Below are 230686 nucleotides of genomic sequence, written 5' to 3'. Positions count from 1 at the left end.
GCTCGGCCATCCAGACGTCGTCGGACGGGTCGAGGACCGGGATGAGGATCGGCTCGCCGTCGAGGAAGAGCCGGGCGTCGTGCGACGGGGGAAGGAAGTCCACCCTCTCCCCGACCCGCGCCACGGCCTCGGGACAGCCCTCTCGCACCGAGCTCAGTCCGGCGCGTCGCATCCTCGGCGTGGCGGGTGCCGGTCCCGCGTCGGTCAGCCAGGCCCCGTGCCCCTCGGTGCTGAGGACGGGCTCCAGAAGGTCTACGACGACGAAGTCCGCGAAGCGGGGAACGGCGAAGTCGGCCAGTTCCTGTGCCGTCCGCAGCACGTCGAGCGTGGTGCCGATGCGCGTTCCGGCCTCGTTGACCATCGACAGGAGCTGGCGGGCGTTCCATCGCTCGGTGACGTCGAGGACCATGTAGCAGACTCCGGTGACGGAGTCCTCGGCGTCCACCAGGGGGAAGAACGACGTGGAGTAGGCGTGCCGGCGGTGGGGATCGGCCCAGCTCCATCCCACGTACTCGTAGTCGGTCACCGGGACGCCGGTCGTCAGCACCTTGCGCATCAGCCCCTCGATGGTCTCCGCCTGCAGACCGGGCAACAGCTCGCTCAGCCGGCGGCCCAGCCGCTGCTCCCGGGGCACGCCGCCGAAGCGTTCCAGCGTGTCGTTGAGCCAGACGTAGCGCAGCTCGGTGTCCATGACCGCCATGCCGACCGGCGAGCGCGTCAGGAATCCGTCGAGGACGGACTGGCCGACCGTCCATTGCGGCCGCCGCTCCCGCGCCGAGAGCAGGAAGCACTCGTCCTCGCCGATACGGAAACACGCGGAGACGCGCAGGTCGACGTCGAGGGACCGGCCGTCACGGTGCCGTACGGGGATGAGGCCGCTCCACCCCATTCCGGCGCGGCAGCGGTCCGCGACACCGGCGACACGTGCCGGATCCCCTGGCATCGCCAGCAGCCGCGCGGCGGAGCCGCCGACCACCTCTTGTGCCGGGTGGCCGAGGAGTTCTTCGGCGCCCCGGGTCCAGCCGATCACAATGCCGTCGGCCGCTACGACCGCCGCCGCGTCGGTGGACGCGTCGAGCAGGTCGCGCGGCCCCGCCGGTGTCGGCTGCTCATCGGAACCATTTCGCGCAGAATCCATGGGCTCACCCTCTACACGACTATGTTCCTGCTCGCCCGCCCGATGCGCACGGCCCCGGCCGGGGGCAGCATGGAAGTGCCGGTCGCTGGTACCCGGTACGGCCGGCACAGGTCGGTACGTCCTGCCGGCCGCTGGAGGAGGGCCGATGACAGCCGAACCCTTCCCGTCCGACGGTGACGAATACCGCCCCGAGCCGCCCCGGCCGACCGGTCTGCTGGATGTCCTGAGCGTGGCGGCGGTGGTCGTCGACGCCGACGGGCGCATCGTGTTCTGGACCCCGCAGGCGGAGGAGCTCTTCGGCTACACGGCCGAGGAGGCCCTCGGCACGTACGCGGCGCGACTGTTCATCCACCCCGAACACCTCGAGGTCGTGGCGAAGCTGTTCTCGGACGTGCTCGAGACCGGCCGGAGCTGGGCGGGCGCCTTCCCCGTCCGGCTCAAGGACGGCAGCACGCGCCTGACGGAGTTCCGCAACATGCGGCTGCTGGACGATCTCGGAGACGTCTACGCGCTGGGCATCGCGGCCGACCACAGCTTGCTCCAGCGCGTCGAGACCGATCTGGCCCTGTGCGAGCGGCTGATCAACCAGTCCCCCATCGGGCTGGCTCTGATGGACCCGGACCTGCGGTATCTCCTGGTCAACCCGGCCCTGGAGCGCATCGACGGCATTCCCGCCGAGGACCACCTCGGCCGGACGCTGCGGGAGACCCTGCCCCTGCCCGACATCGACACCATCGAGTCCGCGCTGCGTCAGGTGCTCACCACGGGCACTCCGCTGCTCGACCACTACCACGTGGGCCGTCCACCGGCCGATCCGGAACACGAGCACGCCTGGTCCCTCTCGTTCTACCGGCTGGAGGACCCCGGCGGCCGGGTCCTGGGGGCGGCCACCTCGGTCGTCGACGTCACCGAACGGCACCGCGTGGCCGCGGAAGCCGACCGGGCCCGGCGGCGCCTGGCCCTCATCGCCGACGCCTCGACGCGCGTCGGCACGAGCCTTGAAGTGGAGCAGACCGCCCAGGAACTGGCGGAGGTCGCCACCGGAGCGCTCGCGGACGTGGTCGCCGTGGACGTCCTCGACTCGGCGCTGGCCTGCCGGCGTATCCGCAGAACCGACAACAGCCCGGAGTACTTCCGCGCCCTCGCCCTCAAAGCGGCCCACCCCACGGTGGCCCTGCGCGCCGCCGACCCTCCCGGCGACCTGACCGCCTACGACGGTGACCGGCTGGTCACGCTGTGCGTCCACACCGGGCGGCCGATCCTCGTCGCCCATGTCGGCGACCACGATCTGCCGCGCATCGCCCGCGACGCCGAAGCGGCCACGCTCCTGGCGCAGGCCGGCGTCCACTCCTATCTCGCGGTGCCGTTGATCGCTCACGGCGAGGTGCTCGGCGCGCTCGACCTCAAGCGCACCGGCAATCCGCTGCCCTTCGACGCGGACGACGTCGTCCTCGCCTGTGAGCTGGCCGGCCGTGCCGCCGTGGCCATCGACAACGCCCGCTGGTTCCAGAGCGTGCGCAACACCGCCCTCACCCTCCAGCGCAGCCTGCTGCCCGACCATCCCCCGCACCACACCGGTCTGGAACTCGCCTCCCGCTACCAGCCCGCCCAGGCCACCAGCGAGGTCGGCGGGGACTGGTACGACGTCATCCCCCTCAGTGACGACAAGACCGCCCTGGTCGTGGGCGACGTCATGGGCAACGGCATCGACGCCGCCGCCACCATGGGCCGGCTGCGCACCGCCACCTGCGCCTACGCGGACCTCGATCTCGCTCCCGGCGCCGTCCTCCAGCACCTGGACAAGATCACCTGCGATCTGGAGCACTACATCGTCACCTGCCTCTACGCCGTGTACGACCCGCGGACCAGGCAGTGCATCATCGCCAACGCGGGCCACATGCCACCGGCGCTGGCCGGCCCCGGACACGCCCCCGCACTCCTCGATCTGCCCTCGGGAGCCCCGCTCGGGGTCGGCGGCATCCCCTTCGAGACCACCACGGTCGAGCTGAGCCCCGGCGATCTGCTGGTCCTCTACACCGACGGCCTCGTCGAGACCCGCCACCACCCGATCGACGAGCGCCTGAACGTCCTCCTCAGCTTCCTCGACGAATCACACCGCCCGCTCGAGGAGACGTGCGACCTCCTGCTGTACGGCCTGCGCACCTCCGACGACCACGACGACGTCGCCCTTCTGGTGGCCCGGGCCGTGTGATCGGGCCCCCTTGGGGTACTGATCCGTTCGGTCACTACGATTGAGAGCCTCAGACAACCATTCGACCGGCTCGGTCGGTGCGGGCCGGTCGAGGTCGCCGATGCCAGGGTCCGCTCCCCGGGCTGCGGTGATCTTCCTTTCCAGGAGGACCCTCCCGCATGTTCCGACGTATTGGCAGCGCTGTCGTCCGACATCCCGTCTGGACGATCGCGGCATGGCTGATCGCGGCGGTGGCCATCGTGGCCACCGCCCCGAGCCTGCCGTCCACCAGCGACGAGAGCAGTTTCCTGCCCAAGAGTTACGAGTCCATCAAAGCCGCAGACCTCCAGGAGGAGGCGTTCCCCAGCGCCTTCACCCCCTCCGCGATCGCGCTCTACCAGCGCACCGACGGCGGCAAGATGACCGCCGCCGACCAGCAGGACGTCGCCCGGATCACCACCGAGCTGGGCAAGAAGAACATCGACCAGGTGCAGAAGGTCGTCCCCGGCCAGCCGTCCGAGGACGGCAGGTACGCCCTGACGCTGGTTCAGATGGACAGCAAGAACGCCGGTACGCCCAAACAGGCCGACGCGGCAAAGGTGTTACGCGAGGACGTCAAGGAACTCGCCCAGGGTACCGATCTTGACGTCAAGCTCGGCGGCTCCGCAGCACAGGCCCTGGACCAGCAGGACTCGTCCAAACGCGGCGAGGCGCTGATCGGCATCGGCACCTTCGTCATCATCCTGGTGACCCTGCTGATCATCTTCCGGGCGCCGATCCTGGCCGTGCTTCCCCTGATCCTGATCGGCGTGGTGTCCGCGATCGCCAACGGGCTGATCGCGTACGCCACCAAGCTGTTCGACCTCCAGGCCAACAGTTCGATCTCGTCGATCCTGATCGTCGTGCTCTTCGGCGTGGGCACGGACTACTTCCTCTTCCTGATCTTCCGGTACCGCGAACGCCTGCGCACCGGTGACGAACCCAAGCAGGCCATGGTCAACGCGGTGGCCCGGGTCGGCGAGGCCATCGCCTCGGCCGCCGGGGCGGTCATCATCGCCTTCCTCGCACTCGTGCTGTCCACGCTGGGCTTCCTCAAGCAGATGGGGCCGGCGCTGGCCATCGCGGTGGCCGCCACCCTGGTCGCGGGCCTGACCCTGATCCCGGCCGTGGTCTCGCTCATCGGGCCGAAGGTCTTCTGGCCCTCCAAGTCCTGGCAACGGGAGCCGGAGAACGCCCGTTTCGCCGCCCTCGGCCGGGGTGTGCAGCGCCGCCCCGCGCTGACCGCCGTGGTGTCCGGTCTCGTCCTGCTCGTACTGTCGCTGGGCACGTTCGGCTACAAGGCGACGTTCGACCTGGCCTCGGGCTCCATGCCCGAGACCAAGGAGTCCATGGTCGTCCAGGACGAGATGCAGAAGGCGTACTCGGCCGGTGCCGCCGCGCCGACCGACGTCTACCTGTCCAGCACCGACGGTGAGCCGCTCGACAAGGCCGCGTTCGACGCGTACACGAAGAAGCTCGGTGCCGTGGACGGCGTCGCGAGTGCCCGTATGACGCAGGTGAACAAGGAAGGCACCACCGCGGACTTCACCGTCACGCTCCAGTACGAGGCGTCGACGGACAAGGCGATCGACGCGGTGGACCGCGTACGGGATGTCGCGCACTCCGACGCGCCCGAGGGCACCGAGGCCCTGGTCGGCGGCATGTCCTCGATCTACAAGGACATCGACACCGCGGTCAACCACGACTACCGGACGGTCTTCCCCGTCGCCGCGTTGCTGATCATGGTCATCCTGGGGCTGCTGCTGCGCAGCGTGGTCGCCCCCTGGTATCTGATCGCGTCGGTGGGGCTCGGATTCGGCGCCACCCTGGGCGCGACGGTGTGGATCTTCCAGGACGGGGCCGGGCATTCGGGCCTGATGTTCATGCTTCCGGTGATCATGTATCTCTTCGTGGTCGCCATCGGCACCGACTACAACATCCTCATGATCGCCCGGCTCCGTGAGGAGGCACGTGAGGGCCGCGAACCGCGCGAGGCAGCCAACATGGCGATCAAACACGCCGGTCCGACCGTGGCCGCCGCGGGTGTCATCCTCGCGGCGACCTTCGCCACGATGATGCTGGCGGGCAACTCCCTGCTCACGGAGATGGGGTTCGCCGTCTCCTTCGGCATCACGATCGCCGCGTTCGTCATGGCGATGTTCTTCACCCCGAGCCTCACCGCGCTGATCGGCCACGCGGCGTGGTGGCCGGGGCACGGGGACCGGGCGGAACCGGCGGCCGACGCGGGTAGCGGCACCGCACCCGTCACCTCCGGTGCGGAACGGGAGGCGGCGGCTGAGGATCCGGCGGGGCGCCTGCGCTAGGCGCTCCGCGCGGGGTCCTGCCGCGATGGGCCGTCGCTCGTGTGCGGGTCCGTCGTGGCTGGTCGCGCAGTTCCCCGCGCCCCTTCGGGGCCCGGGCAGGCGTACGGTCGTCAGCCGAGCGCCACCGTGCGTCTGTCCCGGCGGGAGGCAGCCAGTTCCAGGAGGTCAAGCCAGTTGTTCCGCAAGCCTGCTCTCACACCCGCACCGACGCCGCCACCGGCAGGTGGTCGCTGCCGGTGGCCGGGAGGGTCCAGGCGGATCGCGGCTCCACACCGCGTACGAGGATGTGGTCGATCCGGGCCACCGGGAACGAGGCCGGCCAGCTGGCACCGAACCCAGCGCCCGACTCGGCCTGCGCGGACCGCAGTTGGGAGGTGAGCTCGGACAACGCCCGGTCGTCGGTCGTGCCGTTCAGGTCGCCGACGAGGATCGTGCGGGCGAGCGGCTCGGCGCGCACGGCGGCGGCGAGTCGCCGTGCGGCCGCGTCACGTGCGTCGGAGGTGAACCCCGAGCCGGCGGTGAAGCGGACGGACATCAGATGGGCGACGAAGACCGCGACCGGCCCCTCGGGCGTGCGGACGGTGGCGCGCAGCGCACGTGGCCAGGGCGCGATGTCGACCGCACGGGCGTCGGCGACCGGATACCTGCTCCACAGACCGACCGTGCCCTGCACGGAGTGGTACGGGTAGGTGCCGGCCAGCGTTCTCTCGTACGCCGCTGTCGACGGGCCGCCCAGCTCTTCGAGAGCCACCACGTCCGCGCCGGAGGCGGCCAGGGCACGGGCGGTGCGCACCGGCCGCGGATTGTGTTCGTTGACGTTGTGCGTCACGACGGTCAGGTTGCCACCGTCCTCCCGCTTGTCGACGAGTGTCCCGCAGAAGAGCGAGCACCAGACGACGGCCGGCAGCAGCACGGACACGGCGGCGGCCCTGGACCGGCGGGCCAGGGCGCACAGGAGCAGCAGCGGCACGGCCAGACCCGTCCAGGGCAGGAAGGTCTCGACGAGGCTGCCGAGACGGCCGACCCGGTTGGGGACGAGGGCGTGGCCCAGCATCACCAGCGTGGCCAGGCCCGCGAGCGAGCCGAGGACCAGCGGCGGCCGCCGGACGCCGGTGTCCTCGTTCCGCGGGCGGGTGGAATCGGGTGCCGGCCGGGCGGGCGCGGTGTCGAGGGAGTTTGTCACGGCCGTCTCACCGTGTTCCGGGCGAGGTCATCGACAGCCATCGCCGTACGCTCTCGATCAGCGCGTGGCTCGTGGCGAGAGCGGCCCGCAGCCCCTGCCGGGGGTCGGTGCCGGCGCGCTGGTGCAGCACCACTCCGAGGATCAGCCGGTCCCGGCCGTCCTTGTCGGACGCGGTGGCCGCCCACATCAGGGCGCCGCCGGCGGGAGTGCTGGAGCCGGTCTTGAGGCCGATCACGTTCGCCGTGCCGAGCAGGGTGTTGGTGTTGCGGATCGTCCCGGGGACACCGGGCACGGTGGTGCTGGGCATGGCGACGATGGTCCGGAACACCTCGTCGCGCATGACCCGGCGGGCCAGCCTCAGCTGGTCGGCCGAAGTGCTGGTGGTCGTGGGTTCGATGCCGCTGGCGCCGGTGTACGTGGTGTGGCGCATGCCCAGGTCACGGGCGGCCCGGTTCATTTTCGTGACGAAGGCCTCCTGCGAGCCCGCGTTCCAACGGGCCAGCAGCCGGGCGATGTTGTTGCCGGAGGGGATCAACAGCAGTTCCAGCAGCTGTCGTTCACTCAGCCGCATACCCTCCCGGACCGGCACGTTCGACTCCACGCCCGAGACGGACTCGTTCGCGGCGGACCGGTCGACGGTGACGAGGGGGCCGTCCTCGCCCGCGCGCAGCGGACGGTCGCGGAGGATCACGTAGGCGGTCATCACCTTGGTGACGCTGGCGATCGGCACCGGTGTCCGCTCGCCCCGCGTACCGAGGTCACCATGGGCGCCGAGGCCCTCGACCACCACGCTCGTCTGCCCCTCCGTCGGCCACGGCAGCGAACCCGCTCCGGTTCCCGGGCTGTTGCCGGAAGTGGGCACGGCGATGGCGAGGACCGCCAGGGTGAGCAGTGCGGTGGCGCCCGCGGCGAGGCCGGCCGTGAAGCGCCGCCCGGACCGGTCGTGCCGGCGGGGCGGGAGCCATGAGTCGGTGGACCACAAGGGCTGGGCCCGGCCTGCGCCGGGCTCTCCGGAAAAGGGAACCGGTGACATGGGAGGGACACCTCCAAGGGGGCGGGTGCGCGGCGTTCACGCACGTCGACCACCTTCCGCGGGGCGGATCTCCGCTCGGCTCCGGCCACGGATCGGGCACCGCTCGGCCGGGCATCCGTTCGGTATCGGCCGTTCGGCGTCAGCCCGCGGGCGGCAGCCGGAGGGTGGCGAGCGCCCCGCCGTCGGGAGCGTTCGCGAACTCCAGCGACGCCCCGATGACTTGGGCCTGCCCCAGCGCGATGGTCAGCCCGAGGCCGTGACCGTGGCCGCGCTCCGAGGCACCCGTGCGGAATCGCTGCGGGCCGTCCGCGAGCAGCTCCGCCGGGTAGCCCGGGCCGTGGTCCCGTACGGTCACGGTCGTCCCGGCCACCTCGACCTCGACGGGCGTGCGGCCGTGCCGGTGGGCGTTGACGACGAGGTTGGCGACGATCCGGTCGAGCCGGCGCGGATCGGTCTCCGCCGACCGGGCATCGGCGGCGGTGAACCGCGTGTCCAGCCCGGTGCGGGCCACGGACTCTCCGACCATCTCGGCGAGCGGTACGGGCCTGAGTTCGGCCCGCTCGGCGCCCGCGTCGAGCCGGGAGATCTCCAGCAGGTCCTCCACCAGTGTCCGCAGATGACTGAATGTGCCACGCGGAGATCAGCGGCGACAGGTTCAATGGTCTGCGGAATGGCCGATTTGGCTAACCGGCGATCGTCGGCTATGTTGCCCCGCCTCCGCGCCTCTGGCATCCAACTGCACACAGGAACAGCAGGCCACAACCGCACTTCTCCCGACCGCTCTAGTGTCCTGAGTCGTTAGTTCGTTGGCAGTTGCGGGGAGGAGATGCCGGGTCCGAAGCCGTTGTTGTTGGAGTAGTCCGATCGCGAACGCAGGGTGCTGCGGAGCTGAGTGCGTTGGCGGACGGCGGTTCCTCCCTTGGCGTCATCGGGTCGACACACGACGGATCTTGACCCTCCGATGAAACCCAGAGCCGAGCCGTCAGCGGCGACGGAACCAGCGGCGGCGCTTGGGTTGTGGCTTGGGTTGTGCCGCGCGGAATTCCTCGAGACGGGTCACGTCTGCCGGGGTGGCCACCGTGTCGAAGGCCGCTTTGGCTTCATCCGCGGTTTCGTCGGTAAGGATTAGGCGGAACAGTGCCGTGCCCGAGAGAAGAGCGGCGCCGGCCCGGCTGTCGCCGTCGGCGGCGAGGCTATAGAGGGCTCGGACGACCGGCATTGGGTCCCTGAGGTCGGCTAGCCGGGCCCGTACCCGGCCGTCGACGCGCTCGTCCTGGAGAAGGAATGCCTCTCGAACTAGGTCCTCGGTGAGTGGGAAGTTGTGGTAACCCCCGACGGACGTACCGCTGCCGCGTGTCTGTCGAAGTGCCGAGATCGCCCGCCATCGCACGGATTCCTCCTGGTCAAGAGTCATCACGAGTAAGGTCGCCTCGATCTCGGGGGACGCGGCGACGTGGGTGAGGCCGCGGATAGCAGCCCAGCGGACCTTTTCGTTGTCGTCGTCGACTGCGGCGAGGAAGGCCGTCGCGGGCACCTCTCGTTCGGCGGCGAGATCAGCAAGCAATTCCAGGAGGTTGACCCGTCCTTGCTCGGTCTCCTCGGTGTCGAACCTAGCGATCACCTGCCCCGGTGTGACGCCGTATTCGATGGCGACCGCCGCGATCTCGTTGGTCATCCTGCCGTTGCGGACCGTGATGACCAGCCCGTCCATGAGCGCGTCAACCGGATCGGCCGCGTGGATGTCCCGCAGTGCCCTCGCCGCGTACCAGACACACGCTTGGTCGCGAAGCGCCGCGACAAGAACGGGTGCAGCGCGCTGGTCACCGAGCGCACGTAGGGCCTCCACCAAACCCTGCCGCAGCTCGTACGGGTCCCTGTACCCGCGCAGCTCGAGCAACCCGGTCGGCTGGTCTCCGACGTAATCGGCACGCCACGCGTCGAACTCGGCCTTGGCCGCGGCGAACCTGACGAGGTAGTCGGCGCGGTCGTCGAGCAGCTGCTGCAGCCGTGCCACGAGCACGGGCACGGCGTCCGGTCCGATCTCCGTCAGCCGTGTGATAGCGCTGTCCCGCAGGCTCGAACCGCCACCCCAATCATCACCAGTGTGCGTGTTGGCGAGGTTCTCAATTAACTCGTTCAGCTCGGACACGGGCACCACCGTAACGACAGGTACGCGGGACCGGTCCCGGCGTGGCTTCAAGCTGCCGTGCGCTTTGCCCCCGGCTCCACACCGTCGTCGACCTGCAGTCAGTGCCACGCGTGGGACACACCGGTCGCCAGCCGACCCTCGTGTCCTGAGCCGGTAATTCGTGTGCAGTATGAGGCGAGGGTCTCGAGGATCTCGTCGGCGGTCTTGGTCCACACGAAGGGTTTGGGGTTGTTGTTCCACTCGTTGATCCAGCCGCGGATGTCACGTTCGAGATCGAGGACGCTGTGGTGGGCCGAGCGGCGGAGCTTGCGGCAGGTCAGCTCTGCGAACCAGCGCTCGACGAGGTTGAGCCAGGACGCGGAGGTGGGGGTGAAGTGCAGGTGGAAGCGGGGATGGCGCAACAGCCACTTCTTGACCACTTCGGTCTTGTGGGTGGCGTAGTTGTCCAGGACCAGATGCAGGTCCAGATCCTTCGGTACAGCGGCGTCGATGGTCTTCAGGAAGCGCAGGAACTCCTGGTGGCGGTGGCGCCGGTAGTGCTGAGCGATGACCGAGCCGGAGACGATGTCCAGGGCGGCGAACAGACTGGTCGTGCCGTGACGTACGTAGTCGTGCGTCATCCGCGCTGGCGCCGTCGGCACCAGCGGCAGCACCGGCTGGGTGCGGTCCAGGGCCTGGATCTGCGACTTCTCGTCCACCGCCAGAACCAGGGCATTCTCCGGCGGGGAGAGGTAGATGCCGACCACGTCACGGACCTTGGTCACGAACTGTGGATCGGTAGAGAGCTTCCAGGTCTGCACGATGTGCGGCTTGAGCCCGAACGCCCGCCAGATCCTCGAGACCGCCGACTGAGACATGCCCGTCGCCTCGGCCATCGACCGCGTCGATGGCCGAGGCGAGTCACCCCTCGGCGGAGCCTGATCGAGTGTCCTCGCGACCAGACCCTCGACCTGCTCGTCGGTGACCTTCCGCGGCGCCCCCGATCGCGGCTTGTCGACCAGACCCTCCAGCCGGTCGGCAGCGAACCGCGAGCGCCACTTGCGCACCGTCTCCCGTGAGACCCCGAGCTCCTGCGCGACCTGCGCGTTCGGCTGACCTTCGGCGCACGCCAGTACGATCCTCGACCGCAACACCAGGGCTTGCCCCGCCGTCCGCTTACGCACCCAGCCCCGCAACACTCTGCGTTCGCGATCGGACAACTCCAACAGCAACGGCTTCGGACCCGGCATCCCCCAACCCCGCAACTGCCAACGAACTAACGACTCAGGATACTAGGTTTACTTCCTTCGCCGTGTTGTTCCAGTCCTTGCGGGACTTAATATGTCTGCCGTCGGCGAATCGACATGCCCCCGAGGGCTGGGCCTCGGAAGCCAGACAACACGAGAACAGGGCAGGCGCCTTCTAAGCGCTTGGCCGCAGGTTCGAGTCCTGCCGGCGGTCACGAACTGCACCTGGTGCACGCGGTCAGCGAAGAGTCGTCCTCGCATCCCGCGCCCCGGGAAAGCAGATCACCGCCCCTTCTGCGTCTCACCGTGAGCGTGGAGCGAGACGCTGCCCCGTTGCCACAGGGCCCAGGAAGCAGGCCCTCATCCCATCCACGTGTAACGCAGCACAGAACAGGAGGAGCAGATGCCCAGAACCTTAGCCGCCGTTCTAGAGGCACCAGGTGCCGCTTTCGCTCTCCAGGAGATCCAACTCGACGAACCGCACCCGAACGAGGTGCTGGTTCGCATGGTCGCAGCCGGGCTGTGCCACACCGACCTCACTGTTCAAGCCGGCCACCTCCCGTTCGCCCTTCCCGGTGTGCTCGGTCACGAGGGTGCCGGAGTGGTCGAACGCGTCGGCAGCGATGTGACCCGAGTCAGGCCGGGCGATCATGTCGTCCTGTCCTTCACCTCCTGCGGGCGGTGCTCCCACTGCCGCGCCGGCCACCCCGCCTACTGCGCGACCTGGATCCCTGCCAACATCTTCAACGACGGAGTCCGCACAGACGGAACCCATCCGCTGAGTCGCGCCGGGCAGCCGATCGGCGGGCGATTCTTCGGCCAGTCCTCCTTCTCCGCCCATGCCCTGGCCGACGAACGCAGTGTCGTGCGTGTTGACGACGACATGCCGTTGGAGCTCCTCGCCCCCTTGGGCTGCGGTATCCAGACGGGTGCCGGGACCGTACTGAACGTCCTCAAGCCGTCTCCCGGCAGCTCGCTGGCCATCCTTGGAGTGGGCGCGGTGGGCCTCGCGGCACTGATGGCGGCAGCCCTCAGTCCCCTGGGTACCGTCATCGCCGTGGACAGGGTCGCATCCCGCCTGGCCCTGGCCAAGGAACTCGGGGCGACGCACACGGTGAACGCGGCCACCGACGACGTGTCCGCGGTGGTTCGGGAATTCACCGGCGGAGCGGGCCTGGACTACGCGATCGACACCACGGCGAACATGACCGTCCTGCGCTCCGCGATCGACTCCCTCGGAACGCTCGGTACCTGTGCGGTAGTCGGCGCGGCTCCCATGGGGACCGAGCTGCCCGTGGATGTGACCGACATCCTCGCCGGCAAGAAAATCGTCGGAGTGACGGAGGGCGACGCCGATCCGGAGGCTCTCATCCCGCTGCTCACCGGCCTGCACCGGCAGGGCCGCCTGCCCCTGGACAAGCTGGTACGCCAGTACTCCATCGCCGACATCAACACGGCGGCGGCCGACGTGCACCGCGGCGAGACCATCAAGCCGGTTCTGGTCTTCGACCACGCGTGATCGGCCGGGGCATGCCCCTGCGGCCTGGGTTCCAGGAGTCGTTGCAACACCCCAGTTCAGAGGATGCGATGGGCTTCGAGATCCGTAAGGACCGGACGAAGCCTCTGGGCAGGGAGAAGCTCACCCGGGAGCGGGAGGCGTACTCCCGGCTCATGCAGCAGAGTGTGAGCAGCCGGCAAGCGTGCCGAATCGTCGGGATCGACAAGCGGACCGGCCAGAAGTGGCGCAACGGGCGTCACGCATACGGAAACCGGAAGGCGCTGCCACCGATCAACGCGGTGGCAGCGCCTTCCGGCCGTCCCGGTAGTTACGCGAGGAAGACCTGACCTTCCCCAGGACTTCGCCGAGCGGCGCGAGGACAACTACCGCGAGCTGCGCAAGCCGCTGCATGCGGCCGAGTTCGTCGACGAGCTGCGCGAGCAGGTGGCCACCGCGCTGACACTGCTGAACGGCCGGCTGCCCAAGCTAAGCTGGCTGGACATCGCCGAGCGGAACTCCGGGGCGATCCGGCTGACTCCGACCGCGGCCCAGCCCGAGCCGCGCAACCTGCGCCGGATCAAGGACGAGGTACGGCGCCGGTGGGGCGTCGTGCAGCTCATCGACATGCTCAAGAAAGCGGTGCTGCGCACCGGGTGTGCCGCCGGCACGAACACCGGGATCAAGTCAGTCGCCTCCGGCGGCCACGGCCATACCGAGGACGAACTGCGCTACGTCCGCTACCTCTCGGTGGAGTCCGCCCGCGCCATCGCCGTGAACATACGAACGCCACCTTCGCCGCCCGCAGCACCGAGTTGTGGGGCCAGGGCTCACCGAGTGGCTCTCGCGCCACGGCGGCCGCGGGGGTGCTGATCTACTGGCACGTGGAGAAGAAGTCCCTGGCCATCCACTACCAGCTGATCAACTGCGCCGCTTCCGAGGTGGCCGCGATGGTCGAGGGCGCGATGCAGCACGGCACCAGCATGGTGGTCGAGGCCAACTACACCGACAGCCATGGCCAGTCGGATGTCGGGTTCGGCATCACCCGGATGCTGAACTTCGACCTGCTGCCCAAGATCAAGCGGATCAACATGCCCGTGGCCGGGCCTCGCCGTCATCTCGCCTGGCGCGATACTGGAACGTGGCTGCCCCGGGCCCGCGCCTGGGCAACGGTCCTGGTCTCGCCCGCCTGGTGGCGGCTTTCCGGCGCCGGCCATGTCACTCTGCGATCCCGAACGCGCCATGCGCTGCGTTCTCGAGGAGGCCACCGTCTCGGCCTGACCGCCCGATTCGAACCCTTCGCCGCGGATTGAGCCGGGAGCCTCACGTCATTCTTGTGTCCGACCCACCCCAAACCGAGCGGTCGCAGTTGGCGAGGAGGGCTGCGAGTTCTTGTGCGGCGAGCAGGGTCGGATAGCGGTCCTTGATCCAGTGAGGGCGGATCCGGACGCGGGCGACTTCGGCGAGGATGTCGAGCCCGGTCTCCTCCCTCCTGCCGTTCGGAGTCGGGGGCGACATGCCCTCGAAGCTGTGGGCCCAGACGACGCAGGCGTGTGCCAGGGCGGTGCGGCGGGGCCCGGGAGCCGCGCCGAACAGATCGTGCAGCAGGGCGAAGGCGGTACCGTCAGCGGGGGTGTCGTGGAGCATCGCGGCAATTTCCTGCTCGGCACCCTGGGCGTGCTGTCTGATGCGCTCGGTCAGCTGGTCGAGCGCACGGTCGAGGAGTGTCCGGTCCGGGACTGGGCTTGTGAGGAGTGCGGGATCGAACAGGATGTGCGCGGTCGCTTGGTCGGCGATGTTGAGTTCGACCGCTGCCTCCTCGATCGTGCGGCCGGTGGCTGCCGCGAGGTGGGCGACTCGGGCGCCGGCTTCGTGGCCGTAGAAGGCGGCGACGATTGCGGACAGGCCCAGGGAGCGTTCTGGTTCCATGGGGTGGTCAGGGCGCATGCCGTGCACGCAGCGGTCGGTGAGCAGGCGGGCGGCCGCGGTGAGCAGGCCGCAGGAGTCCAGCAGGTTGGCAGCGATGACGGTCTCCCAGACGTTGAGGTCCGGATCAGCGGCGGCCATGGCGGCCGTGACCGCTTGGTCGTTGCCGCGGACCTGGAAGCCGATCTGGATCACGGTCTCCGGGACGACAGGGTTGACCTTGCCGGGCATGATCGAGGAGCCGGCTTGGAGTGCGGGTAGGACCAACTCGCCGAAGCCGCCGCGCGGGCCCGAGGCCAGCAGCCGGAAGTCCTGGGCGATCTTCGCGAGCTGGACGGCGGCGTTCCTGATCGTCGCGGCCACGCTCAGGTGGTCACCGTGCTGCAACTGGGCCAAGGGGGCGGAGGGGGCGCGTACCGGTAGCCCGGTCACCTCCCCGAGGTGTCGGTGTACGGCTTCGTTGAATCCGGGTGCGGCGCCGACGCCGGTGCCTACGGCCGTGGCACCGAGGGGTATCGAGAGGCATTCGGCGGCGCTGGCGTGCAGGTCGCTGCCGAAGCGGGTGACGGTATGCGCGTATCCGCGGAAGGTCTGACCGAACGTCACGGGCAGCGCGTCGCGCAGGCACGTGCGGGCCATTCGTACCATTCCCCCGTGGGCGGCGGCCCAGGAGTGGAGGCTCTCGGCGAGAGTGTCCACGGCTTGCGCGGCGGCGGTCAGCTCGGTGTGCAGGGCCAGATTGAGTGCGGTCGGCAGGGTGTCGTTCGTCGACTGGCAGGCGTTCACGTCGTCGAGTGGATGGACAGGCCTGCCGAGCAGTTCGGCCGCCCGCCTGGCCAGCAGCTCGTTCAGTTCCATGTTGAGGCCGATGCCGCCCCCGCCGGTGAGGAGGTCGGCGGTCAGCAGCGATGTGTGACGCCCGGCGATTACCTCGTCGGCAGCTGTCGTGATCGCGGCAGCGAGCTCTGCTGAAAGCACACAGGTGTCGGCGTTGGCGAGTGCGGCCGCCTTCTTGACCTGTGCGTAGGCGACGGTCAACGCGGGCTCGCTGCCCCAGGGGCGTCCCCGCTGGGGCAGCAGCCGGTGCGCTGCCGCGTTGTGTGTTCCGGTCACCGGGCGAAGGTCGCGACCGCGATCAACTCGGGGCCGGTGAGATCGGACGGGTGCGATGTGACGTTGTCGTAGACGCCAGTGACGGTGAAGCCTGCGTCGGTGAGCAGGGCCCTCAGCTCTGCGGGGAAGAACTGCCGCAGTCGCACGTAGTCGTCCTCCTCGGAACCGTCGGCGAACGTCCAGTGTCGGCGGCGGGTGAGGAGCTGGGAGCTGCGGTCGAGGTCGTAGTCGGCGTGGCCGGTCGCCTGCACGCCCGCGGTGTCGATCGTGAAGTGGCGGCGCAGGGTGTCCCAGGCGTAGCCATTCACGGTCTCCAGCAGGAGGCGAGCGCCTGGGGCGCAGTGCGCCGCCAGACGCTTCAGTGCTCCGACTATGTCACTGTGGGAGTGCAGGTTCGACAGGGGAAAGCCGAAGCTGATGATCAGGTCGAAGGTGGTGCCGAGGTCGAAGGTGCGCATGTCGGCCGTCACGAATGTGGGTCCGGGGTACGTTGCCGACGCGTAATCGATCATCGTGGGCTGGAGGTCGATGCCGGTGCACTGGTGCCCGTCGGCAGCGAGCATCGCGAGGTCCCGACCAGTGCCGCAGCCGATGTCGAGGATCCGGGCCGGAGCGCGTCCGAGGCCCAGCATCTGGCGGCAGCAGTCGAGATAGGAGCGGTCGGGGCCGTGGAAGACCTCTTCGTAGAGCTGCGGTTCGCGGTACAGGTAGTTCCAGATGGTGGCGCCCGGACGTGCGGCAGCCTTCGTGGCCAGCCGCGGCTGCCGGTCGGTTCCGATCATTGTGTTGTTCTCCACGATGTCCCTCTGATCCTTCCCTATGGCGGTATGCCCTTGTATGTCTGTTGGCTGGGGGTTGTTGAGTGGGGTGGATGGTGGTCGTTGAGCGAGACGGCGACCGCTCGAAAGCCGTGGGCGAGGCCCTGGACGTCGTCTCCGCGCCGCTTGGCGAGCACGTTCGGTTGCGGCGTGGTTTCCGTCGGCGCTGCCGCACGTCAGGGTGCCGGTGGGCGCGTGTACGGCTCGTTGGCATCACCGCTTCCTCCGCCTGCGCCCAGTGGCGCCATCTGCTCGGGGGACGGCAGGAGGGCGACCGGCTCACGGAGGGTGATCCGGGCCCCGTCCTGAACGATGCGGCGGTAGGCGAACAGCAGCACAGATCCAAGTAGGACGCCGACACCGATGATCAGGTCCGTCCAGGTGCCGTACCCGGTCAGCGACGGGTACGCGACGCCGAAGCCGACCAGTACCGCGTTGAAAACCATGAGCACGGCGGCGATCACGACCCATGGCGTGCCGACCTTGATAGGTCGCGGCCAGCAAGGCCGGTCCCGGCGCAGCAGCAAGAACCCGCTGAGTGCGAAGACGTGAGACAACACATAGCCGATGTTGCTCAAGTAGAGGATGGCCAGGTTGCTGGAGACGAACAGCACCAGGAGCACGTTGACCACCATGTCCACCGTCATGGCGCGTGACGGGACGTGGTGTTTGTTCAGATGGAACAGCTGCCTGATGGTCATGTCGTCGCGGGCGATCCCGTACAGCGCGCGGGAGGCGTCCGCGGTGGAGGAGATCATCGACAGCAACAGGCTGCCGATCAGCAGGACGAGCATCATGTCGGCCATGCCGCTGCCGGCGATCTTGGTGAGCGCGGGGATGTAGAACTGCCCCTCGGCACTGCCGGCATCAGGCACGCCGGTCGCTCCGCCCAGTCCCAGCGGGAAGAGCAGGAAAACTCCCAGTGTGAAGGCTGCCGAGCTGCGCATCGCTTTGGAGGTGTCCCGTCGGGTGTCGAGGTATTCGGGGGCGAAGGTCGCGCACACCTCCGAGGTGTAAGCCGACCAGGCGCACAGAAACAGGTAGACCATCGCCAGCTTGATCCCGGCGAAGCCGTGCAGACCCCACGCCATGTTCGAAAGGTGCCAGTCCCCGGTGAAGTAGGGGGCGATCATGATCGCGGCAAGTGGAACCATCAGGCCCGTGCCGGTGACGTAGGAGATCCAGACCGCGGGGCGGATACCGAAGACGTTCACTAGCCACACCAGCACGATGCAGCCGATCGCGATGATGTGGGACAGGCCCACGTGGACCACCCCGTCGAACACCGTCCAGGTGGTGTGAGGGAACCACCGGGCCTGAACCAGGTTGCCGATGACCTTGCCGAAGACCGACAGCACCACCGACCAGCCGATCCAGTAGCCGAACGCGGCCAGTGGGCCGATCAGTGAGAACCTGGCGCGCCAGCCTTCGTGCGCGTACAGCGATATGCCCCCGGGCTTGTCCGGGAACATGCACGCCATCTCGGCGTAGATCCAGCTCTGCAACAGCCCGATGCCCGCCGACGCTGCCCACAGCGCCACCGCGCTCCACGTCCCCAGTGCGCCTATCGAGAAGCCCAGCGCCGCGACAAGGAAGCCCGGATTGCACAGGGCGATGGCGAAGCCGTCCCACCAACGCAGGACCTTCAGCAACTGCCGCTTTTCCACGGCCCTTTCAGTCATCTGCGCACCTTTCCGGGCATGGCGAAGCCTCACGGCAACGCGTCATGGTTGTGTGGCACATCCAGTTGCGGACGACGGGTGTGCCTGTGCTACCCAGGACGGCTCTCCCGCAGGAACTCGGCTACTAGAAATCCGAGTTCAACCGACTGGGCCGCGTTCAGGCGCGGATCGCAAGCCGTCTCGTACCGAGTGCCCAGGTGATCATCGAGAATTTCCTCCAGATCGCCGCCCAGGCATTCCGTGACATCGTCCCCGGTGAGTTCAAGGTGGATCCCGCCCGGGTGTGTTCCTTCTTCCTTGTGCACAGAGAAGAATTCTGCAATCTCGGTGACAATATCTGCCAGGTGGCGCGTCTTGTGCCCGCTTTTGGATATGAATGTGTTGCCGTGCATCGGGTCGCACGCCCACACCGGGGTGTGACCGGCGTTCCGTACGGCACGCATCAGCGGTGCCAGTACCTTGTCCGCTCGGCCGGCCCCGAGGCGGCTGATCAGCGCCAGTCGCCCAGCCGTACGCTCAGGGTCCAAGCGTTCGCACAGGGCACGCAGTTGATCAGGGGTGGTGGACGGGCCCACTTTGACACCGATTGGGTTGTCGATGCCGGACAACAACTCGACATGCGCACCGTCGAGCTGGCGCGTTCGTTCACCGACCCACAGCATGTGCGCGCTGGTGTCAAACCAGGCCTCCCGGCTCTCGTCATACCTGATCAGCGCTTGTTCGTAAGGAAGCAGCAGGGCCTCGTGCGAGGTGTAGAGCTGGATCCGGTGCAGCTCCGCATGCAAGCGGGTGTCCACCCCGCATGCGGACATGAAGCGCAGTGCCCAAGTGATGTCGTCGGCCGCGTTCTCATAGCGCTGACCAGCCGGGCTGCGCCGAACGAACTCCTGGTTCCAGGCGTGAGCTTGCCCGAGGTCAGCGTAGCCACTGCGGGTGAGAGCACGCAGGACGTTCAACGCCGCCAAGGAGTGGTAGTAGGCGCGCAGTAGGCGGTCCGCGTCGGGGCGGCGGGCCTCTGCGGTGAACTCCGGGCCATTGACGATGTCGCCGCGGAAGGCGGGCAGTTCCACTCCGCCCACCACCTCTGTGGGTCGGCTGCGTGGCTTGCCGAACTGGCCCGCGATCCGGCCGACCTTCACCACCGGCAGTCCGGAACCGTAGGTGAGGAGGAGAGCAACCTGCAGGATCATGCCCAGCTTGCTGCGTACGCCCCCCTCCGTACACGAGCTGAAGCGCTCCGCGCAGTCGCCGGCTTGGAGCAAAAAGCCCTCCCCAGCAGCGACCTGGGCGAGCGCCTGCCGCAGGTCGGCGATCTCGTCCGGTAGGACGAGCGGAGGCTGCATCGACAGCGTGTCCGACACCCGCCGCAGGTGCTGTGCGTCGGGCCACTCCGGCTGCTGCTTCGCGGGACAGGAGCGCCAGGAGGACGGGCTCCAACTGGCTGGACGTGGCTGACTCGCCGTGTCCGCCGCAGCCGAGAGGGGAGCCGTGAGCGACGGGTGCATACCGCTGACTGTCATGGGGCCAGTTCCTTAATCACCGTTGCGGGGTCTTTGGCCCGCATGAGCAGTTCCCCGGCGAGGACGGCATCCACGCCGGGCTCCGCCAGGCGCCGGGCGTCCTCGGCATGGCGGATGCCGCTCTCGCCGACGTTCACCTGCCGACTGCCGATGCGGTCCCGCAGGCGGCCGGACGAAGCCCGGTCGATCGTGAAGTCGCGCAGGGCGCGGTGGTTGACGCCGATGATCTGAACGCCGACCGAAAGCGCGGTGTCCACCTCGTCGGCGTCGTGCACCTCGACCAGTGCCTCCATGCCCAGCTCACGAGTCTGGGTGAGGAGTTCTGCGAGGCGGTCGGTGGGCAGGGCCGCGACGATCAGCAGCAGGGCGTCGGCGCCGAAAGCACGTGCTTCCATGACCTGATACTCGTCGACGATGACATCCTCGCGGAGGATGGGAATGTCGACCGTTTCCCGGGTGGCGAGTAAGTGTTCGGGGCTGCCGCCGAAGCCAACCTCATGGGTGGGGATGGAGGAGGCGCCGCCGATCTCGTAGGCCCGGGCAAGTTCGGTGGGCCGGCAGTCATGGGTAAGCGAGACGAAATCAAAGGGCTCCGGCGCCGCACTGGCCAGCACCGACAACTCGGCGTCGCTGCGCAGCTTTCGACGGCGCGCAGTTTGTTCCACGGCCTGGGCCACAAGCTCTGCCAGCACGTCACTCACAGTGCCGCTTCCGCCTTGCCGAGCCGTACGGTCACCCTGCACATCCGCTTCACCGTGGCCATCGCTCGATTTGCGTGTCACACCGCCTCCCGGTAGTTCCAGAGTTGCCAAGATCGCGGCCCGGACGCAGTCCGTGATCAGTGGGGGCGAAGCGATACGCCATGCGGCTGCCGTCGCGCAGCTCCATGCCCCGGGCCGGGAGGGCGCGCGCGATACCCGGTCGGTCGAGGGCCTCCGCCATCGGTTCGACAAGGTGCGGGCTCGGTACGCCGAGGTGCGTAACGGGGCACCAAGATCAATACGAACGCCGAGTTCCTCCAGCACGTCCGCCCTGCCACATGCCGAGGACGCACTGCGATTGCCTCGGTCGGCGACGCGTACCCCGCAAGCAGCCGCCACCAGCGCCGAGGCGGTGGAAATGTTGAAGGTGCCCGGGGCGTCTCCACCGGTACCGCAGGTATCGGGTACGTCGCCCTCTGATTTCACCGGAGTTGCGAACTCGCGAGCTGCATGGGCCATTCCAGTCGGCTCGTCGGCGGACTCACCATGGACCGCAATGGACAGCGCGAATCCGGTGATCTGAGCTGTAGCTGTTGTGGCCTCTCCGCGCATGATTGCGCGCAATGCCTCGGCAGACTCCAGCTTCGTCAGTCTGCGCCGGGCGAGTATTCGCAGCAGGCCAATCATCGCCGAACTCCAAGAAGTTTGCGATCAACTGTTTACCGTGGGGGGTGAGTATCGACTCGGGGTGGAACTGAACTCCGCACGTCGGGTGGTCGCGGTGACGTAGGCCCATGACGATGCCTTCGTGACGCACCAACGCTGTCTTGCCATGCACCGGCTCACCGCGCACCACGGATCCGCCGAAAGCGTCGGCGATACACTGGTGACCGAGACAGACACCAAGGATCGGGAGGCGCCCACTGAGGGCACGGACCGCCTCGACGGAGATGCCCGCCTCGGCCGGGGTGCACGGGCCAGGGGATATCACCACCATCCTGTACGAGGCGAGTTCGGCAATGGTGGTGGCGTCGTTGCGGAACACCGAGGGAGCAGCGCCCAGCTCGGCGAGGTAGTGCACGAGGTTGTAAGTGAACGAGTCGTAGTTGTCGATCACCGCGACGCGCGGGCGGACTACGAACTTCGGACCTGCGTCGGTCACCATCACGCCTCTGCCTCCGCACGCACGACAGCCGTGATCATCGCGCGGGACTTGTGCAGGGTCTCGCGATACTCGGAGGCGGGGTCGGAGTCAGCAACGATACCCGCGCCAGCCTGGACATATACATGATCGTCAGCGACGACCATGGTGCGCAGGGCGATAGCGAAGTCGAGGTGGCCGTTGAAGCCGGCGAAGCCCAGGGCCCCGCCGTAGACACCGCGCTGCTGGGGCTCCAGTTCAGAGATGATCTCCATGGCCCTGATCTTGGGAGCACCGGAGAGCGTGCCGGCCGGAAAGGCGGCGCGCAGTGCGTCCAGTGCCGTGCAGCCATAAGCCAGTTGGCCGGAGACTGTAGATGACAGGTGCATCACGTGCGAAAAGCGCTCCACCTCCATCAGTCGCTCCACCTGAACCGTGCCGGGCTCAGTGACCCGCCCCAGATCGTTACGACCAAGGTCGACGAGCATGAGGTGCTCGGCTCGTTCCTTGTCGTCGGCGAGTAGTTCGCCCTCCAGCTCGCGGTCCGTCTGCGGGTCGGGATGGCGGGGCCGGGTACCAGCCAAAGGGCGCGTCACCACCCGGCCGCCCTCTGTCTTGACGAGCACTTCGGGCGAGGCGCCGATGATGTGCCGCCCCTCTCCGAGGCTTAGGTGGTACATGTACGGCGACGGGTTGGTTGCCCGCAGGTGCCGGTACAGGTCCAAGGGTCGGGTGCGCAGAGGGCGGCTCATTCGCCGGGAAAGCACGATCTGGTAGGCATCGCCAGCAGCGATGTAGTCCCGGGCACGGGAAACCCGGTCAGTGAACTCTTCTTCGGTGAGATTGAATGACCACCCGATCAGAGGATCACGGTCGTCAACACCGGTGCGGTACATCGGGCGGCCGGCAAACCCGCCGGCTGGGCCGGCACTGCGCAGCCGGTCACCGAGCCGCACGATGCGGGCCACCGCAGTGTCATAGTCCTCCGCTGCGGGGCGATACAGAGTGATGAGCAGGACACGTCGGGTGGCGTGGTCGAAGACGACCAATTCGTCAACGGCCAGAAAGCCCGATTCCGGCAGACCCGTCGGCATGCCCTCTGCGACAGGGAGTTGCTCAAAGTACCGTGCGGCCTCAAAGCCCAGGTACCCGACGACGCCGCCATGAAACGGCGGCAGTCCCGGCACAAACGCCGCTGAGCGGGCAAGCCACGGTTCGACTGCGGCCAGCGGATCGCCTGGGGCCAGCGAGAACGGTACGGGACGGTGGCCGACGTATGAGTAGCGGGCAACCCCCCCAGAGACAGGCACGCTCTCCAACAGGAAGCCCGGCTCGTCGGAGTCGCACAGCACCGAGAAGGCGGTTATGGGGCTCATCTCGTCACTCAGGAACTCCTGGTAAAGAGGCACCACTTCGTGGTCCAAGCCCAGGGCGGTGGCAGTAGCACGATCCGGCACAGTGGCGCTTTCCAGCGCCACATTCCGATTGACGTCTTCGTCGAGATGGGTGGTCATATCGCTTTCCTGAGTAGAGGCGATCCAACGGATCGACACGCCGAGAGGGGAAAAGAGATCTTCGTCATGGTGGTGGCGTCCCCCCTTCATGGGCCGAGTGTCCCGGGTTGTGACGATGAATGATCCCGGCAACGCCACGCATCACGCGCTCCCCTCTCTGATGCCGACTCACGGAAGGACATCGAGGTACTCCTTGACGTCCCATTCGGTCACCGCGGCACAGAACCGCTCCCACTCGTCGTTCTTGTAGTGGTGGAACACGCGGTACATGTCGCCGGGCAAGGCCTCTCGGACGACTGTGTCGGTCTCCAGAGCGCGAAGCGCGTCGCCCAGGTTCAGGGGGATCTTCTTGACCTTCTTGCCGCTGGCTATCGCGTCATAGATGTTGCGCTCTTCGGGCGGCCCCGGGTCGAGATTGCGCTGGATCCCGTCCTGCATTGCTTTCAGCAGCGCCGCGAAGGACAGGTAGGGGTTGACCGCCGAGTCGACGGAGCGGTACTCGAACCTTCCGGGGGCGCTGATCCGCAGCGCGGTGGTCCGGTTCTGGAACCCCCAGTCGGCGAACAGCGGGGCCCAGAACCCCGCATCCCAGAACCTGCGGTAGGAGTTGACCGTCGGAGCGGTGATACACGTCAGGGCTTCCAGGTGCTCCAGAACTCCGCCGATGGCATACAACCCGGTCTTGCTCGGCAGCCGGGGGTCGTCCCCTTCGGGGAGGAAGACGTTCTCGTCTCCTTGCCACAGGGAAATGTTGTGGTGGCACCCATTCGCGGACGAACCCATGAACGGCTTCGGCATGAAGCACGGATACAGGTTCATCTCCCGGCCTACCTGGCGGCATATCTGCCGGTAGACGGTGAGATTGTCCGCGGTCACACCGGCGTCGTCGAATGCGAAGTTCAGCTCCAACTGGCCCGGGGCGTCCTCATGATCACCCTGGATCATCGTCAGCCCCATCGCCTCGCCGTACTCGATGACTCGATGAATCACAGGCTGCAGCTCGGCGAACTGATCGATGTGATAGCAGTAGGGCTGCGTCTTGCCTTCGACGGACGGGGTACCGTCCGGATTGAGTTTCAGCCACATCATCTCGGGCTCGGTGCCCATACGCAGCCGCAGGCCAGTCTCACGTCGGAAGTCTTCGTGGATCCGCCTCAGATTGCCGCGGCAGTCGGAGGTCAGGAAGGCACCCGGCTCGTCTTCTTCCTCGCGGCCTCGGAACAACGTGCAGAACACGCGCGCGGTGCTCGGATCCCAGGGGAGGATCCGGAACGTCTCGGGTTCGGGAATGCCCACCAGCTCCCGGGCCTCGGCGCCGTACCCGATGTACTCCCCGGAACGGTCGGTGAACAAGTTGGCGGTCGCGCCATAGACGAGTTGGAAGCCCGTGTCGGCGAACTTCCCCCAGCAGTGCGCGGGAGCTCCTTTGCCCAGCACACGTCCTGTGACCGAGACGAACTGGAAGTATATGTACTTGACGTTGTGCTCGTCGATCAGCCTTCGGACCCGTTCGACCTCCTCGCTCCGCCCCTGCCGGTCGACGAATTCTTCGAGATCCGTACTCACGTTGACTCCTAGATGATCGATTCCGTGCAGCGGGTGTCCATGACAGCGGGCGAACCGAGGGCGATGAGTGAGCGTTCTTTGGTCACGCCGGGTTGTGCAGCGCGTGTCACAGGCTCGCGCCCTGTGCGGCCGACTGGGCCTCCGGGACTTTTGGTGTGTGCGGCCGGGTGGGCCGGCGGGCGAGGCGGTGTCCGGGGTGGTCGTCGCGGAGCCGGACGACACCGGGCCCGTACAGCTTCTCGCGCAGCGCGGACCCTTCGTACTCGCTCCACATCACGCCGCGGTGCTGGAGTTCGGGGACGACGAGCTCGATGAAGTCGGCGATGTCCTGGTACTTCACCGCGTGACCGACGTTGAACCCGTCGACGCCGGTCACCTCCATCCAGCGGATGAGTTCGTCGGCGGCCGTGCCGGGCGAGCCGACGATGGTGGGGCCGGAGCCGACGATGCCGATGAACTCGGCAATGTCGCGGGGCGTCCATTCCTTGTCGGGATCCAGCTGGGACAGGTCCAGCCCGCTCCAGCCGCTGTAGCGGGCCATCGCACCGGTGTCGCTGACCAGTTCGGCGATGGGACGCGTACTTGGCCCGGCCATGGACATGGTGTTGACGAAGACCACCTCGGCGTGCTCAGCGGCCGGTCGCTGTCCCCTGGGCGAGCCGTCGGCCTGGAAGATGGCCGGGGTGCGCGGGGGGACATCTGCCGGTCGACGCCCAAGTTGCGGGCCGCGCTGTCGGAGTAGGAGGTCGACGCAGTCACGCCGAAGCCCGGGTTGTCGGTGACGCCGGCCATCGCCGAGATCAGGAGCAGCGGGTCGTTGGCCGGAAGCTGCGCCGCGTCCGCGAGCGCTTCGGCGACACTGCTCTGATACACGTCGTGGTAGCCGGCGTTGCCGGCGAAAAGGACGCCGTCGAACCGGGCTTCTTCCAGCAGCTTGGCGTAGTCGTGCCAGTACCACAGGTCCGTGTAGCGGTAGCCCCCGGTCGCTCTCATGGCGCCACAGTCCTGCGGACACGTGAGCCGGGCCCTGGAAATCGAAGGCGAACAGGAGTATCCGCCGAGAGGTCATTGCCCTTCTCCGTTCGAGGGTGGTGTACGTGAGTTGTGGTCGGGCGATCCGCGGATCAGGGACGCCGCGTCCCTCGGCGGCGGTCGTCTCGGTCGCGCGACGGCTTCATGCGAGGAGTGGGCGCAGCACGGTGTGTGCCCAGGCGCCGAGCCCGGTGGGAGTCGTCGTCAGGAGGGAGCGCTCGTCCTCGGGGGTGAAGTCCTCCCTCAGACCGGCGGGCATACCCACGAACCCCTCGACCTGCTTGGCGCCGAGTCCTCCCTCCAGGAGCGTCTTGCGAAGGTCGTCATCGCTGATCTCCACGGCCTTGACCGACCTGCCGGTGGACTGCGAGACGATCTCCGCCACCTGCGCGAACGTGAGGTCGCACGGCCCGTGGACAGCCTGTACCTGCCGGCCTGACCACCCCTCATGGAGCAACCTGGCGGCGGCGACGTCTCCGATATCGCGCGGGTCGACCCAGGGCATCGAGTAGTCGAGCGGGAACGTCGTGGCCAGGACGCCCTGTTTGAGCTGGTCCAGGCTCAGCAGGAGATTCGAGAAGAAGTACCCGCAACGCAAATGAGTGACTGCGACGTCCAGCCTGTCGAGCTGCTCCTCGGTCCGGGCGAGTCCGTCGATCTCGCCGACGCCGTGGCGCTTCTCGGCGCCCACACTGCTCAAGAAGACCGTCCGGCCGATGCCGTTGTGCTGGATGGCGCGCACGGCGTTGCCCCCCATCGAGGCATACGCGGCGACCGGGTCCGGGCCGGGGGTGGGAGGGGCGACCCAGAACAGCGCGTCGACGCCCTTGGTGGCCTCGACGACCGCGTCGGTGTCGCGCTGATCGCATCGCACGGCGTGGACCTTCCCGGAGACTTCGGGGCTCAGCTTCGAGGGGTCCCGGAGCAACAGCGTGGGCCGGACTCCTGCCTGGATCAGCAGCTCGGTGACGCGTGATCCCACCTTGCCGGTCGGCGTCGTGACGCCAATCTGCATGACAGTTCTCCCCTTCATCCACAGATAGAACGGTCTTGTCGCCGTTCGGCCGCAACGGCAGCGTCACGCGCTCCACAACAGTCGGCCGCCCTGAATCGCGGCTCCGGAACGGATTCCTCGCTCGCCGACGCGGTCGGATCCCGCGCCGAGTTCAGCTCACGACAGGTCCGCTGGGCGGCGTCGTACGGCATGCCAGTGAACGCCGCCCGCCGGCAGAGGGGCTTGTACAGCTCCGGGTACGGCTCGTGCAGCCGCCTCTCCGGCGCGCGGCGTTCGAGGAACGACGAGTCGGCCACATGCGCAGAGAGCTCCTCCAGATTGCGCAAGGACAGTTCCGCCGGCACGTGACCCGCCGGGACCCGCGATCCGCTGTGCTCCTCGACGACGCCCTCCACCACGGCGGCGCTCTCGTCGCGGGCCGCGACTGCTGCTCGCTCGTCCCACGCCTCCTCGCGCTCGAAGACATCCACTTCCACGCCCTGCTTCCGCAGCGGCATGGCCAGTGTGCGACCGACCGGGCCCGAGCCGGCAATCGCCACCGCGCGCCCGTCCCACTCAGGCATCCTGCTCCTCCAACGGTGCCCGGCTCGCCGACGGAACCACGCCGGCCACACGGAAGTACTCGAACATGTGCTGAACCCATTTCGTATCCGCCGGTGGGAGGGGGCATCCGACGTCAGCGAGAGCGCGACGGGACTTCTGGTTGTCGAACGAGATGTCGCCGAGGCGCATCGCTCCCTCCCGCATGAGGGGCACCAACGGCCCGAGCCCTCGTTCCTGGCCGTCGGCCTCGACCCGCCGCTCCAGTGCGGCCATCCACTCGGCGTGCGGGACCGGGCGCACCACGTACCCCTCCGCGCGGATAACCCGAAGGATCTCCGCCCAGGCGAGCCCGTGCGGGTGGAACAGATGCCAGTTCTCGTTGTCCGCCTTGTCCTCGGACAACCGGACGACCGCCCTCGCCACGTGGTCCACGGGGAGCAGGTCGACGGCCGGCATCCCGGCAATGTCCTCCGGGTAGCAGCCGAGGACCGCGAATCCCCGCATCTGGAGCCAGAAGAAGTCGTCGTGCCGGCAGGCTCCGGTACGGCTGTGCCCGCCGACGCGACCGACGCGGTGCACCGTGACCGGCAGGCCGAACTCCCGTGCCCGCAGCGCCAGATGCTCGGCGACCCATTTGCTCTGCGAGTATCCGATCCCCAGCGATGCGGGATCGCCCGGCACCGCATGCTCCTCGACCAGGCCCGCCGTGGAGTCCGGCGGGAAGACACCGAGCGTCGAGACCACTCGCAGGGGCGTGCGGTTGACCCCGCAGAATTCGAGCAGCCGCCGCATGCCGTCGACGTTCGTGTGTTTCACGGTCCGGTACGGGACGACGAAGTTGATGTGGGCGGCCGCGTGATAGACCTCGCTCACCCTGCGCGCCCATGCCTCGTACTCCTCCCCGAGGCCGAACCGAGGCCGGGACAGATCGCCGGGACAGATGTCCACCTCGTCGATCCTGGAGGTGTCGAGCGCAAACTTCCGGAACGTTGCACGGAGACGCTCGCGCCCCTCCTCCTCGCTGGGAGCGCGGATCAGACAGGCAACGCGGTGGCCAGTGCGCTGCAGCTCATCGAGGAGATGGCTGCCGAGGAACCCGGTCGCCCCGGTGAGCAGCACCGTCCCGTCCACCGGCCGGTGCCGCTCCCCCACGACGAGGTCCCGCAGGCGGGCCTCGTCGCGCAGGTCCGGAAGGTCATTGGACCGGCCGTCGCCGAGGCTCCGCACCATGCCGCGCACCGTCGGCGTACTCAAGAGCACCGAGAGCGCGACGTCGGTGCCGAAACGCTCCTTGGTCAGCCGGTGCAGCCGAGCGGCGAGCAAGGAGTGCCCGCCCTGCTCGAAGAAGTCGAGGTCCGGTGCGGCGGGCCGGTGCCCGAGCACCTGGGCCCACAGCTCGGTCATCGCTTCCTCGGCATCGCTGAGGACCGCACCCGGCCCCACCGCACCCTCGTCGCGGGAATCCGGCGGAGCGTCGGCCTTCAGCAACGCCTCCAGCGCCCGACGGTCGGTCTTCCCGTTCGACGTCAGCGGGAAGGCTTCGATGCATGTGACCGTCCGGGGGATCATGTAGCCGGGCAGGACGGCACCGAGGCGCTCCCGCCAGTCCGGCGGGAGCGGCGCGTCGCTCTGCGCGAACGCGTGCAGGACACGGTCACCACCCGCGGGAACGACGATCACCGCCGCCGCGTTCACGTCCAGCTCCCGCTCCAGCGCGGCCTCGACCTCACCCGGCTCGACGCGGTACCCGCGGATCTTGACCTGATCGTCCGCCCGCCCATGGAAATGCAGACGCCCGTCCGCCGCAAGCACGACAACGTCCCCGGTGCGGTACATCCTCTGCCCCGGGACGAACGGATCGGGGCCCATGGCCCGGCTCGTCTTCTCCGGCAGGCCGATGTACCCGGGCGAGACGACCGGTCCCGCCACGCACAGTTCCCCCTCGACTCCGAAAGGGGCACGCTGGGCCGCGTCGGCGTCGCTGAGCACGTACGCGTCGACACCCGCGACCACCCGGCCGATCGACGGGAGGGTGGGCCACGTGCCGGGGTCCGCCGGGAGGCGTTCCTCGCTGCACAGGTGCGCCTCGGACGGGCCGTACGCGTTGATCAACCGGGCCTGCGGGTTCCGCCGGAACATCTCGCGCAGGTCGTCGGTGACCACCAGCCGCTCGCCAGTGACGTACACCTCGCGCAGGTCCGGCAGGCGCCTCGCGGACGACCTCAAGACGGCGGCGAGCTCGCGGAGAGCGACGTAAGGGAAATACGCCCGCTCGACGCGCTGCCCGGCCATGAACGCGGCCAGTTGCTCGAAGTCGGTGCGGGCACCGGCCGGTGGGATGATGAGTGTGCCTCCGGTGCACAGGGCCCCGAAGACCTCCAGAGTGAACACGTCGAACGCCGGCGGCATGTACTGCAGGGTCCTCATCCGGCGGCCCGAGGAGAGGATCTCCTGGTTGCGGACCAGATTGGCCAGCGTGATCTCCGGCAGCGTGACTCCCTTGGGGCGTCCCGTCGACCCGGAGGTGTAGACGATGTACGCCGCGTCCTCCGGCGTCTTGCGTCGGCCACCGGGAACCGTTTTGTCCCGTCCAGCCCCGAACATCTCGACGACCTCAAGGCCCTCACGCAGCTCCACACCCGCCATGTCGGTCCCGGCCGCGCGCACCAGGATCTTCGCGCCGCAGTCGTGCAGGGCGAACCTCAGCCGCTCCGGCGGATGGTCGGCGTCGAGCACGACGTAGCTGCCGCCGGCACGGAGGATGCCGAGGATCGACACCACGAGGTCGGCACCTGGACGCATCAGCACCGCGACGGGGGCACCGTCGCGCACTCCCCGGTCCGCGAGTCCCGCCGCCACCGCCTCGGCCCGCCGTGCCAGCTCGGCGTAGTCCGTCTCCACGCCGTCCGTCACGACCGCCGGATCATCCGGTGTCGCCTCGGCGCTCGCGGTGAACAGCTCCGCCGTCAGCTCGGTGCCCAGCTCCGGCGCGTCGGCCCGACGGGCGCAGAACCGGGCGATCGCCCGTTCCTCCTCCTCACCGGTCCAGCGCAGGTCGTGGACCCGCGTATCCGCGTCGTTCAGCACGCTCGCGACCAGCGTCCCCAGACGCTGGGCCAGATACTCGGTGAAGCGCTCGCCGTCGTCCGCGGCCGTCGTGTGCTCGACGTTCAGCGTGTAGTGGTCCGGCGTCTCGTCCACCCAGATCGCCAGATCGTATTTCGCTCCTCCTGGCACGTGCTCCCAGGTATCCGCGCCCCACTCGCGCAGGTCCAGCCTGCGGGACCCGGACGGCATCACGGTGATCATGGCGCTGAAGGGGTCGCCGGTACCGCCCAAATCGGCGCCGGACGCACGCAGGCCGCCCACCACCGCCTCCAGTGGGGTGTGCCGGTGGCGGAGGGCGTAGAGGATCTCCTTGTTCACGTCGCAGAGCACCTCGCGCGCGGTCATGCCGGCACTCAGCCGGTGCCGGAGCACCAAGGTGTTGGTGATGTGCCCGAGGACCTCGGCTTCTTCGCTGTCCCGCAAGGTGAACGGGACACCGAGGAGGACGTCGTCCTGGCGAGTCTGCCGGTGCAGCAGCATGAAGACGAGGGCGACGAAGAACATGGTGGTGGTGAGGGACTCGGCGCGGCAAAATTCGCCCACCCGCGCCGACAGCTCTTCATCGAGGACGAACTGCCGGGTCACGTGGCGCGGAGGGCCCTCACCCGGCAGGCCGATCGGCGGCGGGGCCGGCGCGTTCGCCAACTTGTTCCGCCAGTAGTCCATCCCCTCGTTCGTCAACCGCTCGGACCAGCGTGCGTAGGACTCGACGGCCTGGCGCCGCGCCGGCACGACCGGCTCGTGCCCCCCTGCCAGCGCGGTGTAGGCGGCTTCGAGCTGGCGGAGGTAGGGCTTGAAGGACATACCGTCGAAAACAGTGTGGTGGATGTTGAACACCAGCACACTGCGGCCCTGGGCGACGAGGCGGAGGTGCCGCACCCGGGCGAGAGGGCCGGCGGACAGGTCGAAGGTGGTCCCGGCGACCTCCGCCACCTGCTCGGCCACCCAGTCGTCGGGGGCGGGACCGGCGTGGTCGCGCACGTCGACGAGCGGTTCGAGCGCCTCGTGCACGATCTGGCTCAGATCACCGTCGGCGTTCATCTCGAATGTGGTGCGCAGCGCGGAGTGGGCCCGGTGCACGGCTCGTAGCGCCTCGATAAGCAGGGCATGGTCCAGCGACGTCTGCAGGCGCAGCAGCAGGGGCTGGTTGTACGCCGTGGGATCCGCGCCGTGGACGCTCGCGAACCACATGCCGGGCTGGGCGGGCGAGGCGGGGAAGCGCCCTGCCCCGGTCGCCGGCTGCTTGGTCGGAGCGGTCATGTCAGTCCCGGCCTCGCTTGGTGCGGATCAGGTCGGCGACCCCGCGCACGGTGCCGGCCTCGACGATCTCGTCGGGTGCCAGGGCGACTCCCACCACGTCCTTGAGCCGGGCGCCGAGGTCGATCAGATGCAGCGATGTGACCCCGCTTTCGAGCAGACCGTCGTCCAAGCCGATCTCCTCGCCGTCGCGGACGTCGCGCAGTGTGGAGGCCACGACGGCGGCGAGCCGGTCCTGCGTCTCCTCGCCCCGGGACCGGCCGGTGACGCGGGCCGCGAGCCACGACGCGAGCTCTTTGCGGTCGATCTTGCCGTTCGCGTTGAGGGGGAGGGCGTCGAGGACGAGCACCTCCGACGGGACCATGTAGTCGGGCAGGCGCCCCCGCAGGTCCTTCAGCAGATCCCGCTCCACCAGGTCATGGTCGGGCTCGGGCACGCACCACAGCGCGAGCCGGTCCGCCGCCCCGTCGCTGGGCATGGCCTGCGCCACCGCCCGCTCGACGCCGCGCACCGTCTCGGCGGCCAACTCCACGTGCCGCGGCTCGACGCGGAACCCACGGACCTTCACCATCTGGTCCGTGCGGCCGGCCAGCACCAGCTCGCCGTCCCCGGTCAGGTTGGCCAGGTCACCGGTGCGCAGCAGCCGTCGACCCTCGTGGCGGACGAACTTGCGCTCCGTGGACTCGGGGTCACCGAGATATCCCAGCGCGAGGCAGTCACCCGCGATGCACAGCTCGCCTATCTCGCCGGGCGGGCATTCCTCGAGCGACTCCGTCCGCACCGATATCTCGACGGCCGGCAGGGGGCGCCCGATCGGGATCTCGGCGGTGGAGAGATCCTCCGGAGTGACCCGGTGCAGCGTGGCGATAGCGGAGCTCTCCGTGCACCCGTAGGCGTTGAACAGGTCACCGGCCATGACGCCGAGCGCACGCTCGACGTACCGCGTGCAGGGGAAGTCACCGCTGACGATCACCGATCGGACCCGGGCGACGACCTCCGGATGGTGCTCGACGAGCAGGTTGAGCAGATCCATGGAGAGGTTGAGCACCGAGATCCGTTCGCGTTCCACCAGCCGCGCGAGAGCGCCGAGATGGGGCATGTCCTGCGGGGTGACGGTGAGCCGGCCGCCTCGCAGCAGGCAGATCCAGATGTCGGTGGTCGAGGCGGCGAAGGTCGGCTGCGCGAGTTGCAGGAACCGGTCCTCCGGTCCCGGTGTGAAGCCGGCGAGGTGTCGGGAGAGCCGTGCGATGCCCCGATGGGCGATGACGACGCCCTCGGGCTCGCCGGTCGAGCCCGAGGAGAACAGGACGAACGCGGGCGCGTCCGCGTTCACCCCGCACCGCACGGGTTCACCGGACGCCGCCGTGGCCGAGGAGAGCAGGTCGTCGATCGGGATGCAGGCCCCGCGGATGCCGTCGGCCGCCTCGGCCCCCGTCACCGTCAGGGACGGCTCGGCGATGCGGCACATCCGTGCCTTGTGGTCGGCGGGGTGGCGGGGGTTGAACGGGAGCACCACGAGGCCGGCCTTGAGGACACCGAGGAAGACCTGAAATGTCGCAAGGCTGCGGTCGACGTGCACCCCGACACGCTCGCCCGGGGGGAGACCGCGGTCGCGCAGCACCCGCGCTATCCGATTGCTGTGGGTGTCCAGTTCGGCGTACGTCAGTGTCGTACCGCGGTCGGAGATCGCTTCGCGCGCGGCGTGCTCCCGCGCTGTCCGTTCGAAGGCGTCGATGATCGTCTCGGTGGTGGCCTCGACAGTGCCGGCGGCGACCGTCGCCGCGGTTCGGAGCGGCGTGGCACTCACTGGGTGTGTCATCGCGTGAAGTCACCCTTCCGATTCTCGGGGGATTCCTGCAGACCCAGGTGGACCTGGCTGACGCGGCCGAACGGCGTCGCCGGGTCAGCCAGGTTCAGCGGCAGGTCGAAGTGGTCCCGGTCGGCCATCGACCGTGCGGTCACCGGGACTCCGAGGGCATCGAGGTACGCCGCGTCCCGCTGGAGGCACCCACGCGCAAGCGGCATGGCCGTCCCGGGCTCAGCAGGTGCCGTCATGCCGCACCCGCTTTCCGCTCGCCGTCGACCCGGACCCGCCCCGTGACCCGCACCTGCGCCACGCCGTTGCGCACCGAGCTGGTGCAGCGCAGAACCGCCTCGGTACCGTGCCGCGTCACTTGGCGGACCGTCACCGGTGCACCACGGTCGCCGGAGTCCAGGCCCAGCGCCGTGAGGCCCAGAGCGGAGGCCGCCGGGAGGCAACCGGGGTCCTCGGGGATGCCGAACCCAGGGGCGAAGACGCGTGCCAGCACCTCCCTGCGGTCCGGGTCCCATCGGAAGAGCGTGAGATCGGTGAGGCCCAGGTCCGCCATCTGCGCGGCGTCCGGAGCGGGCAGCGCCCGCGGATCGTCAAAGACGCGCAGCACGGTGAACCCCCTGCCGACCCCGCTGGCGCGCGGCGTGCCCTCGTAGCCGCGGAACACGGTGGGATCGGCCGGGATTTCGTGGTCCACGACCGGCCCGGTGAACGGCACTTCGACCTCCCGGCCATCGGTCCTCAGCCACTGGCACCCGGCCTCGTCGGTCCGGCCGACCTCACCCGGGTCGAGATACCCCCTGCTGACCAAGAGGGCGGCCACACCGGCCAGCGAGTGCGTGCCGAACGGCGTCTCCCCACCGGTGTTGAAAATGCGCGTCGCGAAGGTCCGCTCCGTCCGGGAGCACGCGCTGACCAGCGCGCTCTCGCACGACTCGTCGGTCGTGCGCGCGTGCGCGGCGGCGTACGCGACCGCGTCGGCGTCACACGGTCCGTCCGGGACGAGCACGTCGAGCGCGCTGCCGCGACCGGAGGCCGTGCCGAACATGTCCACCCTTGTCACGTGCATCGTTCACCCAGTGACTGCTTGGCGGCGAAATCGACGATGACCTGCTCGTCGCCCTGGTAGGGCGGTTCGGGGCGAGGCCAGTGCACGACGAGGTCGGTGAAGCCGGCCTCCTCCAACTCGCCGGCGGCGTCCTCGTAGGCGGCCACGGACCCGGTGATACCGCCCACCGACGCGTCGGCCACGAACAACCGGCTCAGCGTGGCGGGGTCTCGTCCCTCGCGCTCGCACGCCGCGTCGACGCCGCTCATCTGCTCCCGCAGGACCGGCATGACCTCACGCAGCGGCCTCATGCTGAAGTCGGAGGGCGGGCCTGAGGTGACCCAGTACTGCCCGAAGCGCGCGGCCAGCGCGATGCCCCTCGGCCCGGTCGCCGCCACCGCGAAGGGCAGCCGCCGCCCGTCCTCGGCCCGTGGGCGGAAGTTCGCCCCGGACGCCGTGTACCAGGCCGATGCCTCGTGCGCAGTGCCGCGGACCAGCAGGGAGTCGAGCATGCGGATGAACGCGTCGAACCGGTCGGCGCTCTCCTGCGGGCGGAGTGCCGCCCTTCCGAGAATGCTCGCGTCGTACCCGGGCGCGCCGGCACCCAGCCCGCAGATCAGACGTCCCTCGCCGACGTCATGGACGCTCACGAGTTCCTTCGCGAGCACCACGGGGTGCCGGAAGTTCGGGGTGGCCACCAAGACGCCGAGTCCGATGGAGCGGGTGACCGTCGCCGCGGCGGTGAGCGTCGGAATCGCGCCGTACCACCGGCGATCAGCCAGCCAGCGCCACATCAGGTGGTCATAGGTCCAGGCGTGGTCGTATCCGAGCTGCTCCACGCCCCGCCACCGCTCGGCCGCCACCTTCCATTCGTGCTCGGGAAGCAGCACGATGCCGTGCCTCATGCGCCCACCCCCTGGAGCTGCTGTCCGGCGACCAGTCGGGTCGCCTCGTCGAGAGTGCTGAGCACGCGGGGAACCAGCGTCATCGTGCTTCCGCCGGACGGCCCGGTGACGACGGGATGATGGTGCCCGTCGACGTTCGGGTACAGGCCGTTGTGTGCCAGGTCCGCGCCCACCTCCGCGACGCGCACGCGGAGAGGACGGATGAACTGGGCGCGGCTGATCGGGCGACGCACCGTGAGGAAGAAGCTGTCGTACAGCTCCTCTTTCTCGCGGGACACGGTCGCACTCACCGTCTGCGCGGATTGCTGAAGCAGTGAGCGCCCGTTCGGCACGAGATGGGCGGCGATGTAGTCGTGGGTGGCGGCGTTCCTCGCCACGGCATCGGCGAGGGATGCGCACAACGGGTTGTCCTGCCAGGGCAACTTGCCCCGGAAGATATGGCGGACCGGCCGGTAATCCGGCGCCCAGGTGCCGCTGAAGGCCGGGTGCTGCAGCGACATACGGTGCCGGATATGGCTGTGGTAATGAGCTCGCGGCACCGTTGACGAGTAGAGCAGCATCGCACTGTACGCATCCACGCAGACGGCCAGGGTATTCAGCTCCGGAGCGCTCGGCATGTTGTCGCGGCGGTACCCGATGATGTCGTACATCGCACGCCATAAAGCGAACGAGATCTGATGTCCCGTGATCCACCGATACCAGAAGATCCGCTCCGGGTCGACCGGGTGCACACCAAAGATGCTGTATTCCGGAATGCCCGGCTCCACGGTGTCGTCGTCGAGGATCTCCTCACTCGACGGCTCGAACTCCTGCCCTGGTGCCGGCAAGAGCAAGGGGCGCAACTGCAACGCGGGAGAGTCGATCTGGCCCGGTCCTATCAGCCGCCCGTGTACGTCGTTCATGTCGCTGCACCCGAAAAGTAGATGAACTCCAGCTCAAGGCCGTTGGGATCCAGGACGTAGAGACTCTGCATCCCGTCGTCGTCGGTCACGATGTCCGACGGCGGCTCGTCCCGCCTCCACTGGATGCCGTGCCGCTCCCGGACCTGCCACCAGCGCTTCCGAAGCTCGACGAGGTCCTCGTGGCGGTCCACGGTGATCCCGATGTGCTGGAACTGATAGCCGAGCTGGTCGGGCCCGTCCTGGGTGTGCCCAGCCCGGTCGAAGACGTGCAGCCGCAGGTCCCCCACCTTCAGCTCGACCAGCTTCTCGATCCCCGGGAGACGCGAGTGAGTGAGCGGCGAAAACGTGCTGAGCGACCACTCCACCGTCGCCTCCAGGAACTCCTCATACCATCTGGTCGTGGACTCCACATCATCGGTCTGAATGGCGACATGGTGAATTCTCGGCGTGATGGCAAGCGCGTTCATCGGAGCCCTTTCGTCACGGAGATTCGACCGGCGTATCGCTCCCGTCACTAAGCGAGTCAGTGTGTCCGATCCCCTCTGGACGGGTCGACCAGCCAGCACTGTTAAAGTCTCCACAACCGACGGCGTCAGGGAAATCAGAGGATTCTCAAGACAGTCTTAAGAGTTTTAAGGCGCTGTCGGGTGACCATTGCCCCACGATGTTTCGAGCGAATGTCTTGCTGATCTGCACGGAACCACCAGGCGGCCGTCGTCCGGGAGGCAAGGCAAGCTGGCTGGTTCTGCACACGGGCACTGAGCACTGGGCACAGGGCGGCGTCGTTCAGGTGGTGTGGCCGGGTTGATGAGGCTTGGGTGCAGATCTTCTGGGGGTGCCTCGTTGGGGGTGATTCGCAGAGGTTCGGGATGTAGCTGGTCTTGCCGACTTCCACCGTCGCCGGGGTCGAGCCCGCCGTGAGGCGTGCGGGTGCTGAGCGAGGGTGGGTGTGGTGTGCCCTCGTTGTTGGAGGCACTGGAGGCCAGGCGGGCTGAGGAGCGGCTGGCGCGGTTGCAGATCGCGCGCGAGACGGTGGAGGAGGTGCCGGCCGCGCCGTCTTCGCCGGTGCCGGACGCGGATGCCGCGGGTGGGGGTGCCGGCGGGGTCGCTGTGGCGCTGGTGAAGGCCGAGGCAGAGCTGGACGTGACGGTGATGTCACCGGAGTACCGGGAGATCATCGCTTTGTTCGCGGCCTCGGGGGCGGCGATGCGCTGCAAAGAGATCTGCCCGCACCTGGGTCTGGGGACCGAGCCGCGGCATGTCGAGGGGATGCGCTCGAAGCTGAAGAGGCTCGTGGAGCGCGGGATCCTGGCCGAGCCTTCTTCCGGGCTGTTCAAGGTCGACGGCAGGAAGCAGGGGTGGTGAGCGTGGTCGGGCCGGCCAGGGGTGCGCTCGCGGCGCGTGAGGACGCCTTCGCCGTCTCGGCGGGTCCGTTCGCCGCGGCGTGTGCAGAGCCGGCGGCCCCCGAGGCGGCGGTGATGACGCGCGCGCAGTTGGAGGATCTGCTGGGGGCACGGATGCGCGAGGTCACCCGGCAGCCTGTTCCAGGACCACCTGACGTTGCGGGCCAGGGACGAGGCGCGTCGTGCAGAGATCGTGGACAGCGCCGGTGTCGGGCGCTCGCGGATCGAGCGGGGCCGGCGCCGGATTCTGGCCACGGTGTTCGGCAAGGTCACCGTGGTCCGGATCGCCTACCGCGGCACCGGGGTGGCGGACCTGCACCCGGCCGACGGGGTGCTGAACCCGCCGGACGGGATGCATTCGCACGGGCTGGCCAGGCTCGCCGCGATCGAGTCCGCCCGCGGCAGCTTCGCCGACGCCTGCGAGCGGATCAACGCCGTCACGGGCGCCGGCATCGGGCACCGGCAGGTCCCAGGAACTCGCTGTCAGCGCCGCGGTGGACATTGACGCGTTCTACGACGCCCTCGTGCCGACTCCCTGCACCGACGCCACGCCGCTGATCTTGTCCGTGGACGGCAAGGGCGTGGTGATCAGGCCCGAAGCGCTGCGTGAGGACACCGCGAAGGCCGCGGCGGCCAAGGGCGGCAACGCGATGAAGACCCGGCTGGCGTCCGGGGAGAAGCACGGCAGGAAACGGATGGCCACCCTGCGAGCCGTCTGCGATGCCGAACCCGCGCCGCGCACGGTCGACGACATCATCGCCGGCCCCGACCGGCAAGACACCGACCACGGCGCGGCGCCCGAGCGCCGCCAGGGGCCGAAAGCCCGGTCGAAGTGGTTGTGCGGCTCGGTGACCGACACCGCCGCGCAGGTGGTGTCTGCCGTGTTCGACCAGGCAGAGCACCGCGACCCCGCCCACCGCCGTTGCTGGGTCGTCCTGGTCGACGGTGCCCGCCATCAACACGACCTCATCAAGGCCGAAGCATGGCAGCGCGGCGTGGACGTCCACATCATCGTCGACCTCATCCACGTGCTCGAATATCTGTGGCGAGCAGCCTGGTGCCTGCACGACAGCGGCGATGCCTCCGCCGAGAGCCGGGTCGCCCGTCACGCCCGGGTCCTGCCGGGCGGCGGCGTGCAGCAGACCGCCGCCGCACTCGAGGAAGCCGCCCGCGCCGCCCAACTGCGCGGCGCCCAGCGCAAGGGCATCGACGAGGCCGTGAACCACCGCCTGGACATCACCGGCGTCCGCTGGGGCCTGTCCGGAGCTGAAGCCGTGCTCAAGCTGCGTGCCGTCCGCGCCAACGGCGACTTCGACACCCACTGGGCGTAGCACCAGCAGCAGGAGTTCATCCGCAACCACCAGACCCGCTACCGCGACCAAGTCATACCCACCACCTGATCGACTGCACCCTCATTGGATCTGCACCCATCCGTCTTAGCCGTCATGGCCCACGCCGACGACCTCGAACTGTGGGCCGGAGGCACCCTCGCCCTCCACACCCGACACGCACCCGTCGTCGGAGCCGTCCAGTCACACGACCCCATACGCGATGCGGGGGCGAAGGCCGGCTCCTCATGGCCGACAAGGGCAAGGTGACCTGGAACGGTGCCGACCTCACCGAGGTGGACCCGGACACTGTGTGGGCGCTGACCGGCCTGGTGCCGCAGTACTTCGCGCAGTGGCCGCTGCGGGTTCGCGAGAACATCACCCTGGGCCAGCCCCGCACCGACGGCGACGGCCCGGTGTGGGAGGCGATCGACGCTGTGGGCCTGCGCAAGGCGGTCGCAGACCTTCCTGACGGGCTCGACACCCTTTTGGCACGGGAGATCTTCAGCGGGGTGGAGCTGTCCGGCGGGCAGTGGCAGCGCGTGGCCTGCGCCCGTGGCCTGTACCGGCTCCCGGACCTGTTGATCATGGACGAGCCCACCTCGCAGGTCGATCCGGAAGGCGAGCACCGGGCGTTCGAAACGCTCAAGGCGATGGCCGCGGACCGCACCACGGTCGTTGTGACGCACCGGCTGGAGAACACGCGTGTTGCCGACTCGATCATCGTGATGAAGGAGGGCCGGATCACTGAACAGGGCCGCTACGAGGACCTCGCCGCCGCCAACGGCACCTTCGCCCAGCTGCTCGCACTGGCTGCTCGCACTGTCCCAGGATCGATGACCCATGGGTGCCGCCCCATCCGTGGGCGGCACCCCCACCGCCCGTACTTCCGACCGCCTGGCCCAGGCACCTCCCGCTTGCCCTGCTTGAGCCAACTCCCCAAGACCGTAAGGAACACCGTGGTCCCTCCTGTCCCGCCGTCCTCCGACTTCACTTGGCCGACGCAGACCGGAGGCACAGAGCGATGAAGCCCGAAGATGCTGGTAGTTCCGGCTATCAGAAGTTGGGCAATGAGGGGGCCGTCGTGCTGCCACCAGAGTTCGGCGATCCGCATCCCCCGGTGCGTGGTCCCGACCAGTACCGCCAGCCCGGGCTCTGGTTCCGGCTGGCCCGCGTCGGTCAGGGCTTCCCGGACCACGCGGACGAGCCAGCTTGTGGCCGCCCGGAGCAGTTCATCCACACCAGGGCGCAGCCGGTCCGGCACTTCATACGCCGCCTCCGCGCGGTACCGGGACGCGTCGAACGTCGAAATCGGTACCAGGCCGGGCTGTCCGGAACACAATGCGCCGTGGATACCGGCGACAGTGTCCCCCCAGAGCGCATACCGCGCTCATCCCGATGATCTCCCAGCTCATGTCCTGCCCTCCGGACTACCGACGGGACCGCCAAGCTGGCGGCGGAGGCGGAAGCGGGCCAGCTTGCCGTTGGCGGTGACAGGGAGTTCGTCGATGATCTCGACCCGGGACGGCCTCTTGTACGGTGCCAGGCTGGCGCGCAGTGCCGATCTGACCGCCTTACGGACCTTGTCCGGGTGGGCCGGGTCCCGCGCCACGACATACACCGTGGCTTGTTCGAGCCCGTTGGGATCCGTGCTGCCCACGACCGCGCAATCAGCGACCTCGGCGATTCCTCGGACCACGCGCTCGATCTCGGCAGGCGCGATCTTGTATCCGCCGAGCAGGAGCATGTCGTCGGCGCGGCCGACGTGGCAGATGTCGCCGCTGGTCGCGCGGAACGCGATGTCACCTGTGTAGACGCCGCCATCGGCGAACGCGCGGGCGGTGTCCTCGGGCTGGTTGAGGTAGCCGAGCGCGGCCGACTCCGTAGTGATGTGCAGCCGGCCGGGGATCTCGTCGCCGAGCGGCCGACCCGCGTCGTCGCGAATGGTCGCGGTCACCTCGGGAACCGGGAAACCGATCGATCCGGGACCGGGGGCCCCGCCCTGCCCCACGGCAGCCGCCACGACCATGTGCAGGACCTCGGTAGCGCCGAACCCATTGATCAGCGGCACGTTGAACGCTTCGGTGATACGGGTGGCCAGTTGACCTGGCAGATGCTCCCCGGCGGCCACAGCCAGTCGCAGCGAACCGGTCTCGATCGCCTTGCCCTGTTCCGAGAGATGGAGCAGGCCGTCGTAGAGCCGAGGCACGGAGAACAGCACGGTCGGCCGGTATTCGTCGAGCGCCGCCGCCACGTGGTAGGGGTCCGCCTGACCGTCGAGCAGCACCGAGCTCGCGCCCGCGGCGTACGGGTACAGCAGCGAGTTCCCGAATCCGTATCCGAACGACAGTTTTGCCGTGGACAGCACGACGTCGTCCGGAGTGAGCTCCAGCATGCTGCCGACGCCGCGCAGGACCGCGTTCACCGCCCGCAGGCAGTGCCGTACGCCGCGGGGCCTGCCGGTGCTGCCGGAGGTGTACTGAACCAGCAGCTCATCGGTTTCGCGGAAGGCGGCCGGCGGGAGCGTGGACTGGTCCACGCTGTTGGGGCCGAGTTCGGTGAGCAACCCGACGCGCCCGGCCGCGCGCATTTCCGTGTCGATCACGCCCAGCTCGGCCCGCAGGGCCGCCTCGTGCTCGGGGGTGACGTTCAGCTCGGCGAACTCCGCCTCGCTGTCCCGCACGATGAAGCCGATCTCCTCAGGCCGGAGCGTCGGGTGCAGCACGATGGGTACGCACCCGTGCCACCACAAGGCGAGTACGGAGGTGATCGCTGCGATGCAGTCGTCGGAGACGACGACCGCACGGCAGCCCGGCCGCACCCCCGCAGCCCGCAGACGCCCGGCGTATTGCGTCACCGCACCCCGCATGTCGGCGTAGGTGACCTCACCGACCCTGCGGTCCACGCCGCAGCGCCGGTCGCCGGCATGGCCGAGTAGCAGCAACTCGACCGGGTTCGCAATTCCGGTGGTGGCCTTCATGGCACCCGCTGCTGGTCGCGAAGCAGCCGCATCACGTCACCGACACTGTCCATCTCTGCGGCATCCGCCGGGGTGAACTCCGCGCCGCAGGCACGCTCCAGCGCCACGATGAATTCCGCTTTGTGGAGCGAGTCCATCTCGAGATCCACATAAAATGACTTATCGATCCCGACATCGGCAACGTCGATCTCCAGGATCCTTGCCACCAGCTCCTGCACATCCCGGTCGGTTAACACGACATCCTCCTCTGCTTCACCGATTTTCCATCGGAGTGTGTTGGCGACAGTCTGGGCGCGGACACGACGGCCGGGTCAGCGCGTTCAATCCCGCTCAGCGCCTGGCCGGCATCACCGTACCTGCGCTGTCCGCCCGGCCAATGCTCAAGGAACGGCCGGAGACGGTCAGCTGATTCGCCCTGGATATGCGGCGGTGAGTTCATTTATGCTCCGCGGACCGGAGACGAGGCAGCCGACGATGCCAGAATGTCCTCGATCATCTGTGGCGGGACGGTGGCATCATCGAACCACCGGCCGCCGAGCGGCCGGGGAACCGGCATGATCTGGTCGTTCGTATAGGCCAGGACCTTGCGGTTGTAGTTACGAATCTCGTCCCGGAGTTCGGCCGGCATCTTCTTGTCGAGCAGCAGTGCTCGTTCCATTTCCCCGAGCAGCTCCCGGGTCTCCTCAATAGTCCCGAGAACGGCCTTGCAGAAACCGGACGGGAGCACCCCGTACTCACCCTTGATCTCCACCAGGCGGGCGATCGCCTCGTAGGAGACGTCCTGAAGCTGGCGCCTGTCAAGCCAGCGTGTTTCGTAGTTCAGCCGCCGATGCCACAGTGGCTCGACCATGGCCTGGCGGTGTTCTTCCAGCGTACGGTGGTGGATACGGTAACCGTGCTTTTCCGGTTCTTCGAAGAACTGGCACCCCGGGTCCAGGAACGGCACCATCGGGCAAATGAGCGGAAGGGCGCCCCACCCTCCGAACTTGCGGATGAGTCGCTCGGAGTACGCGATCGTGTCCATCACCGATTGCCGGTCCTGGTGTGGCATGCCGATGAAGAACCAGATCATGATGCCTTTTACACCGGCATCCAGGGCACGAGGAATCCATTCCTCCATCTGCTCCATGGTGTAGTTCCCGCGACCGGCCGCCTTGCTGATCTTCAGGTCGTGGGACTCCGGGGAGAGCATGATATAGGAATCTGTGGACTCGCCCATCTTTTTGAGAATGTCGGATGGCGTCAGACTGAACTGCTCGAAGTGGACGCTCTTGTATCCGAGTTCTTTCACGGCGTCCAGATACTGGTGCATCCGCGTTCGGTTCTCGGAATAACACTGGAGCGCGTATATCGAGGTGTGCTTCGCCGCCTCTTGCATGGTGCGGAGCTCTTCGACGACGAGGTCGTTGTCCTTCTGCACCAGAGTCCTTTTAACGCCCATGATGTTGCGGTAGGCGAACCGTGACCCGCCGCACCAGCCGCAGTCATGCGCGCAGCCGGTGTTGGGTAAGGTCATGATGAGCTTGGACGCTGACGGCCCTCCGTCAGCCGCCTCGCGGTAATACGACCAGTCGTTGCGCACGTTGTTGTAGTTGCTGTCCGGCGTGTGCGAGAAGCCGGTGGATTGGACTTCGCCGTCGACCTTGTACAGCAGGTTCGGAATGGAGCGAAAGTCCCTGTTGCCCTGCCGGACCCTGGTGACCAGCTCGGTGACCGGGTCGAGAGTGTCGTAACCCTGAACGACCACGTCGACGCTCGGGTACTCGATCAGTTCTTTGGCGTAGTAGGTCGCCGAGATGCCGCCGAAGATGGTGAGAGCTTCGGGGTGCACTTCTTTCACGAGGGCCGCGAGTTCGACCGAGCCGTGACAGTGCGCCATCCAATGCAGGTCGAACCCGAAGATCGGCGCCTCGAAGCGGGCGAGCAGTCGTTTGACATCCAGATCAGGATGCATGAGCATTAACGAGGCGACATTCACGATCTTCGTGTCGAACCCGCAGTCGGCCAGCCGCTGCTTTATCGAGAACCAGCCGATTGGGTAAATCTCGTAGACCGAGGTGACATTGACGCTGTCGCTGTCGCTCAGATAAGCGAACAGCATGTCGTCGCGCTCGCGGAAGTCGTAGACGCTGGGCGCATGCAATAGGAAGAGATCGGCCTCGAGTCGCGACGTTGATAGCTGATCCGTGATAGTCATCCAGACCCTCCCTTGGTCCACAGTTCGCCCTGCAAGATTGAGCCGGGCACATCCGAGCGCAGCAGTGGGCCTCGCCGGTGAGAGAGAAGCGTCGCTCGCTCTCGGGGCTCACACAGCCCCAACGAGGCGGCCGCGCGCATCAGGCGGGATGCGGCCTGCGGTTGGCTGCCCTCACGCTGACAGCGGCGGCATCGGCTGCGACATCGCTCGACGCGACGTCGTCATCGTCACGAAGATTCGATTCGACCGGCGTATCGCTCCCGCCGCTAAGCGAGTCAGTGTGTCCGATCCCCTCTGGACGGGTCGACCAGCCAGCACTGTTAAAGTCTCCACAACTGACGGCGCCAGGGCAATCAGAGGATTCTCAAGACAGTCTTAAGAGTTTTAAGTCGCTGTCGGGCGACCATTGCCCCACAATGTTTCGAGCGAATGTCTTGCTGATCTGCACGGAACCACCAGGCGGCCGTCGTCCGGGAGGCAAGGCAAGCTGACTGGTTCTGCACACGGACACTGAGCACTGGGCACAGGGCGGCGTCGTTCAGGTGGTGTGGCTGGGTTGATGAGGCTTCAGGAGTCGGGGGAGGGCTGCGGGATGGTCGCCTGGGGCCGATGCGGAGGCAGGCACGGCTCCCGGTGATCATGAGGTGTCGAGTCCCTGATCACCACGACGGAAGACCCGGCCTGCCCGCTCATCCTCGCCCATCCCGGGCCCTCTGGGCCAACACACCGACGCCGCACCGGCCGCACCCAATGACCTTCCCAGCCTGCTGACCCGCGTGGCTCAGGTGCCCGCCCCCCGCCGATGTCAGGGCCGGCGCCACCCGCTCGCCTTCGTCCTGTCCCGGGCCGCCTGCGCGGTTCTGGCCGGAGCGAAGTCCCTGGCCGCGATCGCGGAGTGGGCCGCCGACGCCCCGCCCGCCGTCCTGGCCCGGCTCGGTGGCCCGTGCCGGGAACCTGACCGCGGCCCCGTCACCCCGGCCGAGGCCACCGTGCGCCGCGTCCTCCAGCGCATCGACGGCGACGCGCTGGATACGGCCGTCGGCAGCTGGCTCGCCCGGCGCGAGCGCACCGCCGCCAAGGAGGCGGCAGACGGAGAGGGGCCCCTGCACTGCCTGGCGGTGGACGGCAAGACCGTGCGCGGTGCCCGCCGCGCCGACGGCACCCAGGTCCACCTGCTCGCCGCGATGACCAGGACCGGCCTGGTCACCGCACAGCGCGCGGTGGACGGCAAGACCAACGAGATCACCGTCTTCCGGCCCCTGCTCGCGCCGCTCGACCTGCACGGCACGGTGGTCACGTTCGACGCGCTCCACTCGCAGATCGCGCACGCACGCTACGTCGTCGAGGACAAGCGCGCCCACTACATCGTGCTGATCAAGGGCAACCCGCCCACCCTGCACCGGTGGCTGTAGGCCCTGGCCGTGGCGGGAGTTGCCGCTCCTGGACTGGACCCGGGCCACCGCGCACGGCCGCGACGAGATCCGTCGGTTCAGGCCGCCGCCGTCACCGGGATCTCGTTTCCACACGCAGAGCAGGCCGTGCAGATCGTGCGCCGCCGCCGGATCGTCACGACCGGCGAGGTCACCCGTCTACGGCGTCACCGACCTGACGGCGGAACAGACCGACGCGACCGAGGCCGCGCAGCGCGTCCGCGACCACTCGGGCATCGAGAACAAGATCCACCACGTCAGGGACCCCACATACGCCGAGGATGCCTCCCGTGTGCGCACCGGCACCGCACCACGCGCCATGGCACCCCTGCGCAACCTGGCCATCGGCGCACTCCGACTCGCCGACCACACCAACATCGCTGCCGGACTCCGCCACCACGCCCGCGACACCAACCGCCCGCTCATCTCCCATGGCATCGCATGATCAACCCGGCTATACCCCTGAACGACGCCGCCCTGGCACTGGGCACCCGGGGCCGATCGCGCTGACCACCGGAAATGAGGCGCCACACGCGGCCGATATGCAACTTAAGAAAGCCCTGACAGCAACTTTAGGAATTCCTTCTGATCTCCAGCGGCAAGCCACGCTACGCTACTACGGCGGACAAGGAACGAATTCCACCGAGGCAGTTACCGGGGAAGTTGACGTTCCTGATGATAATTCCGAGGCGGATATGACGCCCATTCATCACTGGAAATGCTCAGGAACCGAACCGATATCGCACGTCAGGAGATGAGGCAATGACCCGCTCGGATTCCCCTGGGAACGCCGCAATCATGGGATACGACCCGGCCGAGCGGCTTTGGGGCACCGCCCAGGACAGCACGACGAGCGGGACGGACCCCTCGTTCGAGACCGTCCCCGCGCTGGACGGCGAGCTCTTGACCGACGGGGCGTCCCGGCAGGCCTGCGCCACCGACCTGGGCAACATCACCACGAGCACACCCTGTGCGGTGCTCCGGCCCCGCTCGGCACGGGATGTCGCCACGATGATCCGCTTCTGCCGTGCGCACGGGATCACGGTCTCCGTCCGGGGGCGCGCGAGCACGACCCTCGGTCAGACCCTCTCCGACGGCCTCCTCATCGACACCCGCTCCCTGGACCGGATCCACTCGATCGGTCCCGACATCGCCGAGGTCGACGCGGGCGTGGCCTGGAAGAACCTGGTCAACGCCGCGTTCGAGAGCACCCCGCGACGGACGCCGCCGGTGATCACCGCATACACCTCGCTGAGCGTGGGAGGCACGCTCTCGGTCGGCGGGCTCGGCGGGCTCGTCGGCGCGCTGCGCACCGGACTCCAGGGCGACCACGTGCGCGAGCTCGAGGTCGTGACCGGGACCGGCGACATCGAGCGCTGTTCCGCCGACCACAAGGCCGATCTGTTCGACGCGGTCCTCGGCGGCCTCGGCCAGTGCGGCGTGATCACCAAGGCCGTCGTCGAACTCGTGCCGGCGAAGGAGCGTGCCCGGACCTACCTGTTGGGCTACACCGACAACGCCGCGTTCTTCAGCGACATGCGCACACTCATCGAACGGCCGTGCATAGACCACGTCTACGCGACGCTCCAGCCGCCGGGAGCCGAGCCGACCCACCAGCTGTACGCGACCATCCTTTACGACCCCGCCGACCCGCCCCGCGACGAGGAGGCCCTCACAGGGCTGACCTCTACGCCGAGTATCGACGACAGCTCCTACCTCGACTACGTCTTCACAATCGACCGCATGGTCGACCAGTGGCGGGACACCCTCGGCTGGGACCGGCTGACCAAGCCGTGGTACGACGTGTGGCTGCCCGGCAACGCTGTGGAGAACTACGTCGCCGAGGTGCACCCGACACTCACCGAGCGCGACATCGGGCCGTATGGAATCAGCCTCATCTACCCGCAGCGGCGCTCGCACCTGACGAGGCCGCACCCGCCGCGGCCGCAGCCGGACGACTCGCCGTGGGTGTACGTCGTCGACGTCAACACCACCGCCGATTCCCCTGAGACCGATCCGGGATTCGCCGAGGAGATGCTCGACCGCAACGACCGTTGGTTCGCCCGGGCACGCGACCACTACGGCGCGGTGCTCTATCCGATTGGCTCGGTGCGGTTCACAGCGCAGGACTGGCGCACGCACTTCGGTGACACGTGGCCCGCCTTCCACGCGGCGAAGGACCGCTACGACCCCGATGCCCTCCTCGGAACGGGGCCGGGCATCTTCCCCAGGGACTTGCCCGAAAAGAGCTGAACCCGGCCGAGGCCGTTGCTTCGCGGCCTCCACGTCAATATCGAAGCAGTTGGGAGTAGCCGCATGCTGCCGTCCAAGCCGGAACTCCACGGTTCCGTCGGTGCCGTCGCCAGCACCCATTGGCTCGCGTCCTCCGCGGCCATGCGCATCCTCACCAGCGGCGGCAACGCCTTCGACGCCGCTGTCGCTGCCGGATTCGTCCTTCAGGTGGTGGAACCGCACTTCAACGGCCCCGGCGGGGACGTGTCTCTCGTGGTGCACCGGGCCGGACGCGACGACGTCCAGGAGATCTGCGGCCAGGGCCCGATGCCCCACGCAGCGAGCATCGACGCGTTCAACCGGCTCGGCTTGAGCAGCATCCCGGGCTCCGGGCTCCTGCCCGCTTGCGTGCCGGGCGCGTTCGGTGGATGGATGCGGCTGCTGCGCGAGTTCGGGACCATGCGTCTCGCCGACGTCCTCTCACCAGCGATCGGCTACGCGGAGGGGGGCTTCCCCCTGCTTCCCGAGACCGCGCTGGCCATCTCCACACTCGCCCCGCTGTTCCGCGAGGAGTGGCCCGGATCCGGCGAGACCTATCTGACCAGCGGCCCCTCCCCCGCCGCCGGCAGCCGATTCCGCAACCCCACAATCGCCCAGACCTACCAGCGTCTGCTCAAGACCGCCGAGTCCGCCTCCTCGGACCGCGAAGCCCAGATCGAGGCCGCCCATCACGTCTTCTACCAGGGCTTCGTGGCGCAGGAGATCTCCGACTTCCTCGCGTCCGGGCCCATGCTCGACGCGACCGGCCGGCGGAACAGGGGGCTGCTGACGGGCGAGGACCTCGCCCGCTGGGAGCCGACCGTGGCGACCGCGCCGAGCCGTGCGTACGGCCCGTACCGGGTCTTCAAGCCCGGTCCCTGGTCACAGGGTCCGGTGTTCCTCCAGCAACTCGCGCTGCTGGAGGGATTCGACCTGCGGGAGATGGGGCAGGGCAGTGCCGACTACCTCCACACCATGGTGGAGTGCACGAAGCTCGCGATGTCCGATCGGGAGGCATGGTACGGCGACCCCGCCTTCACCGACGTGCCGCTGGACACCCTGCTCGGCGAGGACTACACCCTGCGGCGACGCGCCATGGTCGGGGACTCAGCCGCACTGACCCTCCGGCCGGGGGCCCCCAACGGCCGCACACCGTTCATCCCGCCCCTGCCCACACAGGACGACGCCGGGCCCGACTCGGAGCTGATGTCCCAACTGCGCAACGGGCTTCCGACGATTCTCCGGGCCACGACCGCGAAGGCGGACACGTGCACGGTCACCGTGACCGACCGGCACGGCAACATGGTGGCGGCGACGCCCAGCGGCGGATGGATGAAGAGCTCGCCGGCCATCGGCAGTCTCGGTTTCCCGCTCGGCACCCGGGGTCAGTCCATGTACCTCGTGGAGGGTCACCCGAATTCGCTGGAGCCCGGCAAACGGCCGCGAACGACCCTCAGTCCCACCCTCGTGCTCCGGGAGGGACGTCCGTTCCTCGCCTTCGGCACACCGGGCGGCGACCGGCAGGACCAGTGGACGCTGCAGTTCTTCCTCAACGCGGTCGAGTTCGGGCTCGATCTCCAGCAGTCGACCGAGACCACCGTCTTCCACACCGACCAGGTCCCCGCGTCGTTCACCCCGCACGCGTACCGCCCCGGGGTGCTGGTCGTCGAGGAGACCTGCGATCCGCAGACCGTCGAGGCGCTCCGCAGGCGCGGCCACGAATTGGAACTCGTGCCGGCCTACTCGCTCGGACGGGTCTGCACGGCCGGGTTCACCCCGGACGGGGAGTTCGTCCGTGCGGCCGCCAGCCCCCGCGGCAGGCACGCCTACGCCGTGTGCACCTAGCAACCGACACCGACCGACCCGTGAGAGGACGAGGGCCCGTGACGCTCACCAACAGCACGCCGCCGATCGTCGAACTGCAGGACGCGGAACAGCGGCGGGAATGGCAGAAGTTCACGCTGTCCGACCTGCCGGAGATGATCAGCGCCATGCACGTCTGCCATGCGGTGCACGCGCTGTCCGCCACCCCTCTGCTGGAGCGGTTGCGCAGCGGACCGCGGCAGCCCGGAAACGGCCTGCTGGCCGGGCTCGACCCGGACATCGGAACCGGCTTCCTGCGCTACCTGACTGGCCGGGGCATCCTCGAAACCCGTGGTGAGGAGTACTTCCTGACCCAGCTCGGGGAGTGCCTCACGACCGATGTCTCACTGGCCCGGCTCGGGGTCTACGTCGAGGCCTACGGCCAAGTCACCAGCCGGATCGGAGAGTTGCTCACCGGTGAGGCCATCTACGGCAAGGACGTCGTCCGCGACGGCGCGGCGCTCGGAGCGCACTGCGCCACACTGTTCTCCTTCTTCCACACCCCGGCCGTGCTGCGGGCCATGCGGGGACGGAAGGTCCGGCGCGTGCTCGACGTCGGCTGCGGCGGCGGGCAACTGATCGTGGACGCCTGCCTGCGCGACCCGTCGCTGACCGGCATCGGCATCGACAACTCCCCCGACGCCATCGCCTGGGCGAATGACCTGGCCAGGCGGTCCGGGGTGGCCGACCGGGTCGAGTTCGTCGTCGGGGACGCCTTCGCGCCCGAGACCTGGCCGGCCGTCTGCGCCGAGGCTGACGGCCTGTGCATGATGAGCGCGCTCCACGAGCACTTCCGGCACGGCGAGCAGGCCGTCGTGGACCTGCTGGACGAGATCTCGGCGAGGTTCCCCCATCTGAAGGTCCTGCTGGTCGGGGAGCCGGAGCTGCGCTTCGACGGCCGGGAGAACGACGACGACTTCTTCCTGATCCACGTGCTCAGCGGACAGGGGCTCCCCCGCGACCGGTCCGCCTGGTTCGACGTCTTCGAGAAGTCCCGCCTTGAGTGCCGCCAGGTCTACACACGGCCGGGCGCCGGCCCCCGGATCTGCTTCTACGACCTCGTGGCGCCACCGAGCTGAGGCCGACGCCGCACGCAACCGCCGCGGCAGTCGGCGAGACGGGGCGACGCGGCCGCGGCGGTGGTCCTGCCCGGCCCCCTGCGCGCACGACCCCGGATCAACACTCACACCCTCTGGAGGGATCCAGACGTGACCACCGCAAAGACGTCGAGCTCGATACCCGAGAGCGACGTAGAACTCTTCTCCACCACGGCGCTGATGGACCCCTACCCCCACTACGCGGCATTACGCGGCCTCGGTCCCGCCGTCTATCTGAGCGAGTACGACCTCTACGGTCTCTTCCGCTACGAACACGTCCGCCCGGCGCTCGTCGACTGGGAACGGTTCAGCTCGGCCGAGGGCATCGCGATGAACCCGACCACGAACGAAGCCATGGAAGGGTCGCTCCTGGGCATGGACCCGCCGCGGCAGCGCGAGGTCCGCACGGTCTTCACCGACGCCCTCCGACCGAAGTACGTGCGCAAGGTCGCCAGCGACCTCGAGCAACTCGCCGGTCAGACCGTCGACGACCTCGTGCGGCGGGGGGAGTTCGACGGTGTCACGGACTTCGCGCAAAGGCTGCCTGTGGACATCGTGCTCGACCTCATCGGGTTCCCCCGCGACGAACAACGCGAGGAGATCCTCGACTGGGCCCTCGGCGCGTTCAACTACATGGGCCCTTACAGCGACCACCAGGCCTCATCGCTGCCCGACGTACAGGCGCTCGCGCAGTACCTCACTACCAAGGCGACGCCCGAGAAACTGCTCCCCGACAGCTTCGGCCAGATCGTCTGGGAAGCGGTCGGCCGCGGCGATATCACCGAGAACGAGGCGTTGATGACGATGAGCGCCTACGCATGCGCCGGGGTGGACACGACCATCGCGGGTATCTCCAGCACTCTGTGGCTGCTGGCGCGGAACCCGGACGAGTGGGCCAAAGTCCGCCAGGACCCCACGACCGTCCCCGGCGCCTTTCTCGAAGGCCTGCGCATGGAGGCGCCGATACAGTCCTTCACGCGTGTGACCACGTGCAACGTGGACCTCGACGGCGTGATGATCCCCACGGGGTCCAGGGTGGTGCTCTCCTACGGCTCGGCCAACCGGGACGAGCGCCACTACCCCGACCCCGACCGCTTCCGCGTGAGCCGGAACCCTTCGGACAGCGTTGCCTTCGGCTTCGGCGTCCACAACTGCCCCGGGCGGGTACTGGCCACGATGGAAGCGCACGCCCTCTTCAACGCGCTCGCCTCACGGGTCGAGAAGATCGACCTCGCCGGTGAGCCCGTCCGCGCCCCGAACAACATCATTCGGGGCCTGGAACGCCTGCCGATCCGCGTCACCTGACGCCTGCGATGTCCGACGGGCGTCCGTCGGCGACCGAATATCTCCGAGTTCATTGCGCGTACGTCAAAGGAGAACGCGATGTGCGGAACCACCGGCTGGATCGACTACTACCGCGATCTCACCACCGAGGGCCAGGTCCTCCAGAGGATGGTGGACACCCTGGCCCCGCGCGGGCCGGACGGCGAGGGCATATGGCTGAGCCCCCACGTGGCCCTGGGCCACCGGCGCAAGGGGGTGATGGATCCCGGCAACGGCGCCCAACCCATGGTCACGCCGGAGACGACACCCGACGGAAGGCCGCTGGCCGCGATCAGCTACACAGGCGAGGTGTTCAACTTCCTCGACCTCCGCGAGGAACTCAAGGCGCTCGGTCATCCGTTCCGGACCCGGTGCGACACCGAGGTGGTGCTCCGGGCCTACCTTGAGTGGGGACCGGATTTCGTGCAGCGGCTGAACGGAATGTTCGCCTTCGCGATCTTCGACGCTCGTACCGACGAGGCGCTGCTGTACCGGGACCGCCTGGGGATGAAACCGCTCTTCTACTACCCGACCGGCAACGGCTTGCTGTTCGGATCCGAGCCCAAGGCGATCCTCGCCCACCCGGAGAGCAAGGCGGTGCTGTCGCTGGACGGGCTGCGAGATCTCCTCTCGTTCCTCCGCGTTCCGGGCCAGACACCCCTGAAGGGCATGCACGAGGTACGGCCCGGCCATCTTCTCCGGGTCCGCAAGGGACACCGCTCCGAGGAGAAGTACTGGGAACTGCAGTCCCGGGAGCACACCGACGACCAGCCGACGACCATCCGGACCGTACGTGACCTGCTGGAAGACATCGTCACCCGGCAGATGGTTGCGGACGTCCCGCTGTGCACCCTGCTCTCTGGAGGGCTGGACTCCAGCGCGCTGACCGCCCTTGGACAGAGCATCCTCGACCCCACCCGGAAGCAACGCCTCCGGAGCTTCTCCGTGGACTTCGTCGGCCAGGTCGAGAACTTCAAGCCGGAGCCGCAACGCGCGGCCCCGGACGCGCCCTTCGTGGCGGAGCTGGCACGGCACGCCGGGACCGACCACCGGGAGATCGTCCTGGACACCCCCGACCTCGCCGCCCCGCACGTCCTGAGCGCGACGTGGAAGGCCCTGGACCTGCCCTACGGCATCGGGGACCACGGCCCCTCGATCTACCTGCTGTTCCGGGCGATCCGCGACGAGTGCTCCGTCGTCCTGTCCGGCGAGGGCGCCGACGAGTCCTTCGGCGGACTGTTGTGGTTCCACGACCAGCGGGCGGTGCACGCGGACACCTTCCCGTGGCACGGGCTCCAAGAGAAGACGGTCGAGGAGCAGTCCACCGCGTTCCTCGACCGCGATCTGGTCAAGGAGCTGAGGCTTTCGGAGTACATCGCCGATCAGTACCGGACGGCCCTCGCCGAGGTTCCGCATCTGCCGGGCGAGACTGGCATGGAGCGGCGGATGCGGACCGCGACCTATCTGAACCTGACCCGGTTCATGCCCATCTGCCTGGACCGCAAGGACCGGCTCAGCATGGCCAACGGCGTCGAGGAGCGTCTGCCGTTCCTCGACCACCGCCTGGTCGAGTACGTCTTCAACGTGCCCTGGTCGCTCAAGACCTTCGACGGCCACGAGAAGAGCCTGCTGCGCGCGGCGACCAAGGATCTCCTCCCTCGCTCGATCGTGGAGCGCCGCAAGGCCCCGTATCCGTCCACCCTGGACGCAGGCTACGACCGCGCGATACTCCAAGAACTGAAGAGCATCGTCGCGGAACCGAACTCCCCGGCGCTGCCGCTGTTGGACCGGGACGCGATGCACGAGGCGCTCGACGCATCGCCCGACGCGCCGTCGTCGATGGCCAAGCGCGCGCTCCAGGACGAAACCCCCGTGCGGCTCAACTTCTGGCTTCAGTCCTGCGACGTGAGCCTCGACCTGACGGGCTGAGCCCCCGGGCCACGGATTCCCCCCCCCGCGCCCGAAACACCACCCGGCAAGCATCATCCGACAAGCAAGGAGTGCTGATGAGCACGTCGGACTCCCACCCGGCCATGGTGGGCTGGTTCGAGATCACCGCCACCGACCCGTCCCGCAGCCGGCAGTTCTACCAGGAGCTCTTCGGCTGGAGTTTCAACTCGTTCGGCAGCGACGACACGTACCGCACGATCACCGCACCCGGTGCCGCAACGAGCATGGGGGCGCTGCGCGGCGGCGGCCGGGACACCCTGTGCATCAGCGTCATCTGCTCCGACGCGGCGGCGGAGGTCCGCCGCCTGGAGCCGCTCGGCGCGGCGCTCGCCGAGCAGCCCGAGCGCACGCCCGCGGGCGACATCCACGCGGTGGTCATCGACGTGCGGGGCAACCGGCTCGGGCTGTTCGAGCCCGCCGCGCGGCGGGCTCCGGCCGCTGCTCGCGACGCCGCCCCCGTGCTGAACGCCATGGGGTTCTTCGAGATCGGGACCACCGACCTCGTCACGACGCAGGAGTTCTACAAGAGGGCGTTCGGCTGGACCACCGAACGCGACAAGGCTGTCGAAAGCGTGGCGTACTACGGCGTTGTGCCGCCCGGGGCGTCCAGTGAGATCGGCGGCGTTCTCGACGGCATGGCCGACTACGCGATCCCCGGGGTGCGCGTCGCCGACGTCCCGGCTGTGCTGGAGCGCGCCGAGGCGGCCGGAGGACGCCGGGTGATGGGTCCCGTCTCGGATGCGAACGGGGTGGTGGTCGGACAGTTCCTCGATCCCTTCGGCAACCGGTGGAGCACGTTCGCCCTGCCGACGGCCGAGTGAAGCCGGTTCGTGGAAGAGACATAGTCATGCCATTTGCCGTGTACGTGCTGGGTGTCGCGATCTTCACCCTCAACACCACCGAGATCATGGTGGCCGGGCTGATCTCCGGAATCGCGTCCGAGTTCGGCGTCTCCGTCGCCGCGGTCGGGTGGCTGATCTCGATCTTCGCCGTGGGGATGGTCGTCGGCGGCCCGTCCCTGACCATCGCGATGCGCGAGCTTCCACCGAAGCGGTCACTGATCTGGCTGCTCGTCGTCTTCACCATCGGCCAGACGATCGCCGCACTCGCCCCGGGCTACTGGGTGCTCGCGGTGGCACGCGTGGTGACAGCGCTGGCCGCGTCCGCGTTCTTCGGCGTGGCCGCCGCGGTCTGCGTGCAGCTCGTCGGCGCCGAGTACCGCGGCCGGGCGATGTCGGTCCTCTACGGCGGCCTCACCATCGCCCAGGTCGTCAGCCTGCCCGCCGCGTCGCTCATCGAGCAGCACCTCGGGTGGCGGGCGAGCTTCTGGATCGTCGGCGCCCTGGCCCTCGTGTGCATCGCCGCGGTCGTGCTGAAGGTCCCGGACCGCGGAGAGACCCAGACGCTCGACCTGCCGACGGAGATCCAGGCTCTCCGCAGCGGACGGCTGTGGGGCGCGTATGCGACCAACGCCCTCGTCATCGGGGCGGCCGTGACCGGCGTCACCTACCTGTCGCCGATCTTCACAGATGCCGGCGGCTTCTCGCGGTCGACCGTTCCCGTGCTGTTCGCCGTGTACGGCCTGGCGACCGTGGTGGGCAACGCCGTCGTGGGGCGGTACGCGGACCGCTACACCAGGCCGATCCTCGTCGGCGGGCTCACCGCGCTGACCCTCGTGCTGGCCGGCTTCGCGCTGACGCTCACCCACCAGGTACCGGTGATCGTCGGCACCGTCCTTCTTGGCCTGGTCGGGCTGCCGCTCAACCCGGCGATGGCCACCCGCGTCATGGCATTGTCCAACAACGGCACTCTGGTGAACTCCCTCAACGGGTCCGCGATCAACGTCGGTGTGGCCATCGGCCCCTGGCTCGGCGGCCTCGGGATCAGCGCCGGGCACGGTCTGTCCGCGCCGCTGTGGAGCGGCGCCGCCATGGCCTTCCTCGGGCTGCTCACCCTCATCCCCGATTTCCGGAAGCGCACCTGGGCTCGCCACGAAGGACGCCAGGAAGTCCGCGTGACGCCATGAGCCGCATGCCGTCCACCCCCCCCATGTCCCGGTGACCCCGACGAAAGGCACGACAGTGTCCTGGCCGACTCAACAAGACACAAGGACCGCCCTCGACAACGGCCTCCCGCCCCACAGCGGCATCGATCACGTCGTCATCGTGGGTGCGGGTCTGGCCGGTCTCGGCGCCGCGTACGAGCTGACCAAGCGGGGCACCCGCGTCACGGTGCTGGAGGCGTCCGACCATCCGGGTGGCCGGACCAGGACCCTGCGCGCCCCGTTCGCCGACGGTCTCCAAGCCGAGGCCGGCGCACTGACGGTGACGAACCACTGCGACGACTACACGGTGCATTATCTGCGCGAGATGGGGGTCGAGACCGAACCGAGCGACCTCGTCGGCACGGACTTCTCGTACTACCGCGACGGCACGCGCATCCGGCCGGACCAGACAGCGGACCACGCCGCCCTCCTGGGCCTGCACCCGCACGAGCGGGACCTGACCATCGAGGAGATGGTGGCCAGGTACGTCACGAAGCCGAACAAGGACATCGGCCCGGAGATCCTGGCGCCGGTCTGGAGCCTGTCGCCGCGGCTGCTGGAACTCGACCAGCTCTCGGTGCGCGAGGTGCTCGAGGCCCGCGGCGCCTCCGCTGCCGCGATCAGCCTGATCGAGCCGTACTTCCTGGAGATGCGCGGGAACGAGCTGGGAACCGCGTCGGCCATGGCGTGGGCACGCTACGAGTCGGGCCCCTGGGCCCTGTCAACGGCGGGTGCCGATTGGCGCAAGATCCAGGGCGGTACGGACATGCTGGCCCGGGCCCTGGCCGACAAGGTCGCCGATCATGTCCTCTACCGGGCGCCCGTGGTGCGGATCGCGCAGGACGACCACGAGGTGCGGGTGACCTTCCTCGACCGCAACCGGCTCCAGACACTCACCGCGGACCGCGTCATCGTCACCGCGCCCTTCGCGGGCATACGGCACATCAACCTAGGGATGGCCCGGCTGTCCCCGGAGAAGCACGCGACCATGCGCCGGATGCGGTACGCGTCGGCCACTCGCGTCTTCCTCCAGATGCGCAGGCAGTTCTGGCCGGAGAAGCAGCTGATGCTGTCCACCGACGGCCCGGTCCGCGCCGTGCGTGACGCCATGCCGCTGCGGCCTGCGGGGCGGAAGATTCTCGAGTGCTGGTTCAGTGGTTGGTCCGCTCAGGCGGTGGCGACCATGGGCCCGGAGGAGCGCATCGATTTCGCGCTCGACGAGGTCGAGCCGCTTCTGCCCGGCACGCGCGCGAACTTCGAGCTCGGCACGTCCTTCTCCTGGGACAACGAGCGGTACATAGGGGGCGCGTACGTGCTCCCGGAGCTGGGCCACCACGCGTTGATGGAACCCGCACGGCGCCCGGAGGGACGGATCCACTTCGCCGGCGAGCACACCTCCTACGAGCCCAATGGAGGGTCCATGAACTACGCGCTGGAGTCCGCCGTCCGGGTTCTCCTCGAACTGTCGGGCTCGTGATGTCGCGCGCCGTCGGGACGGCGGGCCGGTCACTGACGGCCCAGGTGGGCACCGAACCGCCGTGCCGTGAGCCGGTAGTAGCCGCCCGGGCCCGGCTGCGTCTTGACCGAATATCCCCAGCCGCGGAGCCGGTTGACGTCGCGCCGCAGGGTGCGCGGGCGACGTCCAGCCGGGCCGTCGGCTCCTCACCCGTGAACGTGTTGCCCGACTGCAGCACGACCAGCAGAGCGAGGACGCGATGCCTGACGTCGGCCATGACCGCATCGTCGCAGACAGTCGCGGCCACTCGCCGTCCACATCTGGCGGTACGGTCCTGAATATGTCCAACCGAGGGATCCGGATCCGGCGAGCCCGTACCCACAACCTGCAAGACCTCGACGTGGACGTGCCCCGCTCACAAGTCGTGGTCTTCGTCGGTGTGTCGGGCTCGGGCAAGTCGTCGCTGGTGTTCGACACAATCGCAGCGGAGGCGAGCTACCAGCTGCACGAGACGTTCCCGCCCTACCTCCGCAATCGGCTGCCGAAGTGGACGCGCCCCGAGGTCGGCGAGATCGGGGGGCTCTCCCCGGTGGTGGTGATCGACCAGCGGCGCCTGGGCGGGAACGCCCGCTCCACGGTCGGCACGATCACGGACACCTGGACCTACCTCAGGCTGCTGTTCTCCCGGGTGAGCACACCGCACGTCGGCGAGTCCAGCCACTTCTCCTTCAACGACCCGGCCGGCATGTGCCCCACCTGCTCCGGCATCGGCGAGGTCATGGCCAGCGCCGTCGACCGTTTCATCGACCTGGACAGGTCGCTGCGCGAGGGCGCCGTCCTGCTGCCCGGGTTCGCCGTCAACGGTTACTGGTACACGAACTTCGCCGACATCGGCGTCTTCGACGTCGACAAGCCGCTGCGCCACTGGAGCCGGACCGAGCGGAACGCGCTGCTGTACGGCATCGGGTCCGCCGGGTCGCTGGCGGACCGGCTTCCCCAGGGCTACCAGGGCGTCGTCGAGCGGTTCGAGCGCATCTACCTGCGCACCTCCGACGACATGAACGACCGCAAGAAGGAAACCCTCGCCAAGTTCACCCGCTCCAAGGTGTGCCCGGACTGCTGCGGGGACCGTCTCAACAAGGCGAGTCGGACGGCCACGGTGCTCGGCCACACCATCGGCGAGATGGCGCGGATGGAGGTCGATGAGCTCGCGGAGCTGGTGACGGGCGTGAGTGACGCAACAGTGGCACCGGTGGTGGCCGCGCTTACGGAACGACTCCGGGCGATGATCACCATCGGGCTCGGCTACCTCCACCTCGGCCGCGCCACCACGACGCTCTCGGGCGGCGAGTCCCAGCGGATCAAGACCGTCAAGCACCTGGGCAGCAGCCTCACCGAGATGCTCTACGTATTCGACGAACCCACCGTCGGACTGCACCCCCACGACATCTCCTCCATGACCGAGCTGCTCAAGCAGCTCCGGGACAAGGGCAACAGCGTCCTCGTGGTCGAGCACGACCCCGCCGTCATGGCCATCGCCGACCAGATCATCGAGGTCGGGCCCCTCGCGGGCGCGCACGGCGGAACACTCGTCTACCAGGGCAGCTTCCGTGGCCTCGGCACAGCCGGCACCGCCACGGCGGCGGCGCTGTCACAGCGTCGGCCCATCAAGGACGATCCGCGGACGCCGCGAGGACACATCACCGTGGCCGACGCCACGCGCAACAACCTCATGAACGTGACCGTGGACATTCCGACGGGCGTGACAACCGTGCTCACCGGCGTGGCCGGCTCCGGGAAATCCAGTCTCGCGAGCGAACTCGTCGCCCAGCACGACGCGGTCGTGATCGACCAGAAACCGGTCAGCACCAACCGTCGCTCGACCCCCATCACCTACACCGGGATAGCGACCCCCATCCGTAAGGTTTACGCACGCCACAACCAGGTCCCAGCCAGCCTGTTCAGCGCCAACTCCGAGGGCGCCTGCCCCCAATGCAAGGGCCGCGGGGCCGTCGCCACCGACCTGGCGTTCATGGAGGATCAGGAAACGGTCTGCGAGACCTGCCAGGGGCGCCGGTTCACACCCGAGGTCCTGCAGTACCGGGTCGACGGGCTGTCCATCGCCGACATCGACGACCTCACGGTCACCGACGCCATCGACCGGCTCTCCGATCGCACGGTCACCAAGGCGCTGCGCCACCTCGACGAGGTCGGCCTGGGCTACCTCCGACTCGGCCAGCCCCTCACGTCGCTCTCCGGAGGTGAATGCCAGCGCGTGAAGATCGCCAAGGAACTCCGGGACTCCACCGACCCGACCCTCTACATCCTCGACGAGCCCACTACCGGCCTGCACCTACGCGACATCGACACCCTGCTGAGCCACCTCGACAGCCTGGTGGACCACGGTCACACCGTCGTGCTGATCGAGCACAACCTCGACGTCATCCGACAGGCCGACTGGATCATCGACCTCGGCCCCGGACCCGGAAAGCACGGCGGGCAGATCCTCTATCAGGGGCCCGTCGCCGGTATCACTTCCACGGCCACCGCCGAGGCGCTGCACGAAACCGTCTGATCCCGTCGCCATGGCACCGCCCGGACCACTGCACGGCCCGCAGAAAGGGTCTTCTACTCACCCGTCCTCAACTCACCCGATACCGTCTCATTGCCGAACCTGAAGCCGATCCCGCGCACCGTGACGATCCACTGCGGGGAACCGAGCTTCTTGCGGATGCTGCTCAGGTGCGTGTCGATCGTCCGGCTGGCCAGCGACGTCACTTCCGGGTCCGTGTGGTCGTAGGCCCACACGCGCCGCAGCAGCTCGGACCGGGAGAAGATCTTCCCCGGCTCGCCCGCGAGCAGGTGGAGGATCTCGAACTCCGTGCGGGTCAGTCCGATGATTTCGCCACCGACCCGGACCTCTCGCAGATTGGGATCGATCTCCAGTTGGTCAGCGATCAGTAACGGTTGGGGTTTGGCCCGTACCCTCCGCAGCAGCGCTTCAAGACGCGCCATGAGCTCGCGACTGGGATAAGGCTTCACGATGCAGTCGTCACACCCTATTTCCAGGGCCAGCACCCGCTCGGACTCGCCCTCGGAAGAGAAAGCGATCATCGGGACGTGACTGGCCTCGCGGATCCTCTTGCACAGCGTGAGTCCGTCAAAGGCCTTGAGGTCGAGATCAATGAGCACTACGTCGACGTCGTGTACGGCGACCATTGCCTCTGCACCCGTCTCAGCCGCTTCGGTCCCGAAACCGTGGCGTTCAAGGTCCTTGATCATCGCCTCCACGGCTTCGCAATCCGCGACGACCAGTAATCGCGCTTCTTGGTCGATCACTGCTTCCTCCTGCCTTGTCGATGCGATCATGACGTGACGGCGCCTCTGAAATCGCATTCGTGGCGCGCGATGATCGCGGCATCATGGCACGTACCCCGCGCAGCGGATTGCGAACGATCCCCTTCGGCCGATGCGCTTGCCCCGCTGCCAGGCTCGTCATGGCAGCGATGGGGATGTTGAGGGTTTCATAGTGATTCGATGGTCATAACGTGAGGGAAACGCCGGGTTACATACCGAACCCCGAAGTTAGGCCTGACAGCGCCGATGATACAGCGGGACCCCTGTGGGAAAGCAGGACGCCTCGGAACTAATTGCGAATAAATCCCCCACACCGTCCGGAACGGGGGATTTCTGCGCTTCAGGGGGCTTTCAGCGCCTATCTACCCCAGCGCGTCTGAGACGTCCCGCTGCTTTGAGAGCCAGACAGGCGTCCGCCAAAGCCGGTGGCAGGTCGTTCGGCGTCGCGTCGACGACCATGACGCCATGCCGGGGGAGCTGCTCGCCTGCACGGCTTCGGTACTCCCCGAGCCGTGGCCGGATTTGAAGATCTCTTGCCGCACTCGACAGCCGCTGGAGGACGCGAACGGCACCGGAAGATTGATTGATCACGGGCATCCTTTCGTTACGATACACAAAAGATTTCGGAAAGGTATTCTCACGACACAAAGACGGTTGTTTCTCCGCCGGGCCAGTAATAAGCTATCCCTGGAATCAGGATGGAGGATTTGGAATGAGGTCATCTTGAACCAGAACTCCGACCATTCGCGGAAGAAACCGACTTCGCCGGCAGCTTCTCGACGGCCGAGGTGGACAAGTCGGTCGGCGGGCTGATCGACTTCGTCAGCCCGTCACCACCGCCACGCCCTGAGGCCAGGGCGGAGTGCCGGCGCTGGAGCGCGAGCTGCGCCAGACCGTGGACCTGCCCGGCCACCGGATGTACATCGCCGAGGCCGCGGCGACGCATCGCCCCGCCGAAGACTGCCTGCCACTGGTCAAACACGGCGGTATGTTCCAGACCGGCGCCCCTGCGCAACGCGTCAGCGTGGTGGCCCGCGGCGCCCGCCGGACCGCACAGAGACCGACCTCGGCACGCATCCGTCGGCGGCGTACGGAGACTTCCTCGCCGATTTGCCCCTGCCGAATTCTGGCGACGCCTGGTCGGGCGTCGGGATCCGGGTGGAACGCCCCGGCGCACGACCCGGCTACGCCGCCCTCGGCAATGCTGCCATGACTGGAGTTGTCAGCGCCGTCAGGTCACTGAGCGTCCCTCGAGGTTGCGGGTGAACTCCCGGGCCCTGCGGATGCGATTGCCACTCGCCTCGTGATCAGCAACTTCTCGTCCTACGACGCGTTCGCCACAACGGATCCGTCGGAAACGTAGTAGCCGGAGACATCGGCTATGTACCCCTTTAAACGATGAGTAATGATTCCCCCGAATGGAATAGGCATTACAGACTGGCCGCCAGAGGGATCTGCCGATGGAAGAATTCGAGGGTCATATCGCACATCCATGATGCGCTCTGGAGAGGAAAACCGCAGACGCTCACCGGCGACGCCGACGACCCGACCCTCGTCGAGTCGGCCACATCGACCAGTACTCGGCGAAGACCAAGTACTGGAAGGCAACCCCGATCACCTTCGACCTCGAAGGCCGCACCCCGCTCGGATGACCACCGCCCTCGGAACGGAGTCCCTGCCATGAGCCGCACCGCCGTCCCCCTGCCCGTCCGCGATCTGACCCAAATCCACGCCGACGGCACGTGGAAGACCGCCACCGGTACCGAGACCGTCACCCTGCTGGACCCGGCCTCGGAAGAGCCGCTGGGCAGCACCGTCCTCGCCGGCGCCGCCGATGTGAACACCGCCGTCACCTCCGCGCGTCGGGCGTTGGACCACGGCCCTTGGGAGCGCAGCACCCCGGCCGAGCGAGCGGATGTCCTGGAGCGCTTCGCCGATGCCCTGGAAAGGCACGCCGACGACATGAGCCGGCTGGTCACCCGGGAGATGGGGATGCCGCTGGGCTTCTCCCGGATGAACAACGTCGACGCCCCGGCGATGGTCCTCCGCTACTACGCGGGCCTGTCCCGTGGGCTGGAGCAGGAGGAGACCCGAGTCCCTGTCGGGCCCGGCAGCCGGACCGTCGTACGGCGTGAGCCGATCGGCGTGGTGGCCGTCATCCCGCCGTGGAACTACCCGGTGTTCCTGGCCATCACCAAGATCGCACCGGCGTTGGCAGCCGGCTGCACCGTCGTCTTCAAGCCCTCGGTGGAGACCTCGCTCAGCGGCGCCCTGCTGGTCCGGATCGCGCAGGAGGCCGGGGTGCCGGCCGGCGTCTTCTGCTTCGTGCCCGGCGGCGTCGCCACCGGCGCCGAGCTCGTCCGGCACCCCGGCATCGACAAGGTCGCCTTCACGGGCGCCACCTCCACCGGTCGCCTGATCGGTGCCGAGTGCGGCGAACGCCTCATCCCGGCCAACCTCGAACTCGGCGGCAAGTCCGCGGCGATCGTCCTCGACGACGCCGACCTCGAACATACCCTGCAGGGACTGGGGTTCCTGTCGTTCCTCAACACCGGGCAGACCTGCTTCGCGATGACCCGCGTCGTCGCCACGCCCGGCCACTACGACCGGATCGTCGACGGTCTCGCCGAGATCGCGCGGCAGCAGGTGATCGGCGATCCCCTGGCCCCGGCGACCACGACCGGACCGCTGGCGAGCGCCCGCCAGCGCGAGACGGTGGAGCAGTACGTGGCTTCCGGCCTTGCGGAGGGGGCCAGGCTGGTGACCGGGGGCCGTCGCCCGGACACCCCGGCCAAGGGCTGGTTCTACGAGCCGGCCGTCTTCGCCGAGGTCGGCAACGGGATGCGGATCGCCCGGGAAGAGATCTTCGGCCCGGTGGTGTGCGTGCTGCGGGCCGCCGACGAGGACGAAGCCGTGGCCATCGCAAACGACTCTCCCTACGGCCTGGCCGGGACGGTGTGGACAGCCGATCCCGAACACGGCCTGGACATCGGTCGCCGGGTACGGACGGGCACCTTCGGGGTCAACGGATACCCGCCCGACATCTCCGCCCCCTGGGGCGGCATGAAGGACAGCGGCGGCGGCCGCGAGTACGGCCCGGAGGGGCTTGAGTCCTATCGCGTCGTCAAGTCCCTCTACATCTAACTAGAGACCCCGGGGCCTCGAGCCCGCTGGCGTCGCGAGCGACTGACGGTTAGGGCGGCGCGGCGCGTAGACGGGGCGCCTGGTGGCTCATAGGCAGGCCACGGGAGGTTTCGATCGCCACGCGGATCCGGGCATCTTCGCCGGAAGCGGCCCGCGAAGGACAGGGAAGAGCGCGAACGCAAGGAGCCCAAGACTGTGGCCTCGGTGCAGACATGACGACGGAGCCGGCCTCCCAAGTCCCAGGCGGACGTGACAGGCGCCTCGGCTCACTCATCTTCACGATCTTCGGCCTCTACGCGCGGGGGGAGCACAACTGGCTTGCCGTGGCGTCCGTGGTCCAACTCATGGCGGATCTCGGGGTCGAAACCCAGGCCGTGCGGTCGTCAATCTCCCGCCTGAAGCGCCGCGGCGTGCTACTCAGCCGGCGCCACGCAGGCGCCGTCGGTTATGCCTTGGCGGACTCGACTCTGGAGACGCTCGCCGAGGTAGACGTGCGGATCTTCGAGCGCAGCCGGGCCACCGCCGAGGACGGCTGGCTCGTGGTCGTCTTCTCCGTCCCCGAATCCGAGCGCGAGAGGCGGCACGAACTGCGCACGACCCTGACCCACTTGGGCTTCGGTACCGCGGCACCCGGCGTCTGGGTCGCCCCGGGGACCCTGGCCGCGGAGACCCGGCGCACCCTGGTACGCCGCGAACTGTCCGAGTACGTCGACATCTTCACCGGCGACCACTTCGCCTTCGGAGATTTGCGGTCGAAAGTCCGCAGGTGGTGGGACCTGGACGAACTCACCGAGCCGTACGCGGACTTCATACGGCGCTACCGCCCCGTCCTCGATGCAGCCTCGTCAGGCGGTATCACTGCGCCGGAGGCGTTTCGCACGTACATACCAATGCTCACTCAATGGCGGCGGCTGCCCCACCGCGACCCGGGGCTTCCCCTGTCGCTGCTGCCTCCGGGGTGGAACGGGGTGACCGCGAGCGTCCTGTTCGACGAGCTCAACAACACGCTGAGCGCACCGGCACGCGAGTATGCCCTGGCGGTGATCCACGGGCGCGGATAGGGCACGCACTTCTTCCGTATCGACGGTGCAGGCCCTCGGGCGCGCACCCCGAGCAGCTCGGAGCCCACCTCGGCGGCGGCACGGACGACCTGGCCGCGCACAAGCATGCCGAGGCGTCGGCGGCAGCGGATGCGCAGCACGACGGGGACCAGGTGCGGGAAACGCGCCGGGTTGCGTACGACGGTCGCGAGCAGGGTGCCGTCGGCGTAGAGCAGGGCGAACGGCGTACGACGGTGCGCTCGACAGCCGCAGACAGCGGGCCACCTCGCGCCAGGAGTGAGGTTCCCCCGTCGTTCGGCAGGTGTTGATCAGCTGGTCAGAGTGGGTTGACGGGGTTTCAGGTTCACTCGTTCGGCCGCTGCCTGCTCGGCGTAGTACTTTTCTTCGAACGCGATGAGGCTGAGCCGGCCGAGTTTCCCCTGAATGCGCTGGCTGTTGTAGAAGCCGTCGATGCACTCGAAGAGCGCCAGGTTCGCCCCGGCCCGGGGGTTGAAGGGCCGGCTGCGAAGCCCCTCGGTCTTGAACAGTATCCACAGGTTCTCCGCCAGGGCGTTGTCGTGCGAACCCCCGGCCGAGCCCATCGATGGCTCAATTCCCCCCGTTACGTTTTTCGCGGTCCTGCATGAGGGCCGCCTCGTCGAAGATGCCTGCATCGATGATTCGGCCGATGCTTACGTGGTTCGTGGCGGCTGGGGAGAATCTGGGGAGAATGAGCGCCGCTGGGGAGCGCGTGGGGAGAATCGACTACGCAACGCGGCACGATCCTGAACGACACCGAAAGATCCATCTGCACAGGTCAGAGGCATCGGATACTGCATCCCCGCGGTCAGCGCCATCAAGTAGACAACTTCAGCTCGTCCCGCGGAAGGACGGCCTCTCGAGCCTGCTCCCAGATCTGCTTACAGTCGGAAGCCGAGATCGGCCCGCCTCGCATACCGGAAACAGCAAGTCGTCCTCCTGCAGACCAGCGTCACTGATCCACTCAAGGAGGAACTCGACGAACTGCGGCTGGAGGGGTATCTCCCTCGCCTCCCCATTTCGACGGACCGTCACCTTATCCCCGTCGCCCTCCGGGAGGACCACGTCACTCACGCGCAGGGCGCGAGCCTCACGTGGGAACAGAGCCTGCTAATCGCTCGGTGTACCCCTTCATGCGTACGTGAGCTGCCAGCGGGCCCGGAGCGGGCGGACACAGCGCACGGCGGGTCACCACAGCTCCCAGGCGGCGAGGCGACGTTCCTCAGCTACCGGCCTATTACGGGCCCTGACCTGCCGTCAACAAACCACCGCTAGAGGCGGGCCAGGTTCAGCGCGTTCTGCAAGGCCTTGATGGTGGCGGGACCCCAGGCCCCATCCACGGTCAGGCCGGCATTGACCATCCGGTTCAGATGCCGTTGCAGGGCACTGACCGTGCCGGGGCCCATGTCGCCGTCCACGGTCAGGCCCGCGCCGCTCCAGGTGTTGAGGTGGCGTTGCAGGCCCCGGACGGAGGCCGGGCCCCAGGCGCCGTCGGCGGTGACGCCGATCGCCCGTTGAGTGGCGGTGATGGTGGCGGGGCCGAAGACGCCGTCGACGGCCAGCCGTGCACCCTCGTCGAGGTAGGCGTTGTAGGCGGCTTCGGTGGCCGGGCCCCACAGGCCGTCCGCGGCGACGCCCACCTTGGTCTGCAGCCAGCGCACGCCGGCGTCGGTGAGCGGTCCCCAGATCCCGTCCACGGTCAGCTGCGGGCTGTGGCCGAGACCGTTGACGGCCGACTGCTGAGCCGCCACCGACCGTACCGATGACATGCCGCCGCTGGAGCTGTCACCGGTGAACGCCTTGCAGGCGGCCTCGGTGGCCGGGCCCCACAGGCCGTCCGCGGCGACGCCCACCTTGGTCTGCAGCCAGCGCACGCCGGCGTCGGTGAGCGGTCCCCAGATCCCGTCCACGGTCAGCTGCGGGCTGTGGCCGAGACCGTTGACGGCCGACTGCTGAGCCGCCACGGTGCGCACCGATGTCATCCCCCCGTGAGGGTCGCCGGTGCCGTCGGTGATCGGCAGGTCGTCCCCCTGCATGCCCCCCTGCACCCACGCCCGCAGGGCGGAGCCGGGGCACTGCGTGGACTGACCGGACAGGCCGCCGTGCCAGGTCTGGGCCAGGGTCTTGCCGGTGATCGCGTTGGCGCGGTAGTACAGGGCGCGGATGGCAGTGGCCGTGAGGGCGGTGGCCTGCCCGTCCTGGCCGATGAAGCACACGCCGATGTGGGTGGTGTTGTGCGGGGCCGCGTGCGCTCCCAGGACGTACCAGCCGCGTCCCTCGTAAACGCGGCCGGCGGTGTCGACCAGGAAGTTGTAGCCGATGTCGTCCCAGCCGTTGGAGTCCATGTGATAGTTCTGGATCTGCCGCGGTGTCTGGGTCGGCGGGCCTGCCGAGTAGTGGACGGTGAACCCGGTACGGACGCCGGGATCCACCCTCTCCACGGCGCGCGCCGGGCGGGCGCCCCACTGGCTGCGGGGCTGGATCGTCAGACTGGGGTGGGGAGCGGGCGTCGGGGGATCGGGGATCGGACCCGGGTCGAGGCTCCCGTTGCCCACGTTCGGGTAAAGGTTCCCCGGGCACTCCGAGTCGGGGTCGAGGTCCCGGTGTCCGAGAATCCGCGGTCCCGCCTGCTCGTACTGGCGCAGGTGACCGATCAGCTCGCGGATGGAGGTCACCATGGCCTGCGTCGGAGTGTCGTTGGTCTCCGCCATGCCCATGATGGCGAAGTAGTTCTGGTTCGCTCCTGGGGTCTTTGTGTCGTTGGCCGCCGAGCGGACCTTGGGTCCCCGGCCCTCGAAGATCCCGCCGTGGTGGCAGACGAGGTAGTTGTACGGGATGTCGTCGTACCCGTCCGCCATCTTCGCCTGCTGCACCTCACGGACCTGGCCGAAGCAGTCCTCGTGGTTCTCCATGTAGTAGCTGTCCCACGGCCAGGGGTAGGAATTGCCGTGGTGGTGGACGGCGACCCCGCCCAACCAGGGGCTCCACGGGTCGGTGATCGGCTTCGCCGGGGGCACGGCACCCCACGCCGACCGGGGAATGATGTCCACCACTGTCCGTACTCCTTCCGCACTGCGATTCCGATCCCGGGGTCAGAACGCGCCGATCACGCCGCCGTCGCTCCGGCTGACGGCGACCGTGGCAGAGCGGGGTCGGCCTTCCGGGGCGTGGTCGGGCCAGTTGCTGACCGCCCGCGGGTTCCGCGGGGTGGGGGTACCCCAGGCCGCGGAGCGCTCGCCGGGGTGCTGCACGTTGACGAACAGGGTCCGCCGGTCCGGGGTGAGGGCGACGCCGGTGATCTCCGCGCCGCGTGGGCCGGTGAGGAAACGGCGGATCGTCCGGGTGCCTGGGTCGGCCACCAGCAGTGCGTTGTTGCCCAGCCGGTCGTGCCCGCACTCCTGGCGGTTCTGGACGTGCCCGGAGGCGCCGGTGCGGATCCACAGCCGCCCGCCCGCGTCGAACGACAGGCCTTTGGGCGAGGCGAACATGCCCCCGGAGTCGAGCTGAACGGCGTCGTCGTAGGCGGGGTCGCCGGCGAGTACGAAGACCTCCCAGCGGAACCGCCCGGCCGCCGCGTCGCCCCCGTCCTCCCGCCAGCGGATGATGTGCCCGTAGGGATTCGACCGGCGGGGACGCACTGCCCCGGGGCGCGCGGACGCGGGGGACGCGCAGGGCGCGTGCCCAGTGCTGTTGGCGAGCGCGCAGTAGAGGCCGCCATCGCGCGGGTCGACCGCGATCTGCTGGGGGCGGTCCAGCGGGGTGGCACCGAGCGCGTCGGCCGCCTGCCGGGCGCGCAGCAGCACGTCGGCCTGATCGGTCCAGCCCAGGCGCCCGGTCAGCGGGCCGCGGCCGTGGACCAGCGGCAGCCATTCGCCCGCGCCGTCGTCGTGGAAGCGGGCGACATACAAGGTGCCCTCATCCAGTGGGCCGCGGCCCGCGGCGCGGCCGGCCCCCCAGGGCCGCGCCGCGACGAACTTGTACACGTGGCCGCCGTCCTGGCCGTCCCCGCTGTAGACGACGGCCCGCCCGTCGGCCTGCGTCACGGTCGCGCCGGAGTGGCTGAACCGGCCCAGGGCTGTGTGCTTGACCGGGGCGGAGCGGGGATCCAGCGGGTCGATCTCGACGACCCACCCGAAGCGGTTGGGCTCGTTGCCGCTGACCGCGAGGTCGAAGCGCGGGTCGGCCCGGTGCCAGCGGTGGCCGTGGCCGACCGCGCTCAGCCCGTAGCGGAGCTGTGTCTCGGTCGGGTGCCAGGCGGTGTCGTCGGTGCCGAAGACGGCGTGGAAGTTCTCCTCGGCGACCAGGTACGTGCCCCAGGGGGTGTTCCCGGTGGCGCTGCTGCCCAGGACGCCCAGGGGTGCGCTGCCCGTGCCCAGGCGGGGGTGGCCGGCGGTGACCGGGCCGGCGAACGCCACGGGTGTGGCGCCGGTCACCCGGGTGTTGCGTGGTGAGTCGACGACCTGCCAGACATCCCCCCTGCGCCGGACCTCCACGAAGCTGACGCCGACCGCGGCCAGCGCCTTGTCCACCGCCGACGTGGTGAGGTCGGCGCCGCCGTCAGGGTGCAGCAGCGCGCCGTCGGCGTACTCGTGACCGATGACGAGCATGCCGTGCCGGCTGCCTCGCGGGCCGCGTCCCAGTGGGTGGAAGGCCAGTCCGCTGTGGTGCGTGCCGATCTGCCGGGCCTGCTCGGCGGCGGTGTTGCCACCGTCCTCGCGCCATGCCGGACCGGTCGTGCGCAGCGGCTGTCCCCAGGGGGCAAGCACATGGGCGACGTAGCCCGCGGGCACGCGGACGGAATCGACGTCATCGGCAGGAACGGAGACGAAACCGGGCAGCGCAGCGCCGGTGGCGTCCGGCTCGGGCGCCGCCGCCGCCGACCCGGAGCCGATGAGGAGCCCCGCGGCCGTCGCGGTGCCGCTGATCAGGGCGCTGCGGCGGGACAGCGCGGCGGCCGGGTTCTCTGTCATGTCGGTACTCCGTCCCAGGGCAGAGCGGGTCGCCGTTGTCCGGCGCTGACGATGGTCACGTCTCCGTGAGCGCAGGTTGTGCTGCGACACAGGACGGCGAGAAGCGTTCTTTCAGGTACATGACATCCCCTTGCTGCTGGACGGTACCAGGATCGATCCGCAACGGCCGCCACTGGCTATGCGTGCACGGCGCTCGCCCTCTTGCTTGCCCCATAAGGCAGGTCGCCGGCGGTGTGGTCGCTGGTCAGGCTGACGATCCGCCCGCTGCCATGCTGCCCGCGGAACCGCAGTCCGCACTCTCGGATCAGCAGCCGGATTGCCCGGGCATTGACCGCAAACGCCAGCGGCGCTGAAGCTCACCAGGAGGGAGCCGAGCGCGGTGAATGCGCCCATGCTCACCTCGAACGTCGTGTCCCTAAATGGGATGGTGTATGTGAGATGGCTGCCGGCCATGCCCTGCTGAACGAACCCCGCCCCGCCCAGGGCCAGCAGCCCGGCGGTAATGAACATCAGGCGGCGGGCACTCTTTGTGTCATCCGGCATCCCAGGCGAGTCGGCCGGTTCATCCATCTGACGCATGACCCCATCCTGGAGCGTGCGGTCCGGGACCGGTCCCGAGTCGGCCAAGCAACCGAGGTCCTGAGCACGGGCAGTTCGACCTCGACGACGCCGCCCACCAGTGACAGGCCCTCGACTCCCTGGCCGACCAGTCACGTCCTTATGACCGTCCTTACGCCCAGGCGGAGGCACTGGTCGCGACAGCACATGTGATGGTCGACGTGGCACCCCAGCGGGCGCTACGGGTCGCCCAGCCCTCGGACCGACTCGCTCGCCACGGCGCCGGCCTGGCACGGACCGAATCGACGCGGCTGAACCTGATCGAGGCGTTTGCGCGGGCTGCGCCCCAGATAGCGCGGGAGAAGGACACGGTCATCTCCGCAGCGCGCGTCCCCTGCACCAGCATCGACTACGAGAAGATCGTCACCGAACCGCGCCTCGTTGCCGCCGTGAACGCGATCGACCGTGCGTCGGCCAAACACCTGATGGGACGAGGCCCGGGCTGGGCCGATTTCCAGGTCCGCTCCGATACCGCGATCCGCCGCCACCAGACCCTCGTGAACTGCGCGTTCAGCTTCTGCTGGAACACCTGGTTCGCCCGCCTCCGCCCGCTTCAGGCGACCCGCCACCCGGCCCTGACACACTGTCAGGGCCATTTGAGAGGGGGAGAACCGGGGTCCCAGCAGCCCCAACCTGCCTGCTGGCCCCAGGCACTGCGGGCCGTCCGTGGCTGGCTGACGCCCTGGTCCACGCTGCAACGCTACGGGCGGGCATGGTCAACGAAGCCCCCGCCCGCAGCACTCCAGGAACTGATCAACACCGTCGGCAGCGGCAGACCTCTTGATCTCTACTGCCCGGAACTCCTTGTCCCAGACACCGCCCTCTGTGTCGAACTTGTTCACGGGCAGCTTCACTTCGCGCATACGGGAGGGCTTGTTCGGATCGTCGAGATCGGTACGTCCCCAACCGGCGGCGCGTACGAGACGCCCCGGCCGCAGCTGTGTTCCCAGCGGTGGCAGGGCCGCGCGAGGCTGGTCGACCGAACTGTCGAGCACGATGAGCCCCAGGTCCGTGTTGGTCACGGTGTCGAAGTCGGGGTGGCTGTAGACGGCGAAGCGGTCGTCGGTCACCACTGTTCCGCCGGACGTCCTCGAGTCGGACCGCCCCAGGACCAGCCGGATCTTGACCCTGCCCTGCTCGGCGAACCTGGCGCAGTGCGCCGCGGTGGCGACAACGCGGCTGTGGACCAGTACTCCGCCGCAGTAGTGCGACCAGGTCCCGTCGTCGCCCTGTTGCTCGATCTGTACGACGAAGGACCGCTCGCCGTCCGGTACCGGCACTCCACCGACGATCGCCGACGCGCCGGGTGCCATGGCGAACACGGTTCCCAACGCGCAGACACCCGCGAGGGAGATGACCGCCCGTCGGCTCACTGACTTGCGCAAGGTGGACTCACTTCCGTCTGCCACCGGGCGCGGCCCCAGCGGACTCGTGGGGCGGCCGACGCCCGGCCGCCCCTTCCGACGAGGATCATGAGTCCGTCATTCCTCCGGCAGGCATCCGTCCCGTATCGCGCCGATCGCGGCCTCCACTCGGCTGTGTAACAGCGCGAGGGCAGTCAAGAGGACTTACACCAAAGGGAGTTGGGTTCGGCGACCGCGCCCCCCGGACGGGATCGCGGTCGTGTGCTCACATGCGTTCCGGTGCCTTCTGGCGTCCGTCAGCCACAGGCGGGCCTTGAGCAGGCCCTCTCCCGCACAGGCCCCGGTCCCGGGTGAGGACGTGCTCGACCGGCGCCCCCATCAGGGCATCTCCGGGCCGTCGTACTCGCTCATCGCGTCGATGAGCCAGCGCGCAAGGTAGTCGGCGAACGAGGAGCGGGGGAACAGGCGGTACGTGGGTGCCTCGTCGAGTTGCCAGAGCAGCACCGCTACCGGTCCCACCGTGGTCGACAGCGCCCGGCCGGGTCCGAAGACGCGGGGATGCAGGTCGAGCGGGCAGCCCTTCTCCAGGACCTGGCGGGCGGCCGGGCCGGTCAGTTCCAGTGTGGTGCGGTTCGCCGAGACGTCCACGACCGAGCCCGGTGCCCCGCCGAGTGCCTCCTTCAACTCGGCGACCAGGGCGGTCGCTTCGGACGGGGACAGGACGAGCCACTCGTCGGGGCCGAGCCATACGATCGCGTGGGCGGCGGATGAGGTGGTGTCGCCGCACTGTCGCGGGAGCGGCGCCCCGAGGGCCTGCTCGATGCGGTCGGCCGCTTCGGAGGCGGGGTCGACGCGCAGGTTCACCATGGTGAGGAACGGCCGCTCGGTCAGCGCGACACCGCGGGCGCCGGTGACCGTGGCGGCGCGCATCCGGTCTTCCAGGTGGGCCAGGGGGCTGCGGCGCAGGCGCACCGGGCCGGACTCGGTCAGCTCAGCCATCTCGCTTGGTCCCTTCGGGGTCGTAGAGGACGAAGTCGGCCACCTCGACGGGCACCAGGTCCTCGCCCACCGGGGCGAGCAGGGTCTCGCCGATCCTCGACCGCCCATCGGCGACGAGGGCGAGGGCGAAGGGGCGGCCGAGGGCCGGGCTGTGGTAGCTGGAGGTGACGTGGCCGAGCATCGGCACGGGCACCGTCTCCAAGGGGACGTCCGGCGCGACGAGTTGGGTGCCTTCCGGCAGCCGGGTCGTGCGGTCGGTCGGCAGCAGGCCGACCAGTTGCTTGCGGTCGGTGCGGGCGGTGTCGGCGCGGGAGTAGGACCGCTTGCCGATGAAGTCCTTCTGCTTCGAGACCACCCAGGACATGCCCGCGTCCTGCGGGGTGACAGTGCCGTCGGTGTCCTGGCCGACGATGATGTAGCCCTTCTCGGCCCGCAGGACGTGCATGGTCTCGGTGCCGTACGGCGTGATGCCGTACGGCCGGCCGATCGCGTACACCTCCTCCCAGACCTCCAGGCCGTACCACGCGGAGACGTTGATCTCGTAGGCGAGTTCGCCGGAGAAGGAGATCCGGCAGATGCGGGCCGGGATGCCGGAGGCCAGTGTGGTCTCGCGGAAGGCCATGAACGGGAAGGCCTCGGCGGACAGGTCGACGTCGGGCGCCAGCCCCGCGACGACCTCGCGCGACTGCGGGCCGACGACGGCGATCGTCGCCCACTGCTCGGTCACCGAGGTGCAGTGGACGTCGAGTTCGGGCCACTCGGTCTGCAGCCACTCCTCCAGCCAGTCCAGGACGCCTGCGGCGCCGCCGGTCGTGGTGGTCATGAAGTAGCGGTTGTCGTCGAGACGCAGGGTCACGCCGTCGTCGAAGATCATGCCGTCGGGCTTGCACATCACGCCGTAGCGGGCGTGGCCGGGCTTGAGCTTCTTGAAGGCGTTGGTGTAGACGCGGTTGAGGAACTCGCCCGCGTCCGCGCCCCAGAGCTCGATCTTGCCGAGGGTGGAGGCGTCCATGAACGCCACGCCCTCACGGGCCGCGCGGCATTCGCGGGCCACGGCCGTGTCCATGTCCTCGCCCGGCTGGGGGTAGTACCAGGGGCGCTTCCACTGACCGACGTCCTCGAACATCGCGCCTTGAGCGACGTGCCAGGGGTGGATGGAGGTGGTCCGCTCCGGGTCGAACAGCTCACCTCGCTCACGCCCGGCCAGGGCGGCGAAGGCCACCGGCGCGTACGGCGCCCGGTAGGCCGTGGTGCCGATCTCTCCCAGTGAGCCCCCCAACACCTCGGCGATCACGCCGATCGCGTTGACGCCGGACGTCTTGCCCTGGTCGTTGGCGGTGCCGAGCGAGGTGTAGCGCTTGACGTGTTCGACGCCGCGCATGCCGGCGCCGGTGGAACGCCAGACGTCGGCGACGGTGACATCGCGCTGGAGGTCGACGAAGTGGTTGTCCCAGCCGTCGTCAGGGCCCGGCACGAGCCACAGGGCGCGCACCTCAGGACGCACCTCCTCGTACGACGCCGTCGGCACCGGCACCGGGAATCCGGCCTCCGTCGCCGCCAGCGCACCGGCCCGCGCCCCCTCGGCCACGCATCCGCCGAGCGAGTACGTCCCGCGCGCCGCACCGACGACGTGTTGGTCCCGCACGTTCCCGTCGGGCACGAAGGCGACCAACTCGTTGTCCCAGCGCAGCCGCCCCTGGCGCTGGCTGTGCAGGTGCACCACCGGGCTCCAGCCGCCCGAGACGGCGAGCAGGTCGCACGCGAAGGACTCGGCCGCACCGGTGAGTCGGCCGTCCGCGTCAAGGCCCTGGACCGCGACCGAGGTGATCCGTCCCTCGCCCCCCGTGTCGACGACCGCGCTGCCCGTCAGGACCCGTACGCCGGTCGCCGCGGCGACCTCGGTGGCCCGCTCGGACAGCTTGGGGCGTGCGTCCACGACAGCGGTCACCGCGACACCCGCGGCGTGCAGGTCGGCGACCGTGTCGTAGGCGCTGTCGTTGGTCGTGCTCACCACGACCCGGGAACCCGCCGCCACGCCATACCGATTGAGGTAGGTACGGACGGCACCGGCCAGCATCACCCCGGGCCGGTCGTTGCCCGCGAAGACCAGCGGACGCTCATGCGCGCCGGTCGCCAGAACCACCTGGCGGGCGCGGATGTGCCACAGCCGCTGCCGCGAGACGCCGGCGGGGGCGTCGGCTCCGAGATGGTCGGTGCGCCGCTGCAGCGCCAGCACGTAGTTGTCGTCGTACGACCCGAAAGCCGTGGTCCGATGCAGTACGACGGCCTCGGGCGCCGCGTCGAGGGCCGCGCGCATCTCGCCGGCACCCTCCCAGTCACCGGACTGAGGCTGCTCGTCGACGAGGATCACGCGGGCGCCGGACTCGGCGGCAGCGGCGGCGGCCGCGAGCCCGGCCGGGCCGGCGCCGACGACCAGGACGTCGGTGTGGACGTACTTCTTGTCGTAGACGGCGGGGTCAGGGGTCGGGTCCAGTCGGCCCATGCCGGAGAGCGTGGTGGCGGACAGTCCGTCGTACAGCTCGACGGTTGTGGCCGGCAGCATGCCCTCGGAGCACGAACCGTCGATCTGCAACAGGGCGTTGGGCTCTTCGACGCCCGCGGCGACGATGCCGCGCGGGCGGCTGCGGTAGAGCGAGGGGGCGACCTCGACGATGCCGTTCGCCAGCATCGCGGAGGCGACGGTGTCACCGGGGTGCCCGGTCAGCTCCCGTCCGTCGACGGTGAACCGCAGCACGGTGCCGCGGTCGATGCGGCCTCCTTGCCGGAGCCGGAAGTGCTGGTCGGTCATCGGTTTCCTCCGGCAGCCTGGGGCAGTTCGGGGCGGGGCTCGTCGGGCCGGTAGGAGGCGAGCACCTCGTAACTGGCGGTGTCCCGCAGGACGTTGAACCAGCGGCGGCAGCCGGTGCTGTGCATCCAGCGCTCGGCGAAGGGGCCCTTGGGGTTGTCGCGGTAGAAGACGTACTCGGCCCACTGCTCGTCGGTGAGGTCGGCCGGGGTCTCGGGGTGGGGGACGTGGGCCTGTCCCCCGTAGTGGTACTCGGTCTCGTCACGTGGACCGCACCATGGGCAGCGGATGAGCAGCACAGTGTTCTCCTCAGTGGGCCACGGCCGCGGCGCCGTGCTCGTCGATCAACGCGCCCGTGGTGAAGCGTTCGAGGGCGAAGGGGGCGTTCAGCGGATGCGGTTCGCCGGTGGCGAGGGTGTGCGCGAAGGTCCAGCCGGCGGCCGGGGTGGCCTTGAAACCGCCGGTGCCCCAGCCGCAGTTGACGTAGAGGTTCTCCACGGGGGTGCTGCCGATGATCGGGGAGGCGTCCGGGGTGACGTCGACGATGCCGCCCCAGGTCCGCAGGACGTGTGCGCGGGCGAAGATCGGGAACAGCTCGACGGCGGCGGCCATCTGCTGCTCGATGACGTGGAAGGAGCCGCGCTGCCCGTAGCCGTTGTAGGAGTCGACGCCCGCGCCCATCACCAGCTCGCCCTTGTGGGCCTGGGAGACGTAGACGTGGACGTGGTTCGACATGACGACGGTGGGGTGCACCGGTTCGTGCAGTTCGGAGACCAGGGCTTGCAGCGGATGCGACTGCACCGGCAGCCGTACGCCCGCCCGCTCGGCCAGCACGCTGCTGTGCCCGGCCGCCGCGAGACCGACCCGGCCGGCGAGGATGCGGCCGCGGTTCGTCTCGACGCCCACGACCCGGTCGCCGTCCTTGAGGAAGCCGGTGACCTCGCAGCCCTGGATCAGGTCCACGCCCAGCTCGTCGGCGCGGCGGGCCAGCGCCCAGGCGACGTGGTCGTGCTTGGCGATGCCGGCGCGCGGCTGGAAGGTGCCGCCGAGGACCGGATAGCGGGTGCGGGACGAGACGTTGAGGATGGGGCAGACCTTCGCGACCTCGTCCGGCTCCAGCCATTGGGCGTCGACTCCGTTGAGGCGGTTGGCGCCCACGCGGCGCATGCCCTCGCGGACGTCCTGGAGGGTGTGCGCGAGGTTGAGCACGCCGCGCTGGCTGAACAGGAAGTCGTAGTCCAGCTCCTCGGGGAGCTGCTCCCACAGCTTGAGCGCGTGTTCGTAGATCGCCGCGCTCTCGTCCCACAGGTAGTTGGAGCGGATGATCGTGGTGTTGCGGGCCATGTTGCCGCCGGCCAGCCAGCCCTTTTCCAGGACGGCGACGTTGGTGATGCCGTGGTTCTTGGCGAGGTAGTAGGCGGTGGCCAGGCCGTGGCCGCCCCCGCCGACGATGACGACGTCGTACGAGGAGCGCGGCTCGGGGTTGCGCCAGAGGAAGTCCGGGTGCTCCGGCAGCGGCTCGGCGGTCATGCCGCGGCTCCGTTCAGGTGGGGGTAGAGGGGGAAGGCGGCGGCGAGTTTCCCGACCCGGGCCCGCAATTCGTCCTCGGGCTGCTCGCCCTTCAGGGCCTGGGCGATGATGTCGGCGACCTCCCGGAACTCCGTGTCGCCGAAGCCCCGGGTGGCGAGAGCTGGGGTGCCGATCCGCAGGCCCGAGGAGACCATCGGCGGGCGGGGGTCGAAGGGCACCGCGTTGCGGTTGACGGTGATGCCGACGCGGTGCAGCCGGTCCTCGGCCTGCTGCCCGTCCAGCTCGGAGTCGCGCAGGTCGACGAGTACCAGGTGGACTTCGGTACCGCCGGTCAGCACGGTGATCCCGGCCTCGGCCACGTCGTCGGACAGGAGCCGTCCGGCGAGGATCTTCGCTCCCCGCAGCGTGCGCCGCTGGCGCTCCTTGAACTCCTCCCCCGCCGCCACCTTGAAGGCCACCGCCTTCGCCGCGATGACGTGCTCCAGCGGTCCGCCCTGCTGTCCCGGGAAGACCGCGGAATTGATCCTCTTGGCGAGGCCGGCCCGGCTGAGGATCACCCCGCCGCGCGGGCCGCCGAGCGTCTTGTGCGTGGTGGTCGTGACCACGTCGGCGTACGGCACCGGGCTCGGGTGCAGGCCCGCGGCCACCAGACCGGCGAAGTGCGCCATGTCCACCAGCAGATACGCGCCCACCGCGTCGGCGATCCGCCGGAACTCGGCGAAGTCCAGGTGGCGGGGGTAGGCCGACCAGCCGGCGACGATCAGCTTGGGCCGATGGGCGAGAGCGAGCTGCTCGACCTCGTCCATGTCGATGCGCATGTCAGACGTGCGCACGTGGTACGGCACGACGTTGTAGAGCTTGCCGGAGTAGTTGAGGCGCATGCCGTGGGTCAGGTGCCCGCCGTGTGCGAGGTCGAGGCCGAGGATCGTGTCGCCGGGGTTCAGCAGCGCGAACATGGCTGCCGCGTTGGCCTGGGCGCCCGAGTGCGGCTGTACGTTCGCGGCCTCGGCGCCGAAGAGTTCCTTGACGCGGGTGATGGCCAACTGCTCGATGACGTCGACGTGTTCACAGCCGCCGTAGTAGCGGCGGCCGGGGTAGCCCTCGGCGTACTTGTTGGTCAGGACCGAGCCCTGGGCCTCCATGACGGCGGCCGGCGCGAAGTTCTCCGAGGCGATCATCTCGAGGGTCGACTGCTGGCGGTGCAGCTCGGCGTCCACCGCGGCGGCGACATCCGGGTCGAGTGCGCTGAGCGGGAGGGAGAGGGGGGAGGTGACCGTGGTGGTGGACGGGGTCGTTGCCATCTGTGCACCATCCTGAGCGTCAACTAAAGAGCAACTGATATATCAGCCTGTGCGGTAAGGTATGGGAGCTCGCCGGACAGGTCAAGGGGGCATCCATGCAGCAGCTGGCGACCGAGCCCACGGGCGAGGAGCTGTCCCTCGCCGAACGCGCCTACCGCGCCATCCGCGACCGGCTCGTGATGCTGGAGATCCGCCCGGGCGCGCCGATCAACGAGGACCAGTTGGGTCAGTCCCTCGGCGTCGGACGGACACCGGTGCGCGAGGCGCTCAAGCGGCTCCAGTACGAGCGCCTGATCACGACCTACCCCCGGCGCGGCACCTTCGCCACGGAGGTCAACATCACGGACCTGGCGCATATCTCCGAGGTACGCCAGGAGCTGGAGCCCTTGGCCGCCGCCCAGGCCGCGCGGCGGGCCACGGCCGCGGACCGGGCGGCCCTGACGGCCGTACTGCGGGAGCTGGAGCGCGTGGATTCCCGTCGACAGGACGCCGCCGACCTGATGCGTCTGGACCTTCAGGTGCACCGCGCCATCTATGCCGCCACGCACAACCCGTACCTGGAGGACACCCTCGTCCGCCACGACAACCTGGCCACCCGCATCTGGTGCCTGTTCATCGACCGCCTGCCCGACATGGCCGGCCACGTCGAGGAACACGGACCGCTGATCGAGTCGATCGTCGCCGGTGACCCCGACAAGGCGTCAGAGCTGGCCCGCAGTCACGTAGTGGGCTTCGAACGGGCCATTCGCGACGCCATCTGACGTGGGTCACGACGACGGTTGAGCTGGGCCGGTGACCTGCGTTTTCCTGCCAGGTCGGCCGGGTACCCGGCCGACCTGGCAGGCAGGGAGCGGAGTGGACAGCGGTATGGGCAGGGCGGGAGTGCCGGAGCGGGCGGCCGCGGTCGCGGTGGCGCACGGCCTGTTCAACATCGTGGGCGGGCTGCGGCCGCTGGCGCATCTGCGCGGCTTCGAGTGGGTCTTCGGGCCGAGGGGCGGATCCGGCCGACGTACCGCCTGGATGCCGCGATGCAGACAGGGTGGATCGCCGGCTGGCTGCGTGCCGCCCCCGGCAAGGGCACCGCACACGCCAGGAGTGACGCTTGATGAGGGACCGACTGCCGTCATCCCCGCCCGAGCACGAGGGACGACAGGGCACCCCAGCACACCCGACACACCAAACGGCGTTCGCACCAGGGAGGCCGACGATGAGTGAGCACACCCCGTCCCAGGCAGAGGGCGAGCGGCAGGACGACACCGCGACGGAACGGAAGACAGAGCAGGGCGATCCTCAGGAGGCGCCACGGACGACCCCTTCGCAGGCGGAGGGGGACCGCGCGGGCGAAGAGGCCAAGGAAGGGGACGCCGCGGAGTGGGAGAGCGGCTGGTCAGGACCGTGACGCGGCCGGTCTAGGGATCCTTGCCGGTCACCACGGTGGACGCGGGCTTCCGTCCGCCGGTCCCGTGAGGCATGGGCCTGCCACGCGAAGAGGTCCTTCGGGCAAGAGCCGGCCGTGGTTGACCCGGTCGCCCGCGCGGCCCCGGACGCCCACCCTGCGTCCGTCCAGCACGGCGATGTCCGACGCCGCCCCTTCCCGGCCCCGGTCCGCTCAGCCTTCGACGCCGGTGGCGGAGTGGGGCGCCCCGACGGGCTTGGACTCCGGTGAACCTCGTTGCCTCAGGTAGATGGCGAGGACGGCCATGGAGCCGACGGCGAGCAGCTCGGACTGCCAGTTCTGCAGGGTGCGGTCCCAGAAGTCCGCGGAGGAGAGGTACTCGGCCCAGGACAGGGGGGCCTGGAGTTGGCGCAACTGCTGTTCGTTGTAGGCGGCGACACCCGTGACGGACTGGGCCAGCCAGGACAGCAGGAAGATGGTCCCCATGGCCAGGCCGAGCGAGCGGGAGAAGAGCACGCCGCGCCAGTCCGTGGCCGCGGCCCATCGCGGGGAGTCGTCCCTGGCGTGTTCGCCGGTCATCTGCTCCTTGTCCGACTCGGTGCCCGCCCTGTCGAGTTCCTTGGACTCCGGTGAGCCGCGCTGCAGCAGCCAGACGGTGGCGAAGATGTAGAGGAAGAACTGCAGGTACTCGGACTGCCAGTTCTCGGTGACGTCGACGGCGAAGTCCGACGTGGTCACGTAGGCGCCGAAGCTGATGAGTGCCATGTCGTCGGTGCGGAGCTGGTTGTTGAACGCCGCGTGCCCCACCACGGCCTGGCCCGCCAGGGCGAGCAGGAACGTGCCCATGAAGAACAGGCCGAGACTGTTGTGGCGGAGGAACCGCCGCGCACGGTGCGGGGCCGCGGTGGTGCCGTTGCCGGGCGCCGGTTCCGTACTCATCGGCGCATCAGTCCCAAGGCCATGAAGTACGCCAGGCCGAGAGCTACCACCAGAAGCGTCCCTACGAACAGCGTCCTCATGGTCTTCTCACCCGCCCTTGATCTCGCACTGGTACGGCTGCTGGGACCGGGGCCGGCATCCGGCGGCGGTCACCTTCCAGCCCTCGGGGAAACGGGCCAGGAAGACGGTGTCGTGCTCCAGCACCACCCGGGCCTGGCGGCCGTACACGTCCACCTGCCGTACGGCACCGGCGGCGGGAAGCTCTTCCTCGCCGATCGCCCGCTCGCACCGGCTCTTGGCCGACTGCTCCAGTTCCTGCCTGGTGGAGGGGGCGAGCGCCGCGCACAGATCCCTGTACTGCTCGGCGTCCAGCGCCCGCTCGAAACGGGTGACGTCGGCGGTGACGCGGTCACGCCGCTCGGCGGGCGTGGCGCATGAGCCGACGGTGACGGCGACCACCGCCACCGCGATGCCTGAGGCGTACCACCGTCCTGGCATCCCGCCTCCCTGCGATCCCCGGCCGGGCCGCCCGGCCGGCCACGCGCGCAGCGCGTACGGCTCAGGGGACACCCACCCGTTCGCGCCCGCAACCGGAGCCGGCCCGATCGTGCGGCTGCGCCACAGGCCGCTGAACCCGCTCACACGGCGGACGGTGCCCGCTTCCGTGCCGCCTCCAGGACGGGGCCCGGCGCGTGACTGCACCGCCGTACGAAATACGAACAGAAAACGGCCCCTTTCGGAACGATGTTTCCATCGACCGTGCGAGACCGGTCGATGACGGTGTGTACTGTGCGACGAGTGCCTGGTCCACGGGCCTCGGACCCGCCCCTGCCCGACTTCGCATGGAAACCGATTCGATGATCGAACTACCGGACCTGGTGGCCGGCGGTCTCGCCGTCGGCACACTGTCCGCGCTCGCCCTCCTCGGCGGGCTGCTGCGATCCCGGCGTCAACAAGCCGCGCAGCGTGAGGAGATCGCCCGATTACGTGCCCAACTCGACGGCGCTCCCCTGGCGTTCACCTCCGAGGTCGAGCATCTCGCGGCACGCCGCGTCCCGGCCGCCGCACGGCAACTGGCGCATCCGCACGTCGTGGTGCCGGGCCCGCTGAATCCGCAGCACGCCGGTACGCCGCTCGGTGTCGCGATGGAGCACGTGCTGAAAGGGCTGCGCACGGAGCTGGCGGCGCAACGCACCCGGATCGACGCGGCGGCGCAGGCCGGGATGCGCGGCGCCACGCGGGAGATCCAAGCGGGCCTGTACCGGCTCCAGGACGCCCTGCGCGGGCTGCAACAGCAGTACGACGACCCGGAGTTGGCGCAGACACTGTTCCAACTGGACCACGAGAACGAGCAGTCGCTGCGGCGGGCGCAGGTCGCCGCGGTCGTGTGCGGGGCCTGGGTCGGGCTGGCCCGCGAGGAGTCGCACCTGGTGGAGGCGGTGACCGGCGGTCAGGCCCGGCTGGCGGGCTATCACCGGGTCCGGGTCCACAACCACCTGGAGGCGGGCACCGCCCTGGTGTCCCACGCGGTCGAGCCGGTCGCCATCATCGTCGCCGAACTCCTCGACAACGCCCTGCGCCACTCCGCACCCGACACCGACGTCACGGTCAGCCTGGAGCACGTCCATCACGGCGTCTGCGTCACCATCGACGACGCCGGTCTCGGCATGACGCAGGACGAACGGGCCCGCGCCCAGCGGATGGTGGCCGGCACCGAGCCGATCCTGCTCACCGACCTCGGTGACCCGCCGCGCATGGGACTCGCCGCGATCGGCCGGCTGACCCGGCAGTTCGACCTGAGCGTGGACCTCTCCTCGCCCTCCCCGTACGGCGGTGTGCGCGCGGTGCTGCTCGTCGACAGCCATCTGCTCACCCGTATCGACCCCGCCGCACAGCCGCCGGCGGCCAGCGCCCCGCGCTCGACGCGCAAGAACGTGCCCACCGCCGTTCACAGTTACGGCAGCGAACAGGACGAGGAGGCCGCCGGGTCCGGGCACCACAGCCCGGGGGACGCCGGAGGCCTGCCGCAGCGCCGACGTCGTACCCGGGCAGCCGCCGCACCGGCCGAACCCGAGCCGCGGCCTCCCGCGCGGCGCCCGGAGGACGCCGCCGCGGCGCTCGGCGCGCTGCAGTCCGGCACCGCCGCCGCACGCGCGCGGGACGACGACGCCGTACCCGCCGTGCAGCACGAGACCGAACAGACCGACCATGATGAGGGGGGAGCGGCGCGATGACCAGCCGCGATGCAGGCGAGACGGCGTGGGTGCTGGAGCCGATCCTCCAGGTACCGCATGTCGTGGCCGCCGTCCTGCTGACGCGGGACGGGCTGGTGAAGGGGTACACGGACGCGCTGGCGCAGCCGTCGGCCGAGCGGGTGGCCGCCATCACCAGCACCGTTCAGGGGGCGTGCCGGACGGCCGCGGCGGCCTTCGCCGACCGGGACCAGGCGGAGGTGCGGCAGGTCGTCATCGAGTCCGACCACGGCTATGTCCTCATCGTCCCGACGGATCACGGCACCTGCGTGGCCGCGTACGGGGACGGCGAGGTCCGCCTCGATCTGCTCGCGCACCGTGTCCACTCGCAAGTGGCACGGCTGGGCGAGAAGGCGATGGCGGCCGCGCCCCGGGGAACCGACGGCGACACGCCCGTATGACCGTCCGGCGTGGCGGCCGTCCCCTCGTACCCGCGTATCTGTCGACCGGCGGCGTGGCCCGGCCGAGCCGCCCCCAGCTGGAGCGGCTGACGGTCCTCACCGGCAGCGGGACGCCCGCGCCCGCGGACCTGCCCGCCGCTCAACTGGCCCTGCTGGAAGCCCTGGACGGCGGATCGCTGACGGTGGTGGAGGCCGCGGCCCTGCTGGAGCTGCCGGTGTCCGCGGTGCGCGTGCTGGCCGCCGATCTCGTCGACCGGGGCCTGGCGCTGGCCCGCCCGCCGATCCCGCCCGCCGAACGGTTCGCCCCCGACCTGCTGAAGAGAGTGGCCGATGGCCTCCGCGCCCTCAAGCACGACTAGCCGCACCCATTTGCCCGAGACCGCCCGCGAGTTGGTGAAGATCCTCGTCGCCGGGCCCTTCGGGGTGGGCAAGACGACCCTGATCGACTCCGTCTCCGAGATCCGGCCGCTGCACACCGAGGAGCCGCTCAGCGAGGCCTCCGCGCAGACGGACGATGTCGCCGGCGTGCGGGACAAGTCGACGACGACCGTCGCCATCGACTTCGGGCGGATCAGCCTGCCGGACGGCATCGTGCTCTATCTCTTCGGCACGCCGGGGCAGGAGCGGTTCCGTTCGCTGTGGGACGACATCGCGTACGGGGCGCTCGGCGCGCTCGTCCTGGTGGACAGCCGTCGGATCGACGCGTCGTTCGACGTGCTCGGCCTGGTCGAGGAGACCGGCCTGCCGTACGCGGTCGCCTTCAACGCCTTCCCCGACGCGCCCCGCCACTACACCGACGAACAGCTGCGCGCCGCCCTCGACTTGGAGCCGACGACCCCGATGCTCGTGTGCGACGCGCGGGACGCGGACTCCTCGATCGACGCGCTGCTCGCGCTGGTCCAGCACCTGATCGACCGCCACCCCCCGGAGCACCGGTGACCACCTATCCCCCCGCCCAGCAGGCCTTCTCCCTCTCCACCCCGGTACGGCTGTGGGAGGACGGTTTCGCGCTGGATCCGTACGGCTACTACGACGCCCTGCGCGCCCAGGGCCCGGTCGGCTGGGCCGAACTCGCCCCGGGTGTACCGGCGTACGTCGTCACCGACCGGCGGGCCGCGCTGGAGCTGCTGCACGACACGGACACGTTCTCGCACGATCCGCGGCCGTGGGAGGCCACCGTCGCCGACGACTCGCCGGTGCTCGGCATGATGCGCTGGCGGCCCAACTCCCTGTTCGCGGACGGGGCGGCCCATCTCCGCTACCGCACCACGCTGATCGACACCTTCGACGGCATCGAACCGCACGACCTGCGCGCCCGTGTCCACAGGGCCGTGCATGTGCTGGTGAGCCGGTTCGGGCCGCGGGGCGAGGCGGATCTGGTCGGCGAGTTCGCGCGGCCGTTGATGGCGCTGGTGTTCAACAGCCTGTTCGGACTGCCGGACAGCCACAGCGACCGGCTCGACGCGGCGCTGGGCCGGATGATGGAGGGCGGCGCGGAAGCGGCGCAGGGCGAGGCGGAGTTCGGCGGCTACATCATGGAGCTGATCGCCGCCAAGACCGAGCAGCGCGGCGACGACCTGCCGAGCAGGCTCCTCGACCATCCGGCCGGGCTCACTCCGGAGGAGGTCACCTGGCAGGTGTTCCTCACCCTCGGCGCCGGACACGAACCGACGGCGAACCTGGTGTCCAACGCGCTGTCCCGGATCCTCGGCAACCCGCTCTACTACTCGACGCTGACCAGCGGTTCCCGCCCCGTGATGGACGCGGTGGTGGAGGTGCTGCACCACGAGACGCCCCTGGCCAACTACGGCATCCACTACGCCCGCAGGGCCGTGACCTTCCACGGGGCGTGGATCAGGGCCGCGGTTCCGGTGGTGATCTCGTACGGGGCGCTCGCGCACTTCGCCGAGCGGGAGCGCACCGACGACCGGCACCCCCAGGACGCCTCGCATCTGTCCTGGTCGGCGGGCCCGCACGCCTGCCCGGTCAAGCAGCACACGCTGCTCATCGCCACCGAGGCGATCGAACGGCTCACCCAGTGGCTGCCCGATCTGCGGCCGGTCCTGCCACGCGAACGACTGAGCTGGCGCCCGGGACCCTTCCACCGCTCGCTGACCTCGCTGCCCGTCCGGTTCAGCCGCCGCTCCCCCGACCAGCCAGGAGATCCGTCGTGACCGTCACCGACCGCATCGCTCTCGACCCGTTCGGCGCCGACATCCCCGCCGAGAGCGCCCGGTTGCGCGCCCTCGGCCCGATCGTCCCCGTGGAGCTGCCGGGCGGCATCCCGGCTTGGGCGCCCACCCGCTACGACACGCTCAAGGAACTGATCCTCGACCCGCGGGTCAGCAAGGATCCCCGGCTGCACTGGAAGCTGTGGCCGGAGATCGGCGAACACCCCTCCTGGGGCTGGGTCCTGGGCTGGGTGGGCGTGGTCAACATGCTCTCGACGTATGGTGCCGACCACGCGCGCTTACGCAAGCTGGTCTCGCCGAGCTTCACGCACCGGCGCACCGAGGCGATGCGCCCGCGGGTGGAGGCGATCACGGCGGAGCTGCTCGACGGCCTCGCTCAGGCGGGCGCGGACGGTTCCGCGGTCGACCTCAAGGCGGGGCTGGCGCATCCGCTGCCCATGCGGATGATCTGCGAACTGTTCGGTGTCCCTGAGGAGTTGAGGGACGCCACCGGCACCATGATCGCGGCCCTCATGGACACCTCCGACCCGAGCCCGGAACACGCCGCGTTCGTTCAGCGGCAGATCGGCACCGTGCTGCCCGCGCTGATCGCCCACCGCACCGCACACCCGGGGGACGATCTCACCACCGAGCTGATCCGGGTGCGGGACGAGGACGGCGACCGGCTCAGCGACGAAGAGCTGCTCTACACGCTGCTGCTGGTCATCGGCGCCGGCTTCGAGACGACCGTCAACCTCATCGGCAACGCGGTCGTCGCCCTGCTGACGCACCCCGAGCAGCTGGCCGCCGTACGGTCCGGGAAGCTCGGCTGGGAGGCGGTCGTCGAGGAGACACTGCGGGTCCACCCGTCCATCGCCTCGCTGCCGTTGCGGTTCGCCGTCACGGACCTGACCGTCGGCGACGTCACCATCCCCGCCGGGGACGCCATCGTCACGACGTACGCCGCCGCGGGGCTCGATCCCGCGCACTACGGTCACGACGCCGACGCCTTCGACGCCGGGCGCGGAGCCGACGACCATCTGGCCTTCGGGATCGGGGTGCACCGGTGCATCGGAGCGCCCCTCGCCCGTATGGAGGCCCTCACCGCCCTGCCCGCGGTCTTCGCCCGCTTCCCCGGGCTGGAACTGGCCGTGGACGAGGGCGCGTTGCGGCAGGTGCCGTCCTTCATCGCGTTCGGCTGGCAGGAGATTCCGGTACGGCTGGGAGGCTGAGCCGGCCGCCCCGGGACCCTGCCGACTCCGCCACCCACTTCTCCAGCCACTCGACGAACTCACCTGCGCGCGCTGGCCAGTTGAGGTCAGTGAGGGCCGCGTCGCGCCCCCGCCGCGCGGCGCGCAGCCGCAGTTCGGCATCGCCGCTCAGGCGCCGTATCGCGGCCGCGGCCGCTGCCGGGTCCTCGTAGGGGACGACGAGGCCGCAGCCGTGGCCCCGGACGAGTTCGGCGGCGAGCGGGGTCGGCGTGGTGACGACGGGGACGCCGTGCGCCATGTACTCGACGACCTTGGTGGGGCGTGAGTGGCGGTAGTTGGGCTGGTCGTGCAGGAGGGAGAGGCCGGCCGTGGCGCCGGACAGCAGGGCGAGGGCGTGGTCGTTGGGCAGGAAGCCGTGCCAGCGCAGGACGCCGTCGCGGTCGGCTTCGGCGAGCTCGTCGCGTACGTCGGGATCCGCCGCGCCGATCACCTCGATCCGGAACGACGGGCCGAGCAGTCGGGCCGTCTCGATCAGGTCCAGCGCGCCGCGGGCCCGTGACAGATGCCCCAGGTAGACGACCCGGTCGTCGCCGGGCGGAGCCGGCACGACGGTCGGAACGACGGCGAGGTTCGGCACGACCGGGTGGGAGCGGCGAAAGCGTGCCTGGTAGGCGTCCTCGGCGAGCAGCAGGCGCAGTCGGCGCTCCGCGAGGCGTTCCGCCGCGCGCACCGCGAGGCGCAGGGGTGGGCGCAACGGTCCCGGCACCCAAGCCTTCATGGCCAGTGCCGCAGCCGTGTCCTCGTGCACGTCCCACACCGTCACCGGGGACCGGCCGGTGCGCTGCCACCGACGCAGGGTGCGGGGGAGGGCCAGCAGCAGTTCGGGGTCGTGCAGCAGCACCAGATCCACTTCGGGCCCGCGTTCGGCGAGCAGGACGCGGGCCGCCCGCAGTGCCGCACGGCGGCTGCGGCCCGCAGCTCGCGGCAGGTCCACCCCCTCGACGTACGGCCGCGGCGCCACCGATCGGGCGGTGAAGGGGGCCGCGTAGACGATCTCGTGGCCGCGCTCCCTCAGGGCCGTTATCTCCCGGTGCAGGATGCGGGCGTCCTCGGGGTGGTGCACGACGGTGACGACGAGTATCCGCATAGGGGCGCCTTTCAGCTCCGTGGGACGCGGCCGTGCGGAGGAGCTGCCTAGAGCTCCTCGATCCCCGGCCGGAAGATCCGCCCCCGGGTGTCGAACAGCAGTCGGGCCTCGTCGGCGAGGGCGGGCAGGTCGTAGGCCGAGTGGTCCTGCAGCAGGATCGTCAGGTCGTGGTCCCGCGCGGCCTCGATGGCGTCGTCGACACGGGGGACGGCCACGCCGTCGACGGACCACTCGGGCACGTGGGGGTCGTGGAAGGCGATCTCCGCCTCCCGTTCCCGCAGCAGCCTGGCCACCGGCACCGCGGGCGACTCGCGTTGGTCGGCCACGTCGGGTTTGTAGGTGACACCCATGAGCAGCACCCGAGAGCCGTGCAGCGGCTTGCCGACGCTGTTGAGGAGGTCCTGGGCGCGGCGCACGACGTACTCCGGCATCCGGCGGTTGATCTCCTGGGCGAGCTCGACGAAGCGGAACTCGTAGCCGAGCGCGGAACGCACCTTGTACGACAGGTAGTTGGGGTCGATGGGAATGCAGTGGCCGCCCACTCCGGCGCCGGGTCTGAAGGCCTGGAAGCCGAACGGCTTGGTGGCGGCGCAGCGGATGGCGTCCCAGACGTCGACATGCAACTCGTGGCTGATGATGGTCAGTTCGTTGACCAGGGCGATGTTGACGTGCCGGTACGTGTTCTCGATGAGCTTGGCCAGTTCGGCCTCGCGGGTGCCCTTTGCCTGGACGACGGTGTCGACGAGCTTGCCGTAGAAGGCGACGGCGCGTGCCGCGCAGGACGGGGTGCAGCCGCCGACGACCTTGGGGGTGTCGCGCAGTTGGTGCGCGGAGTTGCCGGGATCGATGCGCTCTGGTGAGAACGCCAGGGCGAAGTCCTCGCCGACGCGCAGCCCGGACTCCTCCAGCAGCGGGCGGACGATCTCCTCGGTGGTGCCGGGGTAGGTGGTCGACTCCAGGACGACGAGCTGCCCGCGCCGCAGCCGGCCGGCGATCGTCCGGGTGGCGTCGGTCACCGCGCTCAGATCGGGGCCCCCGTCCTGGCCCAGCGGAGTCGGCACGCAGATGACCACGTTCTGTGCGCGGGCGAGACAGCGGTCGTCCGTGTACGCCGTGAATCCTGCCGCCCGCATGCGGCGGACGTCCTCGTCGGACACGTCGTCGACGTGCGAGCGCCCGGCGTTGAGCGCGGTGACGACCTCGGCGTTCCGGTCGAGCCCCACGACTCTCAGGCCGACCGAGGCGGCCTCCCGGGCGAGGGGCAGCCCGACGTAGCCGAGCCCGAGTACCGCGAGTTCGACGTCGTCGGTCTCCTCTTCGTCCCCGAGCGGTTGGCTCACCTCTGCGAGCGGTTCGGTCTCGTCGACCTGCATACGGGTTCACCCGGCTTTCAGGGCGGGAGTCGGCATCCAAGCGCGCGATAGGCATCGCGGGTCATGGCGGCGACCCGGCTCCAGGTACGGGCCCGCGCGACGATCGAGCGGGCGTTGATCCCCATGTCAATTCGCCGGGTTTGAGAATAAAACAGCCCTTCGATAACTTCCGCCCAAGCTTGTGGGGATGCGGAAGGAATGAGCTCACCGCTTGCGCCGGGCTCGACCAGCTCCCTCATCGCGGCGAGATCGCTGGCCACCACCGGCAGACCGCTCGCCATCGCCTCGACCGGCTTGAGCGGCGTCACCAGTCGGCACACGCGCTCGTCGGTGCGCGGCACCGTGAACACGTCCAACACCGCGTGGTACGACCGCACTTGGTCGTGTGGCACCCGTCCGGTGAACAGGGCGCCGCCGTCTCCGAGACCGAGCCGGACGGCCAGTGCCCGCAGCGCCGCCCGCTCCGGACCGTCGCCCACGATCAGCAGCCGCACGGGGACGCCGCGGCGACGCAGCTCGGCACCCGTATGGAGCAATGTGCCGATTCCCTCATATGGAGTAAGACTGCTGACGGTGCCGACGACGAGGTCGTCCGGCGCGATGCCGAGGCGGGCGCGCAGCAGCGCCCCGTCCGGCAGCGGGGCCAGGAAGTCGTCGTCCACCGCGTTCGGCGCGATCAGGACCCGGTCCTCGGGCACTCCACGGGCCACGATCTCGGCGCGCATCGCGGCACCCAGCGTCAGGACCAGATCGGCCTCGCGCATGCAGTACGTCTCGAGCGCGCGCCGCGTGCGGTAGGTCGGGTCGTCCGGGCTGCGCCCCGGAGCCTGCGTCAGCCAGCTCTCCTCCAGAAAGCCCCGCACCTCGTAGACCACGGGCAGCCCGTAGGCCTCGCGCAGCGCGAGGGCGACCCGTCCGTTGCCGTGGTCGGTGGCCGCGTGCAGGACGGCGGGCCGCAGCCGCTCCACCAGCCGCCCGGCCAGCTCGGCGTTACGGGCCAGCACGGCATCCTGACCGTACGGCAGCCGCGACGGCAGCAGTCGGTGCTGCGGTACGCCGCCCACGATCTGCAGCGGGCGTGCGTCCAGCACGCCCTGCGCCACCGGGAAGCCGACGCGCGTGACCACGTGCGGATCGAGTCCGTCCGCCCGCTGGGCCTCGGCGAGTTTCTGGGTGCGCACGGTGTAGCCGGCGTGCTTGAACGGCAGCCCGTTGGTGACCAGATGGAGTACCCGGCCCGGCACCGGAGCGACGGTCCGCCCGGCGGGGGCGGGCACCCGCGCCGTACCGGACCCAGTGGCGGTGGGGCCGGCGGTGCGGGCGCGGGCGGCGAGCCGCCGTTCGACGCCCGCCAAGCGGTCCCCGACGGGGGTCGGCAGCAGCCGCAGGCCGAGCAGCGCCGCCCGGACGGGGTCCTGGCGCAACTCGCCCCATGCCACGGAGGCAGCCAGACTGAGAGCTCGGGGGACATGACGTGACATACCGGCACATTAGGTCGACCGAGCGGAGAACCGACACCATGACCGGCCGCGTACTCCATGTCGTCGGCGCCCGGCCCAATTTCGTCAAGGCGGCGCCGGTGGTCGCCGCCCTGCGCTCGGCCGGATGCGAGCAGGTGCTCGTCCACACCGGGCAGCACTACGACGAACGCCTGTCGGACGTCTTCTTCCGGCAGCTGGGCCTGCCCGCACCGGACACCGACCTCGGCGTCGGCTCCGGCAGCCACGCCCGGCAGACCGCCGAGCTCCTGGTGGCGCTGGAGCCCGAACTGACCGCACGCGCACCCGCCCTCGTCCTGGTCTACGGCGACGTGAACTCCACCCTGGCCGGTGCCCTCGCCGCCGCAAAACTCGGCATACCGGTCGCCCATGTGGAGGCGGGCCTGCGCAGCTTCGACATGACGATGCCGGAGGAGGTCAACCGACGCCTGGTGGACCAGCTGGCCGACCTGCTGTTCGTCACCAGCCCGGAGGCCATCGGCCATCTCACCCGCGAGGGAGTGGACGTGGACCGCGTCCACCTCGTCGGCAACCCGATGATCGACACCCTGCTCACCCATCTGGACCTGTTCGACCCGGCCGCCGCGCGTACCGCTAACGACCTCCCCGACCGCTACGGCGTGGTCACGCTGCACCGCCCTTCGAACGTCGACGACCCCGAAGCGGCCCGGGCCGCCGCCCTCGTCCTGACCGAGGCGGCCCGCCACCTCGACCTCGCCGTGCCCCTGCATCCGCGCGGCCGGCGGGCGCTGGAGGCAGCGGGCCTCTGCGGCGCTCCCGGCGTGCACGTGCTCGAACCACTGGGATACGTCGAGTTCATGAGCCTGGTGAGGGGAGCCGCCGTGGTGATCACCGACTCCGGCGGCGTTCAGGAGGAGACCACCATCCTGGGCGTACCGTGCCTGACCCTGCGCACCACCACCGAGCGCCCGGTCACCGTCACCGACGGCACCAACCGCCTCGTCGGGCACGCCGAGTTGATTCCCGCGCTGCGCAAGGCGCTGGACGGCGAGCAGACGGCGCGCGGAGAGGGCCCACCGCTGTGGGACGGCAAGGCGGGCGCCCGGATCGCCCGGATCGTCACCAGGTGGCTGGATCACCATGACTGACCGCGCAGCCACCCGGACGGCGGAACGCGCCCACGATTACTGGGACTCCCGCCACCGCGAGCACGACGACCTCACCTCCGGCGGTCACATCGGCCTCGATCACGCCGGCAACGAGATCTTCTACGCGCGGCGGCTCGGCACCCTCCTCACCCTGATCGGCGACCTGGCCAGCCAGCGGGCACCGCTGTTCGTCCTCGACGCAGGGTGCGGCAAAGGGCACTTCGCCCGCGCACTGGCCCGCTGCGGCCACCGCGTCGACGCCTTCGACCTGAGCGAGGAGGCCGTGACCCACGCCCGCGCCGACGGCGGCGGCCCACGGTACGCGGTGTCCTCGCTCGCCGACTGGCGCAGTCCCTGGCCGTACGACGTCGTGCTCTGCGTCGACGTGCTCTTCCACGTCCTCGACGACACCGAGTGGTCCGCCGGACTGCGCAACCTCGCCTCCCTGGTCCGCCTCACCGGCCGGCTGATCGTCACCGACGAGGACATCGGGGAGCGCAGACCGCGCGGTGACTACATCGTGCACCGCCCGACGGCCGCGTACCGCGCGGAGCTCGAACCCCTCGGCCTGCGGCACACCCTGTTCGAGCCGTACGACTTCCGCGAGAACGAGGTCGGCTTCCACGTCTTCACAAGGACCCGATGATGCGCCTGACCGATCTGCTCCACCCCCACCTGGACGGCGTCACGACCGTCATCGACGCGACCACCGGCGGTGGACTGAACCTGGCGCCCTATCTGCACCTCCCGGACGGCGTCGCGCTGCGCGCGGCTGACGAAAGCCCCGTGGAGGCGGGCGAGTTGGTGCTGCTCTCGTACGGCCCGGACCCCGCTCTGCACGGCACCGAGGCCGACTGTCTCGCCGTACTGGAGCGGATGCGGCCCGGTGGGCGCGGACTCATCGTGTTCGGGCACCCCGCGCCCGAACTCCCCTACCACCGGCTCCTGGACGCCCTGGTCACCCGGCGCTGTCAGGTGCTGCGCGCCGTCCCGCTCGACTACGCCCACCTCCGCGCGGGCGCCGTGTTCGCCCGCACGGACGAACTCCTGCCGCCGCACGACTGGTTCGGGCGACCGGTACCGTCCGAGGGCCTGCCCACGGCGCTGCGGACGGCGAGCGAGTACGTCCTCGCCGACCTGGTCTCCCGGTCCCTGCGGGCCCGCGTACTGGACCTCGAGAAGGAGGTCGAGGAAGCGGAACACGGCGGTGCCGGAGTCCGGCAGGACGGGCTCGCCGACCGGCTGGCCGTCGCCGTGCGGGAGCGGGAGCAGTTGGCGTCCGCGCTGCGCGGGGCCCGCGAGCGGGTCGATGTGCTGCAGGCGCGGGTGGCCATGCTGGAGGGCTCGACCTCGCTGAGGGTCGGGCGGGCGCTGGTGGCGGCGGCCCGTTCGCCCGGGCGGGGGACGGCGCGGCTGCCCCGGGAGCTGTACGGGATGTGGCGGGGGCGGGCGAAGTCCCGGCCGCAGCCGACCGGGCGGAGTGCGCCGGGGACCGCATTGCCTCAGGTGCTCGACGGCCGGTTCCACCTCGCCCACCGTGCCCTGTCCTCGGCTCCGCGTGACCGCCTGGTCGTCGCCGGCGTGCTCACCGACCGCACGGCCGAGGACTTCGCCGCGGACGCCGTCGTGAACCGTCTGCTGCCGCACGACGGGCGTCTGCTCGTGCGGCGCACCGATCCGGACGCCGTCGTCGTACAGCTGAGCGCTTGCACGGGCGACGGCCCCTGGTCGCCTGCGGGCACCGGCCTCGCGCCGGACCTGGACCGGCAGCTGGCCGAAATCCTCACCGAGGCACGGGCGTTGGGCCGCGCTGCCGTCCTGTGGCGGGACGCCCCCGCGGCCGGTGCCCCCGGCCTGACGCAGTTCGCCTGGGACGCCGTGCTGGATACGGACACCGGCGTACGGCTTTCCTGCCTCGACCCGGAGAGGTGCGGGCGGGACGGGCTCCGGGAGGCCTTCCTACGAGACAGCACCCGGGTGCGGCTGGCAGAGCTGGCGCGACGGGTCGGCGGTCCGGACCCGCTGGCCGAACGGCGCGTCGCCGTGCTGGCCGCGCCCGGCGACCGGGACGAGGTGGCACGGCTGGTCGGCCAGGTGCTGGGGCAGATCCATCGACCGGCCGAGGTCGTCGTTCCCCGTCCGGCGGGCGGCGTCCTCGACGAGCTGACCGGCGCCGGTGTGACCGTCCGGGAAGGACGGCCCACGGCGCCCTGGGTCGCGGACTGGACCGACCTGTCCGTGGACCGTCCGGACACGCTGCTGCTGGACCTGATGTGCGCGCAGGAGTACTCCGGCGCCGACGCGGTCGGGCACACCGTGGCCGACGACGACTACCTCTTCGTACCGGTCCTCACCCCGCTCCTCGTCCGCCGGTCGCTGCATCTGGCCGGTGCACCGCCCGAGGACTGGCTGGACCTGGGGTACCGCCTGTTCGCCGTGCACGGGAAGGAGTCGTCATGAGCCGCACGCCACGTGCCCTCGTCTACGGCGATGTGGACCTCAACCTCATCGACGGCTCCGCGGTGTGGGCCCAGTCGACGGTGGAAGCGCTCTCGGCGGCGGGCTGCGCGACCCGCCTGGTCCTCAAGGCCCCCGTGCGAACGGGCCGGTTGATCGACCCGATCGCCGGGCTGCCCGGGGTCGCGGTGGTCCGCCCGCACGAGGACCGGCTGCTGCCCGCCGCGGACGACCGCCCCCTGTCGCCGGCGCAGGCTTCGCGGGTGCTCGCCCTGCTCGACCAGGACGACCCCTGCGATCTGCTGGTACTACGCGGCCGTCGGCTGGTCACGCGCGTGGTCGCCGACGGGCACTTCGACGGGCGGATCTGGGCCTACCTCACCGACATCCCGCAGTCGCCCGCCGAGATGACGGAGCAGGTCCGGGAAGATCTCACCCGCATCGCCGAAGCGTCCGCGCGACTCCTGTGCCAGACCGAGGAGTTGCGCTGCTTCCTGGAGACCTGGGTGCCCGAGGCCTGCGGTCGCTCTCTGCTCAGCCCGCCGGCCGTGCCCGACCCCGGCTTCACCGTGCCCGAACACGACCGCCCGCACGACCCCTTCCGCCTCGTCTACACGGGCAAGTTCGCGCCCCACTGGAACACCCTTCCCATGACCCGGCTGCCGGCGCTGCTCGCGGAGCGGGGCATCCAGGCCGAACTGCACACCGTCGGCGACAAGATCCACCACGACCCCGCCCGTCCGGACTTCCGGGCGGCCATGGCACGGGCCCTGGACGGCGGCACTCCCGGCGTCACGCACCACGGCGGGCAGCCGCGTGAGGAGGCCATGCGCATCGCCGCCGACTGCGACCTGGGCCTGGGCTGGCGCGACACCGCCCTCGACGCCAGTCTCGAACTGTCCACCAAGGTCCTGGAGTTCGGCGCGCTCGCGCTGCCCGTCGTCCTCAACCGCACGCCCGCCCACGAAGCACTGCTCGGCGAGGACTACCCGCTCTTCGTGCCCGGACGCGCCGAACTCCCGGACGCGGTCGACGCCGTCGCCCGTGCCGTGCGCGAGCCCGAGTCCCGGCTGCTGGCGGCCGACCGGTGCCGTCAGGCCGCCCGCCGGTACACGCTGCGGGGCGCGGCGGAGCGCTGGCGTACCCACCTCGACCGGGCCTTTCCGTCCATGCCGGCCGCCGTCGCCCGCCGGTCGCGACCGCTGCGGATCGGGGTCGCGGGCCACGACCTGAAGTTCCTCACCCGGCTCCTCGACCACTTCCGTGCCCTGCCCGGCCTGGAGGTACGGCTGGACAGCTGGCCCGCACTGGCCCGCCACGACCCGGCGGCCAGCCGGGAACTCGCCGACTGGGCCGATGTGATGGTCGTCGAATGGTGCGGTCCGGCCGCCGTCTGGTTCAGCCGCCACAAGCGGCGCGGCAGCCGGCTCATCGTCCGGCTGCACCGGTTCGAGCTGGACGCCGGCTGGCCGCGGCAGGTCGACATCGACGCGGTCGACCGGGTGGTGTGCGTCAGTCCGTACTACGCCCGCCGCACGCGGGAGGTCACCGGCTGGCCCGAGTCCAAGATCACCGTCATCCCGAACTGGGTCGACACCGACCAGCTGGACCGGCCCAAGACGCCCGGAGCGCACTTCCGGCTCGGCATGATCGGCATCGCGCCCAGCCGCAAACGCCTCGATCTCGGCATCGACGTCCTGGAGAAGCTGCGGGCCCATGATCGGCGCTGGCATCTGTCGGTCAAGTCCAAGCCGCCGTGGGAGTACTGGTGGATCTGGAACAAGCCCGAGGAACGCGAGCACTACGACGCCGTACTGCGCCGGATCCAGACCGCGCCGCTGCTCGAAGGGGCCGTCGTCTTCGACACGTTCGGGCCGGACGTGGCCAACTGGCTCCGGCGCGTCGGGCATGTGCTGTCCACCAGCGACGACGAGAGCTTCCACCTCTCTCCTGCCGAGGGCATGGCCTCCGGCGCCGTACCCGCGCTGCTGCCGTGGCCGGGCGCGGACGAGATCTACGACCGGCGCTGGATCCACGAGAGCCCGGAGGCGATGGCGGAGGCGATCGCCGCGCTCGGGGAACCGGAGCCCTGGCGGTTCGCCGGGGAGCTGGCCCGCACCCAGGTACGGCAGGCGTTCTCGCTGGAGCGGGTGGCGCGGTCCTGGACCGACCTGCTGGTGAGCGGGTGACGCGCATGGCCACCCTGTGGGAGCTGCTGCGGGACTGCATTCCCGGCGACCATGCCCGCCAGGTGACCTCGCGCCACTACCTCGACGAGGCCATGCGCTCTGCCGGCGCTCCCGACAGGGTCATCGATCTCGGGTGCGGGCGTGGCACCTCTGCCCGGCTGTTCCGCCGTCACGATCCGAAGGTGCGGTGGGTGGGGGTCGACATCCGCGACTCGCCCGAAGCGGCCCAGCGGCCGCCCGGAGACGACCCGGTGGTGTATTACGACGGCGTCCGCCTGCCCTTCCGTACGGACGGCGTTCCGTTGATCTACTCGCACCAGGTCTTCGAGCACGTCGCGCGCCCACGCGAGCTGCTCGCCGAGATCGGCCGGGTGCTGCGGCCGGGCGGACTGTTCATCGGCAGCACCTCGCAGCTGGAGCCGTACCACTCCTACAGCCTCTGGAACTACACGCCGTACGGCTTCCGGGTCCTGGTCGAGGAGGCCGGACTGACGCTGGAGGAGGTGCGGCCCTCGCTCGACGGGGTGGCGCTGATCATGCGGACCTACCACGGCCGGCCCTCGGAGTACGGGCGGTACTGGGAGGAGGAGTCCCCGCTCAACGCCGAGATCGACACCTGGGCACGCCGAAGCCGCCGCCGCACAGCCCTGGTGAACCTCCGCAAGCTCACGTTCTGCGGCCAGTTCGCGTTCCGCGCCCGCAAGCCGGGGTGAGCGGAAGCCGATCGGTTCGGCGCGTGCAGAGGTCGGACGCCAACGCACGTGGGCGGAGTGCGCCGCGGCATGCGTGACGCGCACGCCGATCCCCCCGCCCCTCGTTCAGCGACTACCGTCACGCCCAGCCGCCGGCCCCGTGCGCGCATGCTCACGCTCTGAACGCGGTGAGGCGCCACCGCGTGGCGCGCGTCCCACTGAGGGCGGCGCAGCACACCGCCGAGTTCCGAGCCTGCGCCGACACCGCCACATGACCGCATAAGCTCGGCGGATGGCGAAGTACTTCGACGTGCACCCCGAAAACCCCCAGCCGCGCACCATCGCTCAGGTCGCCGACAGCGTCCGCTCGGGTGCGCTGATCGCTTATCCGACGGATTCCTGCTACGCGCTCGGCTGCCGGCTGGGCAACCGCGACGGTATCGAGCGGATCCGTACGATCCGCCACCTGGACGACCGGCACCACTTCACCCTCGTGTGCCAGGACTTCGCGCAGCTCGGCCAGTTCGTGCACGTCGACAAGGACGTGTTCCGTGCGGTCAAGGCGTCGACGCCCGGCAGCTACACCTTCATCCTCCCCGCGACGAAGGAGGTGCCGCGCATGCTCCAGCACCCGAAGAAGAAGACCGTCGGTGTGCGCATCCCCGATCACGTGGTCACCCAGGCCCTGCTCGCCGAGCTGGGTGAGCCGCTGCTGTCCAGCACGCTGCTCATGCCCGACGAGGACGAACCGATGACGCAGGGCTGGGAGATCAAGGACCGGCTCGACCACATGCTGGACGCGGTCGTGGACTCCGGGGACTGCGGAACCGAGCCGACGACGGTCATCGACTTCTCGGGCGGTGAGGCCGAGATCGTACGGCGAGGGGCTGGGGACCTGGCGCGGTTCGAGTAAGAAGGGAGTGAGGGTCTCCCACGGGTCGCCTTAACTCTGCGTGCGACCATGGCCCGGGCCGGACCCCTCGCGCGGACCGGCCCCGCCGACTCCCCACGCAGAGAGGCAGCCCCGCCATGACCGCCGTACAGGGAACCACCGTCGACATCCCCACCGACGACGGCACCGCTGACGCCTATCTCAGCCACCCCGGCGACGGAGGCCCTCATCCGGCGGTCCTGCTGTACATGGACGCCTTCGGTCTGCGTCCGCGGCTGAAGGCCATGGCCGACCGGCTGGCCGAGGCCGGTTACACGGTGCTCGTGCCGAACGTGTTCTACCGTCATGGGCGTGCGCCGGTCGTCGAGTTGCCGGAGTTCATCGACGTCTCGTCGCGGCCGGCGGTCTTCGAGCGCCTCGGACCGATCATGCAGGACCTGACGCCAGACCGGGCGATGGCTGACGCCGGCGCCTATCTGCGCCGGCTCGCCGACAGCCCGGCGGCGGCCGACGGACCGGTCGCGCTCACCGGGTACTGCATGGGCGCCGGTCTGGCTCTGCGCACCGCCGGAACCTATCCGGAGCGGGTCGCGGCGGCGGCCGGTTTCCACGGCGGGCGGCTGGCGAGCGACAGCCCGGACAGTCCGCACCTGGTGGCCGAACACATCACCGCCGAGCTGTACTTCGGCCACGCCGACGAGGACCCGTCGCTGCCTCCCGAGCAGATCCAGCGTCTCGAGGACGCGCTGACCGCGGCCGGCGTCCGCCACCGGTGCGAGGTCTACGCCGGCGCTCACCACGGGTTCACGCAGGCCGACACGTCCGCGTACCACCGCGAGGGAGACGAGCGGCACTGGGCGGCGCTGCTCGACCTGCTCAAGCGCACCTTCTGAGGACACCGTCCTTCCGGACACGGCGGCACGCGCGCGTGCCGCCGTTTTCTGTACCAGTTGTTGACATGCCCGCGTCGCGGCGCAACGCTGAGAGCGCTCTCAGAATAGGTACAGACCAGACTGGCAGTCCCCTCAAGTGACCCCCACACACGGAGGTGGAGAGTGCTACGACGTCCAGCCCACCGATTCCCGGCCCTGGCCGCGACGGCCGCGCTGCTCGGCGCGCTGTTCGTGTTCGGCGCACCGTCACCCGCACAGGCGGTGCCCGACACGATCCCCTTGAACATCACCAACAACTCCGGCCGCGGCGAGCCGGTCTACGTCTACAACCTCGGCACCTTGCTGACGACGGGTCAGCAGGGCTGGGCGGACGCGAACGGCACGTTCCATGCGTGGCCCGCCGGCGGCAACCCGCCGACGCCCGCCCCGGACGCGTCCATCGCCGGACCGGCCGCGGGGCAGTCGAAGACGATCCGAATTCCCAAGTTCTCGGGGCGGATCTACTTCTCGTACGGACAGAAGCTCGATTTCAGGCTGACGACCGGCGGATTGGTGCAGCCGGCCGTACAGAACCCGAGCGACCCGAACCGCAACATCCTCTTCAACTGGTCCGAGTACACGCTCAACGACTCCGGGCTGTGGCTCAACAGCACCCAGGTCGACATGTTCTCCGCGCCGTACGCGGTGGGCGTCCAGCGCGCCGACGGCAGCACGAGCACGACCGGGCACCTCAAGTCGGGCGGCTACAACGCGGTCTTCAACGGACTGCGCGGACAGTCGGGCGGCTGGGCCGGTCTGGTGCAGACGCGTTCCGACGGCACCGTGCTGCGCGCGCTCTCTCCCGGTCACGGGGTCGGGAGCGGAGCCCTTCCGGCGTCCGTGATGGACGACTACATCAATCGCGTCTGGCAGCGGTACGCCACGTCGACCCTCACCGTGACGCCGTTCGCCGACCAGCCGAACACCAAGTACTTCGGCCGGGTCTCGGGCGGGGTCATGAACTTCACCAACGGGTCCGGGGCCGTCGTCACCAGCTTCCAGAAGCCGGACGCGGACAGCGTCTTCGGCTGCCACAAGCTGCTCGACGCGCCCAACGACCTTGTGCGCGGGCCGATTTCGCGCACCCTGTGTGCGGGCTTCAACCGTTCCACGCTGCTTGTCAACCCGAACCAGCCGGACACCTCGTCGGCGAACTTCTACCAGGACGGGGTGACCAACCACTACGCCCGGCTCATCCATGGCCAGATGGCCGACGGAAAGGCGTACGCGTTCGCCTTCGACGATGTCGGTCACCACGAGTCACTCGTCCACGACGGCAATCCGCAGCAGGCGTATCTCACGCTGGATCCGCTGAGCTGAGCAGCGCCGACTCGGCGTGGGCACGGAAGGTGCGGGGCGCACGCCCCGTGATGCGCTGAACGGTGTCGGTGGTGCGGTCCTCGGCCCCGTCGGCGATGGCTCTGTCGAGGCCGGCCAGGAAGGCCGCGTACTCGGCGGGCATGGTCGTCGCCAGTCGGCCACGCAACTGCTCGTACGCGAGGTGCCGGTGGGTGACCGGGCGTCCGGTCACCGCCGTGAGGGTGGCGGCGATGTCGCTGTGGCTCAGCGTCTCGGGGCCGGTGATCAGGAGGTCGGTGTTGGGCGCGGGGTCGTCGGTCAGCGCGTGGGCGGCGACCGCGGCGATGTCGTCGGCGTCGACGAAGGCGACGCGTCCCTCACCGGTCGCCGTCCAGAGCGTGCCGTCCGCGCGGATGCTGTGCGCGTGCACGTGGTCGCCGGTGAAGTTCTGCATGAACCAGGAGGGCCGCAGGACCGCCCACTCGTCGAACAGCGCGGGCAGGGCCTGGTGTATCTCTCCGGTGGCCGGGCCGCCCGCGGGAACCGCCGAGGAGCTGAGCAGCACGGCGCGGCGCACTCCGGCGGTGCGCGCCTGTTCCAGGAAGGGCAGCACGGTGGCGGCGGGTGCCGTCGAGCCGAGCGGCGGGACGAGATAGACGCGATCGGCCCCGTTGAGGGCATCCGCGAAGGTCGTGGGGTCGTACCAGTCGAAGCGGACGGCCCGGGCGCCGTCGACCGCGGTGGCGCGGCGGCTCGCCGCCACCACTCGGCGGTTCCGTGCGGCGAGTCGGGAGACCAGGCGGCTGCCGGTGGTGCCGGTGGCTCCGATGACCAGCGTGTGGGCGGGGACGGTCATCAGGCGGCACTCCGGGCGAAGTCGGCCGTGCCGTCCTGCGGCAGGGCGAGCGGGTTCCAGTAGTCGCGGTAGCGGGTGATGAGGCCGTCCTCGACGGTCACGACGGCGATGTAGGTCATCTCGAAGGGGTCTCCGCTCTTCACCAGCCGCCCGGTGGCGCGCATCTCGACGACGATCGTCGTGGGCTCGGTGGTCTGGTGGATCTCCACGGAGGGGACGTCGTGGAGGTCGATGTGCTCGGGGTAGTCGCGCATGTAGTCGGCGACGGCGGCCTTGCCTTCCAGTCGCCGCGGCCAGCCCTCGGGGGCGAAGGGGAACTCCATGACACCGTCGTCGGCCCACAGGTCGACCCAGGCGGGGATGTTCTTGTCGAGCAGCAGGGCGAGGCCGTGGCGGAAGAGGTCCGCCGGGAGCGCAGGGGTGGGCATGAGGACTCCGTCCAGTAGAATGCGGACTCCGGGTCCGCTTCTTCAACGATACGGACTCCGGGTCCGTTTTCGCAAGAGAGGACTCCCGTGCCCGAGCGCAAACCCCGGGTGGACGCCGCCCGCAACCGCGAGGCCGTACTGGCGGCGGCCGACGCGCTGTTCGCCGAGTGCGACAGCCCGGACGCCGTGACCATGGCCGACATCGCGGCCGCGGCCGGGGTGGGCAAGGCGACCCTCTTCCGCGGGTACGGCGATCGCACCGGCCTGATCCAGGCGCTGTACGCGGCCCGCCTCGAACCGCTCCGACAGGCCGTGACCGACGGCCCCCCTCCCCTCGGCCCCGACACCCCGCCGGCGTCACGGATCCCCGCCCTGCTGGACGCCCTCCTCTGCTTCAAGCTCGACCACCGGCACCTCTCACTGGCCCTGGAGGGAACGGGTTCCGACAGCCCGTACCAGGCCACGCACTACGAGTGGTGGCACGGCATCTTCCGGGACACCCTGGACCGGCTCCCCGGCTTCACCGGCGGCGACTTCGCCGCGCACGCACTGCTCGCGGCCGTACGCGCGGACCTGGTCGCCCATCTGGCCGACCGGCGGAACATGACGCGTGAGGCATTGCGGGCGGAGCTGGCCGCCTACACCAAGAAGGTCCTTACGGGCCGGGCGAGTTGAGCGCCCTCACTGTGGGTCCGGTCAACGTGTCGTAGTGCCCGCGGCGTCGGCGTACCGGCGGGCCAAGCGGGCAAAGGCGTCCTTGAGTTCGGCCGGGCCGACGACCTCGATGTCGGCGTCGAACCTGCCGATGGTGGCGGCAAGGGCAGGCCATGACCAAGAGCCCACGACGAGCCGGCAGCGGTTCGGGGTGAGTGCCTCGACCACTGCGTCGATGGTGTGGCGGGACACCTCGGCGGCGGGCAGGCCGAGGATCACCTCGCCTCGGCACGGCCAGTCGCCGGAGCCGTCGGAACCGCGGAACCTGTCGGCGACGAAGGCGGCCACGTCGCCACCGGGCACTTCGCGTGGAGTGAAGCGGGGCCCCGTGGGGGTGCGCGGCGTGATCCGGTCGGCGCGGAAGGTGCGCCAGTCCTCGCGGTCGAGGTCCCAGGCGACGAGGTACCAGCGCCCGCCCCAGGTGACGAGGTGGTGGGGCTGCACCCGGCGCGGAGGAACCGCGCCGGCTCCAGGTGCGGAGGTGTAGTCGAAGCGCAGCACTTCGCGGGCGTGGACGGCCGCGCCGAGTGCCATGAGCACCGTGCTGTCGGCCTGTGGCGCCGGGCGGGACGTGGGCCGCTCGACGGCGGTGACCTGGAGCGTGTCGATACGACGGCGCAGCCGCGCGGGCATGACCTGGCGGACCGTGGTCAGCGCACGTGCCGCGGCTTCCTCGATACCGGCACCCGTAGTGATGGCGATCTGGAGCGCGACGGCGAGGGCGACGGCCTGGTCGTCGTCGAACAGCAGCGGCGGCAGCTCCGTGCCCGCTTCCAGCCGGTAACCGCCGTCGGGCCCCTTGAACGCCACGATGGGATAGCCGAGTTCGCGCAGCCGGTCGACGTCGCGGCGCACCGTACGGGGGCTGACGTAAAGCCGCTCGGCGAGCAGCTCCCCCGGCCAGTCCCGGCGTGCCTGGAGCAGCGAGAGCAGCGACAGCAGCCGCGCTGAGGTCTTTTGCATGCTCCCCATGGTGCCCCGAGAAGCGGCCACATCCTGTCCGCTTCTGCTGCGACGGTGGTCACCGAGCGGGGCCGAGCGAGCCGATGCTCACCACCGATCGAGAGGCAAGGAGCCAGTCATGTCCGTCAACGCTGTGACCCACCTGAACTTCCGGGGTGACGCCCGCGCGGCGCTCACGTTCTACCAGTCCGTGTTCAGCGGGCACATGGTCATGGTCACGTACAAGGACGCCGGGAACGTCACGGACCCGTCCGAGGCGGACCAGGTGATGTGGGGGCAGGTGGCCGCCGACAGCGGTTTCCGCGTGATGGCGTACGACGTTCCCTCCCACCTGCCGTGGAACCGGGGCGAGAACGCGTTCTTCGTCTCGCTGCGCGGCGAGACGGCCGAGGAGATCACGTCGTACTGGGAGCAGCTCTCCGACGGCGCGGACATCGCGCAGCCGCTGGAGCCCGCGCAGTGGGCACCCCTCTACGGGATGCTGACGGACCGGTTCGGCGTCACCTGGGTCGTGGACGTCGCCACCGAGTACAGCGCGTTCTGATCGCTTGCGTCCGGGCGGCGGATCTCCGCCGCCCGGGCTGACCGAAAGCGGGTCCCATGGCCGGTTTTCGACCCCGCGTCACCTCATTCGACTGGCCTGTTTCAGAGTTAACCCCCGAACCAGCGGTAAGGGCTTGCTATTGCGTGCCATTCACACGTAGACCTTCCCTTCACAACGACCATGGCTCTGGGGGGAGTTCGAAACATGGATGGCACGGTAGATGGTTTCCGTTATGGCGCGGTGACCCCAGTGGCGGCCTATGTCATGGCCTGCCTGGGAGGGGCGCTGGGGCTGCGCTGCATCGTTCGGTCCCTGCTCGACGAAGTGTCGTGGAAGCCGGGTTGGCTGGCGCTGGGCGCCGCATCGATCGGCTGCGGCATCTGGACGATGCATTTCATCGCCATGATCGGCTTTCAGGTCGAGGAGACCCGGATCGGCTACGACGTGGGCCTGACCGTCCTCAGTCTCGCCGTCGCCATCGTCGTGGTCGGTATCGGCGTGTTCATCGTGGGCTACCGCGGCGCCAGCAAGGCCTCGCTGTCCGTCGCGGGCGTCATCACCGGTCTCGGGGTCGCCGCGATGCACTACCTGGGCATGGCGGCGATGCGGCTCAACGGCAGCATCCACTACGACGCCTTCACCGTCGCCCTCTCGGTGCTGATCGCGATCTTCGCCGCGACCGCGGCACTGTGGGCGGCGGTCAGCATCCGGGGCTTCGTCGCCAGCCTCGGCGCGAGCCTCGTGATGGGCGTGGCCGTGTCCGGAATGCACTACACGGGCATGGCCGCCGTGGGTGTCCATCTCCACGGCAACCCCGACGCCTCCTGGGCCGGCGACTCGCCGCACTCCCTGCTGCTTCCCATGCTCCTGGGGCCGTTCATCTTCCTCGTACTGGCCGGTGTGGTGGTGATGTTCGACCCGCTGCTGGTGCTGGGCGAGGGAGATTGGAGCCATGGGCAGCGCAAGAAAGCCGCCGACACGCCGAAGCCCGCGGCAACGCGCCCGGGCGACCCCTCCCCCGAAGCCCAGGACGGCCCCGTATGGCGTCGTCGCCCGGAACCCGAGGCGACACCGACACCGCCCGGCCCCCACCAGTGGTGAACGCACTGGGCCCACATACCCAGAACGAACCTCCCCTAGATCATTGATCATTGCTACGGTTCACCGGTGTCTGACTCTTCACGCGATACCGCCGAAGGCGCCGGCTGGGGCAGCGCCGAACCGGGCCTGTACCGGCGGCTGATGCCGTCCAAGGTCGAGAAGATCTCGTGGCTCGACCCGAGAATGCTGTGGGCCGCGCGCAACGGTGTGCTGGCCTCCTGGTTCGGTGACCCGACGGGCGGGACACGCAGCCGGTGGGTGGCGCAGCGGGCGGCGGCCGGAGTGCCCGCCGACAAGGTGATCAGGCGCGACGATCCGGACCGGTTCTCCTTCCAGGTGATCGGCGACACGGGCGAGGGCGACGACCCCCAATACGCCGTCGTGCCGGGCCTGTTGGAGGTGGGTCAGGACACGCGGTTCGCCGTCGTCGCCAGCGACGTGATCTATCCGGTGGGCAGCGCCGACGACTACGGCACCAAGTTCTTCCGCCCGTACCAGGACTACCAGGCGCCGATCTACGCGATACCCGGCAACCACGACTGGTACGAAGACCTCGCCGCCTTCATGCGCGTCTTCTGCGACGACGCCCCGCCCCTCACGCCCGAGCCACGGCCCCGCCCGTTCAGCCGGGCCCGGCTGCGGTCGCTGCTGTGGCACCGGCCCCGTCCGAAGGACGGCCAACGCCTCGCCGAGGCCAGGAAGTTGCGCTCCTCCCCCGCCCAACAGGCCGTCCAGCCGGGCCCGTACTGGGCGATCGACGCCGGACCGGTGCGGATCATAGGCATCGACACGGGCCTGCTCGGAACCGTCGACGCCGAACAGGGCGCCTGGCTGCGGGACGTGTCCCGGGGCCCCCGCCCGAAGATCCTCATCACCGGCTCGCCGCTGTACGTGGACGGCAAGTACGAGCCCTGCGCGATCGACGGCGGCGGCACGGTCGACGACATAGTCCGCGATCCGGCCCATCACTACGTCGCCGCGATCGGCGGCGACATCCACAACTACCAGCGCTACCCGGTGCCGGTGGGCGGCCGCACCATCCAGTACATCGTCGCGGGCGGCGGCGGTGCCTTCATGCATGCGACGCACACCATCCCGCGCGTCGACATCGCGAACGTCACCGAGAAGGACTTCCGCTGCTACCCGCTGCGCGGCGACTCCCTGGCCTTCTACAGCAAGCTGTACGGGCGCCGACTGCGCCTGCGCCGCTTCTTCACCCTCACCGAGGCCGAGGCGACGGCCGTCGTCGCCGAGCGGCTGGAGTACCGGCCGGGGCGCACGCCGGCGCCGGACGCTGATATCACCTGGCGCACCCGCCTCGTCGCCGGGCTGCTGGGCACCGGGCGTCGACCCGACCGAGCGAAACGGTTCCGCCTCCCCGTGCGGAAGATCTACACGCAGTTGTTCTCACCGAGCTCGGCGACGTACAGCCCGCCGTTCTTCAAGTGCTTCCTGCGCCTGGACGTCACCCCGGAGTCGGTACGGCTGCGTTGCTACGCCGCGACCGGCAACCGGGCCCAGGAGACCGACCCGCCGGTCGAGGACGAGGTCACGATTCCGCTGGTCTGAGGCCGGGCGACGGGAACACCGAAGGGGGCGATCCGGTTGTCATCGCGGTACGAGCTGATCGACGAACGCTGGAGGAGCCCGTGCCGCCGACCTCACGTCCCCTGTGCAAGCTCGGGTTCCTGACCATCGGGCTGTTCGACGAGGCCGACCCGCGCCGGGGCCACGAGTCGACCCTGGAGATCATCGAGCTCGGCGAGCGGCTCGGATTCGACAGCGCGTGGGTACGCCACCGCCATCTCCAGTACGGCATCTCCTCCCCCGTCGCCGTCCTGGCCGCCGCCTCGCAGCGCACCCGCCGCATCGAACTCGGCACCGCGGTCATCCCGCTCGGCTGGGAGAACCCGCTGCGGCTGGCCGAGGACCTGGCGACGGTCGACCTGCTGTCCGGCGGCCGTCTCAACCCGGGCGTCAGCGTGGGCCCGCCGATGCACTACGACCAGGTCAAGGAGGCCCTGTACCCGGACACGGCCGACACGGAGGACTTCGGCTACGAACGGGTGCGCCGGCTGCTGGACTTCGTACGCGGCAAACCGGCCACCGACTTCAGCGGGGTCGAGGGTTTCGAGGTGTTCTCGGACCGGGTGCAGCCGCACTCCCCCGGCCTGGGCCGCCGCCTGTGGTACGGCGGCGGCAGCCTCAACTCGGCGCGGTGGGCGGGCGAACATGGCATGAACTTCCTCACCAGCAGCGTCGTCAAGGCGGAAGGACCCGATGAGCCGGCGGACTTCGCCGAGATCCAGCTCTCTCACGTGCGCGCATTCCGCGCCCACCACCCCGACGGCGACGACGCCCGTGTCTCCCAGGGCCTCGTCGTCATCCCCACCGACTCGGCCACGCCCGAACAGCGCGCCAGATACGAGGAGTACGCCGACCGGCGCACCCCTCGTACGACATCACCCCAGGGCCCGGCCCGTCTGATGTTCGCGCCCGACCTCGTCGGCACCAGCGCGGAGATCGCCGAACGGCTGCACGCACACGCCGCGTTCCGCGAGGTCGACGAGGTCGCGTTCGCGCTGCCGTTCACCTTCGAGCACGAGGACTACGTGCAGATCCTCACGGACATGGCGACGAAGCTGGGCCCGGCGCTGGGATGGCAGCCGCACACCGGCTGACCTCACCAACGCCCGGGCTGGGTCCCGACGATGGGCTCGGACGGCTTGCCGTCCACGCCGACCGGTACGTCACCGGCCAGCATCACCCGGTGCATGATCCGCGGGGAATCGAGGTGGACGTTGTCGCTGGGCGCCAGGTGGATGGTGGCCCGGTTGTCCCAGAAGGCGACGCTGCCCGGCTCCCAGCGGAAGCGGACCGTGTACTCGGGCCGGACCGCCTGCTCAAGCAGCATGTCCAGGATCGCCCGGCTCTCGGCGCGGGAGACGTCCGTGATCTGCTCCAGGTAGTAGCCGTTCACGAACAGCACCCGCTCCCCCGTCTCCGGGTGGACACGCACCAGCGGATGCACCGAGGCGACCTGATGGTCCAGCAGATGCCGGACATACGCGTCGTCGCCCGGCCGGGGCTGGTATCCGACGCCCAGCCGGTGCTCGGCCCTGAGCCCGTCCACGAACTCCCGGACCGGGGCGGACAGTCCGGCGTACGCGGCCGCCAGGTTGGACCACGTCGTGTCGCCTCCATACGGCGGAACCGTCTCGGCGCGCAGGATCGTCGCGGCGGGCGGGTCGACACGGGCGCCGTGGTCGCAGTGCCAGCCGCGCAGCAGGGTGTGCCGCCTGCGCTGCAGCCACTCGTCGTGCTCCATGCCGAAGCGTCCACCGAGTTCCAGGCGGTCGGCGGTCGTCTCGATCTCCGGGACGTCGGGCGGTGAGGCCTTCCCCCGCCGCCCGAGCACGACGAGCTCGCCGAATCGCCGCGCGAACGCCACATGCCCGGCGTGATCCAGTTTCTGTCCGCGGAAGAACACCACCTTCCAGCGCAGTACGGCCGCCCGGATCGCGGCGACTTGGGCGTCGTCCAAGTCCCCGGCCAGGTCGACACCTGTGATCTCGGCTCCGATGTGACCCGCGACGGGGTTCACCTCGATACCCGCCGTGGTCCTGTCCGTCGTCATACGCGCTCCGGTGATCGCCGACATCAGCTACGCATCAGAGGGTGGCAGCCGATCACCGCAGTGGCCACCACAGCGCCTGGCGCACCCCCGGTGAAGCTCGGCTCGTAGGCCTTCGGGAGGGCTCGTATGCTTTTGGAATGGCGGAGCGGTACGAGGAGTGGGTGGCAGCCGCACCGGCGCCGCCGCTGCGGCCGTTCATCGAGCGCTACTGCGGCTACCGGCTGACGGGGTTCCCGCCGGCACTGCACCGAGGGTTGCCGTCGCGGCACATGACGTTCGTCGTCAGCATCGGCGACGACATCGACGTGGTGGCCCAGACGGATCCGGCGCAGTCTCCGCGGCGCTACGGATGCGTGCTGAGCGGCCTCCAGGCTTCGGCGGCGCTGATCTCCCACGGCGGCGACCAGGAGGGAGTGGCCGTCGAGCTCACCCCCCTCGGAAGCCGGGCACTGTTCGGCATGCCCGCGGGTGAGCTGTGGAACGTCTCGGTCGAGCTCGCGGATGTGGTCGGGGCCGTCGGCCGCGAGCTGTGGGAACTGCTCCAGGACACCGCCGGATGGGAGGAGCGGTTCGCTGTCTGCGACGCCGTCCTCGGCCGCTTGGCGGGTGACGGCGGGCCGGCGCCGGAGCTGCGCTTCGCGTGGGAAGCGGTGGTCGCCTCCGGCGGAGAGGTGTCGGTCCGTGATCTGGCCGACGAGACCGGGTGGAGCCGCCAGCACCTCGCCCGCCGGTTCCGCGGCGAGTTCGGTCTGACGCCGAAACTCGCCGCTCGGGTGGTGCGGTTCGAGCGAGCCCGGGAGATGCTGCGGCTGTCGCCGCCGTTCGTGTCGATCGCCCAGGTCGCGGCGGTGTGCGGGTACTACGACCAGGCACATTTGAACCGGGACTTCGCCGCGCTGGCCGGCTGCACGCCGACCGAACTGCTCGCCGGAGATGTTCCATCCGTCCAAGACCGCCCCGGTGACCCTGGGCCATCGTTGCCGCATGACCACAACCACGAACACGATCACCACCACAACCGCGGTCTGGCCGTGCCTCACCTACCGTGACGCTCGCGGCGCGATCACCTTCCTGACCGACGTTTTCGGCTTCCGCGAGACCGCGGTCCATGCCCGAGAGGACGACCCGTCGATCATCGAGCACGCTGAGCTGCGCCTGCCGCACGGCGGTGGCGTGATGCTGGGCACCGCCGCCAAGGACGAGTCGGCCTGGGGGCGGCGCGCGCCGGGCAACGACGCGGTGTACGTCGTGTGCGACGAGCCCGAAACGCTCTTTGACCGAGCCGTCGCCGCCGGCGCCGAGATCGTTCGCGGTCTCCGCGACGAGGACTACGGCTCACGCGGGTTCACGGTCCGCGACACCGAGGGCAACCTGTGGAGCTTCGGCACCTACCGGGGCGAGGGCGCGGAGCCCAAGGCCGACAGCGAGACCTTCGCTGCCCTGCTCAACGAGTGGGCCGCCGCGATCGTCGCCGACGACGCCGAGGCGATCGGGCGCTTCGCCACCCCGGACTGGGTGCTCGTCGCCACCAACGGCATCACGCCGGGCTCGACGTTCCTCGAGCTGGTCGCCGCCGGCGACCTGACCCACGACACCATGCACCTCAAGGTCGAGCGCGTGGCGCCGGTGTCCGACGCGACAGTGCTCGTGACGACCCGTGGCACCAACAGCGGTGCCTTCCGGGGCGAACCCTTCACCGCGGACGAGTGGGCGACCAACGTGTTCGTACGGGACGGCGAGCGGTGGCGGTGCGCGCTTACCCAGCTGACGTAAATACCCCTGACCGGGATATCGCGGCCCGCGTGTAACACAGCCGCACCGGCATGGCGCAGAGATACGGGGAGAGCGTTTCTCCTGTCGAACACAATGCGCCAGATAGGAATTCTTGTGAGCAGCACTGACCCGGTACCCGGATACCAGACGTATGACCCACACCAGAGCGGCTCGCCCCGCCCCGTCCGCAGCCAAGCCGCCGCCCGGCGGGGAGCCCTGGCTGTCTGCACGATCGTCGACCTCGCCGCCGGTTTCCTGGTCCTTTGGGTTCTGCTGTATCTGCTCGACGCCAACCAGGCCAATGTCTTCGTCGAATTCGTGCGCGGAACGGCCGACTTGCTGGCCTGGTGGTCACAGGACATTTTCACCATGGACACAGAAGGTCTGCGGGTTGTCCTCAATTATGGTCTGCCGGCCGCGATGTATTTGCTGATCGGTCACGGAATCGCCGCTCGACTGAACCGGATATAAGGAAAGGACCGGCACTGTGACACGTGACCGACGGCAAGACGATCAGCTCCCCATCTACGAGGGCCTGGTGCGCGAATGCGGCGACGTTCCGGCGGAGGCCCGCCAGGCGTCCCAACAGGTGCTGCACCAGGCGGCGGCGCTGCTCGGCCCGGGAGGGTCGGAAGCGGCCCGGCCCGAGCCGCGCAGACAGCGACAGGACTTCACCGGCTGACCGCGAACTCCCGTATCACCGTGTTCCGGAACACCGCGCTGCCGTCGATCGTGAACAGCGCCAGCCCGGTGTCGACCAGGTACGGGAAGGCCTCGCAGGAGTGCACGTACCGGCCGTCGTCGATGAACATCTCCACGGATGTGCGGTCGACGAGGACGCGCAGCCGGACCGTGCGCGCCGACGGGTCGAAGGGGCTCTTGCTCTCCTGCCAGTTGCCGGAGGCGTCGGGGTTCACCGTGTTCCGGCGGTTGACGAAGGCGTAGTCGCGGTAGATCCCGGCGTCGATGTGGCGTCCGCCGTCCGTGGAGCGGCGCAACTGGAGTCCGGCGCCGGTGAGTTGGTCCCAGGTGATCTCGGTGGTCAGCTCGTACGCCGTGCCGGTGTAGTCGAGCGGACGGGTGCCGGCGACTTCGAGGTCACCGAGGTTCACCGTGCGCGAGACGTGGTCGTCCAGGGCGGCGACCGGTCGGGAGGCCAGGTAGAACGTGCCGGAGGCGGCACGCTTCAGCGTCACCTCGCGAACGATCGAGTCCGTGCCGTTGAAGCCGTCGCAGTCGATCGTGGGCGTGGTGTTCGCGTAGTCCCAGTGGTTCAGCCAGCCGATGGCGTACCGGGCGGCCGGGTCGAGGGTGCCGTTCGCGTTCCGCTTCTCGAAGGTGACCGCGCCGTACCAGTCCCAGCCGTGGTCGAGCCACTGCGGGTCGGCGGCGTCGGGGGTGAACACGCTCCCGTCGAAGGTGCCCGTCCAGTAGGCGTACGTGCTCGGCAGCCCGGCCCCCTTGCCGTTGGCGCTCACGCCCAGCACCCACTTCCAGGTACCGTCCGCCGCCCTGATGCGGAACAGATCCGGGCACTCCAGGACGCCGATGCCGTCCTTGATGAACCCGCTGACGTACGTCCACGACTTCAGGTCGGCGGAGTGGTAGAAGCCCACCTTGTTGCCCTCGGCGAGCGTCATCACCCACCGCCCGCGCTCCTCGTCGCGGATCACCTTGGGGTCGCGGAAGTCCCGTACGCCGGGGTTGGGCAGGACGGGGCCGGTGCCGTGGCTGGTGAACGTACGGCCGCCGTCGGTCGAGTAGTGCAGGTACTGCGCCTGAGTGACCTCGTCCGGCGCCATGGTGGCGAGGACGATCACCGCTCCCGCGCCGAAGCCCGCCGTGTTGTCCGAGTCCACCACCGCCGAGCCCGACCAGACGTCGCCGTTCGGCGTGGCGTCCTTCGGCACGGCGATCCCGCGGTCGGTGAAGGCGACCAGGTCGCTGCTGGTGGCCAGGCGCCAGGCGGTGCCCGCTGTGGTGCCACCCGTCAAGTAGTCCGGGTTGTACAGGTAGTAGTAGTGGTACTCCCCGTCGATCCAGATCGGCCGCTGCGGATCGTTCTTCCACTGGTCGGGGACCGTGAAGTGGTACTCGGCGCGGTAACTGGCACAGGTGGCCGCTGGTTTGGGCCTCGCGGAGGCCGTGGGGGCGGAGGACAGCAGCGCGGCCGAGGCACCCGCGGCCGAGCCCGCGAGCAGCGCTCTCCTGGACATCGTGCGCATCACACATCGTTCCCTTCGTCGGGACGGCGGCTCATGTGATCCAGGACTGTGCGACCTAACTCGTTAAAGGTCAAGTGGTTCACGAGTATTGACAGGCTCATGCACCGCTTCGCATCATCTGGGCATCAACCCTGAACTAACACGAGTTAGGCCCGTTGGATGACTGACCCGCACGTCACTCGCCGCACGCTGTTGCGGTACGGCGCCTATGGCGCGGGAGCCGCCGCGCTGGCCGGTACCGCCGCGAGCTGGGACCGGCTCACCGGAGCCGACATTCCCGGCCGCGACGACGGCTCCCTCGTCGTCGCCACCCTCGGTCCCGCCTACGGACCGGAGGCCATACGCACACTCACCGAGGGCTTCAAGGAGGTCCACCCCGACATCAAGCTGCGGATCAACGCGGTGCAGGCCGTGGACTGGTCGGACTTCTTCGCGAAGATCCTCACCCAGATCGCCGCGGGCACCGCCCCGGACCTCGTCTATGTCGCCACCGAGGGCGTCCAGTTGTTCGCGCAGCGCCTCGGGGTCGCACTGGACCGCTGGGTGAAGCGGGACGCGGCCGAGCTGCGTGAGTACTTCGCCGACGTCCATCCCTCGCTGGTGGAGTCGATGATGTACGAGGGAAGCCTCTACCAGCTGCCGGTCGAGTTCAACGCGGCCGACATGTACTTCAACACGCAGGTGCTGAAGCGGGCGGGCGCTCAGCTGCCGCCCGCCGACTGGACGCGCGACGACTTCACCACGCTGCTGCGGGACATGAAGAAGTCGAGCGGCTCCCAGTTCACGCCGTACTTCTGGACCAACCGGCTGTGGGGCGGTGTCGTGCCCTGGCTGTTCGCGAACGACACGAACCTGCTCGCCGAGTCCAAGGCACCGGGCGGCGCCTGGCTGTGGGACTCCTTCTACCCGGCCGCCCAGCGGCAGGGACGCGGGGGCGGTTTCCGCTGGACGACGCCGCAGGCCACCCACGACCGGGTGGAGGAGGCCTACGACTATCTCGCCTCCCTCATCCAGGAAGACCTGTGCACCCGGCCCGAGGGCGGCAACGGCCAGAACCTCATCGGCGTGTTCTCCACCGGCCGGGTCGGCGTCACCCCCGCGGGCGGCTTCTGGGCTGGCGGCCTGCATCTGGCGGGCATGAAGTCCGACGGCTTCGACGTCCAGTACTTCCCCCGCTGGCGCACCCAGCGCATGCAGTACGGCGCCGCAGGCTACGCGCTGCTGCGCACCTCGAAGAAGCAGGACGAGGCATGGGAGTTCATCAAGTTCGCCGCCCGCAGGGACACCCTGATGCGGCTGTTCGAGACGAACCAGACGACCCCGGCCCGCCGCTCGATGCTCACCGCGGACCGCTACCGGGAGTCCGGCCCGAGCCAGTGGCAGGTCTTCTACGACACCCTCGACCGGTTCCCCGACACCGGGCCGATCCCCGCGCCGCCGCAGGTCGCCGAGGTCGAGCAGGTGCTGCTCAAGCACACCGGAACCGCCCTGGCCTCGCCGCGCTCGGTGCGTGGCGCGCTGCGCCGGATGCAGGGCGACCTGGAGAAGGCCATGGAGCGTGACGTATGACGAACACCCAGGTTCCTCCCGTACGTTCGCGTCCCGCGGCACCGCCGCCTTCCCTGCCCCGCCCCTCCGCCCGCGAGCGCGGCACCCGGCTGCTCGCGGCGCTGTTCCTGGCGCCCACGATCGTCGGCATCGTGGTCTTCACGGTCGTACCGATCGTCGGCTCGGTGGTGCTGAGCCTCTTCCACTGGAACGTCATCGACCCACCCAGCTTCGCCGGAGCCGCCAACTACCGTGAGGTGTTCGGCGATTCGACCGTGCTGGTGTCCTTCCGCAACACGCTCGTGTTCATGGTGTTCGCGGTCGCGCTGCAACTGCTGATCGCCCTGGTGCTGGCGCTCGCGGTGAACGGGCGGATGCCGGTGTGGCTGCGGTCGGTGTTCCGCTCGGCGTTCTTCTTCCCGCTGGTGCTGTCCGCCGCGTCCATCTCCGTGGTGATGAAGTACCTGTTCAACCAGGACTTCGGCCTCGTCAACTGGCTGCTCGGCACGGTCGGCATCGCCCCGGTGCCCTGGCTGACGTCGGAGAACGCGGCGATGGCGACCGTCGTCCTGGTCTACGTCTGGCAGCAGTTCGGCTTCTCCTTCCTGCTGTTCGTCGGCGGTCTCAACAACATCCCCAAGGAGATCCACGAGGCCGCCGCCCTCGACGGCGCGACCGGCCTGCGCAAGCACCTGCACGTCACACTGCCGCTGCTGTCGCCGACGCTGCTGGTCGCGTCGGTGGTCGGCATCATCAACGCGCTCCAGGTCTTCGAGCAGCCGTACGTCCTCACCAACGGCGGTCCCGGCGACTCCACCCGCACCGTCGTGATGGTGATCTACGAGAGCGCCTTCGAGCAGCTCCGCTTCGGTGAGGCGTCCGCGGTGGGCGTGCTGCTGTTCGTGCTGATCATGGCGGTGACCGCCGTCCAGTTCCGGCTCAGCCGGCGTTTCGTCCACTACGAGTGAGCCGGGTGAGTCCCTTGAGCCAAGCAACCCTGTCCCTGAGCCGTGCGCGGTACTCGCTCGCACCCTGGGCGCGGATCGCAGCCCTGGCGGTGTGCGCCCTGCTGACCCTCGGCCCGGTCATCTGGACCGTCTCCACCTCGCTGCGCACCCCGGCCGAATCCTTCGACCTGCCGCCGCAGATCATCCCGACCAGTCCCACCACCGAGGCCTACAGCGGAGTCTTCGACCAGCTCGACGTCTGGCTGCTCGCCCTCAACTCGACGCTGGTCACCGCGCTGATCGCCGTCGGCCAGATGATCACGGCGGGGCTGGCCGGATACGCCTTCGCACGCCTCGAATTCCGGTTCAAGAAGCCGCTGTTCGGCCTGGTCCTGGCGACCATGATGGTGCCGTTGCAGGTCACCATCGTGCCGGTGTTCCTGGTACTGAAGCAGCTGAGCCTCACCGACACCCTGCTCGGCCTGATCATCCCGGCCTTCCCGACCGCCTTCGGCACCTTCCTGATGCGCCAGTACTTCCTCGGCATGCCGAAGGATCTCGGCGAGGCGGCGATGCTGGACGGCGCCGGGCCCTGGCGGATCTTCCGCTCCGTCTACGCCCCGCTGGCCGCGCCCGGGCTCGCGATCGTCGGCGTGCTGGCCTTCAACTACCACTGGAACGAATTCTTCCGACCACTGATCCTCGAGACGTCCGGCCAGAACTACACGCTCCCGCTGGGCCTGGTCTCCCTCCAGGGCAATCTCGGCACCGGCTCCATCTCGGTCGTACTCGCCGGAGTCGTCCTCTCCATGCTCCCCGCTGTCGCCGTGTTCATCGTCGGCCAGCGCCCTCTCCGCGAGGGCATCACCTCCGCAGGAGTCAACCGTTGAGCCTCGCAGCTCCACCCCAGGACCCCAACGCCCCCCGCTTCCGGGTCCGTCCGCCCGCCAACTGGATCAACGACCCCAATGGCCCCTTCCGTTGGCGCGGCCGGTACCACCTCTTCTACCAGCACAATCCCGAGGCTCCGATCCACGCGAACGTCCACTGGGGCCATGCCTCCAGCCCCGACCTGGCGCACTGGGAGCACCACCCCCTGGCGCTCACCCCGACGCCCGGCGGCCCCGACGAGGCGGGCTGCTGGTCCGGGTGCGTGGTCGACGACGGCGGCGTACCGACGGCCGTGTACACGGGGGTCGACCGCCACCACACGGGCCTCGGCACGATCTGCCTGGCGCGGGCACTGGTCCCGCAGGACGAGACGCTCACCGACTGGAAGCCGCTGCCCGCGCCCGTCGTGAGCGGCCCGCCCGCCGGTCTGGACGTGGTGATGTTCCGCGACCCGTTCGTCTTCCGGCACGGAGGCCGCCGCTGGGCGCTGGTCGGCGCGGGTCATGGGGACGGCACCCCGTCGGTGCTGCTGTACGACTGCGACGACCTGACCGACTGGCGGTTCGCCGGGGTGCTCCTGGACGGCAACGATCCGGTGGCCGCCGAAGCGTTCGGCGACCGGGCGACGGGGTGGGAGTGCCCCCAACTGTTCGCGACCGAGGCCGGGGAGTGGGTGCTGGTGGTGTCGCTGTGGGACGGGAACCCGCACACCACGGGCTACTTGACGGGACGTCTGGAAGCTTGCGAAGAAGGGGGATTGCGCTTCCGGCCGTACACGGGAGGCCCCCTGGACCACGGTCGAGCCTTCTACGCTCCCGCCGTACTCCAGGAATCGGACCGGGCGTTGATGTGGGGCTGGTCCTGGGAGTCCCGTGAGCAGCGCGAGGTGGACCGTGCCGGCTGGGCCGGTGTCCTGACCGCGCCCCGCGTCGTCGACGTACACCCCGACGGATCGCTGCGCGTCGTCCCGGCTCCGGAACTCGAACGGCTGCGTGCGACGGAGCCGTTCATCACCGCGCCGGGCCGGGTGACGCTTCCACAGGCGTACGACGTGACGGTCACCGCCGTCGCCCGGACGACCGTGAACCTGCCGCGCTCGGCGGTGCGGCTGGACCCGGACGCGGGAACCGTGGTGTTCGACTCCGGCGAGGAGGGTTCCGCGCCGATCGTGGTGCGGGTGCCGGGCGGGGAGCGGCTGGAGGCGCGCCTCCTCGTGGACGGTTCGCTGCTGGAGCTGTTCGTCGGTGACCGGGCCATGGTCACCGAGCGGGTCTACCGGCGCCCGGACGAGGTGCCCGAGCTGGTCGTGACGGGGCGGGGGGCCTCCGTCACCGGGTGGGAGCTGGTCCCACCGACGCCCGGCTGATCACCGGGCAGGCGAGGCGCCGTGTGGTGGCGGGCGGAGTGCGGCCGGTGTCGATGGCGTCGAGCAGCAGCCGGGTGGCGGCCTCGCCCATCGCCCGGTGCGGCAGCGCCACCGAGGTGAGGGGCGGGGTCAGGAAGGCGGCCATGTGCTCCTGGTCGTCGTAGCCCACGATCGACAGCTCGTCGGGGACGGTGATCCCGAGCCGGGTCGCGGCGTGCAGGACGCCGGCCGCGACCCGGTCGTTGTAGCAGAAGATCCCGGTGGGGCGCCGTGCGGCGGGGGCGTCGGAGAGCAGTTGCTCGGCGCCGCGGTAGCCGCCGGAGATCTCGCCTCCGGTCCGTACGACCCACTCCTTGGGGACGGTGATCCCCTCGGCCCGCAACGCGTCCCGGAAACCGCGCAGCCGCTCCACCGACGCGATGTCGTTCTGCCCTCCCACCAGGGCGATCCTGCGGTGGCCCTGCTCAAGGAGCAGCCTCGCCGCCGTACGGCCGCCCGCGCGCTCGGCGGGGATGACGGAGGGCAGCGAGTCGTCCTCGGGCAGGCAGTTGGCGAGCACCGAGTGGGTGCGGTGCAGGCCCTCGGGGACGCGGACACGGCGCAGGGACATGGCGGCGTAGATGATGCCGTCCACCCGCCGGTCGAGGAGTTCGGCGACGGCCGCGTCCTCCTTGGCCGGGTCGCCGCCGGAGTCGACGGTCAGCACCAGGTGCTCACTGCTCCAGGCCGTCTCCATCGCGCCGCGCAGCAGCCGGCCCGCGAACGGCGACGAGGCGATCTCGTCGGTGACCAGCCCGATCACGGCCGTACGACTGCGGCGCAGACCGCGTGCGACCGGGTCGGGCCGGTAGCCGAGCTGCGCGGCGGCCTGCCGGATGCGTTCCTGGGTGGCGGGCGAGAGGTTGCCCTGGGCGCGGCCGTTGAACACGAAGGAGACAGCGGTGTGCGAGACCCCGGCCAGCCGGGCCACGTCCCGTGACGTGGGACGCGCGGTGCCGTTCGTCTGCCTGTCCTCGGCGCTGCCCATGCCGTCCGCCGCCCTCATCCCCCACCCGTCCGGTTGATCACTCCTCAGCGTCTCTGATCAGCTTAGTGACCCCATGCCAGACATGGCGTCTCGCATGGGATCTGCCCATCGTGGAGGGGTGGCGTGGGCGTGCAGATGGAAGCCCGCGCCCAATGCTGCTCCTCGCGGCCGGTGTCGGCTGGATGGGGGTCCCCCGGGACGGAGGCTGGGGGAGGGTGTGCTGATCGTCGCCACGCCCTGGTGCCGGTGGGCTGCGCGGGGCAGTGTCTTCCGGCCCGTTGATGCGTGTCCCTCCGGACGCTTGCCCGCCGAACCCGAGGGGCCGGTGGGGGAGGGTACCCTGCGTCGCCTGGGCGCGGGGCGTGTGGTTCGGCGCCGGGTGGGGCCAGTCTTGGACCGGTCGGCCCGGCTGATCTCGGTGGTTGGGGTGATGACCGCGGTCGTTTCGAGCTTGTCCACAACTGCGCGGATCACCATCTGCCCGGTGGCCCGGTCGGTGACCGTCTTGGCCTGGTGGGTGAGGCCGCGTGCGGCGATGCGCTGCCAGGCGCCGTGGTCACGGTCGCCCTGCCAGCCGCATCTGGCGCGGTCGGGGCAGATAGCCCATTTCCAGCCTCGTGCGGTGGGGCGGTCGGGGGCTTTGCGGTGCCGCAGTGGGGTGAGGCACTGGGGGCAGTGCCTGGAGGTGTTGCGGGGCGGGACTGTGACGACGGCGATACCTGCCTCGGCGGCCAGGTGCCGGATACGGTCGGCGATCTGCCCGCGCACCGTGTGGGACATGCGGGTGTTGTGGGTGCGGCCCATGCCCCCCGCTTCCATCGACCGCAGGTCTTCCAGGTAGATCACCGTGGCGTGGGCGGCGATGGCCTGGTCCACGCTCCAGCGGGCGGCGGCCCGGGCGAGGGCGGCGTTGAGGTTCGACCTGCGGTCCGACACGAAGCGGATCTCGTCCCGCAACACCTCGTGTCTGCCGGACAGTTCGTGCTGCCCGTCAGCGTCAATGAGCCGCTCAAGGTGGTCGGCTTTGGTGTGAAGGTGTTCCGAGAGGCGCCGGAGGCGGTGTTGTTTGGTGAGGATCCCGGCAGCCCGGAACTGGGCACCAGCCCCGAGCTGGGTGATGTGTCCGTCGTCATGGAGTCGGGCAGCGCCCGCGGACAGCAGGGTGTTCAGGCCCCAGTCCACGCCGAGGGCCACGGTGTGGCCGGTACGGCTGGTCCTGGGGACGGCGTGGGTGTAGGCGAGATCGGCGCGAACTTTCCCGCCCGTGATGCGCAGGGTGGGCAAGTGCAGCACCGCGCTAGGCGGGACCGTAGGAGGCAGCGGGACGGGACAAGCAACCCACGTCCAGTCCTGGTAGGAGCACGGGTCGGATCGGGTAGGCAGCTGCAAGCGCAGCAGCGCGCGCTGCGGATCGCCCTCGCCGCGTTCGATGGCGGCCTGCTGGCTGTCACACGCCGACAGCAGCAGCATCCGCGCTGCCCGGGGCGGGGCCTCCAGCTCGAACACATCAGCAGGCACACGGCCGTTCATCGCGACGAAGGCATCGATCTGCCGGGTGCGGGAGCGGATCACGACCGAAGGGAGATCCCGACCCCCGGGGATTGCCATCCGCACCTGGTCCCACTCCTCAGGTGTGCGCTTGCCCGGATCGCCCGGCCACGTCTCAAGGACTGCGGACGTCAGTTCGGCCCGCCAGTTGGCCGAGCGCAGAGCACGCCCGGCCTGCTCCTGGGCCATGCGCACGATCCGGTCATTGACCCTCACACCCCCGGCCGGAGCGGCCGTCCAGCCCAGTCGGCGCAGCGCCATCCACGCGCTCGACGGCAACTTCCGCCCGCTCGCGTCCGCGCCCGAGGCCAGGACGTCCACATCAGCGGCGTTCCAGTGCTCGGCCAGCAGGTCGGCGGCCATCCCCGACACCAGATCGGCGGCCCAGCCGACCCGCCGTGCCAGCACCGCGGCCGACAGCACCTCGCCCGTATTCTCCACCACGCCCGAGCGCAGTAGACCACGAGCACAGGCGGTCCGGGCCATTTCGCCCTCGCTTAGCGGCACCTTCCGCGTCACCGGCACCCCCCCTTCCCGCCCGTGGTGCTGTCATCCGATCAACGACACCCCCGCGAAAAGGTCACGCATTCGAACTACGCATTCAGATGCGAACCCGGACCGGACACACTGCACGACACCGACGAACGGCGCATCGCTACGGCTGCGAACGGAAACACACGAGCGCTCCGGTCCCCGGACGGCATCGGCCCTGCCTGCACCGACGGAAACTCCCATACTGGCTGGACGACACAGTCAACGGGAAGGTCCGACCGTGCTCAGCATCCCGGCACACACGCTCAACGACGGTACGCAGATCCCCGCCATCGGCCTGGGCACCTGGCCGATGAACGACGCACAGGCCGAGCAGGCGGTCGGCGCCGCGCTGGAGATGGGCTACCGGCTCGTCGACACGGCGACGAACTACCGCAACGAGACCGGAGTCGGCCGGGGCGTCGCGAACAGCGGCGTACCCCGTGAGGAAGTCGTGGTGACCACGAAGCTTCCGGGGCGGCACCACGGCTACGAGGAGACCCTCGCCTCCTTCGAGGAGTCCCGCGGCCGGCTCGGCCTGGACTACGTCGACCTGTATCTCATCCACTGGCCACTCCCCCGCGTCGACAAGTACGTCGACTCCTGGAAGGCCATGATCAAACTCCGCGAGGACGGCCTCGTGCGGTCGATCGGGGTCTCCAACTTCACGGCCGAGCACATCGAACGGCTGGAGAAGGAGACCGGGGTCCTGCCGGCCGTGAACCAGATCGAGCTGCACCCGCTGTTCCCGCAGGAGGACCTGCGGGCCTTCCACGCCGGCAAGGGCATCGTCACCGAGAGCTGGAGCCCGCTGGGCCGTGGCTCCGACCTGCTGGACGATCCCGCCGTCATCGGCCTCGCCGAGGCGCACGGGGTGACGCCGGGCCAGGTCGTGCTGCGCTGGCACACACAGCTGGGCGCGCTGCCCATCCCGAAGTCGGCCAGCCCCGGGCGGCAGCGGGAGAACCTCGACGTCTTCGGCTTCGAACTCGATGCCGCGCAGCTGGAGGCGCTCGCCGACCGCGCGCACCGGCGTCTGGGCGGGGACCCCGAGGTGCACGAGGAGTTCTGAGTGCCCGTCACCGGATTCTGCCCCCAACTGGCCTTCCGCGCCTCTATGTTCACAGCGGCACGTCGTCGATCGTCCGCTCACGCCGGGAGGCCGTTCCCATGCGCATGTTCCTCCGTACCGCCATAACCGGGGCGGTCGCAGCCGCCACTTTCGCGATCTGTGGCACCGCTGTGGCGACCCCGCCCGGTCCGGGGGTCACCGGAACGGTGATCGCCCGGACCACGGTCGGCGGCACCGACTACATCCTGCGAGAGATCACCATCCCGCCCGGGCAGGCGACCGGTTGGCACTACCACGACGGTCCGCTGTACGCCGTCGTGCAGCAGGGCACGCTCAGCCACCACGACTCCACCTGCGCGTCCGACGGCGTGTATCCGAAGGGCAGCACCATTCAGGAACCGGCCGGAGCGGGCAACGTCCACATCGGCCGCAATCTGGGCGACACGGCGGTCGTCCTCGATGTGCTGTACGTCCTGCCGCACGGGGCGCCGTTCTCGCAGGACGCGGCGAATCCGGGCTGCCCGTTCGAGTGATCAGACCGGTGGCAGGGGCTGTTCGGCCCAGATGGTCTTGCCGTTGACCGTCTGCCGGCTGCCCCACCGCTGGGTGAGCTGAGCGACCAGGAGGAGGCCGCGCCCGCCCTCGTCGTAGGCGTGTGCCCGGCGCAGATGCGGTGAGGTGGAACTGCCGTCGGAGACCTCGCAGATGAGGCTGCGGTCGCGGATCAGCCGTAGCCGGATGGGCGGTTCGCCGTAGCGGATGGCGTTGGTGACGAGTTCGCTGACGACGAGTTCGGTGACGAAGGCGGCCTCGTCCAGCCCCCACGCGGCCAGTTGCTCGGTGGCCTCCTGCCGGGTGACGGCCACGTGCGCGGGGTCCGGGGGCACGTCCCAGGTGGCGACCCGGTCCGCGCCCAGCGCCCGGGTACGGGCGAGCAGGAGGGCAACGTCGTCGCTGGGCTCTTCCGGCAGTACGGCCTTCAGCACCGTGTCGCACAGGGCGTCCAGGGTGTCGGTGCGGGCGGCCAGCGCCCGGCACAGCTCGGACGTGGCGTGGTCGACGTCGCGGTCCCGGTCCTCGATGAGACCGTCGGTGTAGAGGGCCAGGACGGCTCCCTCGGGGAGTTCCAGCTCCACCGACTCGAAGGGCAGCCCGCCGACGCCGAGCGGGGGCCCGGCGTTGATCTCGACCAGCCGCGTGGTGCCGTCGGGGAGGACCACGACGGGCGGGGGGTGTCCGGCGGCGGCCATGGTGAGGTGGCGGGTGACGGGGTCGTAGACGGAGTACAGGCAGGTGGCGCCGAGTTCGGCGGCCTCTTCGTCGCGGTCGTCGGACGCCAGGTGGGTGACCAGGTCGTCGAGGTGGGTGAGGAGTTCGTCCGGCGGCAGGTCCACGTCGGCGAGGGTGCGGACGGCCGTGCAGAGGCGGCCCATGGTCGCCGACGACGGGATGCCGTGCCCGACGACGTCGCCGACGACCAGGGCGACCCGGCTGCCGGACAGCGGGATCACGTCGAACCAGTCGCCGCCGATGCCGGCGAGGGAGCCGGAGGGCAGATAGCGGTGGGCCACCTCGACCACCGCCTGTCCGGGCAGTGCTCGTGGGAGCAGGCTGTGCTGGAGGGCCAGCGCGGTGGTGCGTTCGCGGGCGAAGCGGCGGGCGTTGTCGACGCAGACGGCGGCCCGGCTGGCGAGTTCCTCGGCGACGGCGGCATCGTCCGCGTCGTAGTCGTCGGGATTGGCGATACGGACGGCCACCGCGACGCCGAGCGTGGTGCCGCGGGCCCGCAGCGGCACGGCGAGCATCGAGTGGACGCCCTTGCGGTGTGGGCGGCCCGCCGGGGCCCGCGCGTTGCGTTCGGCGACCCAGCGCATGAAGTCCGGCTCGCCCGCCTGGCCGAGGACGGCCCGCCCCTCCCGCAGGGCCCGGGCGGGCGGCGAGTATCCGGGGTAGATCTCCGTGTCGCCCAGGTGCACGGCCGCCTCCGGAGTGCCTTCGGTACGGGAGCCGTGGGCGACGCGGCGCAGGACGATCTCCTGGTCCAGTGCCGTCGGGGCCTCGTCCGCCCCGAGGACCCAGTCGAGCAGGTCGACGCTGGCGAAGTCGGCGTAGCGCGGGACCAGGAGTTCCACGAGCTCTTCCGCGGTGCGCACCACGTCCAGGGTGGTGCCGATGGCGGCCGCCGCCTCGTTGAGCAGGGCCAGTCGCTGCCGGGCCCAGTACTGCCCGGTGCTGTCGAGGGCGGCCAGCGCGACTCCGGTGACGTCACCGGAGTCGTCCCGCACGGGCCACATCTCGATGTTCCAGGCGTGTTCCCGGTTGAGGGCGGGCGCGCTGGTGAAGCTCTCGTAGTGGACCGGTTGGCCCGTCTCGGCGACGCGGCGCAGATTGCTCTGGAAGCCGTGGCTGTGCTCGGCGTCCTCCACGGTCTCCAGGAAGGGCCTGCCCAGGAGCACCTCCTCCGGCACGCCCATGATCCGGCAGGCCGTGTCGTTGAGGCGCAGATAGCGCTGCCGGGTGTCGAAGACCGACATGGACATCGATGCCTGCTGGAAGGCCTGTCCCGCGAGGGTGGGTTCGGGGCCGCCGGGCCGGGCGGTGATCACATGTCCGCCGGGTGCGCCGTCCGGGCCCAGCACGGCGGTCGCCTGCACGGGGAGCGCCACGGTGGAGCCGTCACGGTGCCGCAGGACGACGGGGCCGGACAGCGCGGCCCGGGTCTGAGGCGACGGGTCCTCGGCGAGCAGATCGCGTGCCGCCCGTCCCACGACCTCCTCGGCCGCGTATCCGGTCAGCTTCCGGGCGCCTTCGCTCCACCCCGTGACGACACCCGAGGAATCGATGATCACCGTGGCGGAGGCGTGCTCCATATCGTCCAGAATGGCCCTCTTGTGGGGCCGTATCAACCGGCACCGGCGCCCCCGTGCCGGTTCGAGGTCACTTCCGGTGGTCGCGCAGCGCAGCGAGGGCGCGGTCGGCGTGGGTGTTCATGCGCAGTTCGCTGTGGACGGCCTCCAGGACGGTGCGGTCCTCGGCGATGACATAGGTGACGCGCTTGGTGGGCGCCATGGAGAAGCCGCGCTTCACACCGAACTGTTCCCGGACCGTCCCGTCGACGTCGGACAGCAGCGGCATGCCCAGGGTGTGCCGCTCGGCGAACTCCTGCTGGCGCTCGACGGAGTCCCCGCTGATCCCGACCGGGCGGGCGCCGACAGCGGCGAACTCGGCGGCCAGGTCCCGGAAGTGGCAGGCCTCGGCGGTGCAGCCGGCCGTCATTGCCGCAGGGTAGAAGAACAGCACCACGGGTCCCTCGGTGAGCAGTTCGGACAGGCGACGGCGAGTGCCGGTCTCGTCCGCCAGCTCGAAGTCCTCGACCTTGTCCCCGACCCCTATACGTCCGCTCACTGTGTGCCCCTCTGTGATTCCTGCCCGCGATCACTGGAGCGTAGCGCGGTCGCCCAGGCGTAGTTCAGGCGGTGCCCGCCGGTGTCGCTGCCTCGGGTTCCGGCTCGTCGTCGATGGCGTACGACAGGAAGTCGTCGACCATGCGGTGGAAGAGGGTGGCGAGCTGGCGCAGTTCCTCCGGAGGCCAGTCGCCGAGGGCGAGTTGCATGCCGCGGGCGCCCGCGTCGCGGATTTTGTCGATGGCCCGGCGCCCGGCGTCGGTGAGCTGGATGCGCTGAGCGCGGCGGTCGTCGGGGTCCGGGACGCGGGTGACGTAACCGGCCTTCTGCAGTTGCTGCACGGTGCGGGTGATGTGCGAGGCCTCCACGCCCAGCCGGGTGGCCAGCTCCCCGGGACGCAGCGGCTCCGAGTCGGCGATCTGGCGCAGCAGCGCCACGGCGGCCCGGTCCAGCGGCACGCCGGCCAGGGCCATCAGCCGGTCGTGCTGCCGGGCGCGCGTGCTCAGGTAAGTGATGCGGGTGAGCGCCCGCTCGATCTCGATCACTTCCGGGGACGCGGGGGCATCAGGCAGCTGTGGTGTGGGCATACGAGCCACTTTACCATCTTGTTGCGTAACTCAACTAATCTACGGCCCGTGCGAGGGCGCGTATGCATCGCGGGCGGTAGCGTCGTCAGTACGCCACGGAAAGCCGGAGAAGAGTCGTGCCCGAACTCCCGGATGTCGAAGGATTCCGCCGGGTCCTGCTCGATTGCGGGAGTCGCCGGTCCGTCACGGACATCGAGGTGCGGGACGCCGGAGTCCTACGGGGTGTCACCGAGAAACGACTCCGGAAGGAAGTGACGGGGAAGCGTCTCGGGAAGGCGTGGCGGCACGGAAAGTGGCTGTTTGTCCCCACCGACGGTGACCCGACCCTTGTCTTTCATTTCGGAATGACGGGATCACTGCGGTGCTGTGACCAGGACGAACCGATCGAGGCGCATGACCGCCTCGTCCTGACACTCGACGGTACCCGGAACCTCTGCTATCGCGATCAACGCAAGCTGCAGGGCGTGCAGTTGGCCGACGAAGCCGCCGTGAACCGAATTCTCGACGGTCTGGGCCCGGACGCCCGGGCCGTGAGCCGAGAAGAGTTTCTGGAACTGCTGTCGGAGCGGCGGGGTGCCGTCAAGAGTGCGCTGATGGACCAGTCCGTCATCGCGGGTCTCGGAAACCTCCTGTGCGACGAGATCCTCTGGCGGGCTCGCGTCGCCCCGCGACATCCGGCGCGGAATCTGGACGAGAAGACACTGCGGCGCATCCACGCGGCGATGGGTCGTGTCCTGACGACATCCGTGCGCGACGGGCGGGTGCCGCCACGCCGCTCCTGGCTGACCGGGCGCCGGGACGACAGCGAGCCGAGATGCCCCCGCTGCGGCGATCCCCTGCGTTCGAGTCGCAGCGCGGGACGCCGTACGGTCTGGTGCCCGCGGTGTCAGACCTGAACGGCGCCATGGCGCTCCGGGCAAAGGTGAGGCCGCGGGCGCGGGTCCCACCGCGTCCGCGGCCTCGTTCCCACGGCCGCTCAGCCACGGCACGAGTGCCCCAGAGCCACGCGAGCAAACACACTCCCCGCTGACTGAACCGTGTGGCGGCCTTTCCATCGCGTGCATCCCCGGGCACCGGGTACTCGGGGCGGAGCACGCTCATGACGCGTGGATCAGCCCTTCCCCCGAAAGGAGCCGGTCGTGAGGAGCGAATCCGGCGGCAAGGTCGTCGTCACGGGAGCCACCGGCAATGTGGGCACCAGCCTGGTGCGCCTGCTCGTGGAGGATGCGAAGGTCGGATCCGTGCGGGGCCTCGCCCGTCGGATTCCGGACTGGTCGCCCGGCAAGACCGAGTGGTCCGCGGTGGACCTGGCCTCCGAGGACGCCGACCTGGTCAAGGAGTTCGAAGGTGCCGACGCCGTGGTCCATCTGGCCTGGGCCTTTCAACCCACGCACGATCCGGCCGCGACCTGGCGCACCAACGTGCTCGGCAGCATCCGGGTGTTCGAGGCAGTGGCCGCGGCGAAGGTGCCGGCGCTGATCCATGCCTCTTCCGTGGGGGCGTACTCGCCGGGGCCCAAGGACCGCGCGGTGGACGAGTCGTGGCCGACGCATGGGTGGCCGGATGCCGCTTACTGCCGTGAGAAGGCCTACCTGGAGCGGGCTCTGGACTCCTTCGAGCAGCAGCACCCGGGCATCCGGGTGGTACGGATGCGGCCCGCCTTCCTCTTCAAGCGGGAGTCGGCGAGCGAGCAGCGCCGCATCTTCGGCGGCCGTTTCCTGCCGGGACCGCTGGCGCGTCCCGAGCTGCTGCCCGTCCTCCCCGACATCCCGGGCCTGCGGGTGCAGGCCCTGCACACCGACGACGCGGCGCAGGCCTACCGGCTGGCGGTGCACAGCGACCTGGGCGGCGCGTTCAACCTGGCGGGCGAGCCGCCCGTCGACGCGCAGGTGCTGGGCGAGATGCTCGGTGCCCGTCCGGTACGGCTGCCACGCCCGGCCGCCCGCTCCGCCATCGCCGCCGCATGGGGCCTGCACCTGCTGCCCGCCTCGCCCCACCTCTTCGACGCCGTACTCCGACTCCCCCTCATGGACTGCTCACGGGCCCACACCGAACTCCACTGGCAGCCGGAGCGTACGGCCGTAGAGGTGCTGGAGGAGTTCCTGCACGGGATGCAACGGGGAGCCGGCGCGGACACCGAGCCCCTCCAGGGCCGCAAAGTGGGCTGAGCCTGAGCCAACTCCCTCACGCCTGGTGGCGGAGCTGCGGCACGTCCCGCGCGTCGGCGAACGTGGTGAGGTCGTCCAGGAGCCGTTGCGTGTCCAGGGCCAGCGCGCCGAGGGCGGGGGTGGTCTCGTAGCGGCCGTCGGCGAGTACGGCGGTCAGACGCCGGTGCGCGGCGGTCATCTCGTTCAGCGCGCGGTCGCGGTCGTCGGCGCTGCCGGGGTCGAGTACGTCGCCGGCCGACCGCAAGAGGGGCGAGAGGATGCCCGGTACGCAGTCCGGAAGCGTGGTCGCGTCGTTCAGCGTACGGATCGCCGCTCGGATGTGTTCGGTGATCCTGTCCCAGGTGAGGTCCCAGTCGACCGACGGCGGTGGGACAACGGTCCGGCGCAGCTTGTGCCCCGGGTTGAAGCGGAAGCTCTCGTCCGACCAGCGTCGCGCGTCCCGCAGCTCCGCGACCACGTCGGTCAGTCGCAGGGCCCTGTCGTACCAGCCCCGCACTCGGCCGTCGTCGTACACGCCCTCGATGCCGTCGGCGACCTCGTGCAGCAACGTGGCGCAGTCCCGTGGGAGTTGGCTGCGCAGGCGGCGGACTCGGTCGGTGTGGACCGGCGGCAGCACCAAGGCGTTCACGCAGACCCCGATGGTCGCTCCGAGGAGGGTCTCCAGGAGGCGGTGCAGGATGTCGAAGCCGGCGTACGACTCGTACACGAGGACGAACAGTGCGGCGGTGGGTGCGTACAGGCCCTGAGAACCGAACCGGGTGTAGTTGCCGAGCAGGACCGTCAGGGGCAGGACCACCGCCATCGCGGCCATGGTGTTCTGGAGGAGCACGCCGCCGCCGGCGGCGAGAAGCGTTCCCGCGACGACCACCACGAATTGCTGCAGCGCGGACAGCAGGGAGCGGTAGACGGTGCTCTGCACCAGGAACAGCGCGGTCCATGGCGCCAGGAGGGCCATCGGCGCGTCCCACCACCAGCCCGCCAGCGCCCAGGCCAGTAGCGCGGCTCCCGCCGTCTTGAGGGACTGGACCGTGGTGTAGCGCTCGGGGCCGCGAGCGGTGACGCACCGGCGGACCGAGCGGCAGACGGATGTGGCTTCCCAGGTGAGTGAGTGCCACACGATGACGCTCGACTCCTTCCTCGGGGCAGCGGCGTGCGGCCGGTGGTGTTGGAGATCGCGGCGGTTTTCGGGAACGAGCAGGGCCGGCGAGCACCGGCACCGGCGCCGACGCTCAGCGGCGTACCGGCGGGCGGTCCCAGTGGCGGTGGGTGGCGATCGCGGCGGTCAGCTGCGACAGGAACACCTCGCTGGCCGGCCCGGTCGACGTCTCGGTGACCACGCCGCGGTCGGCCACGGTGCTGTCGCCGTCTCCGGCCAGGCGCAGGCCGTCCGGTTCCAGCAGGGCGACCAGATCGACGCCGCTGCCAAGGGCACCGACCGGCTTGCCGTGCCGGTAGGCGTCCCGTACGAACCGTTGGACCGTGGCGTCGCCGGCGAGTTCGGGAGCGCCGCCGCCCGGGATGACGACCGCGTCGTAGAGCACGGACGCGACCGTGGGCAGCGCCCGGTCGACCTGGTGCCGGCCGTCGTCGCTGTCGCGCACCGTGCCGTCGTGGAAGGCCAGTTCCTCGACGATCGCACCGCCGTCCTCCAGAACCTCCCGCACGGTGCCGACCTGGGCCGCGTCCACGCCGTCGGCGACCAGGACCGCGACCTGACGGGTACGGATACTGCCGTCGCCGCGGAGTTTGTCGCTCGTCATGCTCAGCGCCGGGGAGGGTTCCGGCTGCGGGGTGTCCTCCTTCTCGGGCGGCTCGACACCGATGCCCTCGGCCACGGCGGCGGCCAACCCGTGGTGCACATGGCCCAGTTGCTCGACGGTCCGCGCCCGTACCTGCGTCGACCCGACCTTGCCGAGTTCGAAACGGAAGGCGTCGATGACGTGCTGCCTCTCCCAGTCGGACATGCTCAGGAAGAACAGCGCCGCCTGGGTGTAGTGGTCCTTGAAGCTCTCGCTGCGCTTGCGGATCTTGTTCCCGTCCACCCGTTCCTGGAGATGGCTGTACGCGCTCGGGTCGGCGGCTCCGGCAAGCACCGGGCAGCCGCCGCTCAGGGAGTTGGGGCTGTAACTGGTGCCGCTGTGGATCTGTCCCTGGTGGAAGCCGTCCCGCTGGTTCGTGCGGACGTCCACGATCGGCCGGTTGACCGGGATCTGGGCGAAGTTGGGGCCGCCCAGGCGGATCAGCTGGGTGTCCAGATAGGAGAAGTTGCGGGCCTGGAGCAGCGGGTCGTTGGTGAAGTCGATGCCCGGCACGACGTTGGCCGTGTGGAAGGCGACCTGTTCGGTCTCGGCGAAGAAGTTCTCCGGGTTGCGGTCGAGGATCATGCGCCCGATGGGCCGTACGGGGATCTCCTCCTCCGGGATGATCTTCGTGGCGTCCAGGAGGTCGAAGTCGAAGGAGTGCTCGTCCTCTTCCGGCACCAGCTGCACACCCAGTTCGTATTCGGGGTAGTTGCCGGCCGCGATGTTGTCCCACAGGTCACGGCGGTTGAAGTCCGGGTCCCGGCCCTGCGTCTCCTGCGCTTCGTCCCACACCAGCGAGTGAACGCCCAGCACAGGCGTCCAGTGGAACTTCACGAACGTGCCCCTGCCCTCCGCGTCGACGAACCGGAAGGTGTGCACACCGAAGCCCTGCATCGTCCGGTAGCTGCGCGGAATGGCGCGGTCGGACATCAGCCACATCATCATGTGCAGGGTCTCGGGCTGGAGGGAGACGAAATCCCAGAGGGTGTCGTGCGCGGACGCGCCCGTGGGGATCTCGTTGTGCGGTTCGGGCTTCACGGCATGCACGAAGTCGGGAAACTTGATGCCGTCCTGGATGAAGAAGACCGGCATGTTGTTGCCGACTAGGTCGTAATTGCCCTCCGACGTATAGAACTTCGTCGCGAAGCCGCGGACGTCGCGCACCGTGTCCGCCGAGCCGCGCGGGCCCTGCACGGTGGAGAAGCGCACGAACACCGGCGTCCGCACGGACGGATCCTGGAGGAAGGCGGCCTTGGTGAACTCCGCACAGGACTGGTATGGCTGGAAGTAGCCGTACGCGCCGGCCCCTCGGGCATGCACCACGCGCTCCGGGATCCGCTCGTGGTCGAAGCGGGTGAGCTTCTCCCGGAAGTGGAAGTCCTCCATCAGCGTGGGGCCGCGTTCACCCACCCGGAGAGAGTCGTCGGTGTGATCGACCACCACTCCCTGATCCGTGGTGAGCGGGCCACCGGCGGGGTCGGGGGCGCGGTGGGCTTCGCGCTGCCGCTGCTTCGCGTCGTCGGCGGGACGGCGTTCGTGCGTGGTCATGACGGTTTTCTCCCTCGACTCTTCGACTGGGTCGGCAGGTTGGCTGGTCGGTCGTCGGGCGGTCGCCCGCTCGATCAAGAGGTCGCCCGCCCGTTCAAGCGGTCGCCCGCCCGTTCAATGCGCGTGTCCCTCCCGTAGCCGGATCTCGACCAGGCCGTCGCTGAGGCGTACGTCGAAGGCGGGCTGCGGTGCCGTGGACGGGCCGGCCACGCAGGCGCCGTCCGAGAGCCGGAACGTGCTGCCGTGCCAGGGACAGGTCACGCATCCGTCGCTGATCTCGCCCTCGGACAGAGGGCCCGAGAGATGGGCGCACCGCTCCGCCAGCGCGTGTATCTCTCCGGGGCTGTCGGAGTCCCGTACGAGCAGCACGGGCACCTCTCCGACCATCCGCCGGACGACACTGCCGCGCGGGAACTCCTCCGGGTCGCCGACCGCGTGCCAGCCCGCGTCGATCAGATGCGGCACGGCCTGGCTGTGGTTCACCCCCGCGGCCTGCCGGTACGCCAGGTGGCCGCCGAGATACCCGCCGACCGTGGCGGCCGTGAGTCCGGCGAAGCCGAGCAGCCGACCGCTCCGGCCCCTGCTGCGGGCCACGAGCGAGCCGGCGTAGAGGGCGACGGCCGCGGTGTTCGCCGCCGCGTGCACCACGCCCACGCGCTCCTGCTCGGGAAGCTGGTCCGCGAAGTCGACGGCCCCCGCCAGCGCGGCCGGGGCGGCGCCGGCGAGCCCGACGGCGACCAGCAGCCGGGCCGCGCGTTCGTTGCCGCGGGTCAGATCGAGCAGCGCGGCGGACGTCCAGGCGCCGATGGGGGTCTGCACCAGCACCGGGTGCAGGGGGTGGCCCTGCCAACGGCCGCGCAGCGCGTCCCGCAGGGGCCCGAGGGGCAGCGCGTGGACGCGCGTCCGGACGGGGGCCGCGACACGGTCGAGCAGGTCGGCGTCCTCCAGGACTTCGATCTTCGACAGGGGATTGCGCATGTGCGCCGGGTTTCCCGATCACTTCGGCGAAAACCTGGCGGCGGGCGTTCTTTCCAGCTCATCGGCATGGTGATCAACCGGGCCGAGTGCGGGTGGTCGCCGGTTCGCGCCGCGGGGTCGGCGCTCAGCCGGCCGAGGCGTACGTCCACCGCAGCAGGGCGCCGAGGCCACCCGCAGGGACGTCGCCCCTGCCCTCGCCGTCCGAAGGGGGAACGATCAGCACGTCGGCGTCGGTGACCGCCGCTGTCCGCAGCAGTGCGTCGTCGGCCCGCACGGGGAACGGGTCGCCCTCGCCCAGGATCTGCGCATCGGTTCGGCGCACCGCCACTTGGTCGGGATCGTTCCCTGCCCATGTCTCACGGGCCAGATCCGACCCGTCGGGACGAATCAGCAGCGTATCGATGCGGTGCTCCCTGACGGCTTCCACCAGGGCCGGGACGCCCTCCACCGCGTCCGCCGGACCGCCGGTGCCGCTGCGTCCGGCACGGAACCGGTCGAGCGCCTCCTCGATGCGCCGCCGGGTGTAGTCCCGGCGGGCCTGCTCGATGGCCTCTTCCAGCGCGGGAGAGAAGGAGCCGGCGGCATGGCCACCATGCTCCGTTTCCACCGTGACCTCCCGGACGGCCTCGGGCAGCTTGTCCCGCACGGCAGGCCGCTCGCGCGGGTCGCCGACCAGGACGACCAGGTCGGCGCCGGACTCCGCGTAGGCCGAACTCAGCGCTTCGGCGATCTCACGGGCGTTGTGGTCCCAGGTGTTCTCGACCTTCAGCTGGAAATGCCGCTCCGACCAGTCCGACGAGGCCGTACGGTGCACCGGCCAGCGCCGGCCCGCCACCTGCCCGGCGTCCTGCGGGCCAGTCGCCCCGCGCAGTTCGCAGTCGGCGCCGGTCCGGTCGATGTAGGCCACCAGGCAGACCGGATCCTGAGCGGAGAGCTCCAGCAGCGGTGTGAGCCGGGGCAGGGCGGTCCAGCGGGCGATCTGCCGCTGCGGCGGCCGGGAGAGACTGAGGCTGAGCACCACCTCTCCTCCGGTGGCGAAGATCGCTGTGCCGGCCGGGGCGTCCGCGGGCCGGATGCTGGTCAGGGCCTCGCGCACCGCTTGCACGGTCGCCGCGTCGGCGCCTTCCTCCCCCAGGTTCCGGCAGGCTTCCCGTACGGACAGCTCACGCCGCTTGGCCCCCGACTCGTCCTTCTGAGCGGGGTCGAAGTACACGGTGGCCCATGGGCCACGGCGCTCGAACAGTGGGGCCAGAAATGACAGCTGCACGATTCCTCCTCCTTCATCCCTGTTCCCGGGCCGGGTTCCCGGAGGACGAGGAGAGACACACGCAGCAGCCACCTCGCCTGCACCAGCTCACGGGCATGAGGGCGCACGGTGACGATGCTGACCCACAAGACCGCCCGCCGCGGCGGCGCCCTGCATCAAGTCCCCGCATAGGGTCCCCGCCGTACTCGCTGTGGTCACCTCGGTCACCTCGAAGCCCTTGACGATGCCCACGCTCGAGACTTCCCCCGTGGACTCCTCGCCGGCGTCCCGAGCGCCCTCATCACCGCCTGTGCCAGCCCCAAGGTCGGCGCCTGGCCGGGCTCACGATGCCTGCATGCCGCCGTCGACCGCGAGGACCACTCCGGTGACGTAGGAGGCGCGGTCGCTCAGCAGCCACGCGGCGGCCTCGGCGACTTCCTCGGGACGGGCCGCGCGGCGCAGCGGGGTGCTCGCGTTGAGCTGGTCGATGATGCCGGGCGATTCCGCTTCCCAGTGGCGCATCATCTCGGTCAGCGTGGTGCCGGGGGCGACGGCGTTGACGCGGATGCCTTCGGCACCGTAGGCGACGGCGGCCGACTCGGTGAGGCTGTGGACACCTCGCTTCATCGCGCTGTACGCGGGCAGTACGGGGTTGCCCTTCCAGCCGCCGACGGACGAGGTGTTGACGATGGCGCCCGTGCCCGCGGTCGTCCGGATGGCGGCGACCTGAGCGGCCAGGGCCAGCCAGACGCCCCTGAGGTTGACGCTGTACTGCTGGTCGAAGTCCGCCTCCGGCACCTGGTCCAGCGGGCCGGGCTGCCGGGTGGCGAGCGCCCCGTTGTTGAAGGCGACGTCGAGTCGGCCGTACACCTCCACGGTGCGGTCGACCGCGGCGCGCACGCTGGTCGTGTCGGCCAGGTCGCAGACCGCGTACTGAGCGGTGCCGCCCGCGGCCCGGATCTCTTCGGCTACCGCTTTGAGCTGGTCCTCGGTGCGGGCCGTGAGCAGGACGCGGGCGCCTTCCCGGGCGAACAGCCGCGCCGCGGCGGCGCCGATGCCGCGGCCGGCTCCGCTGATGAAGGCGACCTTGCCGGTCAGCAGACCCGGAGTGGCAGGGGCGGAGGTGTCGGTGGTCTGGGTGTTGTCCATGCCGTCGAGCCTGTTCCGGGCCGCGCACCCTGATCCAGGCACCGGCGGTACCTGGATCGGCTTCGCGGGCCCCGTACACACTGGGAGGCATGGATCGACGAGAGCTGGCCGGCTTCCTGCGCAGCAGGCGCGAGCGGATCACCCCCGCCGACGTGGGGCTGCCCGCCGGGCCCAGGCGCCGTACGCCGGGGCTGCGACGCGAGGAGGTGGCGCAGCTGGCGTTCATCTCCACCGAGTACTACACGCGCCTCGAGCAGGCCCGCGGACCGCGCCCCTCACGCGAGGTGCTGGCCGCTCTGACCCGTGCCCTGCGCCTGTCCGATGGTGAGCGCGCCCACCTGCACCACCTCGCCGGCGCCCCGCCCGCCCCGCCGCCAGGCCCCTGCCGCGAGGTACGCCCGAGCATCCTGGACCTGCTGCGGCGGCTGCCGCACGCCGCGGCGCTCGTCCTGTCCGCGACCTATGAGGTGATCGCCCACAACGACCTGGCGGCCGCCCTCCTGGACGACTTCTCCGCCCTGCCCCGGCACGAACGCAACTTCCTGCGCCGTACCTTCCTCGATGCGCGCGTGGGGCAGCCGCAGTGGTACAGCCGGTCCGGTATGGAGATCTTCGGCCGTACCGCGGCCCGGCATCTGCGGGCCGCCGCCGCCCGCTACCCCGACGACCCCGAAGTAGCCACGCTGGTGGACGACCTGCTCACCGGCAGCGCGGAGTTCGCCCGGCTGTGGGCCGCCTACGACATGTCGGTGGAACCCGCCCCGCACAAGACCTTCCGGCACCCCCTGATCGGTCCCATCACCCTCAACTGCGATGTCCTGGACATCACCGACCGGGACCAGCGAGTCGTGATCTACACGGCCGACCCCGGCTCCCCGGCCGAGGGGGCTCTGCAACTGCTGTCGGTGATCGGCACCCAGCGCATCGACGTACCCGGCTGACCGCAGCCTCCAGCGGTCGCTTCCCTTCCGTGCCTGCGCCGCGGCCGGCACCCTGGCGGGTCCGGTCGATCATGTGGCGGCATCCACGCTCGCCGAGCAGACGGCCGGCGAGACCGCGGACGCGGTGGCGAGGCCGATCAGCTCATCGAGTCGGTCGTGCGCCCTGGTCAGGTCGTCGATCTGGTTCCGGATGCGGTCGCGTTCGTGTTGTCAGGCTGATCGCCGGTGTCGCGATGTCCGCGGCGGGCGTCGCGGTCGAAGATGCCCATGATCTCGCAGGGGCCGCCGTCGGCGCCGATGGCGTGCGGCATCATCGTCGGGAACTCGGCCGCCTGGTTGGTCTCCATGCGGAAGCGGCGGTGGCCCAGCATCAGGATCGCGGTGCCGGACAGCACGACAAGCCATTCCCGGCCCGGGTGGGCGCGCATGCGTGACGGGTTGTCCGGCGGCGGCTCGGTCAGCCGCTGACGCATGACGCTCATGCCGGGCTCGCCCTTGATCGGCCAGCGCATCAGGCCGTGGGCACCGTGGATCGTGGGGCTGATGACGACATCGTCGGCGGCGTTCTCGACAAGCTGATCGAGGGTGGTGTCCAGGGCGCGGGCCAGGGTGACGAGCTGGTCCAGCGCGAGGCGGCGCCGGCCGTTCTCGATGCGGCTCAGCGAGGACTGGCTGAGGTGGGCGCGGGTGGCCAGTTCCTCCAGGGACAAACCCTGTGCGACCCGCAGAGCGCGGATGCGTTTGCGTACGAGGCTGTCCAGCGCGCCATCTTCTTGCGTCATAGGCAACAGAGTATGCCTTGGATGCAACTCGGGCTTAACGTCAAAGGCAGACGGCCCGGATGGGCTGGGTCCGCGCACGACAGAAAGGGCGCGAGGAGATATCCGTACAGACTTCCGCGTACATGTGCGCTGGCACTCGCGACCGACCTGACTGCCCAGGTCAGCGCCCTCGCCTCAGCCCAGAGCGGTACCGCCACCGCCTGACATCCGCAGCGCGCACTGCCGTTCCTTCCCTCCGCATTCCGGCGTCCGGGCAGAGTCCGACGCCGAACTCGCCCATGCCCTTTTGAGAGGAAACCAGAGGAATCCATGAGTACGAACCAGCCCGCACAGGGGGCCGCCGCCATAGCCGGCGGCGAGGGCGGCACACCGGACGCGCGTCAGCTGCGCACCATCCTGATCGCCGTCTCCATCGCACTGATGGCCGTCATCGCGTCGGTGTCCGGGCTGAACGTGGCCCAGACCCACATGGCCGTCGAGTTCGGGGCCTCACAGAACACGGTTCTGTGGATCATCAACATCTACACCCTGGCCCTGGCCGCACTGTTGCTGCCGCTCGGCGCGATCGGTGATCGCCTGGGCCGAAAGCCCATGCTGACCGCCGGACTTGGCATCTTCGGTGTCGCAAACATCCTGGCGGGCGTGGCCCCGACCGCCGAGGTCATGATCGCGGCCCGGGTGGCCGGCGGTGTCGGTGCCGCGATGATCATGCCGATCACGCTCGCCGTGATCACCTCCACCTTCCCCGAGGAGCAGCGCGGCAAGGCGATCGGCGTGTGGACCGGCGTCGCCGGAGGCGGCGGCATCCTGGGCATGTTCCTCTCCGCGCTCCTGGTCGATGTCGCGGACTGGCGCTGGCTGTTCGTGCTGCCGGTGGCCCTGGTCATCGTGGCCCTCGGCATGACACTGAAGTCGGTGCCCAACTCCCGTGAGCGCTCGGCCCATTCCTTCGACACCGTCGGCGCGCTGGTCTCCACCGTCGCCGTCATCGGCCTCATCTTCGTCCTCCAGGAGGGACCGCACCGCGGCTGGACCGCCCCCGCGACGGCGATCAGCCTCGCCGTCGGCCTCATCGCCGGCATCGGCTTCGTGGCCTGGGAACTGCACCGCCGAAACGCATCGCTGCTGGACGTACGCCTGTTCCGGGAGCGTGGCCTGGCCGGCGGCTCGATCACGCTGCTGGTGGTCTTCGGTGTCCAGGCGGGCATCGCCGTGGTCCTGTTCCCGTTCTTCCAGGCGGTGCTCGGCTGGTCGGGACTGCTGTCGACGGTGGCGATGATGCCGATGGCCGTCATGATGATGATGGCCTCCGGCCTGGCCCCCACGATGGCCGCCCGCATCGGCGCACGGTCGACCATGGCCGTGGGCATCGCGCTGGCCGGCGTGGGCCTGGTGCTGATGGCGCTGTTCGTCTCCGTGGACGGCGGCTACCTGACCATCCTGCCGGGCATGCTCGCCATGGGCATCGGCATGGGCCTGTCCATGACGCCTTCCACCGAGGCCATCACCGGCTCGCTGCCGCGTGAGAAGCAGGGCGTCGCCTCCGCACTCAACGACATCACCCGCGAACTCGGCACCGCGCTGGGCGTCGCCATGCTGGGCGCGCTCCTGTCCGCCGGCTACCGCAGCGCGATGGACGACCGACTGCACGGCGTCCCCCAGGGGACCGCGGACACCGCCCGCGAAGGCGTCGCCAACGCCGTCGAGGTCTCGGGCAGCGCGGGCTCGGACGCGCAGCAGATCGTCGATGCCGCCCAGCAGTCGTTCGTCGACGGCTGGCAGCAGGCGATGTGGGCAGGCGTCGCGGTGATGACCGCGCTGTTCGTCTACATCGCCCTGCGCGGCCCGAAGAACTCCACCCCCGTGGCGGTGGACGAGGCCGAGGCCGAGGTCGCCGAGGCGATCGTCGCCCGGTGATCGCGTAGGAAACACAGGCTGGCGGCGGGCATTGTCTGCCGCCGCCCTGCCCCAACTCAGCGGCGCAGGAGCATTCCTCTCGGGGCGCCGGGATAGGGCTCACCCGTGGAACGGATCTTGGCGGTTGGCGTCACCGGTGCCGGCAAATCGACGCTCGCTCAGACCTTAAGCGGTCGTCTGGGCCTGCCGTACCACGAGATGGCCGAGCCTCTCCGGATCATCGACTCACTCGGCTATCCGGAAGTCCGTGACCTGCTCTGGAACCGGGCCGACACCGTGATCTGGCTGGACTATCCCAAACGCGTCATCATGCCCCGCGTACTGCGCCGGTCCTTCCGGCGCAGCCTCAGACGCGAGGTCCTCTTCGGCGGCAACAGGGAAACCTGGACGGGCTGGATGAGCCGGGAGCACCCTGCCTGGTGGGCCTGGTCCCAACACGGGACCCGCCGCCGCGAAGTCGAGCACCGTGTCCGCGATCCCCGCTTCGCCCCTCTCGACACCCGCCGCTTCGGCCACCCCCATGACACGGCGACCTGGCTGGCATCCCTCTGACCCGGCGGGCACGCAGCTGGGCCCTACTTCCTCAACTACGGCTGAAACACGGCCCTTTCGCCGAACTTCAGCTGCCTGGTGTAGTGACCCCTGCCCCAGCCGTCCGTACGCTCCCCAGTGGTACTGATCCGTGGCCGATCGGTTCGCTGGGAGTGGAGGCTCGCCGTGCACCCTCGCCCTACCCGTCTGTTGATCTGGACAGCCCTGCTCACCTTGGTCATGGCCGTCCTGCCGGGGACCGCGACCGCGGCTGTCGGCGGCGAGGGCGGAGGTGGCAAGGGCTGGGGCGGCGCCCGGGTCGTGGCGGAGGAGAAGGTCGGGCCCCGTCTGCTCGACCTGACTGTTTCGTCGCCCGCTCTGGGGCGTACCGCCAAGGTGCGTCTGCTGACCCCGGACGGCTGGGACGAGCGGCGGAAGCACCAGCGGTGGCCGGTGCTGTTCTTGCTCCACGGCTGCTGCGACACGTATGACAGCTGGACCCGCGAAACCGACGTCGCGTCGCTGCCGCAGCTGCGCAACACACTGGTCGTCATGCCCGAGGGCGGACCGGCCGGGTGGTACAGCGACTGGTGGAACCACGGCAAGGGCGGTTCGCCGGCGTGGGAGACCTTCCACTTGCGCGAGCTGCGCCCGTTGCTGGAGCACGGCTATGGTGCCGGCCATCGCCGGGTGATCGCCGGGCTGTCCATGGGCGGCCTCGGCTCTCTGCTCTACGCCGCGCGCCAGCCCGGCATGTTCCGGGCAGCGGCGAGCTACAGCGGCGTGGTGCATCCCCTGTACGGCGACTTCCCGGCCGGACTGATGGACCTGCTGACGCAGTTCGGCGAAGACCCGCTCGCTCTGTGGGGCGATCCCGTGGCCCAGCGCGCCATCTGGGAGGCGCACGACCCGTACTACCTCGCGAACCGGCTGCGTTCGATCCCCGTTTTCCTCTCGAGCGGCGACGGCACCGCCGGCCCGTTCGATCCGCCCGGCGCCCATGACGATCTCGAGGCACTGCTCAACGACATGAACCACGTTGTCGCCGGCCGGCTGAAGGCCGCCGGAGTGCGGCTCACCACCGACTTCTACGGACCCGGCACCCACGACTGGCCCTACTGGGAGCGCGAACTGCACCGCTCCCTGCCGATGCTGCTGCACGCCCTTAAGCCGGGCCACTGACGGAGCGGGGCGGATCGGTGAGTCACTGGCGCTCCTCAGCGCCAGGGATCGAGGGCGTGCTTGCCAAGGGTCTGGCCCGCTTCGAGTTGCCGCAGCACCGTCGGCCCCTCGGCCAGGGGATGAACCTGGGGGGTGCCAGGCGGGTACACGCCTTGGGCGATGAGCGCCTCGAGTTCGACGAGCAACGATCGATAGATGGACGGGGCGGCGGCCGCCAACGCACCGATGTGCACGCCTTTCACTTGTACTTGGTGGGTGAAGATCAGGTCGTGCGTGCTGAGGTTGGCGTCTCCGGAGGCGGCGCCGAACACGACGACGCGGCCGGTGAAGGGTTTGGTGACCGACAGGCTGACCTCGAACGTGGCACGTCCCACCGATTCAAGGACCAGGTCAACACCGCCGGTCAGGCGGGTGATCGCCTCGGCCAGACCTGGGTGTGCGCGGTCCAGGACCTCGTCGGCGCCGAGCGCTCGGACGGTGTCGTGCTTGGCTGGTGACGCCGTGGCGATCACGCGCGCACCGTAGTGGCGCGCGAGGCGGACAGCGGCCTGCCCCACGCCTCCGGCCGCGGCATGCACGAGCACCACGTCACCTGACTTGACCTCGCCCAACGGCTTCAGCGCCGCCAATGCGGTCGCCCAGTTCAGCACCAGGCCCAGGACTTCGGCTTCGCTCCAGCCTGCAGGGACGGGAAGAACCCCCGCGGCCGGCATCGTCATGTACTGCGCGAAGGCGCCCGGTCCCGTGCCGACGACACGGGTGCCGAGTGGGAGCGGGCTCTCGATTCCCGGGCCGACCTCCACAATCTCGCCGGCGGCTTCAAAACCCGCCACGTAGGGCGCCTGCGGACCTCCTCCGTAGGTGCCGTGGGCCTGCATCACGTCCGCGAAGTTGACCCCCGCCGCGCCCACTCGGATCAGATACTCGCCAGGCCTTGGGGCGGGGAGGCGGTGATCTGTCGTGAGGGTCAGGTCCCTTGGTCCTCGGCGCGACCTCTGGACCAGTGCCCGTACCGTCTGCTCAGCGGTGTGTCGCCGCTCATCGATCTCCATGCACGGGACCGTAGAAGCCTCACACCGACGTCAAGGTCAAGTCGCGGTCACCGATCGGTCCGGCGAGCCTCTCGCAAGTAGGCGTCGAGAGCCGCCCGCTGATCGCTGAGACTGACGATGCGTGCGGCGAGCCGATCGCGATACCTCTGCACCTCCTGCAGGAATTCCGCGCACACCACCTCAACGTCGGCGTCAGCTTGGGCAGTGAGGTGGGGCAGGACTTCCTTGATCAACCGCACGGGCAGCCCGGACTCCAGCAGTGAGCGGATGACACGGACCCGGTCGATGGTGGACCGACAGTAGTCCCGGTACCCATTGCCGCATCGCCCAGGAACGATCAAGCCCTCGTCCTCGTAGTAACGCAAAGACCTGGCACTCACGCCGCTGACCTTGGACGCTTCGCTGATCTTCATGCCCGGACAACGTCTGGGCGTCCCGCAATCTTCCAGCGCTCCGCGCTCCAACGAAGGCGAAGACCACGTCGGCTCCAGGCGAGGGTGGCCTCGGCGAGGACCACGATGCGGCCGCTGCCGAGCCGGCGTACGAACCGCTGTCCCCATCCGCCCGTGCCGCTGACGACCACGACGTCACCGACGGGCGTCAGCCGCACACGCAGGGCGCGCCCGTCGTCCGGGTCGGGGACGCGCTCGACATGACCGGATCTCTCCAACTGCCGCACCTGCCGGGTGACATGGGATGCCTCCACGGCGAGCAGCTGGGCCAATTCCCCCAGCCGCAGCGGCTCCGCGTCGGCCAGCCCGCGCAGCAGTGCCACCGCCGCCCGGTCGAGTTGCACGCCCGCCAGCGCCGTCAGCACGGCGTGCCGCCGGGCACTGGCGTTCAGCTAGGCGGCACGGGTGAGGGCCCGCTCGATCTCGACCGTTTCCGGTGACGGGGCGACCGTCGGCGACAAGGGCGACATGCCGAGCACCCTACCCTTCTGCTTGCCTAACTCAAGTATTCGTCACCGGCGGGCAGCGGGACGATCAGGGACTCAGTGTCACGGGAGCCAGCCAGATGCCGACGACCGCGTCCGTCAGCCCGGTCGCGGCGTCGTTCCAATTGGCCCTCGGGGTGGGGGCGTTCTCGGCGAGCGCGCGCTCCCGTTCGGCGGAGACGTGCAGGATCAGATGGCGTGCCATGTCGCCGCGTTCGGCACGCACGTCGGCCGGCAGGTCGGGCAGACAGCGCCGCAGACCGTCGATGACCTGCCGCAACGTGGGTGAGCCGAGAGACTCCTCGATCATGATCTCGTACAGCGCGGGGTCGGTCATCACCTGGGCGCAGAAGCGGGCGTACCAGGTGGGGCTGCCCAGGGCCGCGAGATGTTCGGGTACGGGGCGCACCAGGCAGTCCACCCAGTCGCGTACGTCGGTGGAGTCGCCGATCTGGGCCAGCAGCCGGGACCGGATCTCCTGGATGCGTCCGTCGTGCTTGCGGACGATGGCGCGGATCAGGTCGGCCTTGGTGCCGAAGTGATAGCCGACAGCGGCATTGTTGCCCTGCCCGGCGGCCTCGCTGACCTGACGGTTGGACACCGCGTACACGCCCCGCTCGGCGAACAGCCGCTCGGCCGCGGTCAGGATCAGCTCGCGGGTCGCGTTGACCTGTTCCGCACGTATCGCCCTGCCCGCCATGATCACCACTTCACCGGGACTTCCCTCAGCCCTCCGACGGCCAGTCCCTCGAGCCGCCGCAGGTCCGCCGCATCGACGGCGAGTTCCAAACACGGAAGCCTACTGGCGCGGATGGACCTGCCGGCCGGGGCTCGCACCGCCGCCGCCCGCGGACCGCTGACGCGTCACTTCGCGGAGAGTTTCTCCAGCCACTGCTGAAGCAACGCCGCCTCCGCCGGGGTCAGTTCCTCCGGCTGTTCGGCCCGCAAGCGGGCTGCGAGGGTGGCAGCCGCCACGGGCACGGCTGCGTCCTCATGGCGTACGGCCGAGTCGCCCGGGCGGGTCAGCGAGTCGATCACGGCGTCGCGCAACCGGGCCGAGAACTGTGGATCGGGGTACTGCTCGGGCCGGGTGAGCATCGACAGGGCGGCTCCGACGTTCGCCGACATGATCACCCGGGTCGCGAGGGCGGGCGGAACGGTCAGCCGCCCGGCCGCCGCGCACCGCTCCAGGATGCCGTGCAGCAGGTCGTGCGCCTCTTTGGCCGCGGCGGGCGGTGCGGTGAGTTCGGGTGAGTACATCAGGCGGTAGTAGTTGGGGTGGTCCAGCGCGAACCGCATGTGGTTGTCCCAGCCGCTCCGCAGGTCGGCGACCGGATCGTCGCTGGGGCGGGCCGCCCGCTTGGACGCGAGGTACTGCTCGAATCCCCGGTCGACCACCGCGGACAGCAGCCCGGCCTTGTCGCCGAAGAGCCGGTAGAGCATCGGCGCACCCACTCCGGCCGCCTCGCACACGGCACGCGTCGAGACATCGGCGACCGGCGCGGCGGCGAGCAGTTCGGCGGCCGCTTCCAGGATCTTTTCCCTCGCATCCATGCGTTCACAGTACGCCATTCGTAGCATCGATACGAGTTACCGGTTACCGGCGCTACGCGGCTGTGTTATCGTCGATCCGTAATCACCGTAGCAGTGCTACGAAAGGAATCCGTCATGACCACTCCGCAGCAGACAGACCAGCGCGTCGCGATCGTCACCGGCGCCTCGCGCGGCATCGGGCGGCAGGTCGCCCAGCAGCTCGCCGCCGACGGATTCGCCGTCGTCGTCGGGTACGCGGGCAACAAGGGCGCGGCCGAGGAGGCCGTGCACACCATCGAGGCCGCCGGGGGCACCGCCGTGGCCGCCCGCGCGGACGTCGCCGACGAGGGCGAGGTCGCCGCCATGTTCGACCTGGCGGAAGCCACGTACGGCGGCGTCGACGCGGTCGTGCACGCGGCCGGCCGGATGGCCCTCTCCCCCGTCGCGGAACTCGACCTCGACGAGCTGGACGCCCAGTACCGCACCAACGTCCGCGGCGCCTTCGTCGTCGACCAGCAGGCCGCGCGCCGGCTGCGTCCGGGCGGCGCCCTCGTCAACTTCTCCACCTCGGTCGTCGGACTGCTCTTCCCCGGCTACGGCGCCTACGCCTCCGGCAAGGCCGCGGTCGAGACCCTCACCCGGATCCTGGCCAGGGAGCTGCGCGGCCGTGACGTGACCGTCAACGCCGTCGCCCCCGGCCCCACCGCCACCGACCTGTTCCTCGACGGCAAGGACGAGGAGACCATCGCCCGTCTCGCCGCGCAGCCCCCACTGGAGCGCCTGGGCACCCCCCAGGACATCGCCTCCGTCGTGTCCTTCCTGGTCAGCCCGGCCGGTCACTGGGTCAACGGACAGGTGCTGCGCGCCAACGGCGGCATCGTCTGACCCCTGCCGCGCCTCCAGCGGCTTCGCCGCCCAGCCGACAGCGCCGTTCAGGGGAAACCGGCGGGCGGGACGAGTGGCGGCGCGCGGGTCCGTCGACAACTGAGCCGTGACCACCCTGCCGCTGATCCCGCCCATGCTCGCCACGCCGGGCACCCTGCCGCCCGCCGCCCAGGACGCGCGCTGGGCCTACGAGACCAAGCAGGACGGGCAGCGTGTGGTGGTCTATCTCGCCGGGGACGGCAGCGTGGTGCTGCGCGCGCGGTCCGGGGAGGAGATCACCGGCGCCTACCCCGAACTGCGGCCACTGGGCGGGGCGCTCGGCGTCACGCCGGCGGTGCTGGACGGGGAGATCCTGGCGCTGGACGACAACGGCCGGGCCGACTTCCAGCTGCTCCAGTCCCGGATGGGCCTGGCCCACGCGCCCGCCCGAGCGGCCCGTCTCGCCGCTCGCAGCCCGGTCCATCTCGTGCTGTTCGACGTGATGCACCTGGGAGGGCGCTCCTTGCTGCCTCTCTCTTATGCCCGGCGGCGCGGGGAGTTGGAGGCGCTGGGATTGGAGGGGCCGTTCTGGTCGACGCCCGCCGCGCTGGTCGGCCATGGCGAGCGGGCCCTGCGGGCCACGCGCGAGCACGGCCTGGAGGGGCTGGTCTGCAAGCGGCTCGACTCGGTGTACGAGCCCGGGGTGCGCTCCCGGTTCTGGATCAAGATCCGGAACATGCGCAGCGCGGACGTCGTCGTCGGCGGCTGGGTGCCCGGCAAGGGCCGGCTCCTGGCCCCGGGCCTGCCCGGCGCCGTCCTGGTCGGCCAGCGGGCCGCGGGCCGGCTGCGTTACGTCGGCAATGTGGGCACGGGCTGGAGCGAGCCCGAGCGGGAGGAGCTCGCCGGGCTGCTGCGGGCCGCCGCATCGGACGTCTGCCCCTTCGACCCGGTTCCGCAGGTGGCCGGCGCCCGCTGGGTCCGGCCCCGGCTGGTCGGCGAGGTCCGCTACAGCACCCGCACCAGGGCGGGGCTGCTGCGCCAGCCGTCCTGGCTCCGGCTCAGGCCGGATCTCACACCGGAGGAGTCGGCGGCGGACCTACCGGACGATCCTGTGTGACACGGCGTCACCTCTTCCCGTCTATTGGGCTGCGCTTCACCACTGGGACGCCTGTGACCTCTTGGCCGGAAGGGAGGAGTCCGGGATGCTGAACTCCCCATTCCCCCACAGCCGTTGGGCTGCGCCCGAACCAAGAGGAGGACGCAGTGTCGTCGAAGAAGTCCGCCATACACCGCCGGAGATGGCTCACCGGCCTGGGCGGTGCCGTCGCTCTCGTCGTCGCCATCCCCACCACCGCTTTCGCGGCTCCCCCCACATCGCTGCCCGCCAACGCGGAGTCGGCCGAGCAGACGTATCAGCCCGCGTTCGACTACGACACGGACGGCTGCTACTCCACTCCGGCCATCGGCCCGGACGGCACCCTCAACGGCGGGCTGAACCCGACCGGTGCCCTGAACGGCAGCTGCCGGGACGCCTCGGACCTGAACAACACCAACGGGTACTCGCGCTACAAGTGCAACAACGGCTGGTGCGCCTACATGTACGGCCTGTACTTCGAGAAGGACCAGGCCGTCGCGGGCAGCAGCATCGGCGGGCACCGGCACGACTGGGAGCACGTCGTGGTGTGGGTGCAGAACAACGCGGTGCAGTACGTGTCGACCTCGAACCACGGCTCGTTCACCGTCAGCGCCGCCTCATCGGTGCGCTTCGACGGCACGCACGCGAAGATCGTCTACCACAAGGACGGCATCAGCACGCACTGCTTCCGCCTGGCGAACTCGAACGACGAGCCGCCGGAGAACCACGAGGGCACCTGGCAGTACCCGCCGCTGGTCGGCTGGAACGGCTACCCCTCGGGCGTCCGCGACAAGCTCGTCGCGGCCAACTGGGGCAGCGCCAACTTCGGCCTGAAGGACGGCAGCTTCAACTCCCACCTGGCCTCGGCCAAGCCGTCCGGAATCTCGTTCGACCCCAACGCCTGATCCCGGCACCGTTCATCGGCCCGCTCGTTCTCCAGGCTCCCGGAGCCACCCCGGCTCCGGGAGTCCGGGAGGACGGCACATGGCGGTCGACGAGCAGCAGCGGATCTCACGGCGGCGATTCCTGGCCGCGCTGGGAACGGCCGGTTCCGGCGCCGTCCCCGTGCGTGCGCGGGCCGCGGCCGTGGGGAACGGATACACCATGCCCTCCCTCGCCTTCGAAGACCCGGCCACCCAGCGGCGGCTCGGCGCCCTGTACGCACAGGCGCTGAAGGACCTCGCCGGCGCGCACACCGTCCCCGCCGACCCGTCGGTGTACGACAGGGCCGGACTGCTCAGCTACCCGCCCGGCACCGTCGTACGGGCCGGTGGCGGCTATCCCGCACCGCAGCGGTGGACCCGGGACGCGGCCGTCAACGCGTGGCACGCGGTGAGCCTGCTGGCGCCGGACGTCGGCCGCAACACACTGTGGTCGGTCGTCGAGCGCGGCCCGGGCGGGCTGATCGTCCAGCAGGACAACCAGTGGTGGGACCAGATCGTGTGGGTCCCGGCCGCCTGGCACCACTACCTCGTCACCGGCGACCGGGCCTTCCTCGCCAAGGCGTACGAGACATCCGTCAACACCCTCGCCGCGCGCCGGATTCGTGACTTCGACGCCTCCCACGGCCTGTTCCGCGGACCCGGCTTCATGAACGACGGAATCTCCGGTTACCCGGACCCGCCCGCCTCGGACCGCGTCCGCTCCTCGTTCGTCCTCGACCATCCGGGCACCGACCGGCTGATGTGCCTGTCGACCAACTGCCTCTACTACGGCGCCCAGTCGGCCCTGGCCGCCATGGCGGACGTACTCGGAAAACCGGATCGGGCGGCGTCCTCGCGTGCGGACGCCGCACAGCTGCGCCGGGCCGTCGACCGGCATCTGTGGCGGCCCGAGGCCGGGACGTACGCCTACCTCCTCCATGGCGACGGGCGGACGGACACGTCGCAGGAGGGCGCCGGGCTCGCGCTGGCCCTTGAGCTCGGGGTCGCGGACCGCGACCAGGCCCGTCAGGTCCTGGACACCACCCACTGGCAGCCGCACGGCATCGTCAACGTCTGGCCGCACTTCCCCCGTTTCGACGGCACCAGGCCCGGGCGGCACAACGTCATGGTCTGGCCGATGGTGCACGGCCTGTACGGACAGGCCGCCGCCGGCGCGGGCCGCGCCGATCTGTTCGGACGCGCGGTGGATCAGCTCGCCGGCCTCTTCTCCGGCTCCGGTTTCTACGAGTTGTACGACTCCGTGAGCGGTGCCGTCGACGGCGGCTGGCAAGCCGGCGGGAGCGGACGCGCCGAGCACTTCGTGTCGCAGCCCGATCAGACCTGGTCGGCGACGGCGTATCTGCGGCTGCTGCACGAGGGCCTGTTCGGGCTGACGTTCACCGAGAACGCGCTTCGGCTGCGCCCCTGTCTGCCCGAGGGGTGGGGTCCGGTGAGCCTGCGCGGGCTGCGCTACCGGGGCATGACGCTCGACATCGCCCTCACCGGGTCCGGCAGCCGGGTGCGGTCCTGCACGGTCGACGGACGCGGCGGCCAACCCGTGGTGGCAGCGGACGGGACGGGGCATCACACGGTCGAGTTCGCGCTCGAGCCCGGCGAGCTGCCCTCATGACAGTGGACGATCAAGCCGCCGCACCCAATGATGGACGCATGGATCTTCACGAAAGGCTCCCCTCGGCGATCGACACCAAGTCGCTTCTCGGTCTGTCCGAGGGCCGTCACGGGCGCGCCACCCGGCCGTTGGGCACGCGAGAGATCGCCGGCCACCTGGTGAAGTCGTACGCCATCGAGGCGCCCGGCCGCACGGTGACCGAGCGGGACGCCGGAACCGCGCTGCGGATCGCCGAAGGCCACCTGGCGCTGGGCCGGTTGCGGGGATCGCTGGGACTCGCCGTGCTGATCGTGCACGCGGGCGGCGACGGGGACTACGTGCTGGTCCACACATGGATCGAGGGATGCATGTCCGATCTCGCCGTGTTCGCAGGACCGGTGGGGCAGCCCGAGTCGCTGCGGCCGGGGCGGGCCGGACTGACCCCGTGCGTCTGGGAGGCGGCCGTGCTGTCGTACGAACGGGACGTCTACGCGCGGCGCGTCCTCGACGGCACGGGGACGGTCGCGGACCGTCTCACCGCCTGGAGCGCGGACACCGTCCAGGGCGACCTGCGGTGACTGCGCGCGTCCGACCCGCCGAGCCTGCCGATCTGCCGCGCGTGGCCGAACTCGCCGCCCAGCACGCGGCCTACGAACGCGCCACGCCACCCGCCCCCGACCTCGCCGCACGCCTCGCGGGGCTCCTCTTCGGCACCCCGGCACCGCGCCTGCGCTGCCTGGTGGCCGAACTGCCCGGCGGCGAACTGGTCGGCTACGCCACCTGTGCGCCCGAGATCTCCACCTGGGAGGGGAGCGAGTACCTCCACATGGACTGCCTCTTCCTCGCCCCGGGCCATCGCGGCCTCGGCCTCGGTCCCCTGCTGATGGACGCGGTGGTCGACGAGGCCCGGCAGCTGGGCATCACCGAGGTCCAGTGGCAGACGCCCGCGTGGAACGAAGGTGCGGTCCGCTTCTACGACCGGTTGGGCGCCCGGGCGAAGGAGAAACTCCGGTACACCCTCCGGGTCGCCGACTGACGGAGGTCGAGCCGATCGCGACCGGCGGATCACGCGGAGGGTCTATCGTGTCCGCATGCCCGTGCCCGATCTGATTCGTATCGTCTCCCGGGACTCGCCGATGGCGCTCGCCCAAGTGGAGCGTGTCCGCGCCGAGTTGACCGCCCTCCATCCCGGGGTGCGCACCGAGGTCGTGCCGGTGAAGACGACCGGCGACAAGTGGCTCGGCGATCTGTCGCAGGTCGAGGGCAAGGGGGCGTTCACCAAGGAGGTCGACGCCGCGCTGCTGGCCGGCGAGGCCGATCTCGCCGTGCACTGCGTCAAGGACGTGCCCGCCGACCGCCCCCTCCCGGCCGGCACGGTGTTCGCGGCGTTCCTGAAGCGGGACGACATCCGTGACGCCCTCGTCCATCCCGGCGGCCTCACCCTGGACGAGCTGCCCGCCGGCACCCGGATCGGCACCTCCTCGGTGCGCCGGGTCGCCCAACTGGCCGCCACCCACCCGCACCTGCAGTGCGTGCCGTTCCGCGGCAACGCCAACCGGCGGCTGGCGAAACTGGCGGCCGGTGACGCGGACGCCCTGCTGCTCGCGGTCGCCGGGCTGGAACGCATCGACCGCCCCGACGTGATCAGCGAGGTGCTCTCCCCCGAGGTCATGATGCCGCCGATCGGCGCGGGCGTTCTCGCCCTGCAGTGCCGGGAGGGCGACACGGAGGTCATCGACGCGGTCAGCGCCCTCGGTCATCCGGACACGCATCGGGAGGCCACCGCGGAGCGGATGTTCCTGCACGTGCTGCAAGGGCACTGCAACAGCCCGATCGCCGGATATGCCCAGGTCGACCGGAGTGGCGAACTGTCCCTGCGGGCCTGTGTGTTCACGCCCGACGGCAAGACCCGCCTCAACGCCCACGAATGGGCCGGGCGGCTCGACCCCGCCACCCTCGGCACGTCGGTCGCGGTGGCCCTGCTGCGTCAGGGTGCCCGCGAGATCATCGACGGCATCCCGCACTGACGCTCAGGCGGTTCCCTCTTCCGCCTGCTCCCGCAGGAAGTTGCTGACCTGGTGCGCCAGGCTCTCCCGCCCGGACGCCGTGTGCGCACCGGCCTGTCCCTCGTCGAGGCCGACGCCGCCCGCCCACAGCCTGCGGTCGGTCCACTCCTCGTCGACCCGCAGCTGGACCTGGACGTCGACCTGGCTCAGGGCGGCTTCGGGGCCCGCCGCGAACAGCACGGCGGTGGCGCGGCGCAGCGGGTAGACGTCGAAGCCCTCGATGAACTGCGAGTTGCGCCAGTCGATGAACGCGCTCTCGCCGTCGGGGCCGACCCGCACGTCGATCTGCCCGTCTTCCAGGTGGATCCCGAAGTGCCGCTCGCCGCGGTTCTCGACGGTCACCCGGACGGTGAAGTACGTCAGCCCTTCGGCGGCGTCATCACGTCCGCGCGGCGGCTCGGCCGCCCGGAGCTGGTGGACGCGGACACGCAGACCGGCCTGCTCCTCGTACTCCTGCCAGTCCCCGACCACGTTCGGCTCGTACACGGTGCACCTCTTCGACCTCAGAGAGCTGCTTCCTATCTGTGCGCTCAGCGCACTGTCAAATGAGCGGAATGGGCTGTGGCCAGCGATTTCGCCCCCTAGATCACTGATCAAGCGCTGCGCAGGAAGAATCCGCTTCCGGAGCGTGCGGCCGCCCTCTCGGGCGTGCCGCACATCACGTCCGCGGGCTAGATCAGCGGGCGAGCCGGCCGAGGAGTGCGGAGGCCGCGGTGATGCCGAGTGCGGCGGCCACGACGAGCACCGCGAAGTCGGTCGCCAGGTGTGCGTCGGTGTCGAGGAGGAGGCCGCGCAGGGCGTCGACCTGATAGCTCAGCGGGTTGACCTTGCTGACCGCCTGGAGCCAGCCCGGCATGACGGACAGGGGGTACAGGGCGTTGGAGCCGAAGAACAGCGGCATCGTGATCGCCTGCCCGATTCCCATCAGCCGGTCGCGGCTCAGCACGATCCCCGCGATGGTCATCGACAGGCAGGAGAAGAAGGCCGATCCGAGGACGACGACCGCCGCGACGCCGAGCAGCCGCAGCGGGTTCCAGGTCAGGGCCACGCCGAGCACGGCGGCGATGGCGATCACGACGACGGCCTGGATCAGCGACTTCACTCCGGCCGCGAACGCCTTCCCGGTGATCAGCGCGGCCCGCGGGGTCGGGGTGACCAGGAGCTTGTTGAGGACCCCGGCGTCGCGTTCCCAGATGATCTGGATGCCGTAGAAGATGGCGATGAACATCGCGGACTGGGCGATGATGCCGGGCGCCAGGTAGTCGATGTAGGGGATGCCCTCGGTGGGGATCGCCTTGAGCCTGGTGAAGGTCTGGCCGAAGATCAGCAGCCACAGGGTGGGTTGGACCGCGCGGGTGTAGAGCTCGGTGCGGTCGTGGCGCAGCTTCTGCAGTTCGACGGCGCACATCGCCACGACCCGGGCGGGCAGCAGGCGCCAGCCCGCGCGGGGCTCCGGGGTCTTCAGCAGCAGCCCGAACGCGGGGTCAGCCGACCCTGCGTGCGGTGCGGCGGGTGCTTCGGACATCGCGGAATCCTCCTGACTGGTCGTCGAGGCCGCTGCCGGCGATGTCCCGGAAGACGTCCTCCAGGGTGGGCAGCGTGTCCGTGCCGCGGCGGGCGGCGAGCCCCTGGCGCAGTTCCGCCGGGGTGCCGAGGGCGCGGATGCGGCCGTGGTGCATCAGGCCGACCCGGTCGCAGTACTGGTCGGCCTCGTCCATGTAGTGGGTGGTCACGAGCACCGTCATGCCGGTGGCCGCGCGGACGGCGTTGATGTGGTCCCACACGTCAGTCCGCGCGATGGGGTCGAGGCCGATGGTCGGCTCGTCGAGGATCAGCAGCCGGGGCGCGCTGACCAGGGCCTGCGCGAGTTCGAGTCGCCTGACCATGCCGCCGGAGTACGTCCCGGCCAGCCGGTCGGCGGCGTCGGTGAGGCCGACCGCGGCCAGGGCCTGCCGGACCCGCTCGGCGCGTTCGCGGCGCGCCACGTCGAAGACGCGGGCGAACAGGGCGACGTTCTCCCGGCCGGTGAGTCCGGCGTCGGCGGACAGCTGCTGCGGGACGTAGCCCAGCAGCCGTCGTACGGCCATACGGTCCTTCGCGGCGTCGTGCCCGAAGACGCGGACCATGCCGGCGGGGACCGGCAGGAGGGTGGTCATGCAGCGGATCGCCGTGGTCTTCCCGGCGCCGTTGGGGCCGAGCAGCCCGAAGCATTCGCCCTCCAGGACGGCCAGGTCGAGTCCGTCCACGGCGTTCGTGTCGCCGAAGGTGTAGGCGAGCCCGGTGCAGGAGACGGCGGCTTGCGGTTCGGCCGATGCGTCCGGGGTCATGACTCCTCGGCCTCCTCGTGCAGCTGGACGGCGAGGGTGCGCAGGGCCGGGATCGCCGCCCGGAGCGCCGCGCGGTCCGCCTCGTCGAGCCGGGCCACCTGCTGTCGTACGAGGTCCGCGCGACGGGTGCGCCATGCGCGCAGCCGGGTCCGCGCCGCGGGGGTGGGCACCAGGCGCGCGGCCCGGCGGTCGGCCGGGTCCGTCTCGCGGATCAGATAGCCCTCCGTCGCCAGCCGGTTGACCAGCGTCGACACCGAGTTGCTCGCCAGATACAGGTCTTTGGCCGCGTCCGAGATGCCGATGCCGGGGCGGGTCACGACCAGGCGCAGGAGTTCCACTTCGGCTCCGCGCAGCTGCGGTGCGGCCATCTCACGGCGCAGCCGGCGCCGGATCAGCCGCTGCACCCCGACGAGCGCGTCGGCCAGCTCTTCCGGGAAGGTCTCGTCGTCCATGCGGTCGAGATTAGCTCTGTAGCAGAGGTAATTGCTTCTCCCTTGCCTCAAGGACAGGTCAAGAGTCGATATGGACCGAATTGTTTGGATTCCCCCAAGTGGGGGAATCCACCTTTCAGTGCTTCGGACCGGAGGCACGTCCGTGGAGGCCGGGATGGGTCCCCGGTGCCTTTCGTTCCGGTCCGAGCCCGCGCCTCCCGTGGTGACTGTCCATCCAGCACACCTGCCAAGGGAGGTGCGCACGATGCGTAGCGCCGGCGGAACGACGCAGCATCCGCATGATGACGCCCCCGACACAGCGGCCGCGTTCGAACGGCTGTCGCAGCTGCCCGAGGGGCCGGCGCGCAGGGCACTGAGGGACGAGTTGGTCGAGGCCTGGCTGCCCATGGCGGAGCGGATCGCCGTCCGCTTCAAGGGGCGCGGCGAGTCCCTGGAGGACCTCTACCAGGTGGCCGCCCTGGGCCTGGTCAAGGCCGTCGACCACTACGACCCGTCGCGTGGCCGGGCCTTCGAGGCGTATGCCGTGCCGACCGTGACCGGGGAGATCAAGCGGCACTTCCGCGACCACATGTGGACGCTGCATGTGCCGCGCCGCGTGCAGGACCTACGCAATCGGGTCCGCCGTGCGGCGAAGGAGCTGGCCCACACGACTCCGGGGCGCGCCCCGACCGTCGCGGAGATCGCCGAGTACGCGCAGCTCAGTGAGGACGAGGTACGGACCGGCATGGAGGCCCTTGAGTGCTTCACCGCGCTGTCGCTGGACGCGGAGATGCCCGGCACGGACGGGTACGCGCTGGCGGACGGGCTCGGTGGGCCGGATCCGTCGTACGACGTCGTCGTCGACCGGGTGGCCGCCGGGCCCGTGCTGAGGGCGCTGCCCGAGCGTGAGCGGACCATCCTCTATCTGCGGTTCTTCGGCGGTATGACGCAGAGCCGCATCGCCCAGCAGCTCGGGATCTCGCAGATGCATGTCTCACGGCTGCTCAGCGGCTGCTGCGCCCGGCTGCACGAGGAACTCCTCGTCGAGGCCCGCTGACCGTGGCCGCGGGCCTCGACGCACACCGTTCCCGGCTCACCGCTCCGGCGGTGCGCCGGGAATCTCCGTGGGGCCGTAGCGGTCCAGACCCTCTTCCAGTTCCACCCTGATCTCCAGCGGCATGACGCCGCTGCGGCCCCAGATCAGAATGAGTTCCGCGACATTGCGCAGTTTGATGTTCGTGTGCTGCGAGATGTCCTTGAGGATCTTCCACCCCTCGCCCGGAGTCACCCGGCCGAGCGCGACGATCATGCCGATCGCCTGGTCCACGACAGCATGCGAGGCGACCGCTTCCTTGAGTTGATCGACCTCTTCCTGCAGCTCGAAGATCCGCTCCGAGCCCCCGTCGGTGGGCATGAGCACCTCCGGTCGGTTGCGCCGATCTGCCGTTTCCGACTCTACGCCTGGGTACTCGGCAGGCGCCCGGAACGGTTCCGGTTGGACACTGGGACGACCACCGGTGGGGCTGCCGGTCGAGGAGACCAGGACGCGACTGCGATGAACAAAGACACGACACTCTCCCGTGGGGCGACGGACGTCGTCTCCACCCACTCCGTGTTCGGCGCACCCTGCTGGGTGAGCCTGACCAGCCGCGATCTCGAGGCCACCGAATCGTTCTACGCGGCGGTGCTGGGCTGGCGCTGGCGCACGGCGAAGCTCGGCGACCGCTTCCGGATCGCTCTGGCAGGCGGCACACCGGTCGCCGGGATCGCCGGGATCGCCACGATGTGGCAGATGGCCGTGGCGTGGACGCCCTACTTCGCCGTGCCCAGCGCGGACGAGGCCGTGGCCCGCGCGCAGGAGCGCGGCGGCACGGCGGCGGTGGGCCCGATCTCCTTCCCGCCGGGGCGTGCGGCGCTGCTGGCCGACCGGGACGGCGCCACCTTCGGGATCTGGGAGGGCGAGCTGGTGGGCAACTGGGAGACCTGGCGCCGCTCGGCGCCGACCTTCATCCGGCTGCACACCCGCGACGCCTTCGACTCCGCCATCTTCTACGGCGAGATCCTCGACTGGGCCACCGACCGGCCAGGCTCCGTCGAGGTCCACTACGAGGGCGGCGAGGTCGTCCTGCGCAGCGGTGGCGATGTCGTGGCCCGCATCGAGTCGGGGGCGCTGGGGTCGGCCCCGGACCCCACGATCCGGCCGCACTGGCAGGTCCACTTCGCGGTCACGGACGTCGCGGCCTGCGCCCGGGCCGCGGAGCTGAACGGCGGCAGCGTGCTGTCGGAGAACGCCGAGGAGGCCGTGCTGCGCGACGCCGACGGCGCCCAGTTCACGGTGACCTCGCAGCGGGCCCGCTGACGCGCCAGGGCCTGTCCGGCGGATCAGGCCGGCTGCAAGAAACGGCACCTCCTCAGTGCAGGTGAGCGGGGGCGATGGGGGCACCTCCCGCGCGAGGTTGTTCGAGCGTGGGGGAGTCGGCAACCGACGACAACGCCGCAGATGGGCGTGCCAGACCCCGCGACGCCAGCATGATCCGCCGGACAGGCCCTGGTCCTCAGCCTGCCGAGCGGGAGGGTCGTGACAGCAGGACCAGGCTGCGGGCCTCGACGGTCATGCCGGTGCCCGCCTTGTGCTCGGACTCGTCGGGGGCGCCCGGGTCGGCGGTGTCGATCAGAGTCGTCCAGCGCTCGCCGTAGGTGACGTCCGGGAGCTGGAAGTCGACCGGCTCCCAGTAGCTGTTGAGCAGCAGCAGGAACGAGTCGTCCACGACGGGCCGGCCGCACGGGTCGGGTTCGGCGATGGCGTCTCCGTTGAGGAACACACCGACGCAGTGCGCGTCGGAGCGCCGCCAGTCCGCGTCCGTCATCGCCTGCGCGTCCGGCAGCAGCCACACCAGGTCGGGCACCGGCTGGCCGGCGTGGGTGGCGGTCTGGCCGCGGAAGAACCGGCGGCGGCGCAGTACGGGGTGGGCGGCGCGCAGACCGATGACGTACCGGGTGAAGTCCAGCAGGTCCCGCTGCTCCTCGGTCAACCGCCAGTCGATCCAGGAGACTTCGTTGTCCTGGCAGTAGGCGTTGTTGTTGCCGCGCTGGGTGCGGCCCAGTTCGTCGCCGTGGCACAGCATCGGGATGCCCTGGGACAGCAGCAGCGTGGCCAGGAAGTTCCGCTGCTGGCGGGCGCGCAGTTCCCGCACGGCCGGGGCGCGTGTCTCGCCCTCGACACCGCAGTTCCAGGACCGGTTGGTGCTCTCGCCGTCGCGGTTGCCCTCGCCGTTGGCCTCGTTGTGCTTGTCGTTGTACGACACGAGGTCGCGCAGCGTGAACCCGTCATGTGCGGTCACGAAGTTGACGCTGGCGCGCGGCCGGCGCCTGCTGTGCTGATACAGGTCGGACGAGCCGGTCAGCCGTGAGGCGAACTCGCCCAGCGTGTGTTCCCCACCGCGCCAGAAGTCCCGTACGGCATCGCGGTACTTGCCGTTCCACTCCGACCACAGCGGCGGGAAGTTGCCGACCTGGTAGCCGCCCTCCCCCACGTCCCAGGGCTCGGCGATCAGCTTGACGCGGCTGATCACCGGGTCCTGCTGGATCAGGTCGAAGAACGCCGACAGCCGGTCCACCTCGTGGAACTGCCGGGCCAGCGTGGCCGCGAGGTCGAAGCGGAAGCCGTCGACGTGCATCTCCGTGACCCAGTACCGCAGCGAGTCCATGATCAGCTGCAGCACGTAGGGGTGCCGCATCAGCAGGCTGTTGCCGGTGCCGGTGGTGTCGTAGTAGTGGGTCCAGTCGCCGTCCACCAGGCGGTAGTACGAGGCGTTGTCGATGCCGCGGAAGGAGAGGGTGGGGCCCTTCTCGTTGCCCTCGGCTGTGTGGTTGTAGACGACGTCCAGGATCACTTCGAGCCCGGCCGCGTGCAGCGCCTTCACCATCGCCTTGAACTCGGTGACCTGCTGGCCGCGGGTGCCGTGGGCGGCGTAGGCGTTGTGCGGGGCGAAGAAGCCGATGGTGTTGTAGCCCCAGTAGTTCGACAGGCCGCGGTCGCTGAGCACGCCGTCCTGCACGAACTGGTGCACCGGCATCAGCTCCACGGCGGTCACGCCGAGGGAGGTGAGGTGCTCGACTATCGCGGGATGGGCGAGCCCGGCGTAGGTGCCGCGCAGGTCGGGGGGCACGTCGGGGTGGGTGCGGGTGAGGCCCCGGACATGGGCCTCGTAGATCACGGTGTCGGCGTACGGCCGCTGGGGCGGGCGGTCGTCGCCCCAGTCGAAGGCCGGGTCGGTCACCACGCCGAGCATGGTGTGTCCGGCGCTGTCGGCCGGGGAGGGTCCGTTCGGCGCCCGCTCGAAGAGGGAGGCGTGGTTGTCGACCTGTCCGTCCACCGCCCTGGTGTACGGGTCGAGGAGCAGCTTCTTCGGATTGCACCGGTGGCCCGCGGCGGGGGCCCACGGGCCGTGCACCCGGTAGCCGTAGCGCTGGCCGGGGCCGACGCCGGGGAGATAGCCGTGCCAGACGAAGCCGTCGACCTCGGCGAGCGGGACCTTCCGGTGGGTGCCGTCGTCGTCGACCAGGATCAGCTCGACGCGTTCGGCGACTTCGCTGAAGAGCGCGAAGTTGGTGCCCTTCCCGTCGAAGGCGGCACCCAACGGGTAGGGGTGCCCGCTCCACGCGGGCACCCCTGCCTTCCGCTTCGCGGTCACCGGGCGTCCTCCAGAACGTCGTCCGCCGTGCGCACGGAGCCGGCGAGGGCCGCGGCGGGCACTTCGCGGGGCACCTGGAGGACCTCCCGCAGGCTCGGCGCGGGGGCCGTCGGCACCAGCGGGACGCGGGCGCCGGCGCGGGCGCGCTGGGAGAACCAGATGACCTTGCTGCCGGTGTCCGTGGCGCAGCAGCCCCAGCCGTCGCTGGTGGCGGCGAGCCGTTCCAGGCAGGCGCGCAGATCCTGGTCGGGGCGCAGATCGCGATCGTTGTCCCCCACGGCGGTGATGAGGTGCTGGCCGTTCCACCACATCTCGATCGACGTGTTCTTGTCCGTCGCGTGCTCGTCGATCGCCTTGAGCAGCATCTCGGCGCCGCCGCAGACCGGCTCGACGAGGTTTTCGAGGTCCCAGAACCTGAGGTGAGCTGCCAGGATGCGCCTGACCTGTCCGACGCGTTCCGGGCTGACTTCCACATCGAGGTGGTAGTAGCAGGCACTTGCGGTCTTCATCGTCGTTGGCTCCTCACCTGCGAAGCTCGCGCTCCTTCTCGTCCCTGCGGAACGGGCCCCGAATACGAAGCGTGAGCGTTGATCGCTTCTGAGTCACCTCAAGAGTGGGAGCGCTACGCCATTCGTGCAACACGAGCGCACATCCGAGACGGGTGAGGCACATCCGAGGTCGTTGAAGATCCAACAAGACGCTGAGTCATCGCGCGTGCACCATGTGTGAAGGCCCCGTCCGTGTGTCGCGGCCGCGATCCGGAGGTGAATCTGCGCCATGCTGCTCCCCGCCAAAGCCGAGGTGGCCCGGCAACTGCAGCGGTACCGGGCCTGGGAACGAGCGATGCTCGCGGCTCCCGCCGACCGTTTGGTGCGGGCCACCTTCGAGGACTCGGGCTACACCCTCTGCGTCCTGATGGGCAAGCGGTGCGCGCGCGAGGCCGCCGACGCCGCCGAGCGCTATCTGCGCACCGGCATGGTCACCTATCTGCGGGAACAGACCGGACGGGTCAGGCGGAGCGGTACCCGGCGGCGAGGTCCGCCGTGGCGGCGGAGGCGTTCCCCGGCGGGGAGATAGACCCGGGAGGCAGGCGGAGCCCCCTTCCGGCGCAGTTCTGAAACCACCGGCCGGGCGGCGTGCCCGGCCACGAGCATGGCGGAGGTGTCATCCCATGAGTCCGACTCCGGCCATCGGCCGCATTCCCGTCCTCGGCGTCCGTCCGGCCGTGGAGTGCGGCAGGCACCCCGCCAAGGCGGTCGCGGGGGAAACCTTCCAGGTCACCGCCACCGTGTTCCGCGAGGGCCATGACGCAGTCGCCGCGAACGTCGTCCTGACGGACCCCGACGGCCGACCCGGCCCCTGGACGCCCATGCGGGAGCTGGCACCCGGCTCCGACCGCTGGGGAGCCGACGTCACACCGGACGCGGTGGGCCGCTGGACGTATCACGTCGAGGCCTGGAGCGACCCGGTGGCCACCTGGCGCCACACCGCCCGCATCAAGGTGCCGGCCGGGATCGACACCGGCCTGGTCCTGGAGGAGGGCGCCGAACTGTATCGCCGGATGGCAGCGGGCGTGCCGGCGGACGCGGGCCGGGCGACGGTACTGACAGCCGCCAAGACGATGCTCGACGACTCGCTGCCGTCCGCGGTGCGCCTGGCGGCGGCCTTCGGGCCGGAGCTGGACGCGGTGCTGGGGCGGTATCCGCTGCGGGAGTTGGTGACGGCGTTGGAGGCGTTGCCGTTGCTGGTGGAGCGGGAGCGGGCGCTGTTCGGGTCGTGGTACGAGTTCTTCCCGCGGTCGGAGGGCACGCCCCAGCAGCCGCACGGGACGTTCCGGACGGCCGCGCGGCGGCTGCCGGTGATCGCGTCGATGGGTTTCGACGTGGTGTATCTGCCGCCGATCCATCCGATCGGGACCACGTTCCGCAAGGGCCGCAACAACACCCTCAACCCGTCTGCTGAGGATGTGGGGGTGCCGTGGGCGATCGGGTCGCCGGAGGGCGGGCACGACGCGATCCATCCGCAGCTGGGCGGCTTCGAGGACTTCGACTGGTTCGTGGGCCAGGCGCGTGCGCTGGGGATGGAGGTGGCGCTGGACTTCGCGTTGCAGTGCTCGCCGGATCATCCGTGGGTGGACAAGCATCCGCAGTGGTTCCATCACCGCCCGGACGGGTCGATCGCGTATGCGGAGAATCCGCCGAAGAAGTACCAGGACATCTATCCGGTCGCGTTCGACGCGGACATGGACGGGCTGGTCGCGGAGACGCTGCGGGTGTTGCGGTTGTGGATGGCGCACGGGGTGCGGATTTTCCGGGTGGACAATCCGCATACCAAGCCGGTGGTGTTCTGGCAGCGGGTGCTGGCGGACATCGGGCGGACCGACCCGGATGTGATCTTCCTGGCGGAGGCGTTCACCCGTCCGGCGATGATGCACACGCTGGCGCAGATCGGGTTCCAGCAGTCGTACACGTATTTCACCTGGCGCAACAGCAAGCAGGAGCTGACGGAGTATCTGAGCGAGTTGTCGGGTGAGGCGGCGTCGTATATGCGGCCGAACTTCTTCGTCAATACGCCGGACATTCTCCATGCGTATCTGCAGCGCGGCGGGCGGCCGGCGTTCGAGGTGCGGGCGGTGCTGGCGGCCACCCTGGCGCCGACCTGGGGCGTGTACAGCGGCTACGAGCTGTGCGAGAACGTTCCGCTGCGCGAGGGCAGCGAGGAGTACCTCGACTCGGAGAAGTACCAGCTCAAGCCCCGCGACTGGGAAGCGGCCGAACACGCGGGGACCACCATCGCCCCACTGATCACCCAGCTCAACACCATCCGGCGCCGCCACCCCGCACTGCGCAGGCTCAGGAACCTCACCTTCCACGAGACCGACAACGACGCCCTCATCGCGTACAGCAAACGCACGGGCGACGACACGGTGATCGTGGTCGCGAACCTCGACCCGCACCACGCCCAGGAGGCCACGGTCTCGTTGGACATGCGGCGACTCGGCCTTGACTGGCACGAGTCGGTGTCCGTGCACGACGAGTTGTCGGGCGAGACATACCGGTGGGGCGGGACCAACTACGTCCGCCTGGAGCCCGGCCGGGCTCCCGCGCATGTGCTCCACGTGGAGCGGGCGCCCAACGGAGGGTCGGCAGCGTCATGACCGTCAACCAGCCCGTCCCGGACACCTTCGAGGACACTCCCGCCAAGGACCGGGACCCGGAGTGGTTCAAGCGAGCGGTCTTCTACGAGGTCCTCGTCCGCTCCTTCCAGGACAGCAACGGCGACGGCGTCGGCGACCTGAAGGGCATCACCGCCAAGCTGGACTATCTCCAGTGGCTGGGCGTGGACTGTCTGTGGCTGCCGCCGTTCTTCAAGTCACCGCTGAGGGACGGCGGCTACGACGTCTCCGACTACACGGCCGTCCTGCCGGAATTCGGCGACCTCGCCGACTTCGTGGAATTCGTCGACGCCGCCCACCAGCGCGGTATGCGCGTCATCATCGACTTCGTCATGAACCACACCAGCGACCAGCACCCGTGGTTCCAGGAGTCCCGCACCAATCCCGACGGCCCGTACGGCGATTACTACATGTGGGCCGACGACGACAAGCAGTTCCAGGACGCCCGGATCATCTTCGTCGATACCGAGGCCTCCAACTGGACCTTCGACCCGGTACGGGGCCAGTACTTCTTCCACCGCTTCTTCTCCCACCAGCCGGATCTGAACTACGAGAACCCGGCCGTCCAGGAGGAAATCCTGGCCGCCCTCCGGTTCTGGCTGGACCTGGGCGTCGACGGCTACCGGCTCGACGCCGTGCCCTATCTGTACGCGGCCGATGGCACCAACTGCGAGAACCTCCCCGCCACGCACCAGTTCCTGAAACGCGTCCGCCGTGAGATCGACGCGCTGTATCCGGACACGGTGCTGCTGGCGGAGGCGAACCAGTGGCCGGAAGACGTCGTCGACTACTTCGGCGACTACGCGTCGGGCGGCGACGAATGCCATATGGCGTTCCATTTCCCGGTGATGCCGCGGATCTTCATGGCCGTACGCCGGGAATCCCGCTACCCGGTCTCGGAAATCCTCGCCAAGACCCCGGCGATTCCCGCCAACTGCCAGTGGGGCATCTTCCTGCGCAACCACGACGAGCTCACCCTGGAAATGGTCACCGACGAGGAACGCGACTACATGTGGGCCGAATACGCGAAGGACCCGCGTATGCGCGCCAACATCGGCATCCGCCGCCGCCTCGCCCCGCTCCTCGACAACGACCGCCACACGATCGAACTGTTCACCGCCCTGCTGCTGTCCCTCCCGGGCTCGCCGATCCTCTACTACGGCGACGAGATCGGCATGGGCGACAACATCTGGCTCGGCGACCGCGACGCCGTCCGCACGCCCATGCAGTGGACCCCGGACCGCAACGCGGGCTTCTCCACCTGTGACCCGGGCCGGCTCTTCCTGCCGACGATCATGGATCCGGTCTACGGCCACCAGGTCACCAACGTCGAGGCGTCCATGTCCTCGCCCTCGTCACTGCTGCACTGGACCCGCCGCATGATCGAGATCCGCAAGCAGAACCCGGCCTTCGGGCTTGGCTCGTACACCGAACTGCAGTCCTCCAACCCGGCGGTGATCGCCTTCCTGCGCGAGTACGAGGACGACCTGGTGCTCTGCGTGAGCAACTTCGCGCGCTTCGCGCAGCCCACCGAGCTGGACCTGCGCGAGTTCAGCGGCCGGCATCCCGTTGAGCTGTTCGGCGGGGTCCGCTTCCCCGCCATCGGTGAACTTCCGTACCTGCTGACCCTGGGGGGCCACGGCTTCTACTGGTTCCGGCTCGTCCGAGTCGCATCCCGCATCGGCCGACGCCACTGAGTGGGCGCCGAGGAAAGGACGCGTCACCATGCCGAAGACCGCATCGCTGCACCCCAGTCGTACGGCTGTCGCCGGGCCCATGGCCTCGCTCGCCGGGCTGCTGCGCGATTGGCTGCCGCGGCAGCGGTGGTTCGCGGGCAAGGACCGGCCCGTCACCGACCTCGCGCTGCTGTCCATGACGGAGCTGTATCCGGGCTGTCTGCACCTGCTGGTGCACGCCGGCCCCCCGGCCGTGCCCGCCCCCGGCGGCACCGGTGCCGCGCCGGCCGGTGACTGCTACCAGTTGCTCCTCGGTGTGCGCAGGCATCTGTCGCCGCGTCTCGGCCGGGCCCTGATCGGGCGGGCGGAGGACGGGCCGCTGGCCGGCCTGACGGTGTACGACGCGCTGCACGACCCGCGCTCGGCGCAGCTGCTCCTGGAACGGCTGCGGCATCCCGGCACGGTGGGCCCCCTGCGCTTCGAGGCCGACCCGGCCGTGGAGATCCCCGCCGGACTGCCGCCCCGGCTGCTGGACGCCGAACAGTCCAACTCCTCGCTGGTGTACGGCGACATGTACATCCTGAAGGTCTTCCGGCGCATCCAGCCGGGCGTCAACCCCGACCTGGAGGTACCGGGCGCGCTCGCCGAGCTGGGCTGCCGCCGGGTGCCCGCGCCGGTGGCCTGGTTCCGGACCACGCATCCGCAGGAGGCCACGCTCGGCGTGCTGCAGCCGTATCTGCGGGACGCGTCCGACGGCTGGACCCTGGCGCTGCACGCGTTGTCGTCCGGTGCCGACTTCACCGCACAGGCACACCAGTTGGGGCAGGCGATGGCCGAGGTGCACCTGTCGCTGGCGTCGGCCTTCCCGGCGGGCGCGCACGAGGAGCACGGCCGCACGGCGGCTGCGATGATCTCGCGGCTGGACGCCGCCGCGCACTGCGTACCGGCGCTGCGGCCGTTCGTCCCCGGTCTGCGGACCGCGTTCTCCGCGCTCACGACCTGCGACACCGGGCCGCCCGCCCAGCGGATCCACGGCGATCTGCATCTCGGGCAGGTGCTGCGCGCCGGGCGCGAGTGGTTCGTCATCGACTTCGAGGGCGAGCCGTCCCGGCCGCTCGCCGAGCGGTGCAGCGCCCAGTCGCCGGTGCGGGACATCGCGGGCATGCTGCGCTCCTTCGACTACGCGGCCCGGCAGCGCCGGCCGTGGCGTCCCGAGTGGGCGCGCCGCTGCCGGGAGGCCTACTGCGCGGGCTATGCCGCCCGTGCGGGCTGGGACCCGCGCAAGAAGCACGGGCTGCTGCGCGCCTACGAGACCGACCGCGCCGTGTACGAAGTGCTGTACGAAGCCAGAAACCGTCCGGACTGGCTCTCCGTGCCGATGGCGGCGATCGAGCGTCTCGCCGTGAGAGGAAGCTGAAGCCGTGGCCCTGCGTGACACCTCCCTCCCCGAGCCGTCCGGCCCGCTGCCGCCCACGGCCGCGCCCCTGGACCCCGCCGACCGTGAGCGCCTCCTGGCCGGCGCCCATCACGACCCGCACGCCCTGCTCGGCGCCCATCCGGTGCCGGGCGGGGTGGCCTTCCGGGCGCTGCGTCCGTTCGCCCGCGCGGTGAGCGTTGTGATCGACGGCCGGCGCACCGGCCTGGCCTCGGACGGGGACGGCCTCTTCTCCGCCGTACTGCCGCTGGACGCGATTCCGTCGTACACGCTGGTGGTCGCCTATGAGGACGATGAGTACGAAGTCCACGACCCGTACCGCTTCCTGCCCGCCCTCGGCGATCTCGACCTGCATCTGATCCGCGAGGGCCGGCACGAGCAGCTGTGGCGGGCGCTGGGCGCCGAGCCGATGACCCACCAGGGCGTCACCGGCACCCGCTTCACGGTCTGGGCTCCGAACGCTCAAGGTGTGCGCGTCGCCGGGGAGTTCACCTGCTGGGACGGGACGGCGTTCCCCATGCGGTCCCTCGGTTCGTCCGGCGTCTGGGAGCTGTTCCTGCCCGGCATCGGCGAGGGCACCCGCTACAAGTTTGAGATCACCTCCCGGTACGGTGGCCGCTTCCTCAAGGCCGACCCGATGGCCCGCCGTGCGGAGGTCCCGCCGAACACGGCCTCAGTGGTGACGGCGTCCGACTACGAGTGGGGCGACTCCAAGTGGCTGGCGCGGCGCGGGGACGTGCCCGTGCATGTGGCGCCGTTCTCCGTGTACGAGGTGCACCTGCCGTCCTGGCGGCCCGGGCTGACGTACCGTCAACTGGCCGAGGAGCTACCGGACTACGTCAAGGACCTCGGCTTCACCCATGTCGAGCTGATGCCGGTCATGGAACACCCCTTCGGCGGCTCCTGGGGCTACCAGGTCACGTCGTACTACGCCCCCACCTCCCGCCTCGGCTCCCCCGACGACTTCAAGTACCTGGTGGACGCCCTGCACCGGGCCGGCATCGGCGTGATCATGGACTGGGTGCCCGCACATTTCCCCAAGGACGACTGGGCGTTGGCCCGCTTCGACGGGGACGCGCTGTACGAGCCGGGAGACGACCGGCGGGCCGAGCATCCGGACTGGGGGACGTACGAGTTCGACTTCGGGCGCACCGAGGTGCGCAACTTCCTTGTCGCCAACGCCGTGTACTGGTGCGAGGAGTTCCACATCGATGGGCTGCGGGTGGACGCCGTCGCCTCCATGCTCTACCTCGACTACTCGCGTGACTCCGGTCAGTGGACGCCCAATGTGTACGGAGGGCGGGAGGATCTGGACGCGGTGGCGTTTCTGCGGGAGATGAACGCGACCGTGTACCGGCGAGCGCCGGGGGTCGTGATGATCGCCGAGGAGTCGACGGCGTGGGACGGGGTGACGCGGCCGACCGACAGCGGCGGCCTGGGCTTCGGCCTGAAGTGGAACATGGGCTGGATGCACGACTCGCTGGGCTACATCGCGCACGAGCCGGTCCACCGCAAGTACCACCACAACGAGATGACCTTCTCGATGGTCTACGCGTACAGCGAGAACTACGTCCTGCCCATCTCGCACGACGAGGTCGTCCACGGCAAGCAGGCTCTGGTCTCGAAGATGCCCGGCGACTGGTGGCAGCAGCGCGCCAACCACCGTGCGTACCTCGGCTTCATGTGGGCCCACCCCGGCAAACAACTCCTCTTCATGGGCCAGGAGTTCGCCCAGGGCGCCGAATGGTCCGAGGCGCACGGCCCCGACTGGTGGCTGCTGGATCCTGAGTACAGCGCGGAGGCCGACCACCGAGGCGTGCGCGACCTGGTCCGCGACCTCAACACGATCTACCGGGCGACCCCGTCCCTGTGGCAGCGCGACACCGAACCGTCCGGCTTCCAATGGGTCATCGGGGACGCATGGGAGGACAACGTCTTCGCCTTCCTGAGGTACGACGCGAAGGGCACCCCTCTCCTGTCCGTCTCCAACTTCTCCCCCGTCGTCCGCCACGACTACCGCCTCGGCGTCCCCGACACCGTCCCCGCCTGGCACGAAAGCCTCAACACGGACGCGGCGAAGTACGGCGGCAGCGACGTCACCAACCCCGGCCCGATCACACCGGAGGACGGACACCTCCGGATCACGCTGCCGCCGCTGGCCACGGTGTGGTTGACGCCGTACACCGTGTGACGCTCGGGCGGAGGCGACTTCTCCGTTCCCGGCACCACAGGCTGTCACCTGGGCTAGATTCGAGGCCGCCGATAACCGTGCTCGTCGGCGAAGTCACAGCCCGTACACAGCAGCAGGAGCAGCGCATGCGCGACTTCGCCCTCGCTCCACCGACCACCACGCCCATGACCGGCGGACTCGCCGACAGCATCTTCGAGACAGCCGACCTCCGGCCCACCCTCCCGGTGCTCGCGCGCCGCTCCCACCCCACCTCCGAGGTCTGGGAGGAGGTGACCGCCGTCGAACTCCGCGACGAAGTGGTCGACGTGGCCAAGGGGCTTGTCGCGTGCGGAATCCTGCCGGGCAACCGCGTGGCGATCATGGCGTGCACCCGGTACGAGTGGTCGGTGCTCAGCTACGCCCTGTGGGCGGTGGGCGCCGAGGTCGTGCCGATCTATCCGACGGCGTCGCGCGACCAGATCGAGTGGATCCTGCGGGACTCCGCCTGCGTGGCCATGGTCGTGGAGGACGAGCAGGCCATCATGACCGTCGGCTCCGTGTGCACGGGGCTGCCGCTGCTGCGCCACGTCTGGCAGTTGGACGCGGGGGCGCTGGACCAGCTGACGGAACGGGGCGCGTTCATCCCGCTGGCCACGGTCGACTCACTGCGCCGCATCGTGATGCCGGACTCCACGGCGGTCGTCGCCTACACGTCCGGCACGTCGGGGCATCCGCTCGGGTGCGCGCTGACCCACCGCGGGCTGGCGAGCCCCTGCGACACGCTGCTCGCGGGCTGGGGCCACACGGCGGCACCGCCGGGAGAGCAGCCGTCCGTCCTCGCCTTCCTGCCGTTCTCGCACGTCTACGGCCTCATGATCCAGGGCCTGTGTCTGCGCGGCGGAATCCTGATGGGTCACCAGCCCGACATCAGCGAGCGGGCACTCGTGTCGGCCCTGCAGTCGTTCCGGCCGACGTACTTCTACGCCGTTCCGTCGGTCTTCGAGAAGATCTACAAGAACTTCCTGCGGACGGCCCAGCAGACGGGCCGTGGCGCCCTGTTCGAGAAGGCGGCCGACACGGCACGGGACTTCGCCGCGGCCTGCGAACGGCAGCGGCTCGGCGAGGGACCGGGGCCGGCCTTCGATCTGCGGCTGCAACACGCGCTGTTCGAACGGACGGTGTACCGCAAGCTCAGAACGGCGCTGGGCGGCCGGGCACGCCGCGCGACCTCGGGCGGCTCACCGCTCAACCGCGAACTGTCCCTCTTCTACGAGGGCATCGGCATCTACGTCCACGACGGCTACGGCCTCACGGAGACCTGCGGCGGCATCACGATGCAGCCGCTGGGCCGGGAGCGGTCCGGAACCGTGGGGAAGGCACTGCCGGGCACGGACATCCGGGTGGCCGACGACGGGGAGATCCTGGTGCACGGCCCCTCCGTCTTCCAGGGCTACGTCAACAACGAGGCCGCCACCCGGGCCGCGCTCCGCGGCGGCTGGCTGGCGACCGGCGACATCGGACGGCTCGACCCCGAGGGCTATCTGACGATCACCGGCCGCAAGAAGGACATCATCATCACCAGCAGCGGCAAGAGCGTGGCGCCCGCGCCGCTGGAGCAGCGGCTGCGGATGCATCCCCTGGTCCATCAGGCCGTCGTCGTCGGCGACAACCGGCCCTGTGTCGGCGCCCTGATCACCCTGGACCCGGAGTTCCTGGCGCACTGGCGCGGCGCGCTCGCCCTGCCGAGCGACACGCCGAGCCGGGACGCCCGGGAGGAGAACGCGCTGCGGGAGGAGATCGCGCGTGCCGTGGCGGCGGCCAACAGCGCCGTGTCCCGCTCGGAGTCCATCCGTGTGTTCCGGGTGCTGCCGGAGCCGTTCGCCCTGTCCAACGGGCTGCTGACACCGTCGATGAAGCTGCGCCGGGACGCCATCGTCGAGCACTACGCGTTCGAGATCGACGCCATGTACCAGGCGCGTTCCCGCAGTTTTCGGCGCACCGCGCCGGACGAAACCGCGGGCTGGGAGGAGTCGGACAACGTGTTCCGGTGAGCTGCCGCCTACTCCCCCGTCGTCAGCCGCACGACGTTGGACCGCTCACCGAGGACGAAGGCCCGGATCCGGTACGAGGCGCGTTTCTCACCGGGCAGGGTGGCCAGTTCGGTCGAGGTGACGTCCGGATCGAGCACGGCGATCGGTTCGTATCGGGTGGCGCCCTTTCCGCGGATCTCCAGCAGGAAGCCGTCCTCGTCGTCCGACTCGTCGGTCCAGGTGAAGCGGATGCTGTCCGTGCGGTCGGCGCGGGCCGGTGCGGAGGTGGGACCGCTATAGGACCGCAGCCGGTAGTGGAACGTCGTGTGCGGTATGAGATCTGGGTGCCGGTAGGTCGTCACCTGCCGGGGCAGGTACTGCAGAACGGTGTACGGGCCGTCCTCCTCGGTGGCGAACTCCAGGACGTGGCCGGCGACGCCGGGCCGGTCGTCGTGCCAGGTCAGGACGGCGTCGGTGGGCGTCGTGAGGGCGGCCTTCAGCGGCCGGTCGGGTTCTGGCGCGTGGGTCGCGCAGGCCGACAGCGCCAGGAACAGCGCTGCCGGCACCGCGATACGTGACGTCCTGGGCATACGACTGCGTGCGCCTACTTGCGCCAGAACCGGATGCCGCTCCACTCCACGGTGGCGGTTCCGTTGCCGCTGTTGGTGCGGTAGGCGCCGAACTTGTCGTAGAAGCTTCCGCCGGGGCTGTCGTAACTGTGCTTCAGCGAGCCGTTGATGTAGGTGCGGTGCTCGTCGCCGACCGCGTGGACGGTGTTGACGCGGACGGTCGCGCCGACGGTCCCGGCGTTGGAGAGCGTGGTCCCGCCGTGCACCGCGTACAGCCGGCCGCCGCGCTCGACGGCGAGCATGAAGTACGGGCCCGAACCCGACTCGTGGAAGGTCTGTTTGAGGCTGATCCTGGTGCCGCTGAGGTCGTTGATGCGGAAGTAGCCCTCGAACTGCCGGGTGCCGCCGGTGTAGGTGGCGTAGCGCCGTTCAGCCCGTTGGTCTCCGCTCGCTGTCGAGCAGGTGAGCCGGAAGGTCAGGCCGTCGACCTGTCCGCAACCGCGCTCCTGGACGGTGTGGCTGGGTGAGACCGACTGCCAGCCGCCGGGCTCCACTTCGGCGACGGCATGCGGGACGGCCAGTAACGACGTGGCGCACACCGCGGTGGTCACGGTGAGCGTCCGCAGGCGTGGGTACATCCTGCCTCCTGGGGTGGGGGGTGATCGAGATAGTCACGTAGTCATGTATGTGAATCTCGATCCCTGTCCTGAACGAACGTCTCGGACGGTAGGACCAGACCAATCACCCGGTCAAGGCTTCGCGCACACACCTCATTCACACCCGCCCGGTGCGCCGGGGCACCGGGCGGGGCATGGTGGTCATCGACGCGTTCGTCTGCCTGCCGCACCCGGCTGGCGGAACGGCTGAAGGCACGGTGGGATCGATGAGGTGCGAACCAGTGATCCAGGGGCATACGAACCGCGTCCAGTAGGACCGCCTGGAGCCGCAGAAGGGATGGAACACCGTGACACGACCCAGGATCCTGGTGGTTGGCGCAGGTTTCGCCGGAGTGGCGTGCGTACGCCGCCTGGAACGCAAACTCGCCCCCGACGAGGCCGACGTCACCCTGGTGACGCCGTTCGCCTACCAGCTCTATCTGCCGCTGTTGCCCCAGGTCGCCTCCGGCGTACTGACGCCGCAGTCGATCGCCGTATCGCTGCGCCGCAGCAAGAAGTACCGCACCCGGATCATCCCGGGCGGCGCGATAGGCGTCGACCTCAAGGCCAAGGTGTGCGTCATCCGCACCATCAACGGCCAGATCGTCGACGAGCCGTACGACTACATCGTGCTGGCACCCGGCAGCGTCACCCGCACCTTCGACATCCCCGGGCTCACGGACCACGCGTTCGGCATGAAGACCCTCGCCGAGGCCGCCTACATCCGCGACCACGTCATCTCCCAGCTGGACCTCGCCGACGCCAGCCAGGATCCCGCCGAACGTGCCGCGCGGCTGCAGTTCGTGGTCGTCGGCGGCGGATACGCGGGCACCGAGACCGCCGCCTGCCTCCAGCGCCTCACCCACGCCGCCGTCAAGCGCTATCCCCGCATCGACCCGGCGCTGATCAAGTGGCATCTGATCGACATCGCGCCGAAGCTGATGCCCGAGCTGGGCGACAAGCTCGGCCGCAGCGCCCAGGAGATCCTGGGCAGGCGCGGGATCGAGATCTCCCTCGGTGTCTCCATCGACAAGGCGGGACCCGAGGAAGTCACGTTCACCGACGGGCGCGTGATCCCCACCCGCACGCTGATCTGGACCGCCGGCGTGGTCGCCAGCCCGCTCATCGCCACCCTCGGCGCGGAGACGGTCCGGGGGCGGCTCGCGGTCACCGCCGAGATGAACCTGCCCGGCCACGACGGTGTCTTCGCGCTCGGCGACGCGGCCGCGGTGCCCGACAAGGCCAAGGACGAGGAGGGCACGGTCTGCCCGCCGACCGCACAGCACGCCATGCGCCAGGGAAAGCGGGTCGCCGAGAACGTCCTCGCGACGCTGCGCAACCAGCCGATGGTGCCGTACGTCCACAAGGACCTCGGCCTCGTCGTCGACCTCGGCGGCAAGGATGCCGTGTCCAAGCCGCTCGGCATCGAACTGCGGGGCGTGCCCGCGCAGGCGGTGGCCCGCGGCTACCACTGGTCGGCGCTGCGCACCAACGTCGCCAAGACGCGGGTCATGACGAACTGGGTGCTCAACGCGCTCGCCGGCGACGACTTCGTGCGCACCGGCTTCCAGTCCCGCAAGCCCGCCAAGCTGCATGACTTCGAGTACATCCACTCGTATCTGACGCCAGAACAGGTACGGGCGCACGTCGACGGCACGGACCGGCAGGACCAGTGACGCCGCCGCACGTGGCCGACCGGCTCTCCTGAGCGTGGGCCCGGCGTGCGATGCTGAGGCCTGATCTTGGCAGGCGGCGGGAGTGAGTACGGCGGAGTGAGAGCAGCGGGACGAAGGGACCGGGCGCGGCTGCGGGACCTCGCGGCGGCGTCCGACCCCGGCCTGCTGCGACTGACCGCGGGACTGCGGACGGTGGGCGCCATCGCCCTCGCGCTGGCCGTGCTCGCCCTGTTCGGGTCCGACGTGACCCATCTGGTCGCGGGAGCCATGGCGGCGATGGTCGCCACCTTCGCCATCCGGGAGAAGCAGCGCGCCCCGCAGGCCGTCACGCTCGCGCTGGGCCTGCCGGTGGCGCTGGCCGCCGTGAGTCTGGGGGCGCTGCTGCACTCCCATGTGGCGGCCGGTGACGTCTTCTTCGTCATGCTGGTCTTCGCCGGTGTGTATGTGCGCAGGTTCGGCGACCGGGGCACCGCGCTCGGGCTGATCGGCTTCCAGGTGTACTTCCTGTCCCTGTTCGTCGGCGCCACCGTCTCGGCCCTGCCCGAGCTGTACGGGGCGATCGTCGTCGCCTTCCTGTGCAGCGCCGCCATGCGTTTCGTGGTGGTGCCGCAGACGGCGGCGGGGACGCTGGAGCGGCTGCGGGAGGCGTTCCGCGCCCGGCTGGCCCGGCTCGTGTCCGCCCAGCTCGACCTGCTGGACGCGGGCCCCGACGACGTCGACAAGGCGCTGGAGGACGTACGCGACGGCACGGCGCGGCTGCACGAGACGGCCATGCTGATCCAGGGCCGGCTCGACGACGGGACGTCCGACGAGACGGTGGCGCGGCTGCTGCAACGCCGGGTCGCGGACGCCGAGATCGCCGCCGAACGGCTCGGCCTGTTGCTGCTGACCGCGCGCAGCGCCGAGCGGGCGGACACGCTCACCCTGCATCTGCCGGGCGCGCCCGCCCCGACGGGCAGCCCTCTTCCGGTGCGCGACGAGGCGACCGCCACACTGCGGCGCGACCTGGACGCGCTCCGGCTGCTGGTGCTGCGGCCGGTCTCCCAGGACACCGGTACGGGGCTGTCCCACGTGCGCAACCGCCTGCTCGGCTACCGCGAGGAGGAGAACCTGCCGCCCGCGCCGCCCGCCGTCCAGGACGTCTTCCGCGGCATCGGCGAGAGTGCCCGCGCGGTCCTCGGGCTGCGGATCGCCCTCGACGGCCCGCAGGACGAGTCGGACGACACCCCGGCGACGGCCCGTTCACGCGAGGAACTCGACGCCGAGGACGCGGCCATCACCGGCGCCGAGGAGAGCGAGCCGACGGAAACAGGGCTGCGCCGCCCCACGACACGGGCGGCCGTGCAGGTGGCCGTCGGCTCGGCGCTCGCCATCGCCGGGGGCGAGCTGCTCTCCAGCCAGCGCTGGTACTGGGCGGTGCTGACCTGCTGGATCGTCTTCATCAACACGGCGTCGACGGGCGAGATCCTGGTCAAGGGCTACCGCCGGCTCCTGGGGACCGTGCTCGGCGTCGTGGCCGGGATCGTGCTCGCGGGCCTCGTCGCCGGACACACCTGGCCCGCGTTCGCGCTGGTGCTGCTGTGCATCTTCGCGATGTTCTACACGGCGCCGCTGTCGTACACGCTGATGTCGTTCTTCGTCACCGCGGCACTCGGCCTGCTCTACACCCTGCTGCACACCTACAGCCTCTCGGTGCTGCTGCTGCGCGTGGAGGAGACGGCGCTCGGCGCGGCCTGCGGGATCGTCGCGGCGGCGCTGGTGCTGCCGGTCCGCACGGACCGTCGTACGAACGACCTGCTGAAGACGGTGCTGGAGCGGCTCGGCGAGGTCGCCGAGGCCGCCATCGACCAGCTCAGCGGCGGGCCGGAGGTCGATCTGCTGGACAAGGCGCGCGACCTGGACGAGGCGCTGGCCGATCTGAGCGCGGCCACGCAGCCGCTCACCCATCCGATCACGCCCCTGCGGACGCGACGCGACACCGCGCGCTATGTGGTGGCGCTCCTGGAGACCTGCGCGTACCACGCGCGGGCGCTGGCCGCGACCGCCGAACTCCTGCCCACCCATCCGTCGATCGCGGCGGACCCCCGGCTGCGCCGGGCCGGACGGCGGATCGCGCACAACATCGAGGCCATCGCCGGGCAGGTCGCGGACGAGCACAGCACCGCCGAGGTCGAGACCGGGCCGAGCATCGCCTCGCTGCTGGAGCCCGACATCCCCGGCACTCCCCGGTTCGGCCGGGTCACCGACCGCGTGCTGCGCCATCTGCAGCGCCTGGACGAGGGCGTGGTCGGTCTGGCACGGCCCCTGAACGTGCCCGTCGGGCCGCGGTCGAAGTCGAAGAAGTGACGCGGGTCTTCAGGACAGCGGCACCACGGCGGTGATGCACTTGCCGCCCGCCGGCAGGTCCGCGACCCGTACATCGCGGGCCAGCCGCAGGACGATCGGCCAGCCGCGCCCGCCCGGCCGCTGCCGCCCTTCCGCGTCGATGGGCGGCTCGGTCACCGGCAGGGCGTCGCTGCGGTCGCAGACCGAGACCCGTACCGCTGGTCCCTCGATGTCGACCCGGAAGTCCGTGACCCCGCCGCCGTGCAGGATCGCGTTGGTCGTCAGCTCCGTGGCGACGAGCAGGGCGTCCGACAGGGCGTCGGCGCCGCACGCGGTTCCCGTGGCGCGGCAGCATTCGGTCACCACACGTTCCACGGTTCTGCGCGCCTCGGCGGGTGCGCAACTCCGCCCGGGGCGGCTCGGGGCCGACGCGCCGATGCCGGTCCAGCGATCCTCGTACATACCTCTGGCTCCTGTTCGATACGGAAAGAAGCCGGGCCCGGCTGTGTAAGAGGTCACAGTTGTTCGCCTCACCCGTGCGCATCCCGCCAAACCTCTGCCAGGGAACAGGAGTGCGGGTCGTCGCAGCCCGAGACGGGGGTACCCGGATCTCATGACGGATGTCGTGGACTCGGACGAACTGCTGCGCCGTATCCAGCGGGCCAGGGCCTACGCCGAACGGGAGAAGCGGATGTGGCGGTCGCGCAGCGACGCGCTCACGCCCGCCGATCCGGACAGGGCGCGGGACGCGGCCGTACGGACGCTGGCGTACGAGGCCGTGCTCGGGGTGCTGGACGAGATCGTCACCCCGGGCAGGCACAGCGAGGAGGGCTGACCCGCAGACGAGGGCGGATTGCCTGCCGTGCTGCCGGGAACCCGGAGACGCATGACGGCCGATCACGCACGCGCACCGGTCCTGGAGGCCTTGGACGACTATCGCCTCCGGGGGCACTTGTCGTTCACCCCGCCCGGGCACAAACAGGCTCGCGGGGCCGACCCGGCGGTGCGGGCGGTGCTGGGGGACGCGGTCTTCCTCGGTGACGTCCTGGCGTCGGGCGGTCTGGACGACCGGCTCCACCAGGGGCGGGTCCTGGAGCGCGCCGAGGAGCTGATGGCCGACGCGGTGCACGCCGAGCACACGTTCTTCACCACCTGTGGCAGCTCCCTGTCCGTCAAGGCGGCGATGCTCACGGTGGCGGGCCCGCACGAGAAGCTGGTGGTGGGGCGCGACGCCCACAAGTCCGTCGCCGCCGGACTGATCCTGTCCGGGATCGAGCCCGTGTGGGTCGATCCGCAGTGGGACGGTGCCCGGCATCTGGCCCATCCACCGTCCGCGGAGGAGTTCGAGCGGGCTCTCGAGCGCCACCCCGACGCGAAGGGAGCGCTGGTCACCAGCCCTACGCCGTACGGCAGTTGCGCCGACCTGAACGCGATCGCGCGGATCTGCCACCGGCGCTCGCTGCCGCTGATCGTCGACGAGGCCTGGGGCGCGCATCTGCCCTTCCATGACGATCTGCCGTCCTGGGCGATGGACGCGGGCGCCGACATCTGCGTGACCAGCATCCACAAGATGGGCAGCGGCCTGGAGCAGGGCTCGGTCTTCCATCTGCAGGGCGATCTCGTCCCGCCGGAGCTGCTGCGGCTGCGGGCGGACCTGCTGGGCACCACCAGCCCGTCGGCGCTGATCTTCGCGGGTCTCGACGGCTGGCGCCGGCAGATGGCCCTGCGGGGGACGGAGATCATGGGCGCCGCGCTGGAACTCGTCGCCGAGGTCCGGGCCGCTATCGAGCAGATCGACGGGATGCACGTCAACGACCGCGACGATTTCTGCGGTGCGGGATCAAGCGGGTCCGGCGAAGTCCCGTGCGGTTCGGCAGCGCCCCAAAGGGGCGCGGGGCTGTATCCATTTGCGGCTCCGCCGCGATGGGGGTCCCCCCGCTCATGGGGGGTCCCCCCGCTCGAGCGAAGCCGAGAGTGGGGGAGAATTCGAGAGTGGGGGAGCGACCAGCCACGACGCACCCGCAGACAGTGCACCGGACTTCCAGCGGAGCGCAGCCGCCGACTTCGACCCGCTGCCCGTCGTGATCGATCTCGACGGCCTAGGCATCTCCGGGTACCAGGCCGCCGACTGGCTCCGCGCACACCGCAGCGTGGACGCCCACCTGGCCGACCACCGTCGCATCGGCATGCAGATCACCCATGGCGACGACGCGCAGACCGCCGGGGAACTGCTGGCCGCGTTGAAGGATCTCGCACAGGCCGCGCCCTTGATGCCCCCGGCCCCGCGGGTCGACGTGCCGGCACCGGCGGAGCTGCGCCTGGAGCAGGTCATGACACCCCGGGACGCGTTCTTCGGACCCACCGAGGACGTTCCGGTGGACGCGGCCGCCGGGCGCGTCGTGGCCGAGATGATCACGCCCTACCCGCCGGGGATCCCGGCCGCGCTGCCCGGCGAACGGCTCACCGAACCGGTGGTGCGATACCTGGTCACGGGCCTGGCCGCGGGCATGAACCTCCCTGACCCGAGCGACCCGGGCCTGGACACGGTGCGGGTCGTGAAACCCGGGCACGACGTGAAACGGGTCACGTGACCGGCTTCCAGGTGCGCGAAATGCCCCGTGATGGTTTACGGTTCATTCATACGTGGTGACGGGGTCGACCGTATCCGTCCTCCGACACCGCCTAGAACGGCCCTGGCTGGCCTCCCCCGTCCAGCCAGGGCTTTTTCATGCCCGCCGCGGGTACTCGGGGTTGCCGTCCGCAACTGCTGTCCGCCGAGGTGCTCCGGGCGTCGGCAGCGGCTGAAATGGGCGTAGGGAAAGCACCGGATCCGATCGCCGGCGAGGAGCCCCGCGTCATGACGAAAGCGATAAAACTGCTGACCGCTCTTCCTCCGCCCCAGCGGCAGCGCCTGATGGCGCTCGCGCGGGAGGTCTCCTTCCCGGAGGACTGCCGGATCTTCGAGGCGGGCGGCCCGGCCGACCGCTTCTGGGTCATCCGCTCGGGCGCCGTCTCGCTCACTCAGCGGGTGAACTCCCTGCGGCGGGTCACCGTGGCGAGCCTCGGCGCGGGCGATCTGCTCGGCTGGTCCTGGCTGTTCCCGCCGCACGAGTGGGACTTCGGCGCGGAGGCGTTCAGCCCCGTACGCGCCTACGAGTTCGACGCGGCGGCCGTGCTCGAGCTGTGCGAGGAGGACGCCCAGCTCGGGCTGACGCTGGTGCGAACCGTGGCGGAGATCCTCGCGCACCGGCTGGAGACGACCCGGGGCAAGCTCATGGAGCAGTACGCGATGCACCGGCGAGGCCTGTAGGGCGTCAGACGCGGTAGCGGCGCAGTGCGGGCATCACGGCGGCCAGGCCCAGCATCACGGCGACGACCAGGACGCCGCCGCCCGCCACCGCCGTACGCGGACCGAAGGCGGAGCCGGCGGTGCCGTGCAGCAGGTCGGCGAGGCGTGGCCCGCCCGCGACGACCACCGTGAACACGCCCTGCATCCGGCCGCGCATCTCGTCCGTGGCGGCGGACAGCAGGATCGCCCCGCGGAAGACCATCGAGACCATGTCGGCGACCCCGGCCACGGCCAGGAACGCCACCGCGAGCCACAGACTGCCGCTCAGCCCGAAGCCGGTGATGGCCACGCCCCAGACGACGACCGCGCCGATCACCATCAAGCCATGCCGGCGGACCCGGGAGAACGTGCCGGAGAACAGCCCGCCCAGCACGGCCCCGATGGGGATCGCCGCGAACAGCAGGCCGAGCGCGAGCCCTTCGCCGTAGGACGCGTAGGTCTCGGCGGCCAGCTGCGGGAACAGGGCCCGGGGCATGCCGAGGACCATCGCGACGACGTCGGCGAGGAGCGACAGCAACAGCACCTTGTGCAGGGAGATGTACCGGAACCCGGCCCCGATCTCCCGCAGCCCGGCACGTCGGGCGGGCCGGCCGTCCAGGGGCGGCAGCGCGGGCAGTCGTACGACGGCCCAGACCGCGGCACACAGGGCGAGGGCGTCGATCAGATACAGCTCGGGCAGGCCGATGACCGGGATCAGGGCGCCGGCCAGGAGCGGGCCCGCGACCAGGCCGGTCTGCATGACGGTGGAGCCGAGGGCCTGCGCGGCGGGCAGTTCGTCCGCGGGGACCAGGCGGGCGATCGAGGCGCTGCGGGCCGGGGCGTTGAGGCCGAAGAAGGCCTGCTGCACGGCCAGCAGCACCATCAGCACCGCCACCGAGCCGAGCCCGGCGGCGGCCTGGATCCAGAACAGCAGCGAGGTGACGGCTATGCCGCTGTTGGTGATCAGCAGCAGCCTGCGGCGGTCCATGGTGTCGGCGACCGCGCCACCCCACAGCGCGAACACCACCAGGGGCAGCAGTCCGGCGAGGCTGGCGTAGCCGACCCAGGCCGAGGAGCCGGTGATGTCGTAGATCTGCTTGGGCACGGCGACGGCGGTGAGCTGGCTGCCGACGGCGGTGACAACGGTCGAGCTCCACAGGCGGCGATAGGCGGGGCGGCGCAGCGGACGGGTGTCCAGTGCCCAGCGGCGCCAGCCGCGGCGGGGTCCTCCCGCCTTCTCGGCGGCCTCGGAGTCGGAGTGGGGGCTGCTCTCGCTCGTGTCCACGGGGTCCCTGGATGCTCGCTACATCTTTCGAATCAAGGGATCACTATGGCACCACCGGCTGAGCGCACGAATCCGCAGCCTCAGGTTCCGGCGATGAGCGTCGCGCCGAGGGCGATCATCGTCGCGGCGACCAGACCGTCCAGGACCCGCCAGGCGGCGGGCCGGGCGAGGAAGCGGCTGAGCAGCCGGGCGCCGAAGCCCAGGGCCGCGAACCAGCAGAGGCTGGCGCACACCGCGCCGAGTCCGAACGTCCAGCGCAGCGAGCCGCGGTCGGCGGCTACGGAGCCGAGCAGGAACACCGTGTCGAGGTAGACGTGCGGGTTGAGCCAGGTCATGGCCAGGCAGGTGAGCACGGCACGTTTGCGGGAGCCCGCGGCCTCCCCCTCCACCGTCAGGGCGCCCGGCCGGAACACCCGGCGTGTGGCGAGTGCGCCGTAGCAGAGCAGGAACGCACCGCCGATCCAGCCGACGGCGGTCAGCGCCCCCGGCCAGGCGACCACCATGGCACCGACACCGGCGACGCCCAGCGCGATGAGTGCCGCGTCGGAGAGGGCGCAGATCGCGACGACAGGGAGGACCGCGTCGCGGCGGATGCCCTGGCGCAGGACGAAGGCGTTCTGGGCGCCGATGGCGACGATGAGCGAGAGGCCGGTGCCGAATCCGGCGGCCGCGGCGGACAGTGCGTGGGACATGGCAGCGACGCTAGGGAAAGCGCCGCCTGGAGTACAGCTAAAGATTCTTACGTATCATTAGCAGTCGTGATGACAGACCTGCCGCTCGACCAGGTACGGACCCTTCTCGCCGTGGTGGACGAGGGCACGTTCGACGCGGCGGCGTCCGCCCTCCATGTGACGCCGTCGGCGGTCAGCCAGCGCGTCAAGGCCCTGGAGCAGCGCACCGGGCGCGTGCTGCTGACGCGGACGAAGCCGGTGCGGGCGACCGAGTCGGGCGAGGTGGTCGTGCGGTTCGCCCGCCAGCTGGCCCGGCTGGAGCGCGATGCGCGCGCCGAGCTGGGCATGACCGGCGCCGGGGAGCCGACCCGGGTGTCCATCGCCGTGAACGCCGACTCCCTCGCCACCTGGTTCCTGGGCGCGCTCGCCCGCCTGCCCGCCGAGCCCCGGCTCTGCTTCGAGCTGCGCCGCGAGGACGAGGACCATACGGCGGCGCTGCTCCGGGAGGGCCAGGTGATGGCGGCGGTGACCTCCTCGCCGGACGCCGTGGCGGGGTGCTCGGTGCGGGCGCTGGGCCGGATGCGCTACGTCGCCGTGGCCAGTCCGGAGTTCGCCGAGGCGTATCGCGGTGGGCCGCTGCGGGACGCGCCGGTGGTGAATTTCGACCGACGGGACGACTTCCAGGACGGCTTCGTACGGCGATTGCCGGGGGGAGGTCAGGGGGGAGCGAGCCCGGTGCGGCACTTCATCCCCACCTCGGAGGGTTTCGCGGCTGCCGTCGCCGCCGGTCTCGGCTGGGGCATGCTGCCCGAGGCACAGGCCGTGCCGCTGCTGCGAGCGGGGCGGCTGGTTCAACTGGCGCCGGAGCGCCCTGTGGACGTGCCCCTGTACTGGCAGCAGTGGAAGCTGGACTCACCCGCACTGGCGGCGGTGGCCGACGCGGTGTCAGCTACGGCTGCTGAGACGCTTCGCTCCTGGTGACCTGCTTCGCCGCCCGATCGCCGGATTCACCTTGGGCTTACCCTCCCGGCGGCGCCGTGGAGGCGCGTACCACGAGTTCGGTGGCGAGTTCGATGTGGTGGGACTCGACCTTCTCGCCGTTGGCCAGTCGGAGGGCGGTGCGCAGGGCGGCGCCGCCCATCTCGCGTAGTGGCTGGCGCACAGTGGTCAGTGGTGGTGAGGCCATCTGAGCGAGATGCGTGTCGTCGAAGCCGACCACGCTCAGGTCTTCGGGGATGCGCAGGCCTCGGGCGCGGGCGGTCTCGATGACACCCAGGGCGATCTCGTCGTTGCCTGTGAAGATCGCCGTCGGTGGCTCTTCCAGGTCCAGCAGCGCCGCGGAACCGAGCAAGCCGGTCCCGTACGTGAATTCTCCGGTCCGGACGTAGGCGTCGGGTACCGGCGCTCCCTCCGACTCCATGGCGGCGCGGTAGCCGTGCATGCGGGCCTGGTTGCACACGGCCATCGCCGGTCCGCCGAGATAGGCGACGCGGCGGTGGCCGAGGGACAGCAGGTGCCGGGTCGCGGACAGGCCGCCGGCGAAGTTGGTCGCCCCGACGCTGTTGACCCGGCTGTCCGGCAGGTGCAGCGGGTCCAGGACGACCAGCGGCAGCCCGGCCCGGGCCAGCTCCTTCAGGTGCGCGGCGGTGTGCACGCTGGTGACCGCGATGACGGCACGGCGCCCGGCTGAGACCAGGTCCCGCGCCCAGTGCGGGGCGCGGGACGCCTTGCTGATCACCACTGAGGCCCCCACTTCGGTGGCGGAGTCCACGATGCCTTCCAGGGTCTCGGCCACATACGACTTGAGGCCCCCCTGGAACTGCACCTCGATCGTCGGGCTCGCCATCGATTCGGTATGGCGGAACACGGGCGCGAGGTAGTCGTGCTGATGCAGCAGTTCCTGCACCCGGGCGCGGGTCTGCGGCGCCACTTCACCGCGGCCGTTGACCACCTTGGACACGGTCGCGATGGAGACCCCGGCCGCTTGGGCGATGTCCGCCAACGTGGTGCGTCTGGCGTTGGGTGGCATCGGTTCCTCCAGCAGTACGTCCACCGGTGTAGTGAGCCGCACTCTACCTGCCCTTACCTCCGAAATGTTTCGGTCTCTCCCAAGACTTTTCGAGCGTGGCTGCACATACCTTGACAGGCCGTCAGCCGGAAATCTAGTTTGCACGCACAGGCACAACGAGCTGGCTCGAAAAGGGAAGTTTCGAAACGTTTCGAAAACCTTTCACCACGACTCACGAGTAGCCGGTGGCTCTCGAGTGCGGAGAACAGACATGGAGATACCCCTCTCTCGACGTACCCTCCTCGGCATGGCCGCCGCCGTGCCGGTCTCCGCGGCGCTGACGGCCTGCGGCTCGTCGGGTCCCAGCAAGGGCGGCGGCAAGGCCACGTACTGGCACCTGAGCGGCATGCCCCAGGAGGGCGTCAGGACCGGTGCGGTGGAGCGGTTCAACGAGGCCAACCCCAAGGGGCAGATCGAGGTCACCACCTTCGAGAACGACGCCTACAAGACGAAGATCAAGACCGCCATCGGCGCCGGGAAGGCGCCCACCATCATCTGGGGGTGGGGCGGCGGCACGCTGCGCACCTACGTGGAGTCCGACCAGGTCGACGACCTCACGCCGTGGTTCGACGAGAACCCCGAGATCAAGAACCGGCTCTTCCCGTCGTCGTTCGGCGCGGCGACCGTCGACGGCAAGATCTACGCGATGCCGTTCGAGAGCGTGGAGCCGATCGTCCTGTTCTACAACAAGAGGGTCTTCGACGACGTCGGCGTGGAGCCGCCCCAGTCCTGGGACGACATCATGGCCCTGGTGCCCAAGCTCAACGCGGAGGGCATAGCGCCGTTCTCCCTCGGCGGCCAGTCCCGGTGGACGAACATGATGTGGCTGGAGTTCCTGTTCGACCGCATCGGCGGCCCCGAGGTGTTCCAGGCCGTCTTCGACGGCGAGAAGAACGCCTGGTCCCACCCGGCCGCCATCGAGGCGCTGACCAAGGTGCAGGACCTGGTCAAGGCGGACGGATTCATCAAGGGCTTCTCCTCGATCACCGCGGACTCCAACGCCGACCAGGCGCTGCTCTACACCGACAAGGCCGCGATGATGCTGCACGGCTCCTGGTCGTACGGCATCCAGCAGACCGAGGGCGGAGACTTCGTCTCCGGCGACGGCCTCGGTTTCATGAACTTCCCACCCGTCGACGGCGGCAAGGGCGATCCGGGCAACTCCGTCGGCAACCCCGCCCAGTACCTGTCCATCTCCTCGAAGGCCAGCGCCGAGCAGAAGAAGATCGCGAAGGACTTCTTCGCCACCGGCGTCCTCACGGACGACGAGGTGAAGGAGTGGATCGAGACCGGGGCGGTGCCGATCCGGAAGGGCTCGGAGAAGCTGCTGGCCGAATCCGAGAGCTCCGAGTTCCTGGAGTTCGTCTACGGCATCGCCAGCAACGCGAAGTCGTTCGGCCAGTCCTGGGACCAGGCGCTCAGCCCGACGGCCGCCGAGACGCTGCTTGACAACATCGCCAAGCTGTTCCAACTGTCCATCTCGCCGCGGCAGTTCACCGAGAATCTCAACAAGGTCATCGGCAAGTGAGCGCACTCACGAGCTCCACGGGGCGCGAGGGCCGGCGCGGCATCCTCCCCTGGCTGGCCGTGCCGGCGCTGCTGTTCTTCGTCGGCTTCGCCGTCGTCCCGCTCGTCGGCGTCTTCGTGCTGAGCTTCACGACGTGGGACGGGATCGGCACCATCCACCCGTCCGGGCTGACCAGTTGGCGTGCGGTGCTCACCGACCCCGGGCTGCCGCATGCCCTCTGGGTGACGTTCCTGGTGATGGCCGTGTCCTGGGCGGTTCAGACACCGGCGAGCATTCTGCTCGGCACGTTCCTGGCGGGCCGCCAGCGCTACCGCGCGGTGCTGAGCCTGATCTACTTCGTGCCGCTCCTGCTCAGCTCCGCGGCGATCGCGGTCGCGTACCGGGCGCTGCTGGACCCCAACTTCGGGCTGGGCGCCGGGCTGGGTTCCGAGTGGCTCAGCAAGGACTGGCTGGGGCGCCCCTGGCTCGCCTTCGGCGTCGTCGTCTTCGTCGTCTCCTGGCAGTTCGTCCCGTTCCACTCGCTGATCTACCAGGGGGGCGTCCAGCAGATCCCGCATTCCCTGTACGAGGCCGCACAGCTGGACGGCGCCGGGCGGATCCGCCAGTTCTTCAGCATCACGCTGCCCCAGCTCAAATACACCATCATCACCTCGTCGACGCTGATGGTGATCGGGTCGCTCACCTTCTTCGACCTCATCTTCGTGCTGACCGAGGGCGGCCCCGGAGACGCCACCCGGGTCCTCGCGCTGGACATGTACAAACGCGGCTTCCAGGCCGACCTGATGGGGCCGGCCAGCGCCATCGCGGTCATCCTCGTCCTGATGGGCCTCGCCATCGCCCTGCTGCTGCGCCGGCTCGGAGGCCGGGACGCCGGTGAGAGCCAGCTTGAGGGAGCCTGACATGACCACCACGCTGACCGAGCCGCAACCGCAGAAGACCCTCCCACGCGAGCGGGGGCAACGCCCCGGTGCGACCACCCGTCGGCGCAACTGGCTCGGCGGTCTGGCCGGATGGCTCTGGCTCGCCGTCGTCGTCGTACCCCTCTACTGGATCCTCATCACCAGTCTCAAAGCCCGGAGCAACTACTACGCGACCAACCCGCTGGCGCCGCCGACCGACCCCACACTGGACAACTACGAGCTGGTCCTCGAGTCCGACTTCATCAGCTACTTCGTGAACAGCGTCGTGGTCACGGTCGGCGCGGTGGTGCCGGCGGTCGCGGTCTCCTTCATGGCCGCCTACGCCATCGTGCGCGGCTGGCGCATGCGGTTCCTGCGCGTGGTGAACGGCATGTTCCTCATGGGCCTCGCCATCCCGTTGCAGGCGACGGCCATCCCGGTCTATCTGATCATCATCAAGCTGCAGCTGTACGACAGCCTGCTGGCGCTGATCCTGCCGTCGATCGCCTTCGCCATCCCGCTGTCCGTGCTGATCCTCGCCAACTTCATCCGCGACGTGCCCAAGGAGCTGTTCGACTCGATGCGGGTGGACGGAGCCACCGAGTGGGGGACGCTGTGGCGCCTGGCGGCGCCGCTCACCCGCCCGGCCATCCTCACCGTGACCATCTTCAACGCTCTGACCATCTGGAACGGATTCCTGCTGCCGCTGATCCTCACCCAGAGCCCGTCCCAGCGGACCCTGCCGCTCGCGCTGTGGACCTTCCAGGGCGAGTACGGGGTCAACGTCCCGGCCATCCTGGCCGCCGTCGTCCTCACCACCCTGCCCCTGATCATCCTGTACGCGTTCGGCCGCCGTCAGCTGCTGAGCGGTCTGACCGCAGGATTCAGCCGATGATGGGCGTGGGAGGAAAGTGAACGCCAACGTGGCTGTAGAGAACGCCGCCGGAATCTCCCTCTGGAGCGACCCCACCGTTTCCGTCACCGCGAGAGTCGACGCCCTGATCGACGCGATGACCCTTCAGGAGAAGACCGCCCAGCTGTACGGAGTGTGGGTGGGCGCCTCCGATCAGGGCGGTGAAGTGGCCCCCCATCAGCACGACATGGAGGAGGCCGTCGATCTCGACGCGCTCCTGCCCGACGGACTGGGCCAGCTGACCCGGCCCTTCGGCACGGTTCCGGTCGACCCCGCCCTGGGCGCGCTCTCCCTGGCCCGCACCCAGAGACGTATCGCCGCCACGAACCGGTTCGGCATCCCCGCTCTCGCGCATGACGAGTGTCTGGCCGGCTTCGCCGCCTGGGGGGCGACGGCCTACCCCGTTCCGCTGTCCTGGGGCGCCACCTTCGATCCGGACACGGTGCGGCGCATGGCCGCCGCCATCGGCCGCGACATGCGTGCGGTCGGCGTCCACCAGGGACTCGCGCCCGTCCTGGATGTCGTGCGTGACGCCCGCTGGGGCCGGGTCGAGGAGACCATCGGCGAGGACCCGTACCTCGTCGGCACCATCGGCACGGCGTACGTGCAGGGCCTAGAGTCCGCCGGGATCGTCGCCACCCTCAAGCACTTCGTCGGCTACTCGGCCTCTCGCGCCGGCCGTAACCTCGCTCCCTCCTCCGTGGGCGCCCGCGAGCTGGCCGATGTCCTGCTGCCCCCCTTCGAGATGGCCGTCCGCGAGAGCGGTGCCCGGTCCGTGATGCACTCCTACACCGACACCGACGGCATTCCCGCCGCCGCCGACGAGCACCTGCTGACCGGATTGCTCCGTGACACCTGGGGTTTCGACGGCACCGTCGTCTCCGACTACTTCGGCGTCGCCTTCCTCAAGACCCTGCACGGCATCGCGGCCGATTGGGCCGACGCCGCCGGCACCGCACTCACAGCGGGCGTCGACGTCGAACTGCCCAACGTCAAGACCTTCGGCACACCCCTCGTGGAGGCCGTCACCGAGGGCCGCGTACCGGAAAGGCTCATCGACCGCGCTGTGCGCCGCGTTCTCCTCCAGAAGGCGATGCTCGGCCTGCTCGACCCCGACTGGAACCCCACACCGGACGCGCTCGACGGCGCGGACCTCGACGACCCGGACGCCCTGCGCGGCAAGGTCGACCTGGACCGGCCCGAGAACCGTCAACTGGCCCGGAAAATCGCCGAGAAGGCGGTCATCCTGCTCACCAACGACGGCACTCTGCCACTGGCCCGGCCGCGCCGCATCGCTCTGATCGGCCCCAACGCGACCGAGCCCACAGCGGTGCTGGGCTGCTACTCCTTCCCCCAGCACATCGGCGTGCGCCACCCCGGGACCCCGCTCGGCATCGAGCTGCCCACGCTGCGCGACACTCTCGCCGTCGAGTTTCCCGACGCCGAGATCACGGTCGCCCGCGGCACCGGAATCGACGACGGAGACCTCTCCGGCATCCGCGAAGCCGCCCGGGTGGCCGGCGAGGCCGATGTCGCCGTGGTGGTGCTCGGCGACCGTGCCGGGCTCTTCGGGCAGGGCACCAGCGGCGAGGGATGTGACGCCGAGGCGCTGGTCCTGCCCGGTGCGCAGCAGCAACTGCTCGACACCCTGCTCGACGCGGGGACGCCCGTGGTCACCGTGCTGCTCGCGGGACGGCCGTACGCCCTTGGCCGGGCCGTGGACGAGTCCGCTGCGATCGTGCAGTCCTTCTTCCCGGGTGAGGAGGGCACTCACGCGATTGCCGGGGTGCTCAGCGGCCGTATCAATCCCTCCGGACGTCTCCCGGTCAGCGTGCCGCGTGGGCCGGGCTCCCAGCCGGCCACGTACCTCGGCGCGCGGCTCGCGCACGCCAGCGAGGTGTCCAACATCGACCCGACCCCGGCGTTCTCCTTCGGCCATGGCCTGTCCTATACGCGGTTCGACTGGGCAGACCTGATCATGGACGTCCAAGAGGCCCCGACAGACGGCGAGTTCACCCTCACCTTCACTGTCCGCAACACCGGCGAACGGCCAGGCGCCGAGGTCGTCCAGCTCTATCTGCACGACCCGGTCGCCTCCGTCGTCCAGCCGGTGCAGCGCCTCGTCGGCTACACCCGACTCGAGCTGAGGCCGGGCGAGGCCCGCCGCATCCATGTCACGGTCCCGGCCGACCTCGCCGCCTTCACCGGACGCGACGGTCGGCGGGTGGTCGAACCGGGCGAACTGGAAGTGCGGTTGGCCGCGTCCAGCGCGGGTCCACGCCTGACGGCCAGGGTCACGCTGACCGGGGCCGAGCGCCACGTGGATCACACGCGGCGCCTCCACGCCACGTTCGAGCAGGACGCCGGCTAGGTGGGGTGATCGGGTAGCTTCAAGCAGCCCCGAGGCGGTGGTGACCACTCAACCGGGGGCCCGCCGCAACCCCGGCGACTCGGCGATCTCCCGTTCGGCCGCTTCGATGATCGACAGCACGGCCGCCGACGCCGCCGCGGGATCACCGGCCGCCACCGCGTCCACGAGGGCGCGGTGAGCCGGCAGCGAGGCCTCGACGGCGCCGGGTGTCTGGGTGCTGACGTGGAAGCTGTGTTCCAGCGCGATGTCGACCGCGCGACCCAGGGAGCCGAGCAGGCGGTTGCCACTCGCGTCCAGCAGAGCGCGGTGGAAGGCGATGTCGGCCTCGACGTAGCCGCCGCGCCCGGGCCTCGCCGCCGCGGCCTCCATGGCCGCCAGCAGGTCGTACAGGGCGCGCACGTCATCCGGCCGGGCCCGGTCGGCGGCGAGCCGGGCGGCCTCCGGCTCGACGATCCGGCGCAGTTCAACCGTGTCGCGCAGTAAGGCCGAGGGATCTCCGGCCTGTTGCCAGCGCAGCACGTCGCGGTCCAGGTGGTTCCAGTGCTCCGGGGCCAGCACGCGCGTACCCGTACGCGGGCGTACCTCCAGCATCCCCTTGGCCACCAGAGCCTTGACCGCCTCCCGCAGCCCGCCGCGGCTGACGCCGATCTCGGTGGCGAGCGCGTCCTCGACGGGCAGCGGCTCCCCCGGCTCCCAGGCACCGCCGACGATGCGCCGCCCCAGCTCGTCGACCACTTGCTGATGCTTGGTCCGGAAAACCACCACGATCTTCGTTCACCCCCTGGACGCCATTCATCGAATCATTTAATGATTGTCTCACCCTACGGGAACGCGCACCGGTCGGCACACGAGCCACAGGAGCGGGACATGACGGACGCGAAGACGACGAGCCGCCGCAGCCAGGCGTGGTTCGGCGCGCAAGGCCGCAGCGGGATGGTGTACCGCTCCTGGATGCGCAACCAGGGCTTCGGTCATGAGGTGTTCGACGGGCGTCCCGTCATCGGCATCGCGACCAGCGCCTCCGAACTCGCCCCGTGCAACGCCCATCTGACACGCGTCGCCGAAGCGGTCAAGCGCGGCGTGTGGCAGGCGGGCGGCTTCCCGCTCCAGTTCCCGACCATGGCCACCGGCGAGACCCTGATGCGCCCCACCGCCATGCTCTACCGCAACCTCATGGCCATGGAGGTCGAGGAGCTGATCCGGGCCAATCCGCTGGACGGGGTCGTCCTGCTCTCCGGCTGCGACAAGACGACGCCCGCCATGCTCATGGGCGCCGCCAGCGTCGACCTGCCCGCGGTCATGGTCACCGGCGGGCCGATGCTCAACGGCAAGTACCGAGGCCAGGACGTGGGGTCCGGCACCCACGTGTGGAAGTTCGAGGAAGACCTCAAGACTGGGCGGATGACGCAGGAGGAGTGCTTCTTCGCCGAAGGCTGCATGGCCCGTTCCAACGGCCACTGCATGACGATGGGCACCGCCTCCACCATGGCGTGCATGGCTGAGGCACTCGGCATGCAGCTCCCCGGCTCGGCGGCCTGGCCCGCCGTCGACTCCCGGCGGATGGAGACCGCGCAGGCGGCGGGGCAGCGCATCGTGCGGATGGTGGAAGAGGAGCTGCGCCCCTCGCGGATCCTGACCCGGGAAGCCTTCGAGAACGCCATCCGGGTCAACGCGGCCATCGGCGGCTCCACCAACGCGATCATCCATCTCACCGCGCTCGCCGGACGTGTCGGCGTCGACCTGGACCTGGAGGACTTCGACGAACTGGCCCGCGTGGTGCCGACCCTGGTCAATCTGATGCCCAGCGGCAGGTACCTGATGGAGGACTTCTGCTACGCGGGCGGGCTGCCCGCCGTCATGGCCGAACTGCTCCGGGGCGAACTGCTCCACGGCGATCAGATCACCGTCACCGGCCACGGCGTCGCCGAGAACGTCGCGGACGCCGAGCGCGTCGGCGCGGACGTCATCACCGGCCTCGACGTCCCGTTCCAACCGGCCGGGACCGGTACCGCCGTGCTGCGCGGCAACCTGTGTCCCGACGGTGCGGTGATCAAGCAGTCGGCCGCGTCACCGCACCTGCTCACCCACCGCGGCCCCGCACGCGTCTTCGACTCCCCCGAGGCGTACCACGCGGTCGCCGATGACCCGGAACTCGACGTCGACGAGAACACCGTCATCGTCATCCGCAACGCCGGCCCCAAGGGGTACCCCGGCATGCCCGAGGTCGCCAACGTGCCGCTGCCCGCCAAGCTGCTCAAGGCGGGCGTGACGGACATGGTCCGTGTCTGCGACGGCCGGATGAGCGGTACCGGGTACGGGACCGTGGTGCTGCACGTAGCCCCCGAGGCGGCCGTCGGCGGCCCTCTCGCCCTGGTGCGGGACGGCGATCCGATCGTCCTCGACGTCCCGAACCGCACCCTGCGGCTGGACGTGGCCGACGCCGAACTCCAGCGGCGCCGTGAGCTGTGGCAGACGCCCGCACCGCGGTACACCAGCGGCTACACCTGGCTGTACACCCAGCACGTCGGACAGGCCGACGAGGGAGCCGACTTCGGTTTCCTGCGCTGCAGCCGCGGCCACGAAGTCCCCCGCGACTCCCACTGAGCCACCGTCCAACACCCCGAACACCCCCGACCCACACACAAGCCTCCCCGCCCAACACCCGACCCCCGCCCGCGAACCCCGGAGACCACCAGCGTGGAATCGGCACCCGCCCGCCCTCGTCCCGCCCTCACGCCCGGCTCCGTCCTGCCGGACGACGCCGACCGGGCCGCCCTCGTCGCACGCGTATACGCCCCGGAGTGGGACGGGCCGTGTGTGGCCGCGGTGCGCGGCGAGCAGGTCGTCGACCTGACCGCCGTCACGCCCACCGTCTCCGACCTGCTGGAACGCGACGACGCGGCCACGGTGGTCCGCGAGGCCGTCGGCGACCACGCCTGGCCCCTTGACGATCTGTTGGACGCGACCGCGACCGGCCGCCGCGATGTCCCGCACCTGCTCGCCCCCATCGACCTCCAGGTGATCAAGGCGGCGGGCGTCACCTTCGCCCGGAGTCTGCTGGAGCGCGTCATCGAGGAGCGCGCGGGCGGCGATCCGGCGCAGGCCGCCCACGTGCGGGAGCGCGTCCGGCAGGCGGTGGGCGGAGCGCTCGACGGACTCCGGCCCGGGTCGCCTCAGGCCGGCAAGGTCAAGGAGCTGCTGGTCTCCGAGGGACTGTGGTCGCAGTACCTGGAGGTCGGGATCGGGCCTGACCCGGAGGTGTTCACCAAGGCCCCGGTGCTGTCCGCGGTCGGCACCGGAGCCGACATCGGGGTGCTCGCCGACTCGGGGTGGAACAACCCCGAGCCCGAGGCCGTCCTCGTCGTCGACTCGGGCGGCCGGGTTCGCGGCGCCACCCTCGGCAACGACGTCAACCTCCGGGACATCGAGGGACGCAGCGCCTTGCTGCTCTCTCGTGCCAAGGACAACAACGCGTCCTGCGCGATCGGGCCGTTCATCCGCCTGCTCGACGACGACTTCGACCTCGACACCGTACGCGGGCTCGACATCGACCTGCGCGTCGACGGCGCGGACGGCTTCGTGCTCCAGGGCAGCAGCTCGATGCGCGAGATCAGCCGCGACGTGCTGGACCTGGTGGCCGCGACGCACGGTGCGCACCACCAGTACCCGGACGGCTTCGTGCTGTTCACCGGCACGCTGTTCGCGCCCACCGAGGACCGGCACGCACCCGGCGCGGGCTTCACCCACGAGCACGGCGACATCGTACGGATCTCCAGCCCGCCGCTCGGCGCTCTGGTCAACACCGTCGTCGCCAGCGAGCAGGCCCCGCCGTGGACCTTCGGCGTGCGGGCGCTGATGCACAACCTGGCCCGGCGCGGCATGCTGTGACCCTGCCTCGACGCCACGCGGCCCGCTATGACGTCGGGCCGCCCGGCAGCCGCAGGGTGAAGACGCTGCCCTTGCCTGGCTCGCTGGCCGCCTCGGCCGTTCCGCCGTGGGCCGCGGTCAGGTGGCGGACGATGGGCAGGCCGAGCCCGCTGCCGCCCGTGCGGCGGCTGCGGGACTTCTCCGCGCGCCAGAACCGGTCGAAGACGTACGGCAGTTCCTCGGGCGTGATGCCGGTGCCGGTGTCGGTGACCTCGATGAGGATCTCGTCGCCGTCCTGGCGCGCGGTCAGGGTGACGGTGCCGCCGGCCGGGGTGTGCCTGAGCGCGTTGGAGACCAGGTTGCCGAGCGCCTGCCGCATCCGGACCGGATCGGCGTCGAGCCACGGTGTCCGGTCGATGTCGGTGCGCAGTTCGACGCCGGCCGCGTCGGCGGCGACGTGGTGGGCCGCGGCGACCTGGTGGAGGAGTTCGTCGCAGCGCACGGGTTCGCGGTACAGGCGCAGGGTGCCGGCGTCGGCGTCCGCGAGGTCCCGCAGGTCGTCGATGACGCGCTGGAGGACGACGGCCTCCTCGTGCAGCGCGGCCAGCAGGGCGGGGTCCGGGTCGACGACTCCGTCGCGGGTGACCTCCAGCCAGCCGCGGATATTGGTGAGCGGGCTGCGCAGTTCGTGGGCGATGTCGCTGACCATGGCCTTGCGCTGGGCTTCCAGGCGTTCGCGGCGTTCGGTCAGGTCGTTGAAGGCCGCGGCCAGGATGCCGGTCTCGTCCCGGGTGGTGACGGGGACGCGGACATGGCGGTCCGGGGGCTGCTGGGCCGCCGCGGTCAGCGCGCGCAGCGGCCGTACCAGCCGGGTGGCGACCACGGCGGTCACGGCCACGGTGACGGCGAGCACGAGCCCCGCGGTGCCCACGACCTTGGCCTTGTTGCCCGGGGACATGTCGAACCGCACGGCTGGGCTGCCCCCGCCGCCAAGGAACAGCTCGGCCACCGGCGCCGTATAGGGGTCGAGTTGGGCGCGACGGGCTTCGTCGAGGCAGGACTCGGCCTGCTGCATGTCCTTGACACCCGTCTTGTCGTAGCCGGACGCGAAGGACGGGCTCTGGAACGCCGTGCCGGGCTGGGCGTTCCAGAGGGCCAGGGGCAGCCGGGGATTCACGCCCGCCCGGGTCAGACAGCCGCGGGCGAGCGTGTGGAGCTCGGTCAGTGCCTTCTGTTCCGTGCGGGTCGGCGTGTTCAGCAGGCCGTCGGCGCACTCGTCCGGCACATAGGCGGTCTCGCCCGTACCGTCCGCGTCGGCCACGACCGGGCGACCGCTCGGCGTGCGGGTCAGGGTGGTCTCCACGCCGTTGCGGGCGAAGCAGCTCTGTCGTTTCCGGGCCAGGAGGTCGAGCTTCGTGCGTTCCGCCGTGGTGAGCCGGTACGGGCCGACCACGCGCGGGTCGGTGCCGCCGCGTTGGGCGCCCCGCTCGGTGGAGGTGTCGGTGCGCAGCGGGTCCACGGTCGCGGCGGCGGTCGGTGGCAGGGAGGTGCCGGGCGGCGCCGAGTCGGCGATGGTCCTCCGGTCGGGGGTGGTCAGGGCGATACGCCGACCCGTCTGCGCCGACAACTCCCGCACGGTCGCGGCGACTCCACTCCAGTCGCGATGGGTGGCCGCGTAGCCGCTGAGCTCGGCCAGGACCTCCATGTCCGCGGCGAGGGCCTGGCCCTGTTCCTCTCTCAGCGCGCGGGTGGTGGTCGCCACGGCCAGCCATGCGGTCGCCGCCACCGAGCACACGGCGATGAGGCCGGAGGCGATCAGCAGCCGCACCAGGAGGCGCTTGCGCAGCGGGATGCGCTCGCTCATCAACGGCCGCCGCTGAGCTTGTAGCCGACGCCGAACACGGTCAGCAGCCGGGCCGGGCGGCGCGGGTCGGCCTCGATCTTCTTGCGCAGGTTCATGATGTGGACGTCGACGGCCCGTTCGGTGGAGGCGCGGTCGGTGCCCCTGGTGATCTCCAGCAACTGCCGCCGGGAGAACACGCGTTCCGGTTCGCCGACCATGGCCAGCAGGATCTCGAACTCGGCCGGCGTGCATTCCACCGGCGTGCCGTCGCAGCGCACTTCGTGCCGTACGGGATCGACCGAGAGACCCGCGGCGCGTATGACGGGATCCTCGCGCCGGTCCGCGGGCACCCGTCCGCTGCGCCGCAGAACGGTCCGGATGCGGGCCATCAGCTCGCGCGGGCTGTACGGCTTGGTCATGTAGTCGTCCGCGCCCAGCTCCAGGCCGAGCAGGATGTCGTCCTCGGCCGAGCGGGCGGTGAGCATCAGGACGGGGATGTCGTCGTCCGCGCGCAGCACCCGGCACACCCCGAACCCGTCGATCACCGGGAGCATCAGATCCAGGACGACCAGGTCAGGGGCGATCCGGCGGGCCGCGTCCAGCGCGGCCCGCCCGTCGTGGACCACGGTGGCGGTGTGACCCTCCGCGAGCAGGGAGCGTCGTATCAACTCGGCCTGCATCTCGTCGTCCTCGGCGACCAGCACATGTGCGCACACGCGGCGGATCCTAAGCGGTTCAGCGGGCCAGGGACGCGGAGTCGCCCATGACGACGACGGGGTTCAGCCGCGGGTCCAGCGCCAGCAGCAGCTCTTTCATGTGTTCCTTGTCGATGCTCACGCAGCCCTGGGTGGGGCCGTCGTGGTCGACATGGAGCCAGATTCCGCCGCCGCGGCTCGCACCGAGCGGACGGGTCCAGTCCAGGGGCGTAGTGCCGGGCTTCCGGTTGTAGTCGATGGCGATGACGTAGTCGAAGGAGCCGGCCAGCGGCTCACCCTCGAAACCGGTCCCGGACAAGGTGAAACCCGTGGAGCGGTCGTACGGCAGCTTGGTTCCGGGGTCGTCGAGCAGGCCGCCGGCGTCCGTGAGGGTGTAGACGCCGATGGGTGAGCGCAGGTCGCCGATCCGGTGGTCGTCGGTCCAGCCCTTGAGGGCGTTGTGGGCGGGCCAGCTCGCGCCCGCGTGCCAGCCGTCGGCGGCGCGCTCGTACAGGACGACGGTGGAGCGCGAGGAGTTCTTGCCCCGACCGGTCACGACGACGGCCTGCCGGGCGTCGGACGGCACCTTCGCCCAGGTCTTCGGTCCGAGACCGGGCAGCTGCCGGGGAGCCGTCTCGACGGAGATCTTGGGGGCGGGGGTGTTCGGTGCGCCGGCCTGGGCGGTCACGGTCTCGCGGTCCGGTGCGGCCGAGGCACCGCCGCCGCATCCGGTCAGGAGCAGGGACACGGCGAGCAGGGCCATGCCGGGCTTGCGTGTGATCATGGCTCGACCTTGACCAACACTTGTGAGGAACTCGTCAGGTTCTGAGCGGTGTTCGGTCACGAGTCTTCGACGCTTGCGGGTCGGGGGCGGGCTACAGCTTCACGGTAGGCGTCGCTCCGTCCATGTTTCGACCTCGTTCAGGTCACGTCGTACCGCCTTCCCCGCCGCACCCCGCAGTACGCTCCCGGCACATCCCCGTCGAAAGGCCCCACCGTGAGCGTTCGCGTCCGTCGCGTCTACGATCCGCCCGAGCCGGAGGACGGCGTGCGTGTCCTGGTCGACCGGCTGTGGCCGCGCGGCCTGTCGAAGGACGCGGCGCGGGTCGACGAGTGGCCGAAGGGGCTCACTCCGTCGACCGAACTGCGCCGCTGGTACCACGCGGGCGAGGGGTCGTTCGAGGAGCTCAGCCGTCGCTACGAGGCGGAGCTCGCCGCGTCCGAGGCCGCCGAACTCCTCGAAACGATCCGGGAATCGACCCGCAAGGGGCCGGTGACCCTGCTCACCTCGGCCAAGTCTCCCGAGGAGAGTCACGCCGCCGTGCTGGCCCGCCTCCTCCAGAACTGAGGAGACGGGCCCGAGGGTTCAGCCTGTCTGCTGTGCCGCGGCCCGGCCCGCCGCGCGCCCGGAGAACAGGCAGCCGCCGAGGAAGGTGCCCTCCAGGGCGTTGTAGCCGTGGACGCCGCCGCCGCCGAAGCCGGCGACCTCGCCGGCCGCGTAGAGGCCGTCGACCGGCTGTCCGTCGGCGCCCAGGGCGCGGGATTCGAGGTCGGTCTGGATGCCGCCCAGGGTCTTGCGGGTCAGGACGTGCAGCTTGACGCCGATCAGGGGTCCGGCGGCCGGGTCGAGGATGCGGTGCGGGGTGGCGACCCGGCCGAGGCGGTCGCCGATGTAGCGGCGGGCGTTGCGGATGCCCTGGACCTGGGAGTCCTTCGCGTACGGGTTGGCGATCTGCAGGTCGCGTGCCTCGATCTGGCGCCGTACCTCGGCCGCGTCGAGAAGCGGCTTCTCGGTCAACTGGTTCATCTTCTCGACCAGTTGGTCCAGGCTCGGGGCCGTCACGAAGTCCGCTCCCTTGCGCAGGAACGCGTCGACCGGCCCCGGCGCGCCCTTGCCCAGCACACGCTCGCGCAGGAACGCCTTGCGGTCCTTGGCCGTGATGTCGGGGTTCTGCTCGGAGCCCGACAGCGCGAACTCCTTCTCGATGATCTTCTGGGTGAGGATGAACCAGGAGTGGTCGTATCCGGCGATGTCCTCGGTGGTGCGCAGGTACTTGAGGGTGCCGAGGGTGTCGTATCCGGGCAGGCACGGGTCGGGCAGCCGGCGGCCCAGCGCGTCGAACCACATCGAGGACGGGCCGGGCAGGATGCGGATGCCGTGGCCGGGCCAGATCGGGTCCCAGTTCTGCAGGCCCTCGGTGTAGTGCCACATGCGGTCGCGGTTGACCAGCCGTACGCCGGCCCGGTCGCTGATGTCGAGCATGCGGCCGTCGACGTACGCCGGGACTCCGGTGACCATCTCCGTGGGCGCGGTGCCGAGGCGTTCGGGCCAGTAGCGGCGGACGATGTCGTGGTTGGCGCCGATGCCGCCGGTGGTGACGACGACGGCCTGGGCGGTGAGTTCGAACTCGCCGATGCGGTCGCGGTTGGAGGAGACGCCGCGGGCCGAGCGGTCCTCGGCGAGGACCGTGCCGCGCACGCCGCGCATCGAGCCCTCCTCGACGACGAGTTCGTCCACCTGGTGCCGGTGGTAGAAGGTGAGCAGCCCGTCGCGTGCCGCCTGCCGGGCGTGGCCGACGAAGGGCTCGACGACTCCCGTGCCCGTGCCCCAGGCGATGTGGAAGCGGGGGACGGAGTTGCCGTGTCCGTCGGCCCGCAGGTCGCCGCGCTCCGCCCAGCCGACGGTGGGCAGGAACGAGATGCCGTGCCCGGCGAGCCACGAGCGCTTCTCCCCCGCCGCGAACTCGACGTAGGCCCGCGCCCAGCGCACCGCCCAGGAGTCCTCGTCGTCGACGCGGTCGAACTGCGCGCTGCCCTGCCAGTCGTTCCAGGCGAGGTCGAAGGAGTCCTTGATGCCCAGGCGCCGCTGTTCCGGGGTGTCGACCAGGAACAGCCCGCCGAAGGACCAGAACGCCTGGCCGCCCAGGTTGGCGGCGTTCTCCTGGTCGACCAGGGCGACCCTGCGGCCCCGGCTGGTGAGTTCGTGCGCCGCGACCAGGCCGGCGAGGCCCGCTCCGACGACGATGACGTCGGCATCCATGGCGACCGTCCTTTTCCTCATACGGTGGTGTCGCTGCCGTCGGTCAGCAGCGCGGTGAGCAGTTGCTTGAGCCAGACGCGAGCGTGCTCGGCGTCCCGGTCAAGGAGCAGTTGGGTGGTGACCCCGTCGTACGCGGCGACCACCGCGTGCGCGGCGGCGTCGATGTCGCCCAGGACGGCGGGCAGTTCGGTGTGGCCCTGGGCGCGGGCGAGCCGTTCCGCGATGGCGCCGCGCAGCCGCGCCCGGTGCTCCAGCAGGGTCCGCGCGACGTCCGGGTCACGGGCGGCGTGCACCAGGAAGTCCGTCTTCACCAGCAGCCAGTCCCGGTCGAGCAGCAGCACCTCGGTGACGCGGTCGACGGCGGCGGGCACGTCGAGGTCCGGGCCGTCGAGGGCGAGCGCCCCTGACACCTGCTCGGCGATCAGGTCGGCGCGCTGGCGGTAGAGGGCGAAGAACAGTTCGTCGAGGCTGGCGAAGTTCGAGTAGAAGGCACCCCGGCTGTACCCGGCCGCCTCGCAGACCTCCTCGATCGAGACCCGGCCGAAGCCCTTGGCCGCGAACACCGCGAACGCGGCGTCGAGCAGGTTCGCGCGCGTGCGGACACGGCGCCTGGTCACGCGCCCGGTCGTCGCCTCCGCCACCATGGCCCGCCCTTCGTTCGATACGGAAATGTATCCGATACACGAACGTATCCAAAGGGGCGGCACCAAGACTTCACGCGTACCTATTGGAACAAACTTTCGAATAAGAGGTACGCTGGATCCATGACCACGCACCTCCAGGGCTCGCTCTTCGACCAGGCGGACCGGCTCCGGCTCGGCTCCCTCGACGGGATGCGCCGCACCGAGCTGGGCCGCGGGGCGTGGATCGACGTCCTGCCCGGGTGGCTCGCGGGCTCCGACGCCCTGTTCGAACAGCTGGCGGACGAGGTGCCGTGGCGTGCGGAACGGCGCACGATGTACGACCACGTCGTCGACGTACCTCGGCTGCTGGCGTTCTACGGCGCCGACGACCCTCTGCCGCACCCCGTGCTGGACGAGGCGCGGGAAGCACTGTGCGCGCACTACGCCGACGAACTGGGCGAGCCCTTCACCACGGCCGGCCTGTGCTACTACCGCGACGGCCGCGACAGCGTCGCCTGGCACGGCGACCGGATCGGACGGGGCGCCCGGGAGGACACGATGGTCGCGATCCTCTCCGTCGGCTCACCCCGTGATCTGCTGCTGCGTCCGCTGCGCGGCGGCGGCGACACGATCCGGCGCCCGCTGGGCCACGGGGACCTCATCGTCATGGGCGGCTCCTGTCAGCGGACCTGGGAGCACGCCGTACCGAAGACCGCACGAGCCGCGGGACCGCGCATCAGCATGCAGTTCCGCCCGGACGGCGTGCACTGAGGCGGAGAGGCGGCCGCTTCGGATGCGCGCGGGGGCTGCCTCCGGGGGACGGTGCCGGAGGCAGCCTCATCCCCTGACGGAACCCTGTCGTCCCTTGTCCTTCTCCCCCACACTGGGCCGCACTTGGGGGTCGTATGGACACGGAATCCGCGCGGACGACGGCCGCTCCCCGGCGCCGTGAACTGGATGCGCTGCGGGCGCTCGTCGTCGTCGGCCTGGTCTTCTTCCATGCCGCCCTGGTGTTCTCCCCGGACGACGACTTCTACGTCAAGAACGCCGACACGACGGACGCGGTGACCGTCGTCGCCGGGCTCGGCGTGATCTGGGCGATGCCCATGCTGTTCCTCGTCGCCGGGCTCGGTGCCCGGTACTCGATCCGCCGCCGCGGCCCGGGCGGTTTCGCCCGTGAGCGCCTGCTGCGCCTGGGCGTACCCCTGGTCTTCGCGACGCTCACCCTCGTGACCGTCCCGCAGTGGCTGCGGCTGCGCGCGGCCGACCCCGGCTACGACGAGTCGTACTGGAGCTTCTGGCCCCGCTTCTTCCAAGTCCACCTGGACCTGGCGGACTTCCCCTTCGTCCTCACCGGCGACCACTTCGAGACCGGTCACCTGTGGTTCGTCGTGCTCCTGCTCGCGTTCTGTCTGCTCCTCGCACCGGTGGCAGCGCCCGTCGCGACCGGCGCCGAACGCGCGGGAGCCGCGGTGGAACGCAGGCCCACGCTGCTCCTGCTGCCCGCCCTGCCCCTCGCGCTGATCAACTCCCTGGCCGGCATGGAGGAGGACTACGCGGGCTGGAATCGGTGGGCGTACCTGCTGTTCTTCGTCTACGGTTACGCGCTCGCCGGTGACGAGCGGATCCGTGCCGCCATGCGCCGCCTCGCCCGGCCGGTCGGTGTGGTCGGGCTCGTCCTGTTCTGCGGGACCGCTCCCGGGTTCCTGAGCGAGGACGACCCCTTCACCGACTGGACTCCGTTGTCGCTGGGCACGCGGGCGGTGTTCGGGGCGGCGGGCTGGTGCTGGGTGGTGGCGATCATGGGGTTGCTGGACCGGCCGCGGGAGCGCGAGGGGCCCGAGCGTGCACGCACCGGCCGGCTCCTGCCGTACTTCGCGGTCGCCGCGCTTCCGTTGTATGTGCTGCACCAGCCGGTGGTGGTCGCCTTCGCCTACGGGGTGGTGGGCTGGGACGCGCCGATTGCCGTCAAGTACGCCGTGATCGTGGCCTGTTCGCTGGCGGTGATCCTCGTGGTGTACGAGTTCGCGGTCCGCCGGACCAGGGTGACGCGTTTCCTGTTCGGGATGCGCTGACCCCTAGGCGCCGGACCGCTCGGCGTCTGCTTTGCTGGTGCCGTCGGACAAGGACCTCACCACTCGGGACGATCATGCGGGCAGCCGTGCAGCAAGTCGCCGACGGCACCTACCTGGTGCACGGAAGCAACACGAACTGGGTGATCCTGAGTGAAGGGGACGCCGTCACGCTGATCGACACGGGGTACCTCGGCGACCGGGAGCGGCTCCTCGCTTCCCTTGCGGAGGTGGGCAGTTCACCGGAGGCGGTGACGGCGGTACTGATCACGCACGCCCACAACGACCACCTGGGTTCCGCCGAGCACCTGCGCCGCACGTACGGCACGCCCGTCTACCTGCACGAGGCCGAAGTGCCGCACGCCCGCCGCGATTTCCTGCACCAGGTGTCCATCGGCCGGGTCCTCAGAAACGGCTGGCGTCCCGGCGTCCTGCCGTGGGCCGTGCACGCCCTGCGGGTCGGCGGCACCGCCCATGTCCCGGTCGCCGAACCGCAGCCGTTCCCGACGCGGGGGCCGCTCGACCTGCCGGGCCGCCCCGTCCCCGTCCACACGCCCGGCCATACGCTCGGCCACACCGCCTACCACCTCCCGGGCACCGGAGTGGTGATCTCCGGCGACGCCCTGGTCAGCGGCCACCCCACCTCCCGCGCCAAGGGGCCCCAGTTGCTGCCGGACATGTTCCACCACGACCGTTCTCGTGCCGTGAGCTCGCTGGAGATTCTGGAGGGCCTCGACGGCGATGTCCTGGTCCCCGGGCACGGGCCGGTGCACCGCGGTCCAGTACGTGAGGCGGCACGGCACGCACGGGAGCGCGCGCTCTAGAGTTCTGGCCATGGCATTGCAGATCAGCGCGACCAACCCGGAGCACCCCGCGCTCCTCCTCGAGCTGCCGTGGGACGTGCCGCTGGAGGAGTGGCCCGAGGAGTACCTCGTCCCGCTGCCGCGCGGCATCTCCCGCCACGTGGTGCGCTACGCCCGGGCCGGCTCCGAGGTCATCGCCGTCAAGGAGCTGGCCGAACGGCCCGCGCTGCGCGAGTACGAGCTGCTGCGCGACCTGGACCGGATCGGCATCCCCGCGGTCGACCCCCTCGCCGTGGTCACCGGGCGCGCCGACAAGGACGGGGCGCCGCTGGAACCGGTGCTCATCACCCGGCATCTCGGCGGCTCGATGCCGTACCGCTCGATGTTCGAGACGACGATGCGCCCGGCCACCATGCACCGCCTCATGGACGCCCTGGCCGTGCTGCTCGTGCGGCTGCACCTCGCCGGGTTCGCCTGGGGCGACTGCTCGCTGTCCAACACGCTTTTCCGGCGGGACGCGGGCGCCTATGCCGCGTATCTCGTGGACGCCGAGACCGGTGACCTGCATCCGCAGCTCAGCGACGGACAGCGCGACTACGACCTCGACCTCGCCCGGGTCAACATCAGCGGCGAACTGCTCGACCTGGAGGCGTCGGGGGCGCTGCACCCGTCCGTCGACCCGATCGAGTTCGGCACCGAGATCTGCGGACGCTACCGGGACCTGTGGGGCGAGCTGACCCGCACCTCCGTCTACCCGGCGGGCAAGTACCACTACATAGAGCGCCGCATACGCCGCCTGAACGAACTCGGTTTCGACGTGGCCGAGATGCAGATCGAGCACAACTCCCACGGCGACACGGTCACCTTCGTCCCCAAGGTCGTCGACGCGGGCCACCACCAGCGCCAGCTGCTCCGGCTGACCGGCCTCGACACCGAGGAGAACCAGGCGCGGCGGCTCCTGAACGACCTGGAGAGCTGGATGGCCACCCAGGACGACTACGCCCCGGGCGACCCCCTCGGCGCCCGCCCGGAAGTGCTCGCCCACCGCTGGGTGCGGGACGTGTTCCGTCCCACCGTGCGTGCGGTGCCGCTGGAGCTGCGCGGCTCGATGGACGCGGCCGAGATCTACCACCAGCTGCTCGAACACCGCTGGTACATGTCCGAGCGTGCCCAGCACGACATCGGGCTGGACACGGCGGTGGACGACTACGTCAAGAACATCCTGCCCAAGGCGCGCGAGACACTGCAGCCGACAGCCGAGTGACTCAGGCGGGCGGCACCACGGCCACCGGGCAGCCCGCGTGATGCAGGACCCCGTGGGCGACCGAGCCGATCCGTGCGCCGACGGCCGTACGGCGGGCCCGGCGGCCTACCACCATCAGCTGGGCCTGCCCCGCCACCGCCAGCAGCACCTGCCCCGCGCTGCCCATCTCCACGTGCTCCACCACCGGGACGTCCGGGAAGCGGTCCCGCCACGGCTGCACCGCCGCGGCCAGCGCCTTCTTCTCGTACGGCTCCAGGCCCCCGGCCTCGTCGAGCAGCTTCAGCGAGCCCGGGCTGTAGGAGAACACCGTCGGCAGCGTCCAGGCCCGTACGGCACGGACCCTCGCCCCGCGCGCGGCGGCCGTCTCGAACGCGAACCGCAGTGCGGCCGCACTGTCGTCCGGGTCGCCCAGCTGTCCCACGACGACCTCACGGCCCGCGGCCTCGGCGGCCGGCTCGTCCCCCGCTCGTACGAGGACGACGGGACCCGTGGCCCCGACGATGACCTGCTGTCCGACCGAGCCGAGCAGAAAGCCGACGACCCGGCCGTGGCCGCGCGAGCCGAGCACCAGCATCTCGGCGTCGGCCGCCGCGGCGGCCAGGGTGTCGACCGGGCCGCCTTCGAGCACGTCCGTCGTCACGTCGAGCTCCGGGTGCCGCTCGGTGACGGTCCGGGCGGCGGCCGCCGCGGCCTCGCGCACCCACCCGGCCTGGCTGTCGGCGTCCCCGGCGTCGATCGCCTCGTGCGGCTGGAACCGCCAGGCGTGCACCACCCGGAGCGGCAGTCCGCGACGGACCGCCTCGCGGGCCGCCCAGGCCAGCGCGGCGTGGCTCTCCTCGGTCCCGTCGACCCCTGCCGTGATCGGGCGTGTCATGCGGTTGCCTCCCTGTAGTGCGTCGCTTGGTCATCGCGGTCGCTTCGTCGGAACAGTCTTCACTACGCTGCCGGGATGGGCCTCGAATGGGAGCAAGTCAACGTGGACGCGGCCGACGCGGTCGCCCTGGGCCGCTGGTGGGCCGAGGCGCTGGGGTGGGTGGTGATCAACGATTCGCCCGAGGAGTTCGAGATCCGGCCGCGCAAGGACCGGCTGCCGGGGCTGATCTTCGCGCCCGTCCCCGAGGGCAAGACGGTCAAGAACCGGCTGCACCTCGACTTCCGTCCCGACGACCAGGAGGCCGAGGTCGCCCGCTTCCTCGCGCTCGGCGCACGGCACGCGGACGTCGGCCAGACGGGCGCGGAGAGCTGGGTGACGCTTGCCGACCCGGAGGGCAACGAGTTCTGCGTGCTGAGCTCGCGGCGCCGCTGACGGGCTCCGGCATCCCGCATACCTGAGCGAAGCGGGACGATCGAACATACGATGGGCGGGAGCCGGCGCGGCGGCACGGGGTCGCCGTACCCGGCATCCGATCGCTCTCGGGGTGGGAGACGTATGGCACAGGCCGCCGACGCAGCGCGGACCGTCATCATGACCGTGGACGACGACCCGGGAGTCTCCCGTGCCGTCGCCCGCGACCTGCGGCGCCGCTACGGCGGGTCGTACCGGATCGTGCGCGCGGAGTCCGGCGAGTCCGCACTGGACGCGCTGCGTGAGCTGAAGCTGCGCGGCGATCTGGTGGCCGTGCTCCTGGCCGACTACCGGATGCCGCAGATGAACGGCATCGAGTTCCTGGAGCAGGCGCTGGACGTCTACCCGGGCGCACGGCGGGTGCTGCTGACCGCGTACGCGGACACGAACGCGGCGATCGACGCGATCAACGTCGTCGACCTCGACCACTATCTGCTCAAGCCGTGGGATCCGCCGGAGGAGAAGCTGTATCCCGTCCTCGACGATCTGCTGGAGGCCTGGCGGTGCAGCGACTACCGGCCGGTGCCCAGCACCAAGGTGGTCGGGCACCGCTGGTCGGCGCGTTCCTCGGACGTACGGGAGTTCCTGGCCCGCAACCAGGTGCCGTACCGCTGGTACTCCGCCGACGAACCCGAGGGGCGGCGGCTGCTGACGGCCGCCGGGCAGGACGGGCAGCGGCTGCCGGTGGTGATCACCGCGGACGGCACGCCCCTCGTCGAGCCGGACGCGCCGGAGCTCGCCGCCCGTGTCGGGCTGGCGACCACGCCGATGGCCGACTTCTACGACCTCGTGGTGATCGGGGGCGGTCCGGCCGGGCTGGGTGCGGCCGTGTACGGGGCCTCGGAGGGGCTGCGGACCGTGCTCGTGGAGCGGTCGGCGACCGGTGGGCAGGCCGGGCAGAGTTCGCGGATCGAGAACTACCTGGGCTTCCCGGACGGCGTCTCGGGGGCTCAGCTCACCGACCGGGCGCGGCGGCAGGCGGCGAGGTTCGACGCCGAGATCCTCACCGCGCGCGAGGTGACGGGGCTGGAGATCAACGGCGCGGCACGGGTCGTACGGTTCTCGGACGGGTCGGCGATCGCCGCGCACAGTGTGATCCTGGCGACCGGCGTGTCGTACCGGCAGCTCGAGGCACCGGGCTGCGACGACCTGACCGGCTGCGGGGTGTTCTACGGCTCGGCGCTCACGGAGGCGGCCTCCTGCCAGGGGCAGGACGTGTACATCGTCGGTGGCGCCAACTCGGCGGGGCAGGCGGCGATGTACCTGGCCCGGGGCGCCAAGTCGGTCACCCTGCTGGTGCGCGGGGCGGACCTGTCCGCGTCGATGTCGCACTACCTGATCCAGCAGATCGACGAGGCACCGAACATTTCGGTCCGCGCACAAACCGTCGTCGAGTCCGCGCATGGCTCCGACCACCTGGAACAGCTCACCCTGCGCGACACGCAGACCGGTGAGACCGAACTCGTCGACGCGCAGTGGATGTTCGTGTTCATCGGCGCCGCTCCGCTGACCGACTGGCTGGACGGCACGGTGCTGCGGGACGAGCGCGGGTTCATCCTGGCCGGGCCCGATCTGACCCCGGACGGGCGGCCACCTGCGGACTGGGAGCTGGACCGGCCGCCGTACCACCTGGAGACCAACATTCCCGGCGTGTTCGTGGCGGGCGACGCGCGCGCCGAGTCCGCCAAGCGCGTCGCGTCCGCCGTCGGAGAGGGAGCCATGGCCGTGATGCTCGTCCACCGGTATCTGGAGCAGTCGTGAGCGGGCAGCCGATGCCGTGCAGCCCCGCGGAGATCGGGTCGCTGTTCCTGTTCGAGAAGCTGTCCGCCGAGCAGCTCGGACAGCTGTGCCGCGCGGGGCGGGTGGAGAAGTTCGAGCCCGGGCCCGTGTACACCGAGGGCGAGCCCGCCACCTGCTTCTACGTCATGATCGAGGGCACGGTGGTGCTCTCCCGCCGGGTCGGCGTCGACGACGTGGAGGTCACCCGCACCTCCCAGCGCGGGGTGTACGCGGGATCCATGCAGGCGTACCTCGGGGACCGGGTACGCCAGGTCTACAACAGCTCCATGCGGGTCACGGAACCCACCCGGTTCTTCGTGGTGCCCGCCGAGGAGTTCGCGGCCTTCATGCAGCAGTGGTTCCCCATGGCGGTCCACCTGCTCGAAGGCCTCTTCTTCGGCTCGAAGAACACCCAGCGGGCCATCGGGGAGCGCGAACGGCTGCTGGCACTCGGGTCGTTGTCGGCGGGTCTGACCCACGAGCTCAACAACCCGGCAGCGGCGGCCGTACGAGCCACCGCGACGCTCCGGGAGCGCGTGGGCAAGATGCGGCACAAGCTCGCCGTCATCGCCCAGGGCTCCTACTCCCCCGAGGTCATGGCGAACCTCATCGACATCCAGGAACGCACCGCCGAACGCGTCGCCAAGGCACCCGTGCTGACTCCGCTGGAAGCCGCCGACCGGGAGGACGCCCTCACCGACTGGCTCGACGACCACGACATCCAGGAGGGCTGGCGGATCGCGCCGACCTTCGTGCAGGCCGGCATCGACACCGACTGGCTCGACCAGATCGCGGCGGCCGTGGACGAGGAGATCCTGCCGAACGCGATCGGGTGGCTCAACTACACCGTCGAGACCGAGCTGTTGATGGACGAGATCAACGACTCCACCAACCGCATCTCCCACCTCGTCGACGCGGCCAAGCAGTATTCGCAGCTCGACCGGGCGCCCTATCAGGTCGCCGACGTGCATGAACTCCTCGACAGCACCCTGCTGATGCTCTCGGGCAAGATCGGGGAGCGGATCAAGGTCGTCAAGGAGTACGACCGTACGCTCCCGAACATTCCGGCGTACCCGGCGGAGCTCAACCAGGTGTGGACCAACCTGATCGACAACGCGGTCCACGCGATCAACGACGCGGGCGGCGAAGGGACGTTGACCGTGCGGACGGCGCTCCAGCACGAACGGTTGCTGGTGGAGTTCCGTGACACCGGGCCGGGCGTGCCCAAGGAGATCCGCAGCCGTATCTTCGACCCCTTCTTCACCACCAAGCCGGTGGGCGAGGGAACCGGGCTCGGCCTGGACATATCCTGGCGGATCGTCGTCAACAAGCATCACGGCACGCTTCAGGTCGAGTCCGAGCCGGGCGACACGCGCTTCCAGGTGCTGCTTCCGCTGGTCGCGCCCGCGAACGACATGCCCGAGGAGGCCGTATGACGAGCGACAACATGATCGACCCTGCTGTTCCGCCCAGTGGCATGGGATGTGTGGAGTGCGACGAGGTCGGCGGGTGGTGGTTCCATCTGCGGCGGTGTGCGCAGTGCGGGCACATCGGTTGCTGCGACTCGTCGCCGGCGAAGCATGCGACCGCGCATTTCCGGGAGACCGGGCATCCTGTGGTGCGTAGTTTCGAGCCGGGTGAGGAGTGGTTCTGGAACTATGCGACGTCCGAGATGTATGAGGCGGGGCCGGAGCTGGCACCTCCGGTGAGTCATCCGGCTGATCAACCGGCGCCGGGTCCTGTGGGGCGGGTTCCGGAGGATTGGGCTCGGGTGTTGAAGGGCTGAGCGCCTACTAGCTCGGGGGTTCTGTTTCGTGGCGGGTGCGGGTTATCTGTGGCTTGTCGCGCAGTTCCCCGCGCCCCTATAGGTCGGACCAGGTGCTGTCAGTGCCTCGTGCCAGGATGAGGGTGTGCTGGAGAACACCGCGTTTACCTCGCCCATTGTCGGCCGGGAGGATGAGCTGGCTCGTCTTTCCAGTGTGCTGGAGCGTGCCCGGGGTGGTGAGGCTCGGGCTGTTCTGGTCGCCGGGGATGCCGGGGTCGGGAAGACGCGGGTGCTGGACGAGATCTCCGGGCGGGCCGCTGCCGCTGGGATGACCGTGTTGACCGGGCATTGTGTGGATCTCGGTGACGTGGGACTGCCGTATCTGCCGTTCAGTGAGGTGCTGGGGGTGCTGGCCGCTGATGAGCGGTTCGCGGGTGTGGTCGCGGCGCATCCGGCGGTGGAGCGGTTGCTGGGGGGTGGGTCGGACGACGGTGGGCGGGTGCGGCTGTTCGAGGGTGTGGCGGGGCTGCTGGCCGATCTGGCGGATGTCGCTCCGCTGCTGCTCGTGCTGGAGGATCTGCACTGGGCGGACCAGTCCTCGCGGGATCTGCTGAGGTTCCTGCTCAGCCGCGGCATCCTGCAGCGGGCCGCGGGCGGTGCGCCCACGCATCGGCTGGCGGTGCTCGCTTCGTACCGGGCGGACGATCTGCATCGCCGGCATCCGTTGCGTCCGCTGCTCGCCGAGCTGGTGCGGCTGCCCGCTGTGGAGCGGCTGGAGCTGCGGCCCATGGCCGATCCCGACGTGGCCCGGCTGGTGCGCGGGCTGCGGGAGCGTCCGGTGCCGGACACGACGGTCCGGCGGATCGTGGAGCGCGCCGAGGGCAACGCCTTCTACGCGGAGGAGTTGCTGGCCGCCACGGACGCGGAGGCGGGCGGGGTGCCCAGCGGGCTGGCCGATGTCCTCCTCATCCGTTTCGAGCAGCTGACCGACACGGCCCAGCAGGTGCTGCGTACGGCCGCCGTCGCGGGGCGGCGGGTCGAGCACGATCTGCTGCGGGACGCGGTCGGGCTCCCCGAGGACGAGCTGGAGTCGGCGCTGCGGGAGGCCGTGGAGCGGCAACTCCTGGTCTCCGGGGACGGCGACACGTACTCCTTCCGCCATGCCCTGGCCCGGGAGGCGGTGTACGCCGACCTGCTGCCGGGTGAACGGGCGCGGCTGCACGGTACGTTCGCCCGGCTGCTGTCCGGCCAGGGGCACCGCGCGGAGACCGCAGCCGAGCGCGCCCACCACTATCGCGCGAGCCATGATCTGGCCGAGGCCCTGGCCGCCTCGCTGGAGGCCGCCGACCACGCCCATCGGCTCGGTGCTCCCGCCGAGGAACTCAGGCACCTGGAGGCCGCCCTCGACGTGTGGTCGTCGGTGGACCCGGCCGCGCGTCCCTCCGGCGAGGGCATCGACAGGGTGACGCTGACGCTGCGGGCCTCCGCCGCGGCGGCGCACGCCGGGGAGTCTCACCGCGCGGTCTCCCTCACCCGTGCCGCACTGGCGGGCATCGGCCAGGACCCGGACTCCGAGCTCGCCGCCCGGGTGCGCTACACGCTCGCCGGGAACCTGATCAGCGTCGACAACCTGACGGCGGCGTTCGCGTACAGCAGCGAGGCGCTCGCTCTGATCCCCGCCGAACCCGCCACGCGGACCTGGGTGTGGGCGGCGGCCACCCATGTGATGGCGGCCCGCCAGGTCGGCGAGACCGAGGTCGCGCTGCGGGTCGCCCGCCAGGCGCTGGGCATCGCCGAGCAGTTGCGGGTGACCGACGCCCAGGCCGACCTGCTGATCTCGCTGGCCGGGATCGAAGGCGGCGGCCGACGCACTCCCGAAAACCGCGCGCGGCTGAAGGAGGCCCGGGAGCTGGCCCGTAGTTCGGGAAACGCGCCGGTGGAGCTGCGTGCCCTGTTCAACCTCGCCATGGGCTGTTTCGAGTCCGGCGCTCTGGAAGAGTGCCTGCCTTGGCTGACCGAGGGCCTGGACCGCGCCCGCCGCGCCGGTCTGCTGTCCTCGCCGTATCCGCTCGAGATGCGCTATCTCCACCTGCTGGTGCTGTACACCCTGGGCCGCTGGGACGAGTGCCTGCGCGCGGCGGCGAGCGACGCCGCGGTGCTGCCGACGGCCGGCGGCTATACGGCGGGTCCCGCGCTGAACGTCGCCCTGGCGCGCGGCGACTTCAAGGCAGCCGACCGTGCGCGCGCCCTGCTTCAGGGGCCGTTCGACTGGATGGCCACGCTCGTCGCGGGAATCGTGCTGACGGATGCCGCCGCGCTGCTCGGCGATGCGGACGAGGCCGTGGCGCGGATGCGGTCCACCGTCGCGGCGCTCACCGATGAGGTGGGCACGCCGCCCGACGTGACGGTCCGGCTTGCCGCGCTCGCCCTGTCCGCCGTCGCCGATTCGGCCGTCGATCTGCGCCGCACCGGCGACGAGGCCGGGGCCCACCGCCGGGCGCAGACAGCGGGCGAGCTGGTGGAGTTGGCGCGGGATGTGGCCGGGCACGGCGACGAAGGCATTCCGCAGGGCCCGGAGGGTCAGGCCTGGCTGGCCCGGGCGGAGGCGGAGTGGGCGCGGGCCGTGTCCGGTGCGGACGCGGAGGCGTGGGGGAAGGCGGTGGCCGCGTTCGACTACGGCGACCCGTATGAGCGGGCGCGCTGCCGACTGCGGTACGCCGAGGCCCTGTTGGCGGCCGAGCGGCGCGAGGAGGCGGCCGTCGAGGCGGGCGCGGCCCGGGAGACGGCCGCCGAACTCCGCGCCACTCCGCTGCTGGAGCACGCGGACGACCTCATACGCCGCGGCAGGCTGGCGGGCAGTGACGACCACGCCGCGTCACTGCTCACCGCCCGCGAGCAGGACGTCCTGCGGCTCCTCGCCCTCGGCCGCAGCAACCGGCAGATAGGCGAGGAGCTGTTCATCACCGGCAAGACGGCGAGCGTCCACGTCTCCAACATTCTCGGCAAGCTGGGCGCCGCGAGCCGCACCGAGGCCGTGGCGATCGCCTACCGCCGGGGCCTGATCACCCCGGAGCCGGCGTCCGGCTGACCAGCCCGGTCAGCCGAGCAGCCGGGCCAGTTCGGTGCCGCCCAGCAGGAAGGCGCCGACACCGAAGTCCGCGGTGGTGTCGTACGTCACGGGCTGGCTGGACTCCGGGCGGTGGCCGGCCTGCTGGACGTACCCGAGGAAGCCGTCGGGGTGGACGGCGGTGGTGACGAGGCCCTGCCAGGCCCGGCACACGACGGGCAGGTGCGCGGCCCGGTCGACGAGCCGGGCGCGGAGCGCGTAGGCCGTGCCGTAGAGGAAGAAGGATGTGCCGCTGGTCTCGGGCCCGGGGAGGTGGTCGGGGTCGGCGAGGTTGACGTTCCAGAAGCCGTCCGTCCGCTGCACCCGTGCCAGCGCGCGAACGAGCCGGATCAGCGTCTCCCGGTATTCGGCGGTGTGGGGTTCGCCCGGCGGAAGGGCCTTGAGGGTCTTGGTGTGGCCGCCGGCGACCCAGCCGGTGCCCCGGGACCACACCACCGGCTTGCCGGAGGGCGAGAGGATCCCGCCGGGCAGGAACCTCTTGTCGCGGTACCAGAGACCGGTGGCCGGGTCGTACAGGCCGGGCCCGCCCTCGATCCTCTTGGTGTGGTCGTAGAGGGAGTACAGCTTGGCCCGGTAGGCGGGGTCACCGCGCAGGACACCGAGGCGGGCGAACGGCGGCATGCCCATGTGCAGGGCGTCGTCCCACCACCAGTCGTCGTTCTTCTCGGGCTGGTCCGTGTAGACCATGCGGTGCAACGACTCCTCGATGGCCGCGAGTTTCCGCTCCTCGGGCTCGATCGCGTAGAGGTCGAGGTAGGCCTGTCCGGCGTTGTGGTTGTCGGCGTGCCGGGTGGTGACCCCGCCCTTGAGGCCGTAGGCGTGCTTCTCCGCCCACTCCTTGGCGTAGGCGAGGTAGCGGGGCGTGCTGGTGAGGCGGTGCAGGGTGAGCAGGCCGCTGAAGAAGGTGGCGTTGGCCCAGCCGTTGTCGCCGGGGTCCTGGTGGGCGGTGATCCAGTGGTCGGCGACCCGGCGCAGGACGCTCACGACCTCCGCTCGCGACGGGAGTGCCGGGGCCGGTGCGGCCGCTGCTCTCGTCGTCGGCAGGAGTGTCGCGGTCGCCGTGAGGGCGGCACCGCCGGTCAGTAAGCGACGTCGGTTCATGAGTCGGCTCCTCTCGGGTACGGGTTTCACGCGCAGTCGAGGTCGTCCAGGTCCACGGCGTCCGCCATGGCCTGCATGCCCTTGTCGTTGGGGTGCAGATGGTCGCCGTTGTCGAAGAAGGGCAGGATGCGCTCGGGGTCGTAGGGGCTGCGGAGGATGCGGTCGAAGTCGGTGACGGCGTCGAACTCCCCGCCAGACCTGATGAATCGGTTGACTTCCTGGCGTACGGCCTCGGCCGCCGGGTCCCATTCCGACCAGCCCTTGAACGGTCCGACGGTGGCGCCGACGACGCACTGCCCGGCCGCGTGCGCCCGCGCGATGATCTGGCGGTAACCGTTGATCAGGTCCTGGGCGGTCACGCCCGTGTGGGCCTTGATGTCGTTGACGCCCTCGAAGAGGAACACGGTGCGCACGCCCGGCTGGGACAGGACGTCGCGTTCCAGCCGGTTGAGGGCGCTCTGGCCGAGGCCGTCGGCCAGCACCTTGTTGCCGGAAATCCCTTCGTTGGCCACGCCTTTGACGCCCGTGTCCGCCTGCAGCAGCCGGCGGGCAAGGTAGTCGGGCCAGCGGCGGTTCAGATCGGTGGTGGACTGCCAGCCGTCGGTGATGGAGTCGCCGAGGGCGACCACCGCCGCGGAGCCGGCACGGACGGAGACCGCGTCGAGGTAGAACCACGAGCCGGTCGTGCCCGTCCAGTTGGCGGCACCCTCCTCGGCGGTGTGATCGCCCTGGGTCGTGTACGACGTCGCCATCGCCATGCCGTGTCCGGTCGCCGGGCCCGCCGCGTCCGGCGTATGGATGCTGATCACCAGGTCGGTCGCGGCGGGCAGCTTCCCGGGCAGGGGGTCGCTGAGCACGGTTTCTCCGGCCGGGACGGTGACGGACCGGGCGCCGCCGAAGGTCAGCCGCCGGTTGCTGCCGCGGACCAGTTCGGCACCCGTCTTGCGGACTCCCGCGTAGGCGCTGTCGAAGGTGATCGGCCGGTCTCCGAAGGCATTGGAGAGCCGGATCCGCAGGTCGGTGCCGGCGGCACTGGTGTGCACGACGAGCCGGTAGCCGCGGTCGGCCACGCCGTCGCCCAGGCGGTCCGCGCTCGCACCCCAGGTGACGACCTCACGTGGCCGGTCGTCTGAGGCGTACGCGGGGGCGGTCTGCACCGCCAGCAGGAGTGCGCAGACGACTCTGGCGATCACCGGGCCAGGTCCTTCAGCGTCACGGACTGCCCCGGCTTCAGCTTCACCGTCCGGGAGGCGCCGCCGTACGCCACGGTCGTCGTCCGCCCGCCCATGCTGCGGATGCGCACCTGGGTCGGTGTGCCGTCGGCCCAGCGCAGGTCGACGACGAAGCCGCCGCGTGCCGGGGCCCCGGTGAGGGAGCCGGACGCGGACCAGGCGTCGGGGAGGGCGGGGAGGAGCTCCAGGTGGCCAGGGCGGGAGTACAGCAGCATCTCGAGGATCGCGGCCGGTGTACCGAAGTTGGCGTCGATCTGGAAGATGCCGCGGCCCTTGTCCACCTCGTAGATGTCGAAGAGGTTGAACGCGGTGCCGTTGCTGCCGCCGGTGGACGGCCGGAGGTTGTTGACGACCAGCTGGTAGGCCTTGTCGGCGTCCTTGAGGCGGGCCCAGCACAGGCTGCGCCAGGCGTTGGCCCAGCCGAAGCTGTTCATGCCGCGGGCGGTCAGTTGGGCGGTGGCTCCGTCGACGATCTCCTGGGGCGTGGAGCCGTCGGGGCGGATGCGGTCGCCGGGGAACAGGCCGACCAGCCCGGACAGGTGCCGGTGGGTGGTCTCGCCGAGGTTGTCCGGCGACATCCACTCCTCCAGCCAACCGGTCTTCGGGCTGACCTGCGGCAGGTAGAGCCGCTTGCGCAGACCCGCGATGGTGTCCGCGTAGCCGCTGTCCCGCCGCAACTCCGCCGCCGCGACACAGAAGGTGCCGAACAGCGCCCACACCAGCTCCTGGGCGTACGTGATGCCCTTGGCGTCGAGCGGGCCGTGCTCCGGCGACCAGTCGCTGTCGGCGATCAGCACCTCTGTCGTGGTGCCGGGGAGGGTCGTGGTCAGCAGCCGCGCCTCCCAGAACTCGCAGGCGCCCTTGAGGAGCGGATAGATCTTCGCCAGATAGGCCCGTGACTGGGTGTACTCGTAGTGCTCGTACAGGCTGTTGCACAGCCAGGCGTTGCCCGCCGGGTGCCACCACCAGCCGCCTCCGCCATAGGGGTTGGTGGAGATGGCGACGGTCCAGCCGGCGATCTTGCCGGTGGAGTTGCGGTAGCGGTTGCGCGGGTCGTTGAAGAGGGTCTGGGTGAGCTTCGTCCAGGACGGGAGCTGGGCGAGGCAGTAGTCGGTGAAGGCGTCGAAACACCGGGACAGGCCCGCCCGGTCGGCCATCCAGTAGTTCATCTGGAGGTTGATGTCCGTGTGGTAGTCGCCCATCCAATCCGGGTCGTTGCCGTCCAGCCACAGGCCCTGGAGGTTCAGCGGCAGGCTGTCGCGCGAGCCGGAGATCATGAGGTAGCGGCCGAACTGGAGGTAGGCGGCCTCCAGTTCAGGGTCGGGTTCGAGGTCGAGGGCGCGCGCCTGGAGGCGTTCCCAGGTGTCCATCTCGCGCTGCGCGGCCGTGGACGTGCCGAGCGAGAGGTCCAGCTGTCCGAAGAGGGCGCGGTAGTCGGCGATGTGGGTGCGCCGCAGGGTGGCGGCCGATTCGGTGGCGGCGTCGCGGACCTTCGTACGGGCCAACCGCTCGGGATCGAGGGACGGGTTGCGGAAGTTCGCGGCGGCGTCGGGCGCGTAGTTGGTGCCGCCGCTGACCACGACAGTGAGGTCTTTGCAGCCGGAGAAGTCGATGCGCGTGCCGTTGACGGTGACCTTGCCGCCGCTGCCGTGGGCCTTCACTGCGGCGCCGTAGCGAAGGCCGTTGGCAAGGGTGGCGCCGAACGACTCGGCGGTGGTGGGGGTTTCGCCGTGGGTGCCGGTGAGCGTGATCATTCCGGTGTAGTGGCCGCCGCCGCTCTGGGTGAAGTGCAGGACGATCACGTCGTCGGGGTGGCTGGCGAAGATCTGGCGCCGGTAGGTGGCGCCGGAGCGGACGTAGGAGCTGGTGATCAGGCCCTGGGCGAGGTCGAGGGTGCGGCGGTAGCCGGAGACGGCGCCCAGGTCGTGGTCGGGGATGTCGACGGTGAGCCTGGCGAGCAGCGTGAAGGAGCCGAAGTCGGCCCGCCCGTAGGGGAATTGACCGTCCGCGTCGAGCGTGTCGTTGAGGCCGCCGGTCCACATCGTGGCGTCGGTGATCAGCAGCAGCTCGCGGCCGGGGTCGTTGCTGGCGAGCGCTCCGAGGCGGCCGTTACCGACGGGCAGGCCCTGCTCGATCAGCGAGGCCTCGTCGCCGGGGGCCTGCCACCACAGGGAGGATCCGGCGTACTGCGGGACTTCCGTGGGGCGAGCGGGTGCGGCGGTGGCGGTGAAGGTGGGCAGGGTGCTGAGGGCGACGGCGGTGGTGAGGGAGAGGAGGGTCCGTCTGCTGGGGTCGTTCGGACGGGGATTCATGGCGGCTCCGGATGCGGGGAGGGGCACAAGGGCCTACTTCTGTACGTCGATCCGGTCGATGTCCGGCGCGTAGCCACTGGAACCGCTGTCGAACGTGAGCGTGTTCGCCCCGGCCTTCAACTTCACCGGCACATGGACGCTGTTCACCGTGGACCAGTCCCCCGTGGACGCGAACTTGTGCGAGACGGCGCCCCCGCCGTTGGCCGAGACGGCGACCGAACGGGAGTCACCGCTGATGTAGGCGACCTTGATCTGATAGGTGCCGGCCTTGGCCACGACCACGTCGTTGACGGTGAGCTTGCCGCCGCCGTAGAGGTTGCCGACCTTGCGGCCGTCGGAGCATGCGGAGCAGTCGGCGACGGAAGCGTTGCCGCTCAGCGTGCCCGCCTCGGCCTCGTAGCCGGTCCACGCCAGGGCGGTGCCGCGCGGGGTGACGGTGAACAGCCGGGAGCCGTGGGCGGGCAGCGCCTGGGTGATCTTGTCGGTGTGGGTGCCGAGGCTCTCCCTGTTCCACACGTCGCGCACGGCGGCCTTGCCCTTGAAGCCGAGGGTCGACCAGTTCGCGGTCACCGAGGCCGGAGCGTCGGACAGGTTGAACAGGGCGACGGTGTACGTCCCGTTGGGGTTCTCCGCGGCCCACACCTGCTGCGGGTCGGAGGCGGTGACCGGCCGGGCGGGCGGCGTGTCGCCCTGGTTGATCGCGATGACCTCGCGGTTCGTCAACAGGGACAGTCCGTAGGAGTCGAGCCTGGTCAGGTCGTCGCCGGTGTAGAACGGGGACTTGGCGATCGCCCACAGGGTGGCGTAGCTCTGCCGCTCGGCATTGGTGAGGCCGTCCATCTCGCCGTTGCCGACGTTGAGGGAGTCGAGGTCGTTCCAGCCGCCGGGGCCGGCGTGGTCGGTCCAGGCCGGGGTGTCGTCCCAGCGGTCGTCGACGGAGTTCTCCCAGCTGACCAGGGTGTTGCAGTAGCACTCGACGTCGGTGTCGATGCGCCAGCCGTTGGAGTACTTCTTCCAGTCCTCGACGTGCCCGTAGTCGAGGGACCAGGACAGCTCCAGGTGGATCGGGCGGCCGGCGGTGGCGATGGCCTTCTGCCAGGCGGCCACGTCGGGGACGTTGTCGTAGTTGTCGCCGCTCTTGAACGAGCCCGGCCCGACGCCGTCCAGCTTCAGGAAGTCGTAGCCCCAGTCGGCGAACAACCGCGCCTGGGAGTCGATGTACTTCTGCGCGCACGGGTTGGTGAAGTCCAGCTTGTAGGCGCTGTCCCAGCCGTTGGTGGTGCGCAGGTCATCGTGGACGATGTCGGCGGTGGTGCAGCCCTCGGCGTTCCAGATCGGGGACTTGCCGTCGTTGTACGCCTCCTTCTCCAGTCCCACCGGGAGGTAGATGCCCGCCTTGAGGCCCTGGGCGTGGATGCGGTCGGCGACCGCCTTCATGCCGCTGGGGAAGCGCTGCGGGTCGGCCTGCTGCCGGGCGTACTCGTCGAAGCGCGGCTTCCACGACCAGTCGCGCCACCATCCGGCGTCGATGTTGATGTACTCGTACCCGGAACTCCTCAGCTTCTTGGCCATGGCGTCGGCCTGCTTGATGACGTTCGCCTCGGTGAGATAGCTGTAGTCGCCCTTCGGGTTGAGACCCGGGTACTTCGACGACTGCATGCTCCAACTCGTCCAGCCCATATAGGGCTTGTCGGCAAGTGTGGGGGCTGCCGTCTCGGCGCGGGCCGCGGGGGCGGTCGTCGCGAGGCCGGCGGTGAGGGCGAGCACGCACAGGGATCTCAGGGCGCGTGCGGGCATGACGGAGTACGAGGATGACCGCATGGGTCGTACCTCCTGGGAGTGGGTGCGGGTGCGGGTGGGGGTCAGTTCGTGTCGGACCTGATGAAGGACTGGATCGCGGTGGCGGCGGCCCCGCGTGCCCATTCCTCGAAGGGCAGCGGGCGGGTCTGTACGTCGCACTGGGCGGCGGAGCCGAAGGCGGCGGCGGTGAAGGCGTCACGGATCTGCTCGGCGAACAGGTCGTAGGCGGCCAGGCCCTCGCCGGAGATGATCACGCGCTCGGGGCCGAGCAGGTTGGCCACGGTGGCGATGCCCCGGCCGATCGCGGCACCGGCGCGGGCGTACGCCTCGCGTGCTCCGGCGACTCCTTGGTGGGCCAGTGCCACGGCCTGAGCGGTGTCGGCGACCTCGATGCCCGTGCTCTCGCGGATCTGCCGGACGATCGCCGCGTCCCCGGCGATCGCCTCCACACAGCCCCGGTTGCCGCAGTGGCAGAGGGGTCCGGCCGGGTCGACGGTCACATGGCCGATCTCACCGGCCACGCCGTGCGCGCCAGCGACCACCCGGCCGTGCACCACAAGTCCGCAGCCGATGCCGGCGCCCACGGTCACCACGGCGAAGTCTGACAGCCCGGCGCCGGCGCCGAACCACTGCTCGGCGACAGTCAGGGCGCGCACGTCGTTGTCGACGGTGACCGGCAGTCCGGTAGTCATGGCGGCGAGTTCGGCGAGCGGGACGCCGTGCCACTCGAGGAACGGCGAGTAGCGGACGACGCCTTCGGCGCGGTCGACGTCGCCGGAGACGGCGATGCCGAGCCCGAGGACCGGAGTACCGAACTCGTCCGCCTCGACGAGGAGTTGCTGCACCAGCTCCGCGATGGAGGCCAGCACCGCCTTGGGGTCGCGGGCGGGCGGCGGCATACGGCGGGCGACACGGATGCGGCAGCACAGGTCGGCGAGTACGCCGATGATCTCGTCGCCGGTCAGCTTGATCCCGATGAACAGTGCCCGTCCGCCGTCGACCCGTACCGGGTTGGCGGGCCGACCGAGCGCGGGGCGTGCCTCCGCGTCCGCGTCCTCCACCAGGTAACCGGCCTCAATCAGCGGCCGTACCGCCTTGGTCACCGCAGCGGCGGAGAGTCCTGCACGCCGGGACAACTCCAGCCGGGTGAGCGGCCCTTGGGAGAGGACGGTGGTGAAGACCTGGGAGGCGGCGGGGGTGTTGACGGGGAACGTCTCGGCTCGAGCGATCGGGCGCATGGCCGGGAACCTAGAACTGTTTTTTTCCGTCGTCAATAAAAGAAGCAGGATTGGGGTCTGGGACCCGGCAGCCGGGCGTGCGTCGCGCGGCTGCCGGTGTCGTGTCAGTGCCTGTCGGCCGGTGTGTTGGCCTTGGTCACGTTGACGGCGGCCCAGGCCCGGTTCACCGTCTTGTACTCCGTGCTGTTCAGCCCGTGGAGATCCTTGGCCGCCTTCAGGGTCGCGGTGCGCGCGCCGTGGAAGTCGGTCGTGGAGACCATGTAGCGGGTCAGGGCGCGGTAGAAGATCGCCGTGGCCTTGGCGCGGCCGATGCCCTTCACCGGCAGGCCGTCATAGGTCGGCGAGTCGTAGGTGACGGTGCCGATCCGCTTGCGGCCGCTGCCCTCGGCGAGGAGGTAGTAGGCGTGCGAGGACACACCGGACCCGGCGTGCACCTCAGCGTCGTAGACGGCCGGTGACCAGTAGTCGATCGCGCCCTCAAGCACGTCGAGGGAGGGGCGGTCGAGGCGGCGCAGGAACTTCTGGTCCAGGCCGAGCTTCTCGCCGACGAGATAATTGGGCGGGTTCTTGGGGTTGTTGGCGCTGAACTCCACGGCGGAGCCGAAGATGTCGGCGAGGGACTCGTTCAGGGAGCCCGCTTCGCCGTACTGATTGCCCTGGGCGTCCACGCGGGTGGGCTCCAGGCGGGCCGTGGCGTCGACGACGCCGTGGGTGAGTTCATGGCCGGTGACGTCGAGGACGACGAGCGGCTTCTTGAACATCTCGCCGTCGCCGTCGCCGTACAGCATGCAGCCGCAGGTGGGGTCCCAGAACGCGTTGGCGACCTTGTTGCCGAAGTGGACCAGGGCGCGGGCACCCTTGCCGTCGTTCTTGATGCCCTTGCGGCCGAAGGTCTTCTTGTAGAAGTCCAGGGTCTTGGTGATGCCGTACTGGGCGTCGACGGCGGCGCTGGCGCGGTTCGCGACGGTGCCGTTGCCCCACTTGTTGGTGGAGCTGGTGAACGTCTTGCCGCGGGCGAAACTCGTCGGCACCGCGCCCTTGGCGTCCCGCGTCTCGGTGCCCCAGCGGCTGGGGTCCTTGAGGACGTAGCTGGTGCGGCCGGTCCGGGTGGTGGTCAGCGCGACCTTGCCGGCGAAGAGGGACGTGCCGGTGCCGGTCGCCGGTGCCGGGTAGCGGGCGGCGCCCGGCGCGGGGGTCGCGGCGAGGGCGCTCGGCTCCGGGGCGGTGCCGGTGGCGGGGTCGAGCGTCTCGCCTCGGTCCCGCAGGGTGTCCACCAGGTCCGGCGACAGGAACTCTTCACTGTCGGGCGTGTTGCTGCGGACCTTGCCGGTGCGGGCGTCGATGACGACGGTGCGGGAGCCGCCGCCGTCCGCGGTGTCGCTGCCGCTGACGTGCACCTCGTAGGCGAGGGCCGACGCGCCACGGCGGGCGTCGACGACGAGTTCGACGCTCTTCACCGACCCCTGGGCGACATCGGCGGCCTTCTTCTCCGCCTGACGGTCGGTCACTCGGGCCTCGGTGGCGGCGGGAGCGACGCTGTGGTCCGCGGCCCGGGTGACACCGGCGTACTTCAGGCGCTCGGTGAGGTGGACGACGAGGTCGCCGCCGAGGACCGGCATCCCGCGGTGCGCCCGCACGAACCGCACGTGCCGGGCGCCCTCCGGGTCGATCAGCACGTCCTGAGCGCGCAGTTCATCACCCGGTGCGACGCCGGTGGCCGCCGCGTGGGCGAAGGCGGCGGCGCGGGCCGCGTCGACTATGGAGGAGGCGGAGGCGGCAGAAGCGGAGGTGGGCTCGGTCTCCGTGGCCGGGCCCGCGAAGGCCGTTCCGGTGAGCCCCGTCGCGGCGGTCGTCACGGCGACGGCGACCGCCAGGCTGCGTATGTGAGCTCTGCGCACTTGAGGGTTCCTTCGTGCGAAGGCGGCCGGGGTCACCAACCGCCCTGAGGCATGGCGCGGTTGAGACGCCATGGGGGCTGGTCGGGCCCCCGGTGCGCAACCCTTCCGGATGAGTCATGTCCATGTAAAGCACGAATCGTCGGTTACATACGTTTCATGGCGATACGGTTCGCATCCGGGTGCGTCGCCAGTGGAGAGGTGATGGGACGCACGGAGGTTGCCCGGTCTCGATGTGACCGATGTCGCATCGACCGCGAGCGGGGCCTTGGAACAGCCCGATGCTCACTTCGCCCTGCCGTTCACCTCCGAGGGGGAACCCGCGCGACCTGGTGGACGTTCTCCGGACAACCCCTACCGGGGCCGGATCCACGACCATCAGGGCGGCGTCATGAGCGAGTTGGTCCCCGGAGGCAATCTGCCCCTCCCGGGCGGCGCCGTGAGCGTCCAGGTGCCCGGCCCCTTCGACGTGTCCGCGCTCGTCACCGACGACAGCGGGAAAGTCCGGGGCGACGCCGATTTCGTGTTCTACAACCAGCCGTCCGCGCCGGGCGCCCGGCTGCACGGCCACACGCTCACCGTCGACCCGCCCGGCCTGCGCACCGGCGCCACGAAAGTCACCGTGGTCGTCAGCCCCGCCGAGCCCGGCACTCCCCTGGGCCGCCTGCCCGCCCCCACCCTCCTGGTCACCGGTCAGGGCGGCCGGCTGATCGCCCGGTTCGCCCCGCCGCGGCCAGGTCAGGAGACGGTGCTGCTGCTCGCGGAGATCTACCGGCGCGGCAGCGGGTGGAAGCTGCGTGCGCTCGGGCAGGGGTACGCGGACGGACTGGCCGGACTCGCCCGGGACTTCGGGGTCGACGTCACCGAGGACAGCGCGCCCACTGCGGCACCGCCGGCCCGCTCCGGCACGGCGCCCACGTCGCCGTTTCCCGCGCCGCAGCGTCCCGCCACCGCGCCACACCAACGCGCTGCCGCGCCGCACCGTCCCGCCACCGCACCACATCGGCCCGCTACCGCGCCGCCTACTCCTTTCCCTGCACCACACCGCCCCACTGCCGCACCCCTCACCCCCTCCGCCACGCCACCCCGCCCCTCTCACCCGGCCCCCGACCCCGACCCCAACCCCGACGGCTTCCTCCCCCTCGTCAACTCCGCACGCGCCAGGGCCGGTTCGCCGCCCGTTTCTCTCGACGCGCGCCTGACGTCCGCCGCGCGAGCGCACGCCTCCGCCATGGCCGCGGCAGGGCAGCTCGGTGTCGAAGGCCGGGACGGTGTCTCCGTCTACCAGCGCGTCACCGCGACCGGATTCACGTATGTCACGGTCGGCGAGCACCTGGTCTCCGGGCCGCGCACGCCCGCCGAGTTCGTGGACTACTGCCTGGGTTCGCGGGAGCCCAGCCGCACGCTGCACGACCCGGCGTTCACCCACGCGGGCCTGGCGTACGTCACCGGGGGCCGCTCCGGCGACACGTACTGGACCGCGCTGTGGGCCAGGCCGCTGACACCGCAGGAGCTGGCACGGACGGCGGCAGACGTCGTCGAGCTCACCAACCGGGAGCGTGCCGGGGCAGGTCTGCCGCCGCTGGCCGTGGACCCGGTGCTCACGACCGCGGCGCAGGCGCACAGCGCGGACATGATCGCCCGGGCGTTCTACTCGCACACCTCGCCCGACGGCAGCCAGCCCTGGGACCGGGCCGCCGCCGCGGGCTCCGCCCGGCGCTCGATCGGCGAGAACATAGCCTGCGGCCAGCGCTCCCCGGCCGAGGTGGTGGAGGGCTGGATGAACAGTCCGGGACATCGGGCCAACATCCTCAAGCCCACGTTCACCCACATCGGCGTCGGCTTCGCGGGCGGCGGCGCGGCGGGCACGTACTGGACGCAGCTTTTCGGCGCCTGACGTAAACCCGTGGAAGAGCCATGCCCCGCGATCTTGGCGGAAGGACCGGCTCCGGGAAAGGATGCCGATATGAAGGGTGATCTGTTTTCCAGCGAGCACATGGTCCAGCCCGCCGCAGCGCCGGGCATGACGATCGAGAACGCCAAGTGCATCAAGTACGCGGTGAACGGCGAGATGATGGCGCGTCAGGGCGCGATGATCGCCTATCGGGGCAACCTCCAGTTCGAGCGCAAGGGCCAGGGCATGGGCGGGATGCTCAAGCGCGCGGTGACGGGCGAGGGGCTTCCGCTGATGGCGGTGCGCGGACAGGGCGAGGCCTGGTTCGCACACGAGGCGCAGAACTGCTTCGTCGTCGATGTGAACCCTGGTGACGAGTTCACCGTCAACGGCCGCAACGTGCTGTGCTTCGACGCGTCACTGTCGTATCGGATCGCGACCGTGAAGGGCGCGGGCATGACGGGCGGCGGCCTGTTCAACAGCGTCTTCTCCGGGCAGGGCAGGCTGGGCCTGGTGTGCGACGGAAACCCGCTGGTCATCCCGGTCTCGCCGCAGTATCCGGTGTACGTCGACACGGACGCGATCGTCGGCTGGACCGCTGGCCTGCAGACCTCGCTGCACCGTTCGCAGTCCATCGGGTCGATGCTGCGCGGCGGTTCCGGGGAAGCGGTGCAGCTGATGCTGCAGGGCCAGGGCCATGTCGTCGTGCGACCGAGCGAGCTGACACCGCAGAAGGCGCAGCAGCACTGAGACAAGCGAAAACTCAGGCGATGCCCTGGCCCCTGGGCCAGGGTTCCCTCACTGCCGCCGAGCGGGCTGGGCGGCCCGATGAGGCGGCGCGCTCGGGACTCGCGGTCGCCGAGGCGCAGCGCCGGCTGGGCCGGGAGGGCGACGCGGACCGGGCGTGGAAGGCGAGTTATCGCGCGGCCCGGGAGGCCGGGGATCCCGCAGCGATGGCCTGGGCGCTGTGGAGCGGCGGCACCCTGGCCCGGCAGCGCGGCGCGTTCACCCTGGCCCGGCGGCTTCTGGAGCTCGCGGCCGAACTCGCCGAACTGGCCCGGGCGTCGGAGCGGACAGGACTGTGGCGCGCGCGGGAGATGGTGGCTCGGGCGCAGCGGGAGTTCGGGGGCGCGGAGGGCGTACGGTGACGGCGCGCGGCTTGGTGGTGGAGTCACCGTCCTCGGCGTACGCCGTCGGGAGAGCGCCGTCGACGAGGTGCGGTCACTGATCGGCTTCCTGGTGCGGCGCGGCCTTTGATACCGAGTTGACCTGCGCCACGTCTCGGGTGAGGGTTCGATGCGGACGCGGACTCAGTCACCCGCGCCGAAAGGTGATGGTCATGATCGGGATCACGGACATCGAGGCCATCGAGGCCGCCGCCGCACGGATCGCCGGACACGTCGTCCGCACCCCCACCGTGCCCAGCCCGGGCCTGTCCGCGCTGCTCGGCGCCCCGGTCACCGCGAAGCTCGAAGTCCTGCAGCGCACCGGGTCGTTCAAGGCCCGGGGCGCGACGGCGAAGCTGCTCTCGCTGAGCGAGGCCGAGCGGGCCGCCGGGGTCGTGGCGGTCAGCGGCGGCAACCACGGCATCGCGCTCGCGGTCATGGCCGCCGCCCTCGATGTGAAGGCCACGGTCGTGATGCCGCGCTCGGCGCCGGCCCATGCCGTCGAGACCGCCCGGGACGCGGGCGCCTCGGTGCGGCTGACCGATGACATGGACGGCGCGTTCTCGCTGGTGACGCGGCTCAGGGACGAGGGGTTGACCCTGGTCCACCCGTTCGACGACCCGGTGGTGATCGCCGGACAGGGCACCGTCGGGCTGGAGCTCGCGGACGACGCCGGAGAACTGACCGATGTCCTGGTGAGCGTCGGGGGCGGTGGGCTGATCGCCGGTGTGGCGGCGGCGCTGCGTGCCCGCCGGCCCGGCGTGCGGGTGTGGGGAGTGGAGACCGAGGGCGCGCAGGCGATGTCCGAGGCGCTGGCGGCGGGCGGACCGGTACCGGTGGCGCTCTCGTCGATCGTGTCCACGCTCAGCGCCCCGTCCGTGTCGCAGCTGACGTACAACCATGTGTCCGCCCTGGTCACCGAGGTGCTCGTGGTTCCGGACCGGGAGGCCGTGCGGGGCGTACTCGACCTCGCCGACCACGCCAAGCTCTGGACCGAGCCGGCCGCCGGATGTCTGCTGCCCGCGGCCCGCCGGGTCCTGGGGCGGGTGGGCGAGGGGGCACGGCTCGGTCTGGTGGTGTGCGGCGGCAACGCGACGACCGGGGACGTGATGCGGTGGACGGAGCGCTTCGGTCTGCGCTGAGCGCATCCCGGTCGAATTCCCCATGGAATACGGCATGTTCCGCACACCTCGGGCGCAAGACGAAAGAAGGTGACCAGAGTTGCGGATTCGTTGAACGCACACCAATGCACCTGTCGTACCTCTCTGAGAAGGGTGAGAGCCAGGGGTTCAGCGAGGGATGACCATGGTCAAGGCGCACGTCTCCACACACGAGTTGGTCGCCGGAAGGTACCGCCTCCTGGAAGTCCTCCATCGCGAGACGAACCGCATCTGCTGGTACGGCGAGGATGTCGAGGCCTCACGGCCCTGTCTGCTCACGCAGACGGTGCTCCCGGCCGACTCCGACGGGGAGACCGTGCGGCGGGCCACCGCCCGGGTGATCCGCATGTCCGAGACCATGGGGATGCTGCGTCCGGGCAAGGTGGCCACGGTCGTCGACGCGATCGAGGAGAACGGCACCCTGTGGACCGTCACCGAGTGGATCGACGGCATCCCGCTGGGGGAACTCCTCGCGCAGGAGGGCACGCTCAACTATGTACGGGCGGCGCGGATCGGCCTTGAGCTGCTCGACGTGCTGGAGGCGGCGCACGGCGAGGGCATCACGCACGGCGAGCTGAGTCCGGGTCAGGTGTTCGTGCGGGAGCGGGGGCCCGTCGTGGTCACCGGCTTCGGCCTGGCCGGCGCGACCCTCGTACCGCGCGTGACGGCACCGTCGTACGCCTCCCCGGAACAGGCCCGTGACGAGCGCATCGGCCCGGCCGCCGACCTGTGGGCCCTGGGCGCGCTCCTCTACACGATGCTGGAGGGCCGCCCGCCCTTCCGTGAACGGGACCGGCCCGAAACGACGTTGAAGGGGGTCGACAAGCTTCCGCTGCGCACACCGCTGCGCGCCGGACCGCTCACCCAGCTGGTGCAGGGGCTGCTGCGCAAGAACTGCCGGGAGCGGCTGACCCGCCCGGTGGTCCGCGAGGCGCTGGTCCGTGTCCTGAGCGAAGACCCCGAGACGGTCGCACGGTCGGCGTCGCGGCCCCGGCTGCGCGGGGTGTACGCGGCGGCCCTGCACGCGAGTGAGGGGTGGAGCCGGCGCACCATGGTCGCCGGGACGGCGCTGGCGGTCGTCACCGTGTCCGTCGCCGTCCTCGCCGTGTCCCGCCAGGTCTCCGACGACGACAGCACGTCCGAGGCCGGTACGGCACCCCGGCCACCGGCTTCGGCCACCGCCCCGGGGCAACAGGCCCCCTCGCCGTCCGTGACACCGTCCCCCACCCCGACGCCGACACCCACGCCCACGCCCACTCCGACGTCGGCGTCCCCCTCCCCCACGGGCACGCCCCTGCCGCCCGGCTTCAGCCGCTACCACTCCCCCAAGGGCTTCTCGCTCGCCCTCCCCGAGGGCTGGAAGCCACTGGAGACCACCCGCCAGGCCGATCTGGCGTACCGGGTCGTCCTCGGCAAGGACGGCGACCCGCGCACGCTCGCCGTCACCTACAGCGAGGCGGTGGGCCCGGATCCGGTCGCCGTGTGGCGGGACGACGTGGAGCCCGCGTTGAAGCAGGACGACGACTACCGGCGGATCGGCGACATCCGCGCGACGACGTACCAGGGCCGTGAGGCCGCCGACATCGAGTGGCTCATCGACATCGATGGCACGCACGTGCGCACCTTCGGCCGCGGTTTCCTCATCGGCGAGCACCGGGGCTTCTCCCTGCGCTGGACGACCCCGGCCGCCGACTGGGACGACGACGCCAACCGACAGGCGCTGGACACCTTCCTGCGGACCTTCCGGGTGCCGTCAGAGTGACGCGCGGGGTGCGCGCATCGTGCGCAGCGCGCCCTGGTGCAGCGGCTGCGTGGCCCACCGCGCGGTGAACGTGCCGTCGGTGAGCGAGCACGTCACGACCAGGTGGTGCGGTGTCTCCAGGAAGGCGATGTCCACGACGAGGGTGTCCGCGTCGCTCCACCCCCCGCTCACCGCGAGGGGGACCGGCTCCTCGACGACGGTCCAGCCGTCGTCGCCGATCGGCACCTGCAGCGGCTGCCCGTCGTCGGTCAGCGCCAGGTTCCGGCCCTCCGTGATGTGTACCGCGGTCAGTGTCGGCTGGGCCTCGCACACACCGCCGTGCGGCGCGAAGTCGACGGCGGACCAGGCCTCCGCGCGCTCCGGCGGTGCCGGCTTGCCCGCGGCCGGCGGCAGCGCGAGCCGCGCCAGCCGCGCCGCGAGGGCGGCGTCGCGTTCCTCGCGGCCGGGCAGCGGTGTGGGTCCGAACGCGGGCAGCAGACGCTTCCAGACCAGGTTCAGAAGCTTCTGCATCTGCTCGGTCGCCGCGGTCGTCGCGATCACCGCGTCGTGCTCCGGCAGCACCAGGCAGAACTGGCCGAACGCCCCGTCGCCACGGTAGCCGTGCCGGGACATCCAGAATTGGAAGCCGTAGCCCTGCTGCCAGTCGATCCCGCTCGTCTCGACCTCGGTGTTGGAGATCTGCGCCCGCGTGGCCTCGGCCACCCACGCCTCGGACAGCAGCCGCTCGCCCTCCCACACGCCGCGCTGCAGATACAGCTGGCCCAGCCGGGCGACGGCGTCGGTGGTGGCGTGCAGTCCGCTGAAGCCCAGCTCGCCGCCGGACCTGTCACGCAGCCATGCCGTCTCGCCGATGCCGAGCGGATCGAACAGCCGGGGCCGCAGAAAGTCCGTCAGCGACTGACCGGTGACGCGCCGCACGATCGCGCCGAGCGTGTACGTGGCGGGCTGGTTGTACGCGAACACGGTCCCCGGATCACCGTCCGGCGGCAGCAGCAGGAAGCCGCGCACCAGGTTCTGGTGGTCGAGCGCGAGAGCGGGGTACAGGGTGTCGGCCCCATGGCCGCTCGCCATGGACGCCACATGCCGGACGAGCATCGCGCGGCTGCGCGGATCGGCGATGTCGGCCTCGAACTCCGGGAAGTACGAGATCACCGGGGCGTCGAAGTCGAGCAGCCCCTCGTCGGCGGCGAGCGCGGCGGCCGCCGCCGTGAAGCTCTTGCTGAGCGAGTAGAGGAGATGCGGGCGGTCTTCGGTGTACGGCGCCCACCAGCCGGACGCCACGAGGTGGCCGTGCCGCATGATCATCAGGCTGTGCGGCTCGATGTCCGGGGCGGCGTCGAGGGCGTCGAGGAAGGCGTGGACGCCGGATGCGTCGACGCCCTGGGCGGCGGGTGTGCTCTGGGGCAGCGGGCGAACACTCATGCCCGCATCCTCTCCCGGCCGGGCGCCGTGATCGAGGGGTCTGCCGAGGAACGGGAGACGAGACACACGGGGCCGAGGCCGGGAAAAGCCTCGTCATGAGCCCCTATAGGCTTCCTGTCGCACCTGTTCCAGCCCCGGCAACACCTTTCAGGAGAGTCACCCGTGACCCTGGCGACCGTCCCGTCCGAGACGTCCCCCGCGCCCCTGTCCGATCTCGTGGCGCGGGACGCCCGCGAGTTCGGGGTCTACGCACGGACCGGAGGCTGGGCCTTCGGCCTGATGGTGGCGCGCAGCGTACGGCCCGGCGGTCAGGGCGCGGACGAGACGCCGAAGGTCTCCGCGAAGGAGTTCGCCGAGCTCGCCGGCTGCTCCGCCGACCGCGTCATGCGCTACTACAAGGCCTGGGACCGGGCCGCGGACGACGGTCTCGTCCCGCACTTCGAGGAGCTGGCGCCGGGCCAGGAGGTCGAGCTGCCCGACGCGGACGTATGGCTCAGCTACTACGTCTCGCGCAACAGCGCCGCCTCGGAGCGCGGCACCGCCATCACCGAGGCGGCCGAGGCCGAGGGCATCCGGCCGACCAAGGCCCTGGAAGTCGCGGAGAACCCCACCGCACTGCGCGCCGCGATCCTCGCGGACCCCTCCACCGCCCAGGCGGCCCGCCGCGCACTGCTGGACCGCGTCCGCGAAGACCCGGAACTCCAGGCCGAGTTGGCCCGTGACATCGTGCGCACCGACGACCTGAAGAAGGCCGTCGCCGCCGAGAGCAGGTCCGCCGACCGGATCGGATACGTCCGCCAGATCGCCGAGTCGGGCCAGATCAAGACCCCCGCCGGGCAGACCGTCGACGCGCCGGTCGACGTACGCCAGGAGGCAGAGCGCCATCTGTCCCTCATCGACGAGCTGGACGACGCGGAGGACCCCGGCGAGTGGGCCGGCGAGGCCTACGACACCATGAAGTCCCTCGTCGCGGAGACCGTGGAGGCCGACCCCGAACTGCGCGTTCAGGAGCGGCGGACGAAGTTCTACAGCAGTCTCCAGCGGGCGACGAAGGTGTTCGAGGAGCTCACCTTCGACGACGTCGACGCCCAGGACTTCTACGAGGACGACATGGTCCAGCAGTTGGAGGAACTCCAGCAGGCGATCAGCACATGCATCGTGGCGCTGCGCGGGGCCCGTGGGGACGCTTCCTGATCACGTTTCTGATCGCACAGGGTGACAGGCCGGCTCTCACCGTGCCGTGTGGCGGTGCCGTGTCCACCACGGCACGCCGAACCAGCACAGCAGGTACCACGCCACGATGCCGGCGACAAGCCACGGCACATAGTCGTCGTGGCCCGTCGCGACCCTGAGGATCAGCAGAACCGCGGCGGTCATCGTGGCCAGCAGCAGCAACAGACCGACGAGGGTCAGCCGGGAGGCCCATTCCACTGCCTGCGGCTTGATGCGCCGGCCGGCCACGAGCCGGTGCAGGGACACCGGGGCGATCAGCGCCCCGGTGGCGGCGGCGCCCAGGACGACGGTGACGATGTAGATGTTCTCGTCCGTGGTGTCCAGCTCCACGAACCTCGGGGCGAACACGACCGTCAGCAGAAAGCCGAACAGGATCTGTACCCCGGTCTGCGCGACCCGGACCTCCTGGATCAGCTCGCCCCACTTGCGGTCGGCCCGCTGCTCCGGGGTCTCGTTGCGCCCCCAGTCCTCAGTGTCCGCACTCCTTCTGGTGTCCGCACTCTTTCTCGTGACCGACAAGGTTCCTCCCTGATCGATCGAACCCGCGTCTGTCTCGGACCCCGAGTGCCCAGATTCGCGCGGTTCGATCGGTCAGGGCGGCACGCCCTTGCTACCAGCGGCTCTCCACCTGGTCCTTGATCCGGCGGTCGTAGAGCTCCCGGATCGCGGTGAGCGTCTCGGCGGACAGCTCCGGCAGCTCGGCGGCTGCCGCGTTGGCGCGGGCCTGTTCGGGCGAGCGGGCGCCGGGGATGACGCTGGTCACGCCGGGTTGCTGGATGATCCAGCGCAGCGCCAGCTGGGCCGGCGTGTACCCCTCCGGGGCCAGCGCGGAGAACTCGGCTGCGGCCTCCACACCCGTCTCGAAGTCGACGCCGGAGAACGTCTCGCCCTGGTCGAAGGCGTCTCCGTGCCGGTTGAAGGTGCGGTGGTCGTTCTCGGCGAAGACGGTGTCCTTGGTGTACTTGCCGGAGAGCAGCCCCGAGGCCAGCGGAACCCGGGCGATGATGCCGACGCCGGCCTCCCGCGCCGCCGGCAGCACCTCGGCCAGCGGCTTCATACGGAACGGGTTGAGGATGATCTGCACGCTCGCCACGTTCGGGCGGGCGATGGCGGTCAGCGCCTCGGCGCAGGTCTCCACGCTCACTCCGTAGGCGGCGATCCGCTCCTCGGCGACCAGAGTCTCCAGGGCGTCGAAGACCTCGTCGGTGGAGTAGACGGGCGTCGGCGGGCAGTGCAGCTGCACCAGGTCGAGGCGGTCGACGCCGAGGTTGCGGCGGGAGCGGTCGTTCCAGGCGCGGAAGTTGTCCAGGACGTAGTTCTCCGGGATCTGGTCGACACGGCGGCCCATCTTTGTCGCGACCAGGATCTGCGGATCGGGGCGTCCGCGCAGGAACGTGGCGATGGTCTGCTCGCTGCGGCCGTCGCCGTACACGTCGGCGGTGTCGAAGAACGTCACCCCCGTCTCGGCCGCCGCCTCCAGCACCGCCAGGGCTTCCCTGTCGTCGACGTCTCCCCAGTCCGCACCCAGCTGCCATGTGCCGAGACCTACGACGGATGCCTGCTGACCCGACCTACCGAATACGCGCTCTTCCATGGCGTCAGTCTGTCATCCGTGATCAGCGCGCGCGGAACGGGTCGGCTCGTCCCCCCGTTACGGTGCACGGGACGCACGCCGCAACGGGGGGATCGTCTGTCACTTCCCGCCGCGCTCCTCCGGCAGGGTGCCCGTGCGGGCCACGTCGGCGTACCACCGCGCGCTGGCCTTGGGGATGCGCTTGCCGGTCGGGTAGTCGACGTAGACGGCACCGAAGCGCTTGCTGTAGCCGTAGCCCCACTCGAAGTTGTCCAGCAGGGACCACAGGAAGTAGCCCCGGACGTCGACGCCGGCCACGATCGCCCGGTGCACGGCCGACAGATGGCAGTGGAGGTAGGCGATGCGTTCGGGGTCGGCCACCTCGCCCTCCGGGTTCACGTAGTCGTCGAACGCGGCCCCGTTCTCGGTGATCACCAGAGGCATCGCGGGGAAGTCCGTCTTGAGCCGCGTCAGCAGGTCGTACAGCCCGCTGGGGTCGACCGCCCAGCCCATCGCGGTGGTGCTGCCCGGAGGCCGGTGGAAGGCGACGTTGTCGGCACCAGGCCAGGGGCTGTGCTCGCTCATCCCGTGGCCGTCGGAACCGTGACTGGCCTCGCCGGTGGCGGCGGAGACGAGCGTGGGTGTGTAGTAGTTGACGCCCAGGAAGTCCAGCGGCTGGTGGATCGTGGCGGTGTCACCGTCCCGTACGAAGGACCAGTCGGTCAGGCTCTCCGTGTCCTCGATGAGATCCTGCGGGTACTGGCCTTCCAGCAGAGGGCCGGTGAAGACGCGGTTGGCCAGTGCGTCGATCCGCCGGGCCGCGTCGAGGTCCTCGGCGGCCTCGGTCAGGGTGCGGACGTGGTGGATGTTGAGGGTGATGGACGCCTGTGCGCGGGCGGGCAGTTCGGCGCGCAGTGCCTGAACGGCCTTGCCGTGGGCGAGGTTGAGGTGGTGCGCCGCGCGCAGGGCCGCGACCGGGTCGGTGCGTCCGGGCGCGTGGACGCCCGAGCCGTATCCGAGGAAGGCGCTGCACCAGGGCTCGTTGAGGGTGGTCCAGGTCTTCACCCGGTCCCCCAGCGCACGGGCTGCCAGCGTCGCGTAGTCGGCGAACCGGTCGGCGGTGGCGCGCACCGGCCAGCCGCCGGCGTCCTCCAGCTCCTGCGGCAGGTCCCAGTGGTACAGCGTGACGACCGGCTCGATGCCCTTTTCCAGCAGTGCGTCGGTCAGGGCACGGTAGAAGTCGAGACCCTTTTCGACGGCCGGGCCGCGGCCCGTCGGCTGCACGCGCGGCCACGACAGGGAGAACCGGTAGGCGCTCACGCCGAGGTCGGCCATGATCGCGACGTCCTCGCGCCAGCGGTGGTAGTGGTCGGTGGCGACGTCACCGGTGTCGCCGTTGCGCACCCTGCCGGGCGTGCGCGAGTAGGTGTCCCAGATCGAAGGGGTGCGTCCGTCCACGGAGGCGGCACCCTCGATCTGGTAGGCGGCAGTCGCCGTGCCCCAGGTGAATCCCTGCGGGAACCTGATGGCGGTGGTGTTCTCCGGGGCGGGCGCGACGCGTCGGGTTGCGGTGGTCACGTGGGTCCTTCCAGATGTACTGCGGGGCGGAAGCGGCGAATTGGGGTGGCGGGCGTCGAAGGGCCGCGGCAGCGGGGGGACGGTGAGGCGCTCATCCCTTGACCGCTCCCTGCATGATTCCGCCGACGATCTGACGGCCGAAGACGATGAACAGGGCGAGCAGGGGCAGCGTGCCGAGCAGCGCGCCCGCCATGATCAGCGACTGGTCGCGCACGTATCCCGCGCTGAGCTGAGTGAGGGCGACGGGCACCGTCGGATTGGTCATGTCGAGCACGATGAACGGCCAGAAGAAGTCGTTCCACGCGTGCACGAACGTGATCATGAACAGCACGGCCATGGGAGGCCGGGCGATCGGCAGCACGATGCTCCAGAAGATGCGCAGGGAGTGCGCACCGTCCACCCGCCCGGCCTCGACAAGTTCGTCAGGCAGCGCCTCGGACAGGTACTGCCGCATGAAGAACACGCCGACGGCGCTGACGAGCGTAGGGAAGATG

General features: G+C 70.1%; 190 protein-coding genes, 1 tRNA gene, 1 rRNA gene and 10 pseudogenes (2 of these 202 cut by a window edge). 106 read left to right on the top strand and 96 right to left on the bottom strand.

The genetic code is table 11. The annotated features are described in order from the left end of the window. Positions 1-1138 carry the 5' portion of a SpoIIE family protein phosphatase gene (locus OG828_RS46430; protein ID WP_328442112.1) on the bottom strand. It extends 1328 nt beyond the left edge of the window, so the window shows 1138 of its 2466 coding nt (coding positions 1-1138); its start codon is at positions 1136-1138; its stop codon lies off the left edge, out of view. 145 nt (positions 1139-1283) lie between these two features. On the opposite strand from OG828_RS46430, the gene OG828_RS46425 reads away from it, so the two are divergent. Both OG828_RS46425 and OG828_RS46420 read left to right on the top strand, forming a co-directional pair. Next, positions 1284-3350: a SpoIIE family protein phosphatase gene (locus tag OG828_RS46425; RefSeq protein WP_328370988.1), complete on the top strand. Its 2067-nt coding sequence runs from the start codon at positions 1284-1286 to the stop codon at positions 3348-3350. A gap of 158 nt (positions 3351-3508) precedes the next feature. After that, positions 3509-5692 carry an MMPL family transporter gene (locus OG828_RS46420; protein ID WP_328442111.1) on the top strand — a complete coding sequence of 728 codons (2184 nt, stop codon included), beginning with the start codon at positions 3509-3511 and terminating at the stop codon, positions 5690-5692. A gap of 193 nt (positions 5693-5885) precedes the next feature. Here the strand turns inward: OG828_RS46420 and OG828_RS46415 are convergent, their stop codons facing one another. The 5 genes and pseudogenes from OG828_RS46415 to OG828_RS46395 all read right to left on the bottom strand — a co-directional run bounded on the left by OG828_RS46415 (position 5886) and on the right by OG828_RS46395 (position 11286). Continuing rightward, positions 5886-6785, bottom strand: a complete 900-nt coding sequence (locus tag OG828_RS46415; protein ID WP_443060319.1) for an endonuclease/exonuclease/phosphatase family protein — start codon at positions 6783-6785, stop codon at positions 5886-5888. A gap of 97 nt (positions 6786-6882) precedes the next feature. Further along, positions 6883-7908, bottom strand: coding sequence for a D-alanyl-D-alanine carboxypeptidase family protein (locus tag OG828_RS46410; RefSeq protein ID WP_328442109.1), 1026 nt, complete (start codon positions 7906-7908; stop codon positions 6883-6885). A 139-nt stretch (positions 7909-8047) separates the two neighbouring features. Continuing rightward, positions 8048-8524 (bottom strand): annotated as a pseudogene (locus tag OG828_RS46405) (sensor histidine kinase); the annotation flags it as partial. A 366-nt stretch (positions 8525-8890) separates the two neighbouring features. After that, positions 8891-10057: a HEAT repeat domain-containing protein gene (locus OG828_RS46400; protein WP_328442108.1), complete on the bottom strand. Its 1167-nt coding sequence runs from the start codon at positions 10055-10057 to the stop codon at positions 8891-8893. 98 nt (positions 10058-10155) lie between these two features. Next, on the bottom strand, positions 10156-11286 hold the full coding sequence (locus tag OG828_RS46395; protein ID WP_328504555.1) for an IS630 family transposase: 1131 nt from the start codon (positions 11284-11286) through the stop codon (positions 10156-10158). Between the two features lie 130 nt (positions 11287-11416). Between OG828_RS46395 and OG828_RS46390 the strand changes: the two genes are divergently transcribed. The 5 genes and pseudogenes from OG828_RS46390 to OG828_RS46375 all read left to right on the top strand — a co-directional run bounded on the left by OG828_RS46390 (position 11417) and on the right by OG828_RS46375 (position 14091). Next, positions 11417-11498: transfer RNA gene (locus OG828_RS46390), tRNA-Arg, on the top strand. Positions 11499-11686: 188 nt separating this feature from the next. After that, positions 11687-12802 carry an NAD(P)-dependent alcohol dehydrogenase gene (locus OG828_RS46385; RefSeq protein ID WP_328442106.1) on the top strand — a complete coding sequence of 372 codons (1116 nt, stop codon included), beginning with the start codon at positions 11687-11689 and terminating at the stop codon, positions 12800-12802. 68 nt (positions 12803-12870) lie between these two features. Continuing rightward, positions 12871-13113 (top strand): annotated as a pseudogene (locus OG828_RS49765) (IS30 family transposase); the annotation flags it as partial. 112 nt (positions 13114-13225) lie between these two features. Further along, complete coding sequence (locus OG828_RS46380; RefSeq protein WP_328442105.1) at positions 13226-13651, top strand: hypothetical protein; 426 nt, start codon at positions 13226-13228, stop codon at positions 13649-13651. Continuing rightward, positions 13645-14091, top strand: a complete 447-nt coding sequence (locus OG828_RS46375) for a Tn3 family transposase (protein ID WP_328504554.1) — start codon at positions 13645-13647, stop codon at positions 14089-14091. The genes OG828_RS46380 and OG828_RS46375 overlap by 7 nt, the downstream gene beginning before the upstream one ends. Positions 14092-14101: 10 nt before the next feature. On the opposite strand, the gene OG828_RS46370 is transcribed toward OG828_RS46375, so the two are convergent. From OG828_RS46370 to OG828_RS46280, 19 genes and pseudogenes are all read right to left on the bottom strand, one after another. After that, a complete protein-coding gene (locus OG828_RS46370; RefSeq protein WP_328504553.1) occupies positions 14102-15817 on the bottom strand; it encodes a lyase family protein in 1716 nt (571 codons plus the stop codon). Continuing rightward, on the bottom strand, positions 15814-16614 hold the full coding sequence (locus OG828_RS46365) for a methyltransferase domain-containing protein (protein WP_328442102.1): 801 nt from the start codon (positions 16612-16614) through the stop codon (positions 15814-15816). The genes OG828_RS46370 and OG828_RS46365 overlap by 4 nt, the downstream gene beginning before the upstream one ends. Positions 16615-16811: 197 nt before the next feature. Further along, positions 16812-18317: an APC family permease gene (locus OG828_RS46360; protein ID WP_328442101.1), complete on the bottom strand. Its 1506-nt coding sequence runs from the start codon at positions 18315-18317 to the stop codon at positions 16812-16814. Between the two features lie 89 nt (positions 18318-18406). Beyond that, complete coding sequence (locus tag OG828_RS46355; protein WP_443060251.1) at positions 18407-19837, bottom strand: class II 3-deoxy-7-phosphoheptulonate synthase; 1431 nt, start codon at positions 19835-19837, stop codon at positions 18407-18409. Further along, entirely contained in the window at positions 19834-20538 is a 705-nt protein-coding gene (locus OG828_RS46350; protein WP_328442100.1) for an indole-3-glycerol phosphate synthase TrpC, read from the bottom strand. Before OG828_RS46350 ends, OG828_RS46355 begins: the two co-directional genes overlap by 4 nt. A 118-nt stretch (positions 20539-20656) precedes the next feature. After that, positions 20657-21150: pseudogene (locus OG828_RS46345) on the bottom strand (anthranilate phosphoribosyltransferase); the annotation flags it as partial. Continuing rightward, complete coding sequence (locus OG828_RS46340; RefSeq protein WP_328442624.1) at positions 21080-21703, bottom strand: anthranilate synthase component II; 624 nt, start codon at positions 21701-21703, stop codon at positions 21080-21082. The gene OG828_RS46340 and the pseudogene OG828_RS46345, both read right to left, overlap by 71 nt. Then, positions 21703-23193 carry an anthranilate synthase component I family protein gene (locus tag OG828_RS46335; RefSeq protein ID WP_328442622.1) on the bottom strand — a complete coding sequence of 497 codons (1491 nt, stop codon included), beginning with the start codon at positions 23191-23193 and terminating at the stop codon, positions 21703-21705. The genes OG828_RS46340 and OG828_RS46335 overlap by 1 nt, the downstream gene beginning before the upstream one ends. Positions 23194-23361: 168 nt before the next feature. Then, entirely contained in the window at positions 23362-24759 is a 1398-nt protein-coding gene (locus OG828_RS46330) for a glutamine synthetase family protein (RefSeq protein WP_328442099.1), read from the bottom strand. Positions 24760-24865: 106 nt separating this feature from the next. Beyond that, complete coding sequence (locus OG828_RS46325; RefSeq protein ID WP_328442098.1) at positions 24866-25354, bottom strand: hypothetical protein; 489 nt, start codon at positions 25352-25354, stop codon at positions 24866-24868. 579 nt (positions 25355-25933) lie between these two features. Continuing rightward, the gene (locus OG828_RS46320) at positions 25934-26806 is read right to left on the bottom strand and encodes an NmrA family NAD(P)-binding protein (protein WP_328442097.1); all 873 of its coding nucleotides are present in this window, start codon (positions 26804-26806) and stop codon (positions 25934-25936) included. Positions 26807-26820: 14 nt separating this feature from the next. Next, positions 26821-27369 (bottom strand): hypothetical protein, encoded by a 549-nt coding sequence (locus OG828_RS46315; RefSeq protein ID WP_328504552.1) that lies wholly within the window; start codon positions 27367-27369, stop codon positions 26821-26823. Continuing rightward, the gene (locus tag OG828_RS46310; RefSeq protein WP_328442095.1) at positions 27362-31717 is read right to left on the bottom strand and encodes a non-ribosomal peptide synthetase family protein; all 4356 of its coding nucleotides are present in this window, start codon (positions 31715-31717) and stop codon (positions 27362-27364) included. Before OG828_RS46310 ends, OG828_RS46315 begins: the two co-directional genes overlap by 8 nt. A gap of 1 nt (position 31718) precedes the next feature. Further along, entirely contained in the window at positions 31719-33533 is a 1815-nt protein-coding gene (locus tag OG828_RS46305) for a non-ribosomal peptide synthetase (protein ID WP_328442094.1), read from the bottom strand. Beyond that, positions 33530-33769 (bottom strand): hypothetical protein, encoded by a 240-nt coding sequence (locus tag OG828_RS46300; RefSeq protein WP_328442093.1) that lies wholly within the window; start codon positions 33767-33769, stop codon positions 33530-33532. The genes OG828_RS46305 and OG828_RS46300 overlap by 4 nt, the downstream gene beginning before the upstream one ends. Next, on the bottom strand, positions 33766-34590 hold the full coding sequence (locus OG828_RS46295) for a hypothetical protein (protein ID WP_328442092.1): 825 nt from the start codon (positions 34588-34590) through the stop codon (positions 33766-33768). Before OG828_RS46295 ends, OG828_RS46300 begins: the two co-directional genes overlap by 4 nt. Next, positions 34587-35480 (bottom strand): LLM class flavin-dependent oxidoreductase, encoded by an 894-nt coding sequence (locus OG828_RS46290; protein ID WP_328442091.1) that lies wholly within the window; start codon positions 35478-35480, stop codon positions 34587-34589. The genes OG828_RS46295 and OG828_RS46290 overlap by 4 nt, the downstream gene beginning before the upstream one ends. Beyond that, a complete protein-coding gene (locus OG828_RS46285) occupies positions 35477-36382 on the bottom strand; it encodes a hypothetical protein (protein WP_328442090.1) in 906 nt (301 codons plus the stop codon). Before OG828_RS46285 ends, OG828_RS46290 begins: the two co-directional genes overlap by 4 nt. Then, the gene (locus OG828_RS46280; RefSeq protein ID WP_328442089.1) at positions 36379-36897 is read right to left on the bottom strand and encodes a VOC family protein; all 519 of its coding nucleotides are present in this window, start codon (positions 36895-36897) and stop codon (positions 36379-36381) included. The genes OG828_RS46285 and OG828_RS46280 overlap by 4 nt, the downstream gene beginning before the upstream one ends. A gap of 451 nt (positions 36898-37348) precedes the next feature. Between OG828_RS46280 and OG828_RS46275 the strand changes: the two genes are divergently transcribed. From OG828_RS46275 to OG828_RS46260, 3 genes and pseudogenes are all read left to right on the top strand, one after another. Continuing rightward, positions 37349-37747 carry a hypothetical protein gene (locus OG828_RS46275; RefSeq protein WP_328504551.1) on the top strand — a complete coding sequence of 133 codons (399 nt, stop codon included), beginning with the start codon at positions 37349-37351 and terminating at the stop codon, positions 37745-37747. A 2-nt stretch (positions 37748-37749) separates the two neighbouring features. Next, a pseudogene (locus OG828_RS49760) lies at positions 37750-39185 on the top strand (ISKra4 family transposase). 170 nt (positions 39186-39355) lie between these two features. Next, positions 39356-39928 (top strand): annotated as a pseudogene (locus OG828_RS46260) (ATP-binding cassette domain-containing protein); the annotation flags it as partial. A 596-nt stretch (positions 39929-40524) separates the two neighbouring features. On the opposite strand, the gene OG828_RS46255 reads toward OG828_RS46260, so the two are convergent. From OG828_RS46255 to OG828_RS46245, 3 genes are all read right to left on the bottom strand, one after another. Continuing rightward, on the bottom strand, positions 40525-42093 hold the full coding sequence (locus OG828_RS46255; RefSeq protein WP_328442085.1) for a class I adenylate-forming enzyme family protein: 1569 nt from the start codon (positions 42091-42093) through the stop codon (positions 40525-40527). Beyond that, complete coding sequence (locus OG828_RS46250) at positions 42090-42329, bottom strand: acyl carrier protein (RefSeq protein ID WP_328442084.1); 240 nt, start codon at positions 42327-42329, stop codon at positions 42090-42092. The genes OG828_RS46255 and OG828_RS46250 overlap by 4 nt, the downstream gene beginning before the upstream one ends. Positions 42330-42532: 203 nt before the next feature. Next, positions 42533-44290 (bottom strand): B12-binding domain-containing radical SAM protein, encoded by a 1758-nt coding sequence (locus OG828_RS46245; RefSeq protein ID WP_328442083.1) that lies wholly within the window; start codon positions 44288-44290, stop codon positions 42533-42535. A gap of 776 nt (positions 44291-45066) precedes the next feature. Between OG828_RS46245 and OG828_RS46240 the strand changes: the two genes are divergently transcribed. From OG828_RS46240 to OG828_RS46190, 11 genes are all read left to right on the top strand, one after another. Further along, entirely contained in the window at positions 45067-45702 is a 636-nt protein-coding gene (locus tag OG828_RS46240; protein WP_328442082.1) for an ISAs1 family transposase, read from the top strand. A gap of 19 nt (positions 45703-45721) precedes the next feature. After that, positions 45722-46165 (top strand): hypothetical protein, encoded by a 444-nt coding sequence (locus OG828_RS46235; protein WP_328442081.1) that lies wholly within the window; start codon positions 45722-45724, stop codon positions 46163-46165. A 353-nt stretch (positions 46166-46518) separates the two neighbouring features. Further along, positions 46519-47973: an FAD-binding protein gene (locus OG828_RS46230; RefSeq protein ID WP_328442080.1), complete on the top strand. Its 1455-nt coding sequence runs from the start codon at positions 46519-46521 to the stop codon at positions 47971-47973. Between the two features lie 63 nt (positions 47974-48036). Further along, positions 48037-49836, top strand: coding sequence for a gamma-glutamyltransferase family protein (locus tag OG828_RS46225; protein ID WP_328504549.1), 1800 nt, complete (start codon positions 48037-48039; stop codon positions 49834-49836). A gap of 38 nt (positions 49837-49874) precedes the next feature. Further along, the gene (locus OG828_RS46220) at positions 49875-50933 is read left to right on the top strand and encodes a class I SAM-dependent methyltransferase (protein WP_328442078.1); all 1059 of its coding nucleotides are present in this window, start codon (positions 49875-49877) and stop codon (positions 50931-50933) included. A gap of 129 nt (positions 50934-51062) precedes the next feature. Continuing rightward, positions 51063-52256, top strand: coding sequence for a cytochrome P450 (locus OG828_RS46215; RefSeq protein ID WP_328504548.1), 1194 nt, complete (start codon positions 51063-51065; stop codon positions 52254-52256). A 78-nt stretch (positions 52257-52334) separates the two neighbouring features. Next, a complete protein-coding gene (gene asnB, locus OG828_RS46210) occupies positions 52335-54203 on the top strand; it encodes an asparagine synthase (glutamine-hydrolyzing) (RefSeq protein WP_328442076.1) in 1869 nt (622 codons plus the stop codon). 77 nt (positions 54204-54280) lie between these two features. Then, complete coding sequence (locus tag OG828_RS46205) at positions 54281-55045, top strand: VOC family protein (RefSeq protein WP_328442075.1); 765 nt, start codon at positions 54281-54283, stop codon at positions 55043-55045. A gap of 26 nt (positions 55046-55071) precedes the next feature. Beyond that, positions 55072-56250 carry an MFS transporter gene (locus OG828_RS46200; RefSeq protein WP_328442074.1) on the top strand — a complete coding sequence of 393 codons (1179 nt, stop codon included), beginning with the start codon at positions 55072-55074 and terminating at the stop codon, positions 56248-56250. A gap of 31 nt (positions 56251-56281) precedes the next feature. Then, the gene (locus tag OG828_RS46195; protein WP_328504547.1) at positions 56282-57745 is read left to right on the top strand and encodes a flavin monoamine oxidase family protein; all 1464 of its coding nucleotides are present in this window, start codon (positions 56282-56284) and stop codon (positions 57743-57745) included. A 319-nt stretch (positions 57746-58064) separates the two neighbouring features. Then, positions 58065-60299, top strand: coding sequence for an ATP-binding cassette domain-containing protein (locus OG828_RS46190; protein WP_328442072.1), 2235 nt, complete (start codon positions 58065-58067; stop codon positions 60297-60299). Between the two features lie 53 nt (positions 60300-60352). On the opposite strand, the gene OG828_RS46185 is transcribed toward OG828_RS46190, so the two are convergent. Further along, positions 60353-61063: a response regulator transcription factor gene (locus OG828_RS46185; RefSeq protein ID WP_328442071.1), complete on the bottom strand. Its 711-nt coding sequence runs from the start codon at positions 61061-61063 to the stop codon at positions 60353-60355. Between the two features lie 194 nt (positions 61064-61257). Between OG828_RS46185 and rrf the strand changes: the two genes are divergently transcribed. The 3 genes from rrf (at position 61258) to OG828_RS46170 (ending at position 65286) form a co-directional block, all read left to right on the top strand. After that, positions 61258-61370: ribosomal RNA gene (rrf, locus tag OG828_RS46180) — 5S ribosomal RNA — on the top strand. Positions 61371-62761: 1391 nt separating this feature from the next. Further along, entirely contained in the window at positions 62762-64225 is a 1464-nt protein-coding gene (locus OG828_RS46175) for an aldehyde dehydrogenase (protein ID WP_328442070.1), read from the top strand. A gap of 212 nt (positions 64226-64437) precedes the next feature. Beyond that, entirely contained in the window at positions 64438-65286 is an 849-nt protein-coding gene (locus OG828_RS46170) for a PaaX family transcriptional regulator (RefSeq protein ID WP_328442069.1), read from the top strand. A 308-nt stretch (positions 65287-65594) separates the two neighbouring features. Here OG828_RS46170 and OG828_RS46165 read toward each other — a convergent pair whose 3' ends face one another. The 4 genes and pseudogenes from OG828_RS46165 to OG828_RS46150 form a co-directional block, all read right to left on the bottom strand. Then, positions 65595-65867 carry an IS3 family transposase gene (locus tag OG828_RS46165; RefSeq protein WP_443060250.1) on the bottom strand — a complete coding sequence of 91 codons (273 nt, stop codon included), beginning with the start codon at positions 65865-65867 and terminating at the stop codon, positions 65595-65597. Positions 65868-66575: 708 nt separating this feature from the next. After that, the gene (locus tag OG828_RS46160) at positions 66576-68354 is read right to left on the bottom strand and encodes a peptidoglycan recognition protein family protein (protein WP_328504546.1); all 1779 of its coding nucleotides are present in this window, start codon (positions 68352-68354) and stop codon (positions 66576-66578) included. A 42-nt stretch (positions 68355-68396) separates the two neighbouring features. Beyond that, positions 68397-70274 (bottom strand): PhoX family protein, encoded by a 1878-nt coding sequence (locus OG828_RS46155; RefSeq protein WP_328504545.1) that lies wholly within the window; start codon positions 70272-70274, stop codon positions 68397-68399. Between the two features lie 194 nt (positions 70275-70468). After that, positions 70469-70612: pseudogene (locus OG828_RS46150) on the bottom strand (SDR family oxidoreductase); the annotation flags it as partial. Positions 70613-71332: 720 nt separating this feature from the next. On the opposite strand from OG828_RS46150, the pseudogene OG828_RS49755 reads away from it, so the two are divergent. Continuing rightward, positions 71333-71676, top strand: a pseudogene (locus OG828_RS49755) (IS701 family transposase); the annotation flags it as partial. Here the strand turns inward: OG828_RS49755 and OG828_RS46145 are convergent. From OG828_RS46145 to glyA, 6 genes are all read right to left on the bottom strand, one after another. Next, the gene (locus tag OG828_RS46145) at positions 71609-72277 is read right to left on the bottom strand and encodes a S1 family peptidase (protein WP_328504544.1); all 669 of its coding nucleotides are present in this window, start codon (positions 72275-72277) and stop codon (positions 71609-71611) included. The pseudogene OG828_RS49755 and the gene OG828_RS46145 sit on opposite strands and share 68 nt — an antisense overlap. A gap of 357 nt (positions 72278-72634) precedes the next feature. Continuing rightward, positions 72635-73255: a sarcosine oxidase subunit gamma gene (locus OG828_RS46140; protein ID WP_328504543.1), complete on the bottom strand. Its 621-nt coding sequence runs from the start codon at positions 73253-73255 to the stop codon at positions 72635-72637. Next, positions 73248-76064, bottom strand: coding sequence for a sarcosine oxidase subunit alpha family protein (locus OG828_RS46135; RefSeq protein ID WP_328504542.1), 2817 nt, complete (start codon positions 76062-76064; stop codon positions 73248-73250). The genes OG828_RS46140 and OG828_RS46135 overlap by 8 nt, the downstream gene beginning before the upstream one ends. Further along, positions 76061-76360, bottom strand: a complete 300-nt coding sequence (locus OG828_RS46130; RefSeq protein WP_328370962.1) for a sarcosine oxidase subunit delta — start codon at positions 76358-76360, stop codon at positions 76061-76063. The genes OG828_RS46135 and OG828_RS46130 overlap by 4 nt, the downstream gene beginning before the upstream one ends. A 10-nt stretch (positions 76361-76370) precedes the next feature. After that, a complete protein-coding gene (locus OG828_RS46125; RefSeq protein ID WP_328504541.1) occupies positions 76371-77591 on the bottom strand; it encodes a sarcosine oxidase subunit beta family protein in 1221 nt (406 codons plus the stop codon). Next, on the bottom strand, positions 77588-78892 hold the full coding sequence (glyA, locus tag OG828_RS46120; protein WP_328504540.1) for a serine hydroxymethyltransferase: 1305 nt from the start codon (positions 78890-78892) through the stop codon (positions 77588-77590). The genes OG828_RS46125 and glyA overlap by 4 nt, the downstream gene beginning before the upstream one ends. A 95-nt stretch (positions 78893-78987) precedes the next feature. Here glyA and OG828_RS46115 point away from each other — a divergent pair, with 95 nt between their 5' ends. Continuing rightward, positions 78988-79653 carry a GntR family transcriptional regulator gene (locus OG828_RS46115; RefSeq protein WP_328504539.1) on the top strand — a complete coding sequence of 222 codons (666 nt, stop codon included), beginning with the start codon at positions 78988-78990 and terminating at the stop codon, positions 79651-79653. Positions 79654-80099: 446 nt separating this feature from the next. After that, positions 80100-80291: a hypothetical protein gene (locus OG828_RS46110; protein ID WP_328504538.1), complete on the top strand. Its 192-nt coding sequence runs from the start codon at positions 80100-80102 to the stop codon at positions 80289-80291. Positions 80292-80501: 210 nt separating this feature from the next. Here the strand turns inward: OG828_RS46110 and OG828_RS46105 are convergent, their stop codons facing one another. After that, complete coding sequence (locus tag OG828_RS46105; protein ID WP_328504537.1) at positions 80502-81227, bottom strand: DUF6766 family protein; 726 nt, start codon at positions 81225-81227, stop codon at positions 80502-80504. An 87-nt stretch (positions 81228-81314) separates the two neighbouring features. Further along, a complete protein-coding gene (locus OG828_RS46100; RefSeq protein ID WP_328504536.1) occupies positions 81315-81725 on the bottom strand; it encodes a hypothetical protein in 411 nt (136 codons plus the stop codon). Between the two features lie 359 nt (positions 81726-82084). Between OG828_RS46100 and OG828_RS46095 the strand changes: the two genes are divergently transcribed. Genes OG828_RS46095 through OG828_RS46070 form a run of 6 tightly spaced genes read left to right on the top strand, consistent with a single transcriptional unit; the run spans position 82085 to position 87283 of the window. Next, positions 82085-83461: an ATP-binding protein gene (locus OG828_RS46095; protein WP_328504535.1), complete on the top strand. Its 1377-nt coding sequence runs from the start codon at positions 82085-82087 to the stop codon at positions 83459-83461. Continuing rightward, a complete protein-coding gene (locus OG828_RS46090; protein ID WP_328442055.1) occupies positions 83458-83880 on the top strand; it encodes a roadblock/LC7 domain-containing protein in 423 nt (140 codons plus the stop codon). The genes OG828_RS46095 and OG828_RS46090 overlap by 4 nt, the downstream gene beginning before the upstream one ends. Continuing rightward, the gene (locus OG828_RS46085) at positions 83877-84239 is read left to right on the top strand and encodes a DUF742 domain-containing protein (RefSeq protein ID WP_328504534.1); all 363 of its coding nucleotides are present in this window, start codon (positions 83877-83879) and stop codon (positions 84237-84239) included. The genes OG828_RS46090 and OG828_RS46085 overlap by 4 nt, the downstream gene beginning before the upstream one ends. Next, positions 84211-84819 (top strand): GTP-binding protein, encoded by a 609-nt coding sequence (locus tag OG828_RS46080; protein ID WP_328504533.1) that lies wholly within the window; start codon positions 84211-84213, stop codon positions 84817-84819. The genes OG828_RS46085 and OG828_RS46080 overlap by 29 nt, the downstream gene beginning before the upstream one ends. Next, positions 84816-86054, top strand: a complete 1239-nt coding sequence (locus OG828_RS46075) for a cytochrome P450 (RefSeq protein ID WP_328504532.1) — start codon at positions 84816-84818, stop codon at positions 86052-86054. Before OG828_RS46080 ends, OG828_RS46075 begins: the two co-directional genes overlap by 4 nt. Then, on the top strand, positions 86051-87283 hold the full coding sequence (locus OG828_RS46070; protein ID WP_328504531.1) for a cytochrome P450 family protein: 1233 nt from the start codon (positions 86051-86053) through the stop codon (positions 87281-87283). Before OG828_RS46075 ends, OG828_RS46070 begins: the two co-directional genes overlap by 4 nt. Here OG828_RS46070 and OG828_RS46065 read toward each other — a convergent pair. The 3 genes from OG828_RS46065 to OG828_RS46055 are packed head-to-tail and all read right to left on the bottom strand — an operon-like array spanning position 87237 to position 91263. Further along, complete coding sequence (locus tag OG828_RS46065) at positions 87237-88409, bottom strand: glycosyltransferase family 4 protein (RefSeq protein ID WP_328504530.1); 1173 nt, start codon at positions 88407-88409, stop codon at positions 87237-87239. The genes OG828_RS46070 and OG828_RS46065 overlap by 47 nt on opposite strands. 47 nt (positions 88410-88456) lie before the next feature. Beyond that, positions 88457-89782, bottom strand: coding sequence for a nucleotide sugar dehydrogenase (locus OG828_RS46060; RefSeq protein ID WP_328504529.1), 1326 nt, complete (start codon positions 89780-89782; stop codon positions 88457-88459). 17 nt (positions 89783-89799) lie between these two features. Beyond that, entirely contained in the window at positions 89800-91263 is a 1464-nt protein-coding gene (locus OG828_RS46055) for a glycosyltransferase family 4 protein (protein WP_328504528.1), read from the bottom strand. A 38-nt stretch (positions 91264-91301) separates the two neighbouring features. Here OG828_RS46055 and wecB point away from each other — a divergent pair, with 38 nt between their 5' ends. From wecB to OG828_RS46015, 8 genes are all read left to right on the top strand, one after another. Further along, entirely contained in the window at positions 91302-92390 is a 1089-nt protein-coding gene (wecB, locus tag OG828_RS46050; RefSeq protein ID WP_328504527.1) for a non-hydrolyzing UDP-N-acetylglucosamine 2-epimerase, read from the top strand. Further along, entirely contained in the window at positions 92383-93036 is a 654-nt protein-coding gene (locus OG828_RS46045) for a class I SAM-dependent methyltransferase (protein WP_328504526.1), read from the top strand. The genes wecB and OG828_RS46045 overlap by 8 nt, the downstream gene beginning before the upstream one ends. Continuing rightward, the gene (locus tag OG828_RS46040; RefSeq protein WP_328504525.1) at positions 93033-94850 is read left to right on the top strand and encodes a hypothetical protein; all 1818 of its coding nucleotides are present in this window, start codon (positions 93033-93035) and stop codon (positions 94848-94850) included. The genes OG828_RS46045 and OG828_RS46040 overlap by 4 nt, the downstream gene beginning before the upstream one ends. After that, entirely contained in the window at positions 94847-97036 is a 2190-nt protein-coding gene (locus OG828_RS46035) for a glycosyltransferase (RefSeq protein ID WP_328504524.1), read from the top strand. Before OG828_RS46040 ends, OG828_RS46035 begins: the two co-directional genes overlap by 4 nt. A 5-nt stretch (positions 97037-97041) precedes the next feature. After that, on the top strand, positions 97042-97749 hold the full coding sequence (locus OG828_RS46030; protein WP_328504523.1) for a class I SAM-dependent methyltransferase: 708 nt from the start codon (positions 97042-97044) through the stop codon (positions 97747-97749). Between the two features lie 271 nt (positions 97750-98020). Further along, the gene (locus OG828_RS46025) at positions 98021-98641 is read left to right on the top strand and encodes an L-threonylcarbamoyladenylate synthase (RefSeq protein ID WP_328370904.1); all 621 of its coding nucleotides are present in this window, start codon (positions 98021-98023) and stop codon (positions 98639-98641) included. A gap of 116 nt (positions 98642-98757) precedes the next feature. Further along, positions 98758-99513, top strand: a complete 756-nt coding sequence (locus OG828_RS46020) for a dienelactone hydrolase family protein (RefSeq protein ID WP_328504522.1) — start codon at positions 98758-98760, stop codon at positions 99511-99513. Between the two features lie 162 nt (positions 99514-99675). After that, the gene (locus OG828_RS46015) at positions 99676-100872 is read left to right on the top strand and encodes a glycoside hydrolase family 64 protein (RefSeq protein ID WP_328504521.1); all 1197 of its coding nucleotides are present in this window, start codon (positions 99676-99678) and stop codon (positions 100870-100872) included. Here OG828_RS46015 and OG828_RS46010 read toward each other — a convergent pair. Then, positions 100850-101707, bottom strand: a complete 858-nt coding sequence (locus OG828_RS46010; RefSeq protein ID WP_328504520.1) for an NAD(P)H-binding protein — start codon at positions 101705-101707, stop codon at positions 100850-100852. The two genes, OG828_RS46015 and OG828_RS46010, sit on opposite strands and share 23 nt — an antisense overlap. Then, positions 101707-102135, bottom strand: a complete 429-nt coding sequence (locus tag OG828_RS46005; protein ID WP_328370893.1) for a nuclear transport factor 2 family protein — start codon at positions 102133-102135, stop codon at positions 101707-101709. The genes OG828_RS46010 and OG828_RS46005 overlap by 1 nt, the downstream gene beginning before the upstream one ends. Positions 102136-102222: 87 nt before the next feature. Between OG828_RS46005 and OG828_RS46000 the strand changes: the two genes are divergently transcribed. Further along, positions 102223-102810 carry a TetR/AcrR family transcriptional regulator gene (locus tag OG828_RS46000; RefSeq protein WP_328504519.1) on the top strand — a complete coding sequence of 196 codons (588 nt, stop codon included), beginning with the start codon at positions 102223-102225 and terminating at the stop codon, positions 102808-102810. Positions 102811-102831: 21 nt separating this feature from the next. On the opposite strand, the gene OG828_RS45995 is transcribed toward OG828_RS46000, so the two are convergent. Beyond that, entirely contained in the window at positions 102832-103812 is a 981-nt protein-coding gene (locus OG828_RS45995) for a helix-turn-helix transcriptional regulator (protein WP_328504518.1), read from the bottom strand. 118 nt (positions 103813-103930) lie between these two features. Here OG828_RS45995 and OG828_RS45990 point away from each other — a divergent pair, with 118 nt between their 5' ends. The 4 genes from OG828_RS45990 to OG828_RS45975 all read left to right on the top strand — a co-directional run bounded on the left by OG828_RS45990 (position 103931) and on the right by OG828_RS45975 (position 108138). Next, positions 103931-104356: a VOC family protein gene (locus OG828_RS45990; RefSeq protein WP_328370887.1), complete on the top strand. Its 426-nt coding sequence runs from the start codon at positions 103931-103933 to the stop codon at positions 104354-104356. Positions 104357-104560: 204 nt separating this feature from the next. Then, on the top strand, positions 104561-105457 hold the full coding sequence (locus OG828_RS45985; RefSeq protein ID WP_328504517.1) for an MHYT domain-containing protein: 897 nt from the start codon (positions 104561-104563) through the stop codon (positions 105455-105457). A gap of 66 nt (positions 105458-105523) precedes the next feature. Next, positions 105524-107026 carry a metallophosphoesterase family protein gene (locus OG828_RS45980; RefSeq protein ID WP_328504516.1) on the top strand — a complete coding sequence of 501 codons (1503 nt, stop codon included), beginning with the start codon at positions 105524-105526 and terminating at the stop codon, positions 107024-107026. Positions 107027-107106: 80 nt separating this feature from the next. Then, positions 107107-108138, top strand: a complete 1032-nt coding sequence (locus OG828_RS45975) for an LLM class flavin-dependent oxidoreductase (protein ID WP_328504515.1) — start codon at positions 107107-107109, stop codon at positions 108136-108138. Positions 108139-108140: 2 nt separating this feature from the next. Here the strand turns inward: OG828_RS45975 and OG828_RS45970 are convergent, their stop codons facing one another. After that, positions 108141-109094 carry a TauD/TfdA dioxygenase family protein gene (locus OG828_RS45970; RefSeq protein ID WP_328504514.1) on the bottom strand — a complete coding sequence of 318 codons (954 nt, stop codon included), beginning with the start codon at positions 109092-109094 and terminating at the stop codon, positions 108141-108143. Between the two features lie 137 nt (positions 109095-109231). Between OG828_RS45970 and OG828_RS45965 the strand changes: the two genes are divergently transcribed. The 4 genes from OG828_RS45965 (at position 109232) to OG828_RS45950 (ending at position 111549) form a co-directional block, all read left to right on the top strand. Beyond that, entirely contained in the window at positions 109232-110143 is a 912-nt protein-coding gene (locus OG828_RS45965) for a helix-turn-helix domain-containing protein (protein WP_328504513.1), read from the top strand. Further along, on the top strand, positions 110079-110867 hold the full coding sequence (locus tag OG828_RS45960) for a DUF4440 domain-containing protein (RefSeq protein ID WP_328504512.1): 789 nt from the start codon (positions 110079-110081) through the stop codon (positions 110865-110867). Before OG828_RS45965 ends, OG828_RS45960 begins: the two co-directional genes overlap by 65 nt. Before the next feature lie 114 nt (positions 110868-110981). Further along, positions 110982-111338 carry a hypothetical protein gene (locus OG828_RS45955; protein WP_328504511.1) on the top strand — a complete coding sequence of 119 codons (357 nt, stop codon included), beginning with the start codon at positions 110982-110984 and terminating at the stop codon, positions 111336-111338. Between the two features lie 16 nt (positions 111339-111354). Further along, the gene (locus OG828_RS45950; protein ID WP_328504510.1) at positions 111355-111549 is read left to right on the top strand and encodes a hypothetical protein; all 195 of its coding nucleotides are present in this window, start codon (positions 111355-111357) and stop codon (positions 111547-111549) included. Here the strand turns inward: OG828_RS45950 and OG828_RS45945 are convergent. Beyond that, complete coding sequence (locus tag OG828_RS45945; protein WP_328504509.1) at positions 111539-113092, bottom strand: glycoside hydrolase family 32 protein; 1554 nt, start codon at positions 113090-113092, stop codon at positions 111539-111541. The genes OG828_RS45950 and OG828_RS45945 overlap by 11 nt on opposite strands. Before the next feature lie 159 nt (positions 113093-113251). Between OG828_RS45945 and OG828_RS45940 the strand changes: the two genes are divergently transcribed. The 4 genes from OG828_RS45940 to OG828_RS45925 are packed head-to-tail and all read left to right on the top strand — an operon-like array spanning position 113252 to position 117844. After that, positions 113252-114661, top strand: a complete 1410-nt coding sequence (locus OG828_RS45940) for an extracellular solute-binding protein (RefSeq protein WP_328504508.1) — start codon at positions 113252-113254, stop codon at positions 114659-114661. Next, the gene (locus tag OG828_RS45935) at positions 114658-115608 is read left to right on the top strand and encodes a carbohydrate ABC transporter permease (RefSeq protein WP_328504507.1); all 951 of its coding nucleotides are present in this window, start codon (positions 114658-114660) and stop codon (positions 115606-115608) included. Before OG828_RS45940 ends, OG828_RS45935 begins: the two co-directional genes overlap by 4 nt. A 14-nt stretch (positions 115609-115622) precedes the next feature. After that, positions 115623-116477, top strand: coding sequence for a carbohydrate ABC transporter permease (locus OG828_RS45930; protein ID WP_328370855.1), 855 nt, complete (start codon positions 115623-115625; stop codon positions 116475-116477). Beyond that, complete coding sequence (locus tag OG828_RS45925) at positions 116474-117844, top strand: glycoside hydrolase family 32 protein (RefSeq protein WP_328504506.1); 1371 nt, start codon at positions 116474-116476, stop codon at positions 117842-117844. Before OG828_RS45930 ends, OG828_RS45925 begins: the two co-directional genes overlap by 4 nt. Here the strand turns inward: OG828_RS45925 and OG828_RS45920 are convergent. Both OG828_RS45920 and OG828_RS45915 read right to left on the bottom strand, forming a co-directional pair. After that, a complete protein-coding gene (locus OG828_RS45920; RefSeq protein WP_328372739.1) occupies positions 117807-118871 on the bottom strand; it encodes a LacI family DNA-binding transcriptional regulator in 1065 nt (354 codons plus the stop codon). The genes OG828_RS45925 and OG828_RS45920 overlap by 38 nt on opposite strands. A 57-nt stretch (positions 118872-118928) precedes the next feature. Continuing rightward, positions 118929-120863, bottom strand: a complete 1935-nt coding sequence (locus OG828_RS45915; protein ID WP_328370848.1) for a zinc ribbon domain-containing protein — start codon at positions 120861-120863, stop codon at positions 118929-118931. Positions 120864-121191: 328 nt separating this feature from the next. Here OG828_RS45915 and OG828_RS45910 point away from each other — a divergent pair, with 328 nt between their 5' ends. Together OG828_RS45910 and OG828_RS45905 are read left to right on the top strand one after the other, a co-directional pair. Beyond that, on the top strand, positions 121192-122022 hold the full coding sequence (locus OG828_RS45910) for an aldo/keto reductase (protein ID WP_328504505.1): 831 nt from the start codon (positions 121192-121194) through the stop codon (positions 122020-122022). A gap of 98 nt (positions 122023-122120) precedes the next feature. Further along, positions 122121-122555 (top strand): cupin domain-containing protein, encoded by a 435-nt coding sequence (locus tag OG828_RS45905; RefSeq protein ID WP_328370843.1) that lies wholly within the window; start codon positions 122121-122123, stop codon positions 122553-122555. Here the strand turns inward: OG828_RS45905 and OG828_RS45900 are convergent, their stop codons facing one another. The 3 genes from OG828_RS45900 to OG828_RS45890 form a co-directional block, all read right to left on the bottom strand. Further along, a complete protein-coding gene (locus tag OG828_RS45900) occupies positions 122556-124904 on the bottom strand; it encodes a SpoIIE family protein phosphatase (RefSeq protein WP_328505053.1) in 2349 nt (782 codons plus the stop codon). 55 nt (positions 124905-124959) lie between these two features. Continuing rightward, complete coding sequence (locus tag OG828_RS45895) at positions 124960-125427, bottom strand: peroxiredoxin (protein ID WP_328370841.1); 468 nt, start codon at positions 125425-125427, stop codon at positions 124960-124962. A 64-nt stretch (positions 125428-125491) separates the two neighbouring features. After that, positions 125492-126013: a MarR family winged helix-turn-helix transcriptional regulator gene (locus OG828_RS45890; RefSeq protein WP_328442025.1), complete on the bottom strand. Its 522-nt coding sequence runs from the start codon at positions 126011-126013 to the stop codon at positions 125492-125494. 116 nt (positions 126014-126129) lie between these two features. Here OG828_RS45890 and OG828_RS45885 point away from each other — a divergent pair, with 116 nt between their 5' ends. Both OG828_RS45885 and OG828_RS45880 read left to right on the top strand, forming a co-directional pair. Next, complete coding sequence (locus tag OG828_RS45885; RefSeq protein WP_328504504.1) at positions 126130-126909, top strand: Fpg/Nei family DNA glycosylase; 780 nt, start codon at positions 126130-126132, stop codon at positions 126907-126909. A gap of 243 nt (positions 126910-127152) precedes the next feature. Further along, positions 127153-128181, top strand: coding sequence for an SDR family oxidoreductase (locus OG828_RS45880; protein ID WP_328370835.1), 1029 nt, complete (start codon positions 127153-127155; stop codon positions 128179-128181). 16 nt (positions 128182-128197) lie between these two features. Here OG828_RS45880 and OG828_RS45875 read toward each other — a convergent pair whose 3' ends face one another. From OG828_RS45875 to OG828_RS45855, 5 genes are all read right to left on the bottom strand, one after another. Beyond that, complete coding sequence (locus tag OG828_RS45875; RefSeq protein ID WP_328504503.1) at positions 128198-129298, bottom strand: FUSC family protein; 1101 nt, start codon at positions 129296-129298, stop codon at positions 128198-128200. Positions 129299-129410: 112 nt separating this feature from the next. Beyond that, positions 129411-131531 (bottom strand): catalase, encoded by a 2121-nt coding sequence (locus OG828_RS45870; RefSeq protein WP_328504502.1) that lies wholly within the window; start codon positions 131529-131531, stop codon positions 129411-129413. A gap of 114 nt (positions 131532-131645) precedes the next feature. Beyond that, positions 131646-132509 carry a Rieske (2Fe-2S) protein gene (locus OG828_RS45865; RefSeq protein ID WP_328504501.1) on the bottom strand — a complete coding sequence of 288 codons (864 nt, stop codon included), beginning with the start codon at positions 132507-132509 and terminating at the stop codon, positions 131646-131648. Positions 132510-132633: 124 nt separating this feature from the next. After that, the gene (locus tag OG828_RS45860) at positions 132634-133776 is read right to left on the bottom strand and encodes a baeRF2 domain-containing protein (RefSeq protein WP_328504500.1); all 1143 of its coding nucleotides are present in this window, start codon (positions 133774-133776) and stop codon (positions 132634-132636) included. A 321-nt stretch (positions 133777-134097) separates the two neighbouring features. Further along, positions 134098-134904 carry an SDR family NAD(P)-dependent oxidoreductase gene (locus OG828_RS45855; protein WP_328504499.1) on the bottom strand — a complete coding sequence of 269 codons (807 nt, stop codon included), beginning with the start codon at positions 134902-134904 and terminating at the stop codon, positions 134098-134100. An 89-nt stretch (positions 134905-134993) separates the two neighbouring features. Here OG828_RS45855 and OG828_RS45850 point away from each other — a divergent pair, with 89 nt between their 5' ends. After that, a complete protein-coding gene (locus OG828_RS45850; protein ID WP_328370822.1) occupies positions 134994-135845 on the top strand; it encodes a helix-turn-helix transcriptional regulator in 852 nt (283 codons plus the stop codon). 167 nt (positions 135846-136012) lie between these two features. Here OG828_RS45850 and OG828_RS45845 read toward each other — a convergent pair whose 3' ends face one another. Continuing rightward, positions 136013-136627: a helix-turn-helix domain-containing protein gene (locus OG828_RS45845; RefSeq protein ID WP_328504498.1), complete on the bottom strand. Its 615-nt coding sequence runs from the start codon at positions 136625-136627 to the stop codon at positions 136013-136015. 309 nt (positions 136628-136936) lie between these two features. Here OG828_RS45845 and OG828_RS45840 point away from each other — a divergent pair, with 309 nt between their 5' ends. From OG828_RS45840 to OG828_RS45830, 3 genes are all read left to right on the top strand, one after another. Then, entirely contained in the window at positions 136937-138544 is a 1608-nt protein-coding gene (locus OG828_RS45840) for an MFS transporter (RefSeq protein ID WP_328504497.1), read from the top strand. Positions 138545-138742: 198 nt separating this feature from the next. Further along, positions 138743-139096: a hypothetical protein gene (locus tag OG828_RS45835; RefSeq protein ID WP_443062478.1), complete on the top strand. Its 354-nt coding sequence runs from the start codon at positions 138743-138745 to the stop codon at positions 139094-139096. 219 nt (positions 139097-139315) lie between these two features. Further along, positions 139316-140257, top strand: coding sequence for an alpha/beta hydrolase (locus OG828_RS45830; RefSeq protein WP_443062536.1), 942 nt, complete (start codon positions 139316-139318; stop codon positions 140255-140257). 35 nt (positions 140258-140292) lie between these two features. Here OG828_RS45830 and OG828_RS45825 read toward each other — a convergent pair whose 3' ends face one another. The 5 genes from OG828_RS45825 to OG828_RS45805 form a co-directional block, all read right to left on the bottom strand. Next, entirely contained in the window at positions 140293-141309 is a 1017-nt protein-coding gene (locus tag OG828_RS45825; protein WP_328442011.1) for an NADPH:quinone oxidoreductase family protein, read from the bottom strand. A 47-nt stretch (positions 141310-141356) separates the two neighbouring features. Then, entirely contained in the window at positions 141357-141722 is a 366-nt protein-coding gene (locus OG828_RS45820; RefSeq protein ID WP_328504494.1) for a MerR family transcriptional regulator, read from the bottom strand. Continuing rightward, on the bottom strand, positions 141719-142126 hold the full coding sequence (locus tag OG828_RS49750) for a MarR family transcriptional regulator (protein ID WP_443060249.1): 408 nt from the start codon (positions 142124-142126) through the stop codon (positions 141719-141721). The genes OG828_RS45820 and OG828_RS49750 overlap by 4 nt, the downstream gene beginning before the upstream one ends. A gap of 169 nt (positions 142127-142295) precedes the next feature. After that, the gene (locus tag OG828_RS45810) at positions 142296-142946 is read right to left on the bottom strand and encodes a TetR/AcrR family transcriptional regulator (RefSeq protein ID WP_328504493.1); all 651 of its coding nucleotides are present in this window, start codon (positions 142944-142946) and stop codon (positions 142296-142298) included. A 164-nt stretch (positions 142947-143110) separates the two neighbouring features. Beyond that, a complete protein-coding gene (locus OG828_RS45805) occupies positions 143111-143800 on the bottom strand; it encodes a TetR/AcrR family transcriptional regulator (protein WP_328504492.1) in 690 nt (229 codons plus the stop codon). Between the two features lie 114 nt (positions 143801-143914). On the opposite strand from OG828_RS45805, the gene OG828_RS45800 reads away from it, so the two are divergent. The 7 genes from OG828_RS45800 to hemC all read left to right on the top strand — a co-directional run bounded on the left by OG828_RS45800 (position 143915) and on the right by hemC (position 150337). Further along, positions 143915-144664, top strand: a complete 750-nt coding sequence (locus OG828_RS45800) for an SDR family oxidoreductase (protein WP_328370801.1) — start codon at positions 143915-143917, stop codon at positions 144662-144664. A gap of 133 nt (positions 144665-144797) precedes the next feature. Further along, on the top strand, positions 144798-145760 hold the full coding sequence (locus OG828_RS45795) for an ATP-dependent DNA ligase (protein WP_328505052.1): 963 nt from the start codon (positions 144798-144800) through the stop codon (positions 145758-145760). A gap of 146 nt (positions 145761-145906) precedes the next feature. Further along, a complete protein-coding gene (locus tag OG828_RS45790) occupies positions 145907-146683 on the top strand; it encodes an NPP1 family protein (RefSeq protein WP_328504491.1) in 777 nt (258 codons plus the stop codon). 79 nt (positions 146684-146762) lie between these two features. Further along, positions 146763-148331, top strand: a complete 1569-nt coding sequence (locus OG828_RS45785) for an MGH1-like glycoside hydrolase domain-containing protein (protein WP_328504490.1) — start codon at positions 146763-146765, stop codon at positions 148329-148331. Between the two features lie 38 nt (positions 148332-148369). Continuing rightward, positions 148370-148888: a hypothetical protein gene (locus OG828_RS45780; protein WP_328504489.1), complete on the top strand. Its 519-nt coding sequence runs from the start codon at positions 148370-148372 to the stop codon at positions 148886-148888. Beyond that, complete coding sequence (locus OG828_RS45775) at positions 148885-149346, top strand: GNAT family N-acetyltransferase (RefSeq protein ID WP_328504488.1); 462 nt, start codon at positions 148885-148887, stop codon at positions 149344-149346. The genes OG828_RS45780 and OG828_RS45775 overlap by 4 nt, the downstream gene beginning before the upstream one ends. A 55-nt stretch (positions 149347-149401) precedes the next feature. After that, entirely contained in the window at positions 149402-150337 is a 936-nt protein-coding gene (gene hemC, locus OG828_RS45770; RefSeq protein ID WP_328504487.1) for a hydroxymethylbilane synthase, read from the top strand. A 3-nt stretch (positions 150338-150340) separates the two neighbouring features. Here the strand turns inward: hemC and OG828_RS45765 are convergent, their stop codons facing one another. The 4 genes from OG828_RS45765 to OG828_RS45750 all read right to left on the bottom strand — a co-directional run bounded on the left by OG828_RS45765 (position 150341) and on the right by OG828_RS45750 (position 153155). Continuing rightward, positions 150341-150862: a hypothetical protein gene (locus OG828_RS45765; protein ID WP_328370786.1), complete on the bottom strand. Its 522-nt coding sequence runs from the start codon at positions 150860-150862 to the stop codon at positions 150341-150343. Positions 150863-151052: 190 nt separating this feature from the next. Next, positions 151053-151901, bottom strand: a complete 849-nt coding sequence (locus OG828_RS45760) for an ABC transporter permease (protein WP_328504486.1) — start codon at positions 151899-151901, stop codon at positions 151053-151055. Further along, positions 151861-152703 (bottom strand): ABC transporter ATP-binding protein, encoded by an 843-nt coding sequence (locus OG828_RS45755; RefSeq protein ID WP_328504485.1) that lies wholly within the window; start codon positions 152701-152703, stop codon positions 151861-151863. The genes OG828_RS45760 and OG828_RS45755 overlap by 41 nt, the downstream gene beginning before the upstream one ends. Continuing rightward, on the bottom strand, positions 152700-153155 hold the full coding sequence (locus tag OG828_RS45750) for a MarR family winged helix-turn-helix transcriptional regulator (protein WP_328441998.1): 456 nt from the start codon (positions 153153-153155) through the stop codon (positions 152700-152702). The genes OG828_RS45755 and OG828_RS45750 overlap by 4 nt, the downstream gene beginning before the upstream one ends. A 244-nt stretch (positions 153156-153399) precedes the next feature. On the opposite strand from OG828_RS45750, the gene OG828_RS45745 reads away from it, so the two are divergent. Next, positions 153400-154191, top strand: coding sequence for an RNA polymerase sigma factor SigF (locus tag OG828_RS45745; protein WP_328370775.1), 792 nt, complete (start codon positions 153400-153402; stop codon positions 154189-154191). 36 nt (positions 154192-154227) lie between these two features. Here the strand turns inward: OG828_RS45745 and OG828_RS45740 are convergent, their stop codons facing one another. Continuing rightward, positions 154228-154548, bottom strand: coding sequence for an ANTAR domain-containing protein (locus OG828_RS45740; RefSeq protein WP_328370772.1), 321 nt, complete (start codon positions 154546-154548; stop codon positions 154228-154230). A 141-nt stretch (positions 154549-154689) separates the two neighbouring features. Here OG828_RS45740 and OG828_RS45735 point away from each other — a divergent pair, with 141 nt between their 5' ends. Continuing rightward, positions 154690-155493 (top strand): VOC family protein, encoded by an 804-nt coding sequence (locus OG828_RS45735; protein WP_328370769.1) that lies wholly within the window; start codon positions 154690-154692, stop codon positions 155491-155493. Between the two features lie 196 nt (positions 155494-155689). Here OG828_RS45735 and glgX read toward each other — a convergent pair whose 3' ends face one another. Both glgX and OG828_RS45725 read right to left on the bottom strand, forming a co-directional pair. Continuing rightward, positions 155690-157804 carry a glycogen debranching protein GlgX gene (gene glgX, locus OG828_RS45730; RefSeq protein ID WP_443060315.1) on the bottom strand — a complete coding sequence of 705 codons (2115 nt, stop codon included), beginning with the start codon at positions 157802-157804 and terminating at the stop codon, positions 155690-155692. Between the two features lie 20 nt (positions 157805-157824). Then, positions 157825-158337 (bottom strand): pep a2, encoded by a 513-nt coding sequence (locus tag OG828_RS45725; protein WP_328370763.1) that lies wholly within the window; start codon positions 158335-158337, stop codon positions 157825-157827. Between the two features lie 268 nt (positions 158338-158605). Between OG828_RS45725 and OG828_RS45720 the strand changes: the two genes are divergently transcribed. The 6 genes from OG828_RS45720 (at position 158606) to OG828_RS45695 (ending at position 168335) form a co-directional block, all read left to right on the top strand. Beyond that, positions 158606-158905 carry a DUF5133 domain-containing protein gene (locus OG828_RS45720; RefSeq protein ID WP_328370760.1) on the top strand — a complete coding sequence of 100 codons (300 nt, stop codon included), beginning with the start codon at positions 158606-158608 and terminating at the stop codon, positions 158903-158905. Between the two features lie 94 nt (positions 158906-158999). Beyond that, a complete protein-coding gene (locus tag OG828_RS45715) occupies positions 159000-160985 on the top strand; it encodes an alpha-1,4-glucan--maltose-1-phosphate maltosyltransferase (RefSeq protein WP_328504484.1) in 1986 nt (661 codons plus the stop codon). Then, positions 160982-162700 (top strand): maltose alpha-D-glucosyltransferase, encoded by a 1719-nt coding sequence (gene treS / locus OG828_RS45710; RefSeq protein WP_328370755.1) that lies wholly within the window; start codon positions 160982-160984, stop codon positions 162698-162700. Before OG828_RS45715 ends, treS begins: the two co-directional genes overlap by 4 nt. A 28-nt stretch (positions 162701-162728) precedes the next feature. Further along, positions 162729-164096 (top strand): maltokinase N-terminal cap-like domain-containing protein, encoded by a 1368-nt coding sequence (locus OG828_RS45705; RefSeq protein WP_328370752.1) that lies wholly within the window; start codon positions 162729-162731, stop codon positions 164094-164096. A 4-nt stretch (positions 164097-164100) separates the two neighbouring features. Then, the gene (gene glgB / locus OG828_RS45700; protein ID WP_328504483.1) at positions 164101-166305 is read left to right on the top strand and encodes a 1,4-alpha-glucan branching enzyme; all 2205 of its coding nucleotides are present in this window, start codon (positions 164101-164103) and stop codon (positions 166303-166305) included. Between the two features lie 125 nt (positions 166306-166430). Further along, a complete protein-coding gene (locus OG828_RS45695) occupies positions 166431-168335 on the top strand; it encodes an AMP-dependent synthetase/ligase (protein ID WP_328504482.1) in 1905 nt (634 codons plus the stop codon). An 8-nt stretch (positions 168336-168343) separates the two neighbouring features. On the opposite strand, the gene OG828_RS45690 is transcribed toward OG828_RS45695, so the two are convergent. Both OG828_RS45690 and OG828_RS45685 read right to left on the bottom strand, forming a co-directional pair. Beyond that, a complete protein-coding gene (locus tag OG828_RS45690; protein WP_328504481.1) occupies positions 168344-168904 on the bottom strand; it encodes a fibronectin type III domain-containing protein in 561 nt (186 codons plus the stop codon). A 14-nt stretch (positions 168905-168918) separates the two neighbouring features. After that, positions 168919-169521: a hypothetical protein gene (locus tag OG828_RS45685; RefSeq protein WP_328504480.1), complete on the bottom strand. Its 603-nt coding sequence runs from the start codon at positions 169519-169521 to the stop codon at positions 168919-168921. 326 nt (positions 169522-169847) lie between these two features. On the opposite strand from OG828_RS45685, the gene OG828_RS45680 reads away from it, so the two are divergent. Continuing rightward, the gene (locus tag OG828_RS45680) at positions 169848-171215 is read left to right on the top strand and encodes an NAD(P)/FAD-dependent oxidoreductase (RefSeq protein ID WP_328504479.1); all 1368 of its coding nucleotides are present in this window, start codon (positions 169848-169850) and stop codon (positions 171213-171215) included. Between the two features lie 96 nt (positions 171216-171311). After that, on the top strand, positions 171312-173561 hold the full coding sequence (locus tag OG828_RS45675) for an FUSC family protein (RefSeq protein ID WP_328504478.1): 2250 nt from the start codon (positions 171312-171314) through the stop codon (positions 173559-173561). A gap of 9 nt (positions 173562-173570) precedes the next feature. Here OG828_RS45675 and OG828_RS45670 read toward each other — a convergent pair whose 3' ends face one another. After that, the gene (locus OG828_RS45670) at positions 173571-174002 is read right to left on the bottom strand and encodes an ATP-binding protein (RefSeq protein ID WP_328370732.1); all 432 of its coding nucleotides are present in this window, start codon (positions 174000-174002) and stop codon (positions 173571-173573) included. A gap of 151 nt (positions 174003-174153) precedes the next feature. Between OG828_RS45670 and OG828_RS45665 the strand changes: the two genes are divergently transcribed. From OG828_RS45665 to OG828_RS45655, 4 genes and pseudogenes are all read left to right on the top strand, one after another. Further along, positions 174154-174375, top strand: coding sequence for a hypothetical protein (locus OG828_RS45665; RefSeq protein WP_328370729.1), 222 nt, complete (start codon positions 174154-174156; stop codon positions 174373-174375). 51 nt (positions 174376-174426) lie between these two features. Further along, positions 174427-175380: pseudogene (locus tag OG828_RS49745) on the top strand (aminotransferase class I/II-fold pyridoxal phosphate-dependent enzyme); the annotation flags it as partial. Between the two features lie 211 nt (positions 175381-175591). Continuing rightward, a pseudogene (locus OG828_RS49740) lies at positions 175592-176131 on the top strand (ornithine decarboxylase); the annotation flags it as partial. A gap of 266 nt (positions 176132-176397) precedes the next feature. Next, entirely contained in the window at positions 176398-176850 is a 453-nt protein-coding gene (locus OG828_RS45655; RefSeq protein ID WP_328370724.1) for a cyclic nucleotide-binding domain-containing protein, read from the top strand. 4 nt (positions 176851-176854) lie between these two features. Here OG828_RS45655 and OG828_RS45650 read toward each other — a convergent pair whose 3' ends face one another. Together OG828_RS45650 and OG828_RS45645 are read right to left on the bottom strand one after the other, a co-directional pair. Next, positions 176855-178153, bottom strand: a complete 1299-nt coding sequence (locus tag OG828_RS45650; protein ID WP_328504477.1) for an MFS transporter — start codon at positions 178151-178153, stop codon at positions 176855-176857. 80 nt (positions 178154-178233) lie between these two features. Next, positions 178234-178845 (bottom strand): LysE/ArgO family amino acid transporter, encoded by a 612-nt coding sequence (locus tag OG828_RS45645; protein WP_328504476.1) that lies wholly within the window; start codon positions 178843-178845, stop codon positions 178234-178236. A 69-nt stretch (positions 178846-178914) separates the two neighbouring features. Between OG828_RS45645 and OG828_RS45640 the strand changes: the two genes are divergently transcribed. After that, positions 178915-179805 (top strand): LysR family transcriptional regulator ArgP, encoded by an 891-nt coding sequence (locus OG828_RS45640; protein ID WP_328505051.1) that lies wholly within the window; start codon positions 178915-178917, stop codon positions 179803-179805. 37 nt (positions 179806-179842) lie between these two features. Here OG828_RS45640 and OG828_RS45635 read toward each other — a convergent pair whose 3' ends face one another. After that, positions 179843-180853, bottom strand: coding sequence for a LacI family DNA-binding transcriptional regulator (locus OG828_RS45635; protein ID WP_328370716.1), 1011 nt, complete (start codon positions 180851-180853; stop codon positions 179843-179845). Positions 180854-181103: 250 nt separating this feature from the next. Between OG828_RS45635 and OG828_RS45630 the strand changes: the two genes are divergently transcribed. From OG828_RS45630 to OG828_RS45615, 4 genes are read left to right on the top strand one after another with little or no spacing between them, the layout of a single operon-like run. Then, positions 181104-182420: an extracellular solute-binding protein gene (locus tag OG828_RS45630; RefSeq protein ID WP_328504475.1), complete on the top strand. Its 1317-nt coding sequence runs from the start codon at positions 181104-181106 to the stop codon at positions 182418-182420. Further along, the gene (locus OG828_RS45625) at positions 182417-183319 is read left to right on the top strand and encodes a carbohydrate ABC transporter permease (protein ID WP_328370712.1); all 903 of its coding nucleotides are present in this window, start codon (positions 182417-182419) and stop codon (positions 183317-183319) included. The genes OG828_RS45630 and OG828_RS45625 overlap by 4 nt, the downstream gene beginning before the upstream one ends. A gap of 1 nt (position 183320) precedes the next feature. Next, complete coding sequence (locus OG828_RS45620; RefSeq protein ID WP_328370710.1) at positions 183321-184214, top strand: carbohydrate ABC transporter permease; 894 nt, start codon at positions 183321-183323, stop codon at positions 184212-184214. 16 nt (positions 184215-184230) lie between these two features. After that, positions 184231-186603, top strand: a complete 2373-nt coding sequence (locus tag OG828_RS45615; RefSeq protein ID WP_328504474.1) for a beta-glucosidase — start codon at positions 184231-184233, stop codon at positions 186601-186603. 48 nt (positions 186604-186651) lie between these two features. On the opposite strand, the gene OG828_RS45610 is transcribed toward OG828_RS45615, so the two are convergent. After that, on the bottom strand, positions 186652-187371 hold the full coding sequence (locus tag OG828_RS45610; RefSeq protein ID WP_328372724.1) for a FadR/GntR family transcriptional regulator: 720 nt from the start codon (positions 187369-187371) through the stop codon (positions 186652-186654). A 99-nt stretch (positions 187372-187470) separates the two neighbouring features. On the opposite strand from OG828_RS45610, the gene OG828_RS45605 reads away from it, so the two are divergent. Both OG828_RS45605 and OG828_RS45600 read left to right on the top strand, forming a co-directional pair. Next, entirely contained in the window at positions 187471-189207 is a 1737-nt protein-coding gene (locus OG828_RS45605; RefSeq protein ID WP_328504473.1) for an IlvD/Edd family dehydratase, read from the top strand. A 93-nt stretch (positions 189208-189300) separates the two neighbouring features. After that, a complete protein-coding gene (locus tag OG828_RS45600; RefSeq protein ID WP_328504472.1) occupies positions 189301-190491 on the top strand; it encodes a fumarylacetoacetate hydrolase family protein in 1191 nt (396 codons plus the stop codon). A gap of 25 nt (positions 190492-190516) precedes the next feature. On the opposite strand, the gene OG828_RS45595 is transcribed toward OG828_RS45600, so the two are convergent. The 3 genes from OG828_RS45595 to OG828_RS45585 are packed head-to-tail and all read right to left on the bottom strand — an operon-like array spanning position 190517 to position 193792. Next, on the bottom strand, positions 190517-192334 hold the full coding sequence (locus tag OG828_RS45595) for a HAMP domain-containing sensor histidine kinase (RefSeq protein ID WP_328504471.1): 1818 nt from the start codon (positions 192332-192334) through the stop codon (positions 190517-190519). After that, a complete protein-coding gene (locus OG828_RS45590; protein WP_328504470.1) occupies positions 192334-193029 on the bottom strand; it encodes a response regulator transcription factor in 696 nt (231 codons plus the stop codon). The genes OG828_RS45595 and OG828_RS45590 overlap by 1 nt, the downstream gene beginning before the upstream one ends. A gap of 19 nt (positions 193030-193048) precedes the next feature. After that, positions 193049-193792, bottom strand: coding sequence for a hypothetical protein (locus tag OG828_RS45585; protein ID WP_328504469.1), 744 nt, complete (start codon positions 193790-193792; stop codon positions 193049-193051). 213 nt (positions 193793-194005) lie between these two features. Between OG828_RS45585 and OG828_RS45580 the strand changes: the two genes are divergently transcribed. Continuing rightward, positions 194006-194356, top strand: a complete 351-nt coding sequence (locus tag OG828_RS45580) for a DUF488 domain-containing protein (RefSeq protein ID WP_328504468.1) — start codon at positions 194006-194008, stop codon at positions 194354-194356. Between the two features lie 18 nt (positions 194357-194374). Here the strand turns inward: OG828_RS45580 and OG828_RS45575 are convergent, their stop codons facing one another. Both OG828_RS45575 and OG828_RS45570 read right to left on the bottom strand, forming a co-directional pair. Further along, on the bottom strand, positions 194375-196048 hold the full coding sequence (locus tag OG828_RS45575) for an FAD-binding dehydrogenase (RefSeq protein WP_328370689.1): 1674 nt from the start codon (positions 196046-196048) through the stop codon (positions 194375-194377). 17 nt (positions 196049-196065) lie between these two features. Next, entirely contained in the window at positions 196066-196692 is a 627-nt protein-coding gene (locus OG828_RS45570) for a TetR/AcrR family transcriptional regulator (RefSeq protein ID WP_328370686.1), read from the bottom strand. 120 nt (positions 196693-196812) lie between these two features. On the opposite strand from OG828_RS45570, the gene OG828_RS45565 reads away from it, so the two are divergent. The 4 genes from OG828_RS45565 (at position 196813) to OG828_RS45550 (ending at position 200810) form a co-directional block, all read left to right on the top strand. After that, a complete protein-coding gene (locus OG828_RS45565; protein ID WP_328504467.1) occupies positions 196813-197442 on the top strand; it encodes an alpha-ketoglutarate-dependent dioxygenase AlkB family protein in 630 nt (209 codons plus the stop codon). 134 nt (positions 197443-197576) lie between these two features. Then, complete coding sequence (locus tag OG828_RS45560) at positions 197577-198746, top strand: acyltransferase family protein (protein ID WP_328441987.1); 1170 nt, start codon at positions 197577-197579, stop codon at positions 198744-198746. A 74-nt stretch (positions 198747-198820) separates the two neighbouring features. Beyond that, positions 198821-199567, top strand: a complete 747-nt coding sequence (locus OG828_RS45555; protein ID WP_328504466.1) for an MBL fold metallo-hydrolase — start codon at positions 198821-198823, stop codon at positions 199565-199567. 10 nt (positions 199568-199577) lie between these two features. Next, positions 199578-200810 (top strand): DUF4032 domain-containing protein, encoded by a 1233-nt coding sequence (locus OG828_RS45550; RefSeq protein WP_328441985.1) that lies wholly within the window; start codon positions 199578-199580, stop codon positions 200808-200810. A gap of 1 nt (position 200811) precedes the next feature. Here the strand turns inward: OG828_RS45550 and OG828_RS45545 are convergent, their stop codons facing one another. After that, positions 200812-201684, bottom strand: coding sequence for a universal stress protein (locus tag OG828_RS45545; protein ID WP_328370671.1), 873 nt, complete (start codon positions 201682-201684; stop codon positions 200812-200814). A 75-nt stretch (positions 201685-201759) separates the two neighbouring features. Between OG828_RS45545 and OG828_RS45540 the strand changes: the two genes are divergently transcribed. The 5 genes from OG828_RS45540 to OG828_RS45520 all read left to right on the top strand — a co-directional run bounded on the left by OG828_RS45540 (position 201760) and on the right by OG828_RS45520 (position 208787). Then, the gene (locus OG828_RS45540; protein WP_328370668.1) at positions 201760-202116 is read left to right on the top strand and encodes a VOC family protein; all 357 of its coding nucleotides are present in this window, start codon (positions 201760-201762) and stop codon (positions 202114-202116) included. A gap of 123 nt (positions 202117-202239) precedes the next feature. After that, positions 202240-203916 (top strand): FAD-dependent oxidoreductase, encoded by a 1677-nt coding sequence (locus OG828_RS45535; RefSeq protein WP_328504465.1) that lies wholly within the window; start codon positions 202240-202242, stop codon positions 203914-203916. Then, a complete protein-coding gene (locus OG828_RS45530; RefSeq protein WP_328504464.1) occupies positions 203913-205370 on the top strand; it encodes an ATP-binding protein in 1458 nt (485 codons plus the stop codon). The genes OG828_RS45535 and OG828_RS45530 overlap by 4 nt, the downstream gene beginning before the upstream one ends. Next, positions 205367-205720: a UBP-type zinc finger domain-containing protein gene (locus OG828_RS45525; protein ID WP_328370659.1), complete on the top strand. Its 354-nt coding sequence runs from the start codon at positions 205367-205369 to the stop codon at positions 205718-205720. Before OG828_RS45530 ends, OG828_RS45525 begins: the two co-directional genes overlap by 4 nt. A 127-nt stretch (positions 205721-205847) precedes the next feature. Continuing rightward, positions 205848-208787: a helix-turn-helix transcriptional regulator gene (locus tag OG828_RS45520; protein ID WP_328505050.1), complete on the top strand. Its 2940-nt coding sequence runs from the start codon at positions 205848-205850 to the stop codon at positions 208785-208787. A 9-nt stretch (positions 208788-208796) separates the two neighbouring features. On the opposite strand, the gene OG828_RS45515 is transcribed toward OG828_RS45520, so the two are convergent. From OG828_RS45515 to OG828_RS45490, 6 genes are all read right to left on the bottom strand, one after another. Next, complete coding sequence (locus OG828_RS45515; RefSeq protein ID WP_328504463.1) at positions 208797-209927, bottom strand: glycoside hydrolase family 88/105 protein; 1131 nt, start codon at positions 209925-209927, stop codon at positions 208797-208799. A gap of 26 nt (positions 209928-209953) precedes the next feature. Then, on the bottom strand, positions 209954-211120 hold the full coding sequence (locus OG828_RS45510; protein ID WP_443060248.1) for an SGNH/GDSL hydrolase family protein: 1167 nt from the start codon (positions 211118-211120) through the stop codon (positions 209954-209956). After that, positions 211117-213471 carry a glycosyl hydrolase family 95 catalytic domain-containing protein gene (locus OG828_RS45505; protein WP_328504462.1) on the bottom strand — a complete coding sequence of 785 codons (2355 nt, stop codon included), beginning with the start codon at positions 213469-213471 and terminating at the stop codon, positions 211117-211119. Before OG828_RS45505 ends, OG828_RS45510 begins: the two co-directional genes overlap by 4 nt. Positions 213472-213504: 33 nt before the next feature. Then, positions 213505-215292, bottom strand: a complete 1788-nt coding sequence (locus OG828_RS45500; protein WP_328504461.1) for an alpha-galactosidase D — start codon at positions 215290-215292, stop codon at positions 213505-213507. 41 nt (positions 215293-215333) lie between these two features. Continuing rightward, positions 215334-216509 (bottom strand): ROK family transcriptional regulator, encoded by a 1176-nt coding sequence (locus tag OG828_RS45495; RefSeq protein ID WP_328504460.1) that lies wholly within the window; start codon positions 216507-216509, stop codon positions 215334-215336. Between the two features lie 104 nt (positions 216510-216613). Then, on the bottom strand, positions 216614-218407 hold the full coding sequence (locus tag OG828_RS45490; RefSeq protein ID WP_328504459.1) for a M4 family metallopeptidase: 1794 nt from the start codon (positions 218405-218407) through the stop codon (positions 216614-216616). A 388-nt stretch (positions 218408-218795) separates the two neighbouring features. Here OG828_RS45490 and OG828_RS45485 point away from each other — a divergent pair, with 388 nt between their 5' ends. From OG828_RS45485 to OG828_RS45465, 5 genes and pseudogenes are all read left to right on the top strand, one after another. Further along, positions 218796-220301, top strand: coding sequence for a CAP domain-containing protein (locus OG828_RS45485; protein ID WP_328505049.1), 1506 nt, complete (start codon positions 218796-218798; stop codon positions 220299-220301). A gap of 69 nt (positions 220302-220370) precedes the next feature. Continuing rightward, positions 220371-221048 carry an AIM24 family protein gene (locus OG828_RS45480; protein WP_328370639.1) on the top strand — a complete coding sequence of 226 codons (678 nt, stop codon included), beginning with the start codon at positions 220371-220373 and terminating at the stop codon, positions 221046-221048. A gap of 20 nt (positions 221049-221068) precedes the next feature. Continuing rightward, a pseudogene (locus tag OG828_RS45475) lies at positions 221069-221350 on the top strand (tetratricopeptide repeat protein); the annotation flags it as partial. Between the two features lie 287 nt (positions 221351-221637). Further along, positions 221638-222606, top strand: a complete 969-nt coding sequence (locus OG828_RS45470; RefSeq protein WP_328504458.1) for a threonine/serine dehydratase — start codon at positions 221638-221640, stop codon at positions 222604-222606. Between the two features lie 157 nt (positions 222607-222763). Further along, on the top strand, positions 222764-224386 hold the full coding sequence (locus OG828_RS45465; protein ID WP_328504457.1) for a serine/threonine protein kinase: 1623 nt from the start codon (positions 222764-222766) through the stop codon (positions 224384-224386). On the opposite strand, the gene OG828_RS45460 is transcribed toward OG828_RS45465, so the two are convergent. After that, entirely contained in the window at positions 224378-225808 is a 1431-nt protein-coding gene (locus OG828_RS45460) for a serine hydrolase domain-containing protein (protein WP_328504456.1), read from the bottom strand. The two genes, OG828_RS45465 and OG828_RS45460, sit on opposite strands and share 9 nt — an antisense overlap. 162 nt (positions 225809-225970) lie before the next feature. Here OG828_RS45460 and OG828_RS45455 point away from each other — a divergent pair, with 162 nt between their 5' ends. Continuing rightward, the gene (locus tag OG828_RS45455) at positions 225971-227002 is read left to right on the top strand and encodes a hypothetical protein (protein WP_328441977.1); all 1032 of its coding nucleotides are present in this window, start codon (positions 225971-225973) and stop codon (positions 227000-227002) included. A gap of 36 nt (positions 227003-227038) precedes the next feature. On the opposite strand, the gene OG828_RS45450 is transcribed toward OG828_RS45455, so the two are convergent. The 4 genes from OG828_RS45450 to OG828_RS45435 all read right to left on the bottom strand — a co-directional run. Further along, positions 227039-227560 (bottom strand): DUF6328 family protein, encoded by a 522-nt coding sequence (locus OG828_RS45450; protein ID WP_328370624.1) that lies wholly within the window; start codon positions 227558-227560, stop codon positions 227039-227041. A 91-nt stretch (positions 227561-227651) separates the two neighbouring features. After that, positions 227652-228635 (bottom strand): aldo/keto reductase, encoded by a 984-nt coding sequence (locus OG828_RS45445; RefSeq protein WP_328504455.1) that lies wholly within the window; start codon positions 228633-228635, stop codon positions 227652-227654. Positions 228636-228734: 99 nt separating this feature from the next. Further along, positions 228735-230192, bottom strand: a complete 1458-nt coding sequence (locus tag OG828_RS45440; protein ID WP_328504454.1) for a GH1 family beta-glucosidase — start codon at positions 230190-230192, stop codon at positions 228735-228737. A gap of 91 nt (positions 230193-230283) precedes the next feature. After that, positions 230284-230686, bottom strand: the 3' end of a protein-coding gene (locus tag OG828_RS45435; protein WP_328504453.1) for a carbohydrate ABC transporter permease. Its footprint extends 539 nt past the window's final position; only the last 403 of its 942 coding nucleotides appear in the window; the start codon falls outside the window, past its right edge — the gene reads right to left on this strand; the stop codon is at positions 230284-230286.

It is taken from the genome of Streptomyces sp. NBC_00457, assembly GCF_036014015.1.
GTDB lineage: Bacteria > Actinomycetota > Actinomycetes > Streptomycetales > Streptomycetaceae > Streptomyces.
This window is presented reverse-complemented; position numbering and strand designations above follow the sequence as displayed.

Bases quoted from the DNA above. Each gene is read 5' to 3' on its own strand.
- OG828_RS46425 (WP_328370988.1), top strand. From the start codon at position 1,284: ATGACAGCCGAACCCTTCCCGTCCGACGGTGACGAATACCGCCCCGAG.
- OG828_RS46420 (WP_328442111.1), top strand. From the start codon at position 3,509: ATGTTCCGACGTATTGGCAGCGCTGTCGTCCGACATCCCGTCTGGACG.
- OG828_RS46410 (WP_328442109.1), bottom strand. From the start codon at position 7,908: ATGTCACCGGTTCCCTTTTCCGGAGAGCCCGGCGCAGGCCGGGCCCAG.
- OG828_RS46395 (WP_328504555.1), bottom strand. From the start codon at position 11,286: ATGCCGGGTCCGAAGCCGTTGCTGTTGGAGTTGTCCGATCGCGAACGC.
- OG828_RS46385 (WP_328442106.1), top strand. From the start codon at position 11,687: ATGCCCAGAACCTTAGCCGCCGTTCTAGAGGCACCAGGTGCCGCTTTC.
- OG828_RS46360 (WP_328442101.1), bottom strand. From the start codon at position 18,317: ATGACTGAAAGGGCCGTGGAAAAGCGGCAGTTGCTGAAGGTCCTGCGT.
- OG828_RS46355 (WP_443060251.1), bottom strand. From the start codon at position 19,837: ATGACAGTCAGCGGTATGCACCCGTCGCTCACGGCTCCCCTCTCGGCT.
- OG828_RS46340 (WP_328442624.1), bottom strand. From the start codon at position 21,703: ATGGTGACCGACGCAGGTCCGAAGTTCGTAGTCCGCCCGCGCGTCGCG.
- OG828_RS46335 (WP_328442622.1), bottom strand. From the start codon at position 23,193: ATGACCACCCATCTCGACGAAGACGTCAATCGGAATGTGGCGCTGGAA.
- OG828_RS46325 (WP_328442098.1), bottom strand. From the start codon at position 25,354: ATGGCCGGGCCAAGTACGCGTCCCATCGCCGAACTGGTCAGCGACACC.
- OG828_RS46320 (WP_328442097.1), bottom strand. From the start codon at position 26,806: ATGCAGATTGGCGTCACGACGCCGACCGGCAAGGTGGGATCACGCGTC.
- OG828_RS46315 (WP_328504552.1), bottom strand. From the start codon at position 27,369: ATGCCTGAGTGGGACGGGCGCGCGGTGGCGATTGCCGGCTCGGGCCCG.
- OG828_RS46310 (WP_328442095.1), bottom strand. From the start codon at position 31,717: ATGACCGCTCCGACCAAGCAGCCGGCGACCGGGGCAGGGCGCTTCCCC.
- OG828_RS46305 (WP_328442094.1), bottom strand. From the start codon at position 33,533: ATGACACACCCAGTGAGTGCCACGCCGCTCCGAACCGCGGCGACGGTC.
- OG828_RS46300 (WP_328442093.1), bottom strand. From the start codon at position 33,769: ATGACGGCACCTGCTGAGCCCGGGACGGCCATGCCGCTTGCGCGTGGG.
- OG828_RS46290 (WP_328442091.1), bottom strand. From the start codon at position 35,480: ATGAGGCACGGCATCGTGCTGCTTCCCGAGCACGAATGGAAGGTGGCG.
- OG828_RS46285 (WP_328442090.1), bottom strand. From the start codon at position 36,382: ATGAACGACGTACACGGGCGGCTGATAGGACCGGGCCAGATCGACTCT.
- OG828_RS46255 (WP_328442085.1), bottom strand. From the start codon at position 42,093: ATGAAGGCCACCACCGGAATTGCGAACCCGGTCGAGTTGCTGCTACTC.
- OG828_RS46245 (WP_328442083.1), bottom strand. From the start codon at position 44,290: ATGACTATCACGGATCAGCTATCAACGTCGCGACTCGAGGCCGATCTC.
- OG828_RS46230 (WP_328442080.1), top strand. From the start codon at position 46,519: ATGGGATACGACCCGGCCGAGCGGCTTTGGGGCACCGCCCAGGACAGC.
- OG828_RS46225 (WP_328504549.1), top strand. From the start codon at position 48,037: ATGCTGCCGTCCAAGCCGGAACTCCACGGTTCCGTCGGTGCCGTCGCC.
- asnB (WP_328442076.1), top strand. From the start codon at position 52,335: ATGTGCGGAACCACCGGCTGGATCGACTACTACCGCGATCTCACCACC.
- OG828_RS46205 (WP_328442075.1), top strand. From the start codon at position 54,281: ATGAGCACGTCGGACTCCCACCCGGCCATGGTGGGCTGGTTCGAGATC.
- OG828_RS46200 (WP_328442074.1), top strand. From the start codon at position 55,072: ATGCCATTTGCCGTGTACGTGCTGGGTGTCGCGATCTTCACCCTCAAC.
- OG828_RS46190 (WP_328442072.1), top strand. From the start codon at position 58,065: ATGTCCAACCGAGGGATCCGGATCCGGCGAGCCCGTACCCACAACCTG.
- OG828_RS46175 (WP_328442070.1), top strand. From the start codon at position 62,762: ATGAGCCGCACCGCCGTCCCCCTGCCCGTCCGCGATCTGACCCAAATC.
- OG828_RS46170 (WP_328442069.1), top strand. From the start codon at position 64,438: ATGACGACGGAGCCGGCCTCCCAAGTCCCAGGCGGACGTGACAGGCGC.
- OG828_RS46165 (WP_443060250.1), bottom strand. From the start codon at position 65,867: ATGGGCTCGGCCGGGGGTTCGCACGACAACGCCCTGGCGGAGAACCTG.
- OG828_RS46155 (WP_328504545.1), bottom strand. From the start codon at position 70,274: ATGACAGAGAACCCGGCCGCCGCGCTGTCCCGCCGCAGCGCCCTGATC.
- OG828_RS46140 (WP_328504543.1), bottom strand. From the start codon at position 73,255: ATGGCTGAGCTGACCGAGTCCGGCCCGGTGCGCCTGCGCCGCAGCCCC.
- OG828_RS46135 (WP_328504542.1), bottom strand. From the start codon at position 76,064: ATGACCGACCAGCACTTCCGGCTCCGGCAAGGAGGCCGCATCGACCGC.
- OG828_RS46125 (WP_328504541.1), bottom strand. From the start codon at position 77,591: ATGACCGCCGAGCCGCTGCCGGAGCACCCGGACTTCCTCTGGCGCAAC.
- glyA (WP_328504540.1), bottom strand. From the start codon at position 78,892: ATGGCAACGACCCCGTCCACCACCACGGTCACCTCCCCCCTCTCCCTC.
- OG828_RS46115 (WP_328504539.1), top strand. From the start codon at position 78,988: ATGCAGCAGCTGGCGACCGAGCCCACGGGCGAGGAGCTGTCCCTCGCC.
- OG828_RS46110 (WP_328504538.1), top strand. From the start codon at position 80,100: ATGAGTGAGCACACCCCGTCCCAGGCAGAGGGCGAGCGGCAGGACGAC.
- OG828_RS46105 (WP_328504537.1), bottom strand. From the start codon at position 81,227: ATGAGTACGGAACCGGCGCCCGGCAACGGCACCACCGCGGCCCCGCAC.
- OG828_RS46100 (WP_328504536.1), bottom strand. From the start codon at position 81,725: ATGCCAGGACGGTGGTACGCCTCAGGCATCGCGGTGGCGGTGGTCGCC.
- OG828_RS46095 (WP_328504535.1), top strand. From the start codon at position 82,085: ATGATCGAACTACCGGACCTGGTGGCCGGCGGTCTCGCCGTCGGCACA.
- OG828_RS46090 (WP_328442055.1), top strand. From the start codon at position 83,458: ATGACCAGCCGCGATGCAGGCGAGACGGCGTGGGTGCTGGAGCCGATC.
- OG828_RS46085 (WP_328504534.1), top strand. From the start codon at position 83,877: ATGACCGTCCGGCGTGGCGGCCGTCCCCTCGTACCCGCGTATCTGTCG.
- OG828_RS46080 (WP_328504533.1), top strand. From the start codon at position 84,211: ATGGCCTCCGCGCCCTCAAGCACGACTAGCCGCACCCATTTGCCCGAG.
- OG828_RS46065 (WP_328504530.1), bottom strand. From the start codon at position 88,409: ATGCGGATACTCGTCGTCACCGTCGTGCACCACCCCGAGGACGCCCGC.
- OG828_RS46060 (WP_328504529.1), bottom strand. From the start codon at position 89,782: ATGCAGGTCGACGAGACCGAACCGCTCGCAGAGGTGAGCCAACCGCTC.
- OG828_RS46055 (WP_328504528.1), bottom strand. From the start codon at position 91,263: ATGTCACGTCATGTCCCCCGAGCTCTCAGTCTGGCTGCCTCCGTGGCA.
- wecB (WP_328504527.1), top strand. From the start codon at position 91,302: ATGACCGGCCGCGTACTCCATGTCGTCGGCGCCCGGCCCAATTTCGTC.
- OG828_RS46045 (WP_328504526.1), top strand. From the start codon at position 92,383: ATGACTGACCGCGCAGCCACCCGGACGGCGGAACGCGCCCACGATTAC.
- OG828_RS46040 (WP_328504525.1), top strand. From the start codon at position 93,033: ATGATGCGCCTGACCGATCTGCTCCACCCCCACCTGGACGGCGTCACG.
- OG828_RS46035 (WP_328504524.1), top strand. From the start codon at position 94,847: ATGAGCCGCACGCCACGTGCCCTCGTCTACGGCGATGTGGACCTCAAC.
- OG828_RS46030 (WP_328504523.1), top strand. From the start codon at position 97,042: ATGGCCACCCTGTGGGAGCTGCTGCGGGACTGCATTCCCGGCGACCAT.
- OG828_RS46025 (WP_328370904.1), top strand. From the start codon at position 98,021: ATGGCGAAGTACTTCGACGTGCACCCCGAAAACCCCCAGCCGCGCACC.
- OG828_RS46020 (WP_328504522.1), top strand. From the start codon at position 98,758: ATGACCGCCGTACAGGGAACCACCGTCGACATCCCCACCGACGACGGC.
- OG828_RS46010 (WP_328504520.1), bottom strand. From the start codon at position 101,707: ATGACCGTCCCCGCCCACACGCTGGTCATCGGAGCCACCGGCACCACC.
- OG828_RS46005 (WP_328370893.1), bottom strand. From the start codon at position 102,135: ATGCCCACCCCTGCGCTCCCGGCGGACCTCTTCCGCCACGGCCTCGCC.
- OG828_RS45995 (WP_328504518.1), bottom strand. From the start codon at position 103,812: ATGCAAAAGACCTCAGCGCGGCTGCTGTCGCTGCTCTCGCTGCTCCAG.
- OG828_RS45990 (WP_328370887.1), top strand. From the start codon at position 103,931: ATGTCCGTCAACGCTGTGACCCACCTGAACTTCCGGGGTGACGCCCGC.
- OG828_RS45985 (WP_328504517.1), top strand. From the start codon at position 104,561: ATGGATGGCACGGTAGATGGTTTCCGTTATGGCGCGGTGACCCCAGTG.
- OG828_RS45970 (WP_328504514.1), bottom strand. From the start codon at position 109,094: ATGACGACGGACAGGACCACGGCGGGTATCGAGGTGAACCCCGTCGCG.
- OG828_RS45965 (WP_328504513.1), top strand. From the start codon at position 109,232: ATGGCGGAGCGGTACGAGGAGTGGGTGGCAGCCGCACCGGCGCCGCCG.
- OG828_RS45960 (WP_328504512.1), top strand. From the start codon at position 110,079: ATGACCACAACCACGAACACGATCACCACCACAACCGCGGTCTGGCCG.
- OG828_RS45945 (WP_328504509.1), bottom strand. From the start codon at position 113,092: ATGCGCACGATGTCCAGGAGAGCGCTGCTCGCGGGCTCGGCCGCGGGT.
- OG828_RS45940 (WP_328504508.1), top strand. From the start codon at position 113,252: ATGACTGACCCGCACGTCACTCGCCGCACGCTGTTGCGGTACGGCGCC.
- OG828_RS45935 (WP_328504507.1), top strand. From the start codon at position 114,658: ATGACGAACACCCAGGTTCCTCCCGTACGTTCGCGTCCCGCGGCACCG.
- OG828_RS45920 (WP_328372739.1), bottom strand. From the start codon at position 118,871: ATGGGCAGCGCCGAGGACAGGCAGACGAACGGCACCGCGCGTCCCACG.
- OG828_RS45905 (WP_328370843.1), top strand. From the start codon at position 122,121: ATGCGCATGTTCCTCCGTACCGCCATAACCGGGGCGGTCGCAGCCGCC.
- OG828_RS45890 (WP_328442025.1), bottom strand. From the start codon at position 126,013: ATGCCCACACCACAGCTGCCTGATGCCCCCGCGTCCCCGGAAGTGATC.
- OG828_RS45870 (WP_328504502.1), bottom strand. From the start codon at position 131,531: ATGACCACGCACGAACGCCGTCCCGCCGACGACGCGAAGCAGCGGCAG.
- OG828_RS45865 (WP_328504501.1), bottom strand. From the start codon at position 132,509: ATGCGCAATCCCCTGTCGAAGATCGAAGTCCTGGAGGACGCCGACCTG.
- OG828_RS45855 (WP_328504499.1), bottom strand. From the start codon at position 134,904: ATGGACAACACCCAGACCACCGACACCTCCGCCCCTGCCACTCCGGGT.
- OG828_RS45850 (WP_328370822.1), top strand. From the start codon at position 134,994: ATGGATCGACGAGAGCTGGCCGGCTTCCTGCGCAGCAGGCGCGAGCGG.
- OG828_RS45845 (WP_328504498.1), bottom strand. From the start codon at position 136,627: ATGACGCAAGAAGATGGCGCGCTGGACAGCCTCGTACGCAAACGCATC.
- OG828_RS45840 (WP_328504497.1), top strand. From the start codon at position 136,937: ATGAGTACGAACCAGCCCGCACAGGGGGCCGCCGCCATAGCCGGCGGC.
- OG828_RS45835 (WP_443062478.1), top strand. From the start codon at position 138,743: ATGGCCGAGCCTCTCCGGATCATCGACTCACTCGGCTATCCGGAAGTC.
- OG828_RS45830 (WP_443062536.1), top strand. From the start codon at position 139,316: ATGGCCGTCCTGCCGGGGACCGCGACCGCGGCTGTCGGCGGCGAGGGC.
- OG828_RS45825 (WP_328442011.1), bottom strand. From the start codon at position 141,309: ATGGAGATCGATGAGCGGCGACACACCGCTGAGCAGACGGTACGGGCA.
- OG828_RS45820 (WP_328504494.1), bottom strand. From the start codon at position 141,722: ATGAAGATCAGCGAAGCGTCCAAGGTCAGCGGCGTGAGTGCCAGGTCT.
- OG828_RS45810 (WP_328504493.1), bottom strand. From the start codon at position 142,946: ATGGCGGGCAGGGCGATACGTGCGGAACAGGTCAACGCGACCCGCGAG.
- OG828_RS45805 (WP_328504492.1), bottom strand. From the start codon at position 143,800: ATGGATGCGAGGGAAAAGATCCTGGAAGCGGCCGCCGAACTGCTCGCC.
- OG828_RS45800 (WP_328370801.1), top strand. From the start codon at position 143,915: ATGACCACTCCGCAGCAGACAGACCAGCGCGTCGCGATCGTCACCGGC.
- OG828_RS45795 (WP_328505052.1), top strand. From the start codon at position 144,798: ATGCTCGCCACGCCGGGCACCCTGCCGCCCGCCGCCCAGGACGCGCGC.
- OG828_RS45785 (WP_328504490.1), top strand. From the start codon at position 146,763: ATGGCGGTCGACGAGCAGCAGCGGATCTCACGGCGGCGATTCCTGGCC.
- OG828_RS45780 (WP_328504489.1), top strand. From the start codon at position 148,370: ATGGATCTTCACGAAAGGCTCCCCTCGGCGATCGACACCAAGTCGCTT.
- hemC (WP_328504487.1), top strand. From the start codon at position 149,402: ATGCCCGTGCCCGATCTGATTCGTATCGTCTCCCGGGACTCGCCGATG.
- OG828_RS45760 (WP_328504486.1), bottom strand. From the start codon at position 151,901: ATGTCCGAAGCACCCGCCGCACCGCACGCAGGGTCGGCTGACCCCGCG.
- OG828_RS45755 (WP_328504485.1), bottom strand. From the start codon at position 152,703: ATGACCCCGGACGCATCGGCCGAACCGCAAGCCGCCGTCTCCTGCACC.
- OG828_RS45750 (WP_328441998.1), bottom strand. From the start codon at position 153,155: ATGGACGACGAGACCTTCCCGGAAGAGCTGGCCGACGCGCTCGTCGGG.
- OG828_RS45745 (WP_328370775.1), top strand. From the start codon at position 153,400: ATGCGTAGCGCCGGCGGAACGACGCAGCATCCGCATGATGACGCCCCC.
- OG828_RS45740 (WP_328370772.1), bottom strand. From the start codon at position 154,548: ATGCCCACCGACGGGGGCTCGGAGCGGATCTTCGAGCTGCAGGAAGAG.
- OG828_RS45735 (WP_328370769.1), top strand. From the start codon at position 154,690: ATGAACAAAGACACGACACTCTCCCGTGGGGCGACGGACGTCGTCTCC.
- OG828_RS45725 (WP_328370763.1), bottom strand. From the start codon at position 158,337: ATGAAGACCGCAAGTGCCTGCTACTACCACCTCGATGTGGAAGTCAGC.
- OG828_RS45720 (WP_328370760.1), top strand. From the start codon at position 158,606: ATGCTGCTCCCCGCCAAAGCCGAGGTGGCCCGGCAACTGCAGCGGTAC.
- OG828_RS45715 (WP_328504484.1), top strand. From the start codon at position 159,000: ATGAGTCCGACTCCGGCCATCGGCCGCATTCCCGTCCTCGGCGTCCGT.
- treS (WP_328370755.1), top strand. From the start codon at position 160,982: ATGACCGTCAACCAGCCCGTCCCGGACACCTTCGAGGACACTCCCGCC.
- OG828_RS45705 (WP_328370752.1), top strand. From the start codon at position 162,729: ATGCCGAAGACCGCATCGCTGCACCCCAGTCGTACGGCTGTCGCCGGG.
- OG828_RS45695 (WP_328504482.1), top strand. From the start codon at position 166,431: ATGCGCGACTTCGCCCTCGCTCCACCGACCACCACGCCCATGACCGGC.
- OG828_RS45690 (WP_328504481.1), bottom strand. From the start codon at position 168,904: ATGCCCAGGACGTCACGTATCGCGGTGCCGGCAGCGCTGTTCCTGGCG.
- OG828_RS45685 (WP_328504480.1), bottom strand. From the start codon at position 169,521: ATGTACCCACGCCTGCGGACGCTCACCGTGACCACCGCGGTGTGCGCC.
- OG828_RS45670 (WP_328370732.1), bottom strand. From the start codon at position 174,002: ATGTACGAGGATCGCTGGACCGGCATCGGCGCGTCGGCCCCGAGCCGC.
- OG828_RS45665 (WP_328370729.1), top strand. From the start codon at position 174,154: ATGACGGATGTCGTGGACTCGGACGAACTGCTGCGCCGTATCCAGCGG.
- OG828_RS45655 (WP_328370724.1), top strand. From the start codon at position 176,398: ATGACGAAAGCGATAAAACTGCTGACCGCTCTTCCTCCGCCCCAGCGG.
- OG828_RS45645 (WP_328504476.1), bottom strand. From the start codon at position 178,845: ATGTCCCACGCACTGTCCGCCGCGGCCGCCGGATTCGGCACCGGCCTC.
- OG828_RS45640 (WP_328505051.1), top strand. From the start codon at position 178,915: ATGACAGACCTGCCGCTCGACCAGGTACGGACCCTTCTCGCCGTGGTG.
- OG828_RS45635 (WP_328370716.1), bottom strand. From the start codon at position 180,853: ATGCCACCCAACGCCAGACGCACCACGTTGGCGGACATCGCCCAAGCG.
- OG828_RS45630 (WP_328504475.1), top strand. From the start codon at position 181,104: ATGGAGATACCCCTCTCTCGACGTACCCTCCTCGGCATGGCCGCCGCC.
- OG828_RS45620 (WP_328370710.1), top strand. From the start codon at position 183,321: ATGACCACCACGCTGACCGAGCCGCAACCGCAGAAGACCCTCCCACGC.
- OG828_RS45605 (WP_328504473.1), top strand. From the start codon at position 187,471: ATGACGGACGCGAAGACGACGAGCCGCCGCAGCCAGGCGTGGTTCGGC.
- OG828_RS45595 (WP_328504471.1), bottom strand. From the start codon at position 192,334: ATGAGCGAGCGCATCCCGCTGCGCAAGCGCCTCCTGGTGCGGCTGCTG.
- OG828_RS45585 (WP_328504469.1), bottom strand. From the start codon at position 193,792: ATGATCACACGCAAGCCCGGCATGGCCCTGCTCGCCGTGTCCCTGCTC.
- OG828_RS45575 (WP_328370689.1), bottom strand. From the start codon at position 196,048: ATGGATGCCGACGTCATCGTCGTCGGAGCGGGCCTCGCCGGCCTGGTC.
- OG828_RS45570 (WP_328370686.1), bottom strand. From the start codon at position 196,692: ATGGTGGCGGAGGCGACGACCGGGCGCGTGACCAGGCGCCGTGTCCGC.
- OG828_RS45565 (WP_328504467.1), top strand. From the start codon at position 196,813: ATGACCACGCACCTCCAGGGCTCGCTCTTCGACCAGGCGGACCGGCTC.
- OG828_RS45560 (WP_328441987.1), top strand. From the start codon at position 197,577: ATGGACACGGAATCCGCGCGGACGACGGCCGCTCCCCGGCGCCGTGAA.
- OG828_RS45555 (WP_328504466.1), top strand. From the start codon at position 198,821: ATGCGGGCAGCCGTGCAGCAAGTCGCCGACGGCACCTACCTGGTGCAC.
- OG828_RS45550 (WP_328441985.1), top strand. From the start codon at position 199,578: ATGGCATTGCAGATCAGCGCGACCAACCCGGAGCACCCCGCGCTCCTC.
- OG828_RS45545 (WP_328370671.1), bottom strand. From the start codon at position 201,684: ATGACACGCCCGATCACGGCAGGGGTCGACGGGACCGAGGAGAGCCAC.
- OG828_RS45540 (WP_328370668.1), top strand. From the start codon at position 201,760: ATGGGCCTCGAATGGGAGCAAGTCAACGTGGACGCGGCCGACGCGGTC.
- OG828_RS45535 (WP_328504465.1), top strand. From the start codon at position 202,240: ATGGCACAGGCCGCCGACGCAGCGCGGACCGTCATCATGACCGTGGAC.
- OG828_RS45525 (WP_328370659.1), top strand. From the start codon at position 205,367: ATGACGAGCGACAACATGATCGACCCTGCTGTTCCGCCCAGTGGCATG.
- OG828_RS45515 (WP_328504463.1), bottom strand. From the start codon at position 209,927: ATGAACCGACGTCGCTTACTGACCGGCGGTGCCGCCCTCACGGCGACC.
- OG828_RS45505 (WP_328504462.1), bottom strand. From the start codon at position 213,471: ATGAATCCCCGTCCGAACGACCCCAGCAGACGGACCCTCCTCTCCCTC.
- OG828_RS45500 (WP_328504461.1), bottom strand. From the start codon at position 215,292: ATGCGGTCATCCTCGTACTCCGTCATGCCCGCACGCGCCCTGAGATCC.
- OG828_RS45495 (WP_328504460.1), bottom strand. From the start codon at position 216,509: ATGCGCCCGATCGCTCGAGCCGAGACGTTCCCCGTCAACACCCCCGCC.
- OG828_RS45485 (WP_328505049.1), top strand. From the start codon at position 218,796: ATGAGCGAGTTGGTCCCCGGAGGCAATCTGCCCCTCCCGGGCGGCGCC.
- OG828_RS45480 (WP_328370639.1), top strand. From the start codon at position 220,371: ATGAAGGGTGATCTGTTTTCCAGCGAGCACATGGTCCAGCCCGCCGCA.
- OG828_RS45470 (WP_328504458.1), top strand. From the start codon at position 221,638: ATGATCGGGATCACGGACATCGAGGCCATCGAGGCCGCCGCCGCACGG.
- OG828_RS45465 (WP_328504457.1), top strand. From the start codon at position 222,764: ATGACCATGGTCAAGGCGCACGTCTCCACACACGAGTTGGTCGCCGGA.
- OG828_RS45460 (WP_328504456.1), bottom strand. From the start codon at position 225,808: ATGAGTGTTCGCCCGCTGCCCCAGAGCACACCCGCCGCCCAGGGCGTC.
- OG828_RS45445 (WP_328504455.1), bottom strand. From the start codon at position 228,635: ATGGAAGAGCGCGTATTCGGTAGGTCGGGTCAGCAGGCATCCGTCGTA.